The sequence below is a fragment of the Geobacillus sp. 47C-IIb genome (assembly GCF_014679705.1).
In the GTDB taxonomy this organism is placed as follows: domain Bacteria; phylum Bacillota; class Bacilli; order Bacillales; family Anoxybacillaceae; genus Geobacillus; species Geobacillus thermodenitrificans.
Genome location: NZ_CP061473.1, coordinates 57,672 through 288,357 on the forward strand (window position 1 = coordinate 57,672; position 230,686 = coordinate 288,357).

Genomic DNA, 230,686 nt, shown 5'->3' on the forward strand with positions numbered 1-230,686 from the left:
AACATGAACATGTTTTCGTACCGTTACATAAAGAATGACCACAGCCAATACAGAAGCAGTGATAAATCGCATATAATGGACGTTCTGAGTTTTGTTCATAAGGTGTTCCTCCTTAATAATTAACCAATCTTAATTATTAAATTTACTTAAATATTGTGCAGATCCCTTCCTGAAAGAAGAAGGGATTACGACCGATGTTCTTTCATGATGAGATCATACAGTTTATCATTGATTTCCTTCAACTTCTCTAAGTCCTCTCGGCGAAGTTTCCCGTAATATTTCTCCATTAAATGCAATTCCACTTCATCCATTTTCTTATGATACGCTTGACCGGCTTGGCCTAGGCGCACGATAATTTCACGACGGTCAGCAGGATTGATGTCCCGGCGAACATAGGCTTTTTCCTCCATCTTTCGGACGAGCTGGCTGGCGGCGCTCGGAGTCATCGAAAAGGACTCAGCGATTTCATTGATCGTCATGGTTTGATGCCTCAATAACTCCAGCAACATCACTTGCTTTTGGGTTAAGTCTTGATACTCAGCGCCGAGCATCGCACGAATCTCTTGCAGCAAAAACGCGGTCACTGCATCGTTTTTTTCTTTAATGGCCAAATACAAAGCCTTGATATCGTCCATCTGACATCACCTTCGTTATGGTAAGGTTTTGTATTTATATTATAAAACAATCTAAATATTTAAGTGAAGTTAAATGTTTAGATTGTATGAGAAAAGAGGCGACGGCCCGCTTCTCAGTCAATCGGTTGCGAACGACAAATCATCACCGGTTGGTTAAGCAATTATGCTCATTTACTCTACAAGCAAACAAAAGAGGATCAAAACAATGTCCAACTAAGCAATGCTTTGCGCTAACGATCCGAATTTTGTAAGCTTGAATGAACGGAGTGAAAACATCCAAAGAACGTCATAAAAATGAAAATAAGGTGGCAACATGCCGCAAATTCACCGCTTTCTTGAGTCGGCGAAGCAAACTCTTTGTGTGACATACGTGGCACAATGTTACGCGCTGCTTTCATTTCCTTTTTCCGCGAATGGAATGCAACTTAGCGAACGGATGAGAATAGGATGGAAAAGAGGGCTCATAGAGGCTTGATCGGATGTTTAGCAATTGGTTTTGTGTTGTTTTTCCCTTTCTTTACGATCAATGCAAGTCGATGTCCACCTAACGTAAATGATTTACACAACAGTCAGAAGAATCACCACACGTATTATTGTGACTCTTCTTGGACCCATTCAAATTCTTCCTCCTCTAAGTGCGGATCATTCGATTCGGGAAGTCATTCCGACGGGTTTGGCGGAGGAGATGGCAGCTGTTCGTAAGGAAGAACCGTTGGGTCCTTTTTATTTATGAATTGACAATTTTTGATATATTATATAGAATAAATTTAAATAATGCGAACGGAAGGGTGAATCCTCGAACATGAAGCGCTAATCCTATTTTGAAAAGACATTAATTGAAGGTGGTTTTTTGCAGACAGATGAATGTGCTGCTTTCTTTGTGCTGCCTTCAATTAACGTTTTCAGAATAGGATTGCACGTTTATAGTGAGGTACACCCAAATGGAGTTAGTCTCTTTTTTTGGCGTCCTGCTATAGTTGTGCCTCCTATTCTGAAAATGGATAGGGGGCTTTTTTGTCCCCGTAAAATCAAAAATGGGGATGATCATATGATTCTTCTAGAAGCGTTCAATATCAAACATTATGTGAAAGACCGGTTATTACTTGATGTCGATCGATTGACCATTTATAAAAATGACCGCATCGGCTTAGTGGGGCGTAATGGCAGCGGCAAGACGACATTGTTAAACATATTGGCAGGAATGATTGCCCCAGAAAAGGGAAGAGTGGTTCGCCATGCTCGATGCGAATTGTTGCCACAGTTAAAGCAGATGGACACTACGAAAAGCGGCGGAGAAGTGACACAGGCCTATATTCGCGATTTGATGACTAAAGATCCGGAGCTTTTGTTGGCGGACGAACCAACGACCCATTTAGATCAAGAACATATCGAATGGCTAGAAAAGCAGTTACAGCAATGGAAGGGAGCGTTTATCCTCGTATCCCACGACCGGGCGTTTCTCGATGCGCTTTGCACCACCATCTGGGAAGTTCATGAAGGGAAGGTCAAAGAGTATAAAGGGCGTTACAGCGACTATGTGGAACAAAAAGAACAGGAACGCCGACAGCAACAGTTAGCTTATGAAAATTATGAAAAAAAGAAACAAGCGCTAGAGAGAGCATTGGAACTAAAAAAGCGAAAAGCGGAAAGAGCCACAAAAGTTTCCGGAAAGAAGGTGAGCCCATCGGAAGCGAAAATCACCGGGGCGAAGCCGTATTTTGCGAAAAAGCAAAAAAAGTTGCAAAAAGCAGCCAAAGCCATCGAAACAAGATTAGAGAAACTAGAAAAAGTGGAAAAAATAAAGGAACTGGCTCCCATCAAAATGAACTTGCCTAACGAGGATACGTTTAAAGATCGAATCATTATTCGAGCGCAAGAGGTCGCAGGCGTGATCGGCCAACGTGTTCTATGGAATAAAGCGAGCTTTCATGTACGTGGGGGCGAGAAGCTCGCGATTATCGGCCCGAATGGGAGCGGCAAAACTACTTTAGTGAAAAAGATCGTTGACCAAGAAGAAGGAATTATAGTTTCCCCAGCGGTGAAAATGGGGTATTTTAGCCAAAACTTAAATATTTTAGATGTTCATCAGTCGATTTTGGAGAATGTACGCTCCACATCGAAACAAGATGAAACGCTTATTCGTACCGTCTTGGCGAGGCTGCATTTCTTCCGAGATGATGTTTATAAACCCGTAGGAGTTTTAAGCGGCGGTGAGCGGGTAAAAGTCGCGCTTGCTAAATTATTCGTCAGTGATATCAATACGCTCATTTTAGATGAACCGACAAACTTCCTCGATATTGAAGCGATGAGCGCATTGGAATCGCTATTGCAAGAATACGAAGGAACCGTCATTTTCGTATCCCACGACCGTCGGTTCATTGAGAATGTCGCTACACGTATATTGGTGATTCGCCATAAAGAAATTCAACTGTTTGACGGAACATATAAACAATATGAGCAGCAAAAACATCGCGATACGCGCAATACGACAGAAGACGAGCGGCTTTTACTCGAGACGAAAATAGCGGAGGTGCTGAGCCGCTTGAGCATTGAGCCAAACGAAGAGCTTGAACAGGAATTTCAGCGGCTTTTAGCGGAAAAACGAAAACTGGGCATGTCATGAAGCACATATGGGCAACCACAGGCATTAGGACGATTCCTAATGCCTGTTTACATTTCATTCACATTCGAAACCGATAACATCGGAAAAACCGTATATCATATTGACAAATTCAAAACCAATCATTCCCGGGATCCTTGGATGGTTTTATGAGGGCTTGAGGAAAGGAATACTCAAACGGTGAGGAAATGATGCTCGTCAACTTATGCCTACTTTTTATCAAAAACAATTTGAAATCCATTTTCAAGGAGGTTTTTCATGAGTCGATTGTTGATGAATTTATTTGGTCGCCCATATGGTTTTTTGGGAAACATCGGTGGAAGGATTATGGCAGCTGCTAATAAAGAAATCAACGAATGGACGGTGGCATTATTGGATATACGAAGTAATGATAAGGTACTAGAGATCGGATTTGGTCCCGGAATTGCCGCTGAGAAGATAAGCAACATTATTAAGGAAGGGATATTCGTAGGAATTGATCCGTCCGAAGTCATGTTTTCACAGGCGCAAAAAAGGAATGAAGCCGCTATACGGGAAGGAAAAGTCAAGCTACAACTTGCGACTATTGAGCATCTTCCCGTGTTTAACGAAGCGTTTGATAAAATCTTTTCGATCAATTCGATTCTATTTTGGGAACAACCGATTGAACGATTAAAAGAATTGCGGCATTTGCTGAAGCCAAACGGGCTGATTGCCATTACACTCCAGCCTCGTTCCAAGGGGGCAACGAACGAAACAGCACGCCAGGAAGGGGAAAAGTTAGTTCAGTATCTTAAAGAGGCAGGGTTCTCATCCATTCGACTTGAAGAGAAACAAACGAAGCCGGTTTCAGCTGTATGTGCTATCGGTGCTAACCCATCGAGCTGAACGACTCCCACTTCGTTGTGCTTGAAGCGGAAATTTCTCAGTTCCACGGCGAAAGCGACCTGTCGTCTCCTTAGGCGTCACTTCGAGTCGCCCTAACTCGAAGAGTTCTTTCGCACCTTGATGTATGCATGGAAGGGTTTGCTTAGTTTTTGCATTCGCTGTTTTCCATGTAACCCCATCTATCCCGTTTACAAGGAACGTGATTGTTGTTTATTTGCTTATATGTTTTGGCTGGTGCTAACCGATATTCATCTCCCACTTTCACTTTGTTTCGAAGTGGGAGACTTCTTTTGAAACGATGTTAAAATGAAGCCTGCCGTTTCGTCAACTAAATCACGCGCTTGCCTGATTGCGGTGTAGTTGACGACAGTCCATCAACGCATTTATTATAAGTAGGCGTCGTTAGTACTCGTGCATGAAACTCAAGTTTACACGATTCACTTATTCATTGTCGGTTGAGCCTTTGTTGATTGGTCGTGAATAAAGCTCTACGTGCGATTGTCGCATATCGTTCGAACCGGGAACACTACTAGACCAAAGGTCTGATCGGTCGTATTGTGAAAGAGCGCGCGTGGCCACGAGTGATCATGCCGGCAGCCCAATGAAAGGAGAAGGTTGATGAAAAAGAAGAAGAGGCGTTTTTTCATCGGTGCGGTATTCGCTATTTTGCTGTTCGTGATCGGTTCATATTTTTACACGAATGTGACGTATATGGACAAGCCGCTGAAGGCGATGCGTAAAGCGGGCTTTACGGAAAAACAAGTGACGCTGAACGACGGTACAGTGCTTAATTATGGGGAAGGTCCGGACAACGGCAATCCGCCGCTGCTGCTGATCCACGGACAAGGCATGACATGGGAGGATTACGCAAAATCACTGCCGGCGTTGTCTGAGCGGTATCATGTGTTCGCTGTCGATTGCCATGGACATGGGGAGTCCGACTGGAATCCTGAAAAGTATTCGGCTAAGGCCATGGCGGCTGATTTTGCCGAATTTATCAAGACGGTGATCGGTGACAAGGTGATCCTTTTCGGCCATTCGTCGGGCGGCATGGTAGCGGCCTGGATCGCTGCGCATTACCCTGAACTTGTGCTCGGACTCGTTATCGAAGACTCACCGTTTTTCGCAACGGAGCCGGGCAGAAGAGAGAAAACGTTCGCCTGGGTGTACGGCTTTCAGCAGTACGAAGATTTCAAAAAACAGGATGAAATAGGCGACTATTTTGAGTATTCCTTGAAACACAGCTACTGGAAGAAGGTATTCGGAGACTTTTTATGGAATCGGTTTGCGAAGGATGCGGTCGCTTACCATAAGAAGCATCCGAATGAACCTGTACACTTGTTTTATCTGCCGCCCAACATCAATCGAATCTTCGAGTCCGCAACCTATCCATACGACAGAAGGTTTGGAGAGACCTTCTATGATAACAGCTGGTTTGAGGATTATGATCAAGCCGAAGTGCTTGCGAAGATTGAATGTCCCACTGTATTTGTGAAGGCACAGACCAATTATGACGGCGACCTGTTGCTTGCGGCTCTTACAGATGAGGACGCCCAACGTGTCGTCGAGTTGCTGCAGAATGGAAAGTTGGTAAAAGTGGATACCCCTGGACATGATATTCATTATGACAAGCCGGTTGAATTTACGAATATCATGATCGATTTTTTGGATGAAGTTTTGTGATGTCACTGTGCAGAGTTTTGGTGAAAAAGGGCCTGTAAAAGAGCCCTTTTTTTCATTTAGAAATATATCTGGCATGGGCAACATCTGACGTTGTATGGTTCTTCTGAGCAATACGTTTGATCATGAAACGCCAGTAGGCTGCTATCCACCCGACTTGATTTCAGCCCCATCTTCGAAGTTGTTGCGATGCTCTTGGTTCTTCTTTTCGAGCTCCGGGTTTTGCCGATGAATCCAAGAGACCATGTCCCCCAACGTTTCACGCTCTTCTTTTCTTTTACCGTGATTACACCGTCCCACTCCGTTCAAGGCATGTGGAAACTTTCATACAACCCGTACAGCATCGTCATAAGTTCACAACATTCCATTGTTACAATGAGACCGATAAAAAATGAACAAGGAGTTGGGAAGAGATGAAAGGTAACGGCCATTTGTCGCTAGCAATTGGTCTTGGTGCATTAGCGTTGATCCGACCGCTGATGAATATGTTGGGATTGCTTGAGAGAATCGGCCAACCGATGGCGAGTATTTCAGTCACCATACTCATCTCTGTCATCTGGATTGGTGCTGCTGTTCTGTTTCGCGTTGAAAATCCGTTGAAAACACTTCTGTATGCAGGAATCGTCTATGGGGGATTGGCGATCATAATCAGTGCGATCGCATCCCCGATTCTGGAAGGCGAGCTGCAAGGTCCGATTACCAATCCTTTTGCCATCGTCAGTGTCATCGTGACCAATGCTGTTTGGGGAGTCATAACTGGATGGATTGCTGCTGCCGTTCAACGAACAATGAGAAGGAACTAGCTATTTTTCGAGAAAAAGAGGGAGCTGAATGATGAAACGAAGACGCATATTTGCTACTCTTTTATTTGGATTGATCGCTTTATGTTTGGCAGGATGTGATGGGGATACAACGATGAATGTCGGGAAGCTGACGTTTCAGAATGAATTGAACATCCCGCCACTTCTTGAACCGACAGTGGGTCCTGATGGCACGAAACACTTCACGTTAACGATGCAAACTGGAACCACCGAATTTTTTGAAGGTAAGAAAACACCGACTTGGGGGATCAACGGCTCTTACTTAGGGCCGACGATACGTGTGTCACGCGGTGACAAAGTGGCGTTTGATGTTGTCAATCACCTTCCAGAAACTTCAACCTTGCATTGGCACGGGATGCGTTTGCCGGCTGCGATGGATGGCGGACCGCACCAAATGATTGAAGCCGGATCGACTTGGAATCCTAGCTGGACGATTGAGCAACCCGCAGCAACTACGTGGTATCATCCGCATTTGCACGGCAAAACGGCACTTCATGTGTATCGAGGACTTGCAGGCTTGTTTTTAATCGAGGATCAAGATTCAAAAAAATTACCTTCAAATTATGGCGTTGACGACATTCCGATCATTATTCAGGATAAAATGTTCAACGGGGACGGTTCCTTCAATGAAAGCATGGATCTTACCCCGTTTGGAATGTTAGGGAATCAGATTTTGGTCAATGGAACTTATGATCCGTATTTACGCATCACTTCAAGCCAAGTCCGATTCCGGTTGCTCAACGGCTCGAATGCGAGAGCTTATCATGTCGGTTTTTCCGATAACCGTTCATTTTATCTAGTCGGAAATGATGCGGGATTGCTGCCGGAACCGATCAAAATGAAGCGCATTTTGTTAAGTCCGGGTGAACGTGCAGAGATTGTGGTCGAATTTAAGGAAGGAGAAGAAACGATCTTGCACAGTTTTGCCGGCAAAGACGGGATTGAAAATGGAGAGTTTGATCTCGTCAAATTGATCGCCGATCAGCGTCTGACCGCAGCAACGCCATTGCCTCAAACACTCACCAGCGAACCGCCGATCGAAGTTCCAGCGGATGCGAAGGTCCGAACGTTTGTACTGACTACCGAATCGGCGATCAACGGAAAGAAAATGGATATGAACCGGATTGATGAGGTTGTTCCTGCCAGATCGCGCGAAATTTGGGAAATAACAAATAAAGGCTGGGATCATAACTTTCATATTCACGATGCGACATTCACTATCCTTGATAAGAATGGTGAATTGCCGCCGAAATACGAACGGGGAAGGAAGGATACCGTTTTCATACCGAGCGGGACGAAAGTCAGATTGGCTGTTGATTTTGGAAGCTATCCAGACCCGACAACGCCTTACATGTATCATTGCCATCTGTTATATCATGAAGACAGCGGGATGATGGGGCAATTCGTGATCGTCGAGCCAGGAACAGAATCCCAAGTGTCACAACAACTTCATCGACGCCCTCATCATCATTAAGGGGATCTCATGGGATCGTGAGTATCGTAGTGTCATCTTTCGATCTAGGTCAGCTTCTTTCTCGGGGCGAACCTGAACGGTTTGCCCCCTTCCGCATTTGTTGCTAATGGGTGGGGAAAGTCTAAAAGAATATACGAACGTGCATGGAAGGATAGATGTGCCTTTGTTATGGCAAGGGGAGGATTTGTATTAACGTTGGATGAAGAATAAGAAATCAGTAATTAACTCGTTTGTAGGTACGGCGTTGTGACATCGATATAAAGGGGGGATTGGTCATGAATAATCTGAAAGTAGCTTTATTGCAGCTTTTGCCTGAAACTAACTTATGTGACAACCTGAATAAAGGATTGGAATATTGTAGAAAAGCAAAGGATATGGGGGCTGATATTGCATTATTTCCTGAAATGTGGAGCATTGGCTATGACATTCCCGAGAATGTCGATGAATTAAAGGCCCGTGCTCTATCTGCAGATAGCGAATTCGTCAGTTCATTTGGGAAGTTGGCTAAGGAGCTGAATATGGCTATCGGAATCACTTTTCTTGAAAAATACGATCCATTGCCAAGGAACACGCTCTGCCTCTTTGACCGCTTTGGCAACAAGATCCTTACATACGCAAAAGTACATACTTGTGATTTTGATGTTGAATGTAATTTGACGCCTGGGGATGACTTTTTCGTGGCAGATTTAAACACCTTGCAAGGCAATGTAAAAGTCGGGGCGATGATCTGTTATGATAGAGAGTTTCCGGAAAGTGCCAGGATTTTGATGTTGAAAGGCGCTGAGATTATTTTGGTGCCAAACGCATGCCCGATGGAGATCAACCGAATTTCACAGCTGCGAGCGCGGGCTTATGAAAATATGGTCGGTATTGCCACGGTCAATTATCCGATTGGTCATCCCAACTGCAATGGACATTCTACTGCATTTGATGGGATGGCATACAGACCTTCAGAAAAAGGTTCAAGAGATACACGGATTATTGAAGCGGGAGAGCGAGAAGGAATTTATATAGCTGATTTTCCGATTCAAGAAATGAGAGAATATCGAAGTCGGGAAATACATGGCAACGCATACCGTCGTCCGCAGAAATACAAGCTCCTAATTTCTGAACATGTCGAGGAGCCTTTTATCAGAGAGAATTCTCGTTATGGAGAAAGGGGTTGATATGTTTTTCAGAAATCATAACAGCAAATGGCGCAACCGGTTCAGCCAAAAGACTGTCACGAACGTTTCCTCCTCCGCTGTGATTTTTTTATCGAAAGGAAGAAAGCACATGACCAAAAAAACCAAAAGTGCAGAACGGGTTAGTCAATTTGTAGCGGCATTTCAATGTCCACTCTGTAAAAGCGCGATGAGGGTTGAGGAGCTGAAAAGCCTCGTATGCGCTAAAAACCATACGTTTGATTTCTCAAAACAAGGATATGTCAACTTGATGACTCGTCCCGCTCATAGCCATTACAAGAAGGAATTGTTTGAAGCAAGACACAAAATCATTATGGAAAGCAACGTATACACTTCCATGCATGAAACGATTGCGAAAGTGATAAAGGAGTATATGGATGTTTCGCTTAACCCTTTTATGGTTATAGATTTAGGATGTGGAGAAGGTTCTCACTTACAAAGGATTTTGGACGAATGTATGATTCCGTCAATGACTGGCGTTGGCCTTGATATTTCAAAAGAAGGCATCGCTATGGCTGCTAAAAGATACGAAGACCAAATTTGGCTAGTCGGTGACTTGGCAAAATCGCCGCTGGCGGATCAATCGTTTCATGTGATTCTTAATATTTTATCTCCTTCCAATTATAAGGAATTCAAGAGGATTTTAGTTAAAGATGGACTCGTGATTAAAGTGGTTCCCCGTCCGAATTATCTAAGAGAGCTACGAGAAGCACTCTTTGAGGACAAGGAGAAAAAGGTCTATAAGAATGATGAAATCGTGTCGCTTTTTCAAAAACAGCTCCATTTACTGGATGTATTCCATTTATGTTATACAAAAGAACTTAATAATGCCGAACTTGAACATTTAGTCCAAATGACGCCGCTTGCTTGGTCTGCGGATCAAGCACACATTGATGCGTTTCTTCATCGGGATTTTACGAAGATCACCGTGGATTTGGATATTTTAGTTGGAGTGAACAGGGGATGAAGCAGCATGTCTAAGATAGGGTGCGCGAACAAGCAATGTGTTGATCAATATCAGCACATTGCTTGTTCTTTTTTCGACAGAACTTACTGGTTACTATTTTTGGGTTGAGAAAACGGTTTGCGCTCCCAATAATCCAGTTCATCACTGTATTCCCGAAAATAACGAATCCTCTATATGTCACTGAAGTTTTTTAAAAGCTTTCCTAATTGGTTGCTCCGTCAGTCTGCCTGATTATCTATTTTCTTTCTCAAATAATATACATAAGAAATCGGAACGACTCCGCATAGAAAAACGATTCCGGCAATGAAAACACCATTCATTGCAGTAAATCCTTCAGTGAATGATGTAAGGATTCCTATTATAGTTGAAATCAATGTTAATACAACAAGTGATATTAGGAAGCTTTGTTTAGATGACCTTTTCCGACTTTCATATTCTACACTAATGTTCATTGATAAAAAAGCCGATACAACGGTTGTCAGGATAAACACAAACCATAACGGATTTTTCCTCATTCCATCTAGTCCTTTTGTGATGAAGACATAGCCCAAGATTCCGATGATGCCAATCGTCTGTAACATGTAGGCGATTCGTAAATTTTGCAGATTTTTTAATAGTAATCGTTCGTCTTTTATTTTTTGCAATTTCACCACTCTCACTTTTCTACCCAAAAAATTTCATCTAACGTTTTATTAAGCGCATAACAAATTTCGAGGCACAATTTTAAAGTAGGATTGTATTTTCCTTTTTCGATTAAACTGATCGTTTGTCGAGTTACCCCGACTTTTTCTGCCAGTTGTTGTTGGGTCAGGTTTGCTTGGATACGGGCAACTTTAAGATTGTTTCTCACAATTCCAACGATCCCTCCCTGAATGTAATTTATATATTACATTTTAAACAATATATATTACATAATTCAATATATATATTACATTAAGGATCAAAAATTTTACATTGTCTATATGTTTGATTTGCCAAAAAGGAAATGGTAGGTAGGACAAAGCAAGGGAAAGAGGCCGCCATATGATGGGGGCGATTGCTTCTTCAAGTGGAGTAGCCAGTTTGTTTCTTTTTTAATGGTTATGATGATGGGAATTCCCCGTCTACAAAACGAGTTGTAACATTCTTTTTCATCATATCTTTATGCTCAAAAAAACACTTTAAAAATTTTTTCTCTTTTGTTAAAATTATCAAGAGATGAAGAAAATCATTTTTTCTTTATCATAGGTTATCTTGTAGATCTTGTAGATACTGGATTTCCCTTTGGTTCTTTTGTTTGTTGCTGGTATCGTCCTGTCCGTTCTGTTTCGTTATCGAAGGGGCTCGAATACTCATCTATTTTTATCGCTTGCTATCTTGTTAAGCAGCCTGAGTTTGTTAGGTCTTTGGAGTTTTTATTATTATTTCATTTGGGTTATGGGAGAATAAGAGAAGGTTGGGGAGGACATTCTCTTTTCATGAAAACCATTTATCTACCAGCAAATAAAATTGATGATGTTACTTGAAAGGGGATACCTATGGTTTTAGGTGTTGCTTTCGAGGAGGGCTCAATGTATGGAAATTAGAAAACCGAACGATGCGGAATATAAAAAGATTTTATCACTTTCACCGCAAGCATTATTTGAAGGTACATTAGGCGAAGTAAAACTGTCGGATGAAAAAGCCAAACAACTGATTGAAGCATTATTGCAGAAAGGGAGTGATTATTTAATCGCAACGGAAGGCGATCATCTCATGGGTTGGATTCTGATCGGAACAAAGAAAGACCAACTGACGGAAACGATATATGGGTTTATTTATGAATTGTTTGTGTTAGAGGAATTCAGGGGAAATGGCATTTCCAAACGGTTGTTAGAGGCTGGCATCGAACATCTTAAACGAGAGGGGTATTCAGAGGTTCGCTTAAGTGTATATGCAGGAAATCAAGCGATGAAACTATACGAAAAATTAGGATTCAAACATCGAACCATTACAATGAGTATGAACATCCCCCGCTCTTAAATCAGCATAGTTGGTTGTTGCCAACCGTTAAATGTGAAGGAACACCGCTATGAGCAAGGCAGGCACTCATCGGTGAATCATACGGGGGAGCAAGTTTCATTTTAAGTTATGTTTGTAGATTATACGGGTTCATTTCGACAAGTAGGGGGACGAACTGGTTAGCTGGTGGGGATTATGCCCCAGAGGCAGAGATGTTCTGCAGCGGCTGCCGTAAAATAGGGAGGTGAGTAATTTTGTTCCATATAAGAAGTTTAGAAGAAAATGATTTTGAATTCTTATTAGATATGATGTATGAATCCATTTATATTCCGCATAATAAGCCACCGAAAGAAGAATTGCTCAATTCACCGCATATTAAAAAATATCATGAAGGCTGGGGAAGAAAAGGGGAAAGAGCTTTCATCGCTTTGAACAAGGACAATCAACCTGTTGGTGCCGCTTGGTATCGCTTATTCAAAGGAAACCAAAAAGGATATGGATATGTTGATGACCATACTCCAGAACTAGGAATAGCTGTTATTGATATTGAACGAGGTAAAGGGATAGGTACGCTACTTATGAAAAAGTTATTTGAACAAGCTTTGAAAGACGGCTATACCTCTATATCTTTGAGTGTTGATCCAAACAACATTATGGCTGTACAACTTTATAAAAAGCTTGGATTTAAACGATGCGGTTCATCAGGAGCGTCTTGGACAATGGTATATAACATTTCTTCGAATTCATTTTCAACAGATGTGATAGGTAAACAAGGCCATCCGCGGTAACGCAAGTGATTCGTCACCTTTGCTTATGTCTTCTGCTTTGAAGCATCTAGGTGAAAATATGTCAGATGAAGTAACTAAATATCGGTTGTAATATAGGCATGGTACATACGATGAGTGACACACAAACCCAAAGATAAAACGACCGAGGCGTATCTCCAGCTAGCTCATAACTTTTGAGAAGCTTGTTCTAAAGTTTTGTCTAATTTTTCTTCAATTCCATCCTATTCATGAGGCGAATGGATGGTATTTCGGAGGAGGAACAAAGCAAAACAGTAATGTATAGAGGAGCGAAGGAAAAAGCTCCTTCTTTTTTGTTAGTATTCCCTGGCCATTCTCGTCCCGTAAAAACTCCTGTCACCATACACGAAAATCACCAATACCATCGAAAAAGGATAGGAAACGAATATGCAAGAGGTTGATGTCAAATCAGGGGAGGCCAAGCTAGTTTTAGTGAAAAGTCAAAATTATAAATAAATAAAACTATGTGCTAAATAATCAATCAAAATACCTCAACAACGAAAAAGGAAGAAAAACGAATTTTGGCTGTTTTTTCGTGAAATCTGTAGCAACCAAAGGCGATTTGCATAAAAGCATGGAACAGATTGGAGAAAAAACAAAATCACCGAGCTGTTAGAGAGATTAATGAAAGAATCACACACAATGAATCCACAGCTGATGATGATTGAGTCGTCACATTACGCGCCATGCAGTTGATTATGGCCGATCACCCCGCCGCATGTAAAACGAGTGTACTGTGGATTTGGCAATCCTGAGAAGGCAGAAGAAAGGACTATGTTTCAGCATGTTCGCGATGAGCTTGGAGAGAGGATAAAGCCAGCTTGCGGAGACGGGAGAATAAAGATGGCGTTAGTTACAAACGGTAAAAAAGGAGGGGCGCCTGGCCTACATATTGATTTCTAGCCAGCCCCTCGAGCCATTCATCCTAGCATTTTTCCACATCGACGCGGCCGGAGAAAAAGGTCGCGCCGCCGCCCATGTCGGCGATCCGATCGGGAGTAAGGGAGTTGACCAAATGTTTCGTGTCCGGAGAATCAGCCCATAACCCTTGCGTGACGACGACACCGGGGAGGACATGTTCTCCAACCGATGCTTTCAACACGCATTCTCCGCGATCGTTCCATACCCGGACTCGATCCCCATCTTGAATTCCTTTCGCTAGGGCATCTTTCACATTCATATACAAACGCGGTTCTTTTTCCAACGAAATGTGCTTTTCATTATTGGAGAACGTGGTGTTTAAAAAGTTGTGGTTAGGACCGGGCACAAAGAAAAATGGAAAATCTCCATCGTCAACAATCGGCGTATACGTTGGCAGCGGAGGATAGCCATCTTGTTCCATTTTCTTCGAATACAGCTCAATTTTTCCGCTCGGCGTTGGTAATGTTCCCGGCAGCAACCGTTTGACCTTTGCTTTGATATACTGTTTTTCTACCAATGTTTCATAACGGATTCCTTCCAAGAAAGGGTTGGTTGGGTTATCCAAGGCTTGCGAAATCATTTCTTCTTCTGTCTCGTATAAACACGGATCCTCAAACCCCATTCGTTTCGCCAGCAATTGGAACACTTCGACATTCGATTTAGACTCTCCGTATCGTTCAATCACTGGTTGTTGAATTTGAACATAGTGATGCCAATAGGATGTATACAAATCTGTATTTTCAAACGAAGAAGTGGCTGGAAGCACAATATCGGCGTATTTGGCGGTTTCTGTGACAAACAAATCATGCACGATGACAAAGAGATCCTCTCTCGCCAATCCTTGTCGTACTTTGTTGCTGTTTGGGGCAACGACTGCCGGGTTTGTGCCGTACACGAATAACGAACGAATCGGCGGATCCAATTCCAACAATGCCTCACCGAGCCGATTCATGTTGATGATTCGTGTATGTTTGTTTTTCAATAGATCCGGGCGCTGCAAGCTTATTTGATTAAGAGCTAGGTAGCCGCTGTTGGATTTGATGGCGCCGCCACCTTTGACCAGCCATTGTCCGGTCAGGGCCGGGAGACAAGCGATCGTTCGGATGCACATTCCTCCGTTATCGTGATGCTGCAAACCGTTGCCGATTCGAATGAAGGAAGGAGTTGTTTGCCCATACCATCTGGCGAGCGTATAAAGATCTTCAACAGGAACGCCTGTTATGTTGGAAACAGTGACGGGATCATATTGGACAACGTGCTCGCGCAGTTCCTCATAGCCGACCGTATACTTTCTCAAAAACTCATCATCTATGAGATTTTCCGCAAACAAAATATGCATCATGCCTAAAGCGAGAGCGGCATCAGTGCCTGGCAGAATCGGAATGAACCAGTCAGCGAGCTGTCCGGTTTGGTTTTTATGAACATCAATCACAACAATCTTCGCCCCGTTTTTTCGGGCTTTTTGGGCTAAGATGACTTGATGCATGTTGGTGCTGACCGCATTAATTCCCCAGAAGATGACGAGTTTGGCATGAATGGTTTCTTCCGGATCGATTCCAAAGCCGCCTCCCATCGTATATTGAAGCCCTTGAGATCCAGCTGATGAACAAATGGTCCGATCAAGCAAGGATGCGCCTAGCCGATGGAAAAAACGCCGGTCCATGCCTTCGGCGCTGAGTCTTCCCATGTTGCCATAAAAGCTATAAGGGAGGATGCTTTCAGGTCCGTATGTTTCAATCAATTCTTTCCATTTGGCCGCAATGGTCTCGAGCGCTTCATCCCAGCTGATTCGTGCAAATTTCCCTTCCCCTTTGGCACCTATACGTTTCAGCGGGTATTTCAAACGTTTCGGATCGTAGATTCGTTCCATCATATTCCGCACTTTATTGCATATATGGCCTTTTGTCACAGGATGAGATGGGTCGCCTTGGATTTTTACGATTTTCCCATCCTTCTTATGCACGAGCAACCCGCATTGATCAGGACAATCGAGAGAACAGACAGACGGAAAGACGCCGGTTGGCTGTTGTACAAATGAACCCATCGTTTTCTCCTTTCTTAATCAAATCAATGATGGCGACTGAGTTAGATGGTTAATATGATAAAATAATTTGAAGAGTATGGCAACAATGATATATAAAACTTTTGGATTCTATGACATCTAAAACGAGAGAAGGATGGCTTTTGCCGCTGCATCAACTCGAGTTCGTTTGATTATCACCCACTTACGCTCACATGTAGAAGTGCGGATGAATCGCTATTCGCGCTCAATCTCTCCCTTGCCTTCAACGACCAGAAGATGTAAAATAGAAAAAAGGAACAAATGTTCTGTGCGGAGAGAGGAAGGTCATGCACAACCGCTATTGCTTTCGATGGTATCCCACCCGAACACACGCAAAAACAGGATAAGCAGGAACAACGGAAACAGCTATACTGTGGGGCCGGGATCGATGGTGCATTCTATTTTGACTTAATATTTTATGAGGAGAATGCTGATGAAAAACAGTCGAATGAATCCTAAAGTTGATCAATATTTAACTGAGGGATGTGGACGCTGTCCGCTAGTGGGTACTCCCGATTGTAAAGTAAACAAATGGTCGACAGAATTAAGAGCATTGCGAATAATCGTTCTTGAATGTGGATTGACAGAAGAAGTGAAATGGGGAATTCCCTGTTATACATTCCAAAAGAGCAATGTCGTAACAATCAGTGCTTTGAATGAATACTGTGCACTTGGTTTTTTCAAAGGCGCCTTGTTAAAAGATGACCATCACATTCTAGAAAAGCCCGGGGAGAATACGCAGGCTGCACGACGGATTCGGTTTACAAATGTTCAACAAATCATCGAGCTTGAACCTGTGGTGAAAGCATATATTAACGAAGCCATGGAAATTGAAAAAGCGGGCTTAAAAGTGGAGTTCAAAAAGAGTCCAGAGCCAATTCCTGAGGAGCTTCAAAAAAAATTTGACGAAATGCTGGACTTAAAAACAGCGTTTGAATCATTGACACCTGGACGGCAAAGAGCGTACATCCTTTATTTTTCTGGAGCGAAACAATCGAAAACGCGAGAAGCAAGAATTGAAAAGTATATCCAGCGCATTCTTGATGGCAAAGGATTGCATGATTAGCACCAAAGCGGATACATTTCCTTACATTCTAGGCATTCATCTTCACGCCTAGATACACGCCTGAAGTATGCCCAAATGCCTCCGTTCCCTTTTGTATCAAGGAGCGAGAGGCATTTTGTTTTGATAAGTTAACATACAAAAAAGTGCATGTAGATTCTGTATTCCATCGCTCGTTTACTGATTACAAAGAAGTAGTCAAAGGACTTGAGCTATTGAGCAAAAATGAAAAATGGGCAATACAACTAACGGAATACAAAGACTTAAAGATGGCTGAGCGGCTAAAATGGGTGGAAGAGCATAAAGAATTGAAGATTCAGGCGTGTTGATTATCCAATAAAATCCAAAGGGTATAGAAAAAAGAGCACCTTTCCTGTAGAATGTGAGTAGCGACACAAACAAACCCAGGAGGTGCTCTCTATGAACAAGCATACCACACTCCCGAATTTGATGCAAAAACTTGTTTCGGATGAAGAGATTCAACTGATTGCCGAAGCGGTTGGGTATCGTGATTCGTCTCGAACCTTTACGTTGCGCGAGTTGATTCACTTCTTCCTGCTGGCCGCCATGCATCAATGGAAAAGCTTTCGCCACGGAGCCGATGTGGGGCCTCTGTATGGATTGCCGCGATTCCATTATTCAACTGTATCCAAGAAAGCGAAAGAAGTTCCCTATGACATCATGAAACGCTTGTTGGCGTTGATCATTTCCAAGTGCAACCGCCAAACCCGCCGTTCGCTTCGGTTTCCCAAACCGCTTCGGGTGGTGGATTCGACGACCGTCACGGTCGGGAAAAACCGCCTGCCATGGGCGCCGTATCACGGCGAACGCGCCGGAGTGAAGCTGCACGTCGCGTATTCGCCGGAATCCTCGTTGCCGGCAGACGTGGTGGAAACCATCGGACTGCGTCATGATGGCCCGGTGGGAGAACAGTTGACGAACGCTCAACAAGTGCTGGTGGAAGACCGGGCGTATTTCAAAATCGAACGCCTCGATCGATTTGTGGAGCAGCATCAGCTCTTTGTCATTCGGATGAAGGACAACATCGAACTTCATCAGAAAAAAAGCTTGAAACGCCTTTCCAGCACATCCTCATCGGTTCAAGCCGACTTCACGTGCCAGTTGGGGACGAAACAATGCCGCTCCACCAAGCGTCACCGGGTGGTGATCTTTCGAGATGCGAATGGCCGCGACATTCGGGTCGTGACGAACCTCTTCCATGCGTCTGCGGAAACCATTGCCGACATGTACCAACAACGTTGGACTGTTGAGGTCTTTTTCCGTTGGGTGAAGCAATATCTGAATGTCCCGACCTTGTTTGGCACGACGGAAAATGCGGTATACAACCAACTGTTTGCGGCGTTCATCGCGTATGTGTTGCTGCGATGGCTGTATGATCAAACCAAAAAACAGACGAACGTCTCTCTTTCCTTCATTTCGTTCGTTCGCCGTTTTTTCTCTGGGCAGCTTCCTCTCGATTGGAAATCCGGGATGGCCGCTGCTTTGTTTGAGTATGCCCAAATTTATGGAAGGCGTATGTCTAATTTTGGATAATCAACACTCGTGTTGAAGATTTATGGAATCGCTATAACGGGAACTGCCAAAGATGTTTTGGCTCTAGAAAAGATGAAGAAAGTGAATGTGATTCGATCAGGTCAGATTAATTTGCCATAGCACAAAAGGAGGATTGTCGAAAATGAAAATAGCAAGAATCAATATACTGAATACGCTGGTGGCTATATTTTTTGCTTATTTTGTTAAATGTACAAATTATAGCGGAGATTCCTGTTTTTGATATCCGTTATATTTGGATTTCATTGTTCAGATTGCTTATATGCTTGCTTGGTCTCCTAAAAGAAAATCGATTCCACTCCTATTTAGGCGGCATTCTTCACTTCATTCTAATCGTTTCTTGTATGGGAATGATTTGGTTTGGCTTAGGAATTAACTATCAGCCATAAGAAAACTCATGGAAATTAGTATTACAGCGGATGTCGAAGTTGCCATCCATTATATTGAACAAACGCAAGAGAAGGAAATAGTATGAAGCAGAAAAAACAGCAAGAAGTATATAGAGGACTGTATATATTTCCAATGATAATAAGAAGTGGAACACGATGAATTTTGAGATAAGTTGATTAAAGTAAATGGATGGTATTTTGGAGGAGGTACAAAGCAGATAGATATAGAGGGGAACGTGGGTCTAGAGGAGCTGATTAAAAAGCTCCTTCTTTTTTTGTCAGCATTTTCGTCTACTCTCGTCCCGTAATGGCTTTTGTCAACAATATATGAAAACAGGATTGACAGTGAATATTCCAGTGGTGAAAACGTGATAGAAAACGTCAATAGTACAAATTTAAACATATCCAAATGTTGAATTTTAAATCGAGGGAGAGATGAAGGAAACAGACAAGCTGATTTTGGTGAAAAGTCAAAATTATGGAATAATAGAACTATGTGCTAAATAATCAATAAAATTAAACGAAAGAACTCTAAACAACTAAAAGGATTAGTGTTATCGCTCATACAGAACCAGATGCCCAATTTGGGACAAACGCCCCTGCAACCATGACACTTGTCTTTACATAACTGACAGTAATAATTTTGAATTAGCGTTTGTCGTAGCTATTGATGGTTTTGAGACCCATTCTCTAGTACAGCGTTTGCCGCTGTCATTGGACCGCTGATGAAAGTGCCTGTCATGATTTCATTGGTCAACGTGGTACTATGGTTTCAACGAAAAAGCCAGTATCATACTACCGACGGAGATGGAATGAAACATGAAAGCCAAAAAGATCAGTTACTTCTTATGCACAGACAACTCTTGCCGCAGCCAAATGGCAGAAGGAGGGGCAAAAAATATCTTGGTGATGATTTGAAAGTGGTACAGTGCCACAAGCTAAATCCAAACGCGGCAAAAATTACATCCTTTGTGTTTGTCCGTTACCAAACTTTTATTCTAAATCATTTTAAGAAGGAACTTCAAATAAACATCTTGAAAATGATATTGGCCCATTCCTAAAGAAAGCAAGGTTGTTGTGATATTCAAATGAAAGCGAAGATGTTGCAGACAAAGCCACGATAGAATGTGAATGCCGCCCATCTACATTTCAACGTAAGTAGGGTTGCTAATGTAAAGGGCATTAGGGCGATTCCTAGCGTCTTCTATTATGAAAATAAAGGAGGGTCCATATGAACATTCGCCGCTTTCGCGAAGAAGATTGGTTGCAAGTAAAGGAAATTTACGAGCAAGGAATTGCGACAGGACAAGCAACATTTGAGACGGCAGCACCATCGTTCGAAAAATGGGTATCGACCACCCGAGTTCGACAGTTTTGAGGCCATTTTAGGCAAATGAAAATGGCCAAAATGCTGTTATATCAAAGATTTCGCGATGCGGATCCTAGAAAAAAACACTGAATTTCATAGGCACACGACTTGTTTATTTTAACTTTTAAAACAGCTGAATATCGGTTATAATATAGGCATGTACATACGGCGAGTAACACGCAAAAACAAAGATGGAACGACCGTGGCGTATCTCCAGCTTGCTCACAACGAATGGGATCCGAAGGCCAAATATGCGAAAGCGAAGGTGATTTATTCGTTTGGGCGCGAAGACGAGGTGGATCGCGCTGTCTTGGAGCGTCTGGCCAAAAGCATTTCGCGATTCCTTTCTCCTGAGCAGGCTTGGGAAATCGAGACGTTGACAGGAGAAGTGTCGGATGACTTTCAGTTTCAATCAAGCAAACGCCTTGGTGGCGCTTGGCTTTTGGATCAGCTCTGGAGACAACTGGGATTGGGAGAGATTCTCCACTCCTTGTTTGCCTCCCGACATCATCAGATTCCGTTGGAACGGCTGATTTTTGCCATGGTGGCGAATCGTGCCCTTCATCCGTCAAGCAAGTTGGCGATGGAGGAGTGGGTGGAGAAAGACGTGCATATCCCTCATCTTCCCCAAGTCGCCAGCCACCAGTTGTACCGGGCGATGGATGAGCTGCTGGCTGTGCAGCCGGAATTGGAACGCCAAGTGTTCCATGCCGTGGCCGATTTATTGAACCTGGAAGTCGATTTGATTTACTTTGATACGACTTCGTCGTACTTCGAAGTGGATCCATCCGAAACACCAGAAGGAGAATCGCTTCGAAAGCAGGGGTTTTCCAAAGATAAGCGTCCCGATTTGGTCCAAATCGTCATTGGACTGGCCGTTACCCGGGAAGGAGTCCCCATTCGCGCTTGGGTATGGCCTGGCAATACGATGGATATGACGGTCATCAAACAGGTGAAACAAGACTTGATTGGCTGGAAGCTTGGGCGTGTGATCAGCGTGATGGACCGCGGATTTTCGTCTGAAGAGAATTTGCGAATCTTGCAACAGGCCGGGGGACACTACATTGTCGGCGAAAAAATGCGGTCCGGCAAAGCCGCCGTCGAAGAGGCCCTAAACCGTCGCGGGCGCTACCAACAAGTTCGCGAGAACTTGCATATCAAAGAAATCATCGTGGGCGACGGAGAAGCGCGTCAGCGCTATGTTCTCGTGTACAATCCCAGCGAAGCCGAACGCCAACGCAAGGAACGGGAAACGCTGCTCGAATCGCTGAAAGAGGAGTTGGAGGGCTTCGCCAACTCCCCAATGAAGCTCATCATAAGGCCACCTGCCGGCTGCGTTCCCATCCGTCCTACGGAAAATACTTGCGTCAATTGAAGGATGGAACGCTTCGCATCGACAAGCAAGCGGTTCGTGAAGCGGAAACGTACGATGGCAAATATCTCATCCGAACCTCCGATGACACCTTGTCTGCCGAGGATGTCGCGCTCGGGTATAAGCAACTGGTGGATATCGAGCAGGCCTTTCGGACGTTGAAATCAACACTCGAGCTGCGCCCCATGTATCATCGCTTGGAAGACCGTATCCGGGCGCATGTGCTGCTCAGTTGGCTGGCTCTCTTGCTGGTTCGGATCGTGGAGATCCGAACTCATGAATCGTGGCCGAAAGTAAGAGACGAATGCGAGCGTCTCATGCTTGGACATTTTTCTTCAAAAAACGGCGACCTTTATCAACGAACCGAACTGACGGCCAAACAAGCGCTATTCCTTGCGGCTCTAGGGCTGGAACCTCCTCCAAAGATTCTAGGCATCCACCCTCGCACCTAGATACACGCCCGAAGTGTGCCCAAATGCCTCCGATCCCTTTTGTATCAAGGGGCGAGAGGCATTTTGTTTGCCTAGTGACTGTCGAACTCGGGAACTAAAAAGGCAGGAAAAAACGAATAGAATGAAAAAGATTAGAATCTTCGACCTGACAATGTGCTGTCCTACGGATATATGTGGTCCGAGTGTCGATCCTGAATTAACAAGAATCGCGTTTGCTGTCTAAGTCATCAAGAAAAAAGGTATCCGATCAAACGATAATAATCTGCCAATGAGCCGGATGCATTTTAGATAATCAAGCCGTGCAGCGTATATTAACGGAAAAAGACCGGTTTGTTTACCTACTTTCATACTTTCGTTTGAATTTGTAAAGATTATGTTAAAATTGTTTTTTTCTCTTGTTTTATATAAGTATGTAGTTATATGCTTATTAAAGGAAGAGTAAGTATGGTTATACTACAATATCCATGCCGTGGATATGAAAGATGTGACATCATTTATTTAGTGTGAGATAAACAAAATTCCAAATAAAGACATTTAGGAGTATCATATTTCATTTTCGTTCATATATAAGTAAATAACTATATAATCATACAAGAATAGGAGGTGTTCCCGTGCAAAAGACAGTAGTGGAAATAGAAAAAGCCTCACATGCTTTAAAGTTACTTGGTGATAAAACACGTTTAACGATTATGGCAATTTTAAAACAACGTGAGTGTTGTGTATGCGAGCTTCTTGAGGTTTTTGACATGAGTCAGCCGTCTATTAGTCAGCATCTTCGCAAGTTAAAAGATGCAGGATTAGTAAAAGAGGATAGGAGGGGACAGTGGATTTATTATTCCCTCAATCCACAAAATGAGTTATATGATTTCATCCAAGATATTCTGCAACATATTCCAGATCAAACAGAGAATATTCGTAAGATTGAGGAAAACAACCCTACGCTCCGTTGTGGTTGTTAACCTACTAATTAAATTGGGAGAGAAAAAATGAATAATACGGGGAAAAAACGTCTATCGTTCTTGGATCGATACCTAACGATTTGGATTTTCCTTGCTATGGCAGCAGGAATTGGCTTAGGTTTCGTCTTTCCGGGCTTTGTAGACGGAATGAACAGTTTGCAGGTAGGAACCACATCGATTCCAATTGCCATCGGCTTAATTTTAATGATGTATCCTCCGTTAGCAAAAGTTCGCTACGAGGAGATGGGACGCGTCTTTAAAAATGTGAAAGTATTAGTCTTATCGCTCGTACAAAACTGGATTATTGGACCGATTCTTATGTTTGTGTTGGCGATCGTATTCTTGCCGGATAAACCGGAATACATGGTCGGACTCATTCTAATCGGTCTGGCACGTTGTATTGCTATGGTGATTGTCTGGAATGATTTAGCGAATGGAGATAGAGAGTACGCAGCTGGATTGGTGGCGTTTAACTCTGTATTCCAAGTGCTATTTTACTCTGTTTATGCGTATGTGTTTGTGACAATCATTCCGGAATGGTTAGGACTAGAAGGTGCTGTCGTTCATATTACAATGATGGAAGTCGCCAAGTCGGTGTTCATTTACTTAGGAATTCCGTTTCTTGGCGGAATGGTGACGCGCTTTTTGTTGGTAAAAGCAAAGGGCAGACAATGGTATGAAAAAGTATTCATTCCAAAAATCAGCCCGATTACATTGATTTCTTTATTGTTTACGATTATCGTCATGTTCTCTTTAAAAGGAGACGCTATCGTAAGTTTGCCGTTGGATGTAGTGAGAGTCACAATTCCATTGTTGATTTACTTTGTGTTGATGTTTTTCGTTTCCTTCTTCATGGGGAAGAAATTTGGAGCGAGCTACCCTGTCACCACCACACTCGCCTTTACAGCCGGCAGTAATAACTTTGAGTTAGCGATTGCCGTAGCTGTTGGCGTGTTTGGGATCCATTCTGGTGCAGCATTTGCAGCTGTTATTGGACCACTGGTGGAAGTGCCTGTCATGATTGCATTAGTCAACGTGGCATTATGGTTTCAACGAAAATACTTTAAAACAGAATCAGTATCATACTAACAACAAAGGTGGAAGGAAACATGAAAAACAAAAAGATCATTTACTTCTTATGCACAGGAAACTCTTGCCGCAGCCAAATGGCAGAAGGATGGGCAAAAAAATATCTTGGCGACGAGTGGGAAGTGTACAGCGCCGGTATTGAAGCGCATGGACTAAATCCAAACGCGGTAAAAGTCATGAAAGAAGTAGGAATTGATATTTCGAACCAGACATCGGATATCATTGATCCGGAAATTTTAAATAAAGCGGATTTGGTAGTAACATTATGTGGTCATGCAGCGGACCATTGTCCAGTAACCCCACCAAATGTGAAACGTGTTCATTGGGGATTTGATGATCCGGCAAAGGCGGAAGGAACGGAGGAGGAAAAATTAGCTGTATTCCGTCGTGTTCGCGATGAAATCGGCGCGCGCATCAAAAAATTTGCTGAAACAGGCGAATAAGACTGAATGACAGCCGAGAAGAATCTTCTCGGCTGATTTTATTTAATAAATACTTCATACAAAACAAAGGACGAGACATGTCGATAAAATTTTCTTTATTTTTTAAAACAAAAAAGTTGCAATTTGCAAATAATGTGATATAAATAATTATAGAGGTGAAAAAATGGAAAACATTAGAGAGTTGTTTCAAGTGATGACACGTCGTTTCGGATTGTTGAATAAAAATTGCTGTTCTATTGATGCTGTAGATATTTCTCTTGTTCAAAGCCATATTCTTTATGAAATTGACAAAAGAGAATCTCCTTCCATGCAACAAGTGGCTGAAGTATTGGGAATGGATATTACCACGTTCAGCAGACAGATTCAAAATTTAGTGAAAAAGGGATTAGTAAAAAAACACCACTCCCTGAAGATCGAAGGGTATATACGTTATCGTTAACCACCGAGGGAAAGTTTATCGCAACAACCATCGATCGAGAAATAAATCGATATTTAGACGAGGTATTTTCCCATATGACTGATTTTGAGAAAGAAACCGTGATTCGTTCGATTAAATTGTTGAATGAGTGCATGGCAAAATCGAGCATTTGTTGTAAACCGTTATTTTAAGGCAAGCGTATCTAGGCTTGCCTATTCGTTAAACCGATATTTGCATTTTACAAATAAAATAAGGAGAGATAACAAATGAGCATAGCGATTCTTCAGGATTTTCTTTCTATTGTGTTGGAATTAACTCTTTTGTTTTTTGCTATTTCGTTCGTCATTCACTTTTTAGAAGGATATATTCCTTATGATAAAATGCAAAGTTTGTTAACAAAGCGCCATCCGTTATTCGGAGCACTGATTGCTGTCGCGTTTGCCTTTGTGACACCGTTTTGCTCATGTTCTACGATCCCGGTTGTCGTATCGCTTTTAAACCAGAAGGTCCGTTTCGGTATTGTGATGATTTTTCTCTTTGCTTCTCCTGTGCTCGATCCAACCATATTGACACTCATGGCTGCAACACTCGGAGTAAAAGTAGCGATTTCTTATACCATTATCACCACCATTTTATCCATACTGATTGGTTTCACGCTTGAAAAATTCGGATTTGAAAATCAAGTGAAGCAAGTAATGGTGAAAGGAGAAGTAGAGATCGGAAAGAAACGAAACATGAGAGAAGCTTTACAGGAGACCTTTCACTTAATAAAAACGGTTTATCCATATTTGCTTTTGGGTGCAGGCATTGGAGCCATTATTCATGGTGCTGTACCGACAGAATGGATTTCAACCTATATGGGGGGTGATAAGTGGTGGCTTGTTCCACTTGCAGCAATCATCGGAATTCCTTTATATATCCGCCTTTCCACGATGATTCCCATTTCGCAAATGTTGATTGCAAAAGGCATGGCATTAGGACCTGTCATGGCACTGATGATTAGCTCAGCAGGAGCAAGCTTACCGGAGATCACATTATTACACAGTATCTTTAAAAAGAAGCTGGTCTTTGCGTTTGTCGGCTCTGTCATGACGATGGCAACGTTATCAGGATTTTTATTCTATATCATTTAAGGAGCATTCCTGTTAGAAGTTTTTTCGGGGACTTGAATAAAAAAAGCCCTCTTGGTATGATTCGGGGGTGTCAATCGCACGAATTGACCCCTAATTTGGATACCAAGGAGGACTATACATGAATTCTATCTCAAACAAGAAGATTAATCAAGTCACCGATCAAACGCTGGTTGTTGGGATGGATATCGCAAAGAAAAAACATTATGCCTGCTTTGTGGATGAGCGAGGGAGGGTGTTAAAAAAGCCGTTTCCCGTTCTGCAATCGAGAGAAGGATTGGAATGGTTGTACCAGTGTATCGTAGAAGCCATGAAGGAATTTGGAAAAACCGAGGTGATCGTTGGCATCGAGCCAACGGGACATTATTGGCTGAATCTCGCCTATTTTCTTGATGAGAAAGGCATCCCTCTCGTCATGACAAACCCGATGCACGTGAAGCGATCGAAAGAGCTGGACGATAACCTTCCAACCAAGCATGATGCGAAAGATGCGCTCGTCATTGCCCGGTTAGTGAAAGACGGCCGATTCAGCTATCCGCGTATTCTGAAAGGGATGGAGGCGGAGCTGCGCGTTGGAGCGACATTTCGCTCCAAATTGGTGGAAGAACAGGGAGCAGTTCGAAATCAAATGATTCGCTGGCTTGATCGATATTTTCCGGAGTTTTCCCAAGTCTTCCCGTCATTTGGGAAAATGGCGCTCGCGGTGCTGGAATATACGCCATTTCCGAGTGATCTGGCAGGAAAAGAACTGGAAGAGGTGCTGGCCCTTTACCGGCAAAGTGAGGGATTACAATCGCCACAAAAACCGAAAGCGAAGAAGTTGATGGAATTGGCCCAACACTCCATTGGCGTAACGGAAGGACAACAGATGGCCCGTATCGAAATTGCCACGCTTGTCCGCCGGTACCGCCAACTGGAAGAAGAAATCGAGGCACTGACAGAGCAGCTGATCGAACTCGTACAGACATCGGTCGAGTACGAATGGTTGAAGACCGTTCCGGGCTTAGGCGATGCGACCATCGTAGAATTGTTATCAGAGATCGGGAGTTTCTCCCATTATCAGGATCCGCGGCAGCTTATCAAATTAGCGGGCCTGACGCTGCGGGAACATTCCTCCGGCCAACACAAAGGGCAAAAACGGATCTCGAAGCGTGGAAGAAGGCGGTTGCGCGCCCTCCTCTTCCGCGTGATGATGCCGATGATCCGCCACAACGAAGCGTTTCGGCAGCTGCACGACTATTACACGACACGTCCTGATAATCCGTTGCGGAAGAAGCAATCGATTGTGGTGTTATGCGGAAAATTATTGAAGGTATTGCACGCTGTATGTACGAAGCACCAAGCGTTCGATGCGAAGCGAATGATGCAGGACATCTTTGGCCTCGAAACGGCTGCTTGATGCCTATAGTCTCGATTCTCTAGACAACAAGGATGACACGGAGAAGCTGGCGCGATATCATCCATTCGACCTTGAGTCCCTAAAGGAGCTTAGCCGGCCTCTGCCTGATGACTAGACCGAACGAAGGAATGTAGGCACAAGGATGCCAAGAGACATGGGAGGGTTCGTCATCATCAGCGATGCAGAGATCCACGGTGCATCCCATACGCTTCCTCCACTACAACCAAATTTAACCAGTAGTGGCCGCGAAGCGTACCCAGTCAATGTAAGATATACACATATTTAAGAAATAATGTTAGAATCTTTGTCGAAAAATATTTTTTTGACACCCCTGAGACGGCTACAACCGTTGATATATCAACATTTATAGAGGGAGGGATTTCACATGAACATCTTGAAAGTTATATTTGGCAATTCCAAAGAAAAGCAAGGTTGCTGCGATATTCAAATTGTGGAAGTAAAAGAAAGCGAAGATATTGCAGACAAAGCCACTATGGAACGTGAATGTTGCCCATCTACATCCAATCGTGAGTGTTGCTAATGTGACATGGAAAAGGCATTAGGCGATTCCTAGTGCCTTTTCTGTATGAAAATAAGGAGGGATTTTTCATATGAACATTCGCCGCTTTCGCAAAGAGGATTGGCTGCAAGTGAAGGAGATTTACGAGCAAGGAATTGCGACAGGACAAGCAACGTTTGAAACGACAGCACCATCGTTCGAAAAATGGGAATCGACCATTGCCGCAAATTTATGTTTAGTTGCTGAAGACGAAAAAGGAATTCAAGGCTGGTGTAAGATCAGTAAAGTATCGGATCGCTGCGTGTATGAAGGAGTGGGAGAGGTGAGTGTGTATGTTCGAGATGTGAGTCGAGGAAAAGGAGTGGGAAAACAACTTCTAGAAGCCATTATCAAAGAATCAGAAGCAAAAGGATTTTGGACATTAACTGCGGGGATTTTCCCTGAAAACATACCAAGTTTACGTTTACATCAAAGCGTTGGATTTCGTAAAGTGGGTATCCGACAACGTATAGGAAAGTTAAATGGGGTATGGCGTGATGTTATATTGCTTGAACGTCGTAGTCAAATTGTAGGTATAGATTGATAATGACTTTTAGATGTGCAACGAGAAATTTTAAGAATAACCTAAAATAAGATAGGATGTGTCCAAATTTAGGGGGTCAATCCGGTTACCACCTAAACTGATGCAACTGCTCGTGCAATACATAGAACATATGAAACCAGACGATGCGCTGTTGTATGGTTTAAGAAGAAAACCACTGATTAACAAACAAATGAATTATGTGATTGATAAAGTATGTGAGCATCTTGGGTGGATAAGAATAGAATACAAAAATCCAGAGGATAGGGGTCAGACAAAAGGGAAGAGAAAAAGAAAAGGGGAAAAAATAGTTCATAAAACCGAGAAACATTTCACACCACATGGATTGAGATACACTCTTTCTACTTTGTTGCATGAAATGGGTGTCTCAGATGATGCCATCCGGTTTCTGCTTGGACATTCCAAATATGAGTTAGGTGCTCTACAACATTATATTTTAAGTGATGCAAAGTACATTAAAGAAATTCGAGCGGCTCAAGTAACAATCGAAACGCTTTTTGAAACTGCGATGGAACTTGAGACAAATTATAATATTACTCTCAATTTAGAGGAAATTTACGTAGAGTTACCAAACGTCTTCTCAAATCAATTGAAAAACAAAAATTACATCAATCTGTTTAAAGAACATCTCGTAAAGTATGCATTTACAGCATTACAGCAAAAAATACTTAAGGAATCAGGGAATAATTATTCTGATTATTTCACATTTAAAGCACCAGAACTTTATAATCAGATTGTGATGGCGCAGCAAGGGTATTTTCCACATGCTCCAATGCCTTATCAGCAAACTCATGGAATGCACCCAATGCCATACGATCTCACGCATCCAGTGCCTTTGTATCCGCCAACTCATATTCACATGGGGAAATAACTACCCGGCTAGGGTAGTTATTTCCGTACTAAGCAGGTTTCAAAATATGTTAAATGTTTCAATCGCTTTTTTCTTTTGCTCAAAGTCAACATGCGTATATACTTGCGTCGTGACTAAACTTTCATGACCGAGTAGTTCTTGTACGGTACGCAAATCAACATTTTCTTTATTTTCTTGTATCAACAAGGTAGCAAACGTATGCCGCAAATGATGGAGTGAGAACCGTTGAGGTGGCAGACCTGCTTTTTGTAAGATTTCTTTAAATATCTTATGTAAACCACGCGGATTCAGTTTTTTGCCGTTTTTATTTAGAAATACCGGTTGGGAAGGATGGAGCTGATATTCCTCTAAACTTTCCATATAGCTTTTCATTAAAGGGACAACCATGGGATGAAGGGGGAGTAAGCGCTCTTTTTTTCCTTTCCCATATATACGTATCGTGTTGTTAGATAAATCAATTTGTTCCCAAGTTAGTTCAACAATTTCAGATCTTCGCATACCCGTAGTGGCTAACAGTTTAAATAGAAGATGGTTTCGCATCGCCATTCGGCTATTATCTTGCTCCAAAAAATGAAACAGCTTTCGGAGTTCAGACAAAGACATATAAGTCGGTAATTTACTATCCGTTTTAGGAGTATCTCTCCGATAGATCGTTCGAGGCTTGACATGTTCTTTTGTCATCTGATGCTGGATGAAGCGACGAACATGCGTTTTTGTAATGTCATGAAGTTGTACAGAATAACCATGTTGAACTAAGAAGTTCTCGAAACATCTCAAATCATACGCATAACCATCAACGGTGTGGTGTTAAGTGAATAGTTTTTTCAATTTGCAAATACAAAAGAAATTCATCAATGGCTTGTCGAAACAACATAAAAAAACACCTCCAGTTGATCATCAACGACCAATGATAATCGGTAAACCACAATGATAATTCGTTTAAAATTGATAGACGCAAAAATTAGGTTAACAAGTTCCGGATAATTGATTTTATGGGCACTTGAGGGAAGAGCTCTTGATATTTCGGGAAAATAATAAGTTAACATAATATAAATTATGAGAAGTTATTGGGGTGACTGTCTCAATAATAAGTAATCTCATGATAGTGAGACAGAAACAAAAAATGGTCCTCTGATATAAACCAATTATCTTTGTGCATGTGCGTGATGGCAAACAAATCTGGGATGACGATGAGAACTTGTCCGTATTTGTTGGACAAGAAGTGTTGGGCCGGAAAATTAAGAGTCGTCGATTCAGCTTTTGTGTCGCTTATGATTGGTACCAGAACGATTTTATTTTATCCGCCGCATCTTCCGGATCGTTTGACCGTTGGCGTGTTTATTTCGATATATCCCCTTGCTGAGTTGAAAGCGATGCCAGTTAAAACGGATCAGTCATATTGCTTGATTATGCAGGATAATCAGCCGGAGTAAAGTTCATCCCTCCCCCTATTTTGCGGTACAACGGGATGAGATAAGGGGCGCTTAGACAGCGTGTGCCGCTTTGCGAGCAACGACGTCCTCCGCTTTCGCTTCAGCTCGTGTTTCTGTTTCGTCTGGTCCCTGATAAATGGTTCGCATATCGTCGTCACTCATTGCCCGAAAGATGATGAGATGTTTGCGAGGATAGCCGGTTCAGCAAGACGAACACAATCGCCACGATCTTGTTTTGGAATCGACAAGAATGCGACTATCATGCCGCTTTGTGCATACGAGTACAATAAAAACGTGCAGTGTTCTCGAATGACTCAAGAAACACTGCACGTTACCCGTTGCGTGTCGATTGTCGCAAGGAAAGCATGTTTCCATCCTTTCTTTATTTTGACTCTCAACGTTACGCAATATCAGTATAACGATAGCGGACACCTTTATATCGAATGCGAATCGGCACGCCTTTTTCCTGTTTATATTTCATAAGAAGCCGTTGGGCTTTTGAAAAGGCTTCCATCATTCCGGACGCTAAGATGGCTTCTTCCCATACAGACGCCTTTTCTTGCTCTGTGTGAAAGGAAAAGACATACTGTTTCATCTTCTTCACCTCCCTATGTACTTATTATATCAAAGACTGTTTTTCCTAAACACAAAAACTGTTACAATTACGTTAACATTTTCTTTAAGATGGTGTTGCAAAACTAGAGTAAAAACTCGAAGTTATGCATAAGGATGCAACATAACACATGCAGTACATATCGATGAAATCCATACCATCTTGGCTGTTCCAACCCGTCACTCTTTAACTCATTAAATACTCGTTCAATCTCACGACGAAGTCCAAACAGCCATTGGCCAAATCTCGTTTTCAAAAAGACAGGAAGAACCCGGCCATAGGCATCTTTTCGTTCCTCGCTATTGCGGCGGTTGATAGGGGAAATGAATAGGATTCCTGACTGCTCTGCTGTTTGACGAACCTTTTCACTGTCATACGCGGCATCGCCCAATACAAATTCGATATCCCACTGCTTTAAAGAAACAAGCAATTCTGGTGCTACTGCCGCATCATTTCGATTCGCTGTGGTCAACACATGAGATAAAATGATTCCCTCGGCGGTGGTGCAGAGATGGAGTTTATATCCTTTAAACCAGTGATATCGGGTGGACACTCCCCACTTCGCCTGTGAATCGTAAAGACTGCTTCGAAGGGCCGTGCTGTCGATCAGCACGATTTGCGGATAACGTACTTCTAGATCTTTGAGCAGCTGTGCATGAAAAACAGGAAATCCCTGTTCCCGAAACCACTTCGCCGCACGGGAAAACGTAGAAAGGTGAGGGACTTCACCAAGCCCACAGGCCCGTTGAAAACAGCGAAAACGCTGCAGGATGCGCACTAATTTTCGCAAGGAATCAATGGAAAAATAGGTTTTCAAAAAGAAACATTTCAACAACGATTTTTTCGACACCGGCGGTCTTCCTGTCACATACGGTGTTTCCGGCAATGATAGCGAGTCGATATACCGAAATAATGCTTCTAAAATTGGGTCAATTTCATAAGTCCATGCATGTTCGCTGTTCCAATTGGAAATCATAATAGTGTTCACCCCTTGGAGAGTTGTTTTTTTTGGTCACTGTATATGATTTCCAAGGTGGTGGATTTTTTATGTGCATTTATGCATTCGTTATGCGTTTTGCAACACGTTCTTTAACAAAAAAACCGATGATCTAGTAAGCAATGCAATCTACAGCTAGGTTCTTGCCCCCCTTATAAAGCCAAAGCCTCTTCCACATGCAAGAACAGACAATTTTGGAGAAATAGCTGCTTTTCCTCTAATCTTCTAAACAGGGAGAGGGTGCCCTTTTTCAAGCATATAAAAACCGGCATCAACGCTCGATGCCGGTTTGTTGCTTATATTGCTTGACGGCTGCTGGGTAGTCGGCTTGAATAGTATCTTTGTCCCGCCCGAGCCGTGCGCTTAAAAATTCTAGCACAGCGGCATCGTGGGCGAGTCCTGCGGCAAACTGCCGCTTCAACCAGCGTTCCCCTATCGTTTCTTCAGGGAATGTGCGAGTCTCTCCCCCATCGGCATACAAGGTCCATCCTTGTTCCGTCCGTCGGCTCAGCCACCATTGGCCATGATGATTCGTCCAAAACGTTCCTTCGGCCTCGTCCCGTTGGTTCAACTGATTTTGTTCCGCATCGCCGTAAACCGGCAATAGCGGGAACGTCTCGACGACAAAGAGTGGGAACGTCGTGTCATCAACAAAACAGCCGGACGCTTTCGGATGGCCGCCGCCGCCAAACTGTTTAGCGAACTCAGCAACATTGACGTCGTCGTGAATGGTGCGAAAGCCGATATGTTTCGTTCCCATATTGACCATGGCGATCAAGTCGAGATGAGGGTATCGTTTCGATAAGGCGTTGCCGAGTTCCGACAAATGCCGCTCAGCAAATACAACGCCGATGCAATAATCACCGAGCGAGCGTTGGACGAGCTGCTTTTGTTTTTGTCGGATGTAGCGCTGAATTTTCTTTTCTTCCATATCCAAAATCAGCTCTTCTGTTTCGGTCAAGGCGAACGGTTCGCCGGAGGCAAGTCGCTCGCTCATTGTATCCCAAAAGCCGTCGAGCCCTAAAATTGTCAATAAATCATTAAGTCGTTTTGCTTGCAGATTCCCGTTTTCTTCCCATTCCCATGTATCGTATTGGCGGACGAGCTCGACGAACGTTGCTAATGAGTCGCTTGGTGCTAGTTTCCCTTCACGGACGAGATAGTCGTAAAAGAGCGAGGTCGCGGACGTTTTTTTGCCGTCATCATCAGTCGGCACGACCCAGCCCCACGGATAGTCATTGAAATGAAGTGCCGTCACGTGGTGATCGATGACTTGCACGTGACCGCCGCGCTTGGCCCGTTCGGCGAGCTGTTCTTCGACGTCTTTGCCGACGGCCAAGTCGGTGATAAACAGCATGGCGTTGTCTGCTTCTTCGCTTTGCAGAAACTGGGTGACTCGCTCATCTAGATTCCGATAGGAGCAAAACGAAATGTTGACTTCCGTAAACGCCAGCTTCGCAAGCAGTCCGCAGCCGATGCCGTCTAAATCGCTGTCGGTAAATAATTTAATCATCGCTTCCCATCCTTTTTTATTACAAGCTTTTTTGCAACCACGTTTTCAAAAGCGGAATCAGCCGGTCCGTCAGTTCGCTGACATGTGGCACAAAGACGCGAAAACGGCCGTAAATGTTTTCGATCGTCCGCCGCGTCGATTCGTCATCCGCACCGCGTCCTAAAAAGAGATTGACAACTTCGATGCCGTGGCGGCGCGCTTCGGCAACCGCTTCATGCGTATCAATGATGCCGTTTTGTTCATAGCCATAAGCAGCCGGCTCGCCATCGGAGAAAACAAGCAACACTTTTTGCGTTTCCGAGCGACGGAGGAGCTGCTCTGTCATCCAACGAATGGCCAGTCCATCGCGATTGTCTTCGCGCGGCTCAAGCTGCATGATCGCCGGGCCGCTTGATGGCTCCAATGACTGACGAAATGACACAGCTATTTGCATATAGTTTGGTTGTCGAGAGGCGGTCGCCTCGTTCGCATCTTCCCAAAATCCAACAATGGCATGCGGCACCCGCAACGTTTTCAGTGCCTCATGACAAAGAACAAGACCGGTTTTCGTCTCTTCTATTTTGTCATGCATGGAAGCGGAACAGTCAACCAATAACCCAAACACTGCATCAAACCGCCGCGCCGGCTCGCCTTTTTTGTAAAACAAACGCGGCCGCTCATCGGTGAAAAACGGTATCAACTGTTTACGCAGCCTCCCGGCGGGCAAGTTGGTGCGCCAAGCGCTGCGTTGATGCTCAAGCCATTGCTCCATCACCCGCACAAGCCGTTTCCGGTACGGGGCTACCGTCGTCTGCTTAGTTCGGTATTGCTGGAGATGGATCGGGCTTGGCGGTGGTGAAGGAAGAAGCACAAGCTCAGCTTGACGGTTCGCTTCACCATACAAGGCACCGCTTCCGGCGGGTGGATGATCGTCAAAGGAGGCTTGCGCTTCGGGTCCATATTCATTTCGGTTCGTCGGCCGCGACGTTCCTTGGACGATGGCGAGCGCCTGATCGCCGTCTTCTCCCGGCCGCGCCCCGTCGCCAAGCATCCCGGTGCGGGTGCCGCGTTCAAGCTCAAACCGAAGAACATTCCCGCCCGTTCGGCTCGTTTCCCGGTGCCAGGTCGACAACACTTGCCGATGTACTTCACTGTTTGTGGAATCATTCGAGGTATCACGATTTTCCAACGGATCCGTTCGCTTGAGATCTTGAAGCGTCGTCTTCCGTTCATCTTCATCGTCGTCAACGATCGGCAGCGATGTGTAGTTGTTTACCATGTCATTAGACAGCACGTCTTCCACCAGCTCTACAATCGCCAGCGTCCAACGGGCTGTTTCCGCTGTCGATGAGACGTCAAAAAACTGCGGCCATAGCGCCTCGAGGCGCGCTTGTCCCGCTTCATCTGCCATCGGAGCGAGCGGGACGTCGTCAAGCGGCGAATCGGTGGTCAGCCGCAAGTACATGGCCGCCAAAAACTGATCAGTGAGGGCTCCCCGCGTCCGGTTCGCCTGCCATTGCTGGGCGAAATACTGGCGGTACAGACGACGGCGCGCGCGAAACCATCGTTTCAGTCCTGGCCGCTCCCGCTCACATATCGTTTCCAAACGGAGATCCTCAGCGAAGGAGAACAACTGTTTTAACAGTTTAGAGAGCGGCTGTGCCTCCGCTGTTTGCCGGAAGGTGCGGACAACAGCTATATCGGTATGCCGATGTGTGCCGATCATCCGCAAGACCACATCGCTTTTCATCGCCTGCTCTTTCTCTAGGAGTGGATACACATCCCAAAATTGACTCACATATATCGTCTGCTTAGCCAGATGCACGCCGGAATGGGCGGCAAACTCCACCGTCCAACGACGGTCGCGGGCAAGCGTTTGAGCGAGATCGGAAAGCTGCATGACCAAAAACGAATCAATTGGCCGGTCGTTGAACATCATAAACCGTTCCATGCGCCGCCTCCTACTCGTCAAACCATGTTTCAGCAATGTTGCGCACAGCAGCGCGTTCGCGTTCGTCGTCTAGCTTATCGACAATGCTTCGTTCAATCGCGCGCAACGGCGGCATATACGCCGCCAAATCACATGCATCGAGCAACGCACGCACCGAGGCGGCTTCTTCAGCGACTTGCCCGTTTCTCACTTGTGTCAGCAAATCTGCTGATAGAGAAACGAAACGGTCGATCAACGCCTCATCCGTTAATGTAGTTTGCGCCAATAGCACCGATTTTAACGTCGCTCCTTGCACGTACGGCACATCGATGACGACAAAACGGTTTTTTAATGCTTCATTGAGCGGCACAGTGCCGATATAGCCTTCATTGATGGCCGCAATGACGCCAAACGTCGACTTCGCCTGCACAACCTCTCCAGTGAGCGGGTTGGTGAGCCGCCGTCGGTAATCAAGCACGCTGTTTAAAATCGGAAGTGTTTCTGGTTTAGCCATGTTGATTTCATCAATATACAATAAATGACCTTTTGTCATCGCCTGAATGACCGGGCCAGGAACGTAATCGATGACTGCCTGACCGCCGCGGTGCACGATCGTCTTAAACCCGAGCAGCGCTTCGGCGTCTAGGTCGACGGAGCAGTTGATGCTATGCATCGGCTGCCCAAACAGTTCGGACAATGTTTCAGCAAGCCGCGTTTTGCCCGACCCGGTTGGGCCTTTTAAGAGCACATTTTTCCCAAGCGCAAGCGCGACTGCCGCATCATGGATGATTGCCTCATCTTCGGCCGTATACCCGCCGGCTCCGATCAACGCCTGATCCGGATCGTGGCGGAACTGCTCTTTTCGCTTTTCCATTTCTTTTGTTACAACTAAGGGCCATGTCCTCATTTGGTGTGCCTTCCTCTCTGTTGCCATATTCCCCTCTCATTCTACTAAATCGCCCGTCAGGACGCAAAACAAAATAAATAAACCATAATTATATTATGTAAATAGGATAAAAAGAAAAAACAAGGGCGCCCCTAGCTGTAGTTGTCCTCGATGGCTTTGCGAATGAGCGCCGCGCACCGGTCAAGCTCTGCTTTCAGCTGACGTTTATACAGCTTCGCTTTTTCTTGCCCACCCTCGGCAAACCGATAATACACGACTTCCTGGTACTTCATCCCTTCTTTTTTCTGTTTCACTTGCTTTAAAATGCCGTCTTCGATTAAATCGTGAAGCGCCTTGTACACTTCTGAATGGTTCGGACGATAGCCGAGCGGTTTAAACTCTTGGCGCAATACATCGAGCAACTTCAGTCCGTACAGCCGCTCCTGCTCCGTTAACGTGATCAAATACAATTTTAAAAACGCACGTTGTTTTAACAGAAAACCGCTTGGCGTCCGTTTCTCTCCCATCGATCTTTTTCCTCCTTTCCCTGATGTTCCATTCGCCTAACCGAGAGCAAAGGGCTGTTTGATTCCGTTTTCTTTTCATTATACCATGCGGGAAAGGAAAAATCCTCTCCCGCCTACGTTCAATAAAAAACGATGGTTTTGTTGCCATGAATGATGACTCGGTCTTCCAAATGCCATCTCAGCGCCCGAGCGAGCACCGTCTTTTCGATCAAGCGGCCGATCCGTTTTAAATCGTCGGGATGATGGCGATGGTCAACACGAGCAACGTCTTGTTCAATGATCGGTCCTTCGTCCAAATCATCGGTGACATAATGGGATGTGGCGCCGATCAGCTTGACGCCGCGCTCATAGGCCCGCTCATACGGCCGTGCGCCGATAAACGCCGGCAAGAACGAATGATGAATGTTGATGATTCGCCCTGGAAATTCAGCGACAAATGCCGGCGATAAAATTTGCATGTAGCGGGCGAGCACAATCGTATCGATCCGATAGTCGTGAAGCAGGCGGATTTGTTCAGCCTCCGCGTCCGCTTTCGTTTCTTTCGTCACCGGAATGTGCACATACGGAATCCCGAGCGGCTCGACCACATCGCGCAAATCGGGATGATTGCTGATGACAAGGGCGATATCGGCGATCAGTTCCCCCGCTTGCCATTGCCAAAGCAGCTCAAGCAAACAATGTTCAGCCTTTGAGACGAAAATCGCGATCCGTCGAATTTCATTATGCAGTCGAAGCTGCCAAGTCATGCTAAATTCCTCGGCAATGGGGGCAAACGCCGTTTCGATCTCTTCCTTCCGACCCGCGATGTTCGGGCAATCAAACTCCAAGCGGAGGAAAAACGTCCCGCCTTCCGGATCGGTCGAGTATTGGCTTGATTCGACAATATTGGCCCCCTGTTCATAAAGAAACGAAGTCACCGCCGCAACGATGCCGGGGCGGTCCGGGCAGGAAATCAGCAACCGAGCCCGCTGCTCGTAGCCTTGCAAAAACGATTGCCAGCGATGTTGGCGAAATGTAGTCATCCGTTCTCTCTCCCTTTTCTTGCGATGATTTAGTTTCTTGTGATATTTAGTTTCCATCATACAAAAAATTGGCGGACTTGCCAACAGGAAAGCGCGGATGTTCTCTATAACAAAAGGCACCTCCCTATCTGGGAGATGCCTTTTTGATGAGCGGCCATTGATTAGTCTTTTGTTAAATCGCCGGCTGGACCGAAAAATTCGTAATGGATGCGTTCCTCAGGCACGCCCCATTGCTTCAGGGCGCGATAGACCGTTTTCATGAACGGAACAGGGCCACAGAAGTAAAAGTCAGCGTCTTTGGACGGAATGACCGTTTGCATCCATTCCAAATCGATCCGCCCTTCTTTGCTGAAGTGCGGGTGTTTTCGATCTTCATCTGACGGCGACTCGTAACAAATGTGATAAGAAAATACTGGATTTTTAGCTAAGGTCTGCAACTCTTGGTCAAACGCCTGTACGCGGCCATTGAGAGCAGCTTGCAGGAACGTAACCGGGCGGTTAGGTTGCCGAATGGCCAACGTATTTGCCATGCTCAAAAGCGGAGTGATGCCAACGCCACCGCTAATGAAGACGACCGGCGTTTCTTTTGCCAAATCAAGCGTAAAGTCACCGGCTGGGGCGCTTAATTCAAGCACATCCCCTTCTTGGATATGATCATGCAAGTAATTTGAAACAATGCCCGCCGGTTTGTCAGCCGTCGCTGCTTCCCGTTTGACGCTGATACGGTAATACCCTTTTCCTGGTGCATCCGATAAGCTGTACTGCCGGATGTGCGTGTACGTTTCGCCTGGAATTGACATTTTTACGCTGACGTATTGGCCTGGTAAATAGTCGCTAATGGCTTCGCCGTCTTCCGATTTGAGATAAAACGAGGTGATGACGTCGCTTTCTTTCACTTTTTTGGCGACGACAAAGCGACGAAAATCACGCCAGCCGCCGCGTTTGGCCGCTGCTTCATCGTAGAGCTCCTGCTCGACTTGAATGAACACGTCAGCAATGACTTCATACGCTTCCGCCCAAGCGGCAATCACTTCGTCAGTGGCGGCATCGCCAAGGACGTCTTTGATCGCCAGCAGCAAATGCTTTCCGACGATCGGATATTGTTCCGGTTTGATGCCTAAACTCCGGTGTTTATGGCCGATTTGCCGTACGACCGGCAAGATGGCATCGAGCTGATCGATATAGCGCGCTGCTGCGTAGACTGCTGCAGCCAAAGCACGTGGCTGCCGCCCTTGTTTTTGGTGGGCATGGTTAAACACGTTCAGCAACTCTGGATGATTGGAAAACATGAGCTCATAAAACCGTTTTGTAATCTGTTCTCCATGCTTCTCCAATACCGGTACTGTTGATTTGACAATTTCGATCGTTTTTGGGTGTAAAGTTGTGCTCGTAGCCATTGTTCCATCCCCTCACAAAACATGTATTTAAAATACATCTTTTATTCAACCATGAGCGATAATGAAAAGCAATATTTCAAATACATCTTTAACAAATTGTTCACAATTCCCCATATGAAGCGGATGTGATACAATTGGAATCGACCATGCTTAAAAGGTTGTGAACGGATATGCAGTTAACAAGCTATACCGAATACGCTTTGCGTGTCCTCTTGTTTTTAGGGACGCTTGATGAAGGAGAAAAAACCAACATTAAGGAAATTTCCACTATATTTTCGCTGTCTGAGCATCATTTAAGCAAAATTGTCCATGAGCTCGGCAAGCTTGGCTACATCGAAACGATCCGTGGACGCAACGGTGGAATCCGCTTGGCGAAACGACCTGAGGAAATCATCGTTGGCGCGGTCGTTCGCGAGACAGAAGACAATTTGTCGCTTGTCGAATGCTTCGCTTCCCACGGCAATGAATGCATCCTCACACCTGCGTGCCGGCTCCGTTTCGTGCTTCGCGAGGCGTTAGAGGCGTTTTTGCGTGTTCTGGATACGTATACGCTTGCCGATTTGCTGGAAAATCGCACATCGCTTCGTGCTTTGCTTAAGGAGCAGCGCGATGGATAAACACTCTCCGGCTGAATGCCGGGGAGTTTTATTTTTCCCGTTGACAGGCACACTATAAGCAAGCATAGCATCGCCGTACGGGACGGAGAAGTGATTGTCATACCCATAGATCGCACGATGGTGGCCTTGCAGACAGTGCTTTTTAGCTTCGCTGAGCGGTCGCAGACGATGTTTTTTATGTGCCGAGATGTTTATCGTTTGTTATCCGATTATTGGCCGACCGCTCCATGCGAAAGTGATTCTTTCCCGCGTCTATACGGAGGCAAAAACAGTCCGCCTGCTGCTTAGCAGGCACAAAAAACAAAGCCAGGTCTCCCATACAGGGGATGTCCATTCCCGCTCCTGGCTATGCCCTGCATCCTAGGTAACAAACCGATGGGTCCGGGTTTAGTGCCAGCAGGAAATGATATGCGTCATCTATACTTTGCGACGAACAATAGAAGCGGTCTTATCCAGATAGCGGTCACGCTTGCCGCTTTAGTGGATGATGAACACGAAAGGAGAAGGGAAAGATGCGAAAACGATGGATGCCGCTTGCTATCATTTGCACGTTATTGCTCAGCCTTTGCGCCAGCTGCGGCGGCCATAACGAGGAGCAGCCGGAAAAACGAAATCAGTCATCGAACATGGGCGGTGGGATGAACACATCCGATACCGGCCGATAATCCCCTTTGTTTGCCACATTTCGCATAATATATTAAGATTAGAAAGGTGTGAGAAAATCTGCAAGACTAAGGAGGTAACAATGAAACACCAAGGAAACGCTTTGCCACCATATGTGCATTTGGACAATGGGGAGCTTTGGCTCACCGAAGATGACCGCGACAATTTAAAAATCAGCTATCGCATCAAAGAAGTAATCTTTGCCGAGCCGTCCGATTACCAGCATGTTATGATTTTGGATTCGTACGATTTTGGACGCATGCTTGTTCTTGACGGCGTCGTGCAAACGACTTCGATTGATGGCCATATTTATAACGAAATGATTACACACGTGCCGCTGCAGCTTCATCCAGAGGCAAAACAGGCGCTCATCATCGGCGGTGGCGACTGTGGAGCGGCTCGTGAAGCGGCCAAGTATGACCGTTTAGAGACGATCGAGATGGTCGAAATCGACGAAAAGGTCGTCCATGCATGCAAAGAACATTTACCGGCCGTCTCCGGCAACTTGTCTGATCCGCGCGTGAAGTTTATTTATGATGACGGCGTCGCGTTTGTACAAGGAAAAGAAGGCGTGTACGACGTCATTATGATCGACTCATCCGACCCAGTCGGCCCAGCCGAAGCGCTGTTTTCGTCGGAGTTTTATGCGAACGTGCACCGCGCGTTAAAAGAGGACGGGCTGATGGTGTGCCAAAGCCAGTCCCCGATTTTCCACCTAGATATTTTAAAGCGCACATACCGCAACATTCGTGAATTGTTCCCGCATGTGCTCGTGTATACGGCGGTCGTGCCGACATACCCGGGCGGAATGTGGAGCTTTACGATCGGCTCGAAACGGCCGCTAGATTTCCCGGCACAGACGACGATTCCAAACGATACGAAATACGTCAATGATGCCGTTTTCCGCCAATGTTTCTCCTTGCCGGAATTTTTGCGTTCGGCACTAGAGGAGTAATGGTGCCAAAAAGAAGGGTGTCTCAAAAAAACAACGAGACACCCTCTTTTTTATATACACGTTAAATGATTTTGCTGTTCTATATAGGTGTTTAGCCGGCTCTTTGAATCCTCCCTTTTTGTGTTACCCGCATCTGATGCCTCCTCTTAGAGAAAGCTCTTTTATTGGTTGCTTGAGCCGCCTAGCGGGTGGTGAGATAGTGCTCGTTTAGCCAGCCATGCGAGCGTCAAGTCATCAGCGGGTGGGTTATGCAGCCCGGCGCGGATGTCGCGGTAATAGCGGCCGAGCGGATTGTCAGCAAACAAGCTTTGCCCGCCGACGATGCGCATCGCCATATCGACGACCTCGAGTGCTGTATTTGTGGCAACTAGCTTCGCGGCCGCCAGCTCCTCTTTCATCTCGGCTCGTTTATCCGGATAGCGATCCCATAAGTCAGCGATCGCGTACAGAAAATGGCGCGCGTGGGCAAGCCGCCATTCCATTTCGGCGATCTTTCGCTGCACTTCTGGCGTTGAAGCGATCGGATGGGACAATGTGTTCGGCTGATACGTCTGCGCGAAGCGGATCGCTTCATTGCGAGCCGCAATGGCGATGCCTAAGTAGCAAGCCGGAACGTGCAACAACCATCCTTGTGCTGGAGCGGTTTCATTCGACTTCCCGAGGATTTCCACAAGCGCATTCTTCTCGACTTCAACACCATCAAGGATGAGGTCGTCGCTACGCGTCGCCCGCATACCGAGCGTGTTCCATGTCGGCTCAATGCGCATGCCCGTAGCGGACATTGGGATGAGAAATTCGCCGACTTCGCCGCTGTCTTCGATGGTGGCGGAAATCAATACGTAATCTAACGCCGGGGCCAACGAGGCAAACGATTTGCGCCCGCAGAGCACAAAGCGGCCATTGCGGAGGGCGGCTTTTGTTTCAGGTTTTCCGCCGCGCGCTGGGCTGCCGGTTGCCCGTTCGGAGTGGGCGCTGTTAATGAGCGCATGGCGTTTGACAACTTCTTCGGCCAAGCGGGCGAGCGTCGATTCCGGCCAGCGGCGGAGTAAAAACAGACGCATCAGAATGCTCGCGTGCCATCCGAACGACAAGGCGGTGGCGCCGCTGCCTTGAGCGAGCATTTCTTGCACAAGTACCAATTCATAAAGCGACGCCCCGTGGCCACCGTATTCGGTGGGAACCGTGAGCGAAAGAAATCCGGCTTCTTTTAAGTCAGCAAAATCAGCAAACGGGAACTCCGCCTGTTCGTCATAATCTGCCGCCCGCGCCGCAAAACGCTCAGCGAGGTGCCGAGCTTGTTCATACAGTTCCCGTTCCCGCTCGTTTCGCACGAGCAAATGATACAATTCGTTCATCGCTCTCCCCTTCTTTTGTTGTTAAGATGATTTCATTGTACCGGTTTTGATGAAGGGTGAAAACAAAAACGCTTAAACGCCCACCGATGCCCATGTCATCCTGAATTCGGGGAGATAAAAAATAGCCGTCTTGGTCTTCAGACGACTAGGACAGCAAAGATAACCAAAACGAAGATTAAAAGAGAAAAAAATACCGAATATACCGATCATCGCCACGGTGAACAAACTCGTTTTTTGCTTCGTCATATTCGTATTCGTCTTGCCAGCGGCAGCCATCACGTGCAATTTGACGGACAGCATGAATAATCGTGTACACTTCTTCGTTTGTCATCGTCGGATGGAGCGATAAACGTACCCATCCTGGTTTGGCGAGGGCGTTGCCGCTTTTGACTTCCTCAAGCAAGGCAGCCGACTGTTCTTTGTCAATGCCAAGCAAGTAATGTCCGTACGGCCCGGCGCATGAGCAGCCGCCGCGCGCCTGAATGCCAAAGCGGTCGTTTAGCAGTTTGACGACAAGATTATAATGAAGTCCTTCGATTACAAACGAAACAATACCAAGCCGATCACTTCGATGCCCTTCTAGCACATGAACGCCGGGGATTTTCTGCAGCGCCGGCAGGAGAAGCGAAACGAGCTCTTTTTCCCGAGCGCGCATCTTCGCAATATTCATCTGTTCTTTCAGTTGAATGGCGAGCGCTGCTTTAATCGTTTGCCAAAACGGCGGTGTGCCCCCGTCTTCCCGTTCTTCAATCGCCTCTACGTACTCATAATGCCCCCATGGATCGGTCCAATACACCGTCCCACCGCCCGGATGATCCGGCGCATGCTGGCGGTAAAGGCGTCCGTCAAACACGAGCACGCCGGCACTCCCCGGCCCGCCAAGAAACTTATGCGGAGAAAAATAAATCGCATCAAGCTTTTCCATTGGATCATCCGGATGCATATCAATGCGGACGTACGGAGCGGAAGCGGCAAAATCAACGAAACAAAGCCCGCCGTATTCATGCATAAGTTTAGCGAGTTCATGGTATGGCGTCTCTAGGCCGGTGACGTTCGAGCAGGCAGTGAATGCACCGATTTTTTGCGGCCGATGGCGGTAGCGTTCAAGCAATTCGCGTAAATGGTCAAGGTCCACCTCGCCGCTAGCGGTCGGACGAACCGTTACGACCTCAGCGATCGTTTCGGCCCATGATAATAAATTCGAATGGTGCTCCATATGCGTGACAAAAACGACCGGTCGTTCGTCATTAGTAAGCGCCAGGCGCGATTTCCATTGTTCTGGCACACGCAAGCCAAGCAGGCGCTGCAGTTTGTTGACAGCGCTCGTCATGCCGGCTCCTTGCATGATCAACACATCGCCTCTCCCTGCGTGAACGTGCTGTTTGATAATTTCTTTCGCATATTGATACGCAAGCGTCATTTTCGTTCCGGTCACATTCGACTCCGTATGCGTGTTGCCGACAAACGGGCCGAGCTCGTGCACCATTTTTTCTTCAATCGGTCGGTATAACCGCCCGCTTGCTGTCCAATCGGCGTAAATGAGCCGCTGTTCACCAAATGGTGTAGAAAATGGGTGAAACCGGCCGATTGTTCCGTCGCGAAACGGCTGGAAGTGTGTCTCAAGCTCGCCGCGACATGTATATGTTGCGCTCCCGATCGTCGCGCGAATTGTCATGATCGTTCCTCCCTTTTCTGAGTCACCCTACTCATACCATATGTGGCCATTGGGCAGTTTGGTCCAGAGAAAACGAATGAAGACAAAAAAACCGCCTTGTTGGCGGATGACACAATTCAAACGTTGTCATTGTTTTTTGCACCGAAGGGACGAACGGCCTCCTCGGCATCGGAGACGAGGTATTGCGCGAGCAACGCCCGCAAGTCATCAGGCAGCGGCTCACTCGCTTGTGTATGGAAATTGAAGTAAACGACCGCTGCTTCTCCGATGGCAATGAGTTTATTCGTCTCGTCTTCGATGATGCGGTGAATGCATTGAAAGCTTTTATGGCCGATGCGGGAAACGTTCGTCTCCACGCGAAGTCGCCGGCCAAAAAACCCTTGGTTGACAAAATCGCATTTCGCGGACGCCAAAATAAAGTGCCAATCACCAGTTTGTCCCCCGTAGCTCAATTCATCGAATAAACGAGTGCGTGCTTCTTCCAAATAAATGAAATAGCTAATATTGCTCAAATGTCCAAGCGCATCGGTTTCGCAAAAACGCGGGTTAACTGTAATCGTATGTGTTTTCATCGTTCTCCCTCTCCCCTTCTTTTTTGTCCCCGTTGTCCTTGAGGTCGTCCTTTTCACACCTTTGACAGGAGCTGATCAAGGGCGGCGAAGCTGCTTCTGGAAACAGTAGAAGCATCTATGGGCAACCAAAGGCATTAGGAGGATTCCTAACGAATGAGTTCGTGTGGAGCACCATTTGACACTCCTTTTTTCGTGAAATCAAGCCCTAACGCTCGGTTACCGACTAGTCAGTATGTTGTTTTTATCATAGCTTGACTTGCTTATGGAATGCAACTGTTTTGTTTTCATTGATTATTTAGAACATGGTTTTATTTTATAAATGTTAGAAAAGAATGGGCCGGAACCTGCTCCTCCTAACCGGCCCAAAGCGGCAAAAATACGTATCCGGCAAGCGATAAACCAGCGCAAATAAGAGAGATGCGCAGTTTGTATTTGGCATAGCCCATTAAATCCATATCCATAATTGCTGCGGTCGTAATCGTTGTATCGCCAAGCGGCGAAGCGAATGCCCCGAACGTTCCACTTGCAAACACGGCGCCGACCGTCATCTCAAGCGGCGCTCCGGTCGCATGGGCAAGTGTGACGCCAAGCGGCATAAAAATGCCCCATGTCCCCCATGACGATCCGATAAAATAAGACAGAAACGAACCGGCTAAAAACACCGCCGCCGGCACGAACGGCCCCGGAATCCACGTGCCGAACGTCGATGCCACGTAAGTGGTAAATCCGAGCTCACCCGCCACCGCCGATACAGCCCAAACGAGAATCAACATGCCGATCGGCGCCATGAGCTCGTTGCCTCCGGCAAAAAAATGATAAATCAGCTCCGAGAGCGACTGCCTGCGCCACAAATAAAACACCATCGACAAAAGAATCGTCACAAACAGTGCCAGCAACATCGCCCATGTCGCATCGGCTTCGGAAAACGCCTCAAGCCAATCACTTGCCCCGCGTTGCCGTCCGTCATAGACAAAAAAGGCAAACGTCAATCCAAGCAACAACGCTAACGGCACGAAGAGATGAAGCGGCTCTCCGGCGATCAGTGCCAGTTCTTTGCGCAGCCCGAGACCGTGCAATTCATTCGTTTCCCCTTCCCCTTTTTTCGCCCGCGGTTTACCAATCCGAATGTTCAACATCGTCGTCAACAACCCGACAATAAGAGCGATGATGGCAAACAAGTTGTACGGCAAGCTACGCAAAAAGATATCATATGCCGATTCACCAATATCGTTTTGTGCCAGCGCTGCCGCCACGACCGAAGTCATAAAACCGACAAACGCCGTCGCTGCCGGCAAAAGCACGATGATCGGCTCGGTCGAAACATCGATGATGTACGCCATGCGGCGGCGGTCGATGCGAAACTGGCGAAGCACGGCTTTCATCACTGGACCAAGCAGCATAATGCGGAACATCGGCATGAAAAACGTCACTGGCACCGTCAGCCAAACAAATAAAAGCAGTCCACGCTTCGTGTGGATGCGCCCGGAAAGCCTCTCGACGAATCCTTTGACCCCGCCGGTAATTTGCATCATGCCGACAAGCGAACCGAACAAATAGAGAAACGCAGCGACTTTTATATGTTCAAGATCGCTGAGAGAACGAAGAATGGCGGAAACAGCCCGCTCGATAGCACCAATGACCGACTGTTCCAGACAGAGCGCCCCAACGAGCAGGCCGACCACCAACCCAGGCAAAATTTCTTTCAGCCAAATAGCGAGTGGAATGATGAGAAGAAAAGGCAATAGCGACCACCATGTTCCTTCCACGTCGGCGTCCCCCTTTCTGATGCCGCTGTTAACAAGGATAGCCATAACTGTGATTGTTTATGATTTTAATTGATTATTTAGAACATAGTTTTATTTTTTATCAAAACAAACAATAAAAAAACGCCGCGTCGTAAGACGCAGCGTGGCATCAAAACGTATTCGTCACCGCCTAGTCTAATCACACACGGCCGGGCTCTGTCATTTCCGACGCGCGAAATCGACAAACCGGAACTTGTCAAGTCGGTGCCGCGATTCCGTGTATTGGAACAAGGTGGCGTCGTTTAAATAGACGTAGTTTCTAACGACGACGACGCGGTCATCGCCATTGAGATCCAAATAGCGACGGTCTTCCTCGGTTGCCTCATCGACGGACATTTCTTTTTTCGCAAAGCTGATCGGCAAATGCAGTTTGGTTTCTAAGTATTCATAAATCGAGTCTTCACAAATCTCTTTTGTCAACAGCGGGACGTTCTTTTTTAAGAAAAAGTCTTTATCTAAAATAATCCGCTCCCCGTCAATTTCACGGACACGCACGACTTTCCACACATCATCTTTGCTTGTTGCACGCAGTTGCTGTTTAAGCTCAGCATCCGGTTTGATCAGTTCCAGTTCATGGACGATCGTCCGCACCGGCTGTTTCATCGTTTGCGCCAGTTCTTTAAAGCTGACCAACCCGGAGACGGGAAAGGCGTATCTACCAACATCAAGCACGATCGACCCTTTTCCTTTCATTTTTTGAATATACCCGTGTTCGGACAATAAATTGAGCGCCTTACGGATCGTCTCGCGCGATGTCTTGTACCGAACAGCCAGCTCATTTTCTGACGGCAACTTATCGTACGCCTTCCATTCCCCGTCGCGGATGCGGGAAGCAAGATCGTGATAAATAGCTAAATATTTGTTTTCATGCATCATCATCACCGTCTGTATTGTATCATGGACGGCGCAGAAGATAAACAACCGATTCGTACGGACGTAGCGCCATACGACGGAAATCGGCCGGTGCGTCCGGATAATTGGCGATCAACAATTCACCCGTATAGTCATTCGCTTCTGCTTCTTCCGGCAGCGTAAACGTCGTTTCCACCGGGTAAAAGTTGTTGACGACAAGCAGCTTTTCCCCATCACCATGACGCATATAGGCGAAGAGATGCGGATCATCGGCAAGGAGCAGCTCATAACGGCCAGTCGTAATAATGTCATACTGCTTGCGCAGCTCAATGAGCCGCTTATAGTGATAAAAAATCGAATCACGATCGGCCAGTGCCTGCTTCACGTTAATGTACCGATAATTATCGGCAACGCGAATCCACGGCGTCCCGGATGTAAACCCAGCGTGCAAGCTGTCGTCCCATTGCATCGGCGTGCGCGAATTGTCGCGCGATTTCCGCCGCAAAATCTCGAGTACTTCTTGCTCACTTTTGCCTTGCTCTTGCAAGATCCGGTACATATTGAGCGACTCCACGTCGCGATAGTCGCCAATATCGTTGAATTTCGGGTCGGTCATGCCGATTTCTTCGCCCTGATAAATGTATGGCGTCCCTTGCATGAGATGAATCGTCGTCGCCAGCATCTTCGCTGATTCTTTCCAATACTCCCCATCATCACCGTAGCGCGACACGATGCGCGGTTGGTCGTGGTTGCACCAAAAGAGCGCATTCCATCCTCCGCCTTCGTGCATTCGCACCTGCCACTCCGACAAAATGCGTTTTAAAGCGAGAAAATCAAACGGAGCGACGGCCCATTTTTCCCCGTTTGGGTAATCGACTTTCAAGTGATGGAAATTAAACGTCATGTTCAGCTCGTTATTTTCCGGATTCGTGTAACGGATGCAATGATCGATCGTCGTCGACGACATTTCTCCCACTGTCATGACGTCATATTTCGAAAACACTTCCCGGTTCATTTCTTGTAAAAATTCATGGATGCGCGGCCCGTCCGTATAGAAGCGGCGCCCATCCCCCGGTGGAATCGAGCCGTCATCGTCTGGGAAATGTTGGTCTTTGGACAACAAGTTGATGACATCCAATCGGAAGCCGTCGACCCCTTTTTTCAGCCAAAAATGCATCATGTCATAAATGCGGCGGCGCAGCTCTTCGTTTTCCCAGTTCAAGTCGGCTTGTGTCACATCGAACAAATGCAAATAATATTGCCCGGTTTGTTCATCGTATTCCCACGCCGAACCGCCGAATTTCGACTGCCAGTTGTTCGGAGCGCTGCCGTCCGCCTTCGGGTCGCGCCAAATGTAAAAATGACGGTACGGGTTCGTTTTCGATGTGCTCGCTTGCTTGAACCATTCATGGTCAGTCGACGTATGGTTGACGACCATATCCATGACAAGCTTCATGCCGCGCGCATGCACTTCCTCAAGCAACCGGTCAAAATCATCCATTGTTCCGTACTCGTGATGAATGGCGAAATAATCGCTAATGTCGTAGCCGTTATCGCGCTGCGGCGAAGCGTAAATTGGCGTCAGCCAAATGACATCGACGCCCAGTTCTTTCAAGTAATCGAGCTTTTCGATGATGCCCGGCAAATCGCCGATACCATCCCCATTCGTATCACGGAAACTCTTCGGATAAATTTGATAAACAACCGCCTTTTTCCACCACGGTGTTGTTGACACGTTTCTTCACCTCGTTTGTTGACTTCGACAATGAATGAAAAACATACCATTGGCGTTGGCAGCCAATGGTATGTCAGCGAATGCATCATTACCTCAATAAATGTGAACCATTAGCGTGCCACTTTGCGCACTTTGCCGAAAACAAATGTCAGCACAAACGGCACTACAATGGCAATCGCCATCCCGATAAAGAACGGGACCCATTTCTGTGGCACGATCGACAAGAAGCCCGGCAGACCGCCGACGCCGATCGATGGAGCAAGGACTTTATTGAGTGTGATAAACATGCCGGCAATCGCTGCCCCTGTCATCGCTGCAATAAACGGGAATCGGAAGCGCAAGTTGACCCCGAACATCGCCGGCTCGGTAATGCCGAGATAGGCCGAAACCGCTGAAGTGAACGACAATCCGCGCAGCTTTTCGTCTTTTGCGACAAACATCATCGCTAATGCCGCAGAACCTTGGGCGATATTCGACATGACTAAAATCGGCCATAAGAACGTGCCGCCCGTGCTAGCAATCAGCTGCAAATCAACCGGCAAGAATGTATGGTGCATCCCGGTAACGACAAGCGGCGCATACAGCGCTCCATACAGCAAACCACCAATGGCTGGAACGTTGTCAAAAATTCCGACAAACAAGTTCGTAATCGCGTTCCCGATCGCGAACGTGATCGGTCCGATGGCGATAAACGCCAAGAAACCTGTCACGAGCAAGGCAAGCGGTGCGACAAGCAACAGTTGAAACGCATCCGGAATGCGGTTGCGCAAAAACAGCTCGATCTTCGCCAATACGTACGAAGCAACTAACACAGGCAGCACTTGCCCTTGATAGCCGACTTTTTGCACATCAAACCCGAATAAGTTCCAAACTGGGATTTCTCCTTCTTGTTTTGCTGCTCCCCAGCCCCAAGCATTCAGCAAATCCGGGTGGACGAGCATCAAGCCAAGAACAATCCCCAACAGCGGACTGCCTCCGAATTTTGTCACCGCCGACCAACCGATCAACCCCGGCAGGAAGACAAACGCCGTATTGGCGATCAAGTTGATCATATTCGCCAAATCTGCCCATTCTTGATGCACATCGACAAACGATTTCCCCTCATAAAAAATGTCTGGACCGGTCAAAACGTTATTAATTCCCATTAACAGACCAGCTGTGACGATCGCCGGCAAAATCGGGATAAAAATGTCAGCGAGCGTCTTAATGGCGCGTTGCAGCGGATTGAGCTTCGCTTCCGCCGCATCTTTAATTTCCTGTTTCGTCGCCCGGCCAATGCCAGTCAACTCAACGAGTTCGTTATACACTTTATCAACGAGCCCTTGACCGATGACAACTTGAAACTGGCCGTTTGCCGAAAACGACCCTTTCACTACATCAATGCGTTCAAGCGCTTCTTTATCCACTTTTCCTTCGTCTTTGAGCGCAAACCGGAGCCGTGTCACACAATGTGTGGCGGCGACGATGTTCTCTTTACCGCCGATGGCCTCAACGATTTGTGCAGCTGCTTGTGCATATGCCCCCATTATGAATGCCTCCTTTTTCTTTCTCTCGCTTTCAATTGCGTTAAATCGCTTTCAGCAACCGGTTGCAAAAAAACTTGTATATACATCCTGAACTCATTCTATCTTGTATATACAAGTTTGTCAACGTCTTTTTTCGATAAGAATTTACACGATTCGACAAAGATTGTTTGTTTTTTGCTAACTTCCACTTCTTTTGTTATGTTTTGTCAGACAGCAGGAAAATAAACTGTGGAGTGGGAAAATAAAACATAGCCATCATAAATGTGGAAAGAAAGGATGAGGGGAACGCCATGAAGACATATACACTCCGCGAAGCAGCGAAAAAAATCGGGGTCACAGCCCGCGACTTGAAACAATGGGAAAAACAATTTGCCCAATGGATTACAATCCCTCGCACCTCCCAAGGGGCACGCATTTACACCGAAGAGCTTATCAACCAGTTCCGCCATATCCGAACACTGCTCGCTGACGGTCGCCGCCCGCACGAGATCATTGCGGAATTGAAACAAGCGAACGAACCGTCCGCTCCCCCGGAATCTGCGGTCATGGAAGGGGAAATTATCGATGTTCCCCGCTTGCTGCGCCATGGCGCCCCATACATAGCCGAGCAGCTGGCTGCCCGCATGAAAGACGACATCGTCGACGCTCTGAAGCAGGAAACGGTCGCTGTCGTGCGCCAGGCGATGGATGAAGTAAGAGGGAAGCTTGATGATATCGGGGAGCAAACGACGTCAGCTGCTGAAACAGTGCGCCGCTCACTTCATGATTACAAAGAAGCTTGGCAACAAAAAACCGAGCAACTGCATGAACATTTGGAAACGGTCGTCGCATTTTGTCACGAGGAAAAGACAAGGCAGGAAGAAGAGCGAAAACAGCTCGAACAGCGCATTTTAGAGCGGGAGAAAGCGTTCCGCGAACTTGTTCTTTCCTTCCGTCAAACAGCGACAAGCGCCGTGGCCGCCCGAACCCGGACGAACAAATGGTGGAAGTTTTGGTGAAGGAACGAGTAGAGGATGTGCTTCTCCCCTTTTTAAGGGGGAGGAAACACGATGATTATCAACGAACTTGGGGCTGACCCAAAACAAAAGTACGTTTTGGGATCAGCCCCAATTCTTGCAAATTGATGTGAACCACTTTTACAAGTCTGTATCTTGTCTCTCTTTTGAAGACAGATGGCCTTTTGCATGGACTCCTTTTTCGCTCGAATTCACAAGAGCTGAACGGCTTCGTTTGACATGCCGATCTTGCTTATTACATCTGTTTTCCCTTACAAGTTTGCTACGAACCGTCAATGAATCCCCGCCTAGTACAAGTTTGACCAATCGTCGGCCCTCAGTTCAACCGACAGCGGCTCACCTTATGGATAGCGGATTCTTGGCGTTTCCCCCTCATTCCTCTTCCCCTTTTCCTAACAACTTCTCTGGCTCTTTCCAAACGTCGATCACCATCCCGGCTTCGTCGGTATCGATGAGGAATGAACCAGTGCCGTAGCGATCGGTCAAGCGGAGTGAAGCAACATCGACCGTTTCGGTGACCCCTTTTTCCGTCCGCATTCCGATCATTTCTTCACCATCATTAGTCATGACGGCTCCGACGATTCGGTGCGGGTTGGATTTCACCTCGCGCACAATCATCACTCCACGTCTCGCGCGCGATGTCGGTTCGAATTCGCTAAGAGCCATTTTTTTCACCGCTCCGCGCTGTGTCACGACAATGAGAGAACCGCTCTCTTCAGGACAAATCGGGCAGACCGCGGCAACAAAATCGCCCTCTTTAAGTTGAATGCCTTTCACCCCGGCGGCACGCACGCCGACCAAACTGATTTCCTCTTCAGCAAACAAGAGCGCATAGCCATCATGCGTCGCCATCCAAATAAGGCCGCGGCCGTCGGTCGCGTAGACGGCGATCACCTGATCATCGCCTTTTAGATTGACTGCCACAAGCGGGCGTGTATAGCGCTGCACTTGGTACTGCGAAAGCTCCGTCCGCTTTACCATCCCATGCTTTGTCACAAAGACAAGCTGCTCATTCGTTTCAAAAGAGGAAACCGGAACAACCGCAACAAGTTCATCATCGCGCTCGATCGGAATGAGACTTGAAATATGCTGGCCAACGTCTTTCCAGCGAATGTCCGGCAACGTGTGCACCGGGCAATACAAATAATATCCCCGGCGGGTGAACAACAAGAGTACATCCGTCGTGTTCATCTCTAACTGGGCGAGCAATCGGTCTGTCTCTTTCATCCCGATGTCCTGGCCGTTGGACGCACTGTAAGAACGGTAGCTCGTTCGTTTCACATATCCTTCTTTTGTCACCGTCACGATGACATCTTCCGCTGGAATGAGTGCTTCGACGTTGACTTTCAGCTCCTCGATCTCCTCTTCAATGACCGTTCGCCGTTCATCAGCGTATTGCTTTTTCATCGACTTCAACTCTTTTTTAATGACCGCAAGAAGCTTTTTCTCATCAGCTAGAATCGCGGTCAGCTCGGCGATCGTTTTGTCGAGCCCTTCCGCCTCTTGACGGAGTGCTGTAATGTCCGTATTCGTCAACCGATACAGCTGAAGCGTCACGATCGCCTCCGCCTGCGCCTCGGTAAATCCGTAGTTAGCAATCAGCCGGTCTTTGGCGTCCCGCTTGTCGCTTGAGGCGCGAATCGTCGCGATCACCTCGTCCAAAATGGAAAGCGCCTTAATTAAACCATCAACAATATGTTTCCGCTCATTCGCTTTTTTCAGTTCAAAATGAGAACGGTTCGTGACGACGTCTTTCCGATGAGCGATATAGGCGTCAAGCAGCTCTGGCAAGCTCATCAATTTCGGCCGGCGCTCGTGAATCGCCACCATATTGAAGCTGTACGGCACTTGCAAGTCAGTATTCTTGTATAAATAGTTGAGAATCGCTTCCGCATCCGCATCTTTTTTCAGTTCAATCACGATCGACAGCCCGTTCCGGTCCGTTTCGTCACGGACGTCAGCGATGCCATCCAGCTTTTTGTCCAAGCGAAGCTCATCGATTTTTTTTACTAAGTTGGCTTTGTTCACTTCATAAGGCAACTCGGTAATCATGATATGCCGTTTTCCGCCTTTTGCCTGCTCGATCGTCGCTTTGGCGCGGATGATGATTTTTCCGCGACCGGTCTCGTACGCCTTGCGAATGCCGTCCTTCCCTTGGATAATGCCGCCGGTCGGAAAATCGGGACCGGGAAGAACCGTCATCAAGTCATCGACGGTGCAATTCGGCCGGTCGATTCGCAATAAGACGGCATCGATGACTTCACCGAGCGCATGCGGCGGAATGTCGGTCGCATAGCCAGCCGAAATACCGGTCGAACCGTTTACGAGCAGGTTCGGAAACATTGCCGGCAAGACAGTCGGCTCGTTCGTCGTATCATCAAAGTTCGGCACAAAGGCGACCGTTTCTTTGTCAATGTCGCGAAGCAGCTCGGCGGCGATGGCTGACAGGCGCGCCTCCGTGTAACGCATCGCCGCCGGCGGATCGCCGTCCAAGCTCCCGTTGTTGCCGTGCATTTCGATAAGCACGTTACGTAGCTTCCAGTCTTGGCTCATCCGCACCATCGCCTCATACACTGACGAATCGCCATGCGGATGGAAGTTGCCGATCACGTTCCCGACTGTTTTTGCCGCTTTGCGAAACGGCTTATCGGCCGTATTGCCATCGACGTACATGGCATATAAAATACGGCGCTGCACCGGCTTTAACCCGTCACGCGCATCAGGCAGCGCCCGGTCTTGGATGATATATTTACTGTAGCGGCCAAAGCGGTCGCCAAGCACATCCTCTAAAGGCAATTCCAACAATCGTTCTGCCATCATCATTCTCCTTTCACAACGAACTTCAGCGGCAAAAAGGCGGCTTGCCTCAAGCCGCCATCAGCCGATCCAACCTGGCTCTTCTTCGAGTCCAAAGGCGACGTGCGTTTCGATCCATTTGCGGCGCGGCTCGACTTTGTCACCCATGAGCGTCGTCACCCGCCGCTCGGCGCGGGCGGCGTCTTCGATGCGTACGCGAATTAACGTGCGCGTCTCTGGGTTCATCGTCGTTTCCCACAGCTGATCGGCGTTCATTTCACCAAGCCCTTTGTAGCGCTGAATCGTATAGCCGCGCCCCATTTTTTTCGTGATCTCCCTAAGCTGCTCATCCGTCCACGCATACTCCACTGTTTCCTTTTTGCCGCTTCCTTTACTGATTTTGTAAAGCGGTGGCAAGGCAATGTATACTTTCCCTGCTTCAATAAGCGGACGCATATAGCGATAAAAAAACGTGAGCAGGAGCACTTGAATATGGGCGCCGTCCGTGTCGGCGTCTGTCATGATGATCACTTTGTCGTAGTTAATGTCCTCAATCGAAAAATCAGCGCCGACACCGCCGCCAATGGCATGAATGATCGTATTGATTTCCTCATTTTTTAAAATATCGCCAAGCTTCGCTTTTTCAGTGTTAATGACTTTCCCGCGCAGCGGCAGCACCGCCTGAAAACGGCGGTCACGCCCTTGCTTCGCCGAGCCGCCCGCTGAGTCGCCTTCGACCAAATACAGCTCGTTTTTTTGCGGATTGCGCCCTTGTGCCGGCGTCAACTTGCCGCTTAAAAGCGCCTCTTTTCCTTTCCGCTTTTTGCCGCTTCGCGCTTCCTCGCGCGCTTTGCGGGCCGCTTCACGCGCTTGATACGCCCGGATCGCCTTTTTAATGAGCATCGCACTCACATCTGGGTTTTCTTGCAAAAAGTAGGTCAACTGTTCAGACACGACCGCATCAACAGCCGAACGCGCCTCGCTCGTCCCAAGCTTGCCTTTTGTCTGTCCTTCAAACTGCAACAAATGCTCCGGAATGCGCACCGAGACAATCGCTGACATCCCTTCACGAATATCAGTTCCTTCAAGGTTTTTATCCTTTTCTTTTAATAAGCCGACACGGCGCGCATATTCGTTAAAGACGCGTGTCATCGCCGTTTTCGCCCCGGCTTCGTGCGTGCCTCCGTCTTTTGTGCGCACATTGTTGACAAACGACAAGACGTTTTCCGAGTAGCCGTCATGAAATTGAAACGCAAACTCGACTTCAATGCCGTTTTGCTCGCCGGCAAAATAGGCGACCGGATGGAGCACGTCTTTTTCTTCATTCAAATAGGCAACAAACGCTTCAATCCCGTTTTCGTAATGAAACACCTCGCGCATGCCGGTCCGTTCATCGACAAGTTCGATTTTCAGCCCTTTTAATAAAAACGCCGATTCGCGCAGCCGTTCGCTTAACGTTTCATAATCGAACACCGTTGTGCTGAAAATCGTCGGGTCAGGCTTAAATTGAATGATTGTCCCGGTTTTGTTTGTCGTTCCGATGTTTTCAAGCGTCGTCACCGGCTTGCCGCCGTTCTCAAACCGTTGCCGATAGATAAAGCCGTCGCGATGAATCGTGACAACAAGCCATTCGGATAGGGCGTTGACGACTGATGCCCCGACCCCGTGCAAACCACCGCTCGTTTTATACCCGCCTTGACCGAACTTACCGCCGGCATGCAGCACAGTCAAAATCACTTCCGGCGTCGGTTTGCCGAGCTTATGCATTCCGACCGGCATGCCGCGCCCTTCGTCCAAAACGGTGACACTGTTATCTTTATGTATTTGAACAAGAATGTAATTTCCGTATCCAGCCAATGCCTCGTCAACGGAGTTGTCGACAATTTCATAGACAAGATGATGCAGGCCGCGGCTGTCAGTGCTGCCGATGTACATGCCCGGCCGCTTTCTCACCGCCTCAAGCCCTTCTAATACTTGAATCGCATCTTCGTTATATTCGTATACCGTTCGTTTTGCCACAAGGCCACCCCTTCCTGCCAAAACAAGAACATCTGTTTCTGTTTTATTGTACCATAAAATACCCGGCTGTCCATTGTCTTTTGACAACGCCTGACAAAATCGGACAAATGCGCCGAAAAAACGAAAGGACCATCTCGGAGAAGATGGTCGTTTCGTTCGTTACGCGCGCTTCGTGAGCGCATGTTCCACTTTAATGCAGCGGTCCATAATGACCGTATAGCCTTTTTCTTTTAAAAAGCGGTACGCTTCTTCGTTGACGACGCCAAGTTGAGCCCAAAACACGTCAGCGTCGATTTGCACAAACTCGCGGGCGAGTTCCGGCAGATGTTCAGAGCGGCGGAACACATTAACAATATCAACATGCCCTTGAATATCTGTCAGTTTGTCCACCGCCGGAATGCCTTCCCATTCATCAATCATCGGATTGACAGGAATAATTTCGTATCCGGCATCTTTCATCGCTTTCGTCACCATGTATGATTCGCGCTCCGGGTTGTTGGACAAACCGACTACCGCAATTCGCTTCGCCTTCCGCAAAATATCGCCGATCTCGTCCCGGCTTGGGTTTACAATGGACATCGGGTTCTCTCCTTCCTTCATTCCCTTTACTCGTCGTACTAGTTTCGCCGTCTAGAAATGAAAATCCTGCCGTGCTCATGGGAAATAAGAAAAAATCATCGGTCTTTCCTACGCGACGATAGGCGTAGTCCCAACGAACCGGCAACACACAGTTGTCCTTTATCTTCCCCGAAATAACGGCGTCTAAAACAGCTCCCTCCTCTTTTCCATGGTTTCCGCCGCCGAAGGTAGACGTTTTCCGCATATCTCGATCAACTATGTGAGATGCTAAGCAAAGACAAGGGAGGGTTGTTCGTGAATTATCAAGCATATTGGAAAGAAATCGACCAAACACGCGAACAGCTGCACAGGCTACTCCAATCGTATTGGAGCGACTACTCCGGCGTTGGAACGTGGCCGTTTTGGCTGATCTTCACTTTTCTCATCGTTCCTTTAGTGTTGCTTTTTTTCACCGTCGACCGGAAACGGATCTTCGAAATCTTTTTCTTTGGCTACACTATTCACATATTATGGACCTATACTTACATCGCTTTAGAAAACGCCATGTATTTGTCACCACGTTATTTTTTAACGCCGTTTTTGCCGTTTGCCTTAAACATTACCGCCTCGGTGTTGCCCGTCGGTTTTTTGTTGCTTTATCAATATTGTACGAACCACAACAAAAATTTTTATTTATATACGATATTGTTAAGCGCAATATTTGCTTTCGGACTCGCTTCGCTTGAGCAGTGGCTTGGTTTGCTTGAATTGCACGGAGGGTTGCGCAAGTTCCATCTTTTCCTTATCGACTTAATAATCGTGTTCATTACCTATGGGGCGACACGCCTTCTCGTTCGCATCCAGGCCAACCATCACGCTACCTGAACTCCTGATGACAAAAGAGCCGTTCACTTTTTGACGCAATGTGAACCGTATTCAACAGTCGATGCGTAAATGGCCGCAACAAGCCTAAGACACCACAAATACCGTTCAATCACAACAAGAAAAAGGGGACACCCCCCTTTTTTTGCACTAAAGCTTCCCTGATCGAAAGATCGAATAAAGCAACCACCCGAACATGAGCGCGACCACACCAAATCCAATTTCAATAATCGGAATTTTCCATAGGAGCATCGACTGCCGTCCTAGCGATGAAGCGATTAACATGCCGGCCATGACGATGCTCAAGGAAAGAAGGATGAGGCTGATGGACAATCGATTGCCAATTTGATCGAGTTTGCGCAAAAGCGCCTCAAGGTCTGAGGCTGTCATCTCAAGCTGAAGTTTGCCGCGCCGCATGACCTTCGTCAGTTCTTTGATACTGTCCGGCAGCCGAAGCAGCATTTCGCCATAACCCGCCACACGCTTCCACGCCGTTTCTGCCACGCGATCGAGTCGAAGCCGCTCTTTCAGCAATTTTCTTCCGAACGGTTCGGCAACGTCCATTACGCGAAATTGAGGGTCAAGCGTCGCCACCACTCCTTCAACCGTCAACAGCGCTTTCCCTAACAGCGTCAAGTCGCTCGGAATGCGAATGCCATGCCGAAACGCCACCGTTAAAAGATCCCCGATCGCTTCGCCAAGGCTCACCTCGCTGAGCGGAACACGATAATACTTCTCGCGCAACTCGTCAATATCGTCGCGCAGCTTCCCCTCATCGACCTCAGCCGGAACAAGCCCGAGGCCATAAATGGCGTTCAACACCCCGTCGGTGTTTTGCCGCATCAAAGCGATGATAAGTGAGGAAAGGTGATGCTTGACATTCGGACGGAGGCGTCCCATTAAGCCGAAATCAATAAAGGCAAGCATCCCATCGGGGAGAACGAATACATTGCCCGGATGAGGATCGCCATGGAAGAATCCATGTTCGAACATTTGCTTTAACATCGAGACAGTCAAGCGCTCAGCCAGTGTCTTTAACGAATGACCGCTCTCTTTCAGGCGCTCGATTTCCCCGAGCTTAACCCCCTCCACATATTCCATCGTCAGCACTAGTTTCGTCGTATACTCCCAAAAAACGCCGGGCACGTATACAGACGGGTCATCGGCAAATTGATTAGCAAACGTTTCCGCATGGCGCGCCTCGATGGTGTAATCGAGCTCCTGCCGCAGCGACTTTGCCAATTCGTCAACGATTTCAGTGAGCCGATAAGACGCCGCCCAATCTAAGCGCCGTTCCGCGAGCACTGCTAAGTCTTGTAAAATATCCAAATCCGTCTCAATCCGCGCTGCAATATGCGGGCGCTGTATTTTCACCACGACAGCTTGTCCGGAAGGAAGAACGGCCCGATGTACTTGCCCGAGCGAAGCGGCTGCTAGTGGGATTTCGTCAAATGATCGAAAAAGCTCCTCGAGCGGCCCTCCCAATTCTGTTTCCACAATCCGGCGGACCTCAGGAAATGGAAACGGTGGAACTTGATCTTGCAACTTTTCCAATTCGCAAATGATATATCGAGGGATCAAATCCGGTCGCGTGCTGGCGATTTGCCCAAGCTTAATAAATGTCGGACCGAGTTCCTCGAGCACAAGGCGCAGACGTTCTCCGACCGTTTTTCCTTCCCGTTTCCCTTGTTCGGTTCGCCCGCGCGGCGGCAAGGAAAGAAAGGACGAAAAACCGAGTTCATCGACGATCATCCCGAATCCGTGCCGAAGCAAGGCGACGGCAATTTCATGATATCGACCAATATGGCGCATCCGCTTTCCGATCATCCGACCATCTCCCTTACAACGGCAAAAAGCGAGCGGACAGGCCGTATTCGTTTACTGCCCGCTTTGTTCCTTTTCTTCAAGGCGGCGGATTCGCTCCTCGAGCTGTCGAACGTCTTCCTTCGTCGCTAAATCAAGCTTGTCAATCATTTGTTTGATTTGCTCGCGCACAAGTCGTTGCACTTCCGCTTTCCGCTCTTCGGTTTGCTGCTTCCATTGGTCGATTACTTCTTTCGATTCATCAAGCGACAACTCCCCTTTTTTGACCAACTCATCGATCAATTTTTCCACTTGTTCTTTGCTAGCAATGGCTAATCCAAGTCCAAATGCCAACCCTTTTTTCAAAATGCTCATCCGTTTTATCCTCCTTTATCCATCCTTTTTCCTTATCGTACCATTTTTCGATGATCCTTGTCGAGCTAGGTCGCGGATTTCCCGTACGGATCGAATGCTGTTTTGTATACCTCATGTGATCGGGCGGCATGCTATCGTTGGACGATCATTCATAGGAGGGGTCCCAATGACTGATGAACAGCTGCATTATGGAGAAGACTACCATTTCATTCCCGCGACATCGGCAGCAAGCGGTGTCGGCATTAGCGTGCTGCCCGATTTGTACTGTCACACGATCCAAATCGTGAACATTTGTCTTGTCGGCCGGCCGGACGACCGCACGTTTGTATTGGTCGATGCTGGCATGCCGGGGTCGGCTGATGACATTATTTCCGTTGTGGAACAACGTTTTGGAGAGAACAGCCGCCCGCAAGCGATTATTTTAACTCACGGCCATTTTGACCACGTGGGGGCGATTGTTGAGCTTGTGAAGCATTGGAATGTTACGGTCTATGCCCACCCAGCCGAACTTCCTTATTTGACCGGAAAAGCTCGCTATCCTGAACCTGACGCTGCTGTCGAAGGCGGCTTCATCGCCAAAATATCACCGTTTTTCCCAAACGAACCGATTCAGTTAGGCAACCGCGTTCAACCGCTTCCTGAGGACGGCACCGTCCCGCACTTGCCAGAGTTCCGTTGGATACACACACCGGGGCACACTCCGGGACACATTTCCTTATTCCGTTCACGCGACGCTGCCTTAATCGCGGGCGATGCGTTCGTCACCGTCCGTCAAGACTCGTTATATAAAGTATTGACCCAACAAACAGAAATTAACGGCCCGCCACGCTATTATACAATCGACTGGCCCGCCGCCCGCGAATCCGTGCGCAAGTTAGCCGCACTCTTTCCGTCAGTCGCCATCACCGGGCACGGTGCTCCTGTCGCCGGCAAAGAGCTGCGCGAAGGGTTGACAAAACTCGCCCGTGATTTTGACCGTATCGCTACCCCTGATTATGGAAAGTACGTCCATTAGGCAAACGGACCATCGTTCCGTGAACGGCTTCTAGTTTTGTTTGAAGCGGAAGTTTCTCTGCTGAAACCACTTTCAGAATGATGTAAAAAACAGGGGAGGGTGTCTGAACAGGGCACCCTTTCGTTGTTAAATGGCAGACACTAAAGGGACGTTTTGCTGCTGAAAATGAAGACCATGCACTCACATGTGAAAGTCAGAGGATTCTCCATGGAGATGGTAGAGCACATTATGCCTCGACAACGCAAAAAGGACGACAAGAATCACTCTTGTCGTCCATCATAATAGATGGGCCTAAGTGGACTTGAACCACCGACCTCACGCTTATCAGGCGTGCGCTCTAACCAGCTGAGCTATAGGCCCGTTTATAAGAAATAAAAATGGAGGGGGACGGATTCGAACCGCCGAACCCAAAGGGAGCGGATTTACAGTCCGCCGCGTTTAGCCACTTCGCTACCCCTCCATGATTAACAATGCCGACTGCAGGACTTGAACCCGCAACCTACTGATTACGATTCAGTTGCTCTACCAATTGAGCTAAGTCGGCATAATATTAAGAAGGAGACTCATTGTTGATGAATTTATGGCGGAGGAGGAGGGATTCGAACCCCCGCGGGCTGTGACACCCCTATCGGTTTTCGAAACCGACCCCTTCAGCCAGACTTGGGTACTCCTCCGTAACTATTTGGAGCGATGCGGTCGAGAGGACTTGAACCTCCACGGGGTCGCCCCCACTAGGCCCTCAACCTAGCGCGTCTGCCATTCCGCCACGACCGCATAATCAATGGAGCGTAGGGGATTTGAACCCCTGACCTCTTCGCTGCCAGCGAAGCGTTCTCCCCCTGAACTAACGCCCCATGATGGTGGAGTATACTGGGATCGAACCAGTGACCCCCACGCTGTCAACGTGGTGCTCTCCCGCTGAGCTAATACTCCGTATTCTATGCCTAGCAGCGACCTACTCTTGCAGGGGCGCTGGCCCCAACTACCATCGGCGCTGGAGAGCTTAACTTCCGTGTTCGGGATGGGAACGGGTGTTTCCTCTCCGCTATCACCACTAGGCAATGGCGACATTATTTATTATAAATGATTTTGATTTATTGTCAATAGTTTTTTTATTCTTTTTTTGTTTTGTTCCGTTCAACTTTCAAGAAACAAAACTATCTCTTGAACTTTCATTTTCGCAACCTTTTGTCGAGAAACTGACCTTTCCTGTTCCTGCTTGTAGGCGTAGACACAAGCAAAACCTCAAGCAGTTTACTAATATATCATTTTTCCAACAGATGTCAAGCGTTTTTTCTTAAAATCAATCTTCGCATAAAACCAAAACTTCAAAATCGGACAGTTTTTATTATATAGATAAAATATTTATTTTGTCAAGGTTTATTTTTTATTAAAGACCATGTTTCGTTGTTTTCTTTTGCTTCACCCTCATCTAACGAAGCGACAATTTTTATTATACTTATGAACTGATTCTAAGTCAATATTTATAATCCAGTTAATTTTATCCAAAATATTTCGCTATATTAGCCTGAGTAGAGAAGCTTTTTTCAAAGTAGCTTCCCCCCTTTTACATCTATTTACTCAAATGATCCAGCCGATAGATGTACATTCTCCCCTTTTCATGCACAAATCATTTCTTGCCATGGCCATGGCCACCTGCGTATAATAAAAGGTAGATAGCGTAAAATGAAAACAGGGACATTGGCGGCCACCAATGCCCTGTCCATGCACAGCCCTGCAAGAAGTGCAGTGGCTCAAGCTTTGGGCATGATAACCTACCCTCGCCTCGGCCTAGCAGGGTGGGTTATTTTTTGTCTTTTGCTACGGCGATCACCGCGACGATGAGTGACGCAAACGCAATCATGAGCGTCAGCGCATCGGCAATCGTCATCACCAACACCACCCCCTTTCGTTTAGGGAGTGGCCACTGCCCACCCTGCATATGGCTGTGCATGTTTCATTATACCATCGAATCAATCAAATGCGAATATACATTCGTATGCTTGTTGAAAAATTAGGAACGTTTCCCTATCTATAGGCATTGTGGCATCCTCAACCCGTTTGACAACAGCGCATCATGACATCCATCTCTATTTTGATAGCCACTAAACTTTGTCTATTTTCGCCGGGAGCTCGAAAAAACGTTGTTTCGTCCGCCTATATTCTTCCATATTTTTTCTGAGCTCATCATCGTTGACTCTGTATTCATCGTCAGCTAGCCATATCCCGCGAAACCGGTGGATGTGAATGGTTTCTCCCTTCTTTCTTTCATTTTTTCGGTACAAAATTGGTGTAGTTCTTCTTCGTGTGAAAATGCTTCGTATAAAATCGGCGATTTTCCGAATAATGACAGTAGACTCATCTTGCTCTGCCAAGGAGGAAAACAAGTGGAACAGGCAAAACAACCCCGCGTTCATGGGCTGTTGTTGCTAGTCGTTGCCGCTGTGTTCGTTTGGTCGGCCATTCGTCCGACTAGCTATGCAGTGTGGGCGCTCGAGGTCACCCCGGCGCTGATTGGGCTTGTGATTGTAATCGCCCTATACCGACGCTTTCGGTTGACCACGATGTCATATGTCATCATTGCTATATTGGTGATCATCATGTTTATTGGCGGTCATTATATTTATTCCAAAGTTCCCTTTTTTAACTGGATCAAAGATGTATTTCATTTGGAACGCAACCATTACGACCGATTTGGCCATTTCCTCAAAGGGATGTTCGCTATCGTTCTCAGAGAGCTCCTCCTGCGGAAAACGCCGTTGCCGCGCGGCGCGTGGCTTTTCATCATCGTCACGGGCATGTCGCTCGCTATCGCTGCCCTGTATGAGATCATCGAATGGCTCGTCTCGATCATCTTTAAAGGTGGAAAGGCATCAAAGGACTTTTTGGGGATGCAAGGAAATATTTGGGATACACAATGGGATATGTTATGTACACTCATCGGGACAATGATTGCCCTATGGCTGCTCTCAAAGTGGCATGACAGGCAGCTTGCGCGATTGGATCATCACCGCAGCTAAGCTCATAAAACAGCGGCTTTTGCCTTCAGGAAAAGCCGCTGTTTTCAATTCACCTTATACAAGTAAATCGTCCATGCTGATTCGTCGGAAGTAAACACACGCTCAAGCGTCAGCCTGTTCTCAGCTGCATTATCGATCGGAACGGCCGAGAAAATATAGCGGCCGCCCATTTTTTTCAACTGTTCTGTATTCAGCTGCAAATTCTTCAGCCGCTTTTTCGACTGTTTCGTAAACATATACCGTTTGCCAAGCTCCGCCGTAAAGATGTAGCAACGCCCGCCCCATTCGTCAAAATACGTACGGATCGTCTTGCTTTTGGCCAGTTCACGTTCAATGATTTTACGGAACTCGTATTTGTATGACAACGGGTAAAAGTTGTTGTACGTATCGAGCGTGTAAAACCCGTTGTATTGAGCAATAGCCGGATGAATGCCGATGCTTACGACGCGGTAATCGGACACAGGAAGCCCGATGTATTGTTTGATTTGTTGAAACTGTTCTTCCGCATAAAATTGTTTCACCGTCGGTTCATAACGGAAGACGATTTCCTCGTTAATGAAAAACACGAGAATCATTTGCGCCGCTAACAACCGTTTCGCCCACGTTTTCCCCTTTCCGCTGTATTGCCACACGATTTTCAACGCCAGCGCAAATTGCACATAGATGATGAGCGGACGCAAAAAATGAAAACGGGCGAAATTAAACGTATCCAAAAAATGAAACCGCTCGGTCAGCGGCAGCCACCCTTTATAAAACCAAAAGGCGTACCATGCCGACAGCGCAAAGTTAAGACCGAACAAGAAAAGAAACAGCCGTTCCTCTTTCCATCGTCTTTTGGCGAAAACTATGAACAAAGCGATGAACCAGACCGGCAAAATGAAAAACGTATGCTCAGTCATGACGTGGTGATGGCCGAGAATAAAGTTTTTCCATGTTAAACGGACACAATGCCAAAACGTCAAGCGTGCATGGAAATACTCATCCCGGCTCGTCGGTTCATCTTCCCATAAAAACGAATAAACAAGCCGGTACTCGACAAGCAAATAAAGCAGCGTCATATAGGCAATTGAAGCGAAAAAGCGGATGTTCCATCCCTTTCCGCGCAGTACATCCAAAAGCCAAAGAGCGCCCATGGCGGCAAGAAAGAAAAAGAAACCAAGTACAAAACTTGAATAAAGCGGGAGAAGCGTCAGCACCGCGTAATTTTTCCAAGACCGCTCCCCCTTTCGAATGTTCAAAAACGCCCAGAGCGCAAGCGGCATGCCTAGCGTGCTTAACATCCCTGACGGCCAAAAAAGTGTGAGGGAAAACGCCAGCGCCACCCCAATGCGGACAGCCATCCAGCGCCGCTCGGGCAAAATATGGGTTTTCAAAAGCAAATACATGCCGACAAACGCCACAACTCTTGTGATCGTTTGGCTAAGTGCATAAGCGATCATCGTCGGAAAAAAGGCATGCAGCCAGACGATGCCGGTCAACTCGGATCCGAGCGCGTTTCTCGATAATTCACCATTAGCGATTTGCGGAATTTTCGCATCAAGCGGTCCGGTGATTTGCCCGCTTTCAGCAAGCACTTTATACCAGGCGATGTTGGAATCCAAATTATCGTGGACACGAATATGCGCATTCTCACCAAGGATAAACAGCGGGGACACATAAAGGGCGATGACGCCAAGCGCTAAAAGCAAAAACCGTCGTTCTCTTTGTTCATCCATCGGCATCACGCTCCTGACTCCTCTGGGTTTGGTCATAAAAGCCCTATTGGATACGATGTGCATGAAAGGAAAAAATTATTCTTGCGGGCGAATGAAAGAGCGTGCGATAAGATGACGATGTTGTTTCGCGTTTCGTTTTTTCCCTTCTCTCGTTGCATCCTCTCCCTTTCCTTTCGTATCATTAAATGCAAGAAAACATTCTATTTCCAAAGGAGTGCGTATGATGGCAAAACAACTCCCTCCCGGCCAGTTCGAGACGGAAAAATGGCCGATTTTACATGAAGGGGACGTGTACGAATTTGATGAGACGACATGGAATTTTCGACTGTTCGGCGAGGTCAAAAAGGAGGTGTCCTTCTCCTATCAAGAAGTGATGGCGCTGCCGAAAACAATTTCCACCGTCGACATGCATTGTGTCACGACATGGTCGAAATTTGATACGACGTTTGAAGGCATCGCCTTTCGCGAGTTTTTGCGCTTCGTTGAACTAGAACCGGGTGTGAAGTACGTAAAAATTTACGGCTACTTAAACGGCGACCGGTTCGGCTATTCCGCGAACTTGCCACTTGAAGCGTTGATGGGTGACGATGCGCTGTTTGTCTATCGGTGGAAAGACAAACACCACGATTGGCAAGACATTTCGCCGAAGCACGGCTACCCGCTCCGTTTCATTCCACCAGCCACGTTTTACTTATGGAAAGGCGCAAAATGGGCGTCCGGCATCCGCTTTATGAAAGAGGACGAGCCAGGCTATTGGGAAGAGCGCGGCTATTCAATGACCGCAAATCCATTTAAAGAAGAGCGATTCGCCGAATCGATATCAAGGTTTCGATTTTGGTGAGGAAATCTGATGAAACCAGCAGTAGAAACAAAAAACGAGGGTTTGAAGCAGAAACCCTCGTTTTTTTGTTTGGCTATGCCGCTCGGCGAGCGACAGCTTGTTTTTGCAGCCATGGGCGAAGGCGCAAAAAGAGAAGCATAAACACAACAGCCATGAGCACCCCTTTTGCCGCGTTAAACGGCAAAATAGCGGAAATGACCAACGCTTTTGTTTCCGGCGCACTCATCGCCGGAGCGCCAAGGAAGAGCGTATATGCCGGCAAAAAGACATAGTAGTTGAGCACGCTCATGACGAGAGCCATTGTCGCTGTTCCCGCCGCCAGTCCAAGTAGCATGCCTTTTTTTGATGCAGCTCTGCGATAAATATAGGAAACTGGCAAAATAAACGCCACCCCGGCAGTGAAGTTGGCGATCTGTCCGATTGGAACGCCAGTGGCGCTGCCGACAAGAAAATAGTTCAGCACGTTTTTCAACAGCTCAACAAACACGCCGGCAAGCGGGCCGTACAAAAGCGCGGCGACAAGCGCCGGGATGTCGCTAAAATCTACAAGCAAAAAGTTAGGAAATGGCGGAAGCGGAAAGTTGAGCATCATGAGCAAGTACGCACCAGCACTAAAGACACTGACAGCCACAAAGGTGCGGATGTTGAATGATTTCATGCTTGTTCTCCTCTCCTTCTCGTGATCCATCCTCACAAGAAGAAGGCTGCCGAGCGAACGCCAATAAAAAACCCCTTAAACCCAAGGGCTTAAGGGAGAAAAAGGGCGAACTCAACTAAGCGTCAGGCGCATGGCGCCAAACGCCGGCAAACCTTCATCTTCTCCCATCCAGACTATACTGTCGGCTCCGGACTCGCACCGGATCCTGCCTTGCGGCTCGCGGGCTGAGGGGCATCCACCCCATCACCGCCGGTCGGGAATTTCACCCTGCCCCGAAGATGAATCATATTCTTTTATTATTGATAATGATAAATTTAGTATACAATTTTCATATCATTTTGTCTACGATTAACAGCTTGATGACAAGTTGACCGAACATGCTGTGCTTTCGTTTCCCGCACAGTCGACTTGCCGCGACTAGTTGTCAACTTTATCTAATCAGCTCCTCCCCCAGCTCGAGTACCGGCGGATTGACATTGACCATATCAGCGTATTTCAATCCGGTTCCAGTATTTAGCACAACGACGGTCTCCCCGTCACGAATCCAACCGCTTTCGCGCAGCTGGCGAGCCGCCGCAAACGCCGCCGCTCCTTCCGGGCAAATGAACGCCCCTTCCGCTTTTGCCACCATCTGCTGTTGTGCCAAAATCGCCTCATCGTCGATAGCAATCGCACAGCCATCCGTCTCATACACCGCCTCAAGCACAAGAAAGTCGCCAAGCGCTTTTGGCACGTTAATGCCAAACGCCACCGTATGAGAGTTCGGCCAAAATTCCGACTCATGCTTTTTCTCGTTCCATGCCTTCACAATCGGTGCGCAATGCTCGGCTTGCACAGCGACAAGCCGCGGCATCTTGCCGTTTACCCAACCAAGCGCCTGCAGTTCTTTGATTGCCTTGTAAATGCCGATGAGCCCAACGCCGCCCCCGGTCGGATACAAGATGACATCCGGAAGCTGCCAAGAGAACTGCTCGGCAATCTCAAGTCCCATCGTTTTCTTTCCTTCAATCCGATACGGTTCTTTCAATGTAGAAGCATCGTACCAACCGTATTCACGGATCGCTTTCGCCACGATTTGTCCAGCATCGCTGATCAAGCCGTTGACTAAATACAATTCCGCCCCTGCGATGGCACATTCCTTGCGCGTCAACTCCGGTGCATCCACCGGCATAACCACCGTCGCACGAATGCCGGCTCGAGAAGCATAAAGCGACCACGCCGCCCCTGCGTTGCCGTTTGTCGGCATAGCAAGCTGTTCGACCCCCAATTCTTTCGCTTTGGAAACGCCGACCGCCGCCCCGCGAGCTTTAAACGTCCCCGTTGGAATGACCCCTTCGTCTTTCATATAAAGTGAATCAATCCCGATGTTCCGGCCAAGGCGCGCCATTCGTACAAGCGGGGTCATCCCTTCACCTAAAGAGACGATATGTTTGGGATGTTTCACCGGCAATAGCTCATGATACCGCCATAAGCTCGGTTCACGTTCCTTGAGCGCTTCCCGTGCCACTTCTTGGCGCATCGCTTCCAAATCATAGGCGACTAGAAGTGGAGAACCGCATTCGCAAAGCTGGTGCACGTGATCGACATCATATGTACGTTCGCATTTCGAGCAGTAGAGATGGGATGCGTAACTAAATGACATCGGTTGTCCTCTCCTTCCGTCTACTTTGTCTGTACTGGACGGCTAAGCAGGTGTGAGCTTATTATGTAGAGGCTTGACGACACACCCGTCCTTTTCATTATACTGCACATTTGCGTATGCAGCCCATTGCTTTTGTGCATAATAGTAGGAAATGCGCAAATACTACAAAAATGATAGAAATGATTCTGTGCCGATCACGAACCGCTTTTTATGTCAAATGCGTCAATGGGCGAGGAATGTCCTCTCCCCGTGCTCCCAGTTTTCTTGCAAACAACTGCTCCTTCTTTTTTACCGTTTACACTGCGTGTGATAGAATAGAATGGAAAACACCGCCTTCGTTTCCTCATGGGTGGCAGAGCGGTTGATCCGTTGTCAAATTCGTGTATAACCAAGGGGGGACTCTTCATGAAACAAGAACTCATTGAACGCTTCACCCGATACGTCAAAGTCGACACCCAATCCGATCCGGAAAGCAACACGTGCCCTTCGACCCAAGGGCAATGGGATCTAGCGAGAATGTTAGTCGAGGAGCTAAAAGCAATCGGCATGGAAGAAGTAACCGTCGATGAAAACGGCTATGTGATGGCAACCTTGCCGGCCAATACGGACAAAAACGTGCCAACGATTGGCTTTTTGGCTCATCTCGACACGGCACCGGAATTTACCGGAACAAACGTCAACCCGCAGATCATTGAACAATATGACGGTGGCGACATCGTGTTAAACGAACAGCAGCACATCATCCTATCGCCGAAAGACTTCCCGGAGCTTGCCAACTACAAAGGACATACGCTCATTACGACGGATGGGACGACGCTGCTAGGCGCCGACGACAAAGCGGGAATCGCCGAAATTATGACGGCGATGAACTATCTCATTCAACACCCGGAAATTAAGCACGGCAAAGTGCGCGTCGCCTTTACACCAGATGAAGAAATCGGCCGCGGGCCGCACAAATTTGATGTCGCTCAATTTGGCGCCCAATTTGCATATACGGTCGACGGGGGACCGCTCGGCGAATTGGAGTACGAAAGCTTTAACGCAGCGGAAGCCAAAATCACCATTAAAGGAAAAAACGTCCATCCGGGCACGGCAAAAGGAAAAATGATCAACTCGATCAAAATCGCCTTGGAGTTCCAGCAACAGCTGCCAGCAAACGAAGCGCCTGAACATACGGACGGATATGAAGGGTTTTACCATTTGCTTTCATTCCAAGGCAATGTGGAGGAAACAAAGCTGTATTACATTATCCGCGATTTTGACCGCGAGCAATTTGAGGCACGCAAGGCAAAAATGAAAGACATCGCCGCCGCGCTCGCGCAAAAATACGGCAATGACCGGATTTCTATTGAAATCAATGACCAATATTACAACATGCGCGAAAAAATTGAACCGGTGCACCATATCGTCGACATCGCCCATGAGGCCATGACAAACTTGGGCATCGAACCGAAAGTGAAACCGATCCGCGGTGGCACAGACGGGTCCCAATTGTCATATATGGGGCTGCCAACACCGAACATTTTTGCCGGCGGTGAAAATTTCCATGGCCGTTATGAATACATTTCCGTCGATACGATGGTGAAAGCCGCCGAAGTGATCGTGGAGATCATCAAGCTGTTCGAACAAAAAACATCCTAATCTATGGTTCGTTTGCCTATCGTCCAAAAGCCGTTTTACGCCATGATGAAAGAAACGGTGTCCCCGCTCATTGGGGATACCGTTTTCTTCATTATTACAAGCAATCTGTCCTCCCCATTTCGTTCTGTTATGAAAGCAGGGTGGTTTGCTCCTCAATCCGCACCGAAAAAGACTCCTCCTCCGAATACACACGACAAGAATAATCAAATTAACCTACTTGGCGTGTGGTCCTTTCGGTCAACATAGCGAAGCCATTGGCAAGGAAGCTGTTGACTGTCACTGTGTATTCATCGTCTAGATGAAGCGGTATACCGTCTTGGCAGCTGGATGTCAGCAAAAAGTATCGGCATCAAAACCAAGCTTGTGTTATCGCCTGTTTAGCTGACCATTCGCTGATCAAGTATCGCACTTACGACGAAGATGAAGGCAGCGCATCGTTTGAACAATGGAACCGACGTTTGATAAACAAAGAATGGGCAGAAGGGAAAACGCTTATCGCCTCTATTCGCCTGGCGTCAAAAGAGCAGCTGGTGACGTTTTGACAACTAAACAAGCGCAAAAGGAATGGATAAAGACATCGGTGGAAATGAAAAAAAGAAGTGCTCGCACAAAGCGACAGACGACTTGCGCACCCACCGCGATGAAAGCCGTCGACCTCATTGCCCACGAAACGGGCGGAAGCATCAGTAAATCGCATGAGGAGCTCGTCTTGCCGATCCGGCTCGTTGAAGAAATGAATGTCCATCCAAACGATCCATCGTCACTATGCGTTCGAATAAGAAAAGGTGCTTCGCTCGTGTCGACGAAACACCTTTTCCTCGCTCACAGGAATGAGTAGCTCATCCCCCACTGTAAGGGCCGGTGCGATAAGCAAGGACATGTTCACACTAGCGGCCCAAACAGCAACATCGCAAAGCCGCGCTTCGTTAGATGGTCTCCTTTCCGCGAATACCGTTAATGGAATAGCTCGCCGTAACAGCGGCATTTAACGAATGGGAGACGGAACAATACTTTTCTTTTGACAGCCGAATGGCGCGGATGACTTTTTCTTCCGGCAAATCGCCTTCGAGCGCGTAATGAATATGTATGTCGGTAAATCGTTTTGGGTGGTCATCGGCGCGCGTTCCTTCCACCTCCATTGAAAACGAGCGGACATCAAGCCGCATTTTCTGCAAGATCAAAATGATATCAATGCCGGTGCAACCTGCCAACGCATGAAGCAATAGCTCCATCGGACGGGCACCCGAATCGTTGCCGCCGACATCCTTCGCGGCATCCATCGGGATCGTCACACCGGAAGCGCTTTGGCCGCTGAACGACATGTTTCCATTCCACGTAACGGTCGTTTTCATCATCATCGTCGCCCCTCTCTATTTGCTTTGGCTACGGAACGAACAACCGCCGCCTGGCCGTTCGTTTCCATCTGCTTTTCAGTTTACCGGTTGCCGGTTTGAAATGCAAAATTCCTGTCTAGCGTTTTTGCACGTGCATGATAAAATAGAAACATGTACAAACTTGTTCAGTAAAGGGTGTTTAACGAGATGACTGCACTAATTTTACTTATCGCTTATCTTCTCGGTTCGATTCCGTTTGGCCTTCTTGTCGGGAAAATTGGTTACGGAATCGACATTCGCGAGCACGGGAGTGGCAATCTCGGAGGAACGAACACGTTCCGCGTGCTCGGAGCGAAAGCGGGAACGATCGTCATTTTGGGCGATATGTTGAAAGGGACGTTGGCAGCGAGCTTGCCAATGCTTTTTTCTGTTCCCGTTCACCCGCTCTTGGCTGGAGCGGTCGCTGTTGTCGGCCATATGTACCCGATATTTGCTAAATTTCGCGGCGGCAAGGCAGTGGCGACATCAGGCGGAGTGATGCTGTTTTATTCTCCGCTGTTCTTTTTGTCACTGATCGCCGTATTTCTTGTCGTGTTGGCCGTTTCGCGCTACGTCTCCCTGTCATCAATGGCCGCAGCACTGTATGCGGTCGTGTACACTGTCTTCTTCACGGATGACATTCCATTGACGGTAGCGGTAGTATTGTTGGCTTCGTTTATTTTTTATCGTCACCACGCCAATATTCGACGCATCTTGAATAAAACGGAGCCAAAAGTGAAATGGCCAAGAAAGCGGAAATAACGACAGATGGAGAAAGGAGTTTGCTGTCCTTGAGATTGCCGGAAGCATTTGTCGCGAAAATGAAAAAGCTGCTTCATGAAGAAGCAGACGAATTTTTCGCCGTCTACGAAAATGAAAAAACGAACGGTTTGCGCGTCAATCCGTTGAAAACTAGCCCGGATTCATGGGCAAAAATGGCGCCATTTTCCCTCACCCCGGTGCCGTTTTGCCCAACCGGGTTTTATTACGACCGAAGCGAACAGCCAGGAAAACATCCATACCATGCAGCCGGGCTGTACTACATTCAAGAACCGAGCGCAATGGCAGTCGCCGAAGCGCTCCGTCCCGCACCCGGGGAGACGGTGCTTGATTTGTGCGCCGCTCCGGGCGGGAAAACGACCCAGCTTGGTGCCATGATGGAAAACAAAGGACTGCTTGTCGCTAACGAAATTCACCCGAAACGGGTTAAAGCGCTCGCGGAAAACGTCGAACGGCTCGGCTTGACCAACACCGTGGTCGTCAACGAAACGCCGGAAGCGCTCGCAGAGCGGTTCCCTGGCTTTTTTGACAAAATTTTAGTCGATGCCCCGTGCTCGGGTGAAGGGATGTTTCGCAAAGAGGAAGAGGCCGCTTCATTTTGGAGTCAGGCGTACGTAGAAGAGTGCGCGGCCCGTCAGCGGCGCATTTTGCAAAGCGCCTATGCGATGCTGAAGGAAGGGGGCATTCTCGTCTACTCGACGTGCACGTTCTCTCCAGAAGAAAACGAGCAGACGATCGAATGGCTGCTTCAGACGTATGACGACTTGCGGATGGTGCCGATTGAAAAAACCGGCGGCATAGAGCCCGGGCGGCCTGAGTGGACGAAAACGAACCGGGCTGAACTTGAACATGCCGCACGTCTTTGGCCGCACCGTGTCAAAGGCGAAGGTCATTTTATCGCCAAACTGCAAAAACAGCGACCGACTGCACCTTGGAACGGGCGGCGGGCAAAGACGAACGCACCGAAAGCCGCGATTCGGTTGTACCGTCAATTCGAACAAGCGACACTGCGGACAGAACGGCACGGAACGGTCGTATCTTTTGGCTCTCATTTGGTCATGCTGCCGGAGCAATGCCCCGATTGGTCAGGTTTGAAAGTGGTTCGCGCCGGACTTCATCTTGGCGAGGTGAAAAAAGAGCGGTTTGAGCCAAACCACGCCCTCGCTTTGGCGCTGCGGACGGATGAAGTGAACCATGTGCTTGATCTCCCAAGCACAGGCCATGAGATCATCCGATATTGGCATGGAGAGACGCTTCCGACCGGCGGCGACCGTGGCTGGTTGCTTGTTACCGTCGACGGTTATCCGTTCGCTTGGGGGAAAGAAGTGAAAGGAACGGTAAAAAACTTTTACCCGAAAGGGCTGCGTCTTGTGTGAGCGACTCCCCTTTCTTTTCCTGAAGTAAGAGGATTCTTTCGAAACGATGTTACAACGAACGGCAAAGACTAGACCGTTTTGAAAAAAAACAGAGGCTGTCTCAAAAGGGGACTACAACCTTTTGAAACAGCCTCTCATTTCTGTCATCGATGCCGAGTTGGGATCGTTAACGTAAACACAATTTCATCAGCAGCTAGGTCGATTTTTTTCGCTGCCACTTGATAACCGTTGCCAAATCGAATATCATCGAGCGCCACATAGACGCGGGCCCGATCCGGATCAACGACCACTTCATCCGGCAACGGAGCGTGCTTTTGCAAATAGCGAAGCACGTACGTCACCGGCAGCTTCCAATCGTCAAGTGAAATCGTTGGTTCCGCAAGCTCAACATTCCCCCCCTTGACGACCTTCGGCATAAACGAGACGACCAACTCCACATCGCGACCGAAAATGGGGATTTCGCTCGAGACATAGACGCGATCGGCAAGCCAAACATCGTATTGTAGCGGATGGTCTTTCATTTTTTCCGCCAAATAATCGTTAATGACAGCGTTCAAATGTGCCTTTTTTGAGTACACGGTAAACGAGGCCCCTTCCACGTGTGGGCGCATCGGACGTTTAACCTGTGGAGACGGCTGAAACAACCAAACAGCCACAAAGATGAGGATAGCGGCGTTGACGGCCGCCAATATCCAAAACGCTCGTTTCCAATTCATCACGACATACTCCTTATTCTCACCCGTTTTTCTTCAATCAGTTCACCCACCACTCTTTTTGCTCGTTTAACGCATGATATACGCGTGTGGCGATTTGTTCATACCCCGCGGCGTTCGGATGAAATTCATCACGGTGAAGAAGCTCATCGCGATCAGTAAAGATGTCTTGAATATCAACGAAGATCGTCCGGTCATAACGGGAAAGCACCACCTGACTTGCCTTGTTCCATTCGGCGATGACGTCATCGATTTCCGGGATGTTCGGTAGCGTCGTTGAAAACGGGTTGTATAAACCGACAAGCACGATGACCGCATCCGGATTGGCGATGCGCAGTGAAATCAACAAATGGTCGAGCCGGTCAGCAAACAACTTGCTTTCTTTCGCAAACCGCTCGTACGACAAATCAAAAAAATGCGAGCGGACTACATTCATCACATCGTTACCGCCAATCGTCAACAAAATCAAATCCGCCCGCTTAAGCTCTCCTTGGTGGGCGTCAACAACTGGCTCGAGTTCCCCACTGCGCCGGCCGCGCTTGCCCAAATTTGTCACCGTTACGGTCCGCACTCGGTCCTCTGCTGCAAGAAGCGGAACAAGACGGCCGACATACCCTCCTTTCCCTTCGCCGTCCCCAACCCCTTCGGTCAACGAGTCGCCTAAGGCGACGAGATGGATGTCTTTTGGCAGCGGCTTTGCCTCTGTCTGTTTGACGACAGCTTCCTGTGGTTGCTCCGGCTGTCCAACGGCTGAAAAGGCGGTGCAGCCGGCGAGAAACAAACTCACTATTATCATTAATCCCCATCGTTTCATGTTTGACACCTGCCTTCTCACGCAACAGGGGAAAAGACGAAAAGAAGGCAAAACGGTTGTAGCCGTTTTTGCCTTATCGCGACGATTGCAAAATCTCGATATGCTCTAAAATCGTGTCGTACGGCACGTCCTGCACACCGTTGTATGTTTGGACAATATTTCCATCCGGGCCAACTAGATAAAAGTTCGTGCCATGAATGACTTGATCGTCATTGGCCGGCTTTTGCACGATCGTTTTAAAGCTTTTTTGCGCCAGCTCATTAATTTCGGTTTGACTGTACCCGGTCAAAAAATGCCAGTTTGCTAGGTCGTCCGTAAACTGTTTCGCATAGGCGGTCAGTTTTTCTGGCGTGTCTACTTCCGGGTCGACACTGAACGAAACAAATTCGACATCCAGTCCCTTTTCTTCCGCCTTCTTCTTCAGCTTAGCCATATTGGCGGTCATTGGTGGACAAACCGTTTCACAATTCGTAAAAACAAAGTCAGCAACCCATATCTTCCCTTTTAGATCGCGAAGTCCAAACGGCTCACCCGACTGATCAACGAACGTAAAATCAGCGACCGGCCAGTTTTTTGCATCTGGAATTGTTTTTCCGCATGCAGCAAGCAAACAAACTGCTGCGATCATCATGATCCGTTTCCACATCGATGGCTCATCCTTTTCTTCATCGTTTTGCATTCAAACTCGCTTTACTCCCCGTTGGCTCTTTTTCCATATCGTACATGAACGCCAACACCCCAGAGGTGGTATGGATCGAAATAACAAGGGGCGTTTCGATGATCTCAACCGGCACATGTTCGCCCGTCCCCTTTTATGCTTAGCGTCATCTCGTTTCCATTATATAATGAAATCGACCAAAATCCCACCAAAAAAAAATTGTTTTGCCGTTCAAGGCAAAACAACAGTTACGCGTTATGTTTCAAAATGGTTTCTTTAAAGATTTGTTCATATATCGGCCATTTCAACACTTTCTTCAAGTGTTCTCGGAACGAGTAAACAGAACGGGTCGTTCTTGATCGATACACCTTGGCAATAAACGTCTCCAAGCGAAGTTGGATCATAAATCGGTACGTGTTATCTTCCTCCAATACAGGAATTTCGATAATCTTCACTTTCTGCCCATACGCGTTTTTAAACTCGAGGCTTTTGAATAGCAAAATATCAATCCTCTTTTTCACCGATTTATTTATATTATACACCAAACCGGTGAAAAAGTATGTCGGAATACACCGAAAACTTTCCGACTTTTTTCGCGCTTTTTTGCTCAAATCAGCAAATGGAATAAGTTCGGGTCTTTATTTACTTCCTGGAACGGAAACCCTTTTTTCTTCATCCGTTCAATGAGCGGTGCGTAGTCTTCACGCCGTTTTAGCTCGATGCCGACGAGTGCCGGTCCGCTTTCTTTATTGTTTTTCTTCGTATATTCAAAGCGGGTGATGTCATCAGTTGGACCGAGCACTTCATCTAAAAATTCGCGCAGCGCCCCGGCCCGCTGCGGGAAATTAACGATGAAATAGTGTTGCAACCCTTCATAAATCATCGAGCGCTCCTTAATTTCCTGCATCCGGTCGATGTCGTTATTACCGCCGCTCACAACGCAAACCACTGTTTTGCCGCGAATTTGCTCTTTGTAAAACTCAAGAGCAGCGATCGGCAGCGCTCCCGCCGGTTCAGCGACAATCGCGTTTTCGTTGTACAGCTCTAAAATCGTTGTGCATACTTTCCCTTCCGGAACGACAATGATATCATCGAGCACCTCACGGCATAGAGCAAACGTTTTTTCCCCGACCGTTTTGACCGCGGCACCATCAACAAACTTATCAATCTCCCCAAGCGTCACAACATGCCCTTGCTCAAGCGCCGCTTTCATCGACGGAGCGCCGCCTGGTTCGACACCGATCACCTTGGTCGCCGGCGAGATGCTTTTTACATATGTTCCCAACCCGGCCATCAGTCCGCCGCCGCCGATGCTGGCAAACAAAAAATCGATCGGTTCATCACAGTCGTTTAATACCTCAACACCGATTGTTCCTTGCCCGGCGATGACGTATTCGTCATCAAACGGGTGAATAAACGTGCGCCCTTCCGCTTCCGCACATTTTACCGCTTCGCTGTACGAGTCGTCAAACGTGTCGCCCACAAGGACGATCTCGACCTTGTCTTTGCCAAACAACTGGACTTGCGACACTTTTTGTCGAGGTGTTGTCGCCGGCATATAAATTTTTCCGTGCACCCCGAGTGCCCGGCACGAATAGGCGACTCCTTGGGCATGGTTGCCGGCGCTGGCGCATACGACCCCGTTTCTTCGCTCCTCATCAGTTAAATGTTTCATCCGGTTGTACGCTCCGCGCAACTTAAATGAGCGCACAACTTGCAAGTCTTCGCGCTTCAAGTACACATTGCACTCGTAACGCTCGGACAGAAGCGGGTTTTTTTGTAGCGGTGTATGGAAAACAACATCTTTCAGCGTATGATACGCGATCAAAATGTCCTCGACGTATACCGCCCCTTGTTTCCGTTTTAGTTGTTGTGCCATGCTCTCTTTCCCTTTCTTTTCTAAGTTGTCTTTGATTTGTAGATTATATCACAAATTTGCAAAAAGAAAAGGGAATTTTCGAAAAGTTTTCTGTTCTTTCATAAGAAAACGACCGGTGCTACGTCCGGTCGTCTTCTTTTTTAAACTCCTGTTCCTCAGCGAATTCCGTTGCCCATCTTCCTTCATCATACCAGCGATACGCTTCTTCCCGTCTCGCTTCTTCGAGTACATGGTTTTCCATATACAAATGGAAAAACGCTTCAACCGCACCAATAGCTAGTGAGCTGAAAAAGGCAGCGTATGCCATATTGACGGTCGGGGAAAGCAACGCAAAACTGGCAGGCCATACAAGCAAAAAGGAGAGCGGCACATCCAAAGCGGCGGCGACAAAGTGTCCGACGCGCGGCAAAACAACCAAATCGCCGATGACGTAGGAAACGATTGCCGTCATGAGCGTCATGAGTGAGATCAAAGAAAGCGGGGCATTAAAAATCGTAAACATCGAAAATAAAACGACACTCCAAGCAGCAAGCTTGACGATAAACGGAACGATATGCTTCATAATCTTCCTCCATTTCCATCGATGTTCTATATGGTTATCGTTCCTTTTTCGCCCCGCTTCTATGCAAAAAAGGCGCGCCTTGCTGTTTCGCAAAACGCGCCCTGTTTTCCGTTGGTAAGCATTCAGGGTGTGTTCATTCGGTCATTTTTCACTTGGTAACTGACCTCCGCACACTCATTTCCGCTCGTAAATGAGAAACGCGTGCTCATACGGATTTTTTTCGTCTTTTACTCCTGGCGTATAGGAAACGACTTTCCACTCTTTTTCGGAAATAGGCGGATAAAACGTATCGCCAGGGAATGAGGCGAAAATGTTCGTCACGTATAGTCGATCGGCGATCGGCATTGTTGCTTTAAACAATTCAGCTCCACCGATAATAAACACTTCTTCACCACGCGCTGCGATCCATTGCTTGACTTCCTCAAGCGAATGGAGCACAAGGCAGCCTTCCGGGCGAAATTGGGGATTGCGTGTCACGACGACGTTGTCTCGGCCGGGGAGCGGCCGACCGATCGCTTCAAACGTTTTGCGCCCCATCACGATGGCATGCCCCATCGTTACCCGCTTGAAATACGCTAAATCGGCCGGCAAATGCCACGGCAACTGATTATCTTTGCCGATCACCCGGTTTTCATCCATCGCCACAATGTGCGAAATCATCGTCTTCTCTCCTTTACACCGCCACTGGCGCTTTAATCGTCGGATGAGGGTCATAACCGACGATTTCAAAATCGTCATATTCATAGTCAAAAATGGACGACGGCTTCCGTTTCAGCACAAGCTTCGGCAGCGGTCGCGGCTCGCGCGTCAGCTGCAGTTTAGCTTGCTCAATATGGTTTTTATACAAGTGAACATCCCCACCGGTGAAAATCAATTCACCAACATCCAGCCCGCACTGCTCGGCAATCATATGCGTCAAGAGCGCGTAGCTGGCGATGTTAAACGGCAGCCCTAAAAATGTATCGACGGAGCGCTGCTGCCACATGCATGACAACCGGCCGTTAGCGACGTAAAACTGAAACGCATAATGGCACGGCGGCAACTTCATCTTGTCTAACTCCGCCACATTCCAGGCGTTCACGAGCAGTCGACGCGAGTTCGGATTTCTCTTGATCTCCTCAACGACCGAAGCGATTTGGTCGACCGTTTTCCCGTCCGCCCCTTTCCATGACCGCCATTGTGCTCCATAGACAGGCCCTAGATCGCCGTTTTCGTCGGCCCATTCGTCCCAAATCGTCACGCCATTCTCCTGCAAATAGCGGACATTGGTGTCACCTTTTAAAAACCAGAGCAATTCATAAATAATCGAACGAATATGTAATTTTTTCGTCGTCACGAGCGGAAACCCGTCCTGCAAGTTAAAACGGAGCTGGCGACCGAACACCGACAACGTGCCGACACCGGTTCGATCCTCCTTTTCGACACCGTTTTCCAAAATGTCTTCTAATAACTGTAAATATTGCCGCAATGTCCTCACCTCACGCTTTATCATATCATAAAGCACCTCATAAAGCACCGCCCTCATCACAAAAAAAAGAGCCTTCTTATGAGGCTCGTTCCGCCAGTTGACGGATGAACGTGTACGTACGCGGAGCCGCCATCCTCAGCGTTTCCTGCGTTTTTTCGCTCACATAGTAATAGGCGAACGACTCAGCAAAATACTCTTCCGGATACGTTAAAAAATAGTATTCGCGAGGAAACAACTGCGGTGCTTCTTCCCTCCAAAGCGCTTGAAATTCGTCTGTTTCGTGAATGTGGTCGAATACGATGTAATCTAACGAATGGGCAAACTCATGAAGCTCTAAGTTGATCGAGCCGTGCCCCTTTCCTTTTTCGCTATGGCCAAGACGGACAAGCACTAAATGCGCCCCGCCTATGCCCGGCACCTCATCCCACGTTTTGGATCCCGGCACATAGCCGCGCGGTGTTTTCCCGCGCAAATGGCGAGCAATCGGTTCATCGGTAATGGGATTTGTCAACAATTGAATATAAATATGATGATTCGCCGCTTGTTCTAAAATGCGGCGGTCAATACGGGCAAGCGTTCGAATCGTCTCGTTTGCCTCATCGAACGAAAAGTCCGTTTCCGGGACGATGACGATGCGGCCAAGCACATCGTGCGACGGGATCGTCTGAACATCAAGGCCGCTTTCTTCGAGCAGCACGCCGTGCGCAGCCGGGTACGGCGAAAGCGACAGAAGCGGAACGGCAAGCAGTGCCGCTAATAAACTAGTGAGTAACCGTCTCATCATGGTCCCCCGCTTCTTTCAATCTCGTATTCTACTAAATCAATGATAACATACGAAGAAGCGGGGAAAAACGCGCAAAATAAGGAAAGAACGACAGATGGCTACGTTCGCCAGTTCGGTGGTGTATTTTTCGACCAATAAATTTTTCCTAATTCATAGTGAGCTTGAAATCCGTCATCACGCGTATGGTAATGAAACTGAAACCAATACCCATCCTGCGGCGGATGTTCACGTCGGACATGGAAGCGAATGACATCTTCCCCCGTATCGGCGCGATAAATATGGAAAATGCGTTCGCCTTGCCCACCGGACGGATTTTCCGATACGGCTAAATAATGAAGCTCTTCTTCCGGATAGCGCCCGGCGAGTTCGGCGATCACTTCCTCCATGCGCGGCAAAATGACGGCGCGAAACTCGTCCTCAATAACGGGAGCAATTTTGCGGCCAAACTTTTCTTGCGACTGAGCCATCGCTTTTTCCACCGTCTGTTCGACAAATTGAGCGCGGGTGAGCGAAGCCGCTTCCGCTGCAGAACCAGCGGCGCCATGTTGCCAATCGGAAGATGGTACATCATCGGCCGTCGGTTCCTCAGCCGCAAGAAGCGAGGCAGGTGGTGTCACAAGGCCAAATGTGCAGACAGTAATCGCGGCAACAAGCGTTTTTCGAAGCCATGCCGGTAGCTTCATCGCGTCCCACCTCCGTTATCGTTGGTCAGCAGCCAACCGCTCGAACAAACCGCTCGCCCGCAGTTTCTCAACGGCACGGCGCAACGTATCTTCCGGCTGAACGAGAGCGATGCGCACATAACCTTCACCGCTCGGTCCAAACGCATGCCCAGGCGTCACAACGACTCCAGCACGGTCGATGAGTTCCTTTGTGAACGAGAGCGATGTAAACCCAACGGGAATCTTCGCCCATACGAACATGCCAGCCGGCGGACAGTCGACCGTCCAGCCGATGTCGGCCAACCCGCTGACAAGCGCGTTGCGGCGCGATTGGTAAATGGCGCGGCTTTCGGCGCAAAAGTCCCCTCCATAGCGAAGCACTTCCGCGGCTGCTTTTTGAATTGGCCAAAAAATGCCGTAATCTAAATTCGATTTAAACGTGGCAAACTCGCGAATCACATCAGCGTTGCCGCACAAATAGCCGATTCGACAACCAGCCATGTTATAGCTTTTTGACAGCGAGTTCATTTCCACCCCGACGTCTTTCGCCCCGGGAACGGAAAGGAAGCTCACTGGTTTGTTTCCGTCATAATACAGCTCACCATAGGCAAAATCAGAGACGACAAGCACGTCGTACCGCTTCGCAAACTCGACGACTTCACGATAAAACGATTCAGTCGCGAGGGCGGGCACTGGATTGCCCGGAAAGTTAAGAAACATAATCGCCGCCCGTTTGGCGATCTCCTCTGGAATCGCACGCAAATCGGGCAAAAAGCCGTTTTCTTCCTTTAAGGGCATAAAGTATGGCGCCGCTTCGGCCATCGCTACGCCGGTGGCATACGCTGGATATCCAGGATCCGGCACTAAAATGACATCACCCGGATCAGCAAACACCATCGGCAAATGGACAAGACCATCTTGTGACCCGATGACATACGTCACTTCCGTCTCCGGATTCAACACGACACCGTGCGTCGTCCGGTAATAATCAGCGACCGCTTCATGAAATTCACGAATGCCTTTTAATGTATATCCGTAGGCGTTCGGCTCCTCGGCGTAGCGGGCAATCGCCTCACGCACAAACGGCGCCGGCGGCAAATCCGGGCTGCCGACGCTTAAGTCGATCCATTCGTCATGAAGATGGCGCCGCTTTTGGCAATATGCCGACAATTCAGCAAAAATAGACGAAGAAAACGCATTCATCCGTTTCGCTTTTTTCATTATTCTTCCTCTCCCTTGCCAAGACAAAAACCGCTTTTCCTTTTTGTTTTTCTTGGTATATACTATGGTTATATGAATAGTGTACCATATGTTCAAGGAGAAAACATAGACAGAAAGGCGGGGAAATGAACATGACTACTATCTTTTTTGCGGCCAGCCTCATTACGTTGCTGTATTTTATTTACAGCTGTATCGCTAACGCCTAACAACGACTAAAGGAAAAGGAGCTCCGCACCGGGAGCTCCTTTTTAATCGATTTTCGTTTTTTTGCGGGCGGAGTCAAGCGCGAACGCCCCTGTCTCTGTTTCCGTCGTCCCTTGTCCTCTGACATTCGGGGCGCTGACACCCGTTTTCGAACGGTCTTTTTTTCGTTTCGACACGCCGATCACCTCCGCCTTTATCGTTCCCACCGGCGTGCCATTGTATGTAAATTCATCTGAGCACCCCCTGCTCACCCAAGATAAAAAAGCAGTGATGCCTAGCTGTTAGCCAATCGGACAACTCACGATGGCAAAGTCCGTATTCAATCAGCCACAATATTTTTCAAAGGCAGCTAAAACGTTTTCCATAACCTCTTCCATCGAATGAAACTCGATGTCTTCACGCGGAATGAAATGAACAACTTCCTTTCCTTTCAAGAGCGCCATCGACGGCGAAGATGGCTCATAGCCGACAAAGTACTCGCGCATTTTTGCCGTCGCCTCTCTATCTTGGCCAGCAAACACGGTCACCAAATGATCCGGCTTTTTCTCGCTTCGCAACACTGCCTGTGTCGCCGCCGGGCGCGCCAATCCAGCAGCGCAGCCGCACACCGAGTTGACAAAGACAAATATCGTTCCTTCTGCTTGTTCCATAAACTGCTCAACTTCCTCGCTCGTGCGCAGTTCGCGGAAACCGGCGCGGACGAGCTCATCACGCATCGGCTGCACGAGCTGGCGCATATATTCTTCGTACGCCATCGACATGGCTAGCATCCCTCCATATGATCATCGTTGTGCTATCAGCATACTATACTTCGAACAGAAAAATCAACGAAGACAACCGCCAACCATGGTGAAAACGGTGATCCTTCTTTTTTCGACGCCGACAGCGAAACAAAGCTTTTGCTCGTCTAAAGGCTCGACAAACCTATCGCAAATGTGGTGCAACTATGCATTTCTCCAATGGAGAAAGCTTGATTGTCGAACACATAAAAATGACCGATAGAAGGAAAATAGAGATTTTCTACATCCATCAGTTGCTTTCCGCCTTCTAGAGCCACTGCAGCCGCCGATCACCATCGGAATGGAATAAGCAATCGGATGGAAAGAGAAAACGAGAGAAGCATAGTACATGGAATACATTGAAAAACTGCGAAACATCGTCGGGACCTAGCCGGTCATTTTAGCCGGCGTTGGGTCGTTGGCCATTACTGTTCCGGCTGACACGCCAACACACCTATTGTCTTGGAAATCACTGAATCTCTCCGACAGCCAGCTCCACTGTGGCCACGTCATCATTTGCTTTCAGTGCCCCAAAGAATATAGGCGCGCCCATCCGCGCGCCTATTTTTCCTCTTCTGTCTTGTTTTCTTTTTTTCGGCTTTCAGTCATTTGTTTCCAAACCGAGCCTTTCGCCTCTTCGCCGCCTTCGATCCGTTCGATGGCCATTTTTACTTGCAAGCTGACCTCAAATTCCGGATCGTTTTCCGCCGCTTTTAACGCTGGGAGCGCCGATTCATCGCCGACTTCATACAAAAACATAGCCGCGCGCCAGCGGACGAGCTTGCTTTCATCTTTTAACGCTTCCGTCATCGCTGGAATCGCTTCTGGGTCGCCGATGTCGGACAAACAGTCGCCGGCCGTGCGACGGACAGCAACCGCCGGGTCTTTCAACGCTTCATACAAATACGGCAGCACCTGTTTGCCGCCGATCATGCCTAGATACGCAGTCGCTAGGCGGCGAATGGCCATTTTCTCATCTTTCAGGGCTTTGGCTAACACGGGGATGTCGTCTTCGGTCGGCTCCGCCATTTGCTCAAGCGCGGCGTACCGTTTCCGCCAGTCTGGATCGTCGAGCATCTCGCTTGTCACTTTGATACCTGGCCGCTTCTGCGCCGTTTTTTCCTGCTCTCCGTGGCGGAACATGTTGACGATCCGCTCCAGTCGCTCTGGCGGATAGGCAGCCGACAGCTCATCGACCACTTCGCGTCCAATTTCGTCGAACGTGCCGTAGCGCACCCCTTTTTCCACCCATTTGCGCTCAAGGACAATGTTGTCGGCATACTTTTGCGCTTCGATGACCGCATCGATAAACGGCTGCGGCAGCCCGATGCGATGCTCGCGCTCACCATCGATCAGTTTCACTTGCATCGGCAAACCATACAACATTTGCACAAATACTTTCACTTCACCGAAATGTTCATTCACCTTCGGCTTTGCCTCGGCTCCGTCGTCTGCTTCTTCGCCGAACACTTCACGCACGTTCGCCAATATGTCGCGCCAATCGTACTTCGGATGGCGCTCAATGGCCAAAAAGTCGGCGACATGGTAAATGCCTTTTACTCCATTAATGCGCATCAACGTTTGAATGAGCGGCGGTGCTTCGCCGATGTTGTCGGGTTTGTAGTTATGGCGCATGCCGGAAGGCAGTTCTTCATCAAGTAATATTTTCATCGTGTTCGGACTTGGTGTCGGCTCAATCGCTTTAATGCGCAACCGTCATCCCTCCTTCACAAAAAGACTACAACAATTTTTCAATTTCCTTTTTCAACTCGCTCGGCTTCGTTTGCGGAGCGAAGCGGGCAACAACTCGACCATCGCGGTCAACCAAAAACTTAGTAAAATTCCATTTGATCGCCTTCGTGCCAAGTGCCCCTGGTGCTTGTTCTTTCAAGTATTGAAACAGTGGATGGGCGTTGTCGCCATTAACATCCACCTTTGCAAACATCGGAAACGTTACACCGTAATTCAACTGGCAAAATTGCTCGATTTCCTCTTCTGTTCCCGGTTCTTGGCCACCGAATTGATTGCACGGAAACCCCAGCACGACAAACCCGCGGTCACGATATTCGTCATACAACTCCTGCAATTCTTGATATTGCGGTGTCAAACCGCATCGGCTGGCCGTGTTGACAATAAGAAGAACGTCCCCGCGATAGGAAGACAGCGACTGCTCTTCCCCGCGAATCGTCTTAGCGCTGAACTCGTATACGCTCATTGTTCTCACCTCATCACCATCATAGTCGATTTCCCGTTTGGTTTCCACTTTTTTGAACCGTTATTGGCCGGATAACGGCTGCAGCTCCTCAAGCGAAGAAATCATATACGGCACCATCTCCGGCAAATCGGCAGCGTTTTCCTCATAAATCAGTCGGGAAAATTCAACCGTTGCTTCATTTTTGTATGGACCGCGTTCATGTGGAAACTGCCAGCTGAGCGTCTGTCGAATGATCCGTTCTTCCCCCCAAATCGTCCGCAATGTTCCTTCAATAAGGGCGCAAACGGACGAGCGGCGGATCGGCATCGTGAACACGACAGCGAGCCGGCACCCAGACCGGCCGTGATGGAGCCGTTCATTGACGAGCTCAGCAAAATCGATGGAAAGCTGCACCGTACAAGTGACTGGCGAATCAGGCGCATCATGGAGCTGAAACGAAATGGTATACTCCCGTGAGAGACGAGCCAAATCAGCCAGATCGCGGCGGTCGATAACGACAATGCGTCCTTGTAAATCAGCGTCATATACCGCCCCTTCCAACACCGTTTTCAAGTTGTCAAATGCTGTTGGATCCATGCGTTTTCCTCCTTTTTTCCACCTTAAGTACTGAATTTCCTTGCATGAAAAAAATGAATTGAATAAATTCGGTAAAGTTTTTATAATGAAATTATTTAAAAAAGGAGAACGAAACGGAGGGGACATCGTTGCCAATCAACATCCCAAAAGATTTGCCTGCCAAGGAAATACTCGAACAAGAAAACATTTTCGTTATGGATGAAGAACGGGCGTATTCGCAAGACATTCGTCCACTCAATATTGTCATTTTAAACTTAATGCCAGAAAAAGAAAAAGCAGAAACGCAGCTGCTGCGTCTGCTCGGCAACTCCCCATTGCAAATAAACGTCACCTTTTTGCGTCCGGCGACCCATGAACCGAAAACGACGAGTAAACATCATTTGGATCAATTTTACACAATTTTTCCTCACATCCGCCATCGGAAGTTCGACGGAATGATCATCACAGGAGCGCCGGTCGAGCAAATGCCGTTTGAAGAAGTGACGTACTGGGACGAGTTGACCGACATTATGGAATGGACAAAAACAAACGTCACATCGACGCTCCATATTTGCTGGGGGGCGCAAGCCGGCTTGTATTACCATTATGGCATTCCGAAATATCCACTACCGAAAAAATGCTTCGGCGTGTTCAACCATACACTGGAAGTAAAAAATGTAAAGCTTTTGCGCGGCTTTGACGACGTGTTCCGCATGCCGCACTCCCGCCATACGGACGTCAAGCGAGAAGACATTGAAAAAGTGCCGGAGCTCATGATTTTATCAGTCGCCGACAAAGCTGGCGTTTGCCTTGTCGCCTCGAACGACGGCCGTCATATTTTCTTGACCGGTCATCCAGAATATGATGCAACAACGTTAAAAGACGAATATGAGCGCGATTTGGCCAAAGGGTTACCGATTCAACTTCCGGAGTCGTACTTCCCGAATGATGACCCGAGTCAACCGCCGCTCAATACGTGGCGCTCACACGCCAATTTGCTGTTTGTCAACTGGCTCAACTATTACGTCTATCAGGAAACACCTTACATTTGGGAGTAAAAAATTTCATCCAACAAAAACGCCTTTGCTTTCCTAGCAAGGCGTTTTTGTTATTTTGCATTTTTCGACAATTTTCCCGTGCATTCATGCAATAAATTGCATACCATGTAATAGATTTTCCAAGGAGGTGAGCAGGATGAGCGCTTGGCATGGTAATAGCTTTGCATTGATCGTTGTCTTGTTTATTTTGCTTATCATTGTCGGCACTGCTTTCGGCCGGTACGCTTACTAAAAAATCATTTGTCTCCACCCCTCCCGTCCGCCATATTTGCCAGCATCCGGACGTATTTGCTCACGGGAACGCATGACAAACGCGCTTCCCGTTTTTCTTTTCTAGCCGCCGTCAATGTATAAAAACCGACGAGCAGCCTATGCTAATGATATGGTCATAGCGCCTAAAGGAGGTGTGGTCTGTGACAAAACGGCCAAACAAAGGAAGCCGGAATCAAAACACGCCGACGCAAGACCCCATGGCCTTGCTTCACGGTCCGATATCCGGTGATAACAGCAAAGGACGGCGGCAAAATAAGGAACAAAACGACAAAACGGACACCGACGCATAGAAAAACCGTCATGAGCGAGTTTTCCCTCCTAGGAACCAAACGGCACCGTCCATCGAGATAAAGTTCGACAAAAAAGCGGCCGAATCCGGCCGCTTTTTCAATAGCATAAGACGCTGGCAGACGAGTGAGAAAGATTCCTCCGCCAACTGTTTCTTCTCAAAATTCAATTCCTTTCATGGCCGCCTCCCCTTGTTCATAGTCATGCTTGACAAGCGTCATCTTAGTGACAATATCGGCGACAGCGATCAGCTCTGGGCGAGCGGAGCGCCCGGTAATGACCAGATGGAGTGACGGCGGGCGCGTGCGGATCAGTTCGAGTACATCTTCCACCGATATGATGTCATCGACCGGGAATCGATCGATGGCTAACGCGTTGTTCAATTCATCTAGCACGATCAGATCATACTGTCCGGAATGAACATACTGTTTCGCCAATGTCCATGCCCGTTGTAACGCTTGACGGTGAACATCGGCCGTTTTCGTCCATGTAAAGCCGGCGCCGAGCTGACGGACGTCGACGCCAAGGCGCTGCAAGGCCAACTGCTCGCCGTATGTTCGTTCCGGCGATTTCAAAAACTGCAAAACCGCGACGTTCATTCCCCGGCCGACGGCACGCAGGGCAAGCCCCAATGCGGCCGTCGTTTTTCCTTTTCCGTCGCCCGTATAAACGATGACACGCCCGCTACGACGAGGCGTCGGCATCGACCACGCCCCCTTGCCGCTCCGGAAACCATTGGAGCGTCTCACGCAGACGAACGACATCGCCGATGATGATGATGGCCGGATGGGAAATGCCCGCCTGTTCCGCCTCGTCTGACAGCGTCGAAAGCGTCGCCGCCACCGTGCGCTGCCGCTCGGTCGTCCCCCATTCAATGATGGCCGCCGGCGTATCCGACGGCTTTCCGGCCGCCATCAAACGGCCGCAAATATCCGACAAGTTGGCCGCTCCCATGTAGACAATGATCGTATCGCATCCTCGAGTCAGCGCCTCCCAATCGATCCGCTCACTCCGATGCCCGCTGACCATCGCCACCGAGGCGGCGTAATCACGGTGGGTGACCGGAATGCCGGCGTACGCCGGCACAGCGATGCCGGATGTCACCCCTGGAACGATTTCAAACGGAATTCCGGCTTTCACCAACACTTCCGCCTCTTCACCAACGCGGCCAAAAATGCACGGATCGCCGCCTTTTAAGCGGACGACCGTTTTTCCTTGTTGCGCATGCCAAACGAGCAGCTCATGAATTTGTTCTTGAACCGTGTCATGTTTTCCCGGCTCTTTGCCGCAGTAAAGAAGCTCAGCGTCCGGCTTCGCGTAGCGCAGCAGCTTACGGTTGATGAGCCGGTCGTAAATAATGACATCCGCCCGTTCTAGGCATTCGCGGCCGTAAACCGTGATGAGCTTTTCATCACCCGGCCCAGCGCCGACTAAATACACTTTGCCGACGGTCATCGCCCCTTCTCCCCTTTCGCATTGGCCGTGGAAATGCCCGCCGAGGCGAACGTCGCCATTTCGTTCACCATCGCCATTGCTGAAATCAAGAGCGGAAACGCTACCGCCGCGCCGCTTCCTTCGCCAAGGCGCATGCCGAGATCCAAAAGCGGATCCTTCTCTAGCAAACGAAGGGCTATACTGTGCCCCGGCTCTTGCGAACGATGGCCGGCAATCATATAGTCTGTGACGTTCACGGCAAACTGGCGGGCCACAAGGGCAGCCACCGTGCAAATAAAACCGTCAAGCAAAATCGGGATGCGCCGTTCGGCGGCTGCCAGCATCGCCCCGGCCATAGCAGCGATCTCCAACCCACCGATTTTCGAAAGCCATTCAAGCGGCTTCGCCGGATCCGGCCGATGAAGCAAGAGCGCCCGTCGGATCACGTCCTGTTTATGGGCAAGCATTTCCTCCTTAATGCCGCTTCCTTTGCCAACGATGCGCTCAAGCGGCTCATCGGTCAACGTGGCCAATAAGGCGCTCGCGGCGGTCGTATTGCCGATGCCCATTTCGCCGACAATGAGCGTGCGGACGCCTTGTTCAATGATGGACGCCGCCTGTTCGTAACCGACATGAAGCGCCTGTTCGGCCTCGGACGGCGTCATCGCTTCCGTTTCCGCGAAATTGTTCGTTCCCGGGCGCACCTTTTTCTGAATGACGCGCTCATCAGCAATCGGCACGGCGACACCGACATCAATCACCTGAAGCAACGCGCCGATTTGACGGCTGAAGGCGTTGATCGCCGCTCCGCCGTTGGCAAAGTTGTACACCATTTGCGCCGTCACTTCGGCCGGATAGGCAGACACCCCTTCTTCCGTGACGCCATGATCGGCCGCAAACACGAGCACTCCGGGCGGAGTGACGCGTGGAAGCAGCTCCCCGGTCATGCCGGCAAGCGTTGTCGCCACTTCTTCAAGACGGCCGAGGCTGCCGGGCGGTTTGGTCAATTGATCGATATAGGCACGCGCTTGTTCAACCATTTCACGGTGGATCGGTGGGATGGAAACATTCATCATGGGCGCACAATATCCCCCATCAAGCGGGAATATGCGCTTCCTCCTTTCTCGTCTATGATTGAGGGAACGCGTCAACTTTTCCATCCGAATCATGCCAACACCGTTGGCGAGGGCAAAACGGACGATTTGACGGCTGATTTTATGGTTTATATCCTTCATCCAGCAGGACTCTTTACGGCCGATTGTGCGAATCATATGGAGCTTCTTCGCTTTGCCCAACGTTCGCCGCAAAGCCGCATATCGTCGGCGAATGAAAGCGCATTGACTGTCCTTGAAAAACAACGATTTCGTTCCAATGCTGGCAACGGCGATATAACGAAGTCCCAAATCAACGCCCATTGCCTTGGTGTCTTCCCGTTGTTGGACTTCAACTGTGATCGCGACAGCCAAATTGACGCATCATCTGTTCGATCCGCTCGACCGCCACGTGCTGGCGGACATGAGCGGCAAGCCGGTCGAACGCCTTTTCTTTGAGCGAGCGAAAGAGTCGGACGCCAGAAGGAGCGATTCCTTTTTGGCGGCGAATGTTGTTGAAAAACGCGGTGCGGAACGCATCGTTATGAAACAAATCGTGCATGTACGTGCCCAGCACCCGCTCATCACTGTGCTTCGCCCCTTCATGGCGGCCGTCCGCCTCAATAAGCGGCGCATAGCCAGGAAGCGGCGCCGAGCGGCCCATATGAATCTCGTATCCTTGCACCGAAAGCCGCTCGCCCGCCCACGTAAGCATCCCTTCCGTACGGATCGTGATTTTCGTCCGCTCAAGCGTCGTTTCAATCGGCAGCAAACCAAGTCCTTTTACTTCGGGGAGCGGCGTCTCGACTCCATACGGATCGCGGATGACGGCGCCAAGCATTTGGTAGCCGCCGCATAAGCCGACGACTCTCGCTTTTCCTTCATTGACAAGCGACACAATGCGGGAAGCGAGTCCTCTTTTCTTCATATAAATCAAGTCCTCGATCGTGTTTTTGCTGCCGGGAAGCACGATCACATCCGGCGCGCCAAGCTCGTCGCCGTGCGTCACCAACCGGACGCGGCAGTCCGGTTCTGCCAGCAGCGGGTCGATGTCGGTGAAATTGGCGATTTTCGGACAGCGGATGACAGCGACATCAATCGCTTCCTCTCCCCCGACAGATGAAGCAAACCGCTCAAGCGACAGCGAATCTTCAGCATCGATCGCCAAATCAGGCAAATATGGAACGACGCCAAGCACCGGCACGCCGGTGTGCTGCTCAAACCAATCAAGCCCCGGCTTAAGCAGCGCCACATCGCCGCGAAACTTGTTAATGATGACCCCAATGACCCGCTTTCGGTCCTCAGGCTCAAGCAGCGACAGCGTTCCAACGAGGCTCGCGAACACCCCGCCCCGCTCAATATCGCCGATCAACACGACCGGGGCGTTGGCGAGACGGGCGACACGCATGTTGACCAACTCGCGGTCGTTTAAGTTTACTTCCGCCGGGCTTCCCGCTCCTTCAATGACAATCCGGTCATACTCGTTCATCAACGTTTCGAGCGACTGACGGATGACGGCCAGCCCTTGGTGGAAAAACTCGTTCCGGTAAGCGAACGCCTGCATATTGCCGTACGGTTTGCCAAGCACAACGATTTGCGATTCATGCTCGCGGCTTGGCTTAATCAAAATCGGATTCATCTCAGCGCGCGCCGCCACTCCGGCCGCTTCGGCCTGAATTCCTTGCGCCCGCCCGATTTCGTTTCCGTCCGGCGTCACGTAGGAGTTTAACGACATGTTTTGCGACTTGAACGGCGCCGTCTTCCAGCCGTCTTGGGCGAACATGCGGCAAAACGCGGTGGCGATGACGCTTTTGCCGGCATCAGAATGGGTGCCTTGAAACATAATCGGCAGCGCCTTAGCCATTGATGGTCACCTTCTCGCATTCGGCGAGCCACCGCTCAACCATCGCCGGGGCGGACGCGAAATGAAAATGGACATAGCCGGCGACAAGCCGGTGCGCCAAATAACCGTCAGGCTTCGTTCCTTTCCGGCCGCTCGTTTCGTAGGCAAACGGCGCCTCGCCCCGCGGTTCGTACACGGAATAGTGAAATTCATGCCCGCGCGCTGTTTCTCCTTCCGGCAATAGAAAATTTCCATTTCGACCGCGCACTTCGCGGTAGCCAAGCGCCGCGAGCTTCGTCTTCATCACGACCTTCCCCGGGATGACGCCCGCCATCTCATAGGCCGCACCGTCCGTCGCAACAAGCTGTTCGGTGAGAAACATAAACCCGCCGCATTCGGCCAACGTCGGCAACCCGTGTTCGATGGCGGCGCGGATCGACTGTTTGACCGCGGCTTGCCTGGCGAGCTCGGCGGCAAACTCTTCCGGAAACCCGCCGCCGATATACAATCCGTTCACCCCATCCGGAAGCGGCTCGCCGGCGAGCGGAGAAAAGTAGACAAGCTCCGCGCCGCAGGCAGAAAGCATCTCCAGATTCTCCGGATAGTAAAAATGAAAGGCGGCATCTTTGGCAACCGCCACGCGCACGCGATACGGCCGCGAAGGGCGAATGAGCGGCGCCGGAGAACAAAGGGCTGGCGCTTCTGCAATCGAAAGGAGCGTCTCCCAATCGATCGTGCGCGCCACCTTTCTCCCCAGTTCGGCAAAAAACGAATCCAGTTCGCCGCGCTCCACCGACGGCACGAGCCCTAAATGGCGCTCTGGCAGCGCCAACGCTTCGTCTTGCGTGAGAAACCCGACGACCGGCACCCCGCACGTTTGCTCGACCGCCGCTTTGACGAGCCGAAAATGCCCTTCGCTGCCGACGCGGTTGGCAAATACGCCGGCGAGGCGCACATCGGGGCGAAACGTTTGAAACCCATGGACGATGGCGGCGGCGCTGCGGGCCATGCCGGAACAATCGACGACAAGCAGCACCGGGCTTTCGGTCAACACGGCGATTTCAGCCGTCGACCCCTCGTCAGAAAGCGGCTGTTTCCCGTCAAACAGCCCCATCACCCCCTCGATGATGGCGATATCAGCCCCTTGACAACCGTTGGCGAGCACCGTTTTGACCGCTTCGCTTCCCATCATCCAACTGTCCAAGTTGCGCGCCGGCCGGCCGGTCACAGCCGTATGGTAAGTCGGATCGATGTAGTCCGGGCCGCATTTAAACCCTTGCACCGTATATCCTTGCTGCCTCATGGCCGCCATCAATCCAAGCGTCACGGTCGTTTTGCCGGCGCCGCTTCCCGGTGCGGCGATGACAAGCCGTCGCATGCCTCTTTCCCCTTTCCCTGCATGGTCGCTTTCTTTTGATGATCGATGAGCGCCACGGAAATCGTCACATTGCCGGACTTCTTTTTCACCAGCGCCAGCCGATCGGCCCCGCTGTACAATTTCGCCGCCGGCTCGCTCACCCCATACGCGCCGGTGTAGCGGTACACCGTTTCCGACGGCGCTTCGATCGACACCGTGTTCAGCTCTTCTGGCGTATACGCAACCAATTCCCATCTATATTTGTTGACTACCTCCAAAAGTCCTTGTTCATCCTTTTTCAAATCAATGGTGCACACCGCTTTGACGCTTTTCATCGAAAAGCGCAGCTCATTGAGCGTCTCATGGATGACCGCTTCGATTTCGTCAGCCGATGTGCCGCGGTTGCAGCCGATGCCAAGCGCGATTACTTTCGGGCGATACAAAACGCCGTTTTGCAAAATGGCCTCTTCTTCCGGCGCAAGCAAGCGATGAGTGACCACAAGCGCGGCCGCCGGGCGGGCAGCGAGCGCTTCCGCGATCGAGCCGTACACGGCAATGTTTTTGGGCAATGGCCGCCCTTCCGGCCACCAGCCGGTTTCCCCCGACTCTTGCACGATCGCGACAGGCTCTTCATTCACGACCGCGGCGCTCACCGGCGTCAGCTTGTCAGCTGATTCCCATTCCCAGCCGAACTGGCGACCGAACAGATCGACGGCGATTGTCTGCTGCACGTCAGAAGCGGTCGTAATGACCGGGCGGGCGCTTAAAATGGCAGCAACGCGCCGCGTCAGTTCGTTCGCTCCGCCCAAATGGCCGGAAAGAACACTGATCACATGTTCAGCCTTATCATCGATCACCACGACCGCAGGATCTGTCTTTTTGTCTTTTAACAGCGGAGCGATCATCCGTACGACAGCGCCGAGCGAAATGATGCAAATGAGTCCGTCATAGCGGGCGAACAACTCCGGCAACAAGGCCCTGACGTTGCCGGAAAACAAGCGGATCCCGTGCTTGGCTTCATCGCCGCGGGCGAATTTATCCGTATAATAAACGTCCGCTCCCGCAAGAGCGCCTCCAAGGCGTCGGGCGATCTCGACCCCGTGTTTCGTAATGGCCACGACAGCATAGGCGCCGTGTCTTTTGTTGTTCGCGGCAGCAACTCCCACCTTACTTCTCCCCCTTTCGATATCCGTGCGTAAACGTGCGGTCGTACAGCTTCGAACGGTAGCCGCGCTCATGAATATGGGGATCGAGCGCCCAACCGGCCAACATGATCGCGTGTTTCGTCACACCATGGCGCCGCATATCGTCAGCCATTGTGGCAACGGTGGAACGAATCACGACTTCATCCGGCCATGTCGCCTTATAGACGATCGCGACAGGCGTATCACCGCTCCAACCCGCTTCAAGGAGCGCCGCGCTTACTTTTTTGGCAAGCGTCGCGCTTAAAAAAAGAACGAGCGTGCAATGATGCTGCGCCAGCTCCTGCAATTTCTCACGCGGCGGCATCGGCGTCCGCCCCTCGGCGCGGGTGAAAATGACCGTCTGCGTCAATTCCGGAACGGTGAGCTCCGCCTGCACGGCGGCCGCGGCGGCAAACGCCGAACTGACGCCGGGGACGATTTCCACTTCAATTCCTTCTTCTTTCAACAAGGCGATTTGCTCAAGCGTCGCCCCGTAAATCGATGGATCACCGGTATGGACGCGCACGACAAGCCGTCCTTGTTTCACTTGCTCCGCCATTGCCGCGACCATTTCTTCTAAATGCATGCCGGCGGTATGGAAAACGTCAGCATCCGGCTTCCGGTAGCGCTCGATCAATTCCGCGCTCACTAGCGAGTCGGTGTAAAAAATGGCGTCGGCAGCAGCGAGAAGCTCGGCGCCGCGAACCGTGATCAAATCCGGCGCTCCCGGCCCCGCCCCTACGATATACAGCTTCACTTTCTCACCACCATCAATGTCAAATATTCGAGTTCCGCTCCGTCGAGCTCCTCGACCTTCCACACGACTTCCTCGCCGGACGTCACTTTCGTCACAACAGCGGCGCGATGAAGCAAATCGAGTTCCCGCAACAGACGAACCAGCAAATCGATCACTTTCGCCACTTTAAAAAAGACAACGCAATCGTGCTCAAGAAGCACTGCTTTCATCGCCTCAACATCGTCGCGGGCGGGCACGATCGCCACGGTTTCATCACCATCCGCCAGCGGCAGACGAAGCCTAGCGGCAGCAGCGTTGGCCGAACTGACGCCGGGGACGACTTCAATCGGCGCTTCCGGATAGCGGCGCTCCATTACGTGCATCAAATGGATGAACGTGCTGTACAACAGCGGATCGCCTTCGGTCACAAACGCGACATCGCGCCCGGCCGACAGCTCCGCCCAAATGGCGTCCGCCGCCTCGTTCCACTTCGGCTCAAGCAAGGCTCGGTCTTTTGTCATCGGAAAATGCAGGCCGAGCCGCCGTTTTTCCTCTGGCGCAAAATACGCATCAATAATTTGTTCCGCATAGCTTTTGCTTTGCCGCCCTTTTTTTGGATAGGCGATGACATCCGCTTCTTTTAGGCGGCGGTATGCTTTCACCGTCATGAGCTCTGGATCGCCCGGGCCAACACCGATGCCGTACAACGTGCCGGTCATTCGTCTCCCTCCCGCTTGGCTGTCATGATATACACCGGATTGAGCGCCTCAAAGCGCGTCAACTCTAAAATGGGCTTGCTTCGCGACACTTGCGCGAGCGTGATGTCAACATGAAATCCACGGCTGCGCAGCTCGCAGCCCGCTTCAGCAAGCGTCTCAACCGTTGCCGCGTTGATCACGATGCGTCCATTTTTCTTCAGCCGTTTCGCACAGACGTCCAACAACGGCGACATCGCGCCTGACGTGCCGCCGATAAAGATGGCATCCGGGTCGGCAAACTCATCGAGCCGATCGGGCGCCCTGCCGTGCACAAGCGTGATGTCAACGCGGAATTTGCGCAAGTTTTGCCAGCAAATCTCGAGGTCGTATTCATTTTTTTCAATCGCAAACACCGCCCCGTCGCGGGCGATTTTCGCCGCTTCAATCGCGACCGAACCGGTGCACGTCCCAATGTCCCAGACGACGCTGTCCGGGCGCAAGCGCAAGGCGCTTACGCTTAAGACGCGAATTTCTTTCTTTGTAATCAGCCCTTTGTCCGGCTTGCGTTGGAAAAATTCATCATCGTCAATGCCGAGCGGCCAAATCGGACCAGGAGCGGTTTGCCTCAAAATGACTATATTTAATGGAAGAAACTCGGTTTCTGCCATTTCTTCTAGCTTGAAAAACCGGCATCGCTCATTCGGCCCGCCGAGCTCCTCGCCGACAAACGCCTCATATTCCGTCATGCCGTACTCGAGCAAATAGCGGGCGATGGCGGCCGGCGAGTTCGTCTCATCGGTTAAGATGGCGACTTTGCGCCGCCCGTCGATCCGCTGAGCCAAACCGGTGAGCGGCCGGCCATGGACGCTGACAAACGCCGCGTCTTGCCAAGACTCGCCCATTTTCGCAAACGCCCATTGCACTGAGCTGACGGCCGGATACACGTCGATCGGCAATTTGCCGGCCAAATAGCTGCCGATGCCGTAAAAGAGCGGATCGCCGGAAGCAAGCACGACCGTGTTGCGCGTCTCATGGCGGAGCCGCTCCACCAGCTCCGCCAGTCCGCGGCGGATGATGATCGTTTCTCCTTTGTATTCAGGAAACATCGCCAGCTGCCGTTCGCCGCCGACAAGCAGCTCGCTTTCATCAATCCAGCGTCGATACAGCTCAGGAAGACTTGCTTGCCCATCAGCACCCACACCGATCAACTTCATCGTCCCCATCGGTCTGCACCGCCTTTCCTAATTGTTGTCCGTTCATTGTGTAAATGGACGTCGCCACCGTCAGACCGCCTCCCACTTCGTGAAGCGCCGCCTGGCAGCACGCTTCGCACAAAAGCTCGAAAAACTTCATGCAACCGGCCTCTTGCATCATGTCGCCGACTTGCGCCGCCGTATTCGCGCCGCGCACCGCAGCCACCAGTTCTGGGCCAGCACCTGCCTGCTCGGCGATGGCAGCCAAAAAGCCAAAGTCGACCGGGGCGCTTTTCGAGTGCACCATCATCACTCCTTGAGCGACTTTCGAAAATTTCCCCATCATCCCGACCATCGACACCATCTTGATGCCAAGCCGTTTGCATTGTTTCAGCGTAAAGCCGACAAAATCGCCCATTTCGATAAACGCTTCTTCCGGCAAATGTGGATATTCTTGCATGGCGTATTTCTCGCTCCGCCCCCCGGTCGTGATGACAACATGGCGGCAGCCGTTCGCTTTCGCCACTTGAAGCGCCTGCACGATGCTCGCCCGGTAGGCGGCGGTGGAGAACGGAACGACGATGCCGCGCGTCCCCAAAATCGAAATGCCGCCAATGATGCCTAGTCTCGGGTTCAACGTTTTTTTGGCGATTTCCTCGCCGCCGGGCACAGAAATGACGACCTTCACCCCGCCATGTAGACCGTATTGCGCCAGCACTTCATTGACGGCTTCGCGGATCATTTGCCGCGGCACTGGATTGATCGCCGCTTCCCCGACCGGCACCGGCAAGCCGGGTTTGGTGACGCGTCCGACCCCTTCACCGCCGTCGATATGAACGCCCGGCGACGAGGCCCACGAGACAGTGGAAACGATGAGCGCGCCGTGCGTCGCATCTGGGTCATCGCCGCCATCCTTCACGACCGAGGCCGTCGCCGTTTCGCCATCGAACGAACAAGAGGCGAGCGAAAAGGTCACCACCCGCCCGATCGGAATCCGAATCGTCGCCTCCGCCTGCACTTGGCCAGTGATGAGCGCCGTGAGCGCGGCTTTCGTTGCCACTGTCGCGCATGATCCGGTCGTATACCCTTCACGCAGCGTTTTTTTCGTTTCCATCGTTCGTCACCCTCGCTCGGCGAGCAGCGATAAAGCATTCAAGGCAGCGACGGTCACGGTGCTTCCTCCTTTGCGGCCGCGGTTGGTGATGAACGGCACATCGAGCTTCGCCAATTCTTCTTTTGATTCCGCCGCCGAGACGAATCCGACCGGCAAGCCGATCACCAATCCCGGCCGCGCCTCTCCTTCTTTGATGAGGCGAATGAGCTCCAATAACGCTGTCGGAGCGTTGCCGATGGCAAAAATGCCGCCTTCCGCTTCTTTCACCGCTTTGCGCATCGCCACAATCGCCCTCGTCGTATTCAACCGTTTCGCTTCAGCGATCACGTCTTCATCAGAAATATAGACGCGCACCGCACCGCCGAACTTCGCAAGCCGCGCTTGATTGACGCCGGCTTGCACCATTTGCACATCGGCGACGACGAGCTTGCCGCTGCGAATGGCATCAATGCCTGAGCGGATCGCATCCGGGTGGAAAATGAGGCTTTTGCCCAGCTCAAAATCAGCCGATGCATGGATGACGCGCTGAACGATTCGGTATTGTTCTTCTGTAAATGAATGCTCGCCGATCTCTTCATCAATGATTTGAAAGCTGCGCGCTTCAATTTGTTCCGGCTGCACCGTCGCCGGACGAAATGTTGTATGGAAGTCCATGACAATTCTCTCCTTTCTTCATGATCGCTTGCATGAGCGGCCGCTAGAATCCCATTCTTTACACGGCCGGAAGCGGCGCATGCTGCTTCAACGCCTCGAGCACGCCGGCAAAATCGTGATGCACGATGCCGTATGACAACCGTGGGCGGCGGATGACGATGACATCAATGCCGAGCTCCTCGGCGGCAGCGATTTTCTCATCGACAAACCCGACTTTGCCGCTTTCTTTCGTGACGACGACCGTGACGCCAAAATGGCGGTATAGCGCCCGATCGAGCTCTTTCGTAAACGGCCCTTGCATCATGACGATCTGCTCTTGGGAAAACCCGAGCCGCTCGCATTTGTCGAGATTGTCTTTCCGCGGCAGCATCCGCGCAATCACCTTGACGTCCGGGCGACCGATGAGCCTCGCGGCGAAAATGTCGAGCGTTTTGCTGCCGGTCGTCAGCATCACGACGCCGCCTTTTTCCGCCGCCAAGTCAGCCGCTTCTTCATAGCTGTCGACAAATGTCACCTTCTCGGATGAAAACGAAGACGCCTGCCGCTCGTAGCGAATGTAGGGCAACCCGGCGTCTGCTGCCGCTTGCATGGCGTTTTTTGACGCCTCTTCAGCAAATGGATGGCTCGCGTCCACAATCGCTTTGGCCCCCTCGGCTTTGGCCAGATCGGCAAGCTGGGACGCATCCAAGCGGCCGACATAGGCGCGAATGCCGGCCGATCGGAGCTGTTCGGCCGCGTGATCGGTGACGACCGTCGCGGTTACGTTATAGCCGGCTTGTTGGATCATCACCGCCAATTCGCGGGCATCGCTTGTTCCAGCTAACAATAAAATCATCGGACGCTTCCTCCTTCAATGATGGTGATGATGATGGTGATGATGGGCGGCGTGCAGCCGATATTGACAGATGTCGCAATTCATCGCCACCGTTTGGCCGAGCACCTCGTTGAGGCGGTCAAGCACGATCTCCTCAAGCTTCGGATGAAATCCAAAATAGCCGGCAAGCGCAAACGAGATATGCGAGTGCTCAGCTTGGTATTGCGCCATTTGCTGCTCAAGCCGCTTAATCAGGATGCCGGTGAATAAAAAATACGGAAGAACAACGATCCGCCTAGCTCCGAGCATGAGACAGCGGCGGACAGCATCATCAAGCGACGGCGTCGTCACGCCCATAAACGCCGGCTCGATGAGCGCATAGCCGGTCTGTTCCCAAAAGAGGCGGGCGATTTTATACAAGTCGCTGTTCGCATCCGGATCGCTCCCGCCGCGGCCAAGCAAAATGACCGCTGTTCCGTCATCCGGCTGCTCCGGCCGCTCGCCGATTTCTTGCAATCGTTCGCGCAAAATAGCAAATGTCTGCTCATGGACGCCGATGGGGCGGCCGTAGCGGAACACCATATGCGGATAGCGCGCTTTGGCCTCATCGATTTCCGCCGGGATATGCAGCTTCGAATGCCCGGCCGGCAATAAAATGAGCGGAATGACCGCCACTTCCATTGCCCCGGCTTCGGCGCAGCGTTCGATTCCTTCGCCGATCGACGGACGGCCAAATTCTAAAAAACTTGTTTCAATATGAAACGAATCGCGCAAACGCGGCCGCAGGCGGTCGACAAACTGCCGCACTTGCTCGTTCCCTTCCGGGTCGCGGCTGCCATGGCCGACAAATAAAATGGCTCTCATCCTTGTTTTCCCCCTTTTGTTAGCGGACGTCTTCCGCCGTTCCCTATAAGCGCAATGACTCGATGGGCGCTTCATCCAAATGCGAGGCGCCCATCTATGCTCTTTTATGGAACCAGCCGGTTATTCGATCGACTGTCGGAAAAAGATGCGTCGCTTCGACACCAACGACATCTGCAGACGTTCAAGCTGCACTTATATAACACATGCTTCCGTCACTCGCCGCAAGCCGGCATTTCGATGGACGCGGCCGGTTTTGCCTCTTCGTGTGAAAAACGTCCGACTTGCTTCACGCGGCGGAAAAACTTATGAAACCGTTCATTTGGATGTGCTTGTTCTTGATACTGTTCGATGATTTCTGCCATAACCGCCACAATTTCTTCCGGCGGAATGCCTTCCGCGACGAGCTGGCCGGGATGGGCGTTGCGGCCGACCGTTTTCCCGCCCAAAAACAAATCAAATTTCCCTTTCCGGTACACAAGCCCGATGTCTTCGTGCACCGCGCCGTAGCACGCCATCCCGCAGCCGTTGATGCCAAGCTTCAACTCTTTCGGCAGCGCCATGCCGCCAAACCGGCGCGCCAATTCCTCCGCGTATGGAATGGCGTCTTTTTTCTCTCCATCGCAAAAATCACATGCCTTCACCGTCAGCACATCACCGACCGGCATCACGATCAGTCCGGCGTCAACGAGACGGGCCACAAGCCCATCTGGGTCCTCTGTCAACCGTTCGATTTTCATATAATGATCCGGTGTGTAGGTCATTTTTCCATCCATCCCTACCACTTCCGCAAGCACGATGAGCTGTTCCGGGGTGAACTGTTTATTGGCCACGCCCGGGCTCACCGCCGCTTCCAACAACACGGCCGCCGTCTTTCTTGTTTTCCGTCTCTCTAAAGCGGCGAGCGCGTCTTCGGCTGTTTCTTTCACCCGTTTTGGCGCGGCGGTCGGCTGCCGTTTGGCTGTTTTTGCCAGCGGTGCAGCAAGCGTCGGCAAAACGGCAGCCAGCGGCGTTGGCTCGGCCTCCTTCGTGGCCGCGGCAACAGACGGCGGTCGAACCGCGGTGGCCAAGGCGGTGAAAGCACGATCCTTCTGGTTGTCCCCGGCGAGGACAGCCGCTTCGGACGGTCCTGATGCCCCCGTGCTTCCTTCGTCCTCATCTTCTAGCGGTTTCGTCTGGTCAAGCGCCCACGGCTCCGCTTCTTTGCGCAGCCGTTCATGCGGTTTGAGCGGCTGGACGGCGGCTGCTAGTTGATACTTGCGCTGGTAGCCGCGCGGCGTGATCATCACGCCGTCATGGACGAATGTCGTTGAGTTGCCGATAATCACCGTCGTCAACATGCCGATCTCATGGTCAAGCATATGCGCCAAGTCGGTGAGGACGATATGCTGCCGCTCGCGGTACGCGCTTTTCACCAGACCGACCGGGGTTTCCGGAGACCGATGGCGGAGCAGGATGCGCTGTGCTTCCACAATCTGTCTAGTGCGCCGTCCGCTTTTCGGGTTGTAAAGCGCGATGACAAAATCGGCCGCGGCGGCGGCGTCAATCCGCTTTTCAATCAGCTCCCACGGCGTCAAATGGTCGCTCAAGCTGATCGTGCACGCATCGTGCATAATCGGTGCGCCAAGCAGCGCGGCGCACGAATGGATCGCGGAAATGCCGGGGATGACTTCGACTTCAATCGAGCTGTCTTTCGTCCACCCTTTTTCGATCAGCACTTCATACACGAGCCCGGCCATGCCGTACAACCCGGCGTCACCGCTTGAAATGACGGCGACCGTTTTGCCGCGCTCCGCCCATTTCACCGCCGCTTGGGCGCGGCTCACCTCTTCCGTCATGCCCGTGCTGATGATTTCCTTTCCGACAATCAGATCGCGCACAAGTTCGATGTACGTTTTGTAGCCGATGATGACGTCGCTTTCTTCAATCGCTTCCCGAGCCCGTTTCGTCATTTGGTCGACGCTTCCCGGACCGAAGCCGACAATGAGCAATTTGCCGCTCATCATGATCCCTCCTTTTGCCGACTAGCACCCATTTTTCACACTCCATTCGCCGCTCATGTCCCTTTCACGGCGCAACACATCGGGGGACGATCTTTTCCTCTGGCCGCCATGCTTGCCAAAGCCGCACGAACAGCGGAACATCCAAGCGAATGTCCAACAGCCGCTGGCGGTCGGCGAATACGTCTTCGGGCGCCCCTTGCATCACGATCCGTCCTTCGTGCATGACCGCGACGACATCCGCCCACTGCCAGACGAAATCCATGTCATGGGTGGCGATCAACACAGTCGTCCCCGCCTGGTGAATGGCGTCAATTTGTTTGAGAAACTGCTTTGTCTGATGCTGATCCAAATAGGCGGTCGGTTCGTCCAATACGAGCAAGTCCGGCTTGGCCGCCATCGTACAGCAGAGCGTCAGCCATTTTTTCTGTCCGAGACTGAATTGATGGGTCGGGCGGTCCAGCCAAGATTGAAGGTGGTATTCCGCCGTAATCGCGGCAAGCGCCTCCCTCATTTTTTCTCGATCGATTCCGGCATGGACTAAGCTGATCGCCAATTCATCACGCACGAGCGGGGCGAGGATTTGATGCTCCGGGTTTTGAAAGACGATGCCGACTTCACGCCGCCATTGCGTCCAATCAGCGCCGCGTTCATACATGTTGCGCCCTTTCCAATACACCGCTCCTTCCTGCGCCCGCAGCAGCCCGTTCAAATGAAGAAACAACGTCGTTTTGCCGCAGCCGTTTGGCCCGATCAATGCGCATTTTTTTCGCTCTGGAATTTCCCAATCAATCCCATTCAGCACGTACCGTTCTGCTTGATAAGCGTATTTCACTCGTTCCATTCGCAGCAGCAACGTTTTCACCCTTTCCGCCATGCCCACCCAAGCAGCAAGGCCATGATGATGCCGGCCGCAACATCGACAAGAGGCACATGCGCTTTTTCCCGCTGATGCGTATGCCCAGCCGACGCGACGCCTCCACGCGCCGCAAGCGAACGGCTGAACGCTTCATACGACTGCCACGTTTTCATCCATAGTTGGTACATCAGCATCCCGCCATGCCGCCAATGCGTTCCCCCGCTGCGGGCCCGCAACGCCAGCATCAGCTCTGCGGCCGCCTGCTCGAGCAAAAAGATAAAGCGATACATAAGAAAGCAAAGTTCCACGAGCGCCGCCGGCAGCCGCATTCGCCTCAGCACCGCAATCAAGTCCGGCGCCGGCGTCGTAATGAGAAGGAAAAACAAGCACGACCAGGCGGCAAGGGAGCGGACGGCGAGCTTTGCAGCCGGCTGCAGCTGGCTGTCGATGAAAGTTATTTGAAAAGGAACCGACACGGACACAACGAGCGTCAGCAGGCTGAGCCCTAAAAAAACGGAGGCGGCGAGCATCGCTTTTCCATACACGGAAAACGGCACTCGTGCACGAGCGACAATCCAATACGCCATTCCGATGAGCACAAGCCATTGTTCGCGCCAGCCGCCCATCATGACAACGGCAAGCATAACAAACGCCACGATCAGCTTCCACTCCGCCCGCCATGCCCGCAGCCGGTTGTCATACGCCCAACGGTCAAACTCGCGAATCATGGCTGTTTTTCCGCTCCGAACGCCCTTTGTACAACCCGACGACGTAGCCGATCACGCCGGCGCCAAGCGCGGCTTGCAGCGAGAACAGAAGCGTTTCGACTTCGCCGCCTGGAGGGGTGAAGATCGACTCAAACCACGGCCGGTAATGCGGGTTGAGCGTTTGAATGGCTTTTTCCGCCTGATCGTCCGTTCCACCGAATTCCGATCCGCGCGCCCACCAAAGAGGAATGATGACAAGCAAAGCAGCCAGCAACACGAGCAAGCCATTTTTCTTCATCGCATTACGCCCCCTTTTCCTTTTGGAACAGCGGAGAAGCTTGATAGGAGGAAAGCCAGTTCCAGACGATTACCGTTATGATGCCTTCCGTCACCGCCAACGGCACTTGAGTAATGGCAAAAATGCCGGCGAATTTCAAAAACGAGGCGGTGACTCCCCCATCAGGAGACGGAAACGCCAGGGCAAGCTGCAGGGACGTCATGACATATGTAGCCAAATCAGACAAACAAGCGGCAAGAAACAAAGCCGCTCGATTGGATACCGCCCCTTTTCGGCACAGTTGATACACTCCGTACGCGACGAACGGGCCGACGATCGCCATCGACATCGCATTGGCCCCAAGCGTCGTCACTCCTCCGTGGGCAAGAAGCAGCGCTTGAAAGAGAAGAACGACTGTGCCGATCACCACCATCACCCATGGTCCAAACAAAACCGAGCCGAAGCCGATCCCGGTCGGATGCGAGCTGCTGCCGGTGACGGATGGAATTTTCAACGCCGACAATACAAATGTAAACGCGCCAGCTAACGCCATCAGAAGCTTATGTTCGGGGTGCTGCTTCAGCGTATGCACAAGCCGCCGCAATCCGAACACAAAGAACGGCAAAAACAACAGCCACCAAAACAGCGCCCATTTGACAGGCAAAAATCCTTCCATAATATGCATGGCATACGCTTCATTTTCATTTGTCAACAAAAAATAGGAAACGAACAAAGCCGCCATTCCGCTCCATCGAACCGCTCTCTTCATTTATCCCTTCACTCCTTTCGCAGCATGTTCCGTTTTCCGTTTTCCGCTTGGCGCCTCCCGTTCGCCGGCTGGCGTCAACACCAATTCGCCTTCGTATTCATACGTCGCCCACTCCCGCATCGGAACCCCCTCACCCAAATGGGCGCGCACAACCTCCTTCGCCCGCTCCGGCGTCATCTGTCGATACCAGATGCCTTGCGGATAGACGATCATCACGCACGCGTCTTGGCATCGTCCGTTGCAGCGCGTCCTTGTTGTATGGACAGCGTCGTCAAGCCCGAGACGGGCGATCTCCTCGCGCACCGCCGTTGTCACGTCATCTCCGCCATGGCGGAGGCACGTCCCTCCGTTGCAAATGAGCACATGATGCTTCATTCCCCGCAAATCCCACGTCGCCACCAAATCCCTCCTTTTGCTAGAATGGTAGAATGAAATGCGGCAGACGGACGGTTTTTCGACAAAAGAAAAAGCACCTCTACAGCAGAGGTGCAGAAAAATGTATACGAAAGCCGTAAACGGCCCAAACAGGGCCCCTAAAGCCGTCATTCTCCCGCACGTCTGCCTATAGTCCCGTAGGCATCCGTCCGATCCAAACAAGGCAGGTCTCCTGACTTAGGATCATCGCTTGGCGGCGTCTTCCCGAAGCATCCTTCAGTGACTTGCTGCCGCAAAGCTCCCCATCACAGTGGCGGGCACCGTGCCGGATTTTCACCGAGCTTCCCTTTTCACCCAAGCCCTAAGCGGGCTAGGCACCTTGTTTGTCTTACCGCCATATATGCGCTGTCATGGAACAAGCATCCGTTTTCATCGTAGTACAACCAATGCGTTGCCGTCAACCGTTTTTTGCCGACAAATCTTTGTTGGCGACGACAACGCCGTCCGCATCAGCGTACACGTACGCCCCTGGCTCCCAGCGGACGCCGCCAAACTCGAGCGCAACGTCGCGGGCGCCTTTTCCTTCTTTTTGGCATTTCGAGCGGGCGTTCCATTTCAACCAGAACGATACATCTCCAACTTGTCCAGGTCTAAGACAAATCCAGCGCCCAGCAATATATCCAATCCTAACAAACCGTTAATCCCCTCATAGTCCATCCCGCTAAAATCAATTTCATACTCTCTTAGCTGGAAAGAATCTAGCTGAATACAGTCTAATTTTTTTGTAAACGCGTACTCTTTCCCACCGATTCCGTAATAAGCCACAATACGATCGCCCGGCTCTACCCGCAAATGAATATCTTCTACTGCATTTTGAGAAATCACTGTTTTCGCCGCACCAGTATCAATCACCATATTATGAATCAACTTAGACCTTCCTTGATAAACGATTTCGATCGATGCAAACAGCAAGCCTTCACGATATTCAATCTGCATAATGAAATTTCCCTCTCAGGCCAATCGCTCCCCGAACTTTTAAAACAATCTCCTTGTGGCTAGTATGATAAACAAGCTGATTCCCTTTCGATTGCAGCAACTCACGAGTTGCATCCTTGTCGGAAACCGTTCCGATAACAGCCACCTCTTCAATGATTTCTTGATCTCCCTCTAAATGGGACTTTAATACTTGTAATTTCACAAATTGATTTGGATACAATGAACGCACTTCATGCCATTCCATCTCCATCGCCTCAACCTGTTCGTTGTATTGAACGAGACTCGACCGCAGCCGTCAACCATTTTTCGCCAACAAATCTTTGTTGGCGACGACAACGCCGTCCGCATCAGCGTACACGTACGCCCCTGGCTCCCAGCGGACGCCGCCAAACTCGAGCGCAACGTCGCGTGAGCCCTTTCCCTCTTTTTTGCTTTTCACCGGGCATGTGCCGATCGCCATCACGCCAATCGGCATGGCGCCAATTTCCGCTGAATCGCGGATGCAGCCGTGGATGATGACGCCAGCAAGCCCCCTCTCGCAAGCGATTTGCGCCAGCCGGTCGCCTAATAGCGCGACGCGGCGCGAGCCTTTTCCATCGACCACGAGCACCGTCCCCGGCGGCACCGTCTCCAGCGCTTCTCGGACAAGGACGTTGTCTTCAAACACATCGACCGTCGCAATCGGCCCGGAAAACGCCCGCTTTCCGCCGTACGATTGGAACGGCAACTCGCATACTTGCAACTCGTCTAAAAATTGATCGCATAAATCGGCTGTTTTCATTGTCGCTCTCCCCTTTCATGTTTTGCATTCGCCGTCATTCGCCAAAATCCTTCTGCCTCAGCAGTTTTTTGTCGACGATCTTTCATTCGAACGACTGACACGAACGCGGCGATGTGAACCAAACCATTGTGTGGCCGTCAATCGCTTCGATGTATTCCACCGATCGCATTGAAACCATAAAAAACGGCCCCGCGCCGATATATAGCGGAGACCGTTTTCACCGGCTCAAAGCCCCTCCGGTTTGACCAGACGTTCAGCTGGGCTAGCTGGATTCGAACCAGCGCATCACGGAGTCAAAGTCCGTTGCCTTACCACTTGGCTATAGCCCAACGTGTTTGTCGTCATTCACAGTATGCAGCATAGTGGCTTCCTTTATACGTAAAAACGAATATCGTTTTGCATCAAGTGGAAAAATACGGATAAGCATTCACGTTCCGCACGTTTTACCATCTCTTCATCTTGTCTTCACAACCGTTTCATTCCAATAAGGTATGCTGGAAACAGAAAGGGGGGATGACGTTGCATCGAATATGGCTTTATGTCTCGTTCTTGGTATGGTTACCGCTAGGCTTAGCCTCCTCTGCTGCTCCACAACAGCCGTCTGTCACCCGCGAGCCGATCATCATCGCCCATCGCGGTGCTTCCGGACATGCACCGGAGCATACACTTGCCTCCTACCGGCTTGCCGCCCGCATGCACGCTGATTATATTGAGGTTGACGTGCGCATGACGAAAGACGGAAAACTCATCGCCATGCATGATGCAACACTCGCCCGAACGACGAATGCCGAAACCGTCTACCCTCGCCGTTCTCCGTGGCAGGTTGGCGATTTTTCACTCGCCGAGCTGAAGCGTCTTGATGCCGGCTCCTGGTTTGGTAAGCGCTTTGCCGGCGAACCGATCCCGACACTTGAGGACATCATACACACGCTGAAATCAGAACGAATCGATGCCCCTTTGTACATTGAACTAAAGCAGCCCGGCATCGAAAAATCGGTCGTACAGCTATTGCAAAAACATTATTATTTACAGCGCGGACGCATCATATTTCAATCGTTTCACCCCGAGAGTTTGCAGACGCTAAGGCCGCTCATCCCAAATAGCATTCCGCTCATTCAGCTCATTGGAGAACGCGAGACGGCTCGTATAAGCCCGAACGAGCTGCTAGAGCAGGTCGCCGTCTATGCCGATGGCGTTGGCTTGCCGCTTTCACTCGCCAATCAAGAGTGGGTGGATGCCGCTCATAGCCGCGGGCTCATCGTGCATGTCTACACGGTGAACAACCCACACGATTTGGCACGTCTATGCTCCATCGGCGTTGACGGCTTGTTCACCGACTACCCGGACCGCCCCGCCCGCATTGCTGCTTGCCACCAGCCGCCCCGTGGTTAACAGATAGTTGGGCGGCTCCTCTTTTGTTAACATAATATAATTACGGTTTATTTGATTAAAAGCATTTCTCCTTTCATTTATCATCAAAAAAGCAGATCGATGTAGCCGATTGCTGATGACACAAACGGCCTATTTACGATCACAATAGACCACCGCCATCCGCAAGGTAATGTTTGCGGATGGTTGTACAAGCCGTTCAGCTTTGCCACATCAAACACCCTCGGCTGGTTAGCGAGCGGATTCAAAAATGAAAAAAAGCAGGCCGTTCACGGCCCGCCTTTTTGCGAAACGCTTTTTCACAAGCAGCATGCTTTATCTGCCTTCCGTCACCGTTTCGGAAACTGAAATGACAGCTTCTTATCGTTTTCATCCCACACTAGGACAGCGTCAAACGTTTTTCCACCTTTTTTGAATCCTTTGATGACATTCGTTTTGCCCTTCGCAAGCAGCTTTTTCATATTCGCCGCCGAAATCGACTTGCCGAGAATACGTTTTGAGACCGTAAACGAGCAGCTCGTTTTCACATATTGGTCACAGCCGTATAACGTTCCTTTGTCAACGACGGTTCCGCCGCAAAGCGGACAGCGCCCGAGCGGTTCACCAACCGTTTTTTTCGTTTTCGTCCGCTGGATCGAAGCGGTGTCAAGCCCGCTGAAATTCCAGCTTGGCGCAGCGGCGATGGCATCAGCAACCACTTTTTGCGCCAGCTTTTTCGCCTGTTCCATAAACGCGGCGGAGGAGGCCGCTCCTTCACCAATTTCGCTTAAACGCTGTTCCCATTTTGCCGTCATTTCCGGTGAAGCGAGAATCGTGCCACCGAGCGCCTCGATCAATACTTTGGCCTTGTCCGTCGCATACACAAGGTTGTTTTTCACCTCGATATACTTCCGCTCTTTCAGCATCGTAATGATCGCCGCCCTTGTCGCCTCTGTGCCGAGCCCTTCCGTTTTGGCGAGCACTTTTTCAAGCGCTTCATCATCTAAAAACTTCCCGGCTGTTTTCATGAGCGTAATGAGTTGCCCTTCCGTATACCGTTTCGGAGGTTCCGTTTTTCCTTCTTTTACTTGGATGTCCGCCACTTCGCCGGCTTCACCTTGGCAGAGTAGCGGAAGCACCGTTTCCTTTTCCTCCTCATGTGGGCGAATGACAGCGCGCCATCCTTCCTCAATGACTTGTCTTCCTTTTGTGATGAAACGAGCACGTCCATCAACAAGCGTCGCCACCGTTGTATAATCGATAACCGCCGCCTGGTGATGGGCGGCGATGAGTCGGCGGACGATCAAATCATACACTTTCCGCTCATCGGCCGACAGCTTTTCTGGGTCAACGACTTGTTCGGTCGGAATGATGGCATAATGGTCAGTCACTTTCTTTTCATTTACATAACGTTTGTTATGTAAAATCGAAGGCTGCGGCAGCGGAAAATACGAAGCGTACGCTGAAAACGCCGACAGCTTTTGTAAAATAGCCGGGAACGTTTCCGCCTCTCCCCTGGTCACATGCATCGAATCAGAGCGTGGATACGAGACGATTCCTTTTTGATAGAGCGACTGCAACACATCGAGCGTTTTTTTGGGGGAAAAGCGATAGAGTTTGTTCGCTGTCGCCTGCAGTGTCGACAGGTTGAACAACAGCGGCGGTTGGAACGTTTTCCGATCCGTACGGACGTCGGCGACTACCGCCTGCTTCCCCCGACAGAAAGCGGCGATGTTTTTTGCCATCGCTTCGTCCTTGAGACGCGTTTGCCCGTTTTCATCTATCCATTTTCCTTCATACTGCTTATCGCCGATGACAAACGAAGCGACCACTTCCCAAAACGGCTCAGGGCGAAACTGTTCAATTTCCCGCTCACGCCGGACAATTAAGGCCAATGTCGGCGTTTGCACGCGCCCAACGGAGAACACATCGTTCATCCCCCGCTCCTTAAGCAACAGGCTGTAGGCTCGTGAAGCGTTCATGCCGACGAGCCAATCCGCGCAGGCGCGGGCGTACGCTTCCTCATACAATGGACGCGTCGTTCGCTCGTCGAGCAAGCGGCGAAACCCTTCTTCAATCGCTTTCGGGGTCAATGACGACAGCCAAAGCCGCTTCATCGGTTTATTGACGCCGCTCAGGCGGATGATGTTGCGTACAATGAGCTCCCCTTCACGCCCGGCGTCGCCGGCATGAATGATTTCCTTCACTTCCGGCTTCCGCAGCAGTTCTTTCACGACTTTGAACTGCTTTGCTTTCGCTTTTTCCACTTCGTATTCAAATCGTTCTGGAATGATGGGCAGCGCCTTCAACGTCCACCGCTTCCATTCCGAGCGATACCGCTCAGGCGGCGCAAGCTGGCAAAGATGGCCGATCGCCCATGTCATGTACGCTCCGTCCGGAAACAAGTCGTTTGGCAAAATTTCGATATAACCTTGCCGTTTTTTCGTGCGAAAAATGGAGGCGAGTGTTGCCCCTTGATCTGGTTTTTCTGCAATAATGACTTTCATTGACTTCTCTCCTTACGGTACATCATGCCCCATCGAACTTTGCAAAATGGCGAACCATTGCTCACGGGACAACGAGAAAGATAATGCTCGCACCGCCCGCTCGATTCGTTCTTGTTTCCCTGAGCCGACAATCGGCATCATCCGCGCCGGATGGGCGAAAAGCCACGCGTACAGCACTTCATCGATCGTCTCGGCGCCGAGCTCACCCCGCACTTGTTCCAAGGTATCGCGCAACCGCACCGCTCGGTCATCATCAGCGGAAAAGATCGCTCCACCGGCGAGCGGCGACCAGACCATTGGCGGCATTCGCTTCTCCAAGCAAAGATCAACCGTGCCGTCTTCAAGATTTTCCAGCCGGTACGCTGATACTTCAATTTGATTGGTAACGAGCGGAAATGGTAAATACGACTCGAGCATTGAAAGCTGTGAACGCTTAAAGTTCGAGACGCCGAAATAACGCACTTTTCCGTCTGCCTTTAGCTGGCAAAACGCCTCAGCCACCTCTTCCGGATTCATGAACGGATCCGGGCGATGGATGAGCAAGACATCGATATAATCGGTACGAAAATTCCGCAGCGATTGCTCGACCGAGGCGATGATATGATCTTTGCTTGTATCGTACAATTTCATCCCATACTTCGATGGCAGCTTAATGCCGCATTTCGTCACGATCTCAATCTGACTGCGCAAACTTGGTTTTAATGTCAGCGCATCGCCAAAACGTGATTCGCACGTGTAGTTGCCATAAATATCGGCATGGTCAAATGTGGTGATGCCACGCTCAAGGCAAAACTCAATTAATGAAAGCAGCTGCCTGGCCGAATAGCCCCAGTCGGCGAGCCGCCAGCAGCCGTAAATGACGCGGGAAAAAGACAAGTTGTCCGCTAACTGAACTCGTTCCATCATCCTCTTCCTTTCTTCTTTTTTGGCTAAAACGTTCCTGTTTGCACATACTACAGACGAGAGGAAAAAAACGGAAAGGACGTGATCATATGAAGCGCCGGCTCGTCTCGCTGTTGGCGATGCTTCTTTTGGCCATTCCATGGCCAACGTCGGCCGCTGACACGGCATACGAATGGAATTTAGCCGACATTTATCCGTCCGAAGCGGAATGGATGCGCGACTATCAAGCGGTAAACAACGCTTTACCGAAACTGGCAGCCTTTGAAGGAAAACTTAACGATGCCAAAACGATCGCCAAGCTGTTCGCCTTGAATGAACAAACGGCCCGCAAGCTTGAAAAACTGTCGCTTTATGCCCATTTAAAACGCGACCTCAACATTAAAGACAAAACAGCCGCCCAGCTTGAGGCAAAAGTGAAAGCGCTCGCCACTCAATATGCGGAAAAGACCGCATTTATCGAGCCGGAGCTGCTCGCCCTTCCGGAGCAGACGCTCAAAAAGCTCCAAAACAGCAAGCCGCTCAAGGCCTATCGCTATTACTTCACCGAACTGCGCGAACAAAAGCCGCATACGCTCACAAAACGTGAGGAACGACTGCTCGCCAAACTGGCGCCGGCTCTTGGCGAAGCGGAAAACATTTACGACCACGCTTCTCGCGGCGATTACGAGCCGCCGTCTGTCCGCATGCCGGACGGAAAAACAGTGACACTGACGGATCATAACTATGCCACCCTCCTTCAGCATCCGGACCGCCGTTACCGGAAAGCCGCGTTTGAAGCAAAAGCCAAAAGCTACGAGGCGCTTGAACAGACGGCTGCAGCGACGCTATACGCATCCGTTAAAGCGGATGAGCTGTATGCCGAAATTCGCCGCTATCCATCCGGCCTAGACGCTGCACTCGCTGCTGACGATGTGCCAAAGAAAGTGTTTGACAACTTGATCACTGCCGTCCATCGCCACTTGCCAACGCTTCATCGTTATATTGAGTTGCGAAAACAGGCGCTCGGCCTCGACCGTGTCCATAGCTACGACTTATATGTGCCGCTCGCTGGTAAAACAGAGGAATCCATCCCTGTGGAGACGGCAAAAACCCTCTTATTGGAAGGGCTCCGACCGCTTGGTGACGACTATATCGAGCATGTACACCGAGCGTTTACGGAACGATGGCTTGATGTTTACCCGCGCCCAAAAAAATATACCGGCGGCTACAATACGGGAGCGTATGACACCCATCCGTTCATCTTGCTTAATTACAACGGATCGCTTGACAGCGTGTTGACGATGGCACATGAGCTCGGGCACGCCATGCATTCCGTGTACACGAACCGCACACAGCCGTACCATTATTCCGGCCATTCGATTTTCACCGCAGAAGTGGCATCCACTGCCAATGAATGGCTGATGCTTGATTATTTGTACAAACAAGCGAAAACAAAAGAGGAAAAGTTCCGCCTGCTCATCGAACAGATCGAGCAAATTCGCGGCACGTTGTACACGCAAGTGATGTATTCTGAATTTGAACGGGTGATCCATGATAAAGTGCGTCAAGGCGGCAGCTTGACGGCAGATGAACTCAACCATCTTTGGCTGGAGTTGCTGAAAACGTATTACGGTCCGGCATACGCCGCCGATCCGGGAGCCGCACGCGGCTGGCTGCGCATCCCCCATTTTTATGACGCGTTTTATGTATACAAATATGCGACCTCCCTCGCCGCCTCATATGCCATCGTCAGTGACATCAAAGCCGACAAAAGCGGCGAGGCGTTGAAGCGGTACAAACAGTTTTTGCGATCCGGCACGTCAGACGATCCGCTTCGCCTGCTCAAGCGAGCTGGTGTCGATATGACAAGCTCCGAACCAGTCGAGCGTGTCTTGCGTCATTTCGCTAAGCTCGTTGACGAACTGGACAAGCAGCTGAAAGCTCAAAAAACACAGCCGTGATGTGGAAAAGTGCCCCGCTTCAACGCGGGACACTTTTTTCCTTGACAACCCTTTCACCTTAGCTATTTTCAGCTCGGGGCTTGTTCTAGTGACAGCCAAACGCTTTGTTGTCGGCACGTTCCACTCCTGGCACTATGTAAGCATACACCTTGTTCTATTTTGACAGCTTTGAAACTGGTGTGGTTGCTTACTCGTTTGCAGATGAGTGCCCAATCTTTTCTTTTACTTTACGAATGTTTTCCATCTTATTGTCCCAGCACGCTTGGCTCAAATCGACGGGATATTGCTCCGGGTTGAGCGTTCGTTTGTATTCCTCCCAAAATAAACGTAAACTCTCCTTCGCATATGCCTGAATGTCCGGAAGCGGCGGCGATGTGTAAACGAGTTTGCCGTTGTCAAAAATCGTTTCATGCAAGTCGCGCGCTTCAAAATTCGTGACGAATTTGCTGATGAATGTGTACACCGGATGGAACATTTTCAGCCGCTCTTCTTGCTGCGGGTTTTCGCTTTCTAAGGCAATGTAATCGCCCTCTGCTTTATGATTGATTTTATTGACGATGCGATACACCCGCTTTAGCCCCGGCGTCGTCACTTTTTCTGGATTGCCGCTGATTTTGATCGTATCGACCATCTCACCGGCTTCGTTTTCAATCGCTACGATTTTATATACCGCACCTAACGCCGGCTGGTCGTATGCCGTGATCAGCTTCGTGCCGATCCCCCACACGTCGATTTTCGCCCCTTGCGATTTCAAGTTTAAAATCGTATCTTCATCCAAATCGTTCGAAGCAAAAATTTTCGCGTTCGGGAACCCAGCCTCATCAAGCATTTTCCGCGCTTCTTTTGATAAATAAGCCAAATCGCCGCTGTCAATGCGAATGCCGATGAAATTGATCTTATCACCAAGCTCTTTAGCGACGCGAATGGCGTTCGGCACCCCGGATTTTAACGTATCGTACGTATCAACAAGAAATACGCAGTCTTTATGGCGGCGTGCATATTTGTAAAATGCTACGTATTCGTCTTGATACGCTTGAATCATGGAATGAGCGTGCGTCCCGGCGACTGGAATGCCAAACAGCTTCCCGGCCCGCACGTTCGATGTCGCTTCAATCCCGCCGATATACGCCGCGCGCGCACCCCAAAGAGCAGCGTCCATCTCCTGCGCCCGGCGGCTGCCAAACTCCAATGCTGGTTCGTCCCCGAGAATATGCTTAATGCGCGACGCTTTCGTAGCGATGAGCGTCTGGAAATTGATGATGTTTAAAATGGCTGTTTCAATGAGCTGCGCCTCCGCAAGCGGTGCTTCAATGCGCATAATTGGCTCGTTGGCAAAGACGATTTCTCCTTCCTTCATCGAACGAACCGTACCAGTAAAGCGAAGCGTCCGCAAATAGTCCAAAAAATCGTCGCGGTAACCAAGCTCATTGCGCAAATAATTGATATCACTGTCGGAAAAACGGAATCCTTGCAAAAACTGTATCACGCGCTCAAGCCCGGCAAAGACGGCATAGCCGTTGCCAAACGGCAACTTGCGAAAAAACACCTCAAACACGGCCCGGCGCTCGTGTATCCCGTCTTCCCAATATGTTTCAACCATATTAATTTGATATAAGTCCGTATGGAGCATCAAACTGTCGTCTGCATATGTTCCACCCATTTTTGCAACCTCCAACAACCAAATGAACACGCCACCGGATGAAAAAGAATGTCCACGGTCTATTCTACCATGTTTCGACCATTATTCCACTATTTCTGCGCCTAGCGCATGGTGAAAATGCCGAAGCGCCCACTCGTGCCCGGCCGCATCAAAGCTCGCGACCGCCCGCCGATAAACGACGATGCGAAATCCTTTGTTGTATGCATCAACCGCCGTATGAAGGACGCAAATATCGGTGCAGCACCCGACCAAATGCACTTCCGTGATGCCTCTCTCGCGCAACTTCAGCTCTAAGTCGGTTCCGGCGAACGCGCTGTAGCGCATTTTATCCATCCAATACACATTCTTCTTATGCTTATTCGCTTGGTACAACGTCTCTAGCTCCCCATACAGCTTCCGTCCTTTCGTCCCCTCGATATTATGCGGCGGAAACAGCTTTGTCTCCGGATGATAATGGTCTTCTTCCGTATGCTTGTCAATGGCAAAAACGACAAAGTCGCCATGGTCAATAAACTGTTTCGTTACCCGCACAAGCTCGTCCTCAATCACTTGTCCCGGCTTCCCGCATGTGAGCGCACCGTCATCGGCAATGAAATCAACGGTGTAGTCGATGTTAATCAGTGCTTTCCCCATTTTGCATCACTCCCCCTTTTTTTCTTCTCCTGTATCCAAGCAGTCAACATCCGAGCAAACGGAATCTCCCGAACGGAGCGCCTCTTGCTCTGAGTTGAACATGTCTAGTTTTTGAAAAATTCTATTCTCTTTTCCTTTCCAAATGTGAATATTTTAGACAGGAAGAGATACGGCTTCGTTGCGATGTTTCCATCTCGGCCGCGTCCTTTTTAGCGTTTTCTATATTATATCACAACAGTAAAAGCGTTTTCTTGCCTGAGAGCCCAACTGCGCGTATGATGGGCCTGCAACTAGAAAAATAAAAAACGATCCTCCTTTCCCTTTTCATCCGAAAAGCGAAGCGGAGGATCGTTTCATTTCATTGTCGTTAGCTGTTTTCTGCCGTTTTGGCTGCTTTCAGCTGGCTGCGCAACATAAGCGATTGGATGATCGAGAAGCAGCCGCCGACAACCCAATAGAGTGACAGCGCCGACGGAACGGAGCTAGCACCGATAAAAATCATCACTGGCATGATGTAGGACATCATTGCCATTTGCGGCATTTGTTCTTCAGTCATGGATGGCGACAGGCGAAGCGAGAGAAATGTCGTCAATGCCGCCAAAATCGGCAAAATGAAATACGGATCGCGGTGGCCGAGTTCGACCCATAAGAACGAATGGGTTTTGATTTCCTGCGTCCGCGAAATCGCATAATAAAGCGCCATAAAAATCGGCATTTGGATAAGTACCGGCAGGCAACCGCTCGCCGGATTGATCCCATGCTTTTGGTACAGTTGAACCATCTCTTGCTGGAGCTTGCGTTGTGTTTCTGGGTCTTTGCTTTTATATTTTTCTTGCAGTTTCAACAGTTCCGGGCGCAGCTTTTGCATAGCAATCGAGGTGCGGAACTGCTTCAAAATAAGCGGCAGCAAACAAAAACGGACAATGAGCGTCAACACGATAATGGCAATGCCGTAGTTGTCGCCAAACCAATGGCCAAACGTCAACAACAGCTTGGACATCGGATAGACAAAGTAATGATTCCAAATCCCTTGGCTATGTTCGTCGATCGGTTCATTCGAGCTGCAGCCAGAAAGAAGCAAGGCAACACTAAGCAACACTACTAACCATTTTTTCATGAAAAGCCCTCCTTGATCATGTCAAAAAATCATGTCGTTTCATCAAGAAAAGGGCCTTCCATCCTCATCGGTCCGGTTCGTCCGTTCGCGAATGGGGATTTTCCGTCGCTGCGGCAAAAACAGCGGACGTGATGGAAGCGCAACGAAACCCGTAGCTGCTCCTGCCCGATACTCGCGAACCGTAGTCCATGCCGATTCGTAAGATAACGATTTCGTCACCCGGTGTATGCCCATATAGCCTTTAACGATGACAAACAGCACACCAACAAGTGACATGTACCAAAGCAGCTCGATCGGCGCTTCCATGCATTCCCCTCCTTTCCGCCTGACGATTCTCTTCTTCTCATAACAATACCAAACTTTCTTTTAAAAGAAAAGCAATGATCCATCACATTTGTTTCATTCGATGAAACGCCGGCTCCTCAGCCGCTAACGCAGCAAACTCTCCACTCTCATCGGCCGCCCACACGGCATCGAGCTCTTGCTTCGCCTCATCGAAACGCCCAAGAAGTGAAAGATAGCGAGCGCGCTCGTAACGAAGGCGGATATCTTCCGACACATGAGCATGCCGTTCAATGGTCGCAAGCGCCTGATTGAGATGCCCCATTTCCTCGTAAATAGCGGCCAACTGCAGGTGCCATTCTGTATCTTCAGCATACCAATGGGCGCAATGCTCCCAAAGCGCTGCCGCTTCAGCGTAGCGGCCGGTCTCCATATATTGTTCGCTAAGCAACATAAATGCTTCGCGAGCAAGCGGCTCCTCAGCAACGATCACCTGCAATTGCCGCTCGGCTTTCTCCTGTTGTCCGCTCTTGAGCCAAATAACCGCCTGCCATGTGAGCAATTCCAAATCATCCGGTTCGTCCGTGAGCAATCGATCAAGCCATGACTGTGCTTCTTGCCGTTTTCGAACGTCATCAGCCGCCAATAAATATTCTACAAATTCACGCGCCAACGAAGGATCCCAAACGTTAGCAAGCGCTTTGCGCCACATTTTGACAGCATCGCCCTCCAGCTCGGCAGCCGCATAAAGGCGGGCGAGCTGCCCATAGGCTTCGTGATGGCCGCGGTCGAGATGGATCGCTTCCTCATACAAATCCATGGCGATCGAAAGCACAGAAACTCTTCCAACCCATTGTTTCGCTTTTGTCCACCAGCGCGCCCCCGCCTCGTTTTTGTTCCGCTCTCCTTCCAAATACGGAAGGAGAGCGGCGGCCGCATTTCGATAAACAACACTTTTTTCTTGACGATCGATGGTTAGCCGCTCCAACCGATGGCGAAGCTTTCCTAAACCGCGCATGGTTTTCGGAAAAAGAGCGACATATGCCGAATACAACGATTCATCGTCAGGATGGTGCATCATCAATCGTTCGAATAACTCGATCGCCTCTTTCGTACGGCCTTCTTGGTGAAGCACATTCGCGTAATGGCGAAGCGCTTCACGGTGATCCGGCTCAAGGGCAAGTGCTTTCTCGACGGCCATCTTTTCTTGATCTTCGCGCCCAAGCGCCCCGTATACATACCCGAGGCTGTCATAATACCATACATCCCCGGCCAGACGGCGGGCATCGGCTAACGCTTGAAGCAACGCAGATGGCTCGAGGAGCGCCGCTAACGATTCGATATCTGCACGCAGCGGGGCAAGCCGGACCGCCTCAAGCAAATGCGCGTGCTGCTGCTCTTCATTTCCTTCCATCTCGTATAGCGCGGCCAGACGAAAATGGCAAAGGGCAAACGACGGATCGGCATCCAAACACGATTCATAATGCTGTTTTGCCTCTTCGTAGCGGCCGAGGGCGCTGCACAGCTCCGCCAACCGGTATAATGAAAGCGGATGGCCCATGGCAGCGGCTTTTCGATAAACTGCCATCGCCTTGGACGGCCGGCTTTGCCGCTCGTAAAGGACACCGAGGGCCGAATGAGCCGGAGCTAGGCCGGGACGAGCGGCAATGAGCTGTTCCAAAAACGTCCGGCCGCGCTCTCGAAGAGCTGGCGTTGTCAGCTGGTCAATGTAAAACTCATACACTTCTTCGATATCAAATTCGGCGAGGCGAAGCCCGTTCTCAAGCCATGAGAGCGCCAGTTGTTTTCCCTCCGCCTCATTGGCAACCCCATGGACCAATAGCCACTTGCCGGCGTTTAGCCAATATTCGCTATCATCGGCAAAACGAGTGCGCTGTTCCATCACGTGCCGTTTCGCCGCTTCAACGTGTCCGCGCTCCATCAGGGCAGATGCCAGCCCAAGATGGGCAAACACGTCGTTGTCATCGTGACGAATGGCTTTTTCGTAGCATGAGGCGGCCTGTTCCACCTCCCCTTCGTCCATATAAGCGTCGCCGAGTCGAACGTAAAGCAGCGCCAACCGTTCCGCGGCCGCGAGCCCTTCTTTGAGCACTGCTTTCGCCTGTTCCCGTTTACCATCGTCATCATACAAGTCAGCAAGCATGACATACGGGTACGGCTCCCGCGGATCGAGCGCCTTGGCAACACGAAAGCCGCGCTCGGCCTTACGCCGGTGGCCAAGCTCCAGATCGCAGCGGGCGCGCTCATACCAAAGATGAGCGTCGCGCCGCTCGCGGCGCACGAGGTGATCAAACCATTTGCGCGCTTCAGCCAAACGCTTCGCGTGGAACAACAACAAGCCATGGTTCGTTTCGATAAACAGATCGCCCGGGTGCAAATGGACAGCGATGCGTGAACAAACCAGCCCCCTTTCAGTATAGCCAGCATATGCCGAAGCGAGCGCCGTGTAGCTCCACACTTCCGGCTGATCCGGATCAAGCTGAAGCGAAGCGCGAAAATGGCGGACCGCTTCTTCATAGCGGCTCATAAAAAAGGCAATGCGTCCGCGCAAGTAATGGTACAGCGGGCTTTGCCTTTTTCCTTTTGCCTGTTTCAGCGCCTGTTCCGCCCGCTCCATTTCTTGTATATAAACATAAGCTTTCGCTGTTACTAGCAATAAATCGTTATGCTCGGGATATCGTTCCAAAACCCGCTCAGCATAGTCAAGCACAAGCGTCTTCGCCTCATCACTGCCAAAATGTTTGACCGTATATAGCCATGTGTACGGAATATGCTCATGCTGGCGCAAAAAAGCAACAAACGCATCGAAATACGCCTGTTCATCTTCATCCATCTTTTCCGCAAAGGCATGCAGTTCCCGGAAATAACGGTCTTCCTCAATAGGAAGCTCCGCAGCAAGGGCAACTTTTTCCCGGGGAAGCGCAACAATCGACAAATAATGCGTCCCGGCGTACCATTTTTCGAGCTCTTCTTCTGGAACGACAAAGGGTTCGAATACGTTTGGATCTTGCACGTAAAACGCCCCGAGCCGCTCATCATAGCCAAACAACACTTGTACGTGCGACGACTGCTCGTAATCAACGCTCAAGAGCACTGGAATCCCTTCATCAATGAGCCGCTTCCAGTGCGGTGGTGAACCGATGAAAAAGCGGCAAACAAACCCGAGCTTCTCCAAATAATGAACCGTCGTTGATAATTTAGAACCACGCACATCAAAAATATGCTCCGCCACTTCATCTTGCGTCCGGGGAGAACCGAGCAAGCGAAGCATCATTTCTAAACTCGCCGGCACACAATAGTTATGCTTTTGAACAACTGAAACAAGCGGCAGCACGACCGCCCGCTCCCTTTGCCGCCCAAGCGCGCGGGCGTACGGCGTTTTCTCAAGCCTCGGCTCGGCTCTCACCAACGACTCAAGCTTCTCCCATTCCTCTAGCTGATAATACAGTTCTGCGCGCACATGGGCGAAATAACGGCGATGCATATGAAGCGGATTCAAGCGGTCAAGCTCTTCCATCGCCGCGAGCGCCTCACGGTAGGCGCGCACATCGCGCAAGCGGCGCACGCGTTCCGCGTAAAACGACAACACTTGCGGGAAACGCCGTCTTCCTTCCTCAAGAACGGCCAACGCCTCGTGATGACGGCCATCAAGCGCATACAGATCAGCCAGAAGCAAATAGCACATATCGCCGCGCTCCGAGTCGTCCAGCCCGGAGCGGATCACTTGTTCCGCTCGCTTCCGGTCGCCGGTTTCGATATAAAAATAGCCCCATTTGTCATGGATCGACACCGTCTCATAACGGGCGACCACATTCATCCATTCACGTGCCTCATCGACTCGCCGCATATCCAACAAGGCGCGCACTAACGTAAACGCCGCCCGGGCGATTGCTTCGTCGGGCTCGTCGGTCTTGCCTTGAAGCGCTTTGGCAAGGCGCGGTAGGAGCGCCTCTTCAACATCAAGTGGCCGGCGGTTCTCAAGCCATTCATCACACACCCAAGCCAACGTCTGCAATGTGTTCAACTTGCGGTGGGCGTAGCGGGCGATAAGCCCGCTATGGCGGTACATAAGCGCATAATCAAACAGCCGGATGAGCGCCCGGAACGGTTCGATGCTGTCCCATGACGCCAACAGTGACCGCCATCCAAACAATCCGACCTTTTCTAACTGTGGCCGCACTTCAGCGAGGGCGTCTACAATTCGTTTTTCTTCAACGAGCGATGCGATATGTTCAATATGGTTCATGCAACAAAAACTCCTTTATCATGTTCCGGCAAAAAGCTGCCTCCTTAAGGAATATGTAGGTTGCGAGCGGTAGGAGATGAATGTCAATCGATATCATTGAAACCGCTGATGTTTCGAACAAATACATGATCCTACCTGCGCACATTGTTCTTCGAAATAAGAGAAAATAGAGGATAAGAAGCCATCTTGTTCTTCTCTCTTCCCCTTCTACTTTAGTAATCTCTCTTCCCCTTCTACTTTAGTAATAAGTTTAGAACAAGCCACCTAAAACAACCATATATTTTTTTAGAAAAATAACGACAAAGAAACAAGAAATGACCCACCCTGTTTTCGACAGAATGGGTCGCAAGCAGACACATGCATCATCGCGAACGGAAAAGATCTCCCCTTCTCAGCGTGAGCGTAGACGGGAGAGCGTTCAAGCATGTTTGGCGAAAAACTGAAGTGACCGTTCGATAATCGTTTGCTGATCATAATCTAATGTTGCTACATGGTAGCTGTTGTGAAGACGGACGATCTCTTTCTCTGACGATTGAACGCCTTGAAAAATGATATCGGCATTCCCAGGCGGCACAACATGGTCTTCATCGGAAACGAAAATTAGCGCCGGGCAAGTAATGCGTCCAAGCTCTTCTTTCACATGCTCCATCAATTGAGCCAGCTGAAGGAGCGATGCAGTTGGTGTTTTCTCGTATGATAATTCTTTCACATCTGGATTTTTCAAATCTGAACCGATCGAGTCAAGATACCTCGGCACCTCGCCACCACCCGTCATCCCAGCGGCGATGGCCGGAATATCGACAGCGGCGTTAATCGGCACGATGCCGCAAATCTCCGGGTGCTGTTCCGCCAAATAAAGCGTGAGCGTCCCACCCATCGACAGCCCGGTGACAAAAATGGTTTGGCATCGTTGTTTCAGCCATTCATATCCTTCCTCGACCGAGGCAATCCAATCGTGGAACGTCGTTCGTTCCATGTCTTCGTAGTGCGTCCCATGCCCCTTTAAGCGCGGCAAGCAAACGGTATAACCGGCTTGGGCATACGCTTCAGCAAGCGGACGCATGCTGTGTGGCGTGCCCGTGAACCCGTGCGACAACAGCACCCCGACCGGCCCGTTTTCAGCGTAAAACGGCTCTGCGCCGGGAAGTACAGGATATCGTTCTTTCATCGTGTCCTCTCCCTTATCTGTCTTTTTCATCCATATACATTCGCCGCCCCCATCTCCGTTTCCTTTTTCAACCTCTCACCAAATGAATAAAATCGATTGCCACCACTCGCGGAACAATCCGTTGGCCACGAAATAAACGAAGCCGGTTAAGGCAGCGTAAACCAACACTTTTTCCATCCCTTTTCCCGTCCGATAAAGCGGCACTTTCCACCGCTTCGAAGAAAACGGCCAAAACAAAGGCACCCCTTGGACAGAAAAAAAGTCTTCAATAATATGAAACAAATAGCCAAGCACGATCCCGGCGGCGAACGGCGACGATGAGTCGCGCCACACGAGGGCAGCAAGCACGCCCCAGACGATGAACGAATGCGTCATGCCACGATGGCCAAATGCTTCTTTGACTTTACTTGCGACGCCAAACGAACGGCGTCCGACATACGACGACGGCTCGTCAATATCAGGAAGAAGGCTGCCGATGACAAGACCAGCCGTATAGGCAGCAGTAAACGGAAGCGCCGTATACGTGGATACCGACGCCCCGAGGCATAATGAAACGATCACATGACTCGAATACCGCAACGAACATCCCCTCAAACTTCCTTGTTTTTCCCATTATACCATAACAAAGAATATTTGTTCGCTTCTTTGACGAATTTGTGACAATGCGACCAAATGTGACAAAATTAACATCGCGTTATTGACATCATGGCTATAGTTAAAAGTACAAAACGCTAATTAAGGAGTGAACAAAATGAAGCGAAGACGATCTCCACTCGCTAACCGTTTCAAATATATTCGTCCGATCGAGCGTCAAGCCGATGGACATAGCGAAGTAACCTACGGCGACCGCGCCTGGGAAGATGCATACCGCCGACGCTGGCAGCACGACAAAGTCGTCCGTTCAACTCATGGCGTCAACTGTACTGGGTCATGCAGTTGGAACATTTACGTCAAAAACGGCATTGTCACGTGGGAAGGACAGCAGCTCGACTATCCGTCGACCGGACCGGATATGCCAGACTTTGAACCACGCGGCTGCCCGCGCGGCGCGAGCTTCTCATGGTATATGTACAGCCCGCTGCGCGTCAAATACCCGTATGTTCGCGGCATCTTGCTTGACATGTGGCGTGAGGCGCTTACCTATTACCCAAACAATCCGCTAAAAGCGTGGAAAAGCATCGTCGAAGACCGGGAAAAAGCAAAGCGCTACAAACAGGCGCGCGGGAAAGGTGGATTCGTGCGCGTCAGCTGGGACGAAGCATTGACACTTGTCGCTGCTTCCTTATTATATACGGTCGTAAAATACGGCCCAGATCGCAATGTCGGCTTCTCTCCGATCCCAGCGATGTCGATGGTCAGTCATGCCGCTGGGTCACGGTTTATGCAACTGATGGGCGGACCGATGTTAAGCTTCTATGATTGGTACGCCGATTTGCCGCCGGCATCGCCGCAAATTTGGGGCGATCAAACGGACGTGCCGGAATCAAGCGACTGGTACAATGCCGGTTACATCATCACGTGGGGCTCAAATGTCCCGCTCACCCGGACGCCGGACGCTCACTTTTTAGCTGAAGTGCGCTACCGCGGCACGAAAGTTGTGTCCGTCAGCCCTGATTACGCCGAGTCGACGAAATTTGCCGATGATTGGCTGTCGGTGAAACAAGGAACGGACGGCGCTTTGGCTATGGCAATGGGGCACGTCATTTTAAACGAATATTATGTCAAACGGACTATCCCGTACTTTGAACAATATGCAAAAACGTACACCGATTTTCCGTTTATCGTCACTTTAAAACAAGACGGCGGTGCATGGACGGCCGGCCGCTTCTTGTTGGCCAAAGATCTTGGCAAACATACCGAAAACGCTGAATGGAAGCCGGTTATCTACGACGAGAACACCGGCTCGTTTGCCGTGCCGAACGGAACGATCGGCACGCGCTGGGAAGACAAAGGAAAATGGAACTTGCGTCTTGTTGATGAGGAAACAGAACAGCCGCTTGAGCCACGCCTGTCGTTTTTAGGGAGCGAAGATGAAGTCATCTCGATCCAGCTTCCATATTTCACCGCTGACGGCGGAAAAACGATCGAACGCGCGGTTCCAGTGAAAAAAGTGCAAACCGTAACGGGAGACGTTTACGTCACGACCGTCTATGACTTGATTTTGGCCAACTATGGCATCGACCGCGGCATCGGCGGCACAGTCGCCCGTTCGTACGATGACGATGTGCCGTTCACCCCGGCATGGCAAGAAGCCATCACCGGCGTCAAGCGCGAACTTGTCGTGAAAATCGCCCGCGAGTTTGCTGACAATGCGATCGACACGAACGGCCGGTCGATGATCATCGTCGGTGCTGGCATTAACCATTGGTTTAACTCGGATACGATTTATCGCGCTGTGCTGAACCTTGTCTTGTTCGTCGGCGCCCAAGGGGTCAACGGCGGCGGTTGGGCCCATTACGTCGGGCAAGAGAAACTGCGCCCAGCGGAAGGATGGCAGACGATCGCCACCGCTCGCGACTGGGTTGGACCGGCAAAATTGCAAAACGGCACGTCGTTCTTCTACTTTGCGACTGACCAATGGCGCTATGAAGAGCGGCCAATCGATGAACTCATCTCGCCGTTGGCTAAAAAAGCGCGCTATTCGCACCCTGGCGATTACAATGTTTTGGCCGCCCGGCTCGGCTGGCTGCCGTCGTACCCGACGTTTAACAAAAATGGCATCGAGCTGTATAACGAAGCAGTAAGCCATGGAGCTCGCACGCCGGAAGAGATCGGCGCCTATGTCGCGAAACAGCTGAAAAATAAAGAATTGCAGTTTGCTATCGAAGATCCGGATCATGAAGCGAACTTCCCGCGCAACTTGATCGTTTGGCGCGCTAACTTAATCTCAAGCTCCGGCAAAGGGCATGAATATTTCTTAAAACATTTGCTTGGCACGACGAACGGCTTGTTAAACGATGACCGCGACAGCCTGCGCCCGGAAGAAATCCGCTGGCGCGATGAAGCGCCGGAAGGCAAGCTCGATCTGCTTGTCAACTTGGACTTCCGCATGGCCGGCACAGCGCTCTACTCCGATGTCGTCCTGCCGGCAGCGACATGGTATGAAAAACATGACTTAAGCAGCACGGATATGCATCCGTTCGTCCATCCGTTCAATCCAGCCGTGCCTCCGCTCTGGGAAGCACGCTCGGACTGGGATATTTTCAAATCACTCGCTAAAGCCGTATCTGATGTCGCCAAACAAGCCGGCTTGAAGCCGATGAAAGAAGTCGTCGCCACCCCGCTTTTGCACGATACGGCGCAAGAACTGGCGCAGCCGTTTGGTGAAGTGAAAGACTGGAGCAAAGGCGAGATCGAACCGATTCCGGGCAAAACAATGCCGAACATTCACGTCATTGAACGCGACTATACCCTTCTTTACGACCAAATGACCGCTTTAGGTCCGAATGTCGCCCGCCAGCCGATCGGTACAAAAGGGATCGCCTGGACGGCGAAAGACGAATACGAACAGCTGAAACGCCGGCTTGGCACTGTCCGACGCGCTTCCATCGCCGATGGTTGCCCGGACATTAGCGAAGCGAAAAAAGCAGCTGAAGCGATTTTGACGCTGTCGTCGACCACAAACGGAAAAATGGCCGTCAAAGCATGGGAAGCGCTCGAGAAAAAGACGAATTTGGAGCTTGCTGACTTGGCGAAAGAACGCGAAGAAGAGTGCTTCACGTTTGAACAAATCACCGCTCAGCCGAAAACGGTCATCACTTCACCGGCCTTCAGCGGTTCGGAAAAAGGCGGACGGCGTTACTCGCCGTTTACAACGAACGTCGAACGGCTCATTCCGTGGCGGACACTGACCGGCAGACAGTCGTTTTACATCGACCATGAACTGATGCACGAGTTCGGTGAAACGATGGCAACGTTCAAGCCAGTCTTGCCGCACCGCCCATTCTCGAACAAACGGCCGACGGAAAACGGAAAAGAGGTCGTCTTAAACTATTTGACACCGCATAACAAATGGTCGATTCACAGCATGTATTTCGATTCGCTGCCAATGCTGACATTGTTCCGCGGCGGACCGACCGTCTGGATGAACAAAGACGACGCAGCCGAAGCCGGCATTACAGACAACGACTGGATCGAATGTTTCAACGAAAACGGCGTTGTCGTCGCCCGCGCCGTCGTCTCGCACCGTCTCCCGCGCGGCATGGCGTTTATGCACCACGCGCAAGACCGCCATATTAACGTGCCGGGCACGAAGCTGACGAACAACCGCGGCGGCACGCACAACAGCCCGACACGCATCCATGTGAAACCGACGCATATGATCGGCGGATACGCGCAGTTAAGCTACGGATTCAACTATTACGGACCGACGGGCAACCAACGCGACTTGTTCGTTGTCATCCGCAAATTAGAGGAGGTTGATTGGCTTGAAGATTAAAGCGCAAGTCGGCATGGTCATGAATTTGGATAAATGTATCGGCTGCCATACGTGCAGCGTCACATGCAAAAACACATGGACAAACCGGCCCGGCGCCGAATATATGTACTTTAACAACGTGGAAACAAAGCCGGGGATCGGCTATCCGAAACAGTGGGAAGATCAAGATAAATATAAAGGCGGCTGGGAATTAAAAGACGGCGAATTGCGGCTTAAATCCGGCCCGAAAGCCATGCGGCTCGTCAATTTGTTCTACAACCCGTACCAGCCGACGATCGACGATTACTACGAACCATGGAACTACGACTACGAAACGTTGACGAACAGCCCGCAAAAGAGGTATCAGCCGGTTGCCCGGCCGAAATCGGCCATCACCGGTGAATGGATGGAAGTATCGTGGGGACCGAACTGGGAAGACGACTTGGCCGGGGCCCATGTCACCGGCTTGCGCGACCCGAACGTTGTCAAAATGGAACAGGCGATCCAAGCAGAATTCGAAGATGTCTTTATGATGTATTTGCCGCGCATTTGTGAACATTGTCTCAATCCGTCATGCGTATCGAGCTGCCCATCGGGCGCTATGTACAAACGCGACGAGGACGGCATCGTCCTCGTCGACCAAAACGCCTGCCGCGCTTGGCGATATTGCGTCACCAGCTGCCCGTACAAAAAAGTATATTTCAACTGGCAAACGAACAAAGCGGAAAAATGCACGCTCTGTTTCCCGCGCATCGAAGCCGGCTTGCCGACAATTTGCTCGGAAACATGTGTCGGCCGCATCCGTTACATCGGCGTCATGCTGTATGACGCGGATAAAGTGAAGGAAGCAGCGAGCGTCGCAGATGAGAAACATCTGTATCACGCCCAACTTGATATTTTCCTTGACCCAAACGATCCGACTGTCATCGCAGAAGCGAAAAAAGCCGGCATTCCGGACGAATGGATTGCGGCGGCGCAGCGCTCACCGATTTACAAAATGATCGTTGACTGGAAAATCGCTTTGCCGCTGCACCCGGAATATCGGACACTGCCAATGGTATGGTACATTCCACCGTTAAGCCCGATCATGAATACGATCGAAGGAAAAGGAAGCGGCGCGAACGCCGATGACATCTTCCCAGCCATTGATGAAATGCGCATTCCGATCGAATATTTGGCGAATTTGCTGACGGCCGGCGATACAGCGCACATCCGCACGACATTGAAAAAAATGGCGGCGATGCGTTCGTATATGCGGGCGAAACAGACGAACAAACAGCCGGACATTCGTCTCATCGAGTCACTCGGCTTAAGCCATGAGGACATCGAAGAGATGTACCGCTTGCTCGCGATCGCCAAATACGAAGATCGCTTTGTCATCCCGGCGTCACACCGCGAGGAAGTAGCGGATCTCTACACCGAACAAGGCAGCTGTGGGCTCGCATTTGCCGGCGGTCCGGGCGCTTGCGGCACGCTTTGATGAGGGCGGGCTTCGCCCCCTTCCCCTCAAACAACGAAAATGGAGGATGCATGATGAACAGCGAACAACGGCAAACCATCTTTTTATGTGTGTCCTATTTGTTGTCCTATCCGGACGAACAGTGGGCTGAATCGCTTCCTGACTACTTGGAAGCCATCCGTTCGCTCGAAGATGAAACCGTCCGCACGCCGCTTTTGGCGGTTGCCGAGCAGCTTGCAGCCACTCCGGCTCGAGATCGGATGGAGCAATATGTCGAAACATTTGACTTCGGCAAAAAAACGAATTTGTATCTTACGTATATGACAAATGGTGAACAACGGGAGCGCGGAATCGAACTCGTCGCCTTAAAAGCACGTTACGAGGCGGCCGGATTCACCGTCTCCGAGCACGAACTGCCCGACTACTTGCCGCTTATGCTTGAATTTCTCGCCTATGCGGAGGAACCTCATGCCATCTCCTTGCTCGCCGATTATGCCGACCATATCCGCGAAATCGGCGAGCGGTTGGCAGCCGCGGGCAGCCCGTACGTACAGCTATTTGAAACGCTCAACCTTACCTTTACTCAACTCGGCGTCACGCCGATACCGAAAGGAAGTGCAACGGCATGGCTCGTCAATTTCTCTGGGTAATTGTTCCTTATTTGTCGCTTGTGCTCTTTATTGCTGGCCATATTTGGCGCTACCAACGCGACCAGTTCGGCTGGACATCAAAATCAAGCGAACTGCTCGAAAAACGGCAGTTGCGCCTTGGAAGCCTTCTCTTTCACTGGGGTATCTTGTTCGTTTTCGTCGGTCACGTGATGGGAATTCTCATTCCTGAATCATTTTATACAGCGTTAGGCATCACCGAAGAGATGTACCACGTCATCGCCTTGGCGGGCGGCATCCCAGCCGGCTTGGCCGCGCTCGTCGGTTTAGTGATCCTTTTCCGTCGCCGCCTCACGGTGAAACGTGTGCGGGCGACAAGCAGCACTGGTGACTGGGTGGCGCTCGGATTTTTAGCCATCGTCATCGCCAGCGGACTATCATCGACATTTCTGAACGTCGATTCGCACGGGTTTGACTACCGGACGACGATCGGCCCGTGGTTCCGTGGCCTTCTTACGTTCCGTCCGAACCCAGCCTATATGGAAACGGTGCCGCTTTGGTTTCAAATCCATATTCTCGCCGCGTTCGGCTTGTTCGCTTCGTGGCCATTCACCCGTCTCGTTCACGTGTTCAGCTTTCCGATCCGCTACTTGCAGCGCAGCTATGTCGTTTATCGCAAGCGAATGCCAAAACAAGCAGAACCGTTCAAACGCGCTCAATGAGCGAGCGGCGAGCATTACACCAGGAACGCCAAGCACGGCGATCATGGAGCAGGCGAGGACAAGTTGCCCTCGCCATCTTATACGACTGCGGCTCTTCAACCTTGATAGCAGCTGAAATAAAGAAACATACGCGTTCATATCCCAACAATCATCCATCACCATCCGCCAACAAGATCACACCATGAATGAAATACAAATAAAAAACGGGATGCTCTCAATCAGGAGGCATCCCGTTTTCCATTCGTTACTCATTAATGCGCACAAACAGTTCCTCTTTCTCCTCGTCCGACAACAGCCGCTCGGCCATCGGGAAGAGCACATTTTCTTCTTTCATGAAATGCTCATCCAAAATATGATGCGCCTCAATGACCGCGCCAGCGAGCGTCAACGCCTGATCGGTGTCAACTTTCTCTGGCAGTTGGGCAGCTTTTTCTAAAAACATGGAAAGACGTGCTTTTGCCTGTTCGTGTTCGTATTCCATGACGGCGATTGGTCCGGTCGTCCGCCCGATGTACTCGGCCATCATCGGGAACAACACTCCCTCTTCCCGCTCTGAATGCGGATCTAAAACCGAGACGAACGATTCGACTTTTTCTCTCAATTCGGCGAGCGGCTCGCGCCAGTTGCGGTCATCTGCCCCTTGTCCGATCGCTTCCGCTGTAGCGAGTAGCTGCTCCATTTGGACGCGCAGCGGGCCGTGTTCCTGTTTTAATTGCGCCAAGCCAGCGCATAGCTTTACCCCTTCAGGGCCGCCCATATGACAAAATGAATGCATCAACGTTTCCCCCTTTTGATGATCTGTTCATTGTCTCCATTATACCGTGCGCATCCTCTTCCCCGTTGTGAGCCATATCACACCAACCAAAGGGCAAGCATAAAAAAACAGCACGCGCACAGCGTGCTGCGACATCTTATAGATACGGATGTTCATGCTTCGCTTTTAAAATCGTCCATCTCCGTTCCACTTCCTCCTCCAACTCGCGCAGCAAATCTTTGTTTTCTTCCCGAAGCAAATGCTTCGTTTTTCCCATATATTTTAGCCATTCACTTAACGGGATGCGGCGTCCTTTTGCTTCTGGATCGTACGTAATCGTCGTTTTCCCCCGCTCCACTTCATACAGCGGGAAAAAGCATGAATTCACCGCTGCCTGCAAAATGGTTTCCCCGTACCGCTCCTCCGATTTCCAGTTGAGCGGACAAGTAATGAGCAGCTTGCCGTACACCGTTCCTTCATGCTGCGCGTACCATTGCGCTTTCGCCGCTTTTTTCACCAAATCTTGCGGAAACGCTTCTGTCCCGGTGAAAACGTACGGGATGTTCGTTGCTGCCATAATTTGCGGCGTATCTTTATGATGGAACGATTTTCCGCGTTGTCCTTTTCCAACCCCGGTTGTTGTGGTCATATGGCCCATCGGGGTCGAGTACGACATTTGCGCCCCGGTGTTCATATAACCTTCGTTATCATATTCAATGATGATCAGCTTATGGTTGCGTAGCGCCGTCCCGATGGCGGACCCCATGCCGATGTCCATCCCGCCGTCGCCGGTGACCATGACAAACGTGACATCATCCGAGACATTAAGCTCGCCGCGCCGCTTCAGTTCGAAGAACGCTTCAACCATGCCGGAGAGCGTTGCCGCCCCGTTTTGGAACAAATTGTGCACCATCGTTTGTTTATGCGAGCTGTACGGATACGCGGCTGAAACGACGTACGCGCATCCGGTTTGGAACAAGACGACGATATCGCCTTCAATTCCTTTGAAAAACAGCTCGAGCCCCGGGAAAATGCCGCATCCTGGGCATGCCCCATGCCCTGGGGCGAGACGCTTCGGCTTGGCGGTCAGCGCCCGCAGCGGCGGAATTTTGACGTTTAGCCGTTTCGTTTTGTCATCGACCGTCACGTGGATGAGTCCGCTGCGGAACGCATCGCCATGGATCGGTTCAAGCAGCCGTTTCGGTTGCTGCTCAAGACGTCCAGGCACGTGGCCGAAATAGTCAAACGTTTTTTCCGCTTTTCCTTTTTCCATCGCATCAATGGCCATCCGGAACAATGCTTCAGCGTCTTCGGCGTAAAAATCTTTGCCGCCAAGGCCGTAAACACGGCTTAATACGATCGTCTGATTATCGCGGTCTTCCTGCAGTGCCGCTTTCACTTCATGCGTCATATTCGCCCCGTGCGCCCCGTACGAATCGGCCCGCTCACCGATCAACAGTGCTTTCACATGTTTTAGCGCTTGGCGGATCTCCTCGGCCGGGAACGGGCGAATAATGTTCGGACTGATGACGCCCGCTTTTATCCCTTGTTTTCGCAGGCGGTCGGCTACGTCTTTCGCCGTCTCTGCCGCCGAGTTGAGCAAAAACAGCGCCACTTCGGCATCTTCCATCCGGTATAAATCGAGCGGCTCATAGCGACGCCCCGACCATTTTTCATATTCCGCGGCCACTTGCCGGAATACGTCGCCAGCCCGGTACAAGGCGACAGACTGTTGATAATGGTTGTTGATCAAATCATCGCCGCCCATATGTGCTCCGATCGTCACAGGGCGTTTCGGATCGGCTGCTGTCGGGAACCCTTCTTTGCGCGGACCGATGAACGCCTGCACCGTTTCACGATCGCGGAAATAATGCACTTTCCGTTTTTGATGTGAGGTGAAAAACCCGTCATACGCGATGATGACCGGCAGGCGGACGTCCTCATGTTCGGCGATTCTGAGCGCCATGACGTTCATATCGTAAACGGCTTGCGGCGTGCGGGCTAGCAGCACAACCCAGCCGGTGTTGAGCGTAAAATACAAATCGGAATGGTCGCCGTGAATATCGAGCGGACCGCTGACCGAGCGGGTGACGAGATTCAATACCATCGGAAAGCGGGTGCCTGATTGCACTGGCAGTTGTTCAAGCATGTACATCAGCCCGTTGGCACTCGTGGCGTTCAGCACGCGCGCCCCCATGAGCGACGCGCCGTAGCAAATCCCGGCTGAACCGTGCTCACCATCCGCTGGAATGAGCATCGTTTCATGTTCGCCCCGCCCTTTCATTTGATCAAGCAGCTGGGCGATTTCCGTTGACGGCGTGATCGGGAAGTAACCCATAATGTGATAGTTAATTTGACTCGCCGCTAACGCCGCCATTTCATTGCCGGAGGCAAACGTCATCTCTTGTACTGCTTGGTTGGCCATCTCAACATCTTTTTCAATCATTGCCATGCTTCCATTCCCCCTTTCATAAACGAAAACGAATGTTTCAAGGAATGTGCTTCGGCAAATCCCGGCACTTCCCGTTCGGCCACAAGCGCAGCCGTCGGACACGCTTCGACACATTTTAAACAACCTTTGCAATATTGATAGTCAATGCCAGCTAAAAACATCTGTTTGCGCCCTTTTTTGTCCACCCGTTCCTCCCAAACGAAGCAAAGATCGGGACAGACGTTGTCACAGGCGACACAATGAATACATTTGTCGGCTTCCCAACGTGGCAAAAACCCTTGACGGGAACCGCTTACATTTTTCAACAAACTATTTCCGCCAGCGACAATCACACCGCCGATCAGCTGTGTTTCATATCCAAATCGAGGACTGGGACGGACGAACGTTCTTTCCTCCGCCGGAGCGGGAGATGCTTGAATCCGCACTTCCTCATACCCGCGACGAAAAGCGCGAATATTTGCTTCGACGAGATGCGGCGCTTTTGTGGCGAACGTCCGGTGAATGACCGTCTCCATCGCTTCCGGTTGGATAAAAGAACAAACGCGCAACAGCGCCCCTACCATCGGCATGTTGATTTTCACTCGCTCCTCGACAGCGATGCCGAGCGCATCGACTATCACCAACGTCCCGTAAGGCAGGCGTAAATCGCGGCGAATGTCATCGAACTCGCGCGTTGAATTCACGACGGCCGTTCCGTCAGCGACAAGACCGCTCGTCACATCGACCATTTTGGCGAGCGCCTCATGAAACACACCAATGACGTGTGGAGTGGCGATCGGACTATGATCACGAATTTCAATATGCGGCTCGCAAAAGCGGATAAAGCTTTTGACCGGTGTTCCTTTTTTCTCGGAACCGTACGAAGAAAAGTTCGCCCCATTCAGCCCCGACCACAACACGCCAGCCTCAGCGAACATTTTCCCCGCCAAGTTCGCCCCCAACCCGCCGATCGACTCGAGGCGAATCTCAAAAAAACCTTGCTCATTCGTCTTTGGCAGCATCGTCATCCCCTCCCATGTGAAAAATACATCCCCAGTTTTATTATAAGTGGAAAATGTTCGAAAAACTGTGACAAAAATCAAACAGTTTGTAGATTTTGGTGAAACACGTAATATAAAACAGTGAATAACAAGATAAATTCTTATATAACAGATGGGACAATTGATATAAAACAAAAAGCCCCAACGGGGCTTATTGTTGAAAATAACGGGCAAGCGTCACGATCATCGCTCCCATTCGCTCATGTTCAGGGGCGATGACGCGGCTGACTCCTTCCTCTTCCAGCGCTTCTTTCGTCACTTTCCCGACAGCACAGGCGACGACATCGGTGCAGAACGCCTCAAGCAGCGGAGTGATATCTTGTTTCTCCCGGGCAAACGAAAAGAAAAAGCGGACTTGTATCGCCGATGTAAAACAGACCGCATCAATTTCGCGCCCGACGACTTCGTTGTATAGCGTCTCCAGCATCTCGTGATCTGGGGCGACATGCCGATACGGGAATAGCTCTGTGTAAGACGCACCGCGCGTAAGGAAAAATTGCTTCAAGACTGGCGCCGTATCACCGTATAGCTGCGCGACGACGCTCTTGCCGGCAAAGTCATACGCGTTAAGGGCGGAAATCAATCCCTTCGTCGTCCCGTCTTCGCTCACCGCTGTTGGGATAACGCCGATGTTTTTCAATGCCGCCACCGTTTTATAGCCGCGCGCAGCGATATCAGCATTCTCGATCACGCGCTTCCACTCAACCGCGATCCCTTCCCTTTCAGCCGTTTTCCAGAGCGCTTCAACCCCAATGCCCGTTGTAAACACTATCCAGTCCGGCCGCATCATAATGATCGCGCGCATTTCCTCACTGAGTTCACTTCCTTTTAAAAAAACCGTCCCTTGCGCCGGGCGGATGACGGCCGTTCCTCCTTGCTTTTCAATGAGTGTTGTCATTTCGTCTAACTTGCGCGAAGCGCATAAGGCGACCCGTTTGCCGCGCATTCGTTTCCCTCCCGTCGTCGATCATTCGTCCTTTCCATTCTAAAAGATCGCCCCCGCCTAGGCAATGAAAAAACACGCACCCTAAAAGGCGCGTGTCACCGTCTCAGCGAGTATGTACGATGGCTTCCTCTCCCCGGCGGTCAAACGAACCGGTAATGCGCGTCGGCTGCACAGAAATAATCCCATCTAACGGAATGTTCATCAACCGCATTTGCCGATTATAAACGAACAGTTTGCGTGCTTCCTGATACAACTTGACCGGCAGCACAACCGTCTCCTCCCCTTGCGCCGTTTGCACGCGCACTGGCTGCTTCTGGGCAATCCACACCGAAAGCTGTTGGCACAATTCTTTCATTCTAATTGCTCTCCCCTCTCATCCATTCCTACTTATGATTATAAAAGGAAAAAACGGAAAAAGGAGTGAAGAAAAATCAACAAATTCGGCAAATGAATGACAAATGGTGTCGAGAAACATTCATCAACGCCACACAAGCGTTCCCCACTTTCGATAAACTAAGCACTTTAGTTGTTTTCCCTATATCGGCTAAAAAGAAAGATGCTGCTCCCCAAAAATCTTCTGTCTTCAAGAAAGACACAAGAGATAAACTGTTTGAATGGTTCCGTGCGTATATACAAAAAGGGTGCCCATTTTGGAACACCCTTTTGGCTCGATTAGCGGTAAATCAACACACGTCCCGCAGTGCGGTCGGCACTTTCACCGACGACGCGAATTTTTAAACCGTACGTCGGCACGTTCCGCCCCGCATCAACCGCTCCTTTGTTACGGTACGACCGGCTGTCATCAAAAACCGGCAACGGCGACGTGTCGTTGTCGATCAGTTTCGATCCGTCAATTTCAACGCGAAACGGCACGCCTTTTTGCAAACTAAATGCCGCATCATGCACTTGATAGCGCGTGGAAGCCACCGTATTGCCTGACCATTTCAACGTGTGCTGATTAGCATCCACGACACCAAGGAACCCTTCACCCGGATGGACGCCTGTCCAGTTGTTGTCATATGACTCATCCACATACCAAACAACAAGGCCCGGGTCGTACGACAGCAATTGATCGCCGCGCAAAATATGCGCCAGTCCTTTATCAACGCCACGGTGGTTGCGCCATTCCAACAAATAGTAATGCTTCGAACGCAGCGTACCGTCGCTTTTCGCAAAACCATCCAACACGAAAATGCTCTCGTTTTCCGCTCCGTCCGTAAGTATGGCTGTTTTGTCTGCCATCACTTGAACATTATCAATATACCAGCCAGCTTCCGATACATACGCATCGGTCACGTAACGGAAACGCAGCTCAATCGTTTGGCCTGCGTACGCCGACAAGTCAAACTCGGCTTTCACCCAACCGTCCGATGTGCCGGTAATGCCGTTGCCTGGGTTTTGCCCATTTGGGTCGTCGGTCGTTGTAATATTTCCTGAAACCGTTACCCATTGATTCGAACTTTGTTCCTTCACTTCAACCACGCCGTAATCCCAATCTTTCTCAATCGCATACCATGCATCAAACGTCAATACTGCTTGCGATGCGCCTGTCAAATCAACTGTGGTGGACATAGAGCTGTTCAAATTATTCCCTTTGCCGGAGAAGTATGCATAGGCGCCGCTGGCTGGAGAAACGATGGTAGTTTTCTTATCCGGCAAGTTGATGCGCACGGCATCGTTGTTTGTTCCTTTCGTATTGGCTTCATCCAATACAACCTCTACTCCTTGTTTCGTCACTTCATCCCATTCCACGGTCGTTCCGTGCAGCCAGTTGCTTCCCGGCATGGTTGACTGCAAAAACTGTTTTGCCCAGGCGCTGAAACCGGTCGGCTCCGTGCCCGGAATGCGCCCCGCCCAGCTGCCGCTCGACATGATCGACCAATACGCAATCGGTTCGCCCAAGCCGGAGTAAATGGTATCATATTCATCCGGCAACCCTAAATCGTGACCGTATTCGTGGGCGAACACCCCCGCAGCCCCGTCGGCCGGCTCGACCGTATAGTCATAAGCAGCCAGCTGACCATTCCAATACGGCACCTCAGTCGTCGTGTTCGGAATCGGGTATACCGATCCTAAATTCCAACGGTGCGACCAAATAGCATCACCGCCGAGCGAACCGCCGCCCGCCTCTTCACCGACGCTCGAGTGGATGATCATCAAATGGTCGATCAAGCCGTCTGGCTCGCGGTAATTGCCGTCACCGTCCAAATCATACCGATCCTCTTGGTCAAACTCGCTTAAATCAATGGTCGGATCGTTGGCTGCCGCCATCAGCGCTTCGCGCACAAGCTCACGCGGGTTGGCATCGTTCCCGTCCGGCGCCGGCACGTTGCCGCCGTAATATTTGGCAGGATGTTTGGCTTTGTACCAACCAGCCACCTTTCCTTCGATCGAATAGCTGCCTCCCGATTGTTCTTCGTAATATTGTTTCACCGACATGAGTTTTTCGCCGTTTGGCCCTTCGTAATAGCCATCATCGCCGCCAAAAATCATGTCTTCATAGTGCTCGCGTGTATAATCTTTGTAATACATGTCTGTTTCATTTGGTTGAATGCTGTTGTGCGGAAAATCCGGATATTCAATGAGCAAGACGAGCACTCGATCGACCCGTTTGCCTCCGTTCCACGGCTCCGGATGGACGGGCGGCACGGAAGCTGTCTTTGATTGCCCTAGTTTTTTCCCTTTCCCATTCAGCACGCCGTTTGTCCGCAATTTTTGTCGCAACACTTCGGTGCGCTTCTTCTCTTTTTCGTACAGTTCCCCCTTTGCCCGCGGCATGTGAGCTGCCTTTTGCCGCAAATACTTGCGCACCTCCTGTTCTGCCTCAGCGGGAGTCGCATTGGAGCGAAGCGTTCCGTTTCGTTTTAACATTTCCGTCAGTTTGTCTTCGTTGGCAATGGCAAAATCGACTGGCCCGCCTTGCTTCACCGCCGGGATCGCCGCGGTGTTGGCTGCTTGCGGCGCTTTTGCCGGCGCCGCCCACAGCCCTATTCCGAGCGACAGCGCCGCTGTCAATGAAAGAATCGATCGTTTTTTCAAAAAGCCCCCTCCTATCAAATAATTAATATAATTTTATATATTTAAAATATTACAAAATTACTAGAAAAGAAAGAGAACTTTTTCATAGATGCAAAACATTTCTTTTTACCTATCGTTGTCGAAAAAACAAGATTTATATCAAAAAAAGGCTATGGATTCTACCTTAACATCTCGCGCATTTTCCGGTTACAATGTAATATATTCGCAGTTTTTGTAGGAATTCGCGCTATGCAGCTGACGATGGGAAAGAGGGTGTCGCGATGCTTAGTATTTTCAAAGATTTTTTGCTCAACTTATTTTTTATTCTCCTACCGGTATTTCTCGTTCCGTTTTGGACAGAGCAAGAAAAGGGACCAAAACGCCTCCGCCTTTATTTGCCAACCGTCTGCTACGCGATCGTGATCGTCTTATGCATCACTCTCCCCGTCGGCACGGGAAACAGCTATATTTTTGATTTGCGGCAAATTCCGCTTTGGCTCGGCAGCTTGTATGGCGGGACGGGGGCGGCAGCGTGCTTAGCGATCGTCACCATCACTTACCGAACTTTATTTGGAGGAATCGGCATCTTTATCACTGCCATCGTTTCCATCGTCATTGCAGTAGCAAGCAGTTTACTGACCAAAAAGTTTGAGCGGTTGCCAACCAAGCAACGAATATTGCTCACCACAACGCTCAGCTTCGGTTCTGGCCTGTTGACGGTCGCTCTGACGGGAGGGATGGCGCCCTCTGCTCTCCCCCCGCTTTCAGTGTCACTCATGTTTTTGCTTGTGCAACCAGCGAGCATGTTCATCGTCTGCGCTTTTCGAGAGATGGCGCGCCACAATATTGCGCTGCGCAAGCGGATCATTCGTGCTGAGAAAATGGAAGCGGTCACCCATTTGGCGGCCTCAATCTCTCATGAAATCCGCAATCCACTCACTGCGGCACGCGGGTTTATCCAACTGATTGAAGAACAGCCGCTCGCCGCCGATAAACGACGCCAATATGCACGCATTGCTATGGAAGAGCTCGACCGGGCCGAGGCGATCATTACCGATTATTTGACCTTCGCAAAACCCGCGCCGGAAACGCCAGAAAAACTGAACGTCAAGCTGGAGATTGAACGAGTCATTGACATCATTCGTCCGTTGGCTAATATGAGTTGTGTTGATATCAAAACGACGCTGTCCCCTTTCTCTGTCATGGGCGAACGTGAAAAATTCCGCCAATGTTTGCTCAATGTCATGAAAAACGCCATCGAAGCGATGCCAAACGGCGGAACGTTGCAAGTATACGTCTCGATCGACGATGGGCGCGTGCTCATCCGCATTGCCGACACTGGCGTCGGCATGACGAAAGAACAGCTTGAACGGCTTGGCGAGCCATACTTTACGACCAAAGGGGTAAAAGGCACCGGTCTTGGAATGATGGTTGTATACCGCATCATTGAATCGATGAACGGCACCATTCGAATCGAAAGCGAAATACATAGGGGGACGACCGTATCGATTTATTTGCCGCTCGCTTCGTCCCTGTCCTCTTCTCGAATTTCTGATAAGGAAAAACAGCTGTTTGCCGTACTGTAAACATAACTGTCCGGATTGTTAGCGCTCTCCTTTTTCGTTTGAAAGCAAAACAACAAAAGGATGATCACAACTTCTATCGTCCAAAAAGGATGCCTCATTTTTCAGGCATCCTTTTCATCCATTCTCTGTTCATTTCATCGTGGTTTATCACCGCCGTTGTTTTTGTTACAATACTATAGGAGTGGAAACACATCGAGAGAAAAGGAGACGTTGGGATGATTCACGTCAAAACAGAACGGGAAATTCAATTGATGCGCGAGGCAGGGAAGCTGCTCGCTGCCTGCCATCAAGAAATCGCCAAACGCATCGGACCGGGGGTAACTACTATGGAGATCGACCGGTTCGTGGAAACGTTTTTGGCCAAATACGGCGCCAAGCCGGAACAAAAAGGATACCGCGGCTATCCATATGCCACATGTGCTTCGGTAAACGATGAAATTTGCCACGGGTTTCCGCGCAAAGAACCGCTTAAGGAAGGGGATATCGTCACCATCGATTTTGTCGTCAATTGGCGCGGAGCGCTCGCCGATTCCGCTTGGACGTACGCCATCGGCGATATCGACGAAGACGTGCAAACTTTGCTTCATGTCACCGAGCAGTCGCTATATAAAGGGATTGAACAAGCGGTTCTTGGCAACCGGATCGGCGATATCGGCCATGCCATTCAAACGTACGTCGAATCGCACGGGTTTTCCGTCGTCCGCGATTTCACCGGGCACGGCATCGGGCCGAAAATTCATGAAGAGCCGTACATTCCCCATTTTGGCGAAAAAGGAAAAGGGATGCGCTTAAAAGAAGGAATGGTCATTACGATCGAACCGATGGTCAACATGGGGGCTTGGCAAAGCAAAATGGACGCGAACGGTTGGACGGCGCGAACCATTGACGGCTCGTACTCAGCGCAATATGAACATACGATCGCCATTACGAAAGACGGGCCGCTCATTTTAACAACGCTGGCATGAGCACGCCAATGGCTTCCTAGCGGCTAACTTCGATGAGAAAAACCCGGGAGACGTTCACCCGGGTTTTTCATCCTCTTCTGATGATTTCTGTTATGCGGTGATTTTTAATTAAGTTTACATAATATAATTATGGTTATCTATCCCTCGAGCACTTTGATGTAAACGGTGCGCTGACGTGGTCCGTCATACTCGCAAAAATAAATGCCTTGCCAGCGCCCAAGCAGCAGCCGACCTTCGTGAATAATGACGTGCTGCGACGCTCCGACGGTGCTTGCTTTCATATGAGCGGCTGTGTTCCCTTCCATATGACGGTCAAGTGGGTGCTCCCACGGATACGTTTCATCAAAACGGCGCATCATGTCGCGTTTAACATCGGGGTCCGCGTTTTCATTAATCGTGATTCCTGCCGTCGTGTGCGAACAATAGACGACAGCCATCCCCTCTTCTACCTTAGACAGGCGCACCGTCTCCTCGACAAATGAGGTAATATCAATCATTTCATCCCGCTTCGCCGTGCGGATCGTAAAGGAACGAAGCATCGATTCCACCACCTGAACAAAGATTTTGTACCGGAAAGAAATGTTTGCTACTCTAATTATAGCGCAAAACGAGCAAGGAGAGAAAAACGATGCCGAAACGGTATGAAAATTTAGATAACGTATCCATGCAAAAAACGTGGGCCGATTTTCGCCGCTGGCAGCGAGAACGGAAGCAAAAGCGAAAAGACTTGTCCTATGTCGTACCGCACGCCGTGCCGCCGCAATGGGACCGGCTTCATCAGCCGAACGGACGACCGCAGCTTTGTTGGATCGGCCATTCGACGTTCGTCGTGCAAGTAAACGGCATCACAATCGTCACCGACCCCGTCTGGGCGAAGCGGATGGGAACGGCCAAACGCCTGTCGGCCCCAGGCGTGCCTCTTGAAGAGATGCCACCCGTTGACGCCGTTTTAATCTCCCATGGCCATTACGACCATTTGCATTTCAGCAGCCTTCGCCGATTGCCCGGTGACCCGCATATATTCGTTCCGGCCGGCCTCAGCCGCCTGTTCCACCGGCGTGGCTACCGTCATGTCACTGAACTGTCATGGTGGGAAACAACTACTTTTCGCAACGTATCGCTAACATTTGTTCCTGCTCAACATTGGACGCGGCGGACGCTTTGGGATATGAATACATCACACTGGGGCGGATGGGTCATCGAAGCCAACGGCGCCCCGACGGTTTATTTCGCTGGCGACAGCGGCTATTTCCGCGGTTTTCGCGACATCGGTGAACGCTTTTTGATCGACTATGCTCTCCTGCCGATCGGTGCGTATGAGCCAGAATGGTTCATGGGGCCGCAGCACACAACACCGGAAGAAGCGGTGCAGGCGTTTTTAGATTGCCGCGCCCGTTTGTTTGTTCCAATGCATTACGGTGCCTTCCGGCTCGCCGACGATACACCAAAAGAAGCGCTCGACCGCTTATGGGCCGAGTGGCGGCGGCGCGGATTGGATGACAGCCGCCTGCTTTGCCTGAAGCTCGGCGAGGTGATGGACATCGCTGCTCAACTAGCCGCTAAGCGTGAATATGGGCATGCTGAATCCGACGGAAACGAGCAATGAACGTCCGCAACTGAGGCAAAGAAAAAAGCGCTCCGCTGCCCGCGGAACGCTTTTTCTCTTATTCTTTCACTTCTTTTTTCCACAACCCTACCATCAGGGCTGTCACGGCCGAGCCGATCAAAATAGCGAGGATGTACAGCCATGCGCTTCCTTTGACAATTGGAATGACGAAAATGCCGCCGTGCGGCGCCGGAAGGCCGATGCCAAACAACATCGTCAACGCCCCAGCTACAGCCGAGCCGACGATAATCGACGGAATCACCCGCATCGGATCAGCTGCCGCAAATGGAATCGCTCCTTCCGTAATGAACGAAGCGCCCATAATATAGCACGTTTTGCCAGCCTCGCGTTCGGCTTTCGTAAATTTCTTTTTAAAGAACGTCGTCGCCAGCGCCAACCCGAGCGGCGGCACCATCCCGCCAGCCATAATGGCCGCATGCGGCGCATAGTTGCCAGCATCGATCATGGCGATTCCGAACGTAAACGCCGCTTTGTTAATCGGGCCGCCCATATCAACCGCCATCATGCCGCCTAACACCGCGCCAAGCAGCAATAAGTTCGCCGTCCCCATGCCGGAAAGCCAATGTTTCAACCCTTCATTCAACGCTTTCACTGGATCGATGACAATATACATCATAATGATACCGGTCAAGAAAATGCCGAACAACGGATACAATAACACCGGTTTAATTCCTTCTAACGATTGCGGCAAGCGGCTGAATAATTTCCGCAGTCCGACGACCAAATACCCGGCCAAAAAGCCAGCGATCAATCCGCCGAGGAAACCAGCGCCGCCGTTGGCTGCCATAAAGCCGCCGACCATCCCTGGCGCAAATCCTGGCCGATCGGCAATGCTCATCGCGATAAACGCAGCAAGCACAGGAATCATTAAGGCAAATGCATTGCCGCCGCCGATGTCCATCAATGCTTTAGCAAATGGATGGTACGACGGGTCGTTCGGGTCAAACGCCTTAATGCCGAAAGTGAAGGAGAGCGCGATCAAAATCCCGCCACCGACGACGAATGGAAGCATATTCGAAACGCCGTTCATCAAATGTTTATAAAAGCCAGTGCGCGGTTTTGCCGCCCCCGCGCCGCCCTGCGGAGCACCGCTCGCTCGGTAAATTGGCGCATCTTGGCGCAGCGCTTGCTCAATGAGCGTTTCCGGCTGGCGAATCGCTTGGGCGACCGGTACTTGGATCACATGTTTGCCATCGAAGCGATCCATTTCGACTTGTTTATCAGCCGCGACAATAATCGCCGCAGCATCTTCAATCTCCTGTGCGGTGAGAGCATTTTTCACCCCATCAGATCCATTGGTTTCTACTTTTATCATCACACCCATTTCCGCTGCTTTTGCTTTCAGTGCATCAGCAGCCATATACGTATGGGCAATCCCGGTCGGGCAGGCGGTAACGGCGAGCACTTTCCGTCCGTTGTCAGCTGACGCTGTCCCTAGCGATGGCTCTTCCTCTTCGCTCTCTTTTGCCGCCAACAAACGGACGATTTCCTCTTCATTTGAAGCGTTTTCAAGAGCAGCGCGGAACGACGCGTCCATCAACATCGAAGACAACCGAGCCAACGCCTGCAAATGCGTTTGCTCCCCACCTTCGGGGGCGGCAATCATGAAAAACAAATGGCTCGGCTTGCCATCGAGCGATTCGTAATCAATGCCTTCCGCTGAACGGCCGAATGCCACGGCCGGGCGCTTGACCGCCGCCGTTTTGGCATGCGGAATGGCAATGCCCTCTCCGACGCCGGTCGTGCTTTGCTTTTCACGCGCCCAGATCGCTTGTTTGAACGCCTCGACATCGCTGACTGCTCCCACCTCAGCGAGCTTGGCGGCCAATTCATCAATCACTTCGTTCTTTGTCTGCGCTCGAAGTGCAAGAATGATTGTTTCTTTTGTCAACAAATCGGTGATGTTCATTTTGGCGATCCCCCTTTATTTCCGTTTATAAACGTATGACGCGAATGCGGTCGACGAGTGCTTCCACTTCTTCTTTCGTGCATAAATCTTCGGAAAACGCCGTCGCACTTCCAGCCGCCACGCTGTAAGCGAACGCTTCTTCGATCGATTTCCCGCTCTCTTGGGCGGCCAAAAAGCCAGCGACCATTGAATCGCCCGCTCCGACCGAGTTTCTCACCGTTCCTTGCGGCGCTTCGGCAAACAGCGCGACTTCCTTGCCGAAATAAAACGCTCCGTCACCGCCCATCGACACGATGACATGGCGAATTCCCATCTCGGTCAAACAACGGCCATAGATGACGATTTCTTCTTTCGTAAGCTTAGAGGTGTCAAACAGCTCAGCGAGCTCATGATGGTTCGGCTTGATAAGAAACGGCCGGCAAGCGAGCAGCGTTCGGAGCGCCGGACCGCTCGTATCGACGACAAGGCGGGCTTTCCGTTTCGCTGTCTCCGCTGCCATCTGCTCATATACATCCGCCGGCAGTGATGACGGTACGCTTCCCGCCAACACGAGGACATCACCAGTCGAAAGCGTCTCGATTTTCGCCATCAGCTGCGCGGCATCTTCGCTAGCGATGGTCGGACCTTGACCGTTAATTTCCGTCTCTTGCTTGGCTTTCAACTTTACATTAATGCGCGTCTGGCCGGAGACGTGGACAAAATCACAGCGAATGCCTTCTTTTTGCAATTCCGTTTCAATAAACTGTCCCGTAAATCCGCCGGCAAACCCGAGCGCCGTGCTGTCGACACCGAGACGTTTGAGCACTCGCGACACGTTAATTCCTTTCCCTCCTGGGAATGTCAACGTTTTCAGCGCACGGTTCAGTTCGCCGACACGCAATTCATCAACATGAACCACATAGTCAACAGATGGATTAAACGTACATGTGTAAATCATACGCGAACAACCTCGACAATCGTTTTTGCTTCATATCGTTCTTGCCACTCTTCATCCAACTCATCAGTAATCAACACAGCCTCGTTTAAATCAGCAATTTTGGCAAACGCGCTCTCATTGAGTTTCGAATGATCCGCAAGCACATACGCGCGTTGCGCCAACTGCATTGCCGTATATTTGATGAGCGCCTCTTCCGGATCCGGCGTCGTGTAGCCATACTCGTCATGAACACCGTTAGCACCGATAAAGCATTGGTCAAAGCGGTACTGCCGCAGCGACTCGATGGCCCCTCGCCCAATCAACGCTTTCGTCTTTGGCTTAATCATGCCGCCGACTAAGTACGTCGTTACGTTATGTTCAAGCAACCGTTCCACATGCATCACACCATTCGTGACAACAGTGACCTCTTTGTCAGCCAAGTGCGGAATCATTTCCCACGTTGTCGTTCCTGCATCCAAATAAATACAGTTTCCTTTTTGTACCAAACTGGCCGCATAAGCGGCGATTCGCTGCTTTTCTTCTATATACTTCAGCGATTTTTCCGACACGCTTAACTCTTCACGTTTTTGTTGCAACAAGGCTGCTCCACCGTGCACGCGGCGCAGCTTTTTTTCTTTTTCAAGCTGCGTCAAATCGCGACGAATCGTCGACTCGGAAGAACCGGTCGCCTCCACGAGCTCTTGCAGCTTGACAATTTCTTTTTGCGCCAAAAGTTCCAAAATGAGACGGTGGCGCTCTTCGGTCAGCACGTTTCCACCTCCCATGATGATCGATATCGCTTGTATCCCTATCATAAGCGAAAACAGAGAAAAAATCAATCAAAATCATTCATTAACACTCAATATTAATCAAAAATATCATTTAAAACGGTCATGATCATTCATCACCAACAACAAAAAAACATTGCCTTTCATTTCGTCAGGCAATGTTGCTGAACTATAATTCGGAAAGATATAGTTGAATGTGCAAGGAGTCGATTTGGGAAACGAGCAATTCATCGTACTTCTTTTGTGCTAAAAAACGCATCTCCGCCTCCGTTACATCCGGATGCTCATTTTTGACTTGTTCCACCATGTCATTCCACACGTTTTGCGCCAGCAAAACAAGCCGGACATATCGCCGTTCTTGCTCCCAAAATGCCGATTCACCGTATTGGCGGAGGAGCGTTCGAGCGGTTTCGCTCCCTTCGTATTGACGCTTTCTTTTTTCTACTTCACGATCAACGACCGGTTCATCTACCGAATAGCCTTTTTCTTCAGCAAGCAGCGCCATCGAATGCAGTTCAATGAGACGGGTAACAGCGGAGCGAGGCTCAGCCGTCTCATTCAGCTGCCGCTCCCAATAACTGATCCGCTCGTTGAGCTCTTCGCCCCGATACTTCTTTTTGACCGCCTCCATGGCCGAGGAGATCTCAATTTGCCAGCGTGTTTGATAAAACTTGACATCTGCCGTCGTAATCGCCATGCCATTGATCATCGCCGCTACGTCTTGCCGCTTCACCTCTAGTGTAACAAGCTTTTCGATCGTCTCATTACCGTCTTTGATTTGCAACAAAACATCCCATTCCCCTTCCATCGGCAGCTGCACATCCCCTTCATAAAGGCCGTCTTCCTTCTCCTCCAACGAGGCAACGATTTGCCCATGATCCATATTCGCCATCTCAAATATCGCCGTCACTTCAAGCCCGCTGGCTGGCTTCCCATCCTTTTGAATGGCAATCGCAAACGAAGAAGCTGTCCCCTCCTTATAAAAGGGAGACGTTTTCACCGACACGGTCCAATCGTTTCCTTGGCATCCGGCAAGCAAGAAGAGAAGAGCAGCCATAACGAGCATCCATCGTTGCTTCACTTTATTCTCCCCCCATCAGTGCGCTCAGTTCAAATTCTTCGATTCGATATTTCGTGATTTTCCCGTTTTCCAAGTAAGCGACATGGGTGCAAAGCTGCCTTACTTCATCGATATGGTGCGACGACAGCAATATCGTTTTGTTCGGCAAAGAGCGTAAAATCATCAACACCTCCGCCCGTCCTAACGGATCGAGCCCGCTTGTCGGCTCGTCTAAAATCAGCAAGTCAGCATCATAGTAAAGCATAATGGCAAGCCCAAGCCGCTGCAGCATCCCTTTCGAATACTGTTTGCTTTTCATATGACGTGCTTCCCATAACCGAACGGTGTGCAAAACGTCTTCGATCCGCTGTTCATCGACCACACCATGCAACGAGGCAAAAAAGCGAACATTTTCCTCACCCGTTAACTGGGGATACAACTGAAACTTTTCCGGCAAATAAGCGACTTTCTTTTTCCACTCATGCCGCCGATGATCAATGCCATCAATATATACCGTTCCGCGCACTGCCGGAAGCAAATTCAACAAACTATGAATCAATGTCGACTTGCCAGCGCCATTCCGCCCAACTAAGGCACACCGCTCCCCTTTATGAATGACAAGATCGACGTCATCAAGCACTTTATTGTTTCGGTAGGAAACCGTCAACCCTGTCACTTCAATCATCGTTCTTCCCCCTTTCGACTCCATACCATCGATGCCGCCAATGCCCCAAGCCCCCAGACGAACATATTCAACGCAACAAGAGCGCCGGGAGGGAAGGAGAAAAATTTTTTCATCGTCCGTGACAAATAATCAAGCGAGAACATCCCGAGCGACGTCTCTAAGTAAAAACGGAGCGCATGAAGCGGCTGCAGAAAATAAACCAATGAGAACACATGCACATTGTCATACGTCACCGACGGCAAAATATAAAGCAGTACAAAGTCATACAAATAAATGAAAAAGAATGCGGCAAACAAATTGGCGCCAATCAATTGAATTTTCGTCTTGCACGCGAACCCTAGCCCAATTCCGATTTGGTTAAAAATGAACACGAGCACCACCGTGGCGAGCAAAAAGTAGAGAAAATACGATAAATGAAAGACAAACCAAAACTTGGCTGGAATAATCAAAACGAAGTACCAGACGACAAACACCATCATCGTAATGAGCTGGATCGCCGCGCTTTTTTTCCATAAAAACTGCCAAGGTGATCCACTTTTTGCGACAATCATCACCATCGTCCGCTGCTCCTTCTCCTGCATGACGGAAAAAGAAGCAAAAAATAAACAAAGAAGCGGCACAATGTATGCATTCATGTCAAACATCATCTGCAAAAAAATCGTCAATCCATGCTCAGCCGGCAATGACTTAGCGCTCATCAACACGGAAAGCGATGCGGCAACAACCAGCAGAAAAAACAACCAAAACGCCTTCCCCCGCGAAAGCTCAAGCCATTCTTTCCAAATGTAGCTCATCTCCTCCCCCTCCTTTGCAGACCAATCACCGTGATGGCTCCAAAGCCAAGCAATCCCCACCACCAACTAGCCGATGCGCTCTTTTTCACAAGCGGCGCATGATCGACCGCCATCACTTCGCCTGCTTGCCGCCATTCGTTGATGGCCTCATAGACGCCTAAGCTTGGCGACGATAAAAACAAGTACGCCAGTTCATTTTCTTCCGCTAACTTATGAAAGGAAGACGCATAGCGAAACGGGGAATCTCCTTTCCCATCTTCGTTCAAATCAAGCAACGCCGCTTCGTCGCCCCAATCATTGCCAACGCCGCGAAAATCCCAGCTGTTATTGTCCTCGCCGCCAAGGCGCGTAACGGCAATCGTATTTTTCCAAAGCCGGTTTTCCGTAAACGTTTGGCGCTGTGAACTCGCCCAAAGCTCAATACCGATCTCATTTTGCAAAAAAACGTTTCGTCGCACAAAATTATCGTTCGACTGATCGACATACAGCCCCCGCTCGTTTTGATAAAACGTATTGTCAATGATTCGGTTATCGTTCGCCATTTGCAGCAACAACCCAAACGAACGCATTCCTTTATTGAATAAAAAGCAGTTGTTTTTCAAGATAATCCGGTTCGAGTTCATGATCGCCGCCCCGCCGTTATTGAGCATAAACGTATTGTCATAAAACGCATTGTCATCCGAATACATGTAATGAAGCCCGTAACGGGTGTGCGACACTTTGTTTCCCTTCGCGACGTTATGGTTCGCATAGTCAAAAAAGATGCCATCCCTCGTTCCGACAATGGTGTTGTTTTCGAGCTTATTAAAATTAGAATAATAAATATGCAGCCCATTTCCTTGTCCAGCGATTTCCCCGTTTTGTTCGCCGATCACTCGCACATTGGCGATCCGGTTATGATGCGCCTGACTCAAGTAAATGCCATGAAACGATTGTTTTACCGTTATGTGTTCTAGCGTATTATAATCGGAATAAACTTTGATGCCGGCGTATTCCTCTTGCGTGCTCCGGCTTTTTCCGCTGTTCGTGACGGTCACATGTGTAATGGTGACATGCGGCGCTTTGATCGAAATCACATTGCCGCGCCCGCTTCCTTGAATGACCGTGCCTTTTGTGCCGATGATGGTCAGCGGTTTGTCGATGACAATATCGCCAATGTACGTTTGGCCTGTTAGGCGAATCGTGCCGTGAGCCGGAGCAGCGTCAATCAGCTGCTGCAGCGTCTGGCCGGCAGCCGCTTCTTTCGGAACATCGAAAAAGAAAAAAATGAACAAGGAAATGAGCAGCCATCGCTTCATGTTTTTCTCTCCTTCCATAGCGGAACGAGCAGGCAAACGAACGCGGCACCGACGAGATACGCACCGGTCGCAAAATAGCTGAACGTCGTAAAGTTGGCGATCCGGTTTTCTCCGAAAATCGGCGGCACAAACGGATCGATATCGATCGGGGCGTTATCGTTTAAATTCGTTCCAAAGTCAGCGAGCCAGCGATGAATATCGTAAAGACCGAGCGCCCCGCCAATGAGAAAGGCGGCGATGAACACGTACAGCCCTCTTTTGCTTCTCGTGAACGCGATGATGAATGCCGCTATGGCCATAGCGATCACGATGTAGGACAAATAGCCAAGTTCCGGAAAGCTCTCTTCACTAAACGGCTTCATGCCGATATAGTGATTGAGTCCGTTAATAATGTCGATATCCCCTTCAAGCCGATTCGGATAAACGATAATCTCTAATCCTTCCGGATATTGCGGAGCGATGAAATCCATCCCCCACCAAGGAAACGCTAAAGACAAAAGCAGCAATCCTCCGGCCGCGCCGACAAAGACGGCAGACAACGGAGACAGTTTCGCTGCAGCCATTTTCTTCACACCTCTTTTGTTAGTCAGGGGGGCGCGTCCGCCCCCTCGGTTTATTGTTTCGGCTTTACCAACAAATACCCGGTCATTTCTTGGTGCAGCGCTGAACAGAAGTTCGTGCAATACAACGGGTACGTTCCCGGCTTATTGGCGGTAAACTCGATCGTGTTCGTTTGTCCCGGCTGAATTTCCATATTCAAGTTATACTGGTTGATGGCAAAACCATGGGTAATGTCCTCATCAAAGTCAAGGTTCGTCAGGTGGATGACAACTTTATCTCCTTCATTCACTTCAATGACGTCCGGCCGCTTCGCATTGGCATCAAAAATAAACTTCGAACGCATTGCGATGCCGTAGACGTGCACCTCATTTCCTTTCCGGACGATGCGGGCGTCTTTTTGGTTGTACACAGCGTCTGGATTGTTGTTCTCTTTCGGGTACACTTCAACCGTTTTAATTTTATCGGCCTTGATCATTTGCCCATAGTGCGGTTCCGGATCGACCGGCGACGATTGGATCACTTTCATTTTGTCACCGCTAATGTCAATGAGCTGCATCGATTCCGGGTGGGACGGCCCGACCGATAAATAGCTGTCTTTCGCCAACTTGTTGAGCGACACTAAATATTTGCCGTCCGGAGATACGGTATCCCCTTCCGCCGCGACGGCATGCCCCGGCGAATATTGAACCGGAACGCGGTCAAGCACTTCGCCGGTTTCCGGATTCCATTTCACAATTTCAGACGAAATAAACATCGTCGTATACGCCATGCCTTTGTCATCAAACTGCGTATGCAGCGGCCCAAGCGCGTTTTCCGGATTGACTTCCCGCTCCATCACCGATTCGTATTTCAAAATCGGGATGCCGTTCCGCTCGCCGGCAAACTCTTTCTTTTCAATCGCCTGAAACGCCTTTTCAAACGAAAATACCGTCAACAACGGGGCGAGCTTCCCGGAGGCGATGAAATATTTCCCGTCTGGGGTAACGTCGACGCCATGCGGCGATTTGGCGACCGGCACTAAATAAATGCCCCCTTTATGCTTTTCCGGAAAGATCATTTTTTGACCGCCGACATTGTCATATTTCCCCGCTTTCACCATGTTCTCAAGCTCTTTCCAGTTAAACAGCACGATAAAGTCGCGGTCTTCTTGAGACGCGTTGATTTCCAAGTTTGTTGTCGCTTCTTCCGTATTGTACGTTGTCAGCACGGCCCAATCTTTTGAGATTTTTTTCCCGGCATCGGACAAATCGTACGACCACGGCGGCAACGCAACTTGATAGGCAATGTGCAGCTTTTGCGCCTTTTCATCGAACGTGACCGCACTCATCACACCGCGGTATTTTTCGCTATACTCATCAAGCGAGGCGTACTGATGGCCGAGCGGAACGGAAAATCGGGTCGGCAAAAATAAGTATTCGGTATTCTCCGTCACAAACGCGGCACAGTGCGGACCGCTCGTATTGGGGACTTCGATCATGTCTTTGACCGTAAACGTTTTCAAATCCATCACTGCCGCCCGGCTGTTCGCCACATCGGTCGCAAACATATACTTGCCGTCATATTCTCCATTCGTTTCCGAGAAAGCCGGATGATGCAAATCGCCCCACGTATAGCCGCCAAGCATTTTTTTCGAATGGGTATCCCAGCCGTAGCCGGTCGCCGGATCGGGCGAAAAGACAGGAACCGTGCGAATGCGCCGCATCGACGGCACCCCGTAAATAAACATTTGCCCCGAGTGGCCACCAGAGGCGAACAAGTAATATTCATCTTTTTCACCAAACGGAACGTACACTTTTTCCGCATCGGTTTTGGCCGATGCAGTCGAAACGGTATCAGGAGTGGAAAAATTGCCGAAAAAGACAGTTGACGCCAACACTCCAACTGCCAACCCTGACAACGCGGAAATCACTTTTTTCTTCACTCTCGTTCCTCCCATCGTTTCTTACTTTTCGGATGCTTCTTTTAAGAGAGCAATAATTTCGGCCCGCTCCTCATCTGTCAGCGGATTCGATTTGATCACCCCAGACATCACCGCAGACGTCGGCGCTTTTAAAAACTCTTCAATCGGCTTGCCGTGTTTGCCCTCGACTTCTCGATAAGCGTTCGATAAATCCGGACCGGTCGTCCCTCCTTGCAAGTTAAGCTTGGAAACAGAGTGGCAAGAGAGACAACCTTTTTGTTGCAGGATAGTCCCGTCCTGCGTACTAGCGTTTGTTGTCTTGCCCGCCCCCTTCCCATCCTCTGTCGAAGCTGATGGTTGGGACGATTGAGCCGTCTCTTGTTTTCCTGCCTGCGTCGCATTCGTCTCTCCTTTCGTTCCTCCCAACTGAAAATACGAATAACCGCCAGCCAAACCGATCAAAGCGCTAATGAGAAAAATGACGACCGTTTGTTTCATGCCCCTCCTCCTTCTACAGTGAGAAATTCGTTTACCATTATAGCCACCCGCCCTTGACCTCCCCTGTGCAAAAAGTCACTTCATTTCCAAGATCAGTGAACATTATTTGGCAAAAGCGTGGCAAAACGGTGAAAAACAAAAAACACTTGCCACCGGCAAGTGTCCTTTCCCTTGTTCAATTCAGTTGTTGCATCTCAGCTAGCGGCAAATAACGCTCGCGCACAAACGCGACAAACTTCGCCGCATACACGGGATCAAACTGCGTCCCAGCGCAACGCTCGATTTCCTCAAGCGCCTCTTCAAACGTTTTCGTCGGCTGGTACGGCCGCTCGGTCGTCATGGCGTCAAATGAGTCGATAATACACAAAATGCGGGCCAATTTCGGGATTTCTTCCCCCTTCAGCCCGTACGGATACCCTTTCCCATCATATCGTTCGTGATGCAGCTCGACAAGCGGAAGCAACTCATCAAACCGCTTCTCCGCCGCTACAATCTCGCGCCCCCACGCCACGTGCTTTTGGATGATCTCCCATTCGTGCTTTTCCAATTTTCCGGACTTATTTAAAATATCCCGGGGCACTTCGATTTTTCCAATGTCATGAATGATCGCTCCCAGGGCAAGCGTCTGCCGTTCATGGACCGTCAATTCGTCAAGGCGGCTGCCAAATTCAAGTGCATATTTAAACACCCGTTTGCTATGGCGGTATGTATAGACATCTTTCGAAAGAAAGAATTTCACTTGTTGCTCGAGCGCTTCCAAGTCTTGTTTAAACTTAATTTCATCCAAGCACATATTATGTTTATCATACAACTGAACGTTGTTTTTCCCTTGCGCCTTCGCGTAATAAAGCGCCTGATCGGCGCGGTGGATGAGCTCATCGCTTTCATGCATATCTTTTTCCATCTCGGCGATGCCGCACGAAAACGACAGGCAACGATACGGAATATGCTCGACGCCGTCAAAATATGTATCGTTCACTTCTTTGCGCAACCGGTTTAAAAACGCGTACGCGTCTTCTTTCGTCGTGTTGGGCATTAAAATGGCAAACTCTTCGCCGCCATAGCGGGCGACCGTGAAGTTCGTCCCTTCCACCGCTTTTTGCAGCAGCTTCCCAAAAAAAGCCAACAAACGATCTCCTTGCAAATGCCCGTTCCGGTCATTGTATTTTTTAAAATCGTCCAAATCCAGAAATGCCAAGGTCAACGGCTGTTTCAACAGCTTGCAGTCGGAAAACTGCTCCTTGAGCGTTTCTTTGAAAAAACCGTGGTTGTATAGGCCGGTGAGGTGATCTCTGTTGGCGCGGTTGGATACTAACTGGTATAATTCCAAAAATTCCCTAAAAACAATAGACAATATCGTTACTAAAATAATAAATAAGGACAAGCCAAAATATTTCTCTTCCGACAATAAAATGGCTAAAACCATTGAAAGAAGCAATGTTACTGAATAACCAACACACGCCTCTTTTAAGACGCCTAACTCTAGAGCACCTTTAAATATTTGTCCAATGAAATAGAAGAAAAGAAAAATCAATAATACATTAATACTAAAATAAACTAGCAAACTAATCAAATAAGGAAGTAAATGATGGACATTTATCTTCCCAATATTCCCATCGAAGAATAAAAATGAGTAATAAGCACCTGATATCATCAAACAATACATTGAGAAATTAAATAAATGTCTCCATGCAGACATTCGTTGATTACGATACAATTCTATCAAACTAAAAATAAAAAGAACCTGTAACGTAAAGTTCAATCCATATAAAAACAGGGTAGCCAAGTAAACAGCAGAATCCATTGAAAAGAATTAGCTTTAGGGGGCAAGATAATAGGAAAAAGATTCAACAAAACGACAGAACCAGTCAATATATATACTAAAACCCAATCTTTTAAGGATTGAGAATGGATATCAACCTCTGTAGCAAATATACACATCCCTAAAAGAGAGACAACAACAGTATATAGTTTTTCTTTGTTTTTTAACCGTTCAAAAACCATACAAAATCACTCTCAGCTAAAAAATTTTAAAGAAGGAGTATCGCCTCCCTCTTTATTATATAGGTTGTAATAAAGAATTTCCGACCTCCATGTCCCGTCTTTACTTTATCACCTAACAAGCTGGCACGGTGACAAGAAGAGCGAACAATGCCATGTAAAACAAAATTGCAACTTATATAGATCAACATTATTATTTTCTACTCAATGAGTTTAAACCCCGACGTCAACGCCACAATCACCGAACCAAGGATGAACAAATTGATCAATACTTGTTTTACTTTGGATTTCATGTCCTTTTCCCCCTTAACATTTTATTTATTGATTCGCAGGAGCGGCCGTTGTTTCTTTCTCAGCATCGTCTGCCCCATGCCGCGGTGCGCTGAGCATCAGATGCTGGATGAACAAGAACGCCCCTACGTTCATCACGACGTCGCCGATGCTGATGACTTGCTGGCGCGGATACGGTGGAGACAGCGGAATGATGTCGCCGAGAAACGGCAGAAGCGTATCCGATGTGATCGCCTGGTGCTTGCCGTACAGACCGGCTTTTAACGCTTCGATATATTCGCGGCCGAGAAATTGGGCGGCTTCGATCGAGACCGGCATCCGTCCGCCGTTTACGGCCATGACGATAAAGTTGAGCAAGACGCCGGCGAAGATGACCGGAAACCCTGGCTGATGGCGGTTGAGCCATAAAAACGCGAGCCCGGTGATGTAGACGAGGAGAAAAATGCCGTTGCTCATGCTCGAGATCCATGCGACCCGCTCTTGCAGGAAAAAGACCACAAACTGCACCGCCAATAAGATCGGGAACAGCCAACCGAAGCGCAATTTCATGTTGGCCAACCCTTTCAGGCTTCCGCCGCGAAACCAGCCGATCAACAACGACAAAATGATTCCATCGTAAACCATAATGCTGTCCCCTTGATAAACAGAATTTTCTCTTTTTTCTAAACTGCTATCCTCACTTCTATTTTTACCGTTTTTTTTATTCCATGTAAATAGTCCGTTCGTCCTAACTGCAAACAAATTTTAATCAATACCGTCTTATTTCCTCTATTTTCGTCATTTTTCAAAACAAAAAAATGACAAAAAACAGCACGATATGTATCTAAAGAAGTATAAAAAAATAACTATTTTATGGAACACTCCCCCATCTACATAAGCGCTTGTAAAGAAGCTCTTGGGCGCGCTTCACCATGGCAGGCGGCTAGGTGATCTTCATTCCCTTCACCGTTTCGTTGTTTCCACTTACGCTAGAACAGAGATTCACAATAAAGATGAGAAACGAGCCGTTCGTTGAACCGACTGGCCGCCTATGTCTCCGGCTTATTGTTAATGATGCCCTATACAAATGAGAGTCTTCTTTCCAAAAATAGAAAAAACGGATTCCTATCACCGTCAGGAACCCGTTCACCCATCAATCTTACCGCTCTGGCCCGCAGCTGCCAGAGCAACGGTCGGCCAAATGGCACGCTGCGCATGTCCCTTTGGCGCTTTTTTTCACATGGCGAACCAACACCCACCCGGCATAGGCGAAAATCGCCCCGCCAATGATGATATTAGCAATCATCACACTCTCCCCTTTCATTGAAAGTGAAACATCATTCCAACTTGATAGACAAGGAATGAAATCATATAAGCGACCGTTAAGGCGATGCCGATCGACAGCAGCGTCCATTTCCACGATCCGGTTTCTTTACGGATCGTCGCCACCGTCGCTAAGCATGGTGTATATAAAAGAACAAACACCATAAAGCTGAGTGCCGATAACGGAGTGAAATGGGCGGCAATCATCTGCTCGAGACCGTTTGCCTCACGGACGTGGTAAATAATATTCATCGTTGATACAACGACTTCTTTCGCCAAAAAGCCGGTGATTAACGCGGCCCCTGCCTGCCAAGCACCGAAACCGAGCGGCGCTAACAGCGGAGCGATCAAACCGCCGATCGCAGCGAGCAAACTATCATCCATCGGAACGCCAACTCCGTGCGGTCCAACATATGTCAACAGCCAAATGGCCACCGAACCGCCGAAAATAAATGTTCCGGCTTTACGGACAAATCCTTTCCCTTTCTCCCATGTGCTGCGCCATAATGTGAGCGCCTGCGGCACGCGATATGGCGGCAATTCAATGACAAAGAGCGAGCTTTCATTTTTGAATACTGTCGATGAAAACAACTTGGCGAGCCCCAAGGCCACCACGATACCAAGCACATAAAGCGAAAAGACGACAAGCGCCTGCTCATGAATAAAAAACGTTCCAGCAAACAATGCGTACACCGGCAAGCGGGCGGAACACGACATAAACGGCAACAGCAACATCGTCAGTAGCCGTTCTTTCGGCTGCTCGATCGTGCGTGCCGCCATCACCCCAGGAACGTTGCAACCAAAGCCGATGATCATCGGAATAAACGCTTTGCCGTTTAACCCGATCGCTTCCATCAACCGATCCATCACCATGGCCACGCGTGCCATATACCCGGAGTCTTCTAGCAAAGAAATGAAAAAGAACAAAATGAAAATTTGCGGTACAAACACAAGTACACCGCCGACCCCAGCGACAATGCCGTCTAACACAAGCGCTTCGATAAATGGCGACGCCCCCGCCCAATCAAGCAAGCGCGACAGCCAATCGGTGAGCGGTCCAGAGAAAAAGGTGTCAAGTTGATCAGCAAGCGGCGTGCCGAGCCAGTTGAACGTCAACATAAACACGATATACATCAGCGCCAAAAAAATCGGCAAACCAACATAGCGGTTCGTCACCACTGCGTCCACTTTTTCCGTCAGCGTGAGCGGTTTTGGCTTAAACTCGATGGCCGCAGCAGCGATCGTTTCGCTGATCCATCGGTCGCGCGTTTCATAAATATGTTTCGCCGCCTGACAACCAATCGCCTGTTCCGTTTCCTTGCGGATCGCCAAAAGCGGTGACAAATCGAAGCGGTCGCGCAAATAGGCGGCAAGGCGCTCGTTTCCTTCTAAAAATTGCAACGCCATCCAGCGCTTATCTCCCGGCACGTCATCCGGCAGTTGCTCAGCAATGCGGCGGATCGCACGTTCCACTTCGACGCCATAGTCAATGAACATGCGGGAATGGTGTCCATCTTTCGCCGACAAAATGGCACGCTCTAATTCCTTTGCCCCTTTCCCCGTTCGAGCGATGACCGGAACAACTGGGACGCCAAGATGACGCGACAACTTGACTGCATCGATTTTGATGCCGCGTTTTTCCGCGACATCCACCATGTTCAAAGCGATGATGAGCGGCCGGCCAAATTCCAATAACTGAACCGTCAAATGCAAGTTGCGCTGAAGTTGCGACGCGTCAACGATATTAACGATCGCCGAACACGGCTCGGTCAATAAAAAATCGGTCGCCACCCCTTCATCGCGGGACAGTGGCTGGAGCGAGTAAATGCCGGGCAAATCAACGACCGGCACGCCGTGTTGGCGAAGCACTCCCACTTTCTTCTCAACCGTCACCCCGCTCCAGTTGCCAACATATTCATAAGAGCCGGTTAAACAGTTAAACAATGACGTTTTGCCAGTATTCGGATTACCAAACAGCGCTACGTACGACATATTTATTTCACCTCAATCGATGACGCCTCTTTGCGCCGTAAGCCGATTGCCTGCCCATCGACTTCAACCATTACCGGGCCGCCAAACGGCATCGCGGCTTTCACCCGCACCATTTTTCCTTCTTTAACCCCTAGATGAAGAAGACGCTGTTTCAGTGCCTCATGCTCAACGGCCAAGCGGACAACGACCGCCGTTTCTCCTTTATGCAAATCGGTCAGCACCATCGTCTTTTCCCCCTATTTCCCTGTCTATTCTCATTTGTGTCAAGAATGATTCTTTTTCTCAATTCCTATCATAGCATAACCAAAGAAAAAGGAAGTGACTTTTTTCACAATCATTCTATATTGTCAACATTTTTTCAAAATTCTCTGCAAGATTAGTTGAACTTTTCGAAAAAATATATATAATTTCTTGTATATCTTTCCCATCTTTGCTCAAGGAGGAAATGCAGTGAACACAATCGGGAGAATCAGCAACTTTGTCGGCAATACGTTTGCGATTTGGGTGCTTCTCTTCGGCGCACTTGCCTTTTTCGTTCCAAGCGCGTTTACGTGGATCGCCCCGTATATTGTGCCGCTCTTGGGGATTGTGATGTTTGGCATGGGGTTGACGCTGTCGGCGAACGATTTCAAAGAAGTATTCAAGCGCCCGCTGGATGTGCTCATCGGCGTCATTGCCCAATTTCTCATCATGCCGCTCATTGCGTTTTTGCTCGCCTACTTTTTGCCGGTTTCGCGCGAAGTGGCGCTCGGCATTATTTTAGTCGGCTGTTGCCCGGGCGGAACGGCATCCAACGTCATGACATACTTGGCGAAAGGAGATACGGCGCTGTCGGTTGCCGTCACCTCTGTGTCTACGATTTTAGCGCCGATTTTGACGCCTTCACTCATTTTGCTTTTAGCCGGGAAATGGCTGTCCGTATCTGCTGCCGCTTTATTTTGGTCGATCGTCAAAGTCGTACTGATTCCGATTCTTTTAGGACTTATCGCGCAAACACTTTTCCAAAAGCAAGTAAAAGCGTGCATCCCGGCATTGCCGCTCGTTTCTGTCATCGCCATCGTTGCTATCGTCGCTGCCGTCGTCGGGCAAAACCAAGCAGCCATTGCCAAAAGCGGACTCCTTATTTTTCTTATTGTCGTTGCCCATAACGGGTTGGGCTTGTTGATTGGGTACTGGTTTGCCAAACTGTTTCGCCTGTCGCCGCCAAAGCAAAAGGCGATTTCCATCGAAGTTGGCATGCAAAACTCTGGGCTTGGTGCGGCCTTGGCGACCGCCCATTTTTCGCCGCTCGCTGCCGTTCCGAGCGCCCTTTTCAGCGTCTGGCACAATATTTCTGGTCCGATCGTCGCGACATACTTCCGCAAACAAGCAAACCACCAAACAGCGAATGACAAAACGATTTCCACTTAACTTCTCACACTTTGTCTAGCAGCAAGGAAAAAGCTGTCTCCTGAAGTGAACGACCGTCTTTCGGAGACAGCTTTTTTATGCCCGCCACCACTCACGTTCCTTCTCGCCACCAGCGGTCTAACGTTTCTTTGACAATCATGTACACGTTGAAAAAAAAACAAAAAGGCGGACATCCGCCTTCAACTTCGTTTTATAACATCCGTTCAAACGGAAACACGATCCGCCTAGCCAATTCAGGAAAATCGATGAACGGATTTCGATTGCCTTGAATGAAAAAAATGGCGCTGTTGCGATGGTATTCATATACCGTCGGTGGGAATTGCTCGTGCCACCGGACAAGAAGTGGAATGTCGATTTTACGCCGAAACGATTTCTCAATCGCCTTCGGGTAACGGAGCAAAAAATACAACATCGCCCGTGCCGCCGTCCCTTTGCCGTACTCCGGCTCGAAATAACCGTTATGGGCGACGCCGCATCGGTTCTGGATCTGCTCGCCTGGATCTTCCGGATTGTAAAATGGAAAATCAGCGTACGGGAAGTTCGACCGAAGCGTATTGCATTCCGGCTGGCAAACGAATAAATGATGCAAATCGCCTTTCATCGGTTCACGGGCACCGAACCATGACTGCGGCACGACATGCTCAGCATTAAATTTCCATTGCTTCTCGATCGTTTTCACTCGCTCGCGTACATCACCCGGCCCATGTTTCGCTTTTTTTAATAGTTGGCGAAACTCATCGTAACGTCGTTTCATCGTTTCGACATCTTGGACAATCAACGTTTTCGGATCTTTTCGCTCGCCGGAATACAAACTGCGCACCGTCCCATCCGGCTGCAAGTCAACCCATGTGTACAAATACTCGTCTTTGCTGAAAAAATACGGCAACCGTCGCTTATGGGTGTGCGCCACCAGCTCGTGGTAACGGACAAACAGCATCAATCCGTCCCCATCAAACGGTACATAACGGTAATACCGTTCGCGCGCCTGTCGGTCTTCTTCGGCGCGATAATACGCGTCTTCCAAAGCAAGTCGCTCGTTCAGATGCTCAAGCTGCGCCACAGCATCATCCATTTGCCATTGGCGAAGCTCATTAAGCTGTCGTTCCGCCTCTCCCATCGCTGTTCCCCTCTTTCTTTTCCTTTAGTTTACCATGGGAAGGGGGGATGACCGCAACATGACTAACCAAAAAGAAACAGCGATGAACGACAGGATCACCTTCATACATAGACGACTGGATTCGAATCTCCCTAATGGCGAAACGATTTGCTCTAGCGACATCTGCGGGGCTTTCATGATCAGAACTACGGTCATGCTAAGGAACGATTCGCCTTGTCGCACGTTTATGAAATCGGTCCAAAAAAATAAAAAGCTGCCTTTTAGACAGCTTTGACTGTTTCGCTTTGCGCAACAGACGGTAACGACAACAAGTGAAGGGTCACTTCCGGCTTTGAACCAACCCGGATGTTCACTCCGGTTTGCCCGAGCCCTTCATTAATATAAAACGGCTTTCCTTCCCATTCATGATAGCCTTTAATCATGTTCCGCTTGGTGAGCGTTTTACTCATTTTTGCCAAATGGTACGGCTTAGGCCAATGAATTTGCCCGCCATGGAAATGACCGGAAAGCAAATAATCAAAATGGTAGGCACCCATATGCGGAACGATGTCTGGATCGTGCGTCAATACTATGTTGATGCCGTCTTTCACGCCGGCGTACGCCTTTTTCATATCGCTGCGTCTCGTGTAAAAATCATCAATGCCGATAATATTAACGGTTTGACCGTGAACTGTAATCGTCTTCATTTCGTTTTGCAGCACGATGCAGCCATGCTCCTCAAGCGTCGCCTTCAAACGCTCAAACGGCTCGCCTTGAAGCACGTAATCATGGTTGCCGAACACCGCATACATGCCATAAGCTGGCTGCAACTTTTTCAATACCGTCAAATACGGACCGAGCTTAGGAATGCTCGCTTCACGGTCTAGGAAATCACCGGTCAAAGCAATGAAATCAATCGGTTCCCCTCTAAGCTTTTCGTATAAATCGTCCGGAGAAATGGATAACTTTTCTAAATGAAGGTCAGACAGCTGTAAAATGCGGATAGCACCGTTCCCATCCTCCGAGCTGCCGACCTGAACTTTATGCAAAACCGCTTCATACGTGTTGCGGTGTGCTTTTCGCAGACCAAAAGCCAACAACAAAAAGAATGATAGAATGATCAACAAGAACGCCATTGTCTTCTCTCCTCCCTCGATAACCATTATAGTGAAACGGAGGAGAGAAGAAAGAGGGAGTTAGTGGATAAGATGGTAACCGTATAAGGAAAACAGCTTTTCTTTCGACATCAACAAATATTTTGGCGGACGGCCAAATGGCGACAAACCAGGTCGAGCCACCGCCATCATCGGCACGAGCGTCATTGTTTTGAACCAACGATACAACGGATTGGCAATATCCACCGTTTCAAATCCGAGCCGTTCGCATCCTTTGTTTAGCATCGTAATGCCAATAATCCCTTTCATCCGTTCAGAATGTTTATGGTGATAAAGATGGTAGGCGACATACGGCAAGCCGGATTTGACTTGTTCAAGAATATAGCGCCCTTTTTTAATGTCACTGTCATATCGAAACAGTTCGCGCACGAGCCGGACGTTGTGGAGATGAATTTTCAACAGCCAATCATTCGCCGCAATCGTCGTTCCGTCCGAAAGATGGATCGTCTCCCCTTTGTATTGGAGCGGGCGGACGCGGAAAATGGAACGGCGTCCATCCTGCGCTTCACCAGCGTATTCGAGTCGAGAACAGGCGTAATAAATCGGATCGATGATTCCCCACATCGCCAACAAACATTCAACCGCTTTTTCCTTCATGCCTGCATCCTTCCTTTATCTCATATCTTATGTATTAACATTTTGGAACATTTGCCGACACATTATAAATGGGGAAAAAAGGCGCATCACGCCGGCGCATAACCGGTCGTGGGCCGCACATACTGAAATCAAACTCCAAATTTTCGCCTAGGTTGTGATTATCATGACAACAGTGCTTTTTCTCCCGCTACTTCAGCTTCCGTCCGGCCATCATCGGGTTGCTGAGGCGCTGGCGGAAGGGTTGCGGTCCATCGATCGCGCCGTGAAGTGCGAAAAAATCGAATTGCTTTCCTCGCGACTTGGCGCCAAAGAACAGTGGATTTCCCGCCTCTATTTGCGCTGCATTCGTCATGTTCCTAAAGCATACAGCATCGCCTATCGTCGTTCCGTTTTGCATCCCTCATCCAAACCGCCGTCCTTCCCACCTTATGAGTGGCTGTTTGGCGGCCATCTGAAACAACTGATCCGTCGCCTAACGCCGGCGCTGATTGTCTGTACTCATGCGTTTCCATCATATTTGCTCGACCTTCTTAAGCAACGTGGGGAAATCGATGTTCCCGTCGTCAACGTGTATACTGATTATTTTGTCCATAATTTATGGGGAAAAACAGCCATTGATGTCCATTTTGTCGGTCATCCGGCCATGAAGGCAAAACTAGAAGAAAAAGGAGTAACAAGCGAGCGGATCGTCGTTACCGGCATTCCCGTTCACCCAGTGTTTTCCGTCCGGTCGGCGGCACCGGCGGCGCGTTCCCGCTACACCGGGCTCATTAGCGGCGGCAGCCTAGGTCTTGGCGATTGGGAACGGCTTTTAAGTAAAATCGCACCGGATGATCCGGTTGACTATTATGTGTTATGCGGCACAAACGAACAGCTGTATGAGCGGTTGAAGAAGAAAAACCATCCGCGCCTCCTTCCGCTCCGTTACATTTCATCTCCTGCGGCAATGAGTGCGCTTTATGACGAAGTCGATTTTGTACTCACAAAGCCAGGCGGCGTCACCTTAAGCGAATGCCTTTGCAAGCGAAAACCAACGTTTATTTATGCGATGTTGCCTGGGCAGGAGGAAATCAACTTTCGTCTCTTGTGCGACGACGGGCTCGTTTTCGATTTCCGCCATTGGCGCTCACTCCCGTCACTGTCGGAAGCTATCATCTCCATGCTACACTCGCCAACTCTTGTCCGCTGCCTTGCCAAGATGGACGACTATCACCGCGCACTCTCCCCAGCCGATCCGGCGCTTGTCATTTACGAGCGCTTTTTAGCGGCCGTGCCGTCCCGGCAAAAGTCGTAACCGCTTTGGCTTCACCGCCTCTTCCATATATAGAAAAAGGCGCCTGCCTCAAAGCAGCTGGGCAGACGCCTTTTAGCGACGGGTGCTGACGGTGACAAACACGAACTTATCATACCGATGGCGGGAAAACGAATATTCAAACGGTTTGCCGTTGTTTAAAAAGCCAACCTGCTCCAATTCCAACACAGGATCATCGGGCGCGCATTGCAAGTATTGCCGATCAAGCTCGTTCGGTTTATCGGCACGAATCTTTCGGTGCGATCCGGCAATGGTTAACCCAAGCTCATGAGTAATGTAATGATAAATCGAGCCATGAAGCACCGTTTCATTGAGTCCCGAAATCAAATGGACAGGCATATACGTCCGTTCAATGACGTACGGCTCCCCATCGACCTTGCGCAGTCGGATTAAGTGATACACCGGTGTGTTTGCATCAATACACAAATGCGAAGCCACCTCATCAGTGGGAAACAACACTTCAAAGGTGATAATATGGCTTGTCACCTTTCGTCCTTCCAATAAGCTCGTTAAGCCGAGCGTTTCGTTGCTGACAACGTTCACTAGCCCGTTAAGCATCGCGGATTTCACAATAAATGTGCCATGACCGCGCTTTCGATACAACAGCCCTTCGGACACAAGCACATCAAGTGCTCGTTTTACAGTCATCCGGCTGCAGCCAAACTCCTCAGCGAGCGAGATTTCATCAGGAATCGGCTCGTCTAGAGAATACATCCCCTCTTTAATTCGCCTACGTATTTCATTTGAAATTTGTTCATACTTTGGCATCATTTTCATCCCTCACCATTATCTTATCTTCATTGTACGAACAATCATCTGTTTACACAATAGCCAGTGTGACTTTCCCCCTCATCCCTCTTTTCACGCTGCCTCATCCATTCAATCTAGAAAAGGCGCCCCGCTGCCCCGGGACGCCTTTTCCTTCATTCAAAATCCGTTGTTTTCCGCGACTGTTTTAAACCAATAGCCACTTTTTTTGATCGTTCGCTTCAAGCCGTTGTCCAAATCAACCGCGACGAGCCCGTACCGATTTTTATAGGCATTGGTCCACGACCAGTTGTCCATAAACGTCCAAAGGTGATAGCCTTTCACATTGACCCCTTCTTCCACCGCGCGATGCACCCATTTTAAATGTTCGCGGATGAAAGCAATCCGGTAGTCGTCATCAATCATGCCGTTTTCATTACGAAACCGATCTTCCCCTTCGACGCCCATGCCATTTTCAGAAATAAAGCACTCAATGTTTCCATAGTTTTCTTTGATATTGATTAAAATATCATAAATGCCTTTTTCATAAATTTCCCAACCGCGATACGGATTCATTTTCCGTCCAGGCATAGCATAATAATCGAAAAATCGCTCCGGCAAAAACGGGGCATCCGGGTTGGGGAGATGCTCTTTTGCCTTAACGCGGCGCGGTTGATAGTAGTTGATGCCGAGCAAATCGATCGTGTTTTCTTTGATCAGCTCGCGATCACCGGCTTCCGTTACAGGCAAAAAGCCATGTTCATCCAACAGTTCAATCAAATCTTGCGGGTATTCTCCTTTCACCGCCGGATCTAAGAAACTCCGGTTAAACAACAAATCCGCAATATGTGCCGCTTTTACATCAGCTGGGTGCTGGCTGCGCGGGTAAGACGGCGTCAAATTCAAAATGATGCCAATCTGTCCTCCCTGGATGGCCGCCTTGCGGAAGGCAGCAACCGCTTTGGCATGGGCAATCACCGTATGGTAAGCCACTTGTACAGCACGGCGGAAGTCTACGATGTTTGGGTAATGAAAATCGTATAAATACCCTCCTTCCACCGGAACGATCGGTTCATTGTGGGTAAACCATTTTTTTACCCGATCCCCGAACAACTCAAAACAAATGCTGGCGTAGCGGGCGTATGCATCCACGACTTCGCGGTTTTCCCAACCTCCGATATTTTGCAGTGCTAACGGCATATCAAAATGATACAAATTCACAAATGGCTCGATCCCACTCGCCAATAGTTCATCGATGACTGCATTGTAAAACCGCACGGCTTCCGGATTGACCTCACCGATTCCCTTTGGAATCAAGCGTGACCATGAAATCGAAAACCGGAATGAATTATGCCCGATCTCCTTCATCAAAGCAATATCCTCTTTGTAGCGGTGATAAAAATCTGATGTAGTTGACGGGCCGACGCCGTTAAAAAAGCGATGTGGCTCCTTTTCATACCAATGATCCCAAATATTTTTCCCTTTCCCCCCCTCGTTGGCTGCCCCTTCCATTTGCGTTGCGGACGTCGCGCTTCCCCACCAAAAACCGGCAGGGAAGCGGTACGTGATTGACTGCTTCGATTGTTGTTCCATCGTGATTCACCTCGTTTGCTGCGTAGTTATGATGCACTTTTTGCAGAGGCTTGTTCCTCTTCTCTCTCCTTTTGCAAGTTCATCCGGTCAATGAATTTTAAGAACGGGAACCAAATGACGAGCACAATCAAGAAATTGACCAATTGCAATAGTCCACCAGCTAGCGAGTTTGTCGCCATAATACCGTTAATAAAAATCGGCACGGTCCATGGCACCGCCACACCATTTGGAGGCGGCACAAGCCCTGAGGACATCGCCAAATAGGTGACCAACGTAACGATCATTGGCGCCAAAATCCACGGGACGATAACAAGCGGATTCATCACTATTGGCAAACCGAAAATGATCGGTTCATTGACATTGAAAATTCCGGGTCCGAGCCCAAGCTTAGCTACCTGCTTCATTTGCTTGCTCTTCATAAAGAGCAATATCGCAAAAATGACCGCAAGCGTCATTCCCGTTCCGCCCATCCCGACCGTGTAAATTTCAATAAACTGTTTGCTGACGACATGCGGAACTTCCCCCGTTTTTGTATACGCATTTAAGTTTTCGAGCGACAGTGTGTTCCAAATCGGATCCATCACCGAGTTAATGATGATTTGCCCATGCAATCCGAAAAACCACAAAATTTGCGTGACAAAAATCGCGATCAGCGTTGGAATAATGCCGCTCCCGAGACCAACAAGCGGGGCTTGTACAACGTTGTAAATCACATCATGCATGTTTGTTTGAAACATTTGTGTTACAATAATATTGACGACGAGGAAAAAGGTCAGGGTGACCACTGCCGGAATTAATGCCGCAAACGACTTCGCAACCGCCGGTGGCACCCCGGCCGGCATTTTAATTGTAATGTTTTTTTGCACAACTTTTCTGTAAATTTCCCCAGCGATAAAGGCGGTAATCATCCCAAGGAACATTCCTTTCGCTCCAAGACGGTCAAGCGGAATGACTCCTTGCACCGCTTCCTTTCCTTCTATTTGGACCACAAACGGCGTCAATAAGAGAAATGAAGCTAAAGCAATCGCGCCGCCAAAAATCCCCTCGACTTCATAACTTTTCGACAAATAATAACCTATGCCGAACACGACGAAAACCGTCATCACCCCCATTGTCGCATTCGGGGCAACACCAAGCATGTCTTTTAACATATTCAGGCTGCTTTCGCTCATGATCTTATCTAAAAACGGCAAGTTGGCGATGACGACCGCGATCGAACCGAAAATCGTCAACGGAAACGCCAACATAAACGCATCACGCAACACTTGCAAATAACGACTGTTATTCAACTTTCCAGCGACCGGAACGAGCACTTTGCTCAATTTCTCAAATAAAGCACCGTTCATTTGACAGCCCTCCTTTTTATATATTCCGCTCCTTTAACAAAGCAAGCATCTCTTTCACAATCTCTTTCATCGCCAACGTTGACATGACATGGTCTTCCGCATGCATAAGAAGCAAGGTGATCGTTGTTGGCTTTCCGCCCGCTTCCTTTTGGATAAGTTGAAAATGGACATCGTGCGCGACACCTAACTCTTGTTCCGCTTCTTCGATCAATCGTTCCGCTTCCTCAATTTGGCCTGAACGGTATTCACGGATAGCTTGGACAATTTTACTGCGAGCGTTGCCGCTATGCAAAATGATGTGAAAAGCAATTTGTTCATTCGTGAGTTGGTGTATGTCCACTTTTTCCATCTTATTTTTCCTCCATTAATTTCAGCGCTTGTTCGTACACTTTTTTTCCATCCGCCATCCCATAGGCCACCATATCAATGACGTCCACTTGAATGCCATATTTTTGTGCCTCTTTTTGCAATTCCCCTTTTAAAAAGCTCATTTGCGGGCCAATCAACACGACATCAGCGTTCTCCATTTCCTTCTTCGCCTGATCTTGACCGACCGCCCAAATCTCTGCCTCTTCACCAATCGACTTGACGTATTCCTGCATTTTCGTCACCAATAAGCTCGTTGACATTCCGGCGCTGCATGCCAATAAAATTCGTTTCATGATTCATTCCTCCCCTTGTATTGAATGAAATAAATGTTATCGTTTTCAATTTTAATTATATACATTTAAATATATTTGTCTAGTCATTTAATTAAAAAGATTAATATTTTCATCCTCCCCATTTCCACAACTAAAATAGCGCGCACTCACCTTCTTGTGCGCGCAAAACGCTAAATGTTCTAGCTGTTGTTTTATAGCATACGAGTATAATTAGATGGTCTTTTCGATTCTCTGATGATAAAGCAAGAGGGGATGTTGGGCATTTGACTCTTTCCTTACGAACGCATCCGAAAATGGGCATTCATTTGCCCTTTTAGCATCCGCTCACGCAATTCTTTGGTCATCTCTTGACGAATTTCATAGGTGGATACGCCTTCCTCGCGCTGATCAGCGATTCTCATGAGCTGCTCAACATCCGCAAACGAATATTTGCGACTTCCTTTCGATCGATCAGGAAACACGAGTTTCCGCTCCTCATAATATCGGATTTGACGTGGCGACAATCCGGTTAGTTCACTGACAATACCGATTGAAATCACTTTTTTATGTTTGTAACTCTCTTCTTGCCGATTCACCGTCATTTTCCTCACCCTTTAATGTAACTTTTTCTAACATCATTATATAAAAAATGAATACGATTCGTTATCTTTTGTAAATAAAATTAACATATTTTTTAAATTTCTTGTAAATGAGCTTAACACATTCGCTGTACACTGAAGAAGGCGATGATATAGTAAAGGTAAAAAACACGGAGGGAATCAAATGGGAAAATGGATGCGAAGCGCCATACAGCGGCAAAAACAGTTTTACATTCAACAGCTCATGCAGTCCGGCTTGGTTAACGACCATGAGCGACTCGAGCAATGGACGATGGCCGAACTGCGTCGCGAATATGAACGATTCAATCCCGCTTACAACGCGGAAGGAGGAAGCCGGCATGGACAAACAAGCCCTCGAACTGGCGAAGCGCATCATTGAATTGGACTTAGAGCGCGACGCCATGTTTGAACAGCTGATCGCACTCGTTGGCAGCCAAGCTGATGAACTGCTCCGCTTTTTGCAAAACCGTTAGTCACACATTCAGCCGCAACCATCCGGAACGAAAGGAGCCAGCCAATATGCCATCTGTCTTTCATAGACTTACAGAATCGTTCATCGCGACATGTAAAAAAGAAATGGTCTCCAGCTCAGCGACTGGAGACCGTTTCACACTGAAAATTGCTCACGGGAGATCGTCAGTGGAATAGAGCAGGAAGCAAGCTTCTTGTCCATTTGCTCCCACGGGTTATTTCCTTTCAGCTAATTTACTCGCCCGGCTGCCAGAGATGTTCACGTAATTTTCTTCGAATATCATCAGGAATTGGCTCAGGCCGCCCGGTGTCAAAATTGAAATTGACATACACTGCCCGTCCTTTGGCACAGACCACCCCATTTTGATGAATTTCTTCATAAATCGTAAGGCTCGTGTTGCCGATGCGTTCAACGCCAGTGTACACCGTCACATCTTGTCCGTAATACATTTGGTTGACATAGTCAACTTCCATGCGGATGATTACCATCCGCCAGCGCCGAAACGACAAATCCGGCGTAAACAGTTTAAAAATTTCATGCCGCCCCGCTTCAAACCAGACCGGAACGGTCGTATTGTTAATATGACCGACACCGTCCGTTTCCGACACACGCGGCGTAATCGTCGTTGTAAACATCTCCTACCATCCCCCTCCACCGTTTCCTTCCATTGATTCGCGTTATGTCATAGGGATTCCTGCTTAAAGAATCATGGGTTTAACAGATCATACAGAACGAAGGCCCCAATGTGCAAGGATATATTCAATCTACATAACAAACAGGCGCCGTTTGCAGCGCCTGTTTCCCAACGGTTTACGCCTTGTGCGGCTCTACGATCGTCCCGGCAAACGCGGCTTCGTAAATCGCACGGATGTCGGCTTCCAACAGCGGCAACGGACTGCGGGCAAGCAAACGTTTCTGTTGGACAGCATCTTTCGTCAAGCTTTCTAGCGCGCTTTCGGGGATGCCAAATCCCCCCAATGTTTTCGGAATGCCGACATCGGCGACGAACCGTTCTAGTTCCTCGACGCACCGATAAGACGCTTCCACTTCGGACAAAAAACTTGAGTTGCCGCCAAGCGCGTTGAAAATATCGGCCATTCTCTTCGTACAGCTTTGACGGATGTAGCCCATCACATACGGCAACAGCACAGCATTCGATTCACCATGAGCGATATGAAACTGACCACCGAGCGGATAAGCGAGCGCATGCACACCGGCTACCCCGGCGTTGAAAAATGCCAAGCCGGCCAAATAACTGCCGTTCGCCATATCAATGCGCGCCTGTTTGTCCGAACCGTTGGCCACCGCTTTGCGCAGTGAGCGTGAAATCAGCCGAATAGCGGCAACGGCCAATCCATCCGATGTTGGGCTCGCATTGACCGACACATACGCCTCAACTGCATGGGTGAGTGCATCAATTCCCGTTGCGGCCGTTACCCGCGGTGGAACGGAAACGGTCAGCTGCGGATCAACGATCGCGACGTCGGCCAATAAGTAATCGTGCGTCACGACATCTTTCGTCGTTTCCAAAGACAAGACAGAGATGTTTGTCACTTCCGACCCGGTGCCCGATGTCGTGGGAATCAAAATTTTCGGCAACCCTTTTTTCTCAAGTGTTCGCGTTCCTGTCAAATTTAAATAGTCAGCGACCGAGCCATCATGCACCGCCAAAACAGCCGCCAGTTTCGCCAAATCCAGCGCGCTGCCACCACCAACACCGATGACAAGGTCAAACTTTCCGTCGCGGGCAAACGCCACTGCCTTTTCCCCTGTCTCAAGCGGCGGCTCTGGCACAACATCCGTATACACATGCACGCTATACCCTTCTTGACGGAGCGGGGACGTCACTTGATCGACTAGGCCGATCTTCACAAGCATCGGGTCGGTAATCACCAAAATATGTTTTGCTCCCAACCGCTTCACTTCAGGAACTAACTGGTCAAGCGCTCCCCAGCCGACATGGCTGAGCGGCGGAAAGACAATGCGGGCTACACTCATGGTTCTCCTCTCCCTTTCTATTTGGTTGATTAAACAGCGTCATTCCAAAACTCGCTCAACACAATGCGCTTCTCTTCTTCTAGAGCCGAATGCAAAGATTGATTTAGCGACCCTGTGCCTCCTCGAGCTCCCGCTTCAATTCGCGCACGAGTTCCCCCGCGGGAAGTTCCCGCGCCATTCGGTACCCTTCTCCAGCCCAAAGCGCCATCCGCTCTCGGTCACCCACCTTGGCGGCCGCAGCGCGCATCGGCTTTGTCATATGGTGCACTTGCGGATACGCCGCCGGCGCTAGATCGCTATATTCAGCCATAAACCGGTTCGCCAGCCCGCGCGCCGGCCGGCCGGTAAACGCCCTTGTTACCGCTGTTTCGGTAAAGCGCGGATCCACAAGCGCCTGTTTATGGAGCGGATGCGCCCCGCTCTCAGGACAGCGTAAAAACGCTGTCCCGAGCTGCACCGCACTCGCCCCCGCTTGAAGCGCCGCTGCGATACCGTACCCATCCATGATCCCACCCGCCGCCACAAGCGGGAGACGAACCGACGCGTGTACATCGGCCAACAGCGGGAACAACGTCAATACTTCATCTTTTTCCGGATCGTTGCGAAACGACGCACGATGACCACCCGCTTCTGCCCCTTGCACACAAAGGGCATTCGCACCAGCTTCTGCTGCGATTTGGGCTTCCTCCACCGATGTAACTGTCACGATTACAAACGCCCCAGCCTTTTGCAAGGCAGTGATCACCGCTGTTTCCGGGCAACCAAACGTAAAGCTGACGACCGGTACCCGCTCTTTAAGGAGCACATCGAGTTTCGCCTCCCAATCATCGTCATCCCATTTCGGCTCTCCGACTGTTGCGCCGAGCCGTTCCGCCTCAGTCGCCAGTACAGCGCGATAACGACTAAGCGCCTCTTCATCGACCGTTGTTTCCCCTGGCACAAACACATTCACTCCAAACGGACGGTCCGTCAATGTTCGCAGCTTGTGAATCTCCGTTCTCATCATCTCCGCCGTCTGGTACCCGCCAGCCAAAAATCCAAGCCCTCCGGCATTTGACACCGCCGCTGCCAGTTCGGGCGTTGACACCCCTCCTGCCATCGGTGCTTGGATAATGGGGACGGGAAGCGTAGAGAACATAGCTAATCTCTCCCCTCATATAAGTAACCACCCTAGCTCAGTTAACTCCCCTTTACTCTTTCGTGCTTGGCGCAGAAAATCCCTTTCTCTTAGCCAATCAATCTATCTAAGATTTTCGAATTCTTTTCGAATGTCCATGTTTCGCTCTCACCTTTCAAGTTCTCCTTGGACAAACCTAGCGGGTCAGCCTGTCTGATTACCTGAGTAAACAAAAACCTCCCCAAACCATCAATTGATTCGGGGAGGTTTTGTCGTCACGGCCGAAACGCTTTTAACCGTTTCGCTATCTCTTTTGTGTGTGGATATACGTCTCGATAGATGGAAAACAGCTCTTTGTACTTCGCAACGGCATCCGACTGCGGTTCAACAACGGCATCGACTTGTTTGAACGCATCGGCGCATTGGTTGAGCGAGTCAAACCAGCCGACGCCGCACGCGGCAATCATGGCGGCGCCAAGTCCTGGCCCTTGTTCGTTTTTCAGTTTTTCCACTGGGATGCCGAAAATATCCGCTTGGATTTGCAGCCACTCGGCGCTTTTCGCCCCACCGCCAATGGACACAACCGAATCGATCGTTTTGCCGCTTGCTTTGATGATCTCAACCGATTCGTTCAGTGAAAACGTAATCCCTTCGATAACCGCACGGGCAAAATCCCATTTCGTCTGTGCCGAATCAACACCGATGAACGACCCGCGAATATCGGCGTCGGCATAAGGCGTCCGCTCACCGACAAGGTATGGTGTAAACAACAAGCCGTTGGCGCCAATCGGCGACTCAGCGGCACGCGTTACAATCTCGGCAAACGGCACGTCTTCCGCAAACGTCCGCTTCCACCAGTCAAAGCTGTACCCAGCCGCCAACGTGACACCCATAATATAGTAGGCATCTGGTTCGGCATGGTTAAAGTAATGCACTCGTCCAGCGAAATCTTTTTCACCGCTTTGTTCATACGCCAAGACGACACCGGATGTGCCGATGCTCGACATCATCTTCCCTTCCGCCAAAATGCCGGCGCCCACCGCGCCGCAGGCATTGTCCGCCCCGCCGGCAAATACTTTCACCGATGCCGGCAGCCCGGTCTGTTCTGCTACATCTGGCCGCAACGTCCCAACCAATGCCGTTGCCTCGACAAGCGGCGGACAAAGGGCAAGATCGACATCAACGGCCCGTGCAATTTCCTCGCTCCATGTTTTCTTTTCGATATCCAGCAATAGCGTTCCCGCTGCATCGGATACGTCCATCGCGATGTGCCCAGTCAAACGGAAACGGACATAATCTTTTGGCAATAAAAACGTTCGCGCCCGCTCGTAAAGATGAGGCTCATGTTTTTTCACCCACAGCAATTTCGGCAGCGTAAACCCTTCGAGCGCCTCATTTTTCGCCGTTGCGAGCAGCGCCTTTCTGCCAACTTTCTCCTCAATTTCCCGGCACTCAGCTGTCGTTCGCGTGTCGTTCCACAAAATCGCGTTGCGAACGACGTTCCCATCACCATCAAGCAACACAAGCCCGTGCATTTGCCCGGAGAAACTTAATCCCACGACCGACTCTGGAGAAATGCCGGCGGTCTCCCAAACGCGGCGCAGCGCTACAATTGTCTTCTCCACCCAATCGTCTGGGCGCTGCTCACTATATCCGGAATGCGGCTGGTAGAGGGGATAGGACTCGGTCCATTCCCCTCTAACTTGCCCGTTTCGGTCGACAAGCAATACTTTGACCGCACTTGTTCCTAAATCGACGCCAATGACATATTCCAACGCTCATCCCTCTTTCACAAGCGGGCTTTACTCGGCACGCTGACTTCCAACAAGTATTGGTTCAGCAGCGTTTTCAAGCGCTCGAGACGGCCGGACGTATTACGAATTTCGCCGAGCTGTAACGCATATTGCTCCAATTTGTGGAAGTCCGCTGTTCCTTCGACGATCTCGCGGCCGATACCTTCCGTATAGCTTTTATACCGTTCTTCGATGAATTGTTCAAACACGCGGTCTTCCAGCAAGCGATGGGCGACTTTCAAACCGATCGCAAAGCTGTCCATTCCGGCGATATGAGCGTAGAACAAATCTTCCGGTTCAAACGAGCCTCTCCGCACTTTCGCGTCAAAGTTCAAGCCGCCACGCCCAAGGCCGCCGTTTTGTAAAATTTCATACATCGCCAACGTCGTCGCATACAAATCGGTCGGGAATTCATCCGTGTCCCAGCCAAGGAGCATATCGCCTTGGTTCGCATCGACCGAACCGAGCATGCCGTGGATGCGGGCGACGCGCAGTTCATGTTCAAACGTATGGCCAGCTAACGTCGCATGGTTCGCTTCGATGTTGAATTTGAAATAATCCTTGAGCCCGTACGTTTGCAAGAATGCTAGCGCCGTGGCCACGTCAAAATCGTATTGATGTTTCGTCGGCTCCTTCGGCTTCGGCTCGATTAAAAACTGACCATCAAAGCCGATCTCTTTCGCATAGTCGACCGCCATATGGAAGAAGCGGGCCAAATTGTCAAGCTCTAGCTTCATGTCCGTGTTCAGCAGCGTCTCGTATCCTTCGCGGCCGCCCCAAAACACGTAGTTTTCCGCTCCGAGCCGCTTCGCAATCTCCAGCCCTTTCTTCACTTTCGCCGCCGCATAGGCGAACACATCAGCGTTGCACGATGTTGCCGCCCCGTGAACGAAGCGCGGATGGCTGAACAAGTTCGCCGTATTCCAAAGCAGCTTCGTTTTGCTTGTTTTCATGTACTCTTCAATCATGTCGACAATTTCGTCTAAGTTTTTGTACGTCTCGCTGAGCGTCTCCCCTTCTGGGGCGATGTCGACGTCATGGAAGCAGAAAAACGGAACGTTCAACTTTTCAAACAGCTCAAACGCTGCCTCGACGCGCGCCTTCGCTAAGTCCATGCCGCTGTATTTGTCCCACGGACGAATCATATTGCCAACGCCAAACGGATCCGATCCATCCCCCGTAAACGTATGCCAATACGCCACCGAAAAACGCAAATGCTCCTCCATCGTTTTGCCGCCAACTTTTTCTTCCGGATTGTAAAACTTAAACGCGAACGGATTGCGCGACTCCGGGCCTTCATACGCAATCTTGCCGATATTCGGAAAATAAGCCATGTCTAGATCCCCCTTAATCACGAATAGTGAAAATGACTTGTGCTAGTTTTTATTATAACGCTTTCATATTTGTTTGTCTATCATATAAACAAAGTATTCTATAACTCTTTGTACAAAAAGTAGTCAAAATCCGCGTAATTGTTTTGCCCGGAACCGTCCCGGCAATGCATGCCCACAAACGCCCCGGTAAACGCAGCATTGCTTTTGATATAGTCGTCTGATAGTTTATATGATTCAAAGGTGACAGGAATCTCCTTCCAATCCACCCCGTCGAAAGAATACGAATATTTGTACGTGGTCATTTGTACGTTGACTCGTAAATACACATACTCGACATCATCGGGGACAACAATTTCTCGGCCGCGCAAGGGCTGTTCAACCACAAGATGGTCGCATGCCATTAATTCGAGGATCCGTCCTTTTTCCTCATGCCATGTCAATTGCAGCGTTGTCCAGTTTTGCGTATTATAGTAGTTCACTAGCCCAGCCGATTGTTGGATGGTCGTTGGACGAAACGCAACTTTCGTTTCCGCTATGAAGTGAAAATGCTGCCATCGTCTAGCGACAAACGCCTGTGTAAATCGGGAAGTCAGCGATTCTCTTCCGTATAGCCGCAAATGTCCCGGACGGGCTTTTAAGGTGGCGATGTCTTCTCCTAAAGGAATTCGTAATGTTTGAAAATGGTGGTTTAATGTATCGCCATCAAAATCATCTTTTTCATCGTAATCTCTTTCCCACGGAACTTCCTCAACGTTCGGCCCGTCGATTTCTAACGAAGGCCCGTTTCCTCCGACTACATAAGGCCATCCATCTTTCCATTCAAGCCGCTGAATCGCTGTTTCACGTCCGAGCGGGCAATAGCCGCGGTGATCCAATAGCGGCTGTCCTTCTCTTGGCAGCGGCCGGCCGGTTAGATGCACAAGAAACCATTCATCTGTATGAGTATGGACAATCGAAGCATGACCAGCCTTTTGCAGCGGGTTGCGCGGATAAGGCCAAGACGTAATCAACGGATTTTCCGGATGCACCTCATACGGACCATACAGTGACGCTGATCGGGCAATCGTTGCCGCATGGTTGTACCGCGTCCCCCCTTCCGCCGTCAGTAAATAATAATAACCGTCGATTTTATACAAATGTGGTCCTTCTGTAATTCGTAGGTCCGTTCCTTTGAAAATGATCTTCGGCTCACCAATCAATTTTTTCTGTTCAACACTGTATTCTTGAAGTACAATACCATAAAATGGATGATGTCCCACTCGATGATCCCAATACATGTTCACTAAATATTTTCTTCCGTCCTCATCATGAAATAAAGACGGGTCAAACCCAGAGCTATTCAAATAAATGGGATCGGACCACTCGCCATCGATCGTATCACACGTCACGAGATAGTTATGACCATCCTTCCACTGGCCTTCGACGACTTTCACATCCGTATAAATGAGCCAAAACTTCCCGTCGCTATATGACAGGTGCGGAGCCCAAATCCCTCCAGAATCTGGGTTTCCAATCATATTTAATTGACTTAACCGGTTTAATGGACGCGCTACTAAACGCCAATTCTTTAAATCTTTCGAATGGTAAATTCTCACCCCCGGGAACCATTCAAACGTCGAAACGGCAATGTAATAGTCATCTCCCGCCCGGCAAATGGACGGATCGGGATGAAAACCAGTTAAAATGGGATTTTTAATTTTGACCATGTCTAACCCTCCTAAAAAGATAGAATGTCACTTTTTCGAAGAATGGCATACATTTACACTTTATTTTTTGTCGGCCAACACTTGTTAGGCCAACAATTTGACTACATTGGACAATATCCCAATCTCAGGGTCTGAAATTCTATCCAATCCCCGTCTTGGAGGGGAAACTCGTTAGACAGAATAATCAATGCCGTCAAACTCTCAAACAAAAATCCAGTATTCCCTTTCCTAACGATTTTGGCAACCGTATGAGCGCAATGCATGCTCTGAACTGGTTAACTGTTAATGAAATCTTCCCATATTCATTCAGCCACTGATGCAAGTCCTTTCTAATTGCACGGGATTTTCTTTTTGATGAATAATGGTATTTTAGTAACCTTAAACATCAATATATGCACCTCATCTTTTATTTTTTTATCAACCTGGTTTTATATATATGCTCATTGAAAAGTTAACCTTCGTATAAGTGGTTCCCACTCCGGTTATACTGCTCCTAAGGAAAAGCATGGAAAAGGAGCGGAATTCTGCATGAAACGTCTCAAAATCACCAACGATCACGGATGGACACCTCGGACACTTCGCAAACAGGAACGGAAAATCAAAAACACCCTTCTTCGCCAACGGGTGATGGCGGTTCGCCTGGTCATGGAAGGCTATTTGGGCAAAGAGGTGGCCTCCATGGTCAACGTGTGCCGAAAACCGTTTCCCATTATGTGTCGCTGTTCAACGAAGGCGGTCTGGAGCTCTTGCTTCATCGGGATTTCGCCCCCGGGCGGGAGCCGTTTCTCACCGAAGAACAGCAGGAAGAGATCAAACAGCTTGTGTTGACCACCACTCCCGTAGAACTGGGCTGGGACGTCGCTTCGGCGTGGAACACCAAACTCCTGCAATCCTATGTCGAAAAGCACTTCGGTGTTTGCATTTCCCGCGAAGCGTTGCGAAAACTCCTGCACCGCAAAGGGCTGTCGTGGACACGGCCGACCTACACATTGGCGAAAGGCGATCCGGATCGACAAAAGAATTTTGAGAAACAGATCGACTTCATAAAAAAAAACTTAATGGATCCTGATTCGGTCTTGTTGTACCTTGATGAAACACATATCCGCTCTTACCATGTCTTGCGGTCCACATGGTCGGAAGTCGGCCGCCAAAAACAAGTGCCGACGTTCGGCCATCATGCCCACGTATCGCTGTTTGGCGCGGTCAACATCCACGATGGCGAAACGGTGCTTCATCAAACGACCGCTGCCAATGCCGCGACGTTCTTGGATTTCTTGAGAATGCTCAAAGAGCGCTATCCGGACCGTCTCATGGTCTTGGTGTTGGATAACGCCCGCATTCACCATGCCAAAATGGTCAAGGAGTTTTTGCGGGAAGAAGGGCAGTGTTTTCACTTTATTTACCTTCCTCCCTATTCGCCACAGCTGAACCCGATCGAACGCTTATGGAAATGGCTGAAAGATACGGTGATTGCCAATGTATTTCACAAGGATCGCAACGATATCATTCAAGCCATTACTCGGTTTGTCAACTACATCCACGAACGTCCGGAGGAAGTGCTGCAGCGCTTAGGGTGTGCAGGATGACTGAGAAGTTAACTCTTCATGTTGCATGTATATAGACTAGTCCTTACTTCATCCATTGGATTTGTTCCAATCAAAACCGATGGCGTTCAAAAATGCTCTTGCCAGAATCATATGTCCGGCAACAGACGGATGAACGCGATCCCAAGCCAATGCCGCCGGATAAAGTGTCTTTAATACCTTGTTAAAAGCGGCTTGGGTATCAACGAATATACTATCTGTTTCTTCAGCAATTCGCTTGACAGCGAGACCATACTGATCCATTGTCCGGCGCATCGAATCGTGTTCATTCCCTTCTATATAAAACGGGGTCATAAGGATGATTCCTGTAACGAGCGGCTTTGTTTCAATGACAAGACTACGGAGCGTTTCTTCGTATTCATCTAAGTATACATGCTTTTCTTTAATGAATGGCAAATCGTACTGTCGCCAAACATCGTTAATTCCAATCATGATCGATACCCAGTCCGGTTTTTGAGCAATCACATCCTCCTGCCATCTTGCTTTTAAATCTCGAACCGTATTGCCGCTAATTCCTTTATTCACCACTCGAATCCCCAGTTCTGGATAAACCGCCTGCAGAAGCCCGTCCACATACGCGACATATCCAGTTCCCAGCGCTCCAATCCCCCCTTCTCCTTCTGGTTTAGCCCGGCCACAATCCGTAATGGAGTCGCCAATAAACAGCAATTTTTCTCCTTTGCCAAGTATCATTGTTCTCCCTCTCCTTGATCAATTACATGAAATGAAAAAGTGGTTTTTCTGAAATAAAATGCACAGGAATCGTGGGAAACATTTCTCTTAACTTTTGAGCCAAATATCTCATGCCAGGCTCTTCGCTTTCTGCATGCCCTAGCACCACTAACACCTTTCGTTTTCCTTGATGCACGGCGTCTCGAACATATTCCGGCGTTTCCCATTCCGGCCCTTCCCCATAAATGATCGCATCAAGCTTCTCTTTTTCAAACAACGGGATCGTCAAAGATCCGTGGCCACGATATCCTGCCAGCAACCCTATGCGGGTACATATAGTCGATAAATCTCCAGCAACCCGTATAAATGAAATACTTAATCTCTCTTTCACATACTTCACCATATCCCTTGCTAATATCCGAGGAATCGTTACAATCGTAGCCGCTGATTGGTACTCAGAAACATACGACTCCCATCCCAAAGCACGAACTAAACCAACCATAATCCCATCCGGTTGATATCGGTGCCATTGGTCGTGAAAACGATAAATCGCAATGCCTGACTCACAAATCAAGCGAACCTTTTCCTGATACACTGGATCATTTTTCATTGTTTCAGCATCGCCAGCATGACTATAAAACAATCCTTCATGAGAGATGAGAAGATTTGCCCCCGCTTGAACAGCTTGTTCAATGACACGATACGTAGGCATGAAACTGACCGCAATCCCCTTTACTTCCATGCTTGAATCACCATATTTAAGCGTATCCACAGTAGGAGAACGGGTCTCTACGCAAGCTGTTAATCGTTCCATCACAGTTTGCACAGTAATAGCCATCGTTCTATTCCCTTCTGAAATTTGAATAGATTCAATCGATTCCATCTGTTTAAGTATGTTGATTATATAAACTAATTTTATAAAGAATTTTTCAAACTTTCAAGTGTTTGTATACTATATGGTAGGCAAGATCAATTGCTACTTCTCTCCGAGTCCAACTTTCAACGTAATCTACGTCATGATTTATGTTTCTTCCTCTTTGTTGCAAAGGTTGATGATCGAATAAATAAGCCCTCTAGCTCCGACTTTTACAGTTAAGGAAGATTAATAAAAGCCCTTTCTTAGATATTTTTATAAATTTTAAAAAAATAACAAAACTTAGTATATTTAATTGATAAACCAAGATGGCGTTGTTAAAATAAAATCAGGTCAACCTCCCTACAAACATCTTCTTCTCGCGATAAGACACCTTCCCATTACAGGTTGGAACAATGAAAGGAAGGGAGTGATAAGCGCTTTCTGTTTTTTATGTTGTTTGGCTATGAATCATAACTATACAAGGAGGAGACAAAATCATGTTGAAAAGATCGCGAAAAGCGATAATAGTTGGATTCTCATTTATGCTGTTGCTCCCTTTAGGGATGACGAATGCATTGGCAAAAACTGAACAATCATACGCTAAAAAGCCTCAAATCAGCGCATTGCATGCCCCACAATTGGACCAGCGCTACAAAGATTCATTCACTATTGGTGCGGCTGTTGAACCTTATCAGCTACTAAACGAGAAAGACGCACAAATGCTAAAACGCCATTTTAACAGCATTGTCGCTGAGAATGTTATGAAGCCGATTAATATTCAACCGGAAGAAGGAAAATTCAATTTTGCTGAGGCGGATCAAATCGTTCGGTTTGCTAAAAAACACCATATGGATATCCGTTTCCACACGCTCGTTTGGCATAGCCAAGTACCTCAATGGTTCTTTCTTGACAAGGAAGGCCAACCAATGGTCAATGAAACGGACCCTGTGAAACGCGAACAAAATAAACAGCTGTTATTAAAACGGATCGAAACCCATATTAAAACGATTGTCGAGCGGTATAAAGATGACATCAAATATTGGGACGTTGTAAATGAGGTAGTCGGGGATGATGGAGAATTGCGCGATTCCCCATGGTATCAAATCGCTGGCATCGATTATATTAAGGTAGCGTTCCAAACAGCGAGAAAATATGGCGGCAACAAGATTAAACTTTACATTAATGATTACAATACGGAAGTTGAACCAAAGCGAAGCGCTCTTTATAACTTGGTGAAACAATTAAAAGAAGAGGGCATTCCCATTGATGGTATTGGCCATCAGTCCCACATCCAAATTGACTGGCCTTCTGAAGAGGAAATCGAAAAAACGATTATCATGTTTGCCGATCTAGGGTTAGACAACCAAATTACTGAGCTGGATGTGAGCATGTACGGCTGGCCGCCGCGGGCTTACCTGTCGTATGACGCCATTCCGGAGCAAAAGTTTTTGGACCAAGCGGATCGCTATGATCGATTGTTTAAGCTGTATGAAAAACTCAGCGATAAAATCAGTAACGTCACCTTCTGGGGCATCGCCGACAACCATACGTGGCTCGACAGTCGAGCGGATGTTTACTATGATGCTGATGGGAATGTGATTGTAGACCCGAAAGCCCCATATACGAGAGTGGAAAAAGGGAATGGAAAAGATGCGCCATTTGTGTTCGACCCCGAATACAACGTAAAACCTGCGTATTGGGCTATTATCGATCATAAGTGAGGCTTATCACAAATTGAAAGAAGGGTGTCTCAAAAGTAATGAGACACCCTTCTTTATGACTATATATACGTGATGAACAATTCCAACAAAACAATATCCTATATTCTTCCTCGAAAAAGACGCTCCTTTGGCTCAGTCCATTTTTCAATATATGCGTCAAACCTCTTCATAATGGTATACCTGTATTTCACCGGAAGATGATGTTATTTTCCTTGTTGCCATATCGCCTGTTTTTCTTCCATTTTTCGAAACACACGCAATGCGCTTCCCATAACAACCAATGCCGCCAAACTGATACTGAAAAATGGAATTAAACCCGGGATATACATCAAGATGAGAAACAGTATTCCCACACTAGCCAACATGATAAGTGTCATAAGCGGATTGGCCATTCCAATCATAAAAGCATACTTCATATATTGCCAAAAACGCAATTCGTAATGCACATAAATAGGAAACACATACAGCAACATCACCATATAAAAGAGAAAAATAATGAGCAAAGCGACAGAAAACGGAAGTTTCCATTCTGGCGGAACATGAGCGAGATAGATGATATCAATATAGAAAATATACGCTATCGCCATAAGCAACAGCCCAATCCGATTCGCTCTCCAAAATTCACACTTATATGTACGGGCAAACGTTTTCAGCACTGGAATCTCTGTATCATGAAAAAATATCCATTTCCTTATAATTGTAAACAGCGCCACTGTCGCTGGAGCGATCCCGAAGATCACCAGCCCGATGATAGTAAAAAAAATCCATAACAAATTAACGTATGCGAGCCTTGTAATCCATTCGCAGATCCGATAGAGCTTCCCATCCACCAAACCGGTACGCATAACTCATCCACCTTTGATTTCTTTTAAAATTAGTATATCATAAGACAAAAAAAGAAGGGAGACTTTGTTTATTCTCCCTTCAAACTCCGGCATAAGCCAAAAAGCCGCCGTCAACAGGAACAACCGCCCCAGTGACAAACCCACTTGTCTGAGAATCTACCAGCCAAAGAAGTGTCCCCAATAAATCTTCCGGTTTGCCTAACCGCTTCATCGGTGTATGGGATAAAATTTTCTCTGTTCGTTCTGTATACGATCCATCTGAGCGTTTGAGAAGATGTTCGTTCTGCTTCGTTAAAAAGAAACCTGGCGCGATCGCATTGACACGAACTCCAACTTCGGCCACGTGTACAGCCAGCCATTTCGTGAAGTTTTCGATCCCTGCTTTAGCTGCGCTGTATGCCGGCACTTTCGTCATCGGCCTTGGGGCGCTCATCGAGGAAATATTGATGATAGTCCCTCCCCTACCGATCATCTGTTTCAGAAATTGTTGCGTCGGAATGATGGTCCCAAGAATATTTAAGTCAAAAACATAAGAAAACCCTTTTGCCGTTAAGTCAAAAAACGTTGTCATCTCTCGATTTTCAAGATCGTGCGGCTCCAATATTTCCTTTGTCGTTATCCCTTGTGGATGGTTGCCACCCGCTCCGTTAATCAAAACATCGCAAGGTCCGTATACTTCTGCCACTGTTTCCGCAGCCTGCCTGACACGACCGGCATCAAGTACATCACATTGAATGGCTAACGCCTCTCCCCCTTGTTCAACAATCTCATTCTTGACTTTTTCCGCTTTCTCCAATGTTCGATTTAAAATCACTACTTTCATCCCTTGGCGGGCGAGCTCTTTTGCCATGCAGCTGCATAGCACCCCACCTCCACCTGTGACGACTGCTACTTTTCCTTTTAAACTTGGATGGATTGGGAGCATGTTTTGTCTCCTTCCCGTTTTCTTTTCTCATTTTCCAAACTATCCCAAATACCTAACAAGTACATAATGCCAAGCGCCCGATCATACAGTCCATAGCCCGGGCGAGCTTGTTCCCCCCAAATCATCCGGCCGTGGTCTGGGCGAATGTATCCTTGAAAATCCGATTCGTGTAACACTTTTACGATTTCACATATATTCAATGAACCATCACAGCTGCGATGGGATGTTTCCTCAAAATCGCCATTCGTATGAATTTCAATATTGCGTACATGGACAAACGGCACTCTCCCCATACGCAAAAAATAACGAAAGATGTCTGGAATATCGTTGTCCGGATTCGCACCGAGTGAGCCAGAGCATAGCGTCAGTCCGTTCGCTGGGCTATTGACCATATTGATAATTTTCTTCAAGTTTTCTTTATTTGTTACAATCCGCGGCAGTCCAAACACTGACCACGGTGGATCGTCAGGGTGAATCGCCATTTGGATGCCACATTCCTCCGCGACCGGAACGATTTGCTCCAAAAAGTAACGCAAATGGTCAAGCAAATCATCCTCCGTTACTCCTTTATATAGAGCGAAAAGCGGTTTAATCGTTTTCAATCGTTCCGGCTCCCATCCCGGAAGCAAAAAACCATTCGCTCCGTTTTCAATGCGGCGGATCATTTCCTCGGGGTCAATTTGTTCAACTTTTTGCTTCTCATAAGCAAGCACTGTTGAACCGTCAGGCCGTCTTTTCGCCAAATCAGAACGAGTCCAGTCGAAAATCGGCATAAAATTATAACAGATCACTTTCACTCCGGCTTTCGACAAGTTGCGAATCGTTTGTTTATAGTTTTCGATATACCGTTCCCGCGAAGGCAGGCCAAGTTTAATATCTTCATGAACGTTGACACTCTCGATCACCTCGAGGTGAAATCCGTTCTTATTCACTTGCCGCTTTAATTCCAATATGTCTTCTAGTGGCCATACTTCCCCGACCGGAATGTGATACAAAGCTCCTACAATTCCTTCTACTCCTGGAATTTGACGGATATGAGCCAATGAAACCGTATCATAATCCTTACCAAACCAGCGAAATGTCATTTTCATTGTGGTCTCACCTCCCCCGTTCACGATAAATCAAAATACTGTTTCGCATTGAAATAACATATATCTTGGACAATTTTCCCTAAAAAGGCATAATCTTGCGGTGCCTCTCCTTTTTCAATCCACGAGCCGATTAAATTGCATACGATTCTGCGAAAGTATTCATGACGCACATAAGATAAGAAGCTTCTCGAATCGGTTAACATGCCAACAAATGTGCTGAATACTCCCACATTGGCCAGATCATTGAGATGGCGTATTATGCCATCCTGATGGTCGTTAAACCACCAGGCTGCCCCAAATTGGACTTTCCCTTTTACCCCTTCTGATGGAAAGTTGCCGATCGTTGATGCAACAATATAGTTATAAGCAGGGTTTAATGTATACACAATCGTTTTTGGCAACTGACCGTCACGTTCCAATCGATTGAGAAAAGCGTTTAACGGCTGGGCAAAGAAAAAGTCGTTAATCGAATCATACCCAGTATTCGGCCCAAGCTGTTGGAACATCTTTTGATTGGTATTTCGAATCGAACCAATGTGCAGCTGCATCACCCAACCAAGAGAATAGTATAAACGGGCTAAGAAACATAAAGTGAAAGTTTGATATTTTTCTTCCTCCTCTCGGCTAAGGGCAAATCCTTCTTTTCTTTTTTGAAAAATGACCCTCGCCTCATCCAAGGTGCATTCAGCGTACGGCATCGATTCAAGACCGTGATCGGCCATCCGGCATCCTGCCTCATGAAAATAACGAACTCGATTTTCGAGCGCTTGCAATAGTTGGCCATAATCGTCGACCGATAGGTCAGCCACTTCCCCTAGTTTACTTACGTAATCCAAGAAAGACGGCCGATTGATTTCGATAACGGCATCAGGCCGAAACGATGGCACAACCTTGATCGAAAATGACGAGTCTTGGGCGATTTTTTTATGATCCATTAGGTCATCGAGCGGATCATCCGTCGTCCCGATCCACTCCACGTTTGATTGAATCATGAAAGAACGGGCTGAATATCCTTCTTGTTGGAGCAACTCGTTGCAATGATCCCATACTTCCTTCCACGTCTGCTCATTTAAGAGGACACCGACTTGGAAATAGCGCTTCAACTCTAAATGCGTCCAGTGATAAAGTGGATTCCCAATGCAATACGGCACCGTTTTCGCCCATGCTTGAAACTTTTCCTCAGGAGAAGCGCTTCCTGTAATATATTTTTCTTCTATCCCCAACGCCCGCATCGCCCGCCATTTGTAGTGATCTCCTTCGAGCCAAAGCTCTGTCATATCATGAAACCGTCGGTCCTCGGCAATCTCTTTCGCACTTAAATGGCAATGGTAATCAATAATCGGCAACGATTTGGCATAGTCGTGGTACAACACTTCGGCATGTTTATTTTGCAGCAAAAAACGATCATCAATGAACGGCTGCATCGTTTCTCCTCTCCCTTCACGTCAATGGGATTTTTAGCCACTTAAACAAAGTAATGCGGATATTGCCTTTTCAACATATCTTTTTCAATCTCAACAAGCCGCAAATGTTCCTCCATCACTTGACGCACCTTATCTGCTTCCTTATTCGCAATCAATTGGCAAATTTGCTTATGATGAGAAATAATAATATCCCAATCTAAATTTGAAGAGAGTCGGAGCACACGCAAACGATTAAAATGAATGTTTAAATTTTGAATCATTTTCCATGAACGAGACATACGGCATCCGTCATAAATAAGCTGATGAAACGCTTCATCCAGCTCAAAAAGTTCAAGGAAGTTCCCTCTTTCGACACATAACTCTTGCATCGTAATATTTTTTTCCAACTGAAATAAATGATCCTCGCGAAACTTTACGCACGCTAAAGCAGCTACTTCCTTTTCAACGACCTCACGAATCAATCGTCCTTCTTCCACATATTCCAAATTAATACGTGAAACAATCGTTCCACTTTGAGGAATAATATCAAGCAACTCATCTTGCGCCAGTTTTAAGAACGCTTCCCGCACTGGAGTACGGCTAATATGGAGCTGTTCGGCAATTTCTTTTTCTGAAATTTTCGTTCCCGGTTCCAGCTCAAGCCGTAAAATCTTTTCCTTCAACATGTCATACAACTGGTCACGTGCCGAACCTCTGACAGAATTTTTAATTTGTTGGCTTTGTTGAGCAGAAAAAATCACCTTTTGATTCTCCTTTTTTATATACTAGTATGGTAGAAACAAGCTTCGTTCGTTATATACTGTTTCTTTTTTACAAATGTAATAAAAGGAATATTTCCTGTCAAATTTCTCTACGGTCTACGCATGCATTTCCTCTTTCCGTTCCTTTTGTATGATTGAAACAAGTTCGGTAGCCCGTTGGGTAATGGCTTCTAATTCATCGGCCGCCCACCCGTGTTTGACATTCACTAACGAGCCTCCAATACCAGCCACATCTGCCCCTGCTTTTATATACTCTCCGACCGTTTCTCGGTTTATCCCTCCTGTTACCATTAGAGGAATATGAGGGAGCGGATCTTTTAAACTTTGAATATACTTTGGCCCAAAGACATGAGCCGGAAATATCTTCACCATATCAGCCCCATGTTGAAACGCAGTGACGATTTCTGTCGGCGTCAGTCCACCGGCAATACTTATAGCTTGATGCTGTTTTGTTACCTTAATCACATCGACAGAGAGTGACGGTGAAACGATAAATCGTGCTCCCGCAAAAATAGCTTGCTGCGCTGTCTCGGAATCAAGCACCGTCCCAGCTCCGATAAGCATATCGTTTAATTCATTTGTAGCCTTTTCCAGTGCTGCTAGGGCTTCAGTGGTTTCCATCGTAATTTCAATGATTGGAATCCCTCCCTGACGCAGGGCAAAGGCAATTGGGAGAATATTGTCCACTGTCGCGCCACGGACAACAGGCACGATGCCAATTTTTTTGATCGTTGTCAATACATCCATAAAGATCTTCCTCCTTCTTACCGGGTGACATCTTCCCCTTGGCGGTCAATGAGCCGCTTTACTTCATCCCTCTCCGGCATCCCGTCCACATCGCCTTCAACCATCGTTACTAGCGCCCCGACTGCATTCCCCCGTCGGACAGCCTCGGTCAGACTGAGTCCATCAAGCAATCCAGATAACAATCCAGCTGCAAATCCGTCACCAGCACCGACCGGATCAATAATCTGCTCAACAGGAAATCCAGGAACATATTCATTTGCACCGCTTGTAAAATAATGTGCTCCGCTTGCACCAAGTTTAATGACAACAAGCGATGCGCCAGCATCGAGCAACCGTTTCCCCCACTCTTCAATCGATCGATCACCGAACAAAAACGCAGCTTCACTAACCCCAGGGAGAACGATATCCGATTGAACAGCAATACGAAGAAGCATCTCTCTCGCTTCATTTGCTTCGCGCCACAGCTTCAAGCGCAAATTCGGATCAAAGACAATTTTCACTCCGTGACGGCGAGCCATGGCAATTGCCGCCAAAATCGTTTCTTGGCAGCTCCTGCTTAGCGCTGGAGTAATCCCGGTAATATGCAAATACTTCGCCTTAGCGATATATTCCTCATCCAAATCATTAGGCGTCAACCGGCTTGCCGCCGATCCCCGGCGATAGTAATACACCCTAGTATCGCCTGGACGTCTTTTTTCCTTAAAGTAAATACCGGTTGGCGCTTCCAGATCGGCTTTCACCTGGCTGACATCCACGCCTTCACCTTGCAGAAAAGACAAAATCGCTTTCCCGAACTCATCGTCTCCCACTTTGCTAATCCAACCGACTCGATGGCCTAAGCGGGCAAGGCCGACAGCCACATTCGATTCCGCACCGCCGATTTGTCTTGTAAAGGTGATCGCCTGCCTCATGAATCCACCGCTTGTCGGTGTCAATACGGCCATCGATTCCCCAATCGTGACGACGTCCATCTCATCCCTCCGCTGCAACGATTTGTTGTATATCATTCAGATGAAGAATACGATGTCATTTCACTATCATCTAAGCCGATATAGGTGCTTGTTTCATCCCGAACCTGCTCAATCTCGATTAACGTCACTTCATTTTTTGTTAGAATAATAGATAAGTGAATCATGCCGTCTGTTGCCTTTCTCTGCTCTGTCATCACATGAGGCTGCGCTACTTGTCGAAGCGTTTCCACTGCTTGTCGATTCGGAAAGCGAGGCCGCCCCATCTGCTTCCAGACCCTCCACGGGTTCCCGTACTGTTCATTAACCGTTTGCCGTTTGATAAATGCGATTGAAGAAAACGGAACTGGGACGACGAGTTGCACTTCTTTTGTAAATCCTCCTCCTTTTTCCATTACTAAATTCCAAATCACCGCGGCAATCGATCCATCTTTTCGCCTTGTCACAATCATCTCTGCATCCCGGTACAACACTTCGTCGCCTAGCGCATTAAAGAACATAAACGTGTGAAACGTCGGTTTTGGAATCGAATGAAGCGCTACTAAACCGAATCCACCGTGGAACAATGCTTTCGGAACTTCCATCTCCTCAAATACATCACTGAACGTCCAATACGAAAACGAGTCAACGTACTCTCCACCCTCGCTCAAAATACGGGCGATGTACGCGGCATTGAGCGCTGTGTCATGAATCGGGTTAATCGGACTGTAAGATGTATTATATTCCGTAATATGCAATGGCAAATGCGGGAAAGGCGACTGACGGATTAGCGCGCGAACCGTTTTGAACTGCTCCAACATATCCTCAGGCGGTTCGAGCTCTTGATAGTAATACTCAAACGTTTTTTTATGCGGTGCCTTCGATGTATAAGCATGACGGCTGACAAAATCAACAGGAACCTCCCGTTCGGCACAGAAATGGAGAAAGTCCGTAATCCATTCATCACTTCCTCCGCAAATGGCTGGTCCCCCTACTTGCAGATATGGATCTACACTTTTTACCGCTCTTGCTGTTATTTCATACAGCTTGAAATACTCTTCCTTATCAGCGTCTTTCCAAAAGTTTACTAAATTCGGTTCATTCCATACTTCAAACGGCCACGTTCGCACTTCCTCAACTCCATATCGCTCCACGAAATGAGAAACGACCGCTACAATGAGGTCACGCCACTTGTTATAATCGTTTGGAGGCGTAACGTTACCTTTCCAATAAAAAACGGTTTGATCTCCCGATGCAAGCGCGTTTGGCATAAATCCAAGTTCAATAAACGGCCGGATATTCAAAGCTAAATACGAGTCAAAAATTCGATCGATGTACGTAAAGTTGTAAAACGGCCGGATTTCCCCGTTGATTTCGACTTCCCGATAAATTCCGACATCATCGGAGAGCAAACCATGGCCGCGGATGTATTGAAATCCGATTTTCTCTTGCACGAGCTTTAAGTGATCAAGATATTCCTTTTGCAAGGCAAGACCCAGTCGCCCAGTACCAACACAAAACTTCCAGTTCTTTTTAAATCGCATTTGCCCGCTATTTGGCACTTTCACGACCTTCATCCGCTCCCCCTCCTATTCATCGATAAATTTTCCGCCCATATTGGTCAGCAATCCCCGACTTACGGTAAAAGTATGTGTTGATGACATCTCTCCATTCTTTGGCATGCTCAATTTGAAGAATGAGTCGATTTAACACATCAGTGTACCGTTTTTCATCAATTTTTCCTTTTAGCTGTTCCCACCGCTCCTTTAACCGCCTTGCTTGTTCCACCCCATCAAAGTGGGTGTTATAAATATGTTGGATCACTGTTTCGCCTGATTTTAACCGATGAGTATATGGAACATGATGGAAAAATAAGAGCAACTCATCAGGACACGTATCTAACGATTCATACATAGCTGCATTCTCTGGAAAGTATTGCGCTGTATACCCTGTCCCCGTCGCAACCGTCCGGTCTACTCCGATTCCATCACGGTCAGCATAGTGGTACGTTCCCCAGTGTGAGTATTCATATCCATCCACATTCGGTCCATAATGATGTCCCGGATTCACCATCCAACCAACACCGAGCGGAGCGGTATAGCTTTCGTAAATTCGCCACGAATCTAGCAACATCTGGCTGATCTGTTCGACCACTTGCGGATCATCTCCAAACGTTTGCACAATCCATTCACTCGTAATCTCTTCGGTCGACAAATCTGGATTCCAAGCAAGTCGCCCAAACCCGTATAAGTTGGCTTGCGCCAATGTATGCCCGGTCCAGTTCGGATCATCACCAATATTTGACACCCCGACCATCCCACTATATCGATAACCAAATAGCGAGCCGCCAATCACCTTCTTCACTTCTGAACCTTTTCCTTTAGCATACGTATCAAATTCCAGCACCTCTTTCCATTGTGGAACGAGGTAGCATAAATGCTTTTGTTGACCGGTATATTCTTGAGTGATTTGCACTTCTAGAATTTGATTCGTTTTCGGCATGGCTCCGAATAACGGAGAAACTGGCTCCCTTACTTGAAAATCCATTGGACCGTTTTTAATTTGCAAGATGACATTCTCATGAAACTGTCCATCTAACGGCTGAAAGTGATCATATGCCGCTTTCGCCCGGTCAGTTGTCCGGTCACGCCAATCTTGCTGACAGTTATAAACAAAACATCTCCACACGACAATACCACCAAACGGTGCCAATGCTTCTGCCAGCATGTTTGCTCCCTCGGCATGGTTACGTCCATATGTAAACGGGCCAGGTCGAAACTCAGAATCTGCCTTGACTACAAAACCTCCAAAATCAGGGATATAGCGGTAAATGCGTGCAACGGTCTTCTTCCACCACTGCTGTACATTTGGATCAAGAGGATCCGCGGTCGAAAGCCCTCCGATCTCTATAGGGCTGGCATAGTTAATGCTCAAAAACAGTTTGATGCCATACACCCGAAAAATATCAGCCACTTTCGCCACTTCTGGCAGCCACTCTTCCGCAATTAATTTTGTCTCTAGTTGGTGAACGTTCACATTATTGATCGAAATGGCGTTAATACCAACTGAGGCAAGCAACCGGGCATAATCTTTGATCCGCTGTTTTTGTTTCACAAACTGACCATCAGCAAAGAAAACCGACTGTCCCGCATACCCGCGTTCTATGCTGCCATCCATGTTGTCCCAATGATTGATCATTCGCAATTTATTTTTTGGTTGCTCAACGATCGACAAATTGTGTACATTCTTTTTCATTTGCAACAGACGGAGGAAATGAAACACCGCATACAACACACCTTTGTCTGTCTTCCCAGCAATGTAGATACGTGATTGTCCATCGTGGACATCTGATCGGATGACATACCCTTCTGGATGAATAAGTGCTGCCCTCTCCCTGTCGAGCGATTGCTGTTTTAGCTCCTCATCGTCAAGTGTTCCAAGCCAAATGAAGCTTGTTTGTTTCATCTCTGGCACCACCTGCGGCTCGAGGCCTAGCATCGATGTAATACCAATTCTTAACTCTTCCACCGCAGCGCCGAAGATCGGAGACTCTCCTTTTGCTACGATCGTTGTAAACACCAATTGATTATCTTTATACTTATCATTTTGCACATATCTTAGCCAGCAAGGTTCGTATTCCGTTGGCATGTTCACTTCCCCCTCTTATTCTTTTTCCGCTCCTAAGACAATCCCCTTGACAAAGAATTTTTGTACAAATGGATAAACGGCTAGCATTGGCAACGCAGCAATAAAAATTTGTGCTGCTTTCACTGTTCGTTCGGACAAGTTTTGTAATGTCTCTGCATCAACACTCATTTTAGTAAAGTCTTGTTGGACAATAATCGTTTGCAAAAAAGTGGACAACGGATAATGCTTGACATCGGACATATAAATTATGCCGTCAAACCATGAATTCCAATGGAATACCATTGTAAAGAGTGAAATCGTCGCAATCGCTGGCACAGAGATTGGTAAATAAATTTTCCAGAAAATCGTGAAGTGATTTGCCCCATCCATTAAAGCAGCTTCCTCAAGCGATTTCGGCACCGATGTACGGAAAAAGTTAATAAGCAAAATTAAGTTGAACGAGCTGACCGCAGACGGCAAAATGAGCGCCCAAATCGTATCAGTCAATCCGAGCTTTGTCACAACCATATAGGTCGGAACAAGCCCACCATGGAACAGCATAGTAAAAACGAAAAACCACATATAAATTTTTCGTCCACGAAATGCTTTGTCGCTTTTGGATAACGGATAAGCTGCGCACAACATGACTGCCATGGAAATGGCTGTCCCTAATACGACCCGTAAAAAGGAATTCCAGAGGGAGCGCAAAAAGTTTTCGTTCCCGATCGTTTTTTCGTACGCATCAAGCGTAAAATCGACTGGCCAAAGCCCGACAAGATTGGCCGTTGCTGCTGCACTGCCGCTAAAAGAAACAGCTAAAATATGAATAAGAGGCAAAATACAAAGCAAAGCAGCAACCGTTAAAAAAGTATAGTTAAAAATAGTAAATATTTTGTAGGACAAGCTTTTTTGATAATGATGATGCATATGCCTCCCCTCCCTTAAAAAATTTTATAGTTAGCATACTTATAGGCGAGACGATATCCTGTCACTACTAAAATAAAGCTAATGATCGATTTAAATAACCCAATGGCCGTCGCATAGCTAAAATCCCCGTTTAAAAGACCGACGCGGTAAACGTACGTATCGATAATATCACCCGTTTTGTAAACGAGTGGGTTGTACAAGTTTAAAATTTGATCAAACCCCGCATTTAAAATGTTTCCTAACGATAAAGTCCCCACAACGATGATAATCGGCAACATGGAAGGCAAGGTAATGTAAATGGTTTGCTGCCAACGATTCGCCCCATCAACAATTGCAGCTTCATACAATGATGGATTAATTGAAGTAAGAGCAGCTAAAAACACGATCGTATTAAACCCACATTCTTTCCAAACATCAGTCACGACAACAACTGTGCGAAACCAATCATTATCACCGAGAAAGAAAATCGGCTCAACACCAAATAATGCCGTCAGCACGCGATTGACCATGCCCCCTTCTGGGGAAAGCATATCAATCAAAATACCGCCTAAGATAACCCAAGACAAAAAATGCGGTAAATAAACGATCGTCTGGACAGTCCGTTTAAACTTCATTACATATATTTCATTCAGTAGTAAAGCGAACGCAAGCGGTATGGCAAGATTAAAAATGATTTTCAAAGTGGAAATTACAAGTGTATTCCATATCACTTGACGGGCATCTTCATATTCAAACATCGTTTTAAAATGTTCAAGGCCAACCCAAGGTGAATGCAAAAAACCAAGCCACGGCTCATAATCTTGAAATGCCATCACTAATCCGAACATTGGAATGTACTGAAAAATGAATACAATGACAAGGGCTGGAAGCAACATCGTATGCAACTGCCATGTCCCTTTCAACTTCCATTGTTTCCGCGTTCCAACCGCCGCTGTTTGCTGTTTTAGATCTACTGTCGGCTGCATTATTTCCTCCCCCTTTCTCTTCGTTCAAAGCGCATTTCCCAAGCATACCCATGTTAAGAAAAGATAGGTGCAGACACCGATTGTCATAATGGATTATGCCAACCATGTCCGCACCGCTATACCATGCTCTTTTACTTTTCTCCTTTCACTGATTGATACCATTCGTTCACTTCTTTTGTAATCTCTTTACCGCCAGATTCTTCCCACTTTTTCACGAAATCATCAAATGCACTGAGAGGAGCCCGGCCATAAATAATGTTGGCAAACGTCTCACGCTCCATTTTCGTTAGGAATTCAAAGCGTTTTTGCATTGTTTTTGTCGGCGGTCCAGTAAATTCATTTTCGATGCGGTATTGGTTTTGCTGATTAACAATTGTTGCTGCTTTCATGTAAGAATCGCCTTGAGAAACAATTTTTGTATAGTCGTACGCATTCTTAGCATCGCGTTTTGTTGTATACAATTCTTCTGCTAATTCGTAAAGCATGTACGGAACAGTCGGGATATCTTCTATGATAAAATACTTTCCTGGATCGATTTTTCCTCCAGGAATTTGATCTACATCATAAACAGGCTTTCCATCTTTAATGACATAATCATAACCTTCAGCCAATCCATACTCGAAATATGTCGAATCATTGTAAATGTAGCCATAAATAGCATCTAAGTATTCAAAAAACTTATCCATATGTTTAAAATCTTTACTAAACAAAAACATTCCCGTGACAAGCCCTTCACCGCGCCGCCCAATTTTGCCGTCTGGGCCGCTTGGTAGCGGATATGGCTCAACTACAGCCCCTGGATTATTTTTCAATGCATCTGTGATCGGCCAGCCAGCTGCCCAAGGCGGGGCGGAAATAATCCCAGACTTCCCGGCAACAAAGCTTTCAATTGCCGTTTGTTCATCTAAAATACCTACTTCTTTATCTAAATATCCCTTTTTATACCATTCATTCAATTTTTCTAGAGCCTTTTTCATAGACGGTTGAACGGAACCATAGACCAAAGAACCATCTTCTCCTTTTGACCATGAACCGGGCACATAATTGCCGTAAGCGCCGAAAATAAAGCTGCCATCAGCAAGCCATGTCGCCAAGCCATTTTTGCTGGCTAGCGTTAAGCCGATCGTATCCTTTTTTCCGTTTCCATCCGGATCTTTGTTGACAAACGCATCCATAATTTTTTCAAGATCTTCGATCGTTTTTGGTGGCTGGAGTCCTAACTTGTCGAGCCAGTCTTTGCGAATCCAAAGCAAGGAGTCAGAGCCATTTCCTCCAGAGAACCGTGGAATCCCGTAACGTTTCCCATCTACCGTAGCCGGATAAAACGCTTCCGGAAATTTCTCATAAATCTCTTTTAATCTGGGTGATGCATATTTCTCAATAGCTTCATCAACTGGCATCACTTTCCCAGAACGGATTAAATCGTTGATTAATTGCCCATCGGACACTTTAAATACGTCAGGCAACTTTTGCCCTGATGATAAAGCCAAACGGATTTTGTTGTTGTATTGTTCATCATTTGGAACAGTCCAAAGCGTTTCCCATTTGATGCCTAACTCTTTTTCCGACCACTGTGTAATCGGGTTATTATTAAGATCTTCCCCATCACGAAATTTTGTATCATCTTTTAGCGTACGCACGGTTGTAATAGTAACTTTTCCATCTTTCGACTCGCTAGAGCTGCCTGATGAAGCTGATTCGTTGTCTGTACATCCCGCAAGCACTCCAGCTGTCAGCACGGTTACCGTTAAAGTGGTAAAAACCTTTTTTAACACCTTTCTCCCTCCAATCCCGTTTTCTAAATCCCCCTTACTCGCAACCACCATAAAGAAAAACGATATCGGTCTCTCTCTAAATAAATCCCCCCTTTCAAGCCTTAGATAGTAAGCGGTTTCAAACGAAATATTAATAAATTTAACCGAAGGCCCTGCTTTCCTGTGGTGTTTTTCAAATGGAGAAATATAGCAACTTTCCTTTTGGATGAATTGTACGCTAGCTAAAGGGATGGCCGTTTTTCACTAGCCTTGTAAACAACCTGCTTTTTTCTCTTTTGGTCATACAAATTTGATTATCGGTCACAAAATTAACATTCTAGTATACTAGTTTGGAAATAATATCTCCTAGTTTCGAAAAGGGCAAACATACCGTCTTACATAAAATTTGATTACTAGTAATACTAGTATACCTGTTTTATTTTGATTATAACGAAAAATCTTCCCTAATTCAACATTTTTCTGAAAGTTCCTTAATTATTATGGAAGAGGGGAACTAAACTCTATTTTCTCCCCTCTTCGCTATATAGTATGCTTTCAAAGCAACTAGAAGTTAGATACTCGCCACTCTCCAAAAAGCTGACTTCGGTTCGTGTTGTTCATCAAACAAAAATGGCCAGTTTTTTCTCCCTTGCACCGGAAAGTGATCGAGCCACGTATAGTCATCGGCCATTCCCCAAAATGTTACACTTTCAATTACGTCACGATACTCCTTGAATAGAGTGAAAATTTGTTCGTACCGCTCTGCCTGTCGTTCGATCATTTCGTTTGTAGGGGCAGCTAAGTCCTTGCGATGGTCGTGAAATTCAAACATAGATACATCAAGCTCCGTAATGTGAAGAACCACATCGAGAGACGCATATCGTTCAATGGCTGCTCGAATTTCGTCCAATGACGGGCGCGTCAGGCTCCAATGCGCCTGCATACCGATGCCGTGAATGGGAATCCCTTTGTCTCGCAAAGATTTAACTAGTGTATAGATCTTCTCGCGTTTTTTCGGAAAACATTCATTATAATCATTGTAAAACAACAACGCGTCTGGGTCGGCTTCATGAGCACAGAGAAACGCCTGTTCAATAAAATCGTCCCCAATGATTTGGCGCCACTTCGATGAACGCAACCATTCGCTCCCCTCGTCAGCCACCGCTTCGTTGACCACATCCCAGCAATACACTTTCCCCTTGTACCGCCGTACAACTGCGGAAATGTGGGACTTCATCCGCTCAAGCAACACATCCCTGCTGATGAAATGACCTTGACCATCCTGAAACACCCAATCCGGCGTTTGGTTATGCCATACGAGCGTATGCCCGCGAACCGCCATGTGATGGGAACGAGCGAAATCGACGATTCGATCGGCGATGTCAAACGTGAACCGCCCTTCTTCCGGCTGAAGGTGTTCGAACTTCATATGGTTTTCGGCTGTAAGGCTGTTGACGTGGCTAATCAACAGCTGTTTTTGTGATTCAATGGTCACCGGATTAACTGCCGCTCCAATGCGAAAGTCATTCGCAAATACTTCACGGAGGGAGGGGAGCGATTGACTCACGCTCATTCCCCCTCCTCAAGCCATAAAATGCTTGTCACGCCGCGCGGATAATATTTGCTGGCTTTAATTTCACCAGCGATGATTTGGTCACTCCAACTCCAAATCGAAAGCGTTGGATGAGTAAGCCATGCAACATGGGCAGCATCGGCCCGTTTGCCTTGTTCGTCCCACTCCCAACCTAACAGATGGCGGGCGATAAACTGGCATAAGTAAATTTTGCTCAGCCACGAGTTGTTGCTCGTTGAGGAAATCTTCCATCCTCCATCCGGGAACAAACAAATTCCTTCCCGAAGCACATAACGCAAATGAGCGTTCAAGGCTTGAATATATTCTCCGAAGCGGCCGTCTTTGTTTAACGCCTCATGACAATTAGTGAAATAAGGGAACACAAGCCCCTCGATAGCTGGGATGATTTTGGAGTCGTTTCCTTCTCCCATGACAGCCGGGATGTACCCATCATCAGTCACATAGCTGACGATTGTCGCCGCACATTTTTCTGCCTGCTCTCCCGCCAGCGCGGCCAATTCTTCCTTGCCGACATCATGGAATAATTTCTCAAGCGCTACATAGGCTGCCCAACATTTACCTGCTAAATATAAATTGTTGCGGGCTTGGCCGAGGGAAACGTCCAAACTGTCATACGTCGTAATTTCCGCTCCGCCCATCGTGCGAGTACTATCCAATCCCATAATGCCATTCCGTTTTTCCGGATCGGGATGATCGCGGCGAACCATGCTTTCTAGACACTGTTCTAAGATGGCAAGCCGCTTGTCGCGCCATGCCCAGTCTTTGGTTTGTTCAATGTACACCGCAGCGCAAAGCACCCAGTTGACGAGCTGTTCGTGCGTCATATGCGAGAAGCAACCGCTAAGGCCATATAGCTCGTATGACGAGTGGTGCGGGCGCAAGAACGTATTCGCTACTCCCATGTCATGAGTAAAACTGATGCCACCCGGATATTCTGTCTCTTCTCCCGGAAAACGAACACCATCCTCGTAACTATAGCGTTCGACATATAAGTCAAGGACATTTTTCACCGTCCATGGATTCATCTTCAACTCAAAAAACAGTTGGTCGACGGTCAAATCAAACGTATTCATCATGCGGTACTCGCCTTCGTTGACAACCCAAATCGGCTTTCCTTCATGCTCAAGCAGCTGTGTATTGCCGTAATAACTGCGAATGGCATGCGCCATCATAAACTTTTGATCATCGGAGAGCCATTCTTTTTCAATGAGTTCGTTCGAACGAAACGATTGCTCCTTCAGCACTTCTGCCTTCTCTAACGCATAAAGGCCGACTTCCTCAATATTATTAAAGAAACGAGTATAGAAATAAGAAGTATCCATTCCCGCTGTCACGTAACCGCCACGATAAAAACAAACAGCAAACTGATACGTTTTCTTTTCACCCGCTGGAACATCGACAATTAACGCACCGACTTTTCCAAGCCCAAACGTCCAGTTTTCTTCGAGCTGCGCCGTTAAAATATCTTCCATACTAAAATGCAACGCGGAGCGAACATCCTCGTCTTTGGAAACGATGCCAACAATTCGCCCTTGCCCAACTCCGCGCAGTTGCGGGCATGTCTCATCGATTCGCCGCATCGAAGTATACGGATCGGTGCCTTCGAACCCGAAAAACGCCCGCCGTGCTCTCGTTCCATTTGTATTATCAATCTTCATCTCAACGATTACAGCTGGAACCAACGCCAGCTTGAGTGCTTCCTCGTCCGCGGTTTCCGGATCTGGCACCGCTTTTACAGGAGAATAAATCGTAAACGTTAAATCTCCAGCCTTCCATGTATCTGTTGCCACATGAAATTCGCGTTGAATCTCCTCTTTGGCAAACGGGATTAAAATGTTCGGTTTTTGCGGATTCGGGTCGGGATTTTCAATGTCATACCGTTTACTTTCATCTTCTCCCGATGTCTCCCAAAATGGTAGAACGTGATATAATCCCGATTCATGTAACGATTCTACGCCAATAAATACGTTTTGCCGCGGTGGACGGGCGAGTTCGAGATCCAATCCCCCGCTTTTTCCCGGAAACCCTAATGTGAAGCTGGAAAACGCTCCAACCGGTGAATGGTGGGCGTTAAAAAATAGATTGTTTGGCATAATCATTTTTCTCTCTCCTTTTCTCCTCTTTATCCTTTTATCACGCAAACAGCATCATTTTAATAGCAATCGATAGAATGTTAATTTGGTAGAGGGATCACCTAGATTATTTAATCCATCGTCTGCAACTGTAATAACTCGCTGATGGTGACAAATTCATATCCTTGCAACCGCAACTCTGAAACGAGTATTTTAACAGCTTGGATCGTTTGCGAACGATCCCCAAATCCATCATGGAAAAGCAGGATGCTTCCATTTTTTATATGATTGCGGGTCTTCTGAACAATATAATCGACACCAGGTTGCTCCCAGTCTAGCGCATCAGTATTAAGAGCACCAATCATCTTATAGCCGAAATGATGGCACATTGAGATAACGGTTTCATTATAGTCAAGATAGGGTGGACGGAAGATAACAGCCTTTCTCCCAGTCATAGCAGCAATCATTGCATCCGTTCGCTCCATCTCTTGCAAGCAGTCATCTTCATCTAAAGAGGTCAGTCTAGCATGCGAATACGTATGATTGCCAATTTCATGCCCCTGTAATTTGACAGCTTCTACAATTTCGGGATGTTCCTCCATATGACGCCCAATCATGAAAAAGGTCACCTTTCCCGCTATCTTCTCAAATATATCTAGCACCTTTAACGTATAAACCGGATTTGGTCCATCATCGAACGTTATGGCGACCACCTTGCGAGGCGTCTCAACATGTTCAATCATTTCCAATCTAGACATGCCATCCTCCCATTTATTCAGCTATGCCAAACCGATACATCGTCGTTGATACCCGCTCCTCATTTGCTGACAGTACCCAAGACGGAAACTGTGCATGGTGAATCGCATCTGGCAACCCTTGGGTTTCAAGGCAGATGCCCAAATATTTTCGCGATGGCGCACCGTTAAGATCGAGCCCTTCCGGCAATTGGTTTGACGTGTACACCACCACACCGACTTCATCCGTCTCGACTGTCAACATCCTCCCACTCTCGTCGTCATAGAGCACAATTTCTTTGTCATGATGCCGGTCAAGCCAAAACGGATGATCGTATCCTTGCCCGACAAGTTCAATTTGCGGATGTCCCGATTCGACTGCCTCTCTTACTCTCTTTCCTTGACGCAAATCAAACGGTGTGCCGGCGACATCGATGACTGCTCCGGTTGGAATCAATTCCTTATTCAACTCTAACACGCGCGAACTTTGGATCGTTAACGTATGGTCCAAAATATCCCTTTTTAAGTTACCGCTTAAGTTAAAATACGTATGATTTGTCAAGTTGAACAATGTCGTTTGGTCCGAATGGGCTCGATAGGTGACGATCCATTCGTTGTCATTATTAAGCCAATACGTCACTTGAACATTCACTGTTCCAGGATATCCTTCTTCCCCGTCTGGACTCGTATAGGAAAAGATCACCCCGACCCCATTGTCGCGCTGGATGGGCTCCGCCTCCCAAAGTACGCGGTGGAATCCATTCGGACCGCCATGCAGATGGTTGTTGTTTTCGTTTTTCGCTAATTGATACGTGACGCCATCAAGTTCAAAGCTAGCCCCTTGAATACGTCCTGCTACCCGGCCGATCACCGCCCCAAAGTAAGGGGTATTCGTCAAATATGGATCAAAGTCGTTAAATCCAAGTACAACGTTCTCGACGTTTCCATTCCGATCCGGGACAAGCAGTTTCGTCACAATGCAGCCATAATTCGTCGCCGATAGTTCCATGCCGCGGTCATTCATCAACGTGAACAAAAGAACGTCTTTTTCATGAAGTTGAGTCCATATTTTTTTGGAAATATCCAAAATTCCTCCCCCTTTCCCAACTGAGCAAAGCAATCCTTTCTACGTTTATACTGTGGTTAGAATAGTTTGTATATATCACAAACAAACTTTATATAACGACTCTTTACACAGACGAGTTGGCATGCGAAGTATATAGATGATATAGAAATAGAATCTTGAAAAGAGATAAACTTGCTGGCTAGAAATAACCCTATTTGCATACTCCCTACTGAATATTACCCTTTTACCGAACCAGCAACTAATCCCTCAATAATACGATCACTCAAGAACAAATAAACAATCAAAATCGGCAAAATACTGATCACTAGGGTAGCTCCAATGGCTCCCCAATCGGTTAAGTATTGCCCAACAAAGTTATTTACCCCTACTGTAATTGTTTTCCATTTCTCCGAACTAATGAACGTGTTCACAAACACGAATTCATTCCAATTGTAAATCATGTTAATGATGGCTGTGGTGGAAAGAATCGGTACAGTCATCGGTAATGTAATTCGGAAAAAGATTTTATGGATCGAGCAGCCATCGATAACAGCTGCTTCTTCAATTTCCCTCGGCAATGATTGGTAAAAACCTAATAAAATCATAATGGTAATCGGCAAGTTAAATGTCGTATACGAAAGAATAATAGAGACTGGATTATCAATTAAGTTAATTTTATTGTAAATATTAAATAATGGAATTAATGTCGAATGCAGCGGAATCATATAGGCGATCATAAATAAAGCTAAAACAACACCTTTCAATTTCCACTCCATTCTCGTCAATGCAAACGTAACAAAACTTGCTAGAATCAATGTTAACAAAACGGCAACAACGGTATACCAAACACTATTTAAAAAGTATTTGTTAATCCCTCCATCAAACCATGCATTGATATAATTCTCCCAACGTGGAGATTTCGGTAAAGCAAATGGCGACATTCCAAATACTTCCTGATTTGTTTTCAGTGACAACTGAAATAACCACACTAACGGGTATAGTTGAACAAGCGCTACAATGACCAATACGAAGTAAAGAATTCCCATTCCTATTCGTCTTAAGGGTGATTGGTGTTCGGATCTTGAGCCGCTCTTCCCTTTCATTGTAAATTCCCCTTTTACTCTTTATTTGTTCTTAGCATTTTTTGAATCATCCATGTTGTTCCCATACTAATGATCAATAGTCCAAAGCCAATCGCACTCCCATATCCGAAATTAAATTTTCCAAACGCCTCTTTGTACATATAGGAAGCAATCACTTCTGTAGCATGGCCGGGCCCGCCCCCCGTCATGACATAAATGAGGTCGAAATATTTCAAGGAACCAACAACAGCGAGAATAGTTAGCACTTTCAGTACTCCCGAAATAAGGGGTACTTTAATTTTATAGGCAATTTGAAATGCATTTGCTCCGTCAATTCTTGCTGCCTCAATAAGCTCTTGAGGAACATTGATTAATGCTGCATAAATAATAATGATATAAAACCCGGCATATTGCCAGACAATGGGAACAAAGATCGCATATAACGCCATATCAGGATCTGCTAACCAAAGTGGAGTATCCTTTATTCCAAACATAGACAACAAGCTGTTAATCAGTCCGTTCATGGGATCAAAAATTTTGATCCAGAGCTGAGCAATAGCGACAGACGACATCAGCATTGGGATAATGTAAATTTTTCTAAATAGATTAGCTCCCTTAATCTTGCTCGCCAATACTAATGATACAATCAAATAGCCAACTAAGCTCAGGACAGAAAATATCGCCAACAGGACGGAGTGCCAAGTGCTTTCCCAAAACAGCTTGTCATGAATCAGTTTTTTGTAATTTTCCAAGCCAATAAACTTCATCTGGCCTACCCCGCTCCAATCCATCAAGCCATAATATCCCGTTAATACAATCGGGATATAAATTAAAAACAAGACAAGAAGAAGCGACGGTAGGACATAAAGAACAATCGCTGTTTTATTGGACATAACATTTTTCATCGCCAATAACCCCTTCTCGGTTTACAAATGAGGGGGCATATGTTGCCACCCATGCCCCCAAAATTCTTGTTCACTTTATTTCTTTGCTTCCTCAGCGAGCGCTTCATCATGTTGCTTTGCAAATTCCTCCGGTGTTACTTGTTTACCAAACAGAGCCGTCATCAAATCGTGGTGCAATTCGGACACATTCGGGCTTGCTTGAGTGTCAAACCAAGTCGTGATATTTGTTGCGTTGTTAATATCATTTAAGACATCAAGATACATTTCTGGCACGTCTAATCCTTCCGTATTGACTTTCGTAGCCGGAAGAATGCCTGCCCCTTCAACCGAACGTTTGCCCCATTCTTTTACAAGAAACGCAGCGAAATCTTTGGCTTGTTCTTTATGTTTCGAATTTTCTGCAACAAACGCTCCTAACCCTGGGCCGCCGACATAGCTGTTCACATCTGTTCCTTTTCCGCCTTCGTACAGCGGGAATTTAAAATAACCGACTTTTTCTTTAAATTCTTTTGGAACATCTGGGCTTGTCGTAAAGTTCGGCAATTCCCATGTAGCCGTTAAGAACATTGCCGCTTTTTCGTTTAGGAAATAACCCTTGGCATCGTCATTCGAGAAGGCAGTATTTCCTTTCACGAAGAATCCCATATCGACAAGATTTTGAATTTCTTTCGCCGCTTTTACAATGGCTGGATCAGACATTTTTACTTTCCCATGAATGACGTCCGTCAAAATCGTCGGGCCACCAATCCGGTCAGCGAGGTACATAAACCACATTGATGCCGGCCATCCGTCCTTCGAACCAACCGTTGCTGGGATGATACCATTTTTAGCTAACGTTTTTCCGATATTTTTCAAATCTTCAAAGTTTTTCGGTTCTTGGAGACCATATTTTTTGAAAATCTCTTTATTGTAGAAAATATAAGTAATGTTCATTTCCATTGGCAGCGCATAAAATTTTCCATTAAACGAATACGATTCTGCTGTACCAGGTACAAACTGGTCTTTAAATTCTTTTTCTATAATATCATCTAACGGGGCAAACTGTCCTCCCGTTGCATACGGTTCAGCAAAACCGTTGGACCACGTCAACCCCACATCAGGCAATTCATTCGAAGCAGCCAACACTTTTAATTTATCCCGATATTGATCAGGATTTAACACTTCCACATCGATCACAACATTTGGATTTTTCGCTTCATAGTCTTTAATAATTTCTTCGACGAGATTATAGTAAGCTGTCGAACTTCCTTTCGGCCAATCATGCATAAACTTGAGATGGATTTTCCCGTCTCCCGATTTGTCCCCGCTTGCCGATTCACTCGACGAAGAGCAGCCAGACAATGCAAAACCGATCATAAGCGTAAATAAAACCAACAATGTTAACGCTTTCTTTTTCACTAATTTTGCCCCCCCTTTTTGTTATTTAAAATTAATAAACTTGCTTACGAATACAGTGTACCATTGCAACAGGAGGCAAAAAAGGTAACAACGATTAGGGAAAGTACCATTATTTTCAGATAATTGAAACCCCTTTATTTTGCCGTTTTCGGTAGCTATTCGGCGTCTCTCCTTCCATTTCTTTAAATAACCGAATGAAGTATTTAGTTGTTTTGTATCCGCATTCTTCAGCAATTTCCGACACAGTCATTCTTGTCGTAATCAACAATTCTTTCGCTCGCTGCATTCTCCTTCTTGTAAGATATTCACTAAATGTCAGTTTCATTTGTTCTTTAAACAGCGTGCTAAAATAACTTGGGTTCAAATGGACATGTTCTGCTACATCTTTTAACGATAAGTCCTGCTTTAGATGGTGATCAATAAACTGAATGGCTTCCCGGACTGGCTCACGTGTTTGGCTACTTTGATCAAAAGCGTTTATCAATTTATCATCAATCACTTTTTCGATGACCCTTTCTCTCTCTTTCTTATTAGAAACATGTATGGCTTTTTCAATCGCATCGATCAACTCACTTTTTTTAATGGGCTTCAATAAATAATTCAATACACCAAGGCCGATGGCTTTTTGCGCATAATCAAAATCAGGATAGGCGGAGATGATAATCACAACGGGAGAAACTTCTTCTTCATTCATCCTTTCCAACACTTCAAGACCCGTGATCTCTGGCATTCGAATATCCGTCAATAATACATGTACCTTTTCTTGTTGTAAAATCGTTAATGCCTCCTTCCCATTGGAGGCTGTCATAATTCTATGTTTGCCAGAGGCCCACTTTTCCAACGCCCTTTTAATCCCCTCTCTCGCTCTTGGTTCATCATCTACGACTAAGATCGTCTTATCGTACATTACGTTTCACCTCCGTTAACAGGAATTTTCAGCGTTATCTTCGTTCCTTTGTTTTTATGGCTGCAAATTGTTATACTATCACTTATTTCCTCATTATAGTAAAGCTGCAAGCGTTTTTTGACATTATGCAAAGCCATTCCCTTCCCACTTTTTGAAATAATATCACCAGTATCCATTGCCTGTTTGACAGCCTGCAGTCTTTCCTCGTCCATCCCGACCCCGTCATCCTCCACAACGATCTGTATATAACTATCTGAAGCTAGCTCGGCCGCTACCGTAATGGTACAAGAAGCTAATTGATTTTCCGAACCATGTACGACCGCGTTCTCAACCAATGGTTGAATTAAAAGCTTAGGGATTTTTACATGCTCTAGCGCCTCCGGTAACAGCAAACACCACTTTATGCGGTCACCAAACCGAAATTTTATAATTTCTATGTAATTCCCAATATGATCAAACTCTTCTTTCAACGTGACCCAATCGTCGTTTGAATTTCTACTGATAGTATAACGAAATAAATCCGACATCGAAACGACCACATCAGCTAAGTCTTCTTCCCCCTTTTCTTCTAAGGACCAACGCAACGATTCCAAAGTATTATATAGAAAATGAGGATTAATCTGTGCCTGCAACGCTTTTAACTCACTTTGGCTACGAATAATTTCTTTTTGGTATACCGTTTTAATCAGATGGTTCGTTTCCCTCACCAATTGGTTGTATGTGCTATTCAGTTCTCTTATTTCATTAACAGTGATCGTTTCCGGATCAATAGTTAATAATCCCTCATTAGCAAGTCGCATCGTTTTTGTCAAGTTGACAATCGGCTTTGTAATCATATTGGAAAGAAATAAAGAACATAAGAAGTAAATCACTATCCCAATGATACCGGCAAAAATAATTCCCAGACGGATGCCATCCATTCCCTTTGTAAGAGCACTAACAGGAGTTAATATAACAACGGTAAATCCTTTAGTAGAGGATTGCTTCGTCACCATATATTCAATCTGATTAATCTTTGTAGTTGACTGATGTTTCAAAGAAAGAACATCGATTGATTTTGAAAAGTTAGAAAAAATCGGATTCCACTCATGATCCAATACAAATAAATATTGTTGCGTATTTACTTCGGTAATTGAAAAATATGGTTTATTAATCCGGACCAATAAATAGCCGCCATTCTCAAAATTATGCTCGATCAAGGATATTCGTCTAATCGCCAAATAAAAATCGTCATTTTTCGGATCTTCTCCTATCCAAACCAACTTACCTTTCGCTTGTTCGGCTTCATGGATCCATTTTACATTGATACGCTGAAACATTTTAGTTGAGTCGTTCAGCGGAAAAATCTGCTTTAAATCTGTAGTATATAATTCAACTGAATAAACTCCTTCAGAGTTCGCCTGAATATTATTTACAATGCTTTTTAGTCCCTGTAACTCCGCAAACGTTACGCTCTTCCCTAAATACATTCGTTCAAATAGTTTTTGAACTTCGTGATTCGTCATAATAGATTTTGTTGCCGTATTTAACTGTTCAAACAGTGAATCAATCCTCCCGCTCGCCTCGACAGCTGTCTGCCTGATTTGATCTTCCGCATTATTCTTGATAAGTAAAGATACTTGTCTGAGGGTAATGATACTGACTATAGACAGTACGATGATCATAACAAATAAGAATATAACTAATATTTGATTCCGCAGCGTGTTCCATTTTTTTATACGATCTACCATAACGTTACGTACCTTTCTATAGTAAAATTGCCGTCCTACAAGTTATGATTAACACAACGTACGTTGAAATGTTAATTTCTCAACCGCACCTGTACCATCCAAGCATTCAATGTATAACTGTGACATCCTCCAACACTACGGAAAAGAGTTATAAAACAAAAATGCATCACTTCATCAGAAAGCTAGTTGCTTAAACTATGCTTATGTTAGATTGGTTGCTAATAATTCCACGCTCACGAGTCGAGTATCTTTCCGTTTTGGTTATACCTTACTTTTGCCTGAATAATTAAAGAGAACAGACTCTTCTAACTAAACAGTATAGTAGTTTTTAAATAGTTTGTATATAACCTAAACAAAGATTACATTTAAATTCATTATTAACCAATAAAAAAACGCTGGTTGAGATACACTCACCGATCTACTCAACCAGCGATTACATTTTTGCCCTCAGTTTTCGTTAATCCTGTTCTACACCACTTCTCATACGTAAAGGGTGCTTCTTTCCTTATAACCTTACGAGGTCAAGTCCAAATTATTGTGTAAATTCCCCTTTGATAGACAACATGGACCTGATGACTTGACGTATGGTAGGTAAGACCGGAAAGTCTCCCTGCCGGTCGCCTTCCCGGACAAATGATCATGTTGTCAAGGAACAGGCGTGTCAAGGAGCTTTCGCGGCATATCCTCGCTTCGCTCCGGTATTCCACGTTCTCCTTGACACGGCGTAGAGGTTATCCCACTCTCTTGATCGCCGGAGCCTCCTGATTCACCGATCGGACTCCTTGCTCTTTCGTTTTCCGCCACTGCCAATATTCAGCCATATCCAAGTATTTGCGCCCTGACATCCATTTTTCATCGATTTCGATCAACACGGCACCAACGAGGCGATACACCGATTCCCGGTTCGGAAAGATGCGGATGACCCGTTCTCTGCGGCGGATTTCCTCGTTCAGCCGTTCCACCCCGTTGGTCGTGCGCAGGCGCCGCCGGTAACGGTCCGGATAGTCCAATACGGCGGTGGCGTCTTCGAATCCCTCTTCGAGGATTTGCATGGCTTTTGGGGCTTTTTCTTCCCATTTGGCCAGCACTTGTTCCAATAACAGCCGGGCCGTTTGCTTATTTGGAGCATGAAGAATCCCACGAATCTCCTCGAGCAAGGCATCCTGCATATACTTTGGTGCGGCATCGAGGATATTGCGAATAAAATGTGTCTGGCATCGTTGCCATGTAGCGCCTTGGAAATGCTTTTCAATGGCTTGCACCAGCCCACCGTGCTGATCCGAGATGATCAAGTCCACTCCCCGGAGTCCCCGGTCTTTCAGCCATCCGAAGAACTCGCTCCAGCTGGACTCCGATTCACTGTTTCCGATTTGCAGGCCAAGAATTTCTCGATATCCTTCCTCATTCACTCCTGTAGCGATCAACACGGCTCTGGAGCGTACTCGTCCATCCTCCCGGACTTTCGTATAAATAGCATCTACTAGCACAAACGGATACACGTGTTCATGAAGGGAACGATAATTCCAGTCTTGAATAATCGGATCCAGTCCCTTGCACAGTGAGGAGACCGTGGACTTGGAAAACGAAGTGCCGCATAATTCCTCCGTGATTTGAGTGATTTTTCGGGTAGACACCCCGTTTACCACCATTTCCATTAGTGCCAGTACCAGTGCTTGTTCGCTCCGTTGATACCGTTGGAACAGTTCCGTAGAGAACTCCCCATCTCTTGTCCGTGGAACGCGCAAGGTCAACCGTCCTACCCGGGTCGTCAGCTGGCGTGGATACGAACCGTTTCGATAGCCTTTTCGTTCTTCCGTTCGTTCATAACGGCGAGCTCCCAGCTGTTCTTCTACTTGTGCCTCGAGGATTTGATTGAGGACTTGTTCCAATAGCTTAGCTAATCCCTCATCTCTGGTGAATAACCCGTGCAAAAGTTCATCATTTAGGGTAATATGATATTGAGCCATGGTTGCATTCCTCCTTATGTTTGGTGTTTTTGGTCCACTGTTTATTCTACCAAAGGGGAAGCAACATGGCTCTTTTTCTATTTCCCTTTTTACACAATTATATGGACTTAACTCCTTACGATCGTTCCCGTCTTCATCGATGTACGCCAAGCATCTAACACCTGCGCTTGTTTGATCATGCGCTCTGGAGAATACAACAGCAGTGTGCCTCCAAGAATACCGCGCGAGAAGTGCTCGATTTGCAGCGCGTATTGATCGCCTTCCCTTACATTTCCGTCATCGGTCACAACGGTGATTCTCCCCTCACCGCCATCGGTACTGTCAAACGTTTATCCTCCACACTAACATTTTTTCCTTGAGTTTTAACGATTGAAAGAAAAAAGTTCTCGATCCCTATTTTTTCGGCCATCATTGAGGTAGCCACATACTCAACAGCCAAAACAAAGGAGTGACAAGCTTGTTACCTCAATGATTAGCCTATTTGCTCGAAATAATCAAGACCCAATATCAAATCATTGTATACTTAATGGGTATGATATTTGGAAAATCCTTGAATCTTGAGGACTTGGACGAACCCGTCCAAAAGCCGTACCGGAAACTTCAGGTCGATGACCTTCCGATCATCGATGTGCCGAAAACGATCGACTTTCGAAAGCTTCTAACAGACTACGAGGCGCAGCACAGCCGTCCTTTGTAGCCCATTCAACGTCGCCCGAAGGCGAAACACGGTGTTCCTGATTCACTGATCTGCCATCGCTGCCAGGCTCCCTCCTCCTACCTGTACACCATCAATGGTAGAAAAGGGCAAAAACCATGCAAAGTGTGCCAGTGCCGGTTCAACCACCGAAATCGGTTCACCAAGCAAGTGGTCTTTCGTTGCCCGCACTGCAAAAAGACGTTGAAAAAAATCAAGGAATGTAAAGATTGCCCGTTTTACCAGGCCAACCTTCGACGGATGACGAACAAGAAACACCGATGTTTTCTCCAAGATCCACAATCCTTCAATGTGGGATATTGGTTTCGAGAATTCTTGTTTGACTTTCTCCCACTGACTTCCTTGCCGCCCATCAATCCGAAGGTCGATTTGTCCCGGATGGCTGTGTCACCGCACATGTTAGGACTCAGGCTGACGTATCATATCAACTTCGAGGATGTCCTCCCACATGACGGCAGCCGCCATGAAGGAGATCCATGGCAAGGTCGATCTCGAATTAGACGGTGCTTAACTATGCCAACAACGCCGCACTTTGAATCAAGTCCTTTGTGACCGGTTCCCGTATGAACAGGTCGCTTCGTTCTGTGGGGACGAGACGCATATTCGTGTGAAATGCCGTTGGCATGACCTGTTCTTTATATTCGACACGGTGAAAAAGATCGGACTGTCGTATCGCATCTCCACCCAGCCGAGACACGCTCTCGGCTATCAAGGCCATGGATGATGTCCTGCAGAAGCTGCCGTCCCTTCCCAGCGACTTGTCGTTCGTCGTGGATGGCAATCTCATTTACTGTCTGGCGCAGCAATTATTCGCCCAGCATGGGATCTCGTTCCATGTCCACCAAGTGATCGGGCTGACCAATGAGGATCCGGTGTTAGAAGAGTTTCGCCCTCTCAAGCCAATCATTGAGCGATTCAAACAGACCTTTAAAGACAACTACCGCCCGACTCATGGAGTTGTACGGAAGAAGGCTCCAGTGTCCTTTGTGACGCTGTTTGCGGCGTACTTCAACTTTCTGCGCCCAACACGGCGCGCTCGAAGTCTAGGTACCGGTCGTCATCCTGGAACTGACTGATCTTCCACATATGCCGACCCGCTAGACAAAGCTTATCGCCTTGGCTCAGAACTCTCTTCGAAACAAGGCAGCCTAACTTTTTTTGTCCTCCAGAACCTACTGAAGAGAAAACCTGATGGAGTCGGGAACCCTTGACCAACCGAACACCGCCAAAAGCAACATTCGGTAAGGGCAAGAGTGGCTTTTCGATTGTCTTCTTTTTTGTCCCCATCTCCCTTAGCGACTCTTTCGCTCCTTTGGCAAGTGTTGGTCAAGGGTGAATCCGGCCTTAGGCATCCCTAAGATGCTCAAGGGGATAGTATGTGTAGAGTTTTCATAAAACCTTTGACGCTACCCTTCCATCAACATACATTCGTTTAAACAATAGAGCATCGTGAAACGATTCAGACGCAACCGATGGGCTTCCTTCAAACTACGCTCTACTAACAATGGATCGATACCGAGCTGTTGTGGAGCAACCGCCCCGCCTACTTTCTCTACCATTGCCCGAATACGCTCTGGGGAGGGCAACGATTCAAGCAGCTCCTGAATAGAATCCGTATAGGTTTTGAGCCGTTCCCATATGGTTTCGTCCATTGACTTTGGGCGTTGCTTTAATTCGCTCAACAAAGGCCAAAAGACACGTTGGTAGTGCTCCACAATAATCGGAGTCGATACCCCCACTTTTGCTCCATGGAGCACCTGCCGTTTATTCTGACGTAAAAATTCCATTTCCCAATAGTGAGAAAGATGATGCTCGGCACCGGAAGCGGAGTACGATTGACCCATGAGTAACATGGCGATGCCCGACTGAAGAAGCGCATCCATTAATACATGAATCCCCTTTTCATTCCCCGCAGCAATATCCTCCATATGGTCGACACAAGCGTTCAGCGACTGTATCGTCAGCTGATAAACAAGCGGGCAATACGGCTCGTTCGCCATCCAATGGGCAAACTGCCAGTCGGCCAATGACGTATACTTTGCCACCATGTCACCGAATCCAGCAGCGATCATCGCTTTAGGTGCTTGGCATAACACATCCGTATCGGCAAACACAGCAATCGGCGCCTGTGCTTGAATGGTCTTTTTCACCCCGCGAATGATGAGCGGAGCGCCCATGGACGTAAATCCATCGACCGATGGAGCAGTAGGAACCGAAATGAACGGAACTTTCATTTTGTAACTACTAAAACGAGTAATGTCATGAACCGTTCCCGCTCCTACGGCAATGAAAGCATCGACATCATTCGGCGTTTCTAGCAGCACTTGCATGATCGCACGCTCATCGGCGATGACATCTTCATTTTCATCTGACTGAATAAGGCACACTGTATAGAGAACCGATTCGTTTTTCAGTTTGTCGCACAATGATCGCCCTGCCGCCGTAAACGTGCGATTGTCAGCCACCACAACGACTTTCTTATACTGTTTGTATCGCAAATAAGCGGCCAACTGGTTAAACGCCTCATGGCTTACGACGATTTGTTCAATCGAAATATCATAATGATGATGCCCGCACTGACATTGCTTGGCTAATGAAACGATGTTGTCCAATGTTTGATTCATTGCATGATCTCCTTCCCTAAGCGGATGATGTCGCCAATCGAGTCCAACACATAATCGGGCCGTTCCTTGGCTCTCAATGCGTCAAGCTGACTCGGCTTTGTATTACCGGTCAACACGAGAGCGGTTCTCATCCCATGCATCCGCCCCATGCGAATATCTGACTCCACACTGTCACCAATGATAAGACAACGGTTAGGCGGCACTTGTAACTGACGTAAGGCCGCTTCAGCCATAAAGCAGGTTGGCTTTCCAAATACGAATTCCACCTTTCGCCCCGTCGCCGCTTCAATCGCCCCGACCATCCCCGCTACATCAATGGCATTCCCATGTTCATTAGGGAACGTTTTATCAATGTTGGTCGCCATGATACGCGCTCCATGAGAAACAGCGCGAAACGCTAAATTCAAGTCTTGATATGTCATTGTCTCATGCAGTGTAATAACAAGAAAGTCCGCTTCCTCCGGCACGGCTGCCAATCGAACTTGGTGAAGGCGCAACTCTTCGCGCAGCCCCTTATCCCCCAGCGTCCAAACTTGACAGAGCGGATAGTGTTCGCGCAAAAATTGTGCTGTGACCGTTGAGGATAAAATAATCTCCTCTTCTGTTACGGCCATCCCGAATCGTGTGAGCTGTTCATAGCACATGCGCCGTGACCAATTGCCGCGATTGCTGACGAACACGATGCGTTTTCCAAGAGAGCGGAGGTGGGCGATCGCCTCATCCGCATGCGGAATCAGCTGATTCCCTTTCCATATCGTCCCGTCCAAATCAATCAACACACCTTCAATTTCATCCGTCACCGGCATCCCCCTCTTCTTTGCCTTCGTATGTAAGTATGTAATATCTCTGTGAACTTTGCTCCCTTATAACCGTACAATATTTCCTGTCTCCATCGATGTGCGGCAAGCGTCAAGCGCCCGCGCCTGTTTGATCATTTGTTCCGACGAATACAACAGCGGTAAACCTTCAAGAATGCCGCGCGAAAAGTGTTCGATTTGCAACGTGTATTGATCACCTGGCACTGTTTCTTCTCTTATATTTCCATCGTCAGTCACAACCGTAATCCGCCCCTCACCTTCATTGACATCTGGACGGTACGCCCGCGAGACAACGATTTTTCCCTTTGTGCCAACCACTTCATATTCATTTTGTGGAAACATATCAAAACTGCACGTGAACTGGGCGAGAACACCGTTTTCCATCCTCATCCAACTATTCGTCGTTAAATCGACCGAACGGTGCGGATCAAAATAGGATTGAACGAATAATTCGATTGGTTCGGCGTCAAGGATGTGTCTTGTCGAGTGCACGCAATAGCAACCGACATCAAACAAGCTTCCCCCGCCAAGCTCATGGTTCATACGGATATTCGTTTCCCGGTCTTGCAAGTAAAAAGAGAAATGGGCACGCATATACTTGATGTCGCCAATCTCCCCAGCAGCTAAAAGCTGCTTCACTCGCTCATGCTGCGGATGAAACTGGTACATAAATGCTTCCATGAATAAAACACCGTTTTTCCCGCACGCCTCGATCATGCGTCGGACATCCTCTTCACATAAGGCAGCCGGTTTTTCGCAAAGCACATGTTTTTTCTTCTTTGCCGCTTTGATCGTCCATTCAGCGTGCAGGCTGTTCGGAAGCGGAATGTACACTGCGTCGATGTCCGGATCATCAAGCAGCTGTTCGTAGTTGTCATACGCCTTTGGAATGCCGAGCTCCCGTGCCACTTGGCTGGCTTTCCCGCTTTCGCTGGCGATCGCCACGACTTCAGCGTGATCCGCCCGGCGAATGGCCGGAATCATAGCGTCTTTGGCAATGGCGGCTGTACTCATAATACCAAAGCGGACTTTATGTTCCATGTTTCGTCTCTCCTTCCTGTTTGCAATGGGAGAGGCTGGCCCTCAGACCAGCCTTCATTTCCTTATCGTTTTCCTAAACGGATGACATTCCACGATAACTTCGGCAGCGTAGCCGACACTTTTCCAGCGGACATCTGGGCATTGCCGTTGCGGTGCGGAACAACCGGAGAAGATTGCGCTGAATTCGTTTGTTTCACGTTTTCATGTTCCAACACGATATGTTCAATGACGCGATAATCCTCAAAATTGCGGGCATCGCATTCAAGCAATAACGAATCTTCCATATCACGGTTGACGGCGAAAATCGTTACTTCTTCTTTTTCTTCATTGTAAACCGCAATCGACTCTAAGTACGGCACATCCGTAAAGTCTTTGCTGTCGTATTTCGGGCTTGAAATGACTGGGTGCAGCGCCACCCCTCTGCCATAAACAGAGGCATGCATAAACGGATAGTAAATCGTTTGTTTCCATGCCGGGCCATTCTTTTCCGTCATGATTGGTGCAATGACATTCACTAATTGAGCCAAGCAGGCAATTTTCACCCGATCGGCATGTTTCATGAGCGTAATAAGCATGCAGCCGACAAGAAGTGCATCTTCAAAGTTATAAATATCCTCCAACAGAGGCGGCGCGACGGTCCACGGTTCAATTTGCTTATCCGCCTCATTTGAGTGATACCATACGTTCCATTCATCAAACGAAAGATGAATCGTCTTCTTGCTTCGTTTTTTCGCCTTCACATAATCAGCAATGGCCACAACCGAACGGATAAAATCATCCATTTCCAGCGACATCGCCAAATAATTCGCCGTGTCATTATCTCGATTTCCAAAGTATTGATGGAGGGAAATATAATCGACATGCTCATACGTATGATCAAGAACGATCGCTTCCCATTCCGCAAATGTTGGCATATTTCTACCTGAACTTCCGCACGCAACAAGTTCAATTGTCGGATCCACCCATTTCATCACTTTGGCCGCTTCACAAGCGATTCGTCCGTACTCAACGGCCGTCTTATGGCCGATTTGCCACGGACCGTCCATCTCATTGCCTAGACACCATGTTTTAATTTTATGCGGCTCTTTATAGCCGTGGGAAATGCGCAAATCGCTGTAATACGAGCCCGATGGATGGTTGCAGTATTCAACCAAGTTGCGTGCCGCATCAATGCCGCGCGTTCCTAAGTTGACGGCCATATTCACTTCGGCCCCGACCATCTTTGCCCAATCAACAAATTCATTCAACCCGATTTCATTGGTTTCCACCGACTTCCACGCCAAATCAAGACGCCGCGGCCGCTTTTCTTTCGGTCCGACTCCGTCTTCCCAGTTGTAACCGGACACAAAATTCCCGCCCGGATAACGGATAATCGGTACTTGTAACTCTTTCACCATTTCAATGACATCCTGCCGGAAGCCGTTTTCATCCGCTTGTGGATGACCCGGCTCATAAATCCCTCCGTATACCGCGCGGCCGAGATGTTCGATAAAAGAGCCATAAATCCGTTTGTCGATTTCAGCGATTTTGAAGTCTTTTTCGATGATCATTTGGGCTCTTTTCACACTCATAATTAATACATCCTTTCCATATGGTTTAAATCATTGCTATTAACCTTTCACTCCTCCTACCGTTAAACCAGAAATAAAGTAACGTTGGAAAAACATGAATAATACAATAATCGGGAGAATCGTTAACAAAGATCCAGAAATTAAAATATCGTAGTTATTACCATAAGGTGTTAACAACCCTGATAAGCCGATTGGTAACGTGAACATATCCTCTGTTCTCAGAATGACGGTCGGCCATAGAAAGCTATTCCAATAACCCATTGCCTGTAAAATAGCCATCGCTCCAAACGCAGGCTTCATTAACGGAACCATAATGCTGAAAAAAATTCTAAATTCGGAACATCCATCTATTCTAGCTGCATCAAGCAATTCCTTTGGCAATCCTAATGCGTATTGCCTAAAAAAGAAGATAGCAATAGGGGCTACCATGGTGGGGACAATAACCCCCCAGTATGTGTTAATCATTTTGAAGGACACCATCAATTTGTATAAAGGTAACATCAAAATTTCGATAGGAATCATCATTACAGTCAAAACAAGAATAAAAATTGCATTCCTACCCTTGAAATCGTACACTGCCAATGCATACCCAACCATAGAAGAAAAGAGTAAAGATAACACAGTTCCCACAGCGGTAATAATCAAACTATTTTTATACCAAGCCAGATATTTTGCCCCTTCCTGGAAAAGGTAGATATAGTTTTTAAATGACAGCAAATGTGCCTGTAATTTTAAATTTAAGCCATATCTGAGCAACTCCGTAGATGGCTTAAAGGATGCAAGTAATAAGGCAAAAAACGGAAAAAGTGCAACAATAGCTAAGAACAACAGTATTAATACAACTATCACCTTTGCGATCGGGTGGATTTTGGCCGTCTGCGTCAAACCTTACCCCTCCTTCTTGAAGGCGCCAGTAACCTTCAACTGAATGATATTAATAACAAACACGATGATCAGAAGCACGATCCCGATAGCAGAACCGAATCCCATGTCATTATTTATAAACCCTTCCCGATAAATGTAACCTACTAAAGTAAGTCCAATATCACCAGGAGACTGATTTTGCCAAAACACAAAACTTTCCTCGTACATTCTGAACCCGCCAAAAATACTAATCGTTAACACATAGATGACTACGGGTTTTAAAAGTGGAAGTGTAATATAAAAAAACTTCCTGAACATCCCAGCTCCGTCTATCTCTGCCGACTCATAGAGTTCTTTCGGAATACTTTGCAACCCCGAGAGAAAATACAAAATATTCACCCCTAGCCACTTCCAAGAAGCTAAAAATACCATTAAAAACATTCCTGTTCCCCAATGCATCGTCCACTGTTGGGCTGGCATTCCTAGCAATTTCAATAGCGCATTCGCAGGCGCCGATTCCAACTCTCCAAAGATTAAGCGGAACACTACCCCGACTACAATGGTAGAAGTTAAGGCCGGGATGAAATAGGCAGAGCGAAAAAAATTACGTCCTGGTATAGCCTTAGAATTCAATATGACCGCTAGCACTAAAGGAAGTGGGATTAGAATAATTAGTGTCCAAATAGTGTAAATTGTTGTATTACGCAAAGCTGCATAAAAATGTGGATTGAGTAGTTTTTTATAATTTTCTACCCCAATAAACTTTGTTTCACCAGGTAATACTTCTTGAAAACTCATTATAATCGTCGAAATGGAAGGATAAAGGAAAAATATTAAAAAGGACAGGATAAACGGCGATACAAAAATATACGGAGCAACTTTTTGAGAAAAAATAATCCTATTTCCTTTTCGTTTCTGGGGTACTGCCTGTACTGAGTAGTCTAATTTATTTTCCACCGATACTCCCCCCTTATTCCCAATGTTATACTCTTCCCAAGCCGGGAAACATTAAATGGCGAGGGAAGACTCAAAGCTATGGCGTCACTCGAATCTTCCCTCGAGAATCCAAACCACTTTTGCTTATTACTGTAAATGTCAAGATAAACATGTACACTTTTGACTGTTTAAGAATGTACATTTTTACTCGTTTTCTTTTTCTCTTTCTAAGTGATTTTTTATTCGATATGAATCCCCTACAATATTAATCACGGTCGCGTGATGTAAAATACGATCTAGGATGGCATTGGCTAGCTTTGAATCTTGAAATACCTCCCCCCCAATCCTTAAAATTGGCATTGGTAGTAAATATCGTGCTTTTCTTTTCATACCGTAAATCAATCAACTGGAAAAACAATTTTGCATCTTCTCTGTCAATCGGCAAATAGCCAATCTCATCAATGATTAATAGCTTGTATTTTCCATAATGTTTTAAACGATTGTCTAAACGATTTTCCATTTTCGCTTTCTTCAATTGTAAAATCAGTTCGTGACATTTAATGAAATACGTACTTGTCCGCTTTTTGGCAGCTGCGATTCCAATCGCAGTCGCCAAGTGGGTTTTTCCAACGCCACTTGGACCTAAAAAAACAATATTTTCATTCTCTTCAATAAACCGTAATGTCGTAAAATCTAGAATCTGTTGTTTATTGATTGAAGGCTGAAAGTCAAAATCGAAATCTTTTAATTCCTTTAGGTGAGGGAAAGCCCCCACCTTAACCATCGAGTTAATCATATTTCTTTCACGCATATCAATTTCATAATTCGTTAATTTTACTAGTGTATCAACGAACGACAGCTGATTTTTCGTACTAAAATCAATGGTTTCATTCAGGTGACAAATCATTTGTTTTAACTTGAGATACTCTAAGTTTTGAATTAATTGTTGATAACTACTATTCATTTTTATACACCTCATGAATCGCAAGTAAATTCTTCTTGGCTAGCTCATCAATATCCGGGTGATGAGGTAATCCCCTCGACAAGGTTTCGATGTAATGTTCTTGTTTATAATTCAGTTTTATTGAACTAATCCTATGTTGAGTAATCAAATGCATGTTATAATAAACGTAAATATGGTCATCATACACTTGTAATCCAACTGTTTTTCCTTTGTATTCAGCAGGGACGGAATATTGATTCCCTTTATAGGTAACCATTCCCGCTGAATTGACTTTTACAAGTGTATGTTTGATTTTGTAAGAATCTCTTATTTCATTCCTTGGCAGGGGTTGTAAGAGATTCTTTTCTTGTTCAAAGGCTAAGATAGGGATTTTTCCCGTTCCTTGATGATAGCTATGATTGATCCGTTCACAAAGGGATTGAACAAAATTCTGAAGTTCCTCATATGAAAATTGACCTTGATAGGCATGAATTTCATCGATTAGCTTCATCGTGGCTTCCACTTTCCCTTTGGTATAAGGCCTACCGGCTTTACACGGATGAATGTCAAATCCGCAATCTTTGGCAAATTGATCAAACCGTTCATTGACCACCCCTTTCGAATACTCCGTTCTCGCTTCATCCATGACGGTCTTCATATTGTCAAAGACAATGGTTTTCGGCACGCCTCCAATCTTTTCAAACGTCTCCATCAAAAGGACATCAACACACTCTGCGATTTTGAAAGTGTTAATAAAAAAGTTCGAAATCGTGAATGAGACAGAAGAAATACCCCTATATTAACGTTTAATATTTCCCCTTCTTTCGTTACGTATCGAATATTTTCTTTCCAATCAAATTGCGCTTGTTCTCCAGGTTCCGTTTCATAACGAACGACCTGACCAACCGGTTTTGTCCGTTTACCCTCAGAAAAATATGCTTGAAACTCTGGTTTCCGAGAAATATAGGCCCGAAAGGCTGATTGGGAACATTCTAAGCCGTGATTGTCTTTCAAGTACTGCCAAAGAACCCGTTTATAATAAAAAATTTGTTTCGATTCTTTTGAAAGCAATTGAGAAATCACATCGTAGTATTTATCAATCTTAGACCCTCTTTTTCGTGTCTTTTTTGGGATAAGACCATTCAAATATTTATCAATCGTCCTCCTATCTACATTGAGATCTCGTGCTAATTGACTCTTATTAATTTTCATTCCCAAACTCTCCATAAGGGTTTTAAATTTTGGCAAATCTGATAAACTATGAATTTCAATCTCTGTTGTGATTTTCAAATTTACATGCACACCATTTCACCTCGAAATCAGTATGCATGTTAAAATCAAAATTGTACATTCTTATCCAATCACTTTTGTACATTCTTAAACTAGCATTTATAGCTTATTACTTTCTCATTTCATTTGCGACATTTTTCAAAGCTTGTTCCGGGGACATGCTCTTCTCTTTTAAAACCTTGTACAACACAGTTTGGACAACTAACTCATTCATTTTTGGAGTATTTTCGGTAACTGTCGGCGAATCGATCTCATCTTTCATGCTCATAAGAACATCGAAAATATAATCTCCAAAGTATTCTGTATATTTGTTTGGTTCTTTCAACGCAGGATCACTCCAAACATCCCAACGAATCGGGTCGAACCCAAGCTCTTTCCAAATTTGAATGTTGGCTTCCTTAGATAATTTAGCAAACGCTAAAAACTCCTTTGCAAGCTCTACATTCTTACATTGTTTAGTGATAGCGGTTCCAGTACCGCCCATACCTGCTGAACGCTTTCCATCTGCCGTCCATTTTGGCATTGGTTTAATCACTATCTTCCCTTTTAAGTCCGGCATGTAGTCCGTAAACCGCACCATGTACCACATCGGCATCACAACAGAGGCAGCTCCCCCTTTGTTCATAAACCCATAATATTCTTCTGCATGATGATCCCCACCCGGAGCAGCTATAGCAATTTTTTCATCTAACAGTTGTTTTAAAAATGTTAATGTTTTTATGTTGATATCGTTATCTAAAATTACATTCCCATCCTTATCGTAAAAATCAGACCCTTGTTGTACAACTAGAGGCCAGTAAGTCCATGGACCGTCTGTTTCAATTGTAATCATAGGCTTCCCTGTGGCGCTAACTACCTTCTTACCCGCCTCTTTAAAATCATCCCATGTAACGATTTCATCGGGATTTACCCCTGCTTTATCCAATAATTCTTTATTATAGTAAATGACGGTTGCACCTACGTGAAAATCAATTCCATAGTATTTTCCATCTTTAGAGTAGATGTCGAACCTCGATTGAATGGTTTTGTCTTTCACGGGGTCTATAATATCATTTAACTCTACTAACTGCGGCTTTCCTTTTAAATAGTTGGAGAAACGAGAGATCTCAATATCTACAATGTCCGGCGCTCCTACTCCGGATTGCAAAGATAAAAGCAGTTTGTTATGCATGTCATCATACGGATAAGTGGTAGTTTCAAGCTGAATCTTTTTGTCAGGGTGTGTTTTATTCCACTCATCAGCCATAAGCTCAAAAAACTCAGCATGTTGCTCTCCAAATGTCCATAATGTTAGTTTATTAACACCATTTGTATCTTTACTTGATTGACCGGAATTGCTTGTGTCACTTGAACAACCAGCTAAAAACGCTGATACAGCCATAATGAATACTAGTAGTAATAAAGACAACTTCTTCATCGGTTTACCTCCCCCCCTGATTTCGAACGCGGATCAATGACCCCTATCAGCAACAATTCTCTTGAAGACATGATTTCTACTTACTATATGTTGCCGCTATTGTTGAAAACGCTTTTAAAATTAACCACCTCTCCTCTGAAGTTTATTTCAAATCCTTTTTAAAGGATCCGAAAACAATTTGACCTTACAAATAAATATCCATTTCTGGTTGTATGATTTTTTGTACGTATAACTTTTAACTTAATTGTACCATTATGTCTATTTTTTTCAACCAAAAATTTAAAAAAGTCAGTAAATGTTTTTTACGCCTCAAAATGGTGCTAAAACATGTCCATATAACTTCTCTCACATTGATTACTTTTATTAAACATTAGAGCTTACTTCCTCTATTGATCAGCAACTTTTTACATAACATTAGTTGGTAAAAAACAAAGACACGGGCTCTTCTTCCAACCCGTGTCCTTGATTTCGCGCTATATGAATTACGTGCTATTTAACCTTACCTCCCTCGCCAAAATACCTCATTCCACCTCAGTTCGTTTTTGAATGACGAGACGGAAGTATGTTCATTGATCACGACACATTCAATGCCGGTCATTTCCGCAAAGTCTTCCAGCTGTTCAGCCGTGACGGCAAACGAGAAGCATGTGTGATGAGCACCGCCGGCTAAAATCCATGCTTCAGCTGAATCACGCAACGACGGGCGCGGTTTCCATAAAATACGGGCAACCGGCAATTTCGGCATGTCGTATTCCGGTTTCACCGCATCGACTTCATTGACAATGAGACGGAAACGGTGCCCTAAGTCAATCAGCGAAGCATTGACCGCTGCGCCCTCACCGCCGTCAAACACGAGACGGGCTGGATCTTCTTTTCCACCAATCGAAAGCGGATGAACTTCGATGCGCGGTCGCGTTGCCGCGATCGTCGGGCATACTTCGAGCATATGAGCGCCAAGAATCATTTCGTTGCCCGGCTCAAAGTGGTACGTGTAGTCTTCCATGAACGATGTTCCTTTGCCATCCGCCATGACTTTCATCAACCGAACGAGAGCAGCCGTTTTCCAGTCGCCTTCGCCGCCAAATCCATATCCCTCTGCCATAAGCCGTTGAACCGCTAGTCCTGGAAGTTGCTTCATGCCGTGCAAATCTTCAAACGTCGTCGTAAAGGCAGTGAAGTTCCCGTCTTGCAAAAAGGCTTTTAACCCAAGCTCAATCCGCGCCTGCTCACGGATCGACTCACGAACCGGTCCATCTTGACGGCCAGCAGGTACAATGTCATATAGTTCAGCATATTCATCAAGCAGTTCGTTGACGCTTTGTTCAGAAACATCGCGAATAGATTGCACCAAATCCCCAATGCCATAACCGTTGATCGACCAGCCGAATTGAATTTGCACTCCCACTTTGTCCCCTTCCGTTACCGCCACTTCACGCATGTTATCGCCGAAACGGGCAACTTTAAGATGTCGGCTTTCCGCAAAGGCGACGGCCGTCCGCATCCATTTCGCCAGCCGCTCGCGGACTTCTGGGTCTTCCCAATGACCAACGACGACTTTCCGGGCAACTCCCATTCTTGCGCCAATAAATCCGTATTCTCGGTCACCGTGAGCCGATTGGTTTAAGTTCATAAAGTCCATATCGATGCTGTCCCACGGAATATCACGGTTAAACTGAGTGTGAAGATGCAATAACGGTTTTCGCAACTCCAAAAGGCCGCCAATCCACATCTTCGCTGGCGAGAACGTATGCATCCATGTGACAACGCCGGCACATTGTTCGCTCGCATTCGCCTCAAGACAAATGTTGCGAATTTCTTCTGGGGTTGTGACGATCGGTTTGAAAACGAGTGGGAACGGAAACACCGAATCACGGTTCAACTCATTGACGATCGTTCTTGAATGTTCTTCAACTTGTTTTAACGCTTCTTCCCCGTATAAGTGCTGGCTTCCTGTCACAAACCAAAATTCATAAGGACGTAATGATAACATGATTGCCTCTCCCCATTCACGATAAAGTCATAGATTCTTTTGCCGCCCGCGCGGTCTCTTTCCAATGTTTGAGCCGTTTCATCACATCGTTTTCTCCGCGGCCAAAGTAGTCATGCAGTTTCGTATATTCTTGATACAGCTGTTCATAAATGGCGACATTCTCCGGAATCGGTTTGAACGTCTCTTCACGCACTTTCCCCATGTTTTGTGCTGCTTCAACGATCGACTCATATCCACCGTTTTCTTTGCCGGCCGCGACCGCCGCAAACATGGCAGCCCCCACTGCCGGGGTTTGCTTCGACGCCGCAATTTTAATCTCGCGGTTGGTCACATCGGCATAAATTTGCATGAGTAGCTTATTTTTTTGCGGCAATCCGCCGCATGCGTACAGTTCATCCACGTTGACACCGTTTTCAACAAAGGCATCGATAATTTTGCGTGTTCCAAAGGCCGTTGCTTCAAGCAATGCACGGTAAACCTCTTCTGGTTTCGTTAGCAGCGTATAGCCAATGATCAACCCGGTTAAATCGGTGTCGACCAATACCGAACGGTTCCCGTTCCACCAGTCTAAAGCGAGCAATCCGGTTTCCCCCGGCCGGTAAGCAGCAGCACGCTTTTCCAGCCACTCATGGACACTAACCCCTTCTTTTTCCGCCGCTTCTTTCACATAAGCCGGAACGCCTTGTTCAACATACCAAGCGAAAATGTCGCCCACCGCTGACTGCCCGGCTTCATAGCCGAAATATCCCGGAATGATGCCATCCTCGACAACCCCGCACATTCCTTCCACATACTTTTCTTCCGTACCAAGCAACATATGGCAGATCGATGTTCCCATCGCCATCACCAATTTGCCTGGCTCAACGACCCCGACACCCGGTACAGCCGCATGGGCATCAACATTTCCGACCGCAACGGCGGTTCCGGGAAGGAGACCCATCATGGCAGCCATTTCCTTTGTTAACACTCCGGCTCTTGTGCCGAGTGGAACGATCGGACCACGCAGTTTCGTTTCTGTTAAATGTTCCAACCGCGGGTCAAGCGCCCGGAAAAACTCCTTACTTGGATAGCCGTCTTGTTTATGCCAAATCGATTTATAGCCAGCCGTACAGCTATTTCGCACCATTTGACCGGTCATTTTGAAGATTACCCAGTCGGTTGCCTCTAAAAAAAGATCGGTTTGATCGTAAATATCAGGCGCCTCGTTCAGAATCTGCCAAATTTTCGCAATCATCCATTCAGATGAAATCTTTCCACCGTAGCGCGGCAAAAACGCTTCGCCTCTTTTCGCCGCGATTTCATTGAGCAAGTTCGCTTCATCCTGGGCAGCATGATGTTTCCACAATTTCACCCAGCTGTGTGGACGATGCTTGAATTCGGGCTTCAGGCAAAGCGGCTCACCGGAAGCATCGACCGGCAGCATCGTGCAAGCGGTAAAATCAATACCAATCCCAATCACATCCGCCGGGTTGACCCCTGACTTTTGCAATACAGCCGGAACAGCAGTCGCCAACACTTCGATATAATCACCTGGGTGCTGTAGTGCCCAGTCTGGTTCTAATTGTACGTTCGATTCCGGCAATACTTCATCAATGACTCCGTGAGGATACGGAGTGACATGATCCGCAATTTCGTTTCCCTCTAGATCAACGAGAACTGCGCGCCCCGATTCCGTCCCATAGTCAATACCGATGACGTACTTTTTCCCCATCGCAGTCTCCCTCCCTTATTGTCCATAGTAAGCGTTTACACCATGCTTGCGTAAATAATGACGGTCAAGCAGCGACTGGCTGATCGGCTGTGCATTTGGATTGAGCATGTACGTTCTTGCCGCCATTTTCGCCACTTCTTCCAAAACGACGGCATTGTGGACTGCGTTTGCTGGATCTTTTCCCCAGGCAAATGGTCCATGGCCATGCACCAAAACGCCTGGCACTTGCAATGGGTCGAGGAAGCGGAACGTTTCGGTGATCACTTTGCCGGTTTCGAGTTCATATTCCCCTTGAATTTCCTCATTGGTCATCGGCCGAGTGCACGGGATTTCGCCATAAAAATAGTCGGCATGCGTCGTCCCCAACGGAGGAATCCCTTTCCCGGCCTGCGCCCAAACAGTCGCCCAAGTCGAATGGGTATGCACAATTCCTCCGATTCCCGGAAATTGTTTATACAGCCAGAGATGGGTCGGAGTGTCCGATGACGGTTTCCACTCTCCTTCCACCACCTCGCCGTCTAAATTCACGACCACCATATCTTCCGCAGTCAGTCTGTCATACGCCAACCCACTTGGCTTAATGACAACCAACCCGCGCTCCCGGTCAATCCCGCTCACATTTCCCCATGTAAATGTCACAAGGCGGTATTGTGGGAGCTGCAGGTTGGCCTCAAATACAGCCCGTTTCAGCTCCTCAAGCATAACTCCCACTCCCTATAAAAGTCTCTTCACCTCCATTATAATTTTGTACGTACAATTTTTCCATACTTTTTTCTTTATTTTGGACATATTTTTATATTTCTTTAGTAGAGTTCCGGACAATTAACTCAGGTTTATAAATAATATCCCTGATCGTTTCAGCCGTTGGCTGTTCGATCATTTGAATAAGCAGTTGCGCTGCTTCGATCCCCATTTCCATTTTTGGATGACGGATCGTCGTTAACTTCACTTCCGTCGCTGTCGCAAACGTCGAGTCATCAAACCCGACGATCGAAAGGTCATCAGGAACGGATAATCCTTGTTGACGAATCACCTCAAGAAGTAAAATCGCCAGCTCATCGTTATAGCAGACAAAGGCAGTTGGTCGCTCCCCTTTTGGGCGTTGCAAAAACTGTCTTGCCACCTCAAGCGGTTTTGTCATTTTCTCCTCTGTTGCATAAGAAAGAAGATAGTCTGTTGCAACAGGCATCTCGTGTTGCTGGTGAGCGCGAATAAAGCCGCGCAAACGGTCCACTCCTTGCAAATCGTCGGTTTTAAAGAAACCAGCAATCCGGCGGTGCCCTAAACGAATAAGATGATCGGTCAATAAAAATCCGCCCTGCTCATCATCCATTTTCACGCATGGACAGCTCACTTCCAAATAGCGAGCGTTAATCATGACATACGGAATATGGAGGTTATTGAGCGACAAGTAGTAGCCTAGGTTCGGATTCCCTTGTGCACTTTTGGTTGGCTCGATGATCAACCCACTTAATGGTTCTCGAATCATCTCCTCAAGCTGCTCTTTCTCTCGCTGTTTATCATTATTCGTACTGGCCAGCAAAAGACGGTATCCCTTTTCCCGCAACGTCTCCTCCGCCCCGCGGACAATATGCGGAAAAATATAGTCGGAAATATAAGTAGTGATGATCCCAATGGTTTTCGTATCCACTTGTTCTTTTGACTTCGGCCGGGACACAAATGTGCCGCTCCCTTGAATTTTGTACAGCCACCCTTCCTTCTCGAGCTCCCCGAGCGCCTGCCGAACCGTATGACGACTTAACTGAAACTGGTTGGCGATTTCATGCTCAGTTGGAATTTTCTCATCCGGCTTCATTTTTCCAGACACGATCCAAGATAAAATTTCTTGCTTTAATTGCACATATTTTGGCACCATTTTCTCCTTCATAAGTCCACCTCAACGACAAAAATGAGATACAAATTAATTTTATTATAGCAATTCTCATTTGTTCGTATCTATTTTTAATAACAAAGGGCCAAGCAGATTGGCTTGACCCTTTGTTTTGCTTACGCAGCTTTGTTTTTGTTGTAAATATCAAAGGCAACAGCGGCAAGCAGAACAAGTCCTTTAATGGCTTGTTGCCAGTCGATGCCCAGTCCAAGTAAGGACATCCCGTTATTCATTACGCCCATGACAAGACCACCGATGATCGCCCCACCGATCGTACCGACGCCGCCATAAGCAGATGCACCTCCAATAAAGCATGCCGCGATGGCATCGAGTTCAAACAAATTTCCTGCTTTTGGCGTCGCTGCGTTGAGACGGGCAGCAAAAATTAGTCCGGACAAAGCGGCCAATACCCCCATATTCACAAACACCCAAAAAGTGACACGTTTTGTTTTAATCCCTGACAGTTGGGCTGCCTTTTCATTGCCGCCAATAGCATAAATGTGACGCCCAACGACCGTTCGATTAGCGACAAATGAATAAGCGATGATCAACGCAGCCAAAATAACTAAGATTGTCGGAATTCCTTCGTACGTCGCCAAAATATAAGAGAAGATCATAATAACGGCAACAATGACGGCCATTTTTATCCCAAACACCGGGGCAGGACTGACCGCAAAGCCGTATTTTTTTTGGCCGTTTCGTTTTCGCCATTCCAATGCGATAAATAAGACAGAAATCGCTAAACCGACCACAAGAGTGAAAAGATGAAGAGATCCCCCATTAAATAGATCCGGAAGAAACCCAGAACTAATATTTTGGAATGTTTTCGGAAACGGGGCGATTGATTGCCCCTCTAAAATGACCATCGTCAACCCGCGAAACAGTAACATGCCTGCCAACGTCACAATAAACGCCGGGATTTTCACGTAGGCAACCCAAAATCCTTGCCATGCCCCAATCAAGGCTCCTAGCACTAAGCAAATGAGAACTGTCATCCAAACCGGTACATGATGTTGAACCATAAGAATGCCAGCCAAAGCCCCGACAAAGGCTGCCACCGA

204 protein-coding genes, 8 tRNA genes, 1 rRNA gene, 12 pseudogenes and 2 riboswitches (2 of these 227 only partly in view) are annotated in these 230,686 nt (G+C 48.3%); of the genes and pseudogenes, 60 read left to right on the forward strand and 165 right to left on the reverse strand.

Going from position 1 to position 230,686, the window contains the following annotated elements; all coding sequences use genetic code 11:
• Both IC804_RS00300 and IC804_RS00305 read right to left on the reverse strand, forming a co-directional pair.
• Positions 1–99, reverse strand: partial view of a hypothetical protein gene (locus tag IC804_RS00300; protein ID WP_081157492.1) — the 5' portion only. Its footprint begins 999 nt before the window's first position; the window shows 99 of its 1,098 coding nt (coding positions 1–99); the start codon lies at positions 97–99; its stop codon lies beyond the left edge, outside the window.
• A gap of 86 nt (positions 100–185) precedes the next feature.
• The gene (locus tag IC804_RS00305) at positions 186–635 is read right to left on the reverse strand and encodes a MarR family winged helix-turn-helix transcriptional regulator (RefSeq protein ID WP_014195805.1); all 450 of its coding nucleotides are present in this window, start codon (positions 633–635) and stop codon (positions 186–188) included.
• 1,048 nt (positions 636–1,683) lie between these two features.
• On the opposite strand from IC804_RS00305, the gene IC804_RS00310 reads away from it, so the two are divergent.
• The 7 genes from IC804_RS00310 (at position 1,684) to IC804_RS00340 (ending at position 10,248) form a co-directional block, all read left to right on the forward strand.
• Complete coding sequence (locus tag IC804_RS00310; RefSeq protein ID WP_060475849.1) at positions 1,684–3,258, forward strand: Vga family ABC-F type ribosomal protection protein; 1,575 nt, start codon at positions 1,684–1,686, stop codon at positions 3,256–3,258.
• 255 nt (positions 3,259–3,513) lie between these two features.
• Positions 3,514–4,122, forward strand: a complete 609-nt coding sequence (locus tag IC804_RS00315; protein WP_029760765.1) for a class I SAM-dependent methyltransferase — start codon at positions 3,514–3,516, stop codon at positions 4,120–4,122.
• Positions 4,123–4,740: 618 nt separating this feature from the next.
• The gene (locus IC804_RS00320) at positions 4,741–5,805 is read left to right on the forward strand and encodes an alpha/beta fold hydrolase (protein ID WP_081157491.1); all 1,065 of its coding nucleotides are present in this window, start codon (positions 4,741–4,743) and stop codon (positions 5,803–5,805) included.
• Positions 5,806–6,215: 410 nt separating this feature from the next.
• The gene (locus IC804_RS00325) at positions 6,216–6,605 is read left to right on the forward strand and encodes a hypothetical protein (RefSeq protein ID WP_011887391.1); all 390 of its coding nucleotides are present in this window, start codon (positions 6,216–6,218) and stop codon (positions 6,603–6,605) included.
• Positions 6,606–6,633: 28 nt separating this feature from the next.
• Positions 6,634–8,097, forward strand: coding sequence for a multicopper oxidase family protein (locus IC804_RS00330; RefSeq protein ID WP_081157490.1), 1,464 nt, complete (start codon positions 6,634–6,636; stop codon positions 8,095–8,097).
• Positions 8,098–8,372: 275 nt separating this feature from the next.
• Entirely contained in the window at positions 8,373–9,263 is an 891-nt protein-coding gene (locus tag IC804_RS00335; RefSeq protein ID WP_081157489.1) for a carbon-nitrogen hydrolase family protein, read from the forward strand.
• A 109-nt stretch (positions 9,264–9,372) separates the two neighbouring features.
• A complete protein-coding gene (locus IC804_RS00340) occupies positions 9,373–10,248 on the forward strand; it encodes a putative RNA methyltransferase (protein WP_029760761.1) in 876 nt (291 codons plus the stop codon).
• A gap of 218 nt (positions 10,249–10,466) precedes the next feature.
• On the opposite strand, the gene IC804_RS00345 is transcribed toward IC804_RS00340, so the two are convergent.
• Positions 10,467–10,892 (reverse strand): hypothetical protein, encoded by a 426-nt coding sequence (locus IC804_RS00345; RefSeq protein ID WP_029760760.1) that lies wholly within the window; start codon positions 10,890–10,892, stop codon positions 10,467–10,469.
• Positions 10,893–10,903: 11 nt separating this feature from the next.
• Positions 10,904–11,098: a helix-turn-helix transcriptional regulator gene (locus IC804_RS00350; RefSeq protein ID WP_029760759.1), complete on the reverse strand. Its 195-nt coding sequence runs from the start codon at positions 11,096–11,098 to the stop codon at positions 10,904–10,906.
• A 328-nt stretch (positions 11,099–11,426) separates the two neighbouring features.
• Here IC804_RS00350 and IC804_RS00355 point away from each other — a divergent pair, with 328 nt between their 5' ends.
• From IC804_RS00355 to IC804_RS18375, 4 genes and pseudogenes are all read left to right on the forward strand, one after another.
• Positions 11,427–11,753 (forward strand): hypothetical protein, encoded by a 327-nt coding sequence (locus IC804_RS00355; protein WP_190300642.1) that lies wholly within the window; start codon positions 11,427–11,429, stop codon positions 11,751–11,753.
• Between the two features lie 49 nt (positions 11,754–11,802).
• Positions 11,803–12,249 (forward strand): GNAT family N-acetyltransferase, encoded by a 447-nt coding sequence (locus IC804_RS00360; RefSeq protein ID WP_008879126.1) that lies wholly within the window; start codon positions 11,803–11,805, stop codon positions 12,247–12,249.
• Positions 12,250–12,482: 233 nt separating this feature from the next.
• Positions 12,483–13,016, forward strand: coding sequence for a GNAT family N-acetyltransferase (locus IC804_RS00365; RefSeq protein ID WP_190300643.1), 534 nt, complete (start codon positions 12,483–12,485; stop codon positions 13,014–13,016).
• A 720-nt stretch (positions 13,017–13,736) separates the two neighbouring features.
• Positions 13,737–13,875: pseudogene (locus IC804_RS18375) on the forward strand (arsenate reductase); the annotation flags it as partial.
• A gap of 84 nt (positions 13,876–13,959) precedes the next feature.
• Here the strand turns inward: IC804_RS18375 and IC804_RS00370 are convergent.
• The gene (locus tag IC804_RS00370; RefSeq protein ID WP_081157633.1) at positions 13,960–15,999 is read right to left on the reverse strand and encodes a molybdopterin-containing oxidoreductase family protein; all 2,040 of its coding nucleotides are present in this window, start codon (positions 15,997–15,999) and stop codon (positions 13,960–13,962) included.
• 451 nt (positions 16,000–16,450) lie between these two features.
• Here IC804_RS00370 and IC804_RS00375 point away from each other — a divergent pair, with 451 nt between their 5' ends.
• The 17 genes and pseudogenes from IC804_RS00375 (at position 16,451) to IC804_RS00450 (ending at position 29,664) form a co-directional block, all read left to right on the forward strand.
• Complete coding sequence (locus tag IC804_RS00375; protein WP_081157632.1) at positions 16,451–17,083, forward strand: YdeI/OmpD-associated family protein; 633 nt, start codon at positions 16,451–16,453, stop codon at positions 17,081–17,083.
• Positions 17,084–17,226: 143 nt separating this feature from the next.
• Positions 17,227–17,409, forward strand: a complete 183-nt coding sequence (locus IC804_RS00380; RefSeq protein WP_223812860.1) for an erythromycin esterase family protein — start codon at positions 17,227–17,229, stop codon at positions 17,407–17,409.
• 91 nt (positions 17,410–17,500) lie between these two features.
• Positions 17,501–18,634: an IS4-like element IS5377 family transposase gene (locus IC804_RS00385; RefSeq protein ID WP_015374614.1), complete on the forward strand. Its 1,134-nt coding sequence runs from the start codon at positions 17,501–17,503 to the stop codon at positions 18,632–18,634.
• 1,019 nt (positions 18,635–19,653) lie between these two features.
• Positions 19,654–19,823 (forward strand): annotated as a pseudogene (locus IC804_RS00390) (arsenical-resistance protein); the annotation flags it as partial.
• A gap of 37 nt (positions 19,824–19,860) precedes the next feature.
• Positions 19,861–19,994, forward strand: a pseudogene (locus IC804_RS18380) (arsenate reductase); the annotation flags it as partial.
• 278 nt (positions 19,995–20,272) lie between these two features.
• A pseudogene (locus IC804_RS00395) lies at positions 20,273–20,398 on the forward strand (N-acetyltransferase family protein); the annotation flags it as partial.
• A 169-nt stretch (positions 20,399–20,567) separates the two neighbouring features.
• Positions 20,568–22,234 (forward strand): annotated as a pseudogene (locus tag IC804_RS00400) (IS1634 family transposase).
• Between the two features lie 151 nt (positions 22,235–22,385).
• Positions 22,386–22,457, forward strand: coding sequence for an arsenic metallochaperone ArsD family protein (locus IC804_RS00405; RefSeq protein WP_216367195.1), 72 nt, complete (start codon positions 22,386–22,388; stop codon positions 22,455–22,457).
• A 388-nt stretch (positions 22,458–22,845) separates the two neighbouring features.
• The gene (locus tag IC804_RS00410) at positions 22,846–23,193 is read left to right on the forward strand and encodes an ArsR/SmtB family transcription factor (RefSeq protein ID WP_011887407.1); all 348 of its coding nucleotides are present in this window, start codon (positions 22,846–22,848) and stop codon (positions 23,191–23,193) included.
• Positions 23,194–23,220: 27 nt separating this feature from the next.
• Positions 23,221–24,282 carry an ACR3 family arsenite efflux transporter gene (gene arsB / locus IC804_RS00415; protein ID WP_081157655.1) on the forward strand — a complete coding sequence of 354 codons (1,062 nt, stop codon included), beginning with the start codon at positions 23,221–23,223 and terminating at the stop codon, positions 24,280–24,282.
• Positions 24,283–24,302: 20 nt separating this feature from the next.
• Positions 24,303–24,725, forward strand: a complete 423-nt coding sequence (arsC, locus tag IC804_RS00420) for an arsenate reductase (thioredoxin) (RefSeq protein WP_011230093.1) — start codon at positions 24,303–24,305, stop codon at positions 24,723–24,725.
• 163 nt (positions 24,726–24,888) lie between these two features.
• Positions 24,889–25,334, forward strand: a pseudogene (locus IC804_RS00425) (MarR family winged helix-turn-helix transcriptional regulator).
• 75 nt (positions 25,335–25,409) lie between these two features.
• Positions 25,410–26,276, forward strand: coding sequence for a permease (locus IC804_RS00430; protein WP_061579765.1), 867 nt, complete (start codon positions 25,410–25,412; stop codon positions 26,274–26,276).
• 118 nt (positions 26,277–26,394) lie between these two features.
• Complete coding sequence (locus IC804_RS00435; RefSeq protein WP_087959846.1) at positions 26,395–27,672, forward strand: IS110 family RNA-guided transposase; 1,278 nt, start codon at positions 26,395–26,397, stop codon at positions 27,670–27,672.
• A 385-nt stretch (positions 27,673–28,057) separates the two neighbouring features.
• A complete protein-coding gene (locus IC804_RS00440) occupies positions 28,058–28,213 on the forward strand; it encodes a hypothetical protein (RefSeq protein ID WP_157663117.1) in 156 nt (51 codons plus the stop codon).
• Positions 28,214–28,283: 70 nt separating this feature from the next.
• Positions 28,284–28,775: a GNAT family N-acetyltransferase gene (locus IC804_RS00445; RefSeq protein WP_087960016.1), complete on the forward strand. Its 492-nt coding sequence runs from the start codon at positions 28,284–28,286 to the stop codon at positions 28,773–28,775.
• Between the two features lie 130 nt (positions 28,776–28,905).
• Positions 28,906–29,664, forward strand: a complete 759-nt coding sequence (locus IC804_RS00450) for a tyrosine-type recombinase/integrase (protein ID WP_223812862.1) — start codon at positions 28,906–28,908, stop codon at positions 29,662–29,664.
• 39 nt (positions 29,665–29,703) lie between these two features.
• Here the strand turns inward: IC804_RS00450 and IC804_RS00455 are convergent, their stop codons facing one another.
• Complete coding sequence (locus IC804_RS00455; RefSeq protein ID WP_223812863.1) at positions 29,704–30,345, reverse strand: tyrosine-type recombinase/integrase; 642 nt, start codon at positions 30,343–30,345, stop codon at positions 29,704–29,706.
• A gap of 590 nt (positions 30,346–30,935) precedes the next feature.
• Here IC804_RS00455 and IC804_RS00460 point away from each other — a divergent pair.
• Positions 30,936–31,097, forward strand: a complete 162-nt coding sequence (locus IC804_RS00460) for a hypothetical protein (RefSeq protein ID WP_190300644.1) — start codon at positions 30,936–30,938, stop codon at positions 31,095–31,097.
• A 400-nt stretch (positions 31,098–31,497) separates the two neighbouring features.
• Here IC804_RS00460 and IC804_RS00465 read toward each other — a convergent pair whose 3' ends face one another.
• The 8 genes from IC804_RS00465 to hmpA all read right to left on the reverse strand — a co-directional run bounded on the left by IC804_RS00465 (position 31,498) and on the right by hmpA (position 39,961).
• Positions 31,498–31,692, reverse strand: coding sequence for a hypothetical protein (locus tag IC804_RS00465; protein WP_008881859.1), 195 nt, complete (start codon positions 31,690–31,692; stop codon positions 31,498–31,500).
• Between the two features lie 103 nt (positions 31,693–31,795).
• Positions 31,796–32,686: an ISNCY family transposase gene (locus IC804_RS00470; protein ID WP_011886641.1), complete on the reverse strand. Its 891-nt coding sequence runs from the start codon at positions 32,684–32,686 to the stop codon at positions 31,796–31,798.
• A gap of 292 nt (positions 32,687–32,978) precedes the next feature.
• On the reverse strand, positions 32,979–34,220 hold the full coding sequence (locus tag IC804_RS00475) for a DHH family phosphoesterase (protein ID WP_008881858.1): 1,242 nt from the start codon (positions 34,218–34,220) through the stop codon (positions 32,979–32,981).
• A gap of 19 nt (positions 34,221–34,239) precedes the next feature.
• Positions 34,240–36,150 carry a vWA domain-containing protein gene (locus tag IC804_RS00480; RefSeq protein ID WP_008881857.1) on the reverse strand — a complete coding sequence of 637 codons (1,911 nt, stop codon included), beginning with the start codon at positions 36,148–36,150 and terminating at the stop codon, positions 34,240–34,242.
• Positions 36,151–36,160: 10 nt separating this feature from the next.
• Positions 36,161–37,036 (reverse strand): ATP-binding protein, encoded by an 876-nt coding sequence (locus IC804_RS00485; RefSeq protein WP_029761310.1) that lies wholly within the window; start codon positions 37,034–37,036, stop codon positions 36,161–36,163.
• Positions 37,037–37,167: 131 nt separating this feature from the next.
• Positions 37,168–37,542, reverse strand: a complete 375-nt coding sequence (locus IC804_RS00490) for a replication termination protein (RefSeq protein WP_008881855.1) — start codon at positions 37,540–37,542, stop codon at positions 37,168–37,170.
• A gap of 119 nt (positions 37,543–37,661) precedes the next feature.
• Entirely contained in the window at positions 37,662–38,564 is a 903-nt protein-coding gene (purU, locus tag IC804_RS00495; RefSeq protein ID WP_029761309.1) for a formyltetrahydrofolate deformylase, read from the reverse strand.
• A gap of 161 nt (positions 38,565–38,725) precedes the next feature.
• Positions 38,726–39,961: an NO-inducible flavohemoprotein gene (hmpA, locus tag IC804_RS00500; protein ID WP_029761308.1), complete on the reverse strand. Its 1,236-nt coding sequence runs from the start codon at positions 39,959–39,961 to the stop codon at positions 38,726–38,728.
• Between the two features lie 170 nt (positions 39,962–40,131).
• On the opposite strand from hmpA, the gene nsrR reads away from it, so the two are divergent.
• The 3 genes from nsrR to speE all read left to right on the forward strand — a co-directional run bounded on the left by nsrR (position 40,132) and on the right by speE (position 42,196).
• Entirely contained in the window at positions 40,132–40,578 is a 447-nt protein-coding gene (gene nsrR / locus IC804_RS00505) for a nitric oxide-sensing transcriptional repressor NsrR (protein ID WP_008881851.1), read from the forward strand.
• A 512-nt stretch (positions 40,579–41,090) separates the two neighbouring features.
• Positions 41,091–41,243: a hypothetical protein gene (locus IC804_RS00510; protein ID WP_008881849.1), complete on the forward strand. Its 153-nt coding sequence runs from the start codon at positions 41,091–41,093 to the stop codon at positions 41,241–41,243.
• An 80-nt stretch (positions 41,244–41,323) separates the two neighbouring features.
• On the forward strand, positions 41,324–42,196 hold the full coding sequence (gene speE / locus IC804_RS00515; RefSeq protein WP_008881848.1) for a polyamine aminopropyltransferase: 873 nt from the start codon (positions 41,324–41,326) through the stop codon (positions 42,194–42,196).
• A gap of 161 nt (positions 42,197–42,357) precedes the next feature.
• On the opposite strand, the gene IC804_RS00520 is transcribed toward speE, so the two are convergent.
• The 7 genes from IC804_RS00520 to treP all read right to left on the reverse strand — a co-directional run bounded on the left by IC804_RS00520 (position 42,358) and on the right by treP (position 51,716).
• Positions 42,358–43,551: an acyl-CoA dehydrogenase family protein gene (locus IC804_RS00520; RefSeq protein WP_081157387.1), complete on the reverse strand. Its 1,194-nt coding sequence runs from the start codon at positions 43,549–43,551 to the stop codon at positions 42,358–42,360.
• A 175-nt stretch (positions 43,552–43,726) separates the two neighbouring features.
• A complete protein-coding gene (locus IC804_RS00525; protein WP_008881844.1) occupies positions 43,727–45,226 on the reverse strand; it encodes an aminotransferase class V-fold PLP-dependent enzyme in 1,500 nt (499 codons plus the stop codon).
• Between the two features lie 116 nt (positions 45,227–45,342).
• Complete coding sequence (locus tag IC804_RS00530; protein ID WP_008881843.1) at positions 45,343–45,798, reverse strand: acyl-CoA thioesterase; 456 nt, start codon at positions 45,796–45,798, stop codon at positions 45,343–45,345.
• Between the two features lie 353 nt (positions 45,799–46,151).
• On the reverse strand, positions 46,152–47,564 hold the full coding sequence (locus IC804_RS00535; protein WP_060475862.1) for a Na+/H+ antiporter NhaC family protein: 1,413 nt from the start codon (positions 47,562–47,564) through the stop codon (positions 46,152–46,154).
• Between the two features lie 198 nt (positions 47,565–47,762).
• On the reverse strand, positions 47,763–48,476 hold the full coding sequence (treR, locus tag IC804_RS00540) for a trehalose operon repressor (RefSeq protein WP_011887441.1): 714 nt from the start codon (positions 48,474–48,476) through the stop codon (positions 47,763–47,765).
• 22 nt (positions 48,477–48,498) lie between these two features.
• The gene (gene treC, locus IC804_RS00545; protein ID WP_008881840.1) at positions 48,499–50,190 is read right to left on the reverse strand and encodes an alpha,alpha-phosphotrehalase; all 1,692 of its coding nucleotides are present in this window, start codon (positions 50,188–50,190) and stop codon (positions 48,499–48,501) included.
• A 110-nt stretch (positions 50,191–50,300) separates the two neighbouring features.
• Positions 50,301–51,716 (reverse strand): PTS system trehalose-specific EIIBC component, encoded by a 1,416-nt coding sequence (gene treP / locus IC804_RS00550; protein ID WP_008881839.1) that lies wholly within the window; start codon positions 51,714–51,716, stop codon positions 50,301–50,303.
• Positions 51,717–52,006: 290 nt separating this feature from the next.
• On the opposite strand from treP, the gene IC804_RS00555 reads away from it, so the two are divergent.
• The gene (locus IC804_RS00555) at positions 52,007–52,714 is read left to right on the forward strand and encodes a MerR family transcriptional regulator (protein WP_008881838.1); all 708 of its coding nucleotides are present in this window, start codon (positions 52,007–52,009) and stop codon (positions 52,712–52,714) included.
• Between the two features lie 390 nt (positions 52,715–53,104).
• Here the strand turns inward: IC804_RS00555 and parC are convergent, their stop codons facing one another.
• The 3 genes from parC to IC804_RS00570 form a co-directional block, all read right to left on the reverse strand.
• Positions 53,105–55,549, reverse strand: a complete 2,445-nt coding sequence (parC, locus tag IC804_RS00560; RefSeq protein ID WP_081157388.1) for a DNA topoisomerase IV subunit A — start codon at positions 55,547–55,549, stop codon at positions 53,105–53,107.
• A 60-nt stretch (positions 55,550–55,609) separates the two neighbouring features.
• Positions 55,610–57,547 carry a DNA topoisomerase IV subunit B gene (gene parE / locus IC804_RS00565; RefSeq protein WP_008881836.1) on the reverse strand — a complete coding sequence of 646 codons (1,938 nt, stop codon included), beginning with the start codon at positions 57,545–57,547 and terminating at the stop codon, positions 55,610–55,612.
• 159 nt (positions 57,548–57,706) lie between these two features.
• A complete protein-coding gene (locus tag IC804_RS00570; protein WP_008881835.1) occupies positions 57,707–58,126 on the reverse strand; it encodes a CoA-binding protein in 420 nt (139 codons plus the stop codon).
• Between the two features lie 294 nt (positions 58,127–58,420).
• Here IC804_RS00570 and IC804_RS00575 point away from each other — a divergent pair, with 294 nt between their 5' ends.
• Entirely contained in the window at positions 58,421–58,990 is a 570-nt protein-coding gene (locus tag IC804_RS00575) for a hypothetical protein (RefSeq protein ID WP_060475864.1), read from the forward strand.
• Positions 58,991–59,137: 147 nt separating this feature from the next.
• On the opposite strand, the gene IC804_RS00580 is transcribed toward IC804_RS00575, so the two are convergent.
• Both IC804_RS00580 and IC804_RS00585 read right to left on the reverse strand, forming a co-directional pair.
• Positions 59,138–60,814, reverse strand: a complete 1,677-nt coding sequence (locus tag IC804_RS00580; protein ID WP_011887446.1) for an ABC1 kinase family protein — start codon at positions 60,812–60,814, stop codon at positions 59,138–59,140.
• A gap of 51 nt (positions 60,815–60,865) precedes the next feature.
• Positions 60,866–61,165, reverse strand: coding sequence for a phasin family protein (locus IC804_RS00585; RefSeq protein ID WP_008881832.1), 300 nt, complete (start codon positions 61,163–61,165; stop codon positions 60,866–60,868).
• Between the two features lie 166 nt (positions 61,166–61,331).
• Here IC804_RS00585 and IC804_RS00590 point away from each other — a divergent pair, with 166 nt between their 5' ends.
• Positions 61,332–62,180 (forward strand): MBL fold metallo-hydrolase, encoded by an 849-nt coding sequence (locus tag IC804_RS00590; protein WP_060475865.1) that lies wholly within the window; start codon positions 61,332–61,334, stop codon positions 62,178–62,180.
• A 286-nt stretch (positions 62,181–62,466) separates the two neighbouring features.
• Here IC804_RS00590 and IC804_RS00595 read toward each other — a convergent pair.
• The 9 genes from IC804_RS00595 to IC804_RS18385 form a co-directional block, all read right to left on the reverse strand.
• A tRNA-Ile gene (locus IC804_RS00595) sits at positions 62,467–62,540 on the reverse strand.
• Between the two features lie 18 nt (positions 62,541–62,558).
• A tRNA-Tyr gene (locus IC804_RS00600) sits at positions 62,559–62,640 on the reverse strand.
• Positions 62,641–62,651: 11 nt separating this feature from the next.
• A tRNA-Thr gene (locus tag IC804_RS00605) sits at positions 62,652–62,724 on the reverse strand.
• A gap of 37 nt (positions 62,725–62,761) precedes the next feature.
• A tRNA-Ser gene (locus IC804_RS00610) sits at positions 62,762–62,854 on the reverse strand.
• A 17-nt stretch (positions 62,855–62,871) separates the two neighbouring features.
• Positions 62,872–62,954, reverse strand: a tRNA-Leu gene (locus tag IC804_RS00615).
• A gap of 8 nt (positions 62,955–62,962) precedes the next feature.
• A tRNA-Ala gene (locus IC804_RS00620) sits at positions 62,963–63,034 on the reverse strand.
• Between the two features lie 4 nt (positions 63,035–63,038).
• Positions 63,039–63,113 (reverse strand) — tRNA-Val (locus IC804_RS00625).
• Between the two features lie 9 nt (positions 63,114–63,122).
• Positions 63,123–63,239, reverse strand: a 5S ribosomal RNA gene (gene rrf / locus IC804_RS00630).
• Positions 63,240–63,984: 745 nt separating this feature from the next.
• Positions 63,985–64,071 carry a putative holin-like toxin gene (locus IC804_RS18385; protein WP_223812931.1) on the reverse strand — a complete coding sequence of 29 codons (87 nt, stop codon included), beginning with the start codon at positions 64,069–64,071 and terminating at the stop codon, positions 63,985–63,987.
• Between the two features lie 496 nt (positions 64,072–64,567).
• Here IC804_RS18385 and IC804_RS00635 point away from each other — a divergent pair, with 496 nt between their 5' ends.
• Entirely contained in the window at positions 64,568–65,200 is a 633-nt protein-coding gene (locus IC804_RS00635) for a DUF2238 domain-containing protein (RefSeq protein ID WP_008880195.1), read from the forward strand.
• 44 nt (positions 65,201–65,244) lie between these two features.
• Here the strand turns inward: IC804_RS00635 and IC804_RS00640 are convergent, their stop codons facing one another.
• A complete protein-coding gene (locus IC804_RS00640) occupies positions 65,245–66,915 on the reverse strand; it encodes a DUF6044 family protein (RefSeq protein WP_041264860.1) in 1,671 nt (556 codons plus the stop codon).
• Between the two features lie 223 nt (positions 66,916–67,138).
• On the opposite strand from IC804_RS00640, the gene IC804_RS00645 reads away from it, so the two are divergent.
• Positions 67,139–67,756: a sulfite oxidase-like oxidoreductase gene (locus IC804_RS00645; RefSeq protein ID WP_029761299.1), complete on the forward strand. Its 618-nt coding sequence runs from the start codon at positions 67,139–67,141 to the stop codon at positions 67,754–67,756.
• Positions 67,757–67,829: 73 nt separating this feature from the next.
• Here IC804_RS00645 and IC804_RS00650 read toward each other — a convergent pair whose 3' ends face one another.
• Together IC804_RS00650 and IC804_RS00655 are read right to left on the reverse strand one after the other, a co-directional pair.
• Positions 67,830–68,414 carry an ECF transporter S component gene (locus tag IC804_RS00650; RefSeq protein ID WP_008880192.1) on the reverse strand — a complete coding sequence of 195 codons (585 nt, stop codon included), beginning with the start codon at positions 68,412–68,414 and terminating at the stop codon, positions 67,830–67,832.
• Positions 68,415–68,566: 152 nt separating this feature from the next.
• A riboswitch (FMN riboswitch) is annotated at positions 68,567–68,698 on the reverse strand.
• Positions 68,699–68,844: 146 nt separating this feature from the next.
• Positions 68,845–70,056 carry a threonine synthase gene (locus IC804_RS00655; protein WP_081157137.1) on the reverse strand — a complete coding sequence of 404 codons (1,212 nt, stop codon included), beginning with the start codon at positions 70,054–70,056 and terminating at the stop codon, positions 68,845–68,847.
• A 405-nt stretch (positions 70,057–70,461) separates the two neighbouring features.
• On the opposite strand from IC804_RS00655, the gene pepT reads away from it, so the two are divergent.
• Positions 70,462–71,697: a peptidase T gene (gene pepT / locus IC804_RS00660; RefSeq protein WP_008880190.1), complete on the forward strand. Its 1,236-nt coding sequence runs from the start codon at positions 70,462–70,464 to the stop codon at positions 71,695–71,697.
• A 445-nt stretch (positions 71,698–72,142) separates the two neighbouring features.
• The gene (locus tag IC804_RS00665; RefSeq protein ID WP_081157138.1) at positions 72,143–72,535 is read left to right on the forward strand and encodes a hypothetical protein; all 393 of its coding nucleotides are present in this window, start codon (positions 72,143–72,145) and stop codon (positions 72,533–72,535) included.
• Between the two features lie 88 nt (positions 72,536–72,623).
• On the opposite strand, the gene IC804_RS00670 is transcribed toward IC804_RS00665, so the two are convergent.
• Positions 72,624–73,049 (reverse strand): OsmC family protein, encoded by a 426-nt coding sequence (locus IC804_RS00670; RefSeq protein ID WP_029761295.1) that lies wholly within the window; start codon positions 73,047–73,049, stop codon positions 72,624–72,626.
• Between the two features lie 189 nt (positions 73,050–73,238).
• On the opposite strand from IC804_RS00670, the gene plsY reads away from it, so the two are divergent.
• Both plsY and IC804_RS00680 read left to right on the forward strand, forming a co-directional pair.
• A complete protein-coding gene (gene plsY, locus IC804_RS00675; RefSeq protein WP_008880188.1) occupies positions 73,239–73,832 on the forward strand; it encodes a glycerol-3-phosphate 1-O-acyltransferase PlsY in 594 nt (197 codons plus the stop codon).
• A gap of 29 nt (positions 73,833–73,861) precedes the next feature.
• Positions 73,862–75,226, forward strand: coding sequence for an RsmF rRNA methyltransferase first C-terminal domain-containing protein (locus IC804_RS00680; protein WP_008880187.1), 1,365 nt, complete (start codon positions 73,862–73,864; stop codon positions 75,224–75,226).
• A gap of 143 nt (positions 75,227–75,369) precedes the next feature.
• On the opposite strand, the gene IC804_RS00685 is transcribed toward IC804_RS00680, so the two are convergent.
• The 16 genes from IC804_RS00685 to IC804_RS00760 form a co-directional block, all read right to left on the reverse strand.
• A complete protein-coding gene (locus IC804_RS00685) occupies positions 75,370–75,942 on the reverse strand; it encodes a YpmS family protein (RefSeq protein WP_008880186.1) in 573 nt (190 codons plus the stop codon).
• A gap of 37 nt (positions 75,943–75,979) precedes the next feature.
• The gene (locus IC804_RS00690; protein WP_008880185.1) at positions 75,980–76,753 is read right to left on the reverse strand and encodes an SGNH/GDSL hydrolase family protein; all 774 of its coding nucleotides are present in this window, start codon (positions 76,751–76,753) and stop codon (positions 75,980–75,982) included.
• 73 nt (positions 76,754–76,826) lie between these two features.
• Positions 76,827–77,399 carry an SCO family protein gene (locus IC804_RS00695; RefSeq protein WP_029761293.1) on the reverse strand — a complete coding sequence of 191 codons (573 nt, stop codon included), beginning with the start codon at positions 77,397–77,399 and terminating at the stop codon, positions 76,827–76,829.
• 260 nt (positions 77,400–77,659) lie between these two features.
• Entirely contained in the window at positions 77,660–77,911 is a 252-nt protein-coding gene (locus IC804_RS00700) for a YpmP family protein (RefSeq protein ID WP_008880183.1), read from the reverse strand.
• Positions 77,912–78,018: 107 nt separating this feature from the next.
• Positions 78,019–79,290: a threonine ammonia-lyase IlvA gene (gene ilvA, locus IC804_RS00705; RefSeq protein WP_008880182.1), complete on the reverse strand. Its 1,272-nt coding sequence runs from the start codon at positions 79,288–79,290 to the stop codon at positions 78,019–78,021.
• 118 nt (positions 79,291–79,408) lie between these two features.
• The gene (locus IC804_RS00710) at positions 79,409–79,852 is read right to left on the reverse strand and encodes a YndM family protein (RefSeq protein WP_008880181.1); all 444 of its coding nucleotides are present in this window, start codon (positions 79,850–79,852) and stop codon (positions 79,409–79,411) included.
• 174 nt (positions 79,853–80,026) lie between these two features.
• On the reverse strand, positions 80,027–80,512 hold the full coding sequence (locus tag IC804_RS00715) for a dihydrofolate reductase (RefSeq protein WP_008880180.1): 486 nt from the start codon (positions 80,510–80,512) through the stop codon (positions 80,027–80,029).
• Positions 80,513–80,525: 13 nt separating this feature from the next.
• Positions 80,526–81,320 carry a thymidylate synthase gene (gene thyA, locus IC804_RS00720; protein ID WP_011887460.1) on the reverse strand — a complete coding sequence of 265 codons (795 nt, stop codon included), beginning with the start codon at positions 81,318–81,320 and terminating at the stop codon, positions 80,526–80,528.
• A 76-nt stretch (positions 81,321–81,396) separates the two neighbouring features.
• On the reverse strand, positions 81,397–82,101 hold the full coding sequence (locus IC804_RS00725) for an anthrax toxin lethal factor-related metalloendopeptidase (protein WP_008880178.1): 705 nt from the start codon (positions 82,099–82,101) through the stop codon (positions 81,397–81,399).
• Between the two features lie 101 nt (positions 82,102–82,202).
• A complete protein-coding gene (locus tag IC804_RS00730; RefSeq protein WP_060475867.1) occupies positions 82,203–82,787 on the reverse strand; it encodes a YpjP family protein in 585 nt (194 codons plus the stop codon).
• Between the two features lie 15 nt (positions 82,788–82,802).
• Positions 82,803–83,987: an LL-diaminopimelate aminotransferase gene (locus IC804_RS00735; protein WP_081157139.1), complete on the reverse strand. Its 1,185-nt coding sequence runs from the start codon at positions 83,985–83,987 to the stop codon at positions 82,803–82,805.
• A gap of 248 nt (positions 83,988–84,235) precedes the next feature.
• Entirely contained in the window at positions 84,236–84,367 is a 132-nt protein-coding gene (locus IC804_RS00740; RefSeq protein WP_008880175.1) for a YuzL family protein, read from the reverse strand.
• A gap of 147 nt (positions 84,368–84,514) precedes the next feature.
• Positions 84,515–84,952 (reverse strand): BrxA/BrxB family bacilliredoxin, encoded by a 438-nt coding sequence (locus tag IC804_RS00745; protein WP_011887464.1) that lies wholly within the window; start codon positions 84,950–84,952, stop codon positions 84,515–84,517.
• A 579-nt stretch (positions 84,953–85,531) separates the two neighbouring features.
• Positions 85,532–86,683: a conserved virulence factor C family protein gene (locus IC804_RS00750; protein ID WP_081157140.1), complete on the reverse strand. Its 1,152-nt coding sequence runs from the start codon at positions 86,681–86,683 to the stop codon at positions 85,532–85,534.
• 25 nt (positions 86,684–86,708) lie between these two features.
• Positions 86,709–87,185: a glutathione peroxidase gene (locus IC804_RS00755; protein ID WP_029761291.1), complete on the reverse strand. Its 477-nt coding sequence runs from the start codon at positions 87,183–87,185 to the stop codon at positions 86,709–86,711.
• Positions 87,186–87,245: 60 nt separating this feature from the next.
• Complete coding sequence (locus IC804_RS00760) at positions 87,246–87,761, reverse strand: hypothetical protein (protein WP_081157141.1); 516 nt, start codon at positions 87,759–87,761, stop codon at positions 87,246–87,248.
• Between the two features lie 128 nt (positions 87,762–87,889).
• Here IC804_RS00760 and metA point away from each other — a divergent pair, with 128 nt between their 5' ends.
• The 3 genes from metA (at position 87,890) to IC804_RS00775 (ending at position 89,361) form a co-directional block, all read left to right on the forward strand.
• The gene (metA, locus tag IC804_RS00765) at positions 87,890–88,798 is read left to right on the forward strand and encodes a homoserine O-acetyltransferase MetA (RefSeq protein WP_081157142.1); all 909 of its coding nucleotides are present in this window, start codon (positions 87,890–87,892) and stop codon (positions 88,796–88,798) included.
• A 136-nt stretch (positions 88,799–88,934) separates the two neighbouring features.
• A complete protein-coding gene (locus IC804_RS00770) occupies positions 88,935–89,030 on the forward strand; it encodes a YjcZ family sporulation protein (RefSeq protein WP_008880168.1) in 96 nt (31 codons plus the stop codon).
• A gap of 181 nt (positions 89,031–89,211) precedes the next feature.
• Positions 89,212–89,361: a hypothetical protein gene (locus IC804_RS00775; protein WP_165478177.1), complete on the forward strand. Its 150-nt coding sequence runs from the start codon at positions 89,212–89,214 to the stop codon at positions 89,359–89,361.
• Positions 89,362–89,517: 156 nt separating this feature from the next.
• On the opposite strand, the gene cobO is transcribed toward IC804_RS00775, so the two are convergent.
• The 24 genes and pseudogenes from cobO to IC804_RS00895 form a co-directional block, all read right to left on the reverse strand.
• On the reverse strand, positions 89,518–90,063 hold the full coding sequence (gene cobO / locus IC804_RS00780) for a cob(I)yrinic acid a,c-diamide adenosyltransferase (RefSeq protein ID WP_081157143.1): 546 nt from the start codon (positions 90,061–90,063) through the stop codon (positions 89,518–89,520).
• Entirely contained in the window at positions 90,044–90,814 is a 771-nt protein-coding gene (cobA, locus tag IC804_RS00785) for a uroporphyrinogen-III C-methyltransferase (protein ID WP_008880165.1), read from the reverse strand. Before cobA ends, cobO begins: the two co-directional genes overlap by 20 nt.
• Entirely contained in the window at positions 90,811–91,869 is a 1,059-nt protein-coding gene (cobT, locus tag IC804_RS00790; RefSeq protein ID WP_078172627.1) for a nicotinate-nucleotide--dimethylbenzimidazole phosphoribosyltransferase, read from the reverse strand. Before cobT ends, cobA begins: the two co-directional genes overlap by 4 nt.
• A gap of 367 nt (positions 91,870–92,236) precedes the next feature.
• Entirely contained in the window at positions 92,237–93,748 is a 1,512-nt protein-coding gene (locus IC804_RS00795; protein ID WP_008880163.1) for a cobyric acid synthase, read from the reverse strand.
• Positions 93,741–95,105, reverse strand: coding sequence for a cobyrinic acid a,c-diamide synthase CobB (locus IC804_RS00800; protein WP_008880162.1), 1,365 nt, complete (start codon positions 95,103–95,105; stop codon positions 93,741–93,743). The genes IC804_RS00795 and IC804_RS00800 overlap by 8 nt, the downstream gene beginning before the upstream one ends.
• The gene (locus IC804_RS00805; protein ID WP_008880161.1) at positions 95,051–96,250 is read right to left on the reverse strand and encodes a cobalt-precorrin 5A hydrolase; all 1,200 of its coding nucleotides are present in this window, start codon (positions 96,248–96,250) and stop codon (positions 95,051–95,053) included. Before IC804_RS00805 ends, IC804_RS00800 begins: the two co-directional genes overlap by 55 nt.
• Before the next feature lies 1 nt (position 96,251).
• Entirely contained in the window at positions 96,252–97,025 is a 774-nt protein-coding gene (gene cobM, locus IC804_RS00810; protein WP_011231288.1) for a precorrin-4 C(11)-methyltransferase, read from the reverse strand.
• Positions 97,022–97,723 carry a precorrin-2 C(20)-methyltransferase gene (gene cobI / locus IC804_RS00815; RefSeq protein ID WP_008880159.1) on the reverse strand — a complete coding sequence of 234 codons (702 nt, stop codon included), beginning with the start codon at positions 97,721–97,723 and terminating at the stop codon, positions 97,022–97,024. The genes cobM and cobI overlap by 4 nt, the downstream gene beginning before the upstream one ends.
• Entirely contained in the window at positions 97,720–98,925 is a 1,206-nt protein-coding gene (locus IC804_RS00820; protein WP_008880158.1) for a bifunctional cobalt-precorrin-7 (C(5))-methyltransferase/cobalt-precorrin-6B (C(15))-methyltransferase, read from the reverse strand. Before IC804_RS00820 ends, cobI begins: the two co-directional genes overlap by 4 nt.
• Positions 98,891–100,009 (reverse strand): cobalt-precorrin-5B (C(1))-methyltransferase, encoded by a 1,119-nt coding sequence (locus tag IC804_RS00825; RefSeq protein ID WP_008880157.1) that lies wholly within the window; start codon positions 100,007–100,009, stop codon positions 98,891–98,893. Before IC804_RS00825 ends, IC804_RS00820 begins: the two co-directional genes overlap by 35 nt.
• A 6-nt stretch (positions 100,010–100,015) precedes the next feature.
• Positions 100,016–100,663: a precorrin-8X methylmutase gene (locus tag IC804_RS00830; RefSeq protein ID WP_008880156.1), complete on the reverse strand. Its 648-nt coding sequence runs from the start codon at positions 100,661–100,663 to the stop codon at positions 100,016–100,018.
• Between the two features lie 58 nt (positions 100,664–100,721).
• Positions 100,722–101,498 (reverse strand): precorrin-6A reductase, encoded by a 777-nt coding sequence (gene cobK, locus IC804_RS00835; RefSeq protein ID WP_008880155.1) that lies wholly within the window; start codon positions 101,496–101,498, stop codon positions 100,722–100,724.
• Positions 101,499–101,513: 15 nt separating this feature from the next.
• Positions 101,514–102,341 (reverse strand): sirohydrochlorin chelatase, encoded by an 828-nt coding sequence (locus IC804_RS00840; protein ID WP_008880154.1) that lies wholly within the window; start codon positions 102,339–102,341, stop codon positions 101,514–101,516.
• 212 nt (positions 102,342–102,553) lie between these two features.
• On the reverse strand, positions 102,554–104,344 hold the full coding sequence (cobJ, locus tag IC804_RS00845) for a precorrin-3B C(17)-methyltransferase (protein ID WP_081157144.1): 1,791 nt from the start codon (positions 104,342–104,344) through the stop codon (positions 102,554–102,556).
• A gap of 61 nt (positions 104,345–104,405) precedes the next feature.
• Positions 104,406–105,203 (reverse strand): energy-coupling factor ABC transporter ATP-binding protein, encoded by a 798-nt coding sequence (locus IC804_RS00850; RefSeq protein WP_081157157.1) that lies wholly within the window; start codon positions 105,201–105,203, stop codon positions 104,406–104,408.
• Complete coding sequence (locus tag IC804_RS00855; RefSeq protein WP_011231297.1) at positions 105,200–105,925, reverse strand: energy-coupling factor transporter transmembrane component T family protein; 726 nt, start codon at positions 105,923–105,925, stop codon at positions 105,200–105,202. The genes IC804_RS00850 and IC804_RS00855 overlap by 4 nt, the downstream gene beginning before the upstream one ends.
• Positions 105,909–106,202 carry an energy-coupling factor ABC transporter substrate-binding protein gene (locus tag IC804_RS00860; RefSeq protein ID WP_011231298.1) on the reverse strand — a complete coding sequence of 98 codons (294 nt, stop codon included), beginning with the start codon at positions 106,200–106,202 and terminating at the stop codon, positions 105,909–105,911. The genes IC804_RS00855 and IC804_RS00860 overlap by 17 nt, the downstream gene beginning before the upstream one ends.
• Before the next feature lie 4 nt (positions 106,203–106,206).
• The gene (locus IC804_RS00865; RefSeq protein WP_020754781.1) at positions 106,207–106,950 is read right to left on the reverse strand and encodes an energy-coupling factor ABC transporter permease; all 744 of its coding nucleotides are present in this window, start codon (positions 106,948–106,950) and stop codon (positions 106,207–106,209) included.
• The gene (locus tag IC804_RS00870; protein WP_011231300.1) at positions 106,951–107,349 is read right to left on the reverse strand and encodes a (2Fe-2S) ferredoxin domain-containing protein; all 399 of its coding nucleotides are present in this window, start codon (positions 107,347–107,349) and stop codon (positions 106,951–106,953) included.
• A gap of 180 nt (positions 107,350–107,529) precedes the next feature.
• Positions 107,530–107,722, reverse strand: a riboswitch (cobalamin riboswitch).
• A gap of 60 nt (positions 107,723–107,782) precedes the next feature.
• A pseudogene (locus IC804_RS00875) lies at positions 107,783–107,923 on the reverse strand (S-adenosylmethionine--2-demethylmenaquinone methyltransferase); the annotation flags it as partial.
• Positions 107,924–107,940: 17 nt separating this feature from the next.
• The gene (locus IC804_RS00880) at positions 107,941–108,321 is read right to left on the reverse strand and encodes a retropepsin-like aspartic protease (protein ID WP_008880146.1); all 381 of its coding nucleotides are present in this window, start codon (positions 108,319–108,321) and stop codon (positions 107,941–107,943) included.
• The gene (locus IC804_RS00885; RefSeq protein ID WP_081157145.1) at positions 108,311–108,565 is read right to left on the reverse strand and encodes a hypothetical protein; all 255 of its coding nucleotides are present in this window, start codon (positions 108,563–108,565) and stop codon (positions 108,311–108,313) included. The genes IC804_RS00880 and IC804_RS00885 overlap by 11 nt, the downstream gene beginning before the upstream one ends.
• Positions 108,566–108,616: 51 nt before the next feature.
• Positions 108,617–109,102 (reverse strand): ribonuclease E activity regulator RraA, encoded by a 486-nt coding sequence (gene rraA / locus IC804_RS00890; protein WP_008880144.1) that lies wholly within the window; start codon positions 109,100–109,102, stop codon positions 108,617–108,619.
• A 257-nt stretch (positions 109,103–109,359) separates the two neighbouring features.
• Positions 109,360–109,431: transfer RNA gene (locus IC804_RS00895), tRNA-Gln, on the reverse strand.
• A 184-nt stretch (positions 109,432–109,615) separates the two neighbouring features.
• Here IC804_RS00895 and IC804_RS00900 point away from each other — a divergent pair.
• Positions 109,616–110,494, forward strand: coding sequence for a glycerophosphodiester phosphodiesterase family protein (locus IC804_RS00900; RefSeq protein ID WP_011887482.1), 879 nt, complete (start codon positions 109,616–109,618; stop codon positions 110,492–110,494).
• Between the two features lie 326 nt (positions 110,495–110,820).
• Here IC804_RS00900 and IC804_RS00905 read toward each other — a convergent pair whose 3' ends face one another.
• Entirely contained in the window at positions 110,821–112,977 is a 2,157-nt protein-coding gene (locus IC804_RS00905; protein WP_008880142.1) for a DNA topoisomerase III, read from the reverse strand.
• A 12-nt stretch (positions 112,978–112,989) separates the two neighbouring features.
• Positions 112,990–113,880 (reverse strand): aldo/keto reductase, encoded by an 891-nt coding sequence (locus IC804_RS00910; protein ID WP_035499299.1) that lies wholly within the window; start codon positions 113,878–113,880, stop codon positions 112,990–112,992.
• Positions 113,881–113,969: 89 nt separating this feature from the next.
• On the opposite strand from IC804_RS00910, the gene pepF reads away from it, so the two are divergent.
• The gene (gene pepF / locus IC804_RS00915) at positions 113,970–115,820 is read left to right on the forward strand and encodes an oligoendopeptidase F (RefSeq protein ID WP_011887484.1); all 1,851 of its coding nucleotides are present in this window, start codon (positions 113,970–113,972) and stop codon (positions 115,818–115,820) included.
• 187 nt (positions 115,821–116,007) lie between these two features.
• Here the strand turns inward: pepF and IC804_RS00920 are convergent, their stop codons facing one another.
• From IC804_RS00920 to IC804_RS00950, 7 genes are all read right to left on the reverse strand, one after another.
• Positions 116,008–117,480, reverse strand: coding sequence for a nicotinate phosphoribosyltransferase (locus IC804_RS00920; protein ID WP_008880139.1), 1,473 nt, complete (start codon positions 117,478–117,480; stop codon positions 116,008–116,010).
• Positions 117,481–117,561: 81 nt separating this feature from the next.
• Positions 117,562–118,113 carry a cysteine hydrolase family protein gene (locus tag IC804_RS00925; protein WP_081157146.1) on the reverse strand — a complete coding sequence of 184 codons (552 nt, stop codon included), beginning with the start codon at positions 118,111–118,113 and terminating at the stop codon, positions 117,562–117,564.
• Positions 118,114–118,480: 367 nt separating this feature from the next.
• Complete coding sequence (yidC, locus tag IC804_RS00930; protein WP_008880137.1) at positions 118,481–119,230, reverse strand: membrane protein insertase YidC; 750 nt, start codon at positions 119,228–119,230, stop codon at positions 118,481–118,483.
• A gap of 42 nt (positions 119,231–119,272) precedes the next feature.
• Positions 119,273–119,536, reverse strand: a complete 264-nt coding sequence (locus tag IC804_RS00935; RefSeq protein ID WP_008880136.1) for a hypothetical protein — start codon at positions 119,534–119,536, stop codon at positions 119,273–119,275.
• 82 nt (positions 119,537–119,618) lie between these two features.
• Positions 119,619–123,779: a tetratricopeptide repeat protein gene (locus IC804_RS00940; protein WP_011887487.1), complete on the reverse strand. Its 4,161-nt coding sequence runs from the start codon at positions 123,777–123,779 to the stop codon at positions 119,619–119,621.
• Positions 123,780–124,197: 418 nt separating this feature from the next.
• Entirely contained in the window at positions 124,198–124,947 is a 750-nt protein-coding gene (locus IC804_RS00945) for an alpha/beta hydrolase (RefSeq protein ID WP_011887488.1), read from the reverse strand.
• Positions 124,948–125,022: 75 nt separating this feature from the next.
• Positions 125,023–125,526 (reverse strand): metal-dependent hydrolase, encoded by a 504-nt coding sequence (locus IC804_RS00950; protein WP_008880133.1) that lies wholly within the window; start codon positions 125,524–125,526, stop codon positions 125,023–125,025.
• Positions 125,527–125,698: 172 nt separating this feature from the next.
• Between IC804_RS00950 and IC804_RS00955 the strand changes: the two genes are divergently transcribed.
• Genes IC804_RS00955 through narI form a run of 4 tightly spaced genes read left to right on the forward strand, consistent with a single transcriptional unit; the run spans position 125,699 to position 132,153 of the window.
• Positions 125,699–129,385: a nitrate reductase subunit alpha gene (locus IC804_RS00955; RefSeq protein ID WP_081157147.1), complete on the forward strand. Its 3,687-nt coding sequence runs from the start codon at positions 125,699–125,701 to the stop codon at positions 129,383–129,385.
• Positions 129,375–130,844 carry a nitrate reductase subunit beta gene (gene narH, locus IC804_RS00960; RefSeq protein ID WP_011887490.1) on the forward strand — a complete coding sequence of 490 codons (1,470 nt, stop codon included), beginning with the start codon at positions 129,375–129,377 and terminating at the stop codon, positions 130,842–130,844. The genes IC804_RS00955 and narH overlap by 11 nt, the downstream gene beginning before the upstream one ends.
• 53 nt (positions 130,845–130,897) lie before the next feature.
• Entirely contained in the window at positions 130,898–131,473 is a 576-nt protein-coding gene (gene narJ, locus IC804_RS00965) for a nitrate reductase molybdenum cofactor assembly chaperone (RefSeq protein ID WP_008880129.1), read from the forward strand.
• Positions 131,449–132,153 carry a respiratory nitrate reductase subunit gamma gene (gene narI / locus IC804_RS00970; RefSeq protein ID WP_008880128.1) on the forward strand — a complete coding sequence of 235 codons (705 nt, stop codon included), beginning with the start codon at positions 131,449–131,451 and terminating at the stop codon, positions 132,151–132,153. The genes narJ and narI overlap by 25 nt, the downstream gene beginning before the upstream one ends.
• A 244-nt stretch (positions 132,154–132,397) precedes the next feature.
• Here narI and IC804_RS00975 read toward each other — a convergent pair whose 3' ends face one another.
• The 6 genes from IC804_RS00975 to IC804_RS01000 form a co-directional block, all read right to left on the reverse strand.
• Complete coding sequence (locus IC804_RS00975; protein WP_008880127.1) at positions 132,398–132,928, reverse strand: hemerythrin domain-containing protein; 531 nt, start codon at positions 132,926–132,928, stop codon at positions 132,398–132,400.
• A 136-nt stretch (positions 132,929–133,064) separates the two neighbouring features.
• A complete protein-coding gene (locus IC804_RS00980) occupies positions 133,065–135,359 on the reverse strand; it encodes a thiamine pyrophosphate-dependent enzyme (RefSeq protein WP_008880126.1) in 2,295 nt (764 codons plus the stop codon).
• The gene (locus IC804_RS00985; RefSeq protein WP_190300645.1) at positions 135,350–136,366 is read right to left on the reverse strand and encodes a 2-oxoacid:acceptor oxidoreductase family protein; all 1,017 of its coding nucleotides are present in this window, start codon (positions 136,364–136,366) and stop codon (positions 135,350–135,352) included. The genes IC804_RS00980 and IC804_RS00985 overlap by 10 nt, the downstream gene beginning before the upstream one ends.
• Before the next feature lie 184 nt (positions 136,367–136,550).
• A complete protein-coding gene (locus IC804_RS00990) occupies positions 136,551–137,345 on the reverse strand; it encodes a uroporphyrinogen-III synthase (RefSeq protein ID WP_081157149.1) in 795 nt (264 codons plus the stop codon).
• Positions 137,346–137,448: 103 nt separating this feature from the next.
• Positions 137,449–137,700 carry a hypothetical protein gene (locus tag IC804_RS00995; RefSeq protein ID WP_011887492.1) on the reverse strand — a complete coding sequence of 84 codons (252 nt, stop codon included), beginning with the start codon at positions 137,698–137,700 and terminating at the stop codon, positions 137,449–137,451.
• Positions 137,701–138,017: 317 nt separating this feature from the next.
• Complete coding sequence (locus IC804_RS01000; protein ID WP_081157150.1) at positions 138,018–140,384, reverse strand: immune inhibitor A domain-containing protein; 2,367 nt, start codon at positions 140,382–140,384, stop codon at positions 138,018–138,020.
• 260 nt (positions 140,385–140,644) lie between these two features.
• Between IC804_RS01000 and IC804_RS01005 the strand changes: the two genes are divergently transcribed.
• Positions 140,645–141,949 carry an ATP-binding protein gene (locus IC804_RS01005; protein ID WP_081157151.1) on the forward strand — a complete coding sequence of 435 codons (1,305 nt, stop codon included), beginning with the start codon at positions 140,645–140,647 and terminating at the stop codon, positions 141,947–141,949.
• A gap of 215 nt (positions 141,950–142,164) precedes the next feature.
• Positions 142,165–142,914, forward strand: coding sequence for a type I methionyl aminopeptidase (map, locus tag IC804_RS01010; RefSeq protein WP_008880119.1), 750 nt, complete (start codon positions 142,165–142,167; stop codon positions 142,912–142,914).
• A gap of 137 nt (positions 142,915–143,051) precedes the next feature.
• On the opposite strand, the gene IC804_RS01015 is transcribed toward map, so the two are convergent.
• Entirely contained in the window at positions 143,052–143,453 is a 402-nt protein-coding gene (locus tag IC804_RS01015) for a secondary thiamine-phosphate synthase enzyme YjbQ (RefSeq protein ID WP_081157152.1), read from the reverse strand.
• Positions 143,454–143,542: 89 nt separating this feature from the next.
• Between IC804_RS01015 and IC804_RS01020 the strand changes: the two genes are divergently transcribed.
• Positions 143,543–144,520, forward strand: coding sequence for an MBL fold metallo-hydrolase (locus IC804_RS01020; protein WP_008880117.1), 978 nt, complete (start codon positions 143,543–143,545; stop codon positions 144,518–144,520).
• A 58-nt stretch (positions 144,521–144,578) separates the two neighbouring features.
• Here the strand turns inward: IC804_RS01020 and IC804_RS01025 are convergent, their stop codons facing one another.
• The 15 genes and pseudogenes from IC804_RS01025 to IC804_RS01095 all read right to left on the reverse strand — a co-directional run bounded on the left by IC804_RS01025 (position 144,579) and on the right by IC804_RS01095 (position 160,760).
• Positions 144,579–146,450, reverse strand: a complete 1,872-nt coding sequence (locus IC804_RS01025; RefSeq protein WP_081157153.1) for a PTS fructose transporter subunit IIABC — start codon at positions 146,448–146,450, stop codon at positions 144,579–144,581.
• A 25-nt stretch (positions 146,451–146,475) separates the two neighbouring features.
• Positions 146,476–147,387: a 1-phosphofructokinase gene (gene pfkB / locus IC804_RS01030; protein WP_011887496.1), complete on the reverse strand. Its 912-nt coding sequence runs from the start codon at positions 147,385–147,387 to the stop codon at positions 146,476–146,478.
• Positions 147,384–148,136 (reverse strand): DeoR/GlpR family DNA-binding transcription regulator, encoded by a 753-nt coding sequence (locus IC804_RS01035; RefSeq protein ID WP_060475881.1) that lies wholly within the window; start codon positions 148,134–148,136, stop codon positions 147,384–147,386. The genes pfkB and IC804_RS01035 overlap by 4 nt, the downstream gene beginning before the upstream one ends.
• Positions 148,137–148,323: 187 nt before the next feature.
• A complete protein-coding gene (locus IC804_RS01040; RefSeq protein WP_100660466.1) occupies positions 148,324–149,235 on the reverse strand; it encodes a FixH family protein in 912 nt (303 codons plus the stop codon).
• A 1-nt stretch (position 149,236) separates the two neighbouring features.
• Positions 149,237–149,899, reverse strand: coding sequence for an ABC transporter ATP-binding protein (locus tag IC804_RS01045; protein WP_008880111.1), 663 nt, complete (start codon positions 149,897–149,899; stop codon positions 149,237–149,239).
• Positions 149,896–150,693: an ABC-2 transporter permease gene (locus IC804_RS01050; RefSeq protein WP_081157154.1), complete on the reverse strand. Its 798-nt coding sequence runs from the start codon at positions 150,691–150,693 to the stop codon at positions 149,896–149,898. The genes IC804_RS01045 and IC804_RS01050 overlap by 4 nt, the downstream gene beginning before the upstream one ends.
• Positions 150,690–151,991, reverse strand: coding sequence for a nitrous oxide reductase family maturation protein NosD (locus IC804_RS01055; protein ID WP_081157155.1), 1,302 nt, complete (start codon positions 151,989–151,991; stop codon positions 150,690–150,692). The genes IC804_RS01050 and IC804_RS01055 overlap by 4 nt, the downstream gene beginning before the upstream one ends.
• Positions 151,988–152,554, reverse strand: coding sequence for a hypothetical protein (locus tag IC804_RS01060; protein ID WP_042382788.1), 567 nt, complete (start codon positions 152,552–152,554; stop codon positions 151,988–151,990). The genes IC804_RS01055 and IC804_RS01060 overlap by 4 nt, the downstream gene beginning before the upstream one ends.
• A gap of 50 nt (positions 152,555–152,604) precedes the next feature.
• Positions 152,605–154,473, reverse strand: coding sequence for a Sec-dependent nitrous-oxide reductase (gene nosZ, locus IC804_RS01065; protein ID WP_081157156.1), 1,869 nt, complete (start codon positions 154,471–154,473; stop codon positions 152,605–152,607).
• A 21-nt stretch (positions 154,474–154,494) separates the two neighbouring features.
• The gene (locus IC804_RS01070) at positions 154,495–154,950 is read right to left on the reverse strand and encodes a c-type cytochrome (protein ID WP_033010814.1); all 456 of its coding nucleotides are present in this window, start codon (positions 154,948–154,950) and stop codon (positions 154,495–154,497) included.
• A gap of 175 nt (positions 154,951–155,125) precedes the next feature.
• Positions 155,126–156,891 (reverse strand): annotated as a pseudogene (locus tag IC804_RS01075) (diguanylate cyclase).
• A gap of 378 nt (positions 156,892–157,269) precedes the next feature.
• Positions 157,270–157,866, reverse strand: coding sequence for a DUF5317 domain-containing protein (locus IC804_RS01080; protein WP_021322452.1), 597 nt, complete (start codon positions 157,864–157,866; stop codon positions 157,270–157,272).
• Between the two features lie 514 nt (positions 157,867–158,380).
• The gene (locus tag IC804_RS01085; protein WP_078172628.1) at positions 158,381–158,527 is read right to left on the reverse strand and encodes a FeoB-associated Cys-rich membrane protein; all 147 of its coding nucleotides are present in this window, start codon (positions 158,525–158,527) and stop codon (positions 158,381–158,383) included.
• 14 nt (positions 158,528–158,541) lie between these two features.
• Positions 158,542–160,536: a ferrous iron transport protein B gene (feoB, locus tag IC804_RS01090; protein WP_081157477.1), complete on the reverse strand. Its 1,995-nt coding sequence runs from the start codon at positions 160,534–160,536 to the stop codon at positions 158,542–158,544.
• A gap of 2 nt (positions 160,537–160,538) precedes the next feature.
• Complete coding sequence (locus IC804_RS01095; RefSeq protein ID WP_008880100.1) at positions 160,539–160,760, reverse strand: FeoA family protein; 222 nt, start codon at positions 160,758–160,760, stop codon at positions 160,539–160,541.
• Between the two features lie 226 nt (positions 160,761–160,986).
• On the opposite strand from IC804_RS01095, the gene IC804_RS01100 reads away from it, so the two are divergent.
• Positions 160,987–161,946: a bile acid:sodium symporter family protein gene (locus IC804_RS01100; protein WP_008880099.1), complete on the forward strand. Its 960-nt coding sequence runs from the start codon at positions 160,987–160,989 to the stop codon at positions 161,944–161,946.
• A gap of 190 nt (positions 161,947–162,136) precedes the next feature.
• On the opposite strand, the gene IC804_RS01105 is transcribed toward IC804_RS01100, so the two are convergent.
• The 3 genes from IC804_RS01105 to IC804_RS01115 form a co-directional block, all read right to left on the reverse strand.
• Entirely contained in the window at positions 162,137–163,063 is a 927-nt protein-coding gene (locus IC804_RS01105) for an endonuclease I family protein (RefSeq protein WP_008880098.1), read from the reverse strand.
• Between the two features lie 260 nt (positions 163,064–163,323).
• Complete coding sequence (locus IC804_RS01110) at positions 163,324–164,178, reverse strand: metallophosphoesterase (protein WP_081157476.1); 855 nt, start codon at positions 164,176–164,178, stop codon at positions 163,324–163,326.
• Between the two features lie 60 nt (positions 164,179–164,238).
• Positions 164,239–164,814, reverse strand: coding sequence for a YkoP family protein (locus tag IC804_RS01115; protein WP_081157475.1), 576 nt, complete (start codon positions 164,812–164,814; stop codon positions 164,239–164,241).
• A gap of 163 nt (positions 164,815–164,977) precedes the next feature.
• Here IC804_RS01115 and IC804_RS01120 point away from each other — a divergent pair, with 163 nt between their 5' ends.
• Positions 164,978–166,108 (forward strand): MGDG synthase family glycosyltransferase, encoded by a 1,131-nt coding sequence (locus IC804_RS01120; RefSeq protein WP_008880095.1) that lies wholly within the window; start codon positions 164,978–164,980, stop codon positions 166,106–166,108.
• A gap of 72 nt (positions 166,109–166,180) precedes the next feature.
• Here the strand turns inward: IC804_RS01120 and IC804_RS01125 are convergent, their stop codons facing one another.
• The 6 genes from IC804_RS01125 to IC804_RS01150 form a co-directional block, all read right to left on the reverse strand.
• Positions 166,181–166,894, reverse strand: coding sequence for a GntR family transcriptional regulator (locus tag IC804_RS01125; protein ID WP_029761257.1), 714 nt, complete (start codon positions 166,892–166,894; stop codon positions 166,181–166,183).
• Between the two features lie 159 nt (positions 166,895–167,053).
• Positions 167,054–168,466, reverse strand: a complete 1,413-nt coding sequence (locus IC804_RS01130; RefSeq protein ID WP_081157474.1) for a glycoside hydrolase family 1 protein — start codon at positions 168,464–168,466, stop codon at positions 167,054–167,056.
• Positions 168,467–168,492: 26 nt separating this feature from the next.
• The gene (celB, locus tag IC804_RS01135) at positions 168,493–169,812 is read right to left on the reverse strand and encodes a PTS cellobiose transporter subunit IIC (protein WP_081157473.1); all 1,320 of its coding nucleotides are present in this window, start codon (positions 169,810–169,812) and stop codon (positions 168,493–168,495) included.
• Positions 169,813–169,828: 16 nt separating this feature from the next.
• The gene (locus IC804_RS01140) at positions 169,829–170,161 is read right to left on the reverse strand and encodes a PTS sugar transporter subunit IIA (RefSeq protein WP_081157472.1); all 333 of its coding nucleotides are present in this window, start codon (positions 170,159–170,161) and stop codon (positions 169,829–169,831) included.
• Between the two features lies 1 nt (position 170,162).
• Positions 170,163–170,474: a PTS sugar transporter subunit IIB gene (locus IC804_RS01145; RefSeq protein ID WP_008880090.1), complete on the reverse strand. Its 312-nt coding sequence runs from the start codon at positions 170,472–170,474 to the stop codon at positions 170,163–170,165.
• Positions 170,475–170,749: 275 nt separating this feature from the next.
• Positions 170,750–171,055: a MerR family transcriptional regulator gene (locus IC804_RS01150; RefSeq protein WP_029761251.1), complete on the reverse strand. Its 306-nt coding sequence runs from the start codon at positions 171,053–171,055 to the stop codon at positions 170,750–170,752.
• Between the two features lie 181 nt (positions 171,056–171,236).
• Between IC804_RS01150 and IC804_RS01155 the strand changes: the two genes are divergently transcribed.
• Both IC804_RS01155 and IC804_RS18785 read left to right on the forward strand, forming a co-directional pair.
• The gene (locus IC804_RS01155; RefSeq protein WP_078172629.1) at positions 171,237–171,452 is read left to right on the forward strand and encodes a Fur-regulated basic protein FbpA; all 216 of its coding nucleotides are present in this window, start codon (positions 171,237–171,239) and stop codon (positions 171,450–171,452) included.
• The gene (locus IC804_RS18785) at positions 171,412–171,546 is read left to right on the forward strand and encodes a hypothetical protein (RefSeq protein ID WP_008880087.1); all 135 of its coding nucleotides are present in this window, start codon (positions 171,412–171,414) and stop codon (positions 171,544–171,546) included. The genes IC804_RS01155 and IC804_RS18785 overlap by 41 nt, the downstream gene beginning before the upstream one ends.
• A gap of 232 nt (positions 171,547–171,778) precedes the next feature.
• Here the strand turns inward: IC804_RS18785 and IC804_RS01160 are convergent, their stop codons facing one another.
• From IC804_RS01160 to IC804_RS01185, 6 genes are all read right to left on the reverse strand, one after another.
• Positions 171,779–172,180: an acyl-CoA thioesterase gene (locus tag IC804_RS01160; RefSeq protein WP_008880086.1), complete on the reverse strand. Its 402-nt coding sequence runs from the start codon at positions 172,178–172,180 to the stop codon at positions 171,779–171,781.
• A gap of 175 nt (positions 172,181–172,355) precedes the next feature.
• Positions 172,356–173,543 (reverse strand): iron-containing alcohol dehydrogenase, encoded by a 1,188-nt coding sequence (locus IC804_RS01165; RefSeq protein WP_008880085.1) that lies wholly within the window; start codon positions 173,541–173,543, stop codon positions 172,356–172,358.
• 103 nt (positions 173,544–173,646) lie between these two features.
• Complete coding sequence (locus tag IC804_RS01170; RefSeq protein WP_081157471.1) at positions 173,647–174,681, reverse strand: NAD(P)H-dependent flavin oxidoreductase; 1,035 nt, start codon at positions 174,679–174,681, stop codon at positions 173,647–173,649.
• 254 nt (positions 174,682–174,935) lie between these two features.
• Positions 174,936–176,435 (reverse strand): xylulokinase, encoded by a 1,500-nt coding sequence (gene xylB, locus IC804_RS01175; RefSeq protein ID WP_008880083.1) that lies wholly within the window; start codon positions 176,433–176,435, stop codon positions 174,936–174,938.
• Between the two features lie 14 nt (positions 176,436–176,449).
• On the reverse strand, positions 176,450–177,787 hold the full coding sequence (gene xylA, locus IC804_RS01180) for a xylose isomerase (protein ID WP_008880082.1): 1,338 nt from the start codon (positions 177,785–177,787) through the stop codon (positions 176,450–176,452).
• A gap of 98 nt (positions 177,788–177,885) precedes the next feature.
• The gene (locus IC804_RS01185) at positions 177,886–179,493 is read right to left on the reverse strand and encodes a glycoside hydrolase family 43 protein (RefSeq protein ID WP_008880081.1); all 1,608 of its coding nucleotides are present in this window, start codon (positions 179,491–179,493) and stop codon (positions 177,886–177,888) included.
• Between the two features lie 528 nt (positions 179,494–180,021).
• Here IC804_RS01185 and IC804_RS01190 point away from each other — a divergent pair.
• Positions 180,022–181,079: pseudogene (locus IC804_RS01190) on the forward strand (IS630 family transposase).
• A 48-nt stretch (positions 181,080–181,127) separates the two neighbouring features.
• Here the strand turns inward: IC804_RS01190 and IC804_RS01195 are convergent.
• Positions 181,128–181,790 carry an SGNH/GDSL hydrolase family protein gene (locus tag IC804_RS01195; RefSeq protein ID WP_008880080.1) on the reverse strand — a complete coding sequence of 221 codons (663 nt, stop codon included), beginning with the start codon at positions 181,788–181,790 and terminating at the stop codon, positions 181,128–181,130.
• Between the two features lie 22 nt (positions 181,791–181,812).
• Positions 181,813–182,607: a Nif3-like dinuclear metal center hexameric protein gene (locus IC804_RS01200; RefSeq protein WP_081157668.1), complete on the reverse strand. Its 795-nt coding sequence runs from the start codon at positions 182,605–182,607 to the stop codon at positions 181,813–181,815.
• A 515-nt stretch (positions 182,608–183,122) separates the two neighbouring features.
• On the opposite strand from IC804_RS01200, the gene IC804_RS01205 reads away from it, so the two are divergent.
• Positions 183,123–184,346, forward strand: a complete 1,224-nt coding sequence (locus tag IC804_RS01205) for an endo-1,4-beta-xylanase (protein WP_029761247.1) — start codon at positions 183,123–183,125, stop codon at positions 184,344–184,346.
• A gap of 203 nt (positions 184,347–184,549) precedes the next feature.
• Here IC804_RS01205 and IC804_RS01210 read toward each other — a convergent pair whose 3' ends face one another.
• The 24 genes and pseudogenes from IC804_RS01210 to IC804_RS18970 all read right to left on the reverse strand — a co-directional run bounded on the left by IC804_RS01210 (position 184,550) and on the right by IC804_RS18970 (position 212,802).
• Complete coding sequence (locus IC804_RS01210; RefSeq protein ID WP_008880077.1) at positions 184,550–185,191, reverse strand: YesL family protein; 642 nt, start codon at positions 185,189–185,191, stop codon at positions 184,550–184,552.
• A 79-nt stretch (positions 185,192–185,270) separates the two neighbouring features.
• Positions 185,271–186,116 carry an SDR family oxidoreductase gene (locus IC804_RS01215; RefSeq protein WP_011887510.1) on the reverse strand — a complete coding sequence of 282 codons (846 nt, stop codon included), beginning with the start codon at positions 186,114–186,116 and terminating at the stop codon, positions 185,271–185,273.
• Positions 186,092–187,207: a mannonate dehydratase gene (uxuA, locus tag IC804_RS01220; protein WP_081157503.1), complete on the reverse strand. Its 1,116-nt coding sequence runs from the start codon at positions 187,205–187,207 to the stop codon at positions 186,092–186,094. The genes IC804_RS01215 and uxuA overlap by 25 nt, the downstream gene beginning before the upstream one ends.
• Before the next feature lie 20 nt (positions 187,208–187,227).
• On the reverse strand, positions 187,228–188,631 hold the full coding sequence (uxaC, locus tag IC804_RS01225) for a glucuronate isomerase (protein WP_081157502.1): 1,404 nt from the start codon (positions 188,629–188,631) through the stop codon (positions 187,228–187,230).
• A 41-nt stretch (positions 188,632–188,672) separates the two neighbouring features.
• Positions 188,673–189,371: a GntR family transcriptional regulator gene (locus IC804_RS01230; RefSeq protein WP_008880073.1), complete on the reverse strand. Its 699-nt coding sequence runs from the start codon at positions 189,369–189,371 to the stop codon at positions 188,673–188,675.
• 117 nt (positions 189,372–189,488) lie between these two features.
• Positions 189,489–190,139, reverse strand: a complete 651-nt coding sequence (locus tag IC804_RS01235; protein WP_081157501.1) for a bifunctional 4-hydroxy-2-oxoglutarate aldolase/2-dehydro-3-deoxy-phosphogluconate aldolase — start codon at positions 190,137–190,139, stop codon at positions 189,489–189,491.
• Between the two features lie 17 nt (positions 190,140–190,156).
• The gene (locus tag IC804_RS01240) at positions 190,157–191,110 is read right to left on the reverse strand and encodes a sugar kinase (protein ID WP_008880071.1); all 954 of its coding nucleotides are present in this window, start codon (positions 191,108–191,110) and stop codon (positions 190,157–190,159) included.
• A 32-nt stretch (positions 191,111–191,142) separates the two neighbouring features.
• Entirely contained in the window at positions 191,143–192,663 is a 1,521-nt protein-coding gene (locus IC804_RS01245; protein WP_081157500.1) for a GH39 family glycosyl hydrolase, read from the reverse strand.
• A gap of 16 nt (positions 192,664–192,679) precedes the next feature.
• Entirely contained in the window at positions 192,680–194,734 is a 2,055-nt protein-coding gene (locus tag IC804_RS01250; RefSeq protein ID WP_008880069.1) for an alpha-glucuronidase family glycosyl hydrolase, read from the reverse strand.
• Positions 194,735–194,749: 15 nt separating this feature from the next.
• The gene (locus IC804_RS01255) at positions 194,750–195,640 is read right to left on the reverse strand and encodes a carbohydrate ABC transporter permease (protein ID WP_008880068.1); all 891 of its coding nucleotides are present in this window, start codon (positions 195,638–195,640) and stop codon (positions 194,750–194,752) included.
• Between the two features lie 14 nt (positions 195,641–195,654).
• A complete protein-coding gene (locus IC804_RS01260; RefSeq protein WP_190300646.1) occupies positions 195,655–196,605 on the reverse strand; it encodes an ABC transporter permease in 951 nt (316 codons plus the stop codon).
• Between the two features lie 131 nt (positions 196,606–196,736).
• On the reverse strand, positions 196,737–198,380 hold the full coding sequence (locus IC804_RS01265; RefSeq protein WP_190300689.1) for an extracellular solute-binding protein: 1,644 nt from the start codon (positions 198,378–198,380) through the stop codon (positions 196,737–196,739).
• 550 nt (positions 198,381–198,930) lie between these two features.
• On the reverse strand, positions 198,931–199,926 hold the full coding sequence (locus IC804_RS01270) for an endo-1,4-beta-xylanase (protein WP_081157505.1): 996 nt from the start codon (positions 199,924–199,926) through the stop codon (positions 198,931–198,933).
• Between the two features lie 2 nt (positions 199,927–199,928).
• Positions 199,929–202,046 (reverse strand): glycoside hydrolase family 52 protein, encoded by a 2,118-nt coding sequence (locus IC804_RS01275; RefSeq protein ID WP_081157504.1) that lies wholly within the window; start codon positions 202,044–202,046, stop codon positions 199,929–199,931.
• Positions 202,047–202,156: 110 nt separating this feature from the next.
• Positions 202,157–202,783: a polysaccharide deacetylase family protein gene (locus tag IC804_RS01280; protein ID WP_081157497.1), complete on the reverse strand. Its 627-nt coding sequence runs from the start codon at positions 202,781–202,783 to the stop codon at positions 202,157–202,159.
• A 13-nt stretch (positions 202,784–202,796) separates the two neighbouring features.
• The gene (locus tag IC804_RS01285; RefSeq protein WP_008880060.1) at positions 202,797–203,846 is read right to left on the reverse strand and encodes an aldose epimerase family protein; all 1,050 of its coding nucleotides are present in this window, start codon (positions 203,844–203,846) and stop codon (positions 202,797–202,799) included.
• Positions 203,847–204,061: 215 nt separating this feature from the next.
• Positions 204,062–204,928 (reverse strand): carbohydrate ABC transporter permease, encoded by an 867-nt coding sequence (locus IC804_RS01290; RefSeq protein WP_008880059.1) that lies wholly within the window; start codon positions 204,926–204,928, stop codon positions 204,062–204,064.
• 14 nt (positions 204,929–204,942) lie between these two features.
• A complete protein-coding gene (locus tag IC804_RS01295) occupies positions 204,943–205,812 on the reverse strand; it encodes a carbohydrate ABC transporter permease (protein WP_008880058.1) in 870 nt (289 codons plus the stop codon).
• Between the two features lie 75 nt (positions 205,813–205,887).
• Positions 205,888–207,210, reverse strand: coding sequence for an extracellular solute-binding protein (locus IC804_RS01300; protein ID WP_008880057.1), 1,323 nt, complete (start codon positions 207,208–207,210; stop codon positions 205,888–205,890).
• Positions 207,211–207,325: 115 nt separating this feature from the next.
• A complete protein-coding gene (locus IC804_RS01305) occupies positions 207,326–208,117 on the reverse strand; it encodes a response regulator transcription factor (RefSeq protein WP_008880056.1) in 792 nt (263 codons plus the stop codon).
• Positions 208,117–209,847, reverse strand: coding sequence for a sensor histidine kinase (locus IC804_RS01310; protein WP_190300647.1), 1,731 nt, complete (start codon positions 209,845–209,847; stop codon positions 208,117–208,119). The genes IC804_RS01305 and IC804_RS01310 overlap by 1 nt, the downstream gene beginning before the upstream one ends.
• 731 nt (positions 209,848–210,578) lie before the next feature.
• Positions 210,579–211,814 (reverse strand): IS256 family transposase, encoded by a 1,236-nt coding sequence (locus tag IC804_RS01315; protein WP_031406929.1) that lies wholly within the window; start codon positions 211,812–211,814, stop codon positions 210,579–210,581.
• Positions 211,815–211,921: 107 nt separating this feature from the next.
• Positions 211,922–212,128 (reverse strand): annotated as a pseudogene (locus IC804_RS01320) (gfo/Idh/MocA family oxidoreductase); the annotation flags it as partial.
• Between the two features lie 425 nt (positions 212,129–212,553).
• Entirely contained in the window at positions 212,554–212,802 is a 249-nt protein-coding gene (locus tag IC804_RS18970; RefSeq protein WP_311088110.1) for a hypothetical protein, read from the reverse strand.
• Positions 212,803–213,245: 443 nt separating this feature from the next.
• On the opposite strand from IC804_RS18970, the gene IC804_RS18975 reads away from it, so the two are divergent.
• Entirely contained in the window at positions 213,246–213,605 is a 360-nt protein-coding gene (locus tag IC804_RS18975) for a hypothetical protein (protein WP_311088111.1), read from the forward strand.
• Between the two features lie 330 nt (positions 213,606–213,935).
• Here IC804_RS18975 and IC804_RS01330 read toward each other — a convergent pair whose 3' ends face one another.
• From IC804_RS01330 to mmsB, 14 genes and pseudogenes are all read right to left on the reverse strand, one after another.
• Entirely contained in the window at positions 213,936–215,153 is a 1,218-nt protein-coding gene (locus IC804_RS01330) for a sn-glycerol-1-phosphate dehydrogenase (RefSeq protein ID WP_081157617.1), read from the reverse strand.
• On the reverse strand, positions 215,150–215,959 hold the full coding sequence (locus tag IC804_RS01335) for an HAD-IIA family hydrolase (RefSeq protein ID WP_011887519.1): 810 nt from the start codon (positions 215,957–215,959) through the stop codon (positions 215,150–215,152). Before IC804_RS01335 ends, IC804_RS01330 begins: the two co-directional genes overlap by 4 nt.
• Before the next feature lie 57 nt (positions 215,960–216,016).
• The gene (locus IC804_RS01340) at positions 216,017–217,012 is read right to left on the reverse strand and encodes a Gfo/Idh/MocA family protein (RefSeq protein WP_081157616.1); all 996 of its coding nucleotides are present in this window, start codon (positions 217,010–217,012) and stop codon (positions 216,017–216,019) included.
• 62 nt (positions 217,013–217,074) lie between these two features.
• Complete coding sequence (locus tag IC804_RS01345) at positions 217,075–218,583, reverse strand: arabinosylfuranosidase ArfA (protein ID WP_081157615.1); 1,509 nt, start codon at positions 218,581–218,583, stop codon at positions 217,075–217,077.
• A gap of 39 nt (positions 218,584–218,622) precedes the next feature.
• Positions 218,623–219,468 (reverse strand): carbohydrate ABC transporter permease, encoded by an 846-nt coding sequence (locus tag IC804_RS01350; protein ID WP_008880047.1) that lies wholly within the window; start codon positions 219,466–219,468, stop codon positions 218,623–218,625.
• 3 nt (positions 219,469–219,471) lie between these two features.
• On the reverse strand, positions 219,472–220,404 hold the full coding sequence (locus IC804_RS01355) for a carbohydrate ABC transporter permease (protein ID WP_099232738.1): 933 nt from the start codon (positions 220,402–220,404) through the stop codon (positions 219,472–219,474).
• Between the two features lie 183 nt (positions 220,405–220,587).
• Positions 220,588–221,347: pseudogene (gene istB / locus IC804_RS01360) on the reverse strand (IS21-like element helper ATPase IstB).
• Positions 221,340–222,628 (reverse strand): annotated as a pseudogene (gene istA / locus IC804_RS01365) (IS21 family transposase). Before istA ends, istB begins: the two co-directional pseudogenes overlap by 8 nt.
• Positions 222,629–222,725: 97 nt before the next feature.
• A complete protein-coding gene (locus tag IC804_RS01370; protein WP_190300648.1) occupies positions 222,726–224,033 on the reverse strand; it encodes an ABC transporter substrate-binding protein in 1,308 nt (435 codons plus the stop codon).
• Positions 224,034–224,532: 499 nt separating this feature from the next.
• On the reverse strand, positions 224,533–226,023 hold the full coding sequence (gene araA, locus IC804_RS01375) for an L-arabinose isomerase (RefSeq protein WP_081157485.1): 1,491 nt from the start codon (positions 226,021–226,023) through the stop codon (positions 224,533–224,535).
• A gap of 16 nt (positions 226,024–226,039) precedes the next feature.
• Entirely contained in the window at positions 226,040–227,734 is a 1,695-nt protein-coding gene (locus IC804_RS01380; protein WP_081157484.1) for a ribulokinase, read from the reverse strand.
• Positions 227,735–227,749: 15 nt separating this feature from the next.
• A complete protein-coding gene (araD, locus tag IC804_RS01385) occupies positions 227,750–228,436 on the reverse strand; it encodes an L-ribulose-5-phosphate 4-epimerase (protein ID WP_011887525.1) in 687 nt (228 codons plus the stop codon).
• Between the two features lie 91 nt (positions 228,437–228,527).
• Positions 228,528–229,622, reverse strand: a complete 1,095-nt coding sequence (locus IC804_RS01390; protein WP_011887526.1) for a GntR family transcriptional regulator — start codon at positions 229,620–229,622, stop codon at positions 228,528–228,530.
• Positions 229,623–229,741: 119 nt separating this feature from the next.
• Positions 229,742–230,686, reverse strand: the 3' portion of a protein-coding gene (gene mmsB, locus IC804_RS01395) for a multiple monosaccharide ABC transporter permease (protein WP_011887527.1). 279 nt of this gene lie beyond the right edge of the window; 945 of the gene's 1,224 nt are visible here — the last part of the coding sequence; the start codon falls outside the window, past its right edge; it ends in the stop codon at positions 229,742–229,744.

Coding starts and splice junctions, on each gene's coding strand:
- IC804_RS00305 (WP_014195805.1), bottom strand. CDS start 635: ATGGACGATATCAAGGCTTTGTATTTGGCCATTAAAGAAAAAAACGAT.
- IC804_RS00310 (WP_060475849.1), top strand. CDS start 1,684: ATGATTCTTCTAGAAGCGTTCAATATCAAACATTATGTGAAAGACCGG.
- IC804_RS00315 (WP_029760765.1), top strand. CDS start 3,514: ATGAGTCGATTGTTGATGAATTTATTTGGTCGCCCATATGGTTTTTTG.
- IC804_RS00320 (WP_081157491.1), top strand. CDS start 4,741: ATGAAAAAGAAGAAGAGGCGTTTTTTCATCGGTGCGGTATTCGCTATT.
- IC804_RS00325 (WP_011887391.1), top strand. CDS start 6,216: ATGAAAGGTAACGGCCATTTGTCGCTAGCAATTGGTCTTGGTGCATTA.
- IC804_RS00330 (WP_081157490.1), top strand. CDS start 6,634: ATGATGAAACGAAGACGCATATTTGCTACTCTTTTATTTGGATTGATC.
- IC804_RS00335 (WP_081157489.1), top strand. CDS start 8,373: ATGAATAATCTGAAAGTAGCTTTATTGCAGCTTTTGCCTGAAACTAAC.
- IC804_RS00340 (WP_029760761.1), top strand. CDS start 9,373: ATGACCAAAAAAACCAAAAGTGCAGAACGGGTTAGTCAATTTGTAGCG.
- IC804_RS00360 (WP_008879126.1), top strand. CDS start 11,803: ATGGAAATTAGAAAACCGAACGATGCGGAATATAAAAAGATTTTATCA.
- IC804_RS00370 (WP_081157633.1), bottom strand. CDS start 15,999: ATGGGTTCATTTGTACAACAGCCAACCGGCGTCTTTCCGTCTGTCTGT.
- IC804_RS00375 (WP_081157632.1), top strand. CDS start 16,451: ATGAAAAACAGTCGAATGAATCCTAAAGTTGATCAATATTTAACTGAG.
- IC804_RS00385 (WP_015374614.1), top strand. CDS start 17,501: ATGAACAAGCATACCACACTCCCGAATTTGATGCAAAAACTTGTTTCG.
- arsB (WP_081157655.1), top strand. CDS start 23,221: ATGAATAATACGGGGAAAAAACGTCTATCGTTCTTGGATCGATACCTA.
- arsC (WP_011230093.1), top strand. CDS start 24,303: ATGAAAAACAAAAAGATCATTTACTTCTTATGCACAGGAAACTCTTGC.
- IC804_RS00430 (WP_061579765.1), top strand. CDS start 25,410: ATGAGCATAGCGATTCTTCAGGATTTTCTTTCTATTGTGTTGGAATTA.
- IC804_RS00435 (WP_087959846.1), top strand. CDS start 26,395: ATGAATTCTATCTCAAACAAGAAGATTAATCAAGTCACCGATCAAACG.
- IC804_RS00440 (WP_157663117.1), top strand. CDS start 28,058: ATGAACATCTTGAAAGTTATATTTGGCAATTCCAAAGAAAAGCAAGGT.
- IC804_RS00445 (WP_087960016.1), top strand. CDS start 28,284: ATGAACATTCGCCGCTTTCGCAAAGAGGATTGGCTGCAAGTGAAGGAG.
- IC804_RS00450 (WP_223812862.1), top strand. CDS start 28,906: ATGAAACCAGACGATGCGCTGTTGTATGGTTTAAGAAGAAAACCACTG.
- IC804_RS00455 (WP_223812863.1), bottom strand. CDS start 30,345: ATGACAAAAGAACATGTCAAGCCTCGAACGATCTATCGGAGAGATACT.
- IC804_RS00460 (WP_190300644.1), top strand. CDS start 30,936: ATGATTGGTACCAGAACGATTTTATTTTATCCGCCGCATCTTCCGGAT.
- IC804_RS00465 (WP_008881859.1), bottom strand. CDS start 31,692: ATGAAACAGTATGTCTTTTCCTTTCACACAGAGCAAGAAAAGGCGTCT.
- IC804_RS00470 (WP_011886641.1), bottom strand. CDS start 32,686: ATGATTTCCAATTGGAACAGCGAACATGCATGGACTTATGAAATTGAC.
- IC804_RS00475 (WP_008881858.1), bottom strand. CDS start 34,220: ATGATTAAATTATTTACCGACAGCGATTTAGACGGCATCGGCTGCGGA.
- IC804_RS00480 (WP_008881857.1), bottom strand. CDS start 36,150: ATGGAACGGTTTATGATGTTCAACGACCGGCCAATTGATTCGTTTTTG.
- IC804_RS00485 (WP_029761310.1), bottom strand. CDS start 37,036: ATGAGGACATGGCCCTTAGTTGTAACAAAAGAAATGGAAAAGCGAAAA.
- IC804_RS00490 (WP_008881855.1), bottom strand. CDS start 37,542: ATGGGAGAGAAACGGACGCCAAGCGGTTTTCTGTTAAAACAACGTGCG.
- purU (WP_029761309.1), bottom strand. CDS start 38,564: ATGACTACATTTCGCCAACATCGCTGGCAATCGTTTTTGCAAGGCTAC.
- hmpA (WP_029761308.1), bottom strand. CDS start 39,961: ATGGCTACGAGCACAACTTTACACCCAAAAACGATCGAAATTGTCAAA.
- nsrR (WP_008881851.1), top strand. CDS start 40,132: ATGCAGTTAACAAGCTATACCGAATACGCTTTGCGTGTCCTCTTGTTT.
- IC804_RS00510 (WP_008881849.1), top strand. CDS start 41,091: ATGCGAAAACGATGGATGCCGCTTGCTATCATTTGCACGTTATTGCTC.
- speE (WP_008881848.1), top strand. CDS start 41,324: ATGAAACACCAAGGAAACGCTTTGCCACCATATGTGCATTTGGACAAT.
- IC804_RS00520 (WP_081157387.1), bottom strand. CDS start 43,551: ATGAACGAATTGTATCATTTGCTCGTGCGAAACGAGCGGGAACGGGAA.
- IC804_RS00525 (WP_008881844.1), bottom strand. CDS start 45,226: ATGACAATTCGCGCGACGATCGGGAGCGCAACATATACATGTCGCGGC.
- IC804_RS00530 (WP_008881843.1), bottom strand. CDS start 45,798: ATGAAAACACATACGATTACAGTTAACCCGCGTTTTTGCGAAACCGAT.
- treR (WP_011887441.1), bottom strand. CDS start 48,476: ATGCATGAAAACAAATATTTAGCTATTTATCACGATCTTGCTTCCCGC.
- treP (WP_008881839.1), bottom strand. CDS start 51,716: ATGGGGGCATATGCACAAGCAGCTGCACAAATCGTTGAGGCCATCGGC.
- IC804_RS00555 (WP_008881838.1), top strand. CDS start 52,007: ATGAAGACATATACACTCCGCGAAGCAGCGAAAAAAATCGGGGTCACA.
- parC (WP_081157388.1), bottom strand. CDS start 55,549: ATGGCAGAACGATTGTTGGAATTGCCTTTAGAGGATGTGCTTGGCGAC.
- IC804_RS00570 (WP_008881835.1), bottom strand. CDS start 58,126: ATGTCCATTGTAAACCCAAGCCGGGACGAGATCGGCGATATTTTGCGG.
- IC804_RS00580 (WP_011887446.1), bottom strand. CDS start 60,814: ATGATCGGAAAGCGGATGCGCCATATTGGTCGATATCATGAAATTGCC.
- IC804_RS00585 (WP_008881832.1), bottom strand. CDS start 61,165: ATGAGCATTTTGAAAAAAGGGTTGGCATTTGGACTTGGATTAGCCATT.
- IC804_RS00590 (WP_060475865.1), top strand. CDS start 61,332: ATGACTGATGAACAGCTGCATTATGGAGAAGACTACCATTTCATTCCC.
- IC804_RS18385 (WP_223812931.1), bottom strand. CDS start 64,071: ATGACGATTGCCGATGCGCTGACGCTCATGATTGCGTTTGCGTCACTC.
- IC804_RS00640 (WP_041264860.1), bottom strand. CDS start 66,915: ATGGATGAACAAAGAGAACGACGGTTTTTGCTTTTAGCGCTTGGCGTC.
- IC804_RS00645 (WP_029761299.1), top strand. CDS start 67,139: ATGGCAAAACAACTCCCTCCCGGCCAGTTCGAGACGGAAAAATGGCCG.
- IC804_RS00650 (WP_008880192.1), bottom strand. CDS start 68,414: ATGAAATCATTCAACATCCGCACCTTTGTGGCTGTCAGTGTCTTTAGT.
- IC804_RS00655 (WP_081157137.1), bottom strand. CDS start 70,056: ATGTCATTTAGTTACGCATCCCATCTCTACTGCTCGAAATGCGAACGT.
- pepT (WP_008880190.1), top strand. CDS start 70,462: ATGAAACAAGAACTCATTGAACGCTTCACCCGATACGTCAAAGTCGAC.
- IC804_RS00665 (WP_081157138.1), top strand. CDS start 72,143: ATGGAACCGACGTTTGATAAACAAAGAATGGGCAGAAGGGAAAACGCT.
- IC804_RS00670 (WP_029761295.1), bottom strand. CDS start 73,049: ATGAAAACGACCGTTACGTGGAATGGAAACATGTCGTTCAGCGGCCAA.
- plsY (WP_008880188.1), top strand. CDS start 73,239: ATGACTGCACTAATTTTACTTATCGCTTATCTTCTCGGTTCGATTCCG.
- IC804_RS00685 (WP_008880186.1), bottom strand. CDS start 75,942: ATGAATTGGAAACGAGCGTTTTGGATATTGGCGGCCGTCAACGCCGCT.
- IC804_RS00690 (WP_008880185.1), bottom strand. CDS start 76,753: ATGAAACGATGGGGATTAATGATAATAGTGAGTTTGTTTCTCGCCGGC.
- IC804_RS00695 (WP_029761293.1), bottom strand. CDS start 77,399: ATGTGGAAACGGATCATGATGATCGCAGCAGTTTGTTTGCTTGCTGCA.
- ilvA (WP_008880182.1), bottom strand. CDS start 79,290: ATGGCACAACAACTAAAACGGAAACAAGGGGCGGTATACGTCGAGGAC.
- IC804_RS00710 (WP_008880181.1), bottom strand. CDS start 79,852: ATGAAGCATATCGTTCCGTTTATCGTCAAGCTTGCTGCTTGGAGTGTC.
- IC804_RS00715 (WP_008880180.1), bottom strand. CDS start 80,512: ATGATTTCGCACATTGTGGCGATGGATGAAAACCGGGTGATCGGCAAA.
- IC804_RS00725 (WP_008880178.1), bottom strand. CDS start 82,101: ATGAGACGGTTACTCACTAGTTTATTAGCGGCACTGCTTGCCGTTCCG.
- IC804_RS00730 (WP_060475867.1), bottom strand. CDS start 82,787: ATGAAGCTACCGGCATGGCTTCGAAAAACGCTTGTTGCCGCGATTACT.
- IC804_RS00735 (WP_081157139.1), bottom strand. CDS start 83,987: ATGAAAAAAGCGAAACGGATGAATGCGTTTTCTTCGTCTATTTTTGCT.
- IC804_RS00745 (WP_011887464.1), bottom strand. CDS start 84,952: ATGTCGATGGCGTACGAAGAATATATGCGCCAGCTCGTGCAGCCGATG.
- IC804_RS00755 (WP_029761291.1), bottom strand. CDS start 87,185: ATGAGCGTATACGAGTTCAGCGCTAAGACGATTCGCGGGGAAGAGCAG.
- IC804_RS00760 (WP_081157141.1), bottom strand. CDS start 87,761: ATGGATCCAACAGCATTTGACAACTTGAAAACGGTGTTGGAAGGGGCG.
- IC804_RS00770 (WP_008880168.1), top strand. CDS start 88,935: ATGAGCGCTTGGCATGGTAATAGCTTTGCATTGATCGTTGTCTTGTTT.
- cobO (WP_081157143.1), bottom strand. CDS start 90,063: ATGCCGACGCCTCGTCGTAGCGGGCGTGTCATCGTTTATACGGGCGAC.
- cobA (WP_008880165.1), bottom strand. CDS start 90,814: ATGACCGTCGGCAAAGTGTATTTAGTCGGCGCTGGGCCGGGTGATGAA.
- cobT (WP_078172627.1), bottom strand. CDS start 91,869: ATGATGAATGTTTCCATCCCACCGATCCACCGTGAAATGGTTGAACAA.
- IC804_RS00795 (WP_008880163.1), bottom strand. CDS start 93,748: ATGGCTAAGGCGCTGCCGATTATGTTTCAAGGCACCCATTCTGATGCC.
- IC804_RS00800 (WP_008880162.1), bottom strand. CDS start 95,105: ATGCGACGGCTTGTCATCGCCGCACCGGGAAGCGGCGCCGGCAAAACG.
- cobI (WP_008880159.1), bottom strand. CDS start 97,723: ATGACCGGCACGTTGTACGGCATCGGTGTTGGCCCGGGCGATCCAGAG.
- IC804_RS00820 (WP_008880158.1), bottom strand. CDS start 98,925: ATGGGGACGATGAAGTTGATCGGTGTGGGTGCTGATGGGCAAGCAAGT.
- IC804_RS00825 (WP_008880157.1), bottom strand. CDS start 100,009: ATGGAAACGAAAAAAACGCTGCGTGAAGGGTATACGACCGGATCATGC.
- IC804_RS00830 (WP_008880156.1), bottom strand. CDS start 100,663: ATGGACTTCCATACAACATTTCGTCCGGCGACGGTGCAGCCGGAACAA.
- cobK (WP_008880155.1), bottom strand. CDS start 101,498: ATGATTTTATTGTTAGCTGGAACAAGCGATGCCCGCGAATTGGCGGTG.
- IC804_RS00840 (WP_008880154.1), bottom strand. CDS start 102,341: ATGAGAGCCATTTTATTTGTCGGCCATGGCAGCCGCGACCCGGAAGGG.
- cobJ (WP_081157144.1), bottom strand. CDS start 104,344: ATGATGAGCGGCAAATTGCTCATTGTCGGCTTCGGTCCGGGAAGCGTC.
- IC804_RS00855 (WP_011231297.1), bottom strand. CDS start 105,925: ATGATTCGCGAGTTTGACCGTTGGGCGTATGACAACCGGCTGCGGGCA.
- IC804_RS00860 (WP_011231298.1), bottom strand. CDS start 106,202: ATGAAGAAAAATGGCTTGCTCGTGTTGCTGGCTGCTTTGCTTGTCATC.
- IC804_RS00865 (WP_020754781.1), bottom strand. CDS start 106,950: ATGAAGAGAGCGGTTCGATGGAGCGGAATGGCGGCTTTGTTCGTTTCC.
- IC804_RS00880 (WP_008880146.1), bottom strand. CDS start 108,321: ATGCAGATTGAATATCGTGAAGGCTTGCTGTTTGCATCGATCGAAATC.
- IC804_RS00885 (WP_081157145.1), bottom strand. CDS start 108,565: ATGGAATGGCATGAAGTGCGTTCATTGTATCCAAATCAATTTGTGAAA.
- rraA (WP_008880144.1), bottom strand. CDS start 109,102: ATGAAAACAGCCGATTTATGCGATCAATTTTTAGACGAGTTGCAAGTA.
- IC804_RS00900 (WP_011887482.1), top strand. CDS start 109,616: ATGACGTTGCATCGAATATGGCTTTATGTCTCGTTCTTGGTATGGTTA.
- IC804_RS00905 (WP_008880142.1), bottom strand. CDS start 112,977: ATGAAAGTCATTATTGCAGAAAAACCAGATCAAGGGGCAACACTCGCC.
- IC804_RS00910 (WP_035499299.1), bottom strand. CDS start 113,880: ATGGAACGAGTTCAGTTAGCGGACAACTTGTCTTTTTCCCGCGTCATT.
- pepF (WP_011887484.1), top strand. CDS start 113,970: ATGAAGCGCCGGCTCGTCTCGCTGTTGGCGATGCTTCTTTTGGCCATT.
- IC804_RS00920 (WP_008880139.1), bottom strand. CDS start 117,480: ATGGGTGGAACATATGCAGACGACAGTTTGATGCTCCATACGGACTTA.
- IC804_RS00925 (WP_081157146.1), bottom strand. CDS start 118,113: ATGGGGAAAGCACTGATTAACATCGACTACACCGTTGATTTCATTGCC.
- yidC (WP_008880137.1), bottom strand. CDS start 119,230: ATGAAAAAATGGTTAGTAGTGTTGCTTAGTGTTGCCTTGCTTCTTTCT.
- IC804_RS00935 (WP_008880136.1), bottom strand. CDS start 119,536: ATGGAAGCGCCGATCGAGCTGCTTTGGTACATGTCACTTGTTGGTGTG.
- IC804_RS00940 (WP_011887487.1), bottom strand. CDS start 123,779: ATGAACCATATTGAACATATCGCATCGCTCGTTGAAGAAAAACGAATT.
- IC804_RS00945 (WP_011887488.1), bottom strand. CDS start 124,947: ATGAAAGAACGATATCCTGTACTTCCCGGCGCAGAGCCGTTTTACGCT.
- IC804_RS00955 (WP_081157147.1), top strand. CDS start 125,699: ATGAAGCGAAGACGATCTCCACTCGCTAACCGTTTCAAATATATTCGT.
- narJ (WP_008880129.1), top strand. CDS start 130,898: ATGAACAGCGAACAACGGCAAACCATCTTTTTATGTGTGTCCTATTTG.
- narI (WP_008880128.1), top strand. CDS start 131,449: ATGGCTCGTCAATTTCTCTGGGTAATTGTTCCTTATTTGTCGCTTGTG.
- IC804_RS00975 (WP_008880127.1), bottom strand. CDS start 132,928: ATGCATTCATTTTGTCATATGGGCGGCCCTGAAGGGGTAAAGCTATGC.
- IC804_RS00980 (WP_008880126.1), bottom strand. CDS start 135,359: ATGGCAATGATTGAAAAAGATGTTGAGATGGCCAACCAAGCAGTACAA.
- IC804_RS00985 (WP_190300645.1), bottom strand. CDS start 136,366: ATGACGATGCTGCCAAAGACGAATGAGCAAGGTTTTTTTGAGATTCGC.
- IC804_RS00990 (WP_081157149.1), bottom strand. CDS start 137,345: ATGCGCGGCAAACGGGTCGCCTTATGCGCTTCGCGCAAGTTAGACGAA.
- IC804_RS00995 (WP_011887492.1), bottom strand. CDS start 137,700: ATGAAAGAATTGTGCCAACAGCTTTCGGTGTGGATTGCCCAGAAGCAG.
- IC804_RS01005 (WP_081157151.1), top strand. CDS start 140,645: ATGCTTAGTATTTTCAAAGATTTTTTGCTCAACTTATTTTTTATTCTC.
- map (WP_008880119.1), top strand. CDS start 142,165: ATGATTCACGTCAAAACAGAACGGGAAATTCAATTGATGCGCGAGGCA.
- IC804_RS01015 (WP_081157152.1), bottom strand. CDS start 143,453: ATGCTTCGTTCCTTTACGATCCGCACGGCGAAGCGGGATGAAATGATT.
- IC804_RS01020 (WP_008880117.1), top strand. CDS start 143,543: ATGCCGAAACGGTATGAAAATTTAGATAACGTATCCATGCAAAAAACG.
- IC804_RS01025 (WP_081157153.1), bottom strand. CDS start 146,450: ATGAACATCACCGATTTGTTGACAAAAGAAACAATCATTCTTGCACTT.
- pfkB (WP_011887496.1), bottom strand. CDS start 147,387: ATGATTTACACATGTACGTTTAATCCATCTGTTGACTATGTGGTTCAT.
- IC804_RS01045 (WP_008880111.1), bottom strand. CDS start 149,899: ATGATTGAAGTGACAGGGTTGACGGTTTCCTACCGAAACAATAAAGTG.
- IC804_RS01050 (WP_081157154.1), bottom strand. CDS start 150,693: ATGAGCTACATTTGGAAAGAATGGCTTGAGCTTTCGCGGGGGAAGGCG.
- IC804_RS01055 (WP_081157155.1), bottom strand. CDS start 151,991: ATGAAGCGATGGCTGCTCATTTCCTTGTTCATTTTTTTCTTTTTCGAT.
- IC804_RS01060 (WP_042382788.1), bottom strand. CDS start 152,554: ATGGCTGCAGCGAAACTGTCTCCGTTGTCTGCCGTCTTTGTCGGCGCG.
- IC804_RS01070 (WP_033010814.1), bottom strand. CDS start 154,950: ATGAAACAAACGGTCGTCATTTTTCTCATTAGCGCTTTGATCGGTTTG.
- IC804_RS01080 (WP_021322452.1), bottom strand. CDS start 157,866: ATGGTTTACGATGGAATCATTTTGTCGTTGTTGATCGGCTGGTTTCGC.
- IC804_RS01085 (WP_078172628.1), bottom strand. CDS start 158,527: ATGATTGCTAATATCATCATTGGCGGGGCGATTTTCGCCTATGCCGGG.
- feoB (WP_081157477.1), bottom strand. CDS start 160,536: ATGTCGTACGTAGCGCTGTTTGGTAATCCGAATACTGGCAAAACGTCA.
- IC804_RS01095 (WP_008880100.1), bottom strand. CDS start 160,760: ATGGTGCTGACCGATTTGCATAAAGGAGAAACGGCGGTCGTTGTCCGC.
- IC804_RS01105 (WP_008880098.1), bottom strand. CDS start 163,063: ATGGGAGAGGCGGAACGACAGCTTAATGAGCTTCGCCAATGGCAAATG.
- IC804_RS01110 (WP_081157476.1), bottom strand. CDS start 164,178: ATGGCGTTCTTGTTGATCATTCTATCATTCTTTTTGTTGTTGGCTTTT.
- IC804_RS01115 (WP_081157475.1), bottom strand. CDS start 164,814: ATGAAGGAAAAAGCGGTTGAATGTTTGTTGGCGATGTGGGGAATCATC.
- IC804_RS01120 (WP_008880095.1), top strand. CDS start 164,978: ATGACAACAGTGCTTTTTCTCCCGCTACTTCAGCTTCCGTCCGGCCAT.
- IC804_RS01125 (WP_029761257.1), bottom strand. CDS start 166,894: ATGCCAAAGTATGAACAAATTTCAAATGAAATACGTAGGCGAATTAAA.
- IC804_RS01130 (WP_081157474.1), bottom strand. CDS start 168,466: ATGGAACAACAATCGAAGCAGTCAATCACGTACCGCTTCCCTGCCGGT.
- celB (WP_081157473.1), bottom strand. CDS start 169,812: ATGAACGGTGCTTTATTTGAGAAATTGAGCAAAGTGCTCGTTCCGGTC.
- IC804_RS01140 (WP_081157472.1), bottom strand. CDS start 170,161: ATGGAAAAAGTGGACATACACCAACTCACGAATGAACAAATTGCTTTT.
- IC804_RS01145 (WP_008880090.1), bottom strand. CDS start 170,474: ATGAAACGAATTTTATTGGCATGCAGCGCCGGAATGTCAACGAGCTTA.
- IC804_RS01150 (WP_029761251.1), bottom strand. CDS start 171,055: ATGACGGTGAATCGGCAAGAAGAGAGTTACAAACATAAAAAAGTGATT.
- IC804_RS01155 (WP_078172629.1), top strand. CDS start 171,237: ATGGGAAAATGGATGCGAAGCGCCATACAGCGGCAAAAACAGTTTTAC.
- IC804_RS18785 (WP_008880087.1), top strand. CDS start 171,412: ATGGACAAACAAGCCCTCGAACTGGCGAAGCGCATCATTGAATTGGAC.
- IC804_RS01160 (WP_008880086.1), bottom strand. CDS start 172,180: ATGTTTACAACGACGATTACGCCGCGTGTGTCGGAAACGGACGGTGTC.
- IC804_RS01165 (WP_008880085.1), bottom strand. CDS start 173,543: ATGAGTGTAGCCCGCATTGTCTTTCCGCCGCTCAGCCATGTCGGCTGG.
- IC804_RS01170 (WP_081157471.1), bottom strand. CDS start 174,681: ATGTTCTCTACGCTTCCCGTCCCCATTATCCAAGCACCGATGGCAGGA.
- xylA (WP_008880082.1), bottom strand. CDS start 177,787: ATGGCTTATTTTCCGAATATCGGCAAGATTGCGTATGAAGGCCCGGAG.
- IC804_RS01185 (WP_008880081.1), bottom strand. CDS start 179,493: ATGGTCAAAATTAAAAATCCCATTTTAACTGGTTTTCATCCCGATCCG.
- IC804_RS01195 (WP_008880080.1), bottom strand. CDS start 181,790: ATGATACTTGGCAAAGGAGAAAAATTGCTGTTTATTGGCGACTCCATT.
- IC804_RS01200 (WP_081157668.1), bottom strand. CDS start 182,607: ATGGCTATTACTGTGCAAACTGTGATGGAACGATTAACAGCTTGCGTA.
- IC804_RS01205 (WP_029761247.1), top strand. CDS start 183,123: ATGTTGAAAAGATCGCGAAAAGCGATAATAGTTGGATTCTCATTTATG.
- IC804_RS01210 (WP_008880077.1), bottom strand. CDS start 185,191: ATGCGTACCGGTTTGGTGGATGGGAAGCTCTATCGGATCTGCGAATGG.
- IC804_RS01215 (WP_011887510.1), bottom strand. CDS start 186,116: ATGCTCCCAATCCATCCAAGTTTAAAAGGAAAAGTAGCAGTCGTCACA.
- uxuA (WP_081157503.1), bottom strand. CDS start 187,207: ATGAAAATGACATTTCGCTGGTTTGGTAAGGATTATGATACGGTTTCA.
- uxaC (WP_081157502.1), bottom strand. CDS start 188,631: ATGCAGCCGTTCATTGATGATCGTTTTTTGCTGCAAAATAAACATGCC.
- IC804_RS01235 (WP_081157501.1), bottom strand. CDS start 190,139: ATGGATGTATTGACAACGATCAAAAAAATTGGCATCGTGCCTGTTGTC.
- IC804_RS01240 (WP_008880071.1), bottom strand. CDS start 191,110: ATGGACGTCGTCACGATTGGGGAATCGATGGCCGTATTGACACCGACA.
- IC804_RS01245 (WP_081157500.1), bottom strand. CDS start 192,663: ATGAAGGTCGTGAAAGTGCCAAATAGCGGGCAAATGCGATTTAAAAAG.
- IC804_RS01250 (WP_008880069.1), bottom strand. CDS start 194,734: ATGCCAACGGAATACGAACCTTGCTGGCTAAGATATGTGCAAAATGAT.
- IC804_RS01255 (WP_008880068.1), bottom strand. CDS start 195,640: ATGCATCATCATTATCAAAAAAGCTTGTCCTACAAAATATTTACTATT.
- IC804_RS01260 (WP_190300646.1), bottom strand. CDS start 196,605: ATGCAGCCGACAGTAGATCTAAAACAGCAAACAGCGGCGGTTGGAACG.
- IC804_RS01275 (WP_081157504.1), bottom strand. CDS start 202,046: ATGCCAAACAATCTATTTTTTAACGCCCACCATTCACCGGTTGGAGCG.
- IC804_RS01280 (WP_081157497.1), bottom strand. CDS start 202,783: ATGTCTAGATTGGAAATGATTGAACATGTTGAGACGCCTCGCAAGGTG.
- IC804_RS01290 (WP_008880059.1), bottom strand. CDS start 204,928: ATGAAAGGGAAGAGCGGCTCAAGATCCGAACACCAATCACCCTTAAGA.
- IC804_RS01295 (WP_008880058.1), bottom strand. CDS start 205,812: ATGAAAAATGTTATGTCCAATAAAACAGCGATTGTTCTTTATGTCCTA.
- IC804_RS01305 (WP_008880056.1), bottom strand. CDS start 208,117: ATGTACGATAAGACGATCTTAGTCGTAGATGATGAACCAAGAGCGAGA.
- IC804_RS01310 (WP_190300647.1), bottom strand. CDS start 209,847: ATGGTAGATCGTATAAAAAAATGGAACACGCTGCGGAATCAAATATTA.
- IC804_RS01315 (WP_031406929.1), bottom strand. CDS start 211,814: ATGGCTCAATATCATATTACCCTAAATGATGAACTTTTGCACGGGTTA.
- IC804_RS18975 (WP_311088111.1), top strand. CDS start 213,246: ATGGATGATGTCCTGCAGAAGCTGCCGTCCCTTCCCAGCGACTTGTCG.
- IC804_RS01330 (WP_081157617.1), bottom strand. CDS start 215,153: ATGAATCAAACATTGGACAACATCGTTTCATTAGCCAAGCAATGTCAG.
- IC804_RS01335 (WP_011887519.1), bottom strand. CDS start 215,959: ATGCCGGTGACGGATGAAATTGAAGGTGTGTTGATTGATTTGGACGGG.
- IC804_RS01340 (WP_081157616.1), bottom strand. CDS start 217,012: ATGGAACATAAAGTCCGCTTTGGTATTATGAGTACAGCCGCCATTGCC.
- IC804_RS01345 (WP_081157615.1), bottom strand. CDS start 218,583: ATGAGTGTGAAAAGAGCCCAAATGATCATCGAAAAAGACTTCAAAATC.
- IC804_RS01370 (WP_190300648.1), bottom strand. CDS start 224,033: ATGAAGAAGTTGTCTTTATTACTACTAGTATTCATTATGGCTGTATCA.
- araA (WP_081157485.1), bottom strand. CDS start 226,023: ATGTTATCATTACGTCCTTATGAATTTTGGTTTGTGACAGGAAGCCAG.
- IC804_RS01380 (WP_081157484.1), bottom strand. CDS start 227,734: ATGGGGAAAAAGTACGTCATCGGTATTGACTATGGGACGGAATCGGGG.
- araD (WP_011887525.1), bottom strand. CDS start 228,436: ATGCTTGAGGAGCTGAAACGGGCTGTATTTGAGGCCAACCTGCAGCTC.
- IC804_RS01390 (WP_011887526.1), bottom strand. CDS start 229,622: ATGAAGGAGAAAATGGTGCCAAAATATGTGCAATTAAAGCAAGAAATT.